We start from the raw sequence: 222673 nt of genomic DNA, 5'->3' as shown, positions 1-222673 counted from the left end.
ATCGTTTACTTCCAGTCTCGCAATATCGGATGACGCCCACAGACCTTGTAGGCAAACTCCGAAACTCGTGTTGGGGCGCTTTGCCGCTCTATTGCGCTGTTTTTCGACGGGATACTCTCCGGATGTCGCTGACCCATTCAGCGATCGGGTGTGGTAACCCGGTTAGGCAAAGTGCAACAGTGCCTCCATCACGACATCAGGCGTTCTTTTACGCCTGTAATTTACTGTCATGGCAGCTGTACGTGGGAGACCTTCGGGTCTGCCGGTTTCTTTGCTCTCCCGGTTTACCACCCTGCGTACAGCTGCCACCCATTCGTGTGGTAACGAATGCGGCAGCTCCTCGTTTTAGGGAGCAAAACAATGAGCAAAGAAATTCCGTCAACGCCTTCAGACCTTACAACCATCGGCTTCACCCCTTTCCTCTACCACTCGGATCAAGCGTTCTTCAACGTCCGCGCCGGCATCCCGATCATCGATGCCTTGTCCCAATCCTCCGACCTGCTGTCCCTCGCCAAATCCTTCGCAGAAGACGCTGCCTTCATCAGAGACACCGATCGCCATGCCTGGGCCGCGCATTACCTGACGGTGATGGGCAAAGCCTTGATTGATGATGTGATTCAGGCGTTGATGCCACGACCTGCGCGGACGAAGACTGAATCCGAAACCGAACTGGCTGAACCCACCTCATAACCTTGTGGGAGCTGGCTTGCCAGCGATGGCGGTGATTCAGTCGACATTGATTCTGAATGTGCCAGCCTCATCGCTGGCAAGCCAGCTCCCACAGGGGATTTGTGGTGGATTTGAGGTTTATCAGCGGACACAAAAAAGCCCCCGCCAGCCACTAGGCTGACGGGGGCTTTTCAGTTGAAGCGAGGATTACATTTCTACCTGCGTGCCAAGTTCAATCACCCGGTTCAACGGCAAATTAAAGAAGCTCAAGTTCCCATTGGCATTCTTCAACATGAACGCAAACAGCGCTTCACGCCAACGCGCCATGCCCTCAAGTTTCGAGGCAATCACCGTTTCGCGGCTGAGGAAGTAGGTCGTGCGCATCGGGCTGAAGTCCAGATCATCGAGATGACACAGCTTCAGCGCCTGCGGCACGTCCGGCTCGTCGGTGAAGCCGAAGTGCAGGATCACCCGGAAGAAGCCTTCGCCGTGGGCCTCGACTTCGAAGCGTCGCGATGGCGGTACACGCGGGATGTCTTCGTAGACCACCGTCAGCAACACCACTTGCTCATGCAACACCTGGTTATGCAGCAGGTTGTGCAACAGCGCGTGCGGCACGGCGTCGGAGCGCGCGGTGAGGAACACAGCGGTGCCCTGCACGCGATGCGGTGGTTGCACGCGGATGCTGCTGATAAAGATCGGCAGCGGCAGTGCGCCTTCGTCGAGGCGATCGACGAGCAACTGCTTACCGCGTTTCCAGGTGGTCATCAGCACAAACAGCGCGATACCGGCAATCACGGGGAAGGCACCGCCCTGAACGATCTTCGGCACGTTGGCGGCGAAGTACAGACCGTCCACCAGCAGGAAGCCGATCAGCACCGGCACCGCGAGGATCGGCGGCCATTTCCACAGCAGCAGCATCACTGCCGACACCAGAATGGTGGTCATCAGCATGGTGCCGGTCACCGCCACGCCGTAGGCCGAGGCCAGTGCGCCGGAGGACTCGAAACCGAGCACCAACAGGACCACGCCGACCATCAGCGCCCAGTTCACCGCGCCGATATAGATCTGGCCCTGCTCGTCGCTGGAGGTGTGCTGGATGTACATACGCGGGATGTAACCGAGCTGAATCGCCTGACGGGTCAGGGAGAATGCACCGGAAATCACCGCTTGCGAGGCAATCACCGTGGCCAGCGTCGACAGACCGACCAGCGGAATCAGCGCCCAGCTCGGTGCCAGCAGATAGAACGGGTTACGCGCTGCTTCCGGGTTTTCCAGCAGCAAGGCGCCCTGACCGAAGTAATTGAGCACCAGCGCCGGCAACACCAGGATGAACCACGCCCGGGCAATCGGCTTGCGACCAAAGTGGCCCATGTCGGCGTACAGCGCTTCTGCACCGGTTAGCGCCAGCACCACGGCGCCGAGGATCGCCACGCCCATGCCCGGATGAACGACGAAGAAATTCACCGCCCAGATCGGGTTCATCGCATGCAGCACTTCTGGCGCGTGGCTGATGCCATACACACCGAGGGCGCCGAGGACAAGGAACCAGGTGACCATGATCGGCCCGAACAGAATGCCAATCCGCGCCGTACCGTGTTTCTGGATCAGAAACAGCGCCACCAGCACCACCAGCGACAACGGCACGACCCAATGGTCGATACCATCGAATGCCAGCCCCAGACCTTCAATCGCCGACAGTACGGAAATCGCCGGGGTGATCATGCTGTCGCCATAAAACAGCGCCGCGCCGATCAGTCCGCAAACCACCAGCAACGACCGCAACTTCTTGCGATGCCCCGCCGCGCGCCGCGCAAGTGCGGTGAGCGCCATGATGCCGCCCTCGCCCTGGTTGTCGGCGCGCAGCACGAACATCATGTATTTGATCGACACGACCCAGATCAGCGACCAGAAGATCAACGACAGAATACCCAGCACGCCATCGTGATTGACCGATACGCCGTAAGCGCCGGAAAACACTTCTTTGAGGGTGTACAGCGGGCTCGTGCCGATGTCGCCGTAAACCACCCCGACCGCCGCGACCAGCATGCTCAGCGGCTTGGAGGCCGAACCCTCGGCGCCTGCCGCATGACTACTTGCCTGACCCATCCAACACTCCTACTTCTCAGAACCGGCTTCTTGAATGAAGCACTATGCTTTGTGGTGCAGCATGCGCTGTTTTACCTGTTGTTACAGACGTTTTGTTGACTGTAAAAAATTGGTAAAGCTCAACGGCGCGAAGCATAGCGCAGCACTCGTCGTATTTCCCTGCATAAAGCTGGTCAAGTGCGTTGCCCGCCGCTAGAATTGCGCACTTTTTGATCAGAGGCGCGCCCTAAGCGCCCGTCCGTCGGCTTTCGCACCAAGAAAGCGATGTCACAAAATACCGAGGTTAGACATGTCCACCACTCCTGCGCCGGCCAATCCAAAGGTTGGCTTTGTATCTCTGGGTTGCCCGAACGAAATCCAATATAGACAATTTTCTTCGGTGAAGAATCGACTTTACCCCTAGTTCTAACCACCAAAAAACGGATGCACCTGGAGCGATTTCACCTCTCTGTCCCAACAAAAGTGCTAATACCGGGCAAAAAAAAACCCGCCGAAGCGGGTTTTTTTTGGCTTGTACTTCAAGCCACTTTCTTAGCGTGCTTTGCTTTGAGATTGCTCTCTAGCTTATTGGTAAGCTGGCCTAGTGCGGCACATTCGGCCTGCAAAGCCTTAAGAATACGACGCCGCTTCAGTTCATTGGTCATATGAAGCTCCTCTGGTTAAGTTCATTACATTCATGGTCAAGGGCCATCACGTCATTTTTTTCGATCGCGTTAGCGAGCGCTTGGACATGAGTGGCGTATTCGTGCGCCTTCTGAACAGTCGCCTCACCTTCAAGGCCATCACACTCGTCAAGCTGTTGCATCAATCCACAAATAAAATGCAAGCGACGAGCGATCTCAGCGACTGTCGGATTTTCTTCCTGCAGGCTTTCAATACTGAAAAGCTTGCATTGGCGCAGTACCCGATTTGCAACATCAAGCACGATATCGTATGCGTCTTGAACGTTTTGCGGGATCTTGTACTGAATATGATCGTCCGAAACCGAAAAAGTTTGAGTGCCTTCAGTCATATTCCCTTACGCCAATGAGTGATAATTCGACAAGCTTTTTTTGGAGCCGCGATTCTACAGCCGCTCCGTCGAAAAGTCACTACGCCACTAGTCGGAAGGTTGACATCAATCGCTACCCGTCTGAATCAGCTTGCTTCCTCTCTGCAATGACTATAGGCGGTAAGGTGCCACAACTGTCAACCGAATCATCGATTGATTTTTCCAATCGCAAGGACGACAAATCTCATCACCAATAATCAGCCGCCAAGCATCTGTTCATGAACACAAGCTAATGTGAACAGATGACAACAAAATGATCCCGAACTCTTAAGATGTAGACAAAACGATCATTCACAAGGTTCGAAAGAAAATTTGTTGCCAACAGAATGACAAGCAACAAAAACACTGTACATGCATACAGTTAAATATTCAATCGCTATCGAGGATCTGCTCTGATCCTGAAAAAGACCGCCGGGTTCGCGAGTTCCTACGCTGCGCGCACCTTCAATCAGATGCGCCTTAATGCAAAGTCTGGGACGTTGTAAAAATGGCTACAGGCGGCGGCCTACAAGACTTCAGTCATAACAGTGCCCCGCTAGCGCTGGTCGGATAACACGCGGAACCGTGAACAAGCTCAAATTGAAAAACACGTCTAAATCGCTGTTTTTTAATTTTCACTTCAATGAAACCGGGCGCTTCAGCGATCCCTCCACCACGACTAACTCATGCACCGCTGAACCGCCGCCCTGCATTTCCCTTCAAAAATTCGCATTCTGTGCAATAGGCGATCGTCCGCAGAGCCCCACGGCCCGCCTGGGCTGTAGGTACGTTTGCACTACATCTGGATTTGCACAAAAAAAGGACACGAAGCGCGTCGGCGGGAGGGGGATAAGTGCTTTTTCAGGAGCTTTTTTGTGTAGTCGGGTCGATTAGCTGCTATCCATTGAAGAAGAGGGCGACGACTAAAATCTTTTCTTTATCTCGCCTTAGCCTGCTGCGAGATGACTACGATCCCGAACTACTCCACAAGGACTACCACCATGCCAGATAGCCCTGACTGCAAAATTGCCACCGCAGATGCCCTGACATTGCTTTTGCACAACCAGCACGCTCTAGGTGCGGCGATAGAAGAGATCACCAAATGGCTCTCAGATAATGGAGTGAAGAGGGTTGCCGTTGATGCTATTGCCGCAATGGAAACCTTGGATACAAATGCAAAAGCGATCACAGATGCGATTATGCGAATAAGACAGTCTGGGTAAGACAGCTAGAGCCAATTGCGCTTCTTGTTTTTCAACCTCATTTGAGGAAGAATAACCGGAAGCCAAAGCGCACTAGGAGTCAGCAGATGCAAGCTTGCCAAGTATTCAGCGACCAGGACGCAGTTACCACCCGCCTTGAACTGTTGAGCCTAGAGCGCGACGCGCTACGTGAGGCCGTCAATCAAGCTCACCTTCAACGCGCTCGTTTAACGCCTAACCATCCCAAAATATTCTCCGGCCTTGAAATGTGGGGCTGGATGGTAAAAGCAGTACGCGATCAACTGCGCCCCTTGGGCTGGGTTGCGCATGAAACGTCGAATTACCCTCTTACCTTTCACCCGGTGCACAATCTCGCAATTGCGATCGCATCGGGAGATAGCCATGTCGGTAACCCTTTTGGGAGGCCGAGCAGCCGGTCCAGAAAGGGCAAGAATACTGTGCATGCCGTTGAGCAGAATTGTCAGTTCGACATGTTTGCTGACTTGTTGCCGGAACCAGAAGAATTGCCTGACATAGGCGCTCATGAGACGTGGGTCTTGCTTCACCACACCGACATAGTGAAAAAAGAAATTCGCATCGAACTCTCACGCCCGTCGGGAATGGGTAAAGGTAACAAGATCATTTCATGGTCTGAACGTATCATGCTTGGCAGCATCTCCCTTGATGATGATTTCTTTGAGGTTACCCCTCCTAGCGGTCCAGACATCGACATTGAAATTCGGCGTAAAGTCTCGTGATAGACCATGTTTAACCCACAACGATTTGCGCTCGCTCGTCGCCGGCGCGGTATGAAAAAGCGTGAGCTTGCGACTCACATAGGAGTAACGGAGCGATCAGTTTCCGGCTACGAAAGTGGCACCCAGGAGCCTGAGTCAGGAACTCTTGCAAAAATCGCTAAGGCGCTTCGGTTTCCAGAAGCGTTTTTCTTTGGCGATGACCCTGAGGTGCCCACGCCAGATGTTGCTAGCTTCAGATCGCTCTCAAAAATGACTGCCGGCCTTAGAGATTCAGCCCTCGGTGCAGGCGCAATCGCGCTCATGTTGAACGGCTGGATCGAGCAACGGTTCGATTTGCCAGAACCGGATCTCCCTGACCTCGGATCCGAACGCGGTGCGCTCACAAATTTTGATGGTCTCGATAACCTAAACCTCTCTAACAATGTGCAAGCACCAGAGGCGGCGGCAGAAATGTTAAGGGCACACTGGGGCTTAGATGAGCATCCGGTAAAGAACATGATTGCCCTTCTTGAGTCGAAAGGCGTTCGTGTCTACTCGTTGGCGATAGATGCGAAGGAGGTTGATGCTTTCTCGCTGTGGAGTGGCGGCAGACCGTTCATGTTCTTGAACACTTTCAAGTCGGCCGAGCGTTGTCGCTTTGACGCTGCACATGAATTGGGACATCTGGTTATGCACCAGCATGCCCACCCACAAGGACCTGATTTGGAGCGCGAGGCGAATGCCTTTGCATCCGCTTTTCTGATGCCACGCGCAAGCGTACTAGCGATGGCTCCTCGCTCAATCACTATCAAAAGCCTCATTAAGTACAAGAAGCTCTGGGCCGTATCCGTGGCTGCGTTAAATTACCGGCTGCACAGTCTTGGACTTTCGACGGAGTGGGCCTATCGGACACTGTGCATTCAGATTGCTCAAGAGGGCTACCGCACCGAGGAGCCAGAATCTGTTACTCATGAACGATCAGTTGTTTTGGAGAAAATTTTCGCTGCGTTACGGGCCGATGGACTTGGTAAAGCTAACGTTGCAGGAGAATTGGGAATCAGCCCCGATGAGATCAATGAGCTGACGTTTGGCTTGATGTTGAACGTATTGAAGGGACAAAGCGCTAACAGGTCGGATACAAGCGGGAAATCCAGCCCTCATCTCCGCCTGGTCAAGGGTTGAAGCGATTCAAGAACCAAGCGCTAATCACCACCGTGTAAAAAGACACAGGGGCCAATGGCCCCTGCTGATGTTGCGCTACATTTCCCGAGCGAGAATGACCAAACGAATCGTCCAGTAAGCAGCTTGAAGCGCCCGGATAAGCTCTTCAGGTAAAAAACGATTTATTAGTAGCTTCATTTGAGAAAACTCTAATCGTTAGTAGGACCCGATACCTAGTAGTGAAACGTAACGGAGTATCCCACCCTACCTATCAACTCAGCCTGCCAAAAATCATAACTTATGAAAATAAATCGTTAATTATGTTTATCTGTTAGTACTACAGAGTTCATAACTAACGATCTTTTGACAAGCATTTGAGCTTGACTGGCCTATCACAGGACCATACCCTTTGAAATTCCGGTATCAAAGATATACAGCTACGGGTGGTTAGGAAGAATCCTAACACAGCTTTCTAACCAGATAGCGAACAGCCTGTAGCACAACCAAAGCCTGCGCCTGCGCGGGCTTTGTTGTATCTGGCGCCCGGCCAGCCCTTTGCGTACCCACGTCATGCGCCGCCAAGCACCGTATTCTCTGGGTCTCAATAAAAACCGAGTTCCGTTTAACAGAACGGCTTACCTCATAAAGTATCACGATATGTTGCGATGCGATCCGACGAACGGTAGCGCCCGTCTTTCCGGACATAAACACTGTAAACAGTAAGGCACAAGCAGATTCAAGTGAATGCAAGCTACAGCAACTAAGCGCTTGTGCGGAAGCCAGCGAAACCCAGCGGAAGTTGGCGGAAAATATAAAACGTTTTATTAAAGTGTGATTGGCTTCAGTTTCGTCGCTAGTGCCAACGCTTTTGCAGATTTGGCGGCAAAAGCTGACGCATCAGCAGGCGACGGCGTTGGACCAGGCAAGTGCGTATGTGCAGCCAATTGCGTGTTCATCTCTTGCAGCAGATCGAGCATTTCACACACCACCTTGAACAGATTCACACTTTCCGAACCGATCCAGTTTTTCGGCGCTTGCATCTGCTGACTCGACCCGGCCACGCTCTTTCGCAAGCCCTCAATCCGTTCCTGCATATCACCGCCAACCGTGGCGTTGTGCTTCTGCCCCACAACCACATTCAGATCCCGCCCGGTCGCTTGGTGCAGATCGTCCACCGCCGCCAGGCTCGCAGATCCGCCCGACATCAGCTTGAGCGCGCCCAGCGCTTCGATCTTTTTCACACCACCTACTGACTCGGTTGAGTGGTCGTCGATCGTCTGCGTGTGGCTTTGGAACTGCTCGCGGTTGTCCAGGGCTTCAACCTCGCGCTCGATCGCCTGATCCCGGATCTTGCCATCGGTCTGGCGTAGCCAGTTACCGTCGGCGTCGACACGCTGCTGGGCGGCAGCGCTGTGTTGCCACACCTGATCACCTTTCGGCACCTTCGGCATGCTCAGCCCATGCGGCAGGATCGATTGGATGTAGGGCTTGTTCGGCAGGCCGTAGGCGAAGCACACCACGACCCGCGTGCCTTCCTCCGGAAAGGCGTAAATGCCCATTTCCTCGCCACCGGTGGGCAGCGGCAAAGGAACGCCAGTGAGCGGTGGCATGGTCGGATCTGGTTCGTCATCCGGGCCGAGTACGACAATGTCCACGGCGTAGCGCGGGCGGAAGTCGTCGCACAGTCCGGCGTCCGCCGGCGCGTCGGCCACGGCGGTAACCTGGGCAAAGCGCGGCAGGTGGTAACCACCGGTGAGTTCGGGAAATTGCCGCTCTACAGCGCGGCGGATTGCGTCTTCCATCGGATAGCCATCTGGTCGTTGGTCAGCGTCACCGTGGTGATGCGCTCGCCGTTGTTGATCGTTGCACCTGGTCGCACGCCGGGAAGGGCCGCGACCATCGCGCTCTGGTTGCCCTGGTAGCCGTCGAACAGCTCCGTGGGTATTTGTAGCGGCGCACGTGCGCCAAAAAAACTGTCGGCCCAGCTGCCGGCGAACACTTCACCGTTGCCGAGCTGGTGCCAGGTGAAGTCGGGAATGCTGAATACCCGTGCGAGACTGTCCATCGCTTGGTAACCGGCGGCGAGGCTGTAGAAGTACGGCGTCTTCACGCTTGCATATGGTTGATCCGGAACGCGGAAGCGCAGCCCGGTCTGTTCGCTGACCTGGGCCAGCACGGCGCGCAGATCCACATGACGTAGGTTCAACGGCAGCGGGTTGGCCAGCACGGCGGCCAGCTCACGACAGAACAGCACCTGTTCGACCGCGTTGGCGGCCGTGCAGCGCTCGACGTAGCCGATAAAGTGCCGTTGCAGCGTGCCCTCGTTGTAGCCGATATCCAGCGTCACCAGCCCTTTCAGCGGCACAGAGGATTGAACGGTGAAGTTCGCCCGGCCGGGGCTGGTAGCGTCCAGCCTGACGTCCTCCTTGATGAGAGCGATCGGGGCGCCGTTGATGGAAAGTATCTTGTGCAGCTTCACGTCTGCTCACTCCCGCCCAGCCACTTATCCACACGTCCCAGCACCTTTTCAAAGCCGCTCAGCGCGGGGTTGTCGCTGGTTCCTTCGCCGTTGCCGGCACCGCCGTCACCGACCGGACTACCCGGGCCACCTTGAGCGTCGACCTTGTTGCCGGCGCGCCGGCCTTCGACTTTTTCCGGGTTCGATTCGCGTTCGCTCAGTGTGAACTGCACCAGCCAGGCTTTCAGGGTGTCCGCTTCCCGCGCACTGACGCCGTCAGAAAACTCCACCTGACGCACGCCGAAGGTTTCGGCTGTGTCGTTGACGATCCGATACAGATGCAACTGACCGCCGCCGGCGGTGGTTTCAGCCATTCGCAGTAGATCTGTCAACTGGGTTTTATCCACAAAGGGAATCATCAGCGAGACGGCCAACGTCTTGGGCTTAAAGCCCTTGTGGGCCTTGTCGGTGTTGCTGGTCTGGCCGGACATATCGCCGCTTTCGATCCGTAGGTTGGCCGTGACCTTGAGGTTCTTGCCCTGGACTCTTTGCCCGTCGAGTAACAGCGTCATAGGCCCACCAGTTCACGCACAAAGCTCAGTCCTTCTTTGCTGCCGACCAACAGAACCCCGGCGCATTGAATCCATTCGTGGCCGGGGGCATCGCCGGCCAACAGTTCGCGGCGTAGTTCGCCGGCAGTGCCCGGGCCGATCAGCCGCGCGCGCACGCTGACGTCAGGGTTTCCCCCAGCCAGTAGCTCTTTCAGGTCAGCCAATTGCTTATCCCGTCCCTGCTGTTGGGCACTCTTGCGCGCTGCCAGCGCTGCCAGATCGGCCAACGGCGAGCTGTCGGCGGCGTAGCCTTCCAGCACGGCTATCTGCCCCGCCATCGACTGTTTGGCAGCTTTAACCACTGTGCAACGTTCCAGCGGCAAACCCTGCCAGCGCGGCAGCGGCCCGGCGCCGGGGATCTCCCACTTTTCGCTTTCCAGCTTCAGCAGGTGTTGCGCCCGGCGCTCGGTGCGCACCAGGTCAGGAATCGGCAGTAGTGCATTGAATCGCGCCAAGCCGCTGGCCAGCTGTTCCAGGCGCGTGCCCAGGAACAGGATCGACAGCGCGTATTGCGGCCCGGTCGGGCGCCCGCTGTCGCTGGCGTCTTCCAGTTTCTTTGCGAGATGCTCCAGCGCGTTGGGCGCTGACAGGAAGCGCTGATAGCCCGCACCCTGGCCAACGCCGCTTTGAAACGGTGTCACGACTAGGCAAGCCGGCACCTGGCCCAACTGCTCGGCCAGCGCTGCGCGGCCGGCGGCGATCGCGCTTTTGGCAGCATCACCCACCGGCCCCGGGTTGGTGTTGGCCAGCCCGGTCAATCCAGCCAACCGCTGGGCGGTGCTGGCCAGTTCGCCACCGGCCAGATCCTTGGCCGCTGACAGCCCGCCTATCCACTGCGTGGCCAGCTCCGGCCAGCGCATCGTCACCGGTGCCCAGGTCATGCCGGCGGCGTCCAGGTGATGGCTTTCATTGCTTTCAAATCTTTATCTTTTTGGGCTTTCGCCACAGCTTGGCGCAGTGTTTCCGCGTGCTGCTGCGCTCCCTGTCGAAAGCGCACCAGGTCAAGGCTGACTTTCTGCAACTGTTCGATTGTGTGAAGTCGGAAAGCCAGCACCTGTTCGGCGTCATAGCATGGGTAAACGTCGTCCAGACCCAGCAGCACCTGGCCGTTCAAGTTCACCTGGTCATCAATCGCACTGCTGTAACGGTATGGCTCGCCCAACGCACTGGAGTTGAAGCCGCCGGCAATGTAGGCGGTGCAATCGGAGGCGATCGCTTGCAGTTTCTTGTCTCGAAGTGCAGCCAACACGGCGTCGATATCATCAACCCATTCACCATCTTTCCAGACTTGGTTCGGCCCGGGTTTCTTCATGGTGAAACCCGCCGGCACCCCTTCGAAGCCTTCCAGTGTTCGCTGCTCGCCGGTGTCGGTGCTGTACACCACTACGCCGCCGAAGTAATCCACCAACTGCCAAGCCTTGCCGTTCCACCATGCGGCTTTGTGTTCCGGGATCGCGGGCGGCTGCGCTTCGACGCATCCACCAGGAATCAAGTAAACGCCCGGCTCCAGCGGCGATTCATCAGCTTTTACGGCCCCAACGAAGATGCCGAGGTGATCTGTCTGATATACAAATTTTTCAGTCATGCTCGATCTCAATATTTGATGCAGTAGAAAAGGGCCATGTTGCGGGGGCGGGTCTCGGTGCCGCCGGCGGCAGCGACCGTTACGCCGTGGGTGTGCGCTCCGCCGCCGCCCACGCCGACGTTGTGTGCGTGAAGCCCGGCGGCGCCGATGCCAACGTTGTGTGCGTGGTTGCCCTGGTAGTCGGTGCGCATCGGTTGGTTATCGGCGTTTTTTCCTCCTGCCATTTCCAAGTCGACGATGCTGCCGCCGCCCGCTGGGTAACCCACAGAGATACCTTGGCCCGTAGCTGCAATGCGCCATCCATGGTCGTGGTTACCTTGAGCATCAGTCCACGCGCTGTGGACGTGGTTTCCTTGCGCATCAGTCCACGCAGCGTGCAAGTGATCGCCCACCGCCGCCGCTGACGCAGAGTGCGCGTGGGAGTGGAGTTGCATGTCCTGATACACCCCGAACGCTCGGCCGGGATCCAGACCGCGACCGTCGTCCCAGGCGCGTGGGAATAATCCGCGCATGTCCGGCAAATTAAACGTGGTTGAACCGTCACCAGCGCCGTAGTGCGTCCCAAGCCAGGCAAAGAGCTGCGCGTATGTGGCACGGGAAACGGCTGCGCCGTTGCACTTCAACCATCCCGCCGGAGCGGCGGTCATAGCAAACGCAGCCACCATGCCGGTCATCGAATCACCGACTTGTTTTTGCAGCTTGTTCAGTGCGGCCGTCGACGCGACGATCTGACTGCTATTGGTTCCAGGATCATCGCTGATTGCGTTGGGCAAGTTGCCCAGTCCGACGTCTGCTTTGGTGGTTGCCCGGGCGCGCAACTCCGCGTAATCCCCTTTACGCGCCGCCAAATGTTTAATGAGTGCACCGGCGATCGGCTCAGGCTCACGGGCGTCATAAATTTCCGTCGGAGATGCGTAATAAGCGATCGGCACGCAGTAATGGCGAACACCCGCAGCGTCGGTGTAGTCACCTTGCTGTCCGAAAATCACTTTCCACGTCGCGACCCGATCGCTTAATTGCCGCTCCAGGCAAACGTCGAGTGTCACAGTTCCAACGGCAACGCCCGATAAAGGCACAGGCTTTTCCATGAACACCCGGATGCCTTCGATGTAGGCAGTGCCAGCGCCCAACTGGAAACCGTTTTCGCCCTTCCCGAATGCCAAGGAGTTACCGAAAAAGCAGGCGCGGCCGTACACCTCACGGTTGCTCAGGCGCTCTCGCTCATCAATGCCGGCAAGGCGCACCGTAAAGTCATGCTGCCAGGTGCTGGCATCGATCTTTACGCCGGTCAGTTTCATAGCGCCGTCAAAGGCCACCAGGAAATTGCGGGTAACGTTGTTGCCGATCTGCTCCGGCGGAATGTTCCTGCGCTTTTGTTGCAGAGGCACCGACGACGCGGCGAACAAGATGCCGTCGGCGTCCTCGAGGCCGACCCAGTTAAAGTCCCAGTCGCCAACGTCAGACCCCAACTGTGCGCTGTACACCACCTGGTTCGGATTCACGAAACCCGCGTTCTTTTCCGGGATGGTGTAGACGTGAACGATCTGCGCAGCCGGTGGCTTGCCGGCAGCGCGATCGAGCGGCGCGGTCGGATCAAGCCCGGGCACATTCGCAAAGATGAATCGGCTAACGATCAGCGGCTTTTGCTGGCTTTGTTTAAGGGCGATTTGGCTTTCGCCGGCCAAGGTAATACTGGCGCTCACGGTGCGCTCCTACAGGCTGGCAACCAGCGTTTGCTGGTCGTCGTTGAAGTCGATCAGGGCAATTTGCAGCCCCACGGGGGTGATGGTGACAAAGTCGTAGCGCCGGCACGTTCGGCCGTATTGCTGAATCAGCACGCGCAAAAGCTCGGGATTGAGCGACAGTTGCGCGTTGCTGAACTTCAGCAGCACCACGTCCCAATCGCGGTCGGGCTGACGTTCCTCGATCTCGACGTAACCCACGCCCAGTCGCTCGAAAATTCGTTTCAACCCGGCGGTGCTGCCGGCGTCGACCGAGTTGATGAATGCGTATTTCACGCGCAGTCGAAACAGTGACTCGGGTTCGCCCTTGAAGCGCGTCACGTCCCGCTGCCAGGCCCACAGTTCAAGGATGCTCATGTGGCAGGTGTCGGGATCAATCTGCGAGTAAGGCCAGCGCAGCCAGCCGGTGACGGTTTCCCACCACGCCTGTGCAGCCGCGACCAGTTTCGAAAGCTCGGTACCGCCAAGCCAGAACGGCAGTTTCAGTTTGTTCATTGCAGGTTCACCTTCAGCGACGTCAGGCGCGGGATGTCCAATCCGCTGGTGATGTCGACGCCGGGGGTAAACCGCAGTGAGGCAATATCGGCAAACTGCTGGTGCAGTTCCTCAGCCAGTCGACTAAAGCTGAAGCGCGACTGGGGATAAGTCAGCGTCGGCTGATAATCGCGGGGCGTGCTTTCCCGAAACGCGGCCCGGATGAATAGCTCGATCTCACTTTTCAGCGCCTCGATCTGCTCGGTGCTCAGGTTCGGTTGCGGCCAAAGCGTCATCGCAACACTCACAGGCACTTCAGGCATCACCATGGCCAGCAGATCATCGCCGTGGCCATGGTTGCCCTGGTCGCGGATGTGCGAATTGATTTGCTCCAGGTAAGTCGCCGCCGGCACGCCCGCGTCAAACAACACGAAGGCGTTCGCACTGCCCGGCCCACGTGGAGCGCCGTGTTCGAAGTAAACGCCGTCCGGACGAACACCCGGGAAAGCCGAGATCATGGCGCGATATACCGCATCGGTGTGCCACTGGTTCACCGCCGAGAACTGGTTGCGCACGCGCAAACGCAGCTGGTCGTTCGGCTCCGGATCCGCACCGGGTGATTCCAGCCAACCGTCCTTGTTCACCACCTGGACAATTCCCGATACCGGCACAGGCAGGATCGCGTAGTAACCCGGCGCGAGATTGAAACCACTGCCCGATTCGATTGCCTCCACGGGGACTTCCTGCTGTAACTGACCGGCTACGAACGTCGCCGGCGCCGTGGTAATCAGTTTGTACACGTTGCCGTTGATGGCGGCCGACTGCACCACAATGCCTTTTTCCAATTCCATGACGCCGTCCGGCAAGGCCCGGGTAAACAGCAATTTACCGCGGGCTTTGGTGGCGCCTTTACGCTCGACGTTGACCGCCCAAGCGAGCATGTCCAGCCAGGCGTCCACCGCCGTTTTGACAAAGAAGTTCGGCAGTACCGTCAGGCACAGAAAGTCCAACAACCACAACACCGGTTTGGTCACCAGCGCCGTCACCACCCGCCAGAACGGCGAATAACTGCTGGTATTGGCCACCTTCGCGCCCTGGGCTTCCACTTCCTTTTCCCACGCAGCTTTCAAACCGGCCTCGGTGGTCGGGATGCCGGCGTCGGCGATCACCTTCTTAAAATCGACCTGGCTCACAGACTTACCTCAATCGAACCAAATTTCAGGGTTTTCGCAGTGACCAGGTACACACCTGGTTCCTGCTGGGTGATGCGTGCCGTACCGGGCACCAGGCGCTGGTCGTCCTCCACCAACAATTCCAGTTGCTGGATGCAGTCGCGCTGCCGCAACCGATCGCGCTCGGCCACCAGTGTCACCAGCAACCCGCTGTCGCGGATCATGTGAGCGATGTCCTGGGCGATGCAGGCGCGGTCATCGACCAGCAGCGGCTGGTGTGACGGATCCAGCGCCAGGTCGTTGTTGACGATCAACAGGTCTACGTACTCGCTCATCCGCCGACCGCCATTGCGACCATGTTTTCCATCTCCAGCGGCGTCATGTTCTTGCCCGTGTGAATGTTCACGTTCTCCACATGCGTGCCCTTGTTCTGGCTGCTGTTGTTGTTCTGGATACTGGTCAGCAGACCACCGGGGGGCACCGCTGAAGGGCGCGCCGGTGAAAGGCTGGAGATTGCCGCGTTGATGGTCTGCTGGGCTTTCTGCGCGGCGTTGGCGGTGTCAGCGGCATTGGTCGCGGCATCGACGCCGGGCACTTCAGGCATGCCGCCAAAACGCGCTTCGATGTTCACGCCCGGGATGCTGTTCAGCAGCTCGATCACGCCGTTTACGGCCTTGGTGAAAATGCCGACGATGCTGTCCCATGCGGCCTTGGCCATACCTGACCAACCGCCCATGGAGTTAAACCAGTCAGACAGCTTCTGGAGCTTGTCAGCGACGAACTGGAACGCAGCCGTGTTCATCAGGGCGGACGTCCATTCGTCCCAGTAGTGAACCGCCGCGACAATGACGGCCACCAGGGCGAGAACACCGACCACAATCCACACCATCGGGTTGGCCAGCAGCGCCGCGTTGACCAGCCAGATCGCGCCCTGCCACAGCAGCATGGCGCCGCGTACCAGGGCAAGGCCCGCGCTGAGCGTGTAGATCACGGCCATGTAAGCCAGGATCGCCAGTTTCTGCAGGACGAAGCCGGCAACGGTGCGCAGGTTCAGCAACTGCACGATCTTCCAAACCGATAACAGGCCCAGCCAAGTCATCCGTGCAACGCCGACCACGACGGTCAACAACGACATCGCGCCGACGATCGCCATGATGGTCAGTGCGGTGATGCCGATCACCCGGGTGATGTTGGGAAAGAGCTGCGACCAACGCACCAGGGTTTTGCCGATGTCGACCATCTTGTTCATAAACGGTGTCAGTACCGGGATTAGCACCTGGCCAAACACCACACGCATGACCTCGACCAGGGACGCCCACTGTTGCCAGGGATCGACCATGGCCCTGGCCATCTGCTCGGCATTTTCCAAACCGCGCACCTTGCCCAGTTGCTCGATGCCGTTGCGCAGTCGATCGGTGTCCTTGGCCAGCGCGCCGATCACCTGGGCACCTTCGCCGCCGAAGGCCTCCATTAACTCGGCCCCGGCCGACGCGCTGGTCAGATCCCCGAACTTGCCCTGCAGCTTGTCCAGAATCGCCATCATCGGCAGGACTTTGCCCTGCTGATCGGTGAACTTCATGCCAAGTTTTTCCGACGCCGCACCGATGTTTTCGAAGAACGCCTTATAGCGCCCGCCGGCGTCGCCGCCCTCCATGGTGCTGCTGAGCGTGCCGATCACCGCCATCTGTTCGGCAAGGTCGACGCCAGATGTGGTGGCGACCGCGCCGGCCTCCTTGAAGGCGTCTTTCATCGCGGCGCCGCTCGTGCGAAACAGCTGCACGGCCAGCGCGGTTTGCCCGCCGAGTTTTTCCACCCATGCGCCCTCCCCCATCGCATCCGCTTGGGACTTCTGCAGGTTGTAGAGCGTGCCGACGTATTCGCCCATGGTTTCGGCGTCGGACTTGGTGGCCTTCGCCAGCAAGTTGCTGGTGTTGGTGAACGTGGCGAGCTGGTTGCCGGCAAGCCCCTTGATGGCGCCCTCGATCAGGTAAGCCGAGGCCACAAAATCCTTGGCGTTCTCGCCGTAGCTCACCGCAAATTCCAGCGACTTGGCATTGAGTGCCGACAACGCATCCTCGGCCACGCCCAACGATCGGACGTCGCCCAGGGCGCGATTGACCTCCAGCGCCGGTTCCATGGACTCACGGATCCCGACCACAGCAGCGGTCACGCCGCCCAGGCCAAGCCCGATCGTCTTGATGTGTTTTTCACTCTGATCAGCAAGCTCGGAAAAACCCATTTTCACCTTGCCCAGAGGCGCGGTGACCTTGTCCTGCAAGCTGAGAATGAAAGCCAGGCTGGCGCTACGGTCTGCCAAAGTCGTTACCCGTTCAGCGCAAGGGCGATGCCGTTAGCCACGGCAAACTCCATGCGTTTCCAGTATTCGTCCTCTAGCCACTTGGCGGTTCCCATCGCCTCGGGCGTGGGTTCCGTACCAGGTAGCCATCGGTTCGTCAGGGCCATGAGCTGGCCCAGGCCGTTTTCGCTTAAGCGCTCAGCGTGCTCGTGCGCTTTTTTACGATCACCTCAACGTTCGGCGCGTACTCCTCGAGCAGCGCACCGGCGATCTGCATCACCATCACCGGGTTGCCCAGCAGTGGTTTCAGTACGGTTTTTTGTTCCTGCAGCACAGTGGTCATCAACAGGTTGTTGCCTGGGGCGACCTTGTTGGTTTGGGTCAGCGCGTTGAAGTACTTGGTGACGTCGGCCGGGGTCAGGTTGAAGGTGAATTCCTGTTCGCCGACTTCCAGGGTGATTTCGGTGTTGTTCTGTTGGCTCATTGGGTAGATCTCTTGTTGAGGTTGGAAAAATTCGTGTCCTGGTGCGCTGGCGTTCGCTGGCACACGCCACGGACGTATTGCTGCAGTCCGACGATCATTTGCCGGCTTAAGGCGAGCTGATCTCGGAGGGTGAAATAATCCGGTCGAGCGTCTGCTGCGAGTTCGGCGCGTCCTGCATCAGCCACGCGGCCGGTGCCGGCGGTGGCGGACAAAGATCCGGAAGCGGGACAGGTGGCGCTGACGTACAGCCGGCCAGTGCCATCGCCAACAGCGCGGCGCAGGCGCTTGTTTTCAGTGAGTACATCGGTCAATTCCTTGGTGTTTCGTTGGTCGATCGCGTCCCGCTCGGCCAGCATCTCGCCGCTGATGCGTGCCGCTTCCCGCAGGCCGGTGGCCTCCCATTTCGCGCTATCACGCTCACGCCTGACTTCGTCGCGCTGGCCTTCGAGCGAGTCAAAACCGATCCAGGCGACCAGGCACAACACGACCAGGAACAAGGCTTGGCGCGGCATCACAAGCCCTCCGCACACAGCCGGGATTCGGCCAGCCGGCGGTTGTGCAGGCCCGGAATAAAGCGCTTCTGGCCCTTGGCGTCAGTCACAAAGGCCCATACCGGCGTCTTGCCGTCCGGCGCCCATGCCAGAGCTTTGCAGCCTTCGGCGAGGCGGCCGGCGTTGATAAGCGCGACCGCTCGACTGGCGCAGGTGCTGGTCACGCCGAAGTTGTGGCCATGACTGGTGAGTGCGTCGAACGTGGTCTGTCCCACGTTCGGGTTCGTGATGCACTCGGCCAACTGCAGCTGCGTTTTGCGGATCACCAGTTGCTCCACCTCGGCGCACTTGGCGGGCAACCAGTAGTCGCCGACCACGACCGGGTACGGGCTCGTAAACCGGGTGACGCCTTTGCAAACCGTGGGCAGTCCGCCGGCGAGCTTGTCCGCGTAAACGGTGTTCTGGCCGTTGCCTTCCCAGGTGCCCAGGAAGATCACCAGCGGCGTGCTGGCCAGCGCGATCGCACCGGCCATGACCCTGCCGCGCAGGCTCATGGGAACCACATCCGCAACAGTGCCGGCACCACCATCTGCAGGACGGCGCCAACCAGCGTCAGGATGGTCAGCAAGCGCCCGACCTTCGAGCCGATCACGTTCACCGCCAGGGTCAACGCCTGCTGGCCTTTGTTCAGTTCCTTGAGCTGGCCAGTCATGTTTTCGAATTGCTGCTCAAGCTTGGTCACGCGAGTCGGCACGGTTTCGTGACGACCTTCAAACTCGTTCATGCGGTGCTCGATCACGGCAAGTTGCCGCTCCAGCGTTCCCAGACGCGAAGTTTCAGTGGTCATCGGCGTTTACTCTTCTCGATGTCCGTCTGGCACGGGACGCACCGGGTTATGCCACCGTGCGCCTGGCGCGCCGGCGGGATTGGTGTGTCGCAGTCCTGGCAATGGGTCAGGCTTGGCCCGACTGGCACAGGCGTCAGCAACTGGGCCTTGATCGCCTGGTCACGTTGACGCTGCTCCAGCTCCTGGGCGCGGTCGAACCAATCCACCATTAGCGGATCCCCTCGATCTCAGTAGCGTCGAGGTACGGAACGCCGTTGATGTGGATAAAGTCGGGACTAGTCACGTCAAACGGCACTTTGTGCTTGGTCTTCTCGCCGCCTTTTGGATCGATCGACAACAAGCTGGAGATCTTCACCTTGCAGCCGAACGCCTCCACGCGCAGTTCCTCGTCTTCGCCGGCTTTGGCGAAGAACACTGCGTCGAACGGCTTGAGCTTGCGGAAGCTGCCCGCCGATCGCGCCGCGTCGATCAGTAACTGAAAGTTGGAGCTATCCAGTTCCAGTTCGCCGGCAGCGGCCACGTCGCCCTCTACGTAGCCGTCAGGCACGCCCCGGGTTTGGGCCACAGCCGAGTTGTCGGTAATGTCCAGGGTGCAGCTCTCGACGTGCAGCGACAGATCGCCCAGGCTCACGTCGAAGTTCTTGCCGCCAATTTTCGCCATGGGGCGTTACTCCGTTTTGTCAGTGGAAAGATCCAGGGCAATGTTCGCCGTGAGGTCTTTCGGGCAGTTGAGGGGTTTGAGCTTGATGTAGGCCGCAACCTTGGTTTTGCTGAGCCATTCCAGCACCAGGTCGCCATCCTTCGGCGGCTCAATGTCACCAGGAAACACCTCGCCGGCGAACTTGACGGACTTGGCCATGGCGCGCAGCGGGGCCATCAGTTGGTTGGTGTTGACCGCCATGCTGTTGGGCGTGCTGTTCAAGCGGCGATCGGCGACACGGCGGATCAGTAGCGGGCGAATCAGGCGCGCGGCCTTGTCGGTGATGCGCAGGTACTCCACGACCTGAAAATCGCTGCCCGGGGTGTCCAACATGTTGCAGTCGCCCCAGTACACGCCTGGGTAATCCGGATAGATCTGCGACACGGAGAGCCGCGCCCGATCCAGCTCACTGCGCACAGCGGACGGCAGCGGGATCAGCTCGCTATCAGTGGGCACCTGGCCAAGTCCCAGCACCGGGCCGGTGGCCACGCGCATTGGGCTATCAGCGATGCTTACCGCCGAGTTGGCCAAGCGACCGGCCAGCACGCCTAGGTCATTACCGTGAAGCTGCGGCACCGTTGCAACGCGTGGTGCGGCCACCCCTGCTACCAATGCTTTTTGCTCGGTGAGGTATTGCGCCCAAGTCTGGTCAACGGTGTTGCCGGCAGTACTTGCCAGGAAGAAAACACGACGCCCGTAGGTGTTGTTCAGCGCAACGGCAGCGTCGTGCATGGCCTTCAGTTCATCGGCCTTCACTACGGGCTTGGTAACAATCACCGCTTCTACGGAAACGCCCTGTTGCTGCGTTTTCTGCAACGCGGTGGCCCAGTCACCCTCGGGGCCGATCGGTGCCGCGATGCAGGCCCAGCGCTGACCACCGTTCTGGCGTGCCGCAGTGATTTGCGTTTTAAGGTCGCTGGCCGGAATGCCCAGCGCCGTGTCCAGGTCGCTGTCGGTGTTCAGCGGGATGAATTGGCCGACGTTTTTGGCGGCGGGGCCGATGAAAAGAAAGTAACGCTCAACCTCTGTCACGGCGCCCTGGCCTAGATTGAGATTGTCGACGGTGACTTGACCGAGTGCCATGCAGTGCCTCGTTAGCGGGGTGAAGTTAGGATTTGTTGCAACACCTGGTTAATCAGGAGATTGGTTTCGCGTTCAGTTTCGGCGCCGATGAACTGGCGTTTCGGCAAGGTGATTTCCCAGCTTTGCGCGCCGGTGCTTTCGCTGCGCTGGTCGTCGAGGATCCGTATCAACAGGCCGGCTTTGGCGTAATTCACATGCTCCTGAATCCACGCTACAGACGGCCGGGTCAGCGTCTTTTTGCCTGCTAGGCGCACACGGAAGCCCAACCGGCGCAAGCGCTTGGCCTGCTTGTCGGTTGCTGCCAAACCCGGTGGGGTCTTGTTCCATCGGCGCATCTGTTGGGCGGTGCGGCGCTCACTGACGCCGTTATGCTGCTGCGCGGCGACCCATCGGGTCAGGGCGTTTTTCCAGCCCAATTCCGCTTCATCAGCGGACACCCGGGTGACCACCATCAACTTGGCCAGGCCGGCTTCCATCTTCTTTTTGCCCTTGCTGTCGCCCTTGCGCGGGGCGAAGGGCGTGCCGTCCAGGTTCTTCTGCTCACGCACGCGCTTGCGGCTCATCGTCCGCACGCGTTTGGTGACCTGGTTCAGCAAGCGGCGGCGCATTTGCGGCGGCAGACTCAGCAATGCCAGCTGTTCACGCACGCCCAAGCGACCGCGAATGTCGAGTTCGAACGTGCTACGGCCGGCCATCGGTGGCCACCTCGCCGCGCTCTGCAACCCACAGATCAAACGGGACAAAAGCCCAAGTCTTGCCGAAGGCGTCGATCTCGCCGGCGGGGTCTTCGGCCAGATATTGCGGCTCGACAAACTCCAGCGTGATTTCCACGTCGAACAGATCGTTATCCAGCGGCTCTACAAGGAATTCCGGCGGAGGCAGTTCATGGAGGTCGCGGTTGGAGTCGTGTTTTTCCAGCCAACTGCCGACCAACGCCATCATGCGAGCCGGGTTGGCGGCGAAACGCTCCAGGACAATCACGGCGCGATAGTGCATATCGGCGAAGTGCATGCCGTCGACGTCGGGTTTCCAGATCAGCGAAAGCTTTACCTGCTCCGTCCAGCTGTCGAGTTGTTCAGGCTCGACCAGGCGGCGTTCCAACAGATACGCGGTCAGTCCTTGCAGCTTGGTCATAGCAGCACCGCCGTTACGCGGCTACGGCCTTGCAGCGACCGAACGGCCTGCTGGCTGAATTCGAGGTACGTTTCCTTGCGCTCAGGGGCTTCCTTGCCCAGATTCTCGGCACTTTCACGACGAATTACTGAAGCAAACTCCGGCAACAAACTGGCTTTGGCGCGACAATACACAGCGCGCTTGTACGTCTCTGCTTGAAAGGTGCGCTCCGGAAGGACGGTGGTGTCTGCAGACTCAACGCGTGACACTCCAGCGTCCTTCCATCGCGCTTTTAACTTCGCCAAGTCACGATTTACGTCTGTCATGGCGGTAGTCAGGTTGATGACCAGCATTTCGATCAGGTGCTCTGCCGGCAACCGATAACCTTTCTGGAACTCGGACACGGAGAGGTCCGGCCAGAAGCCGTCGTTCTCGATCGCTTGTTCCACAATGGTGGTGGGTTTCCCGGAAAAGCTCATTGCTGGCCGCTCGAATAGGGCGGGGAGCCTGTTTTCAGTGGGACGGTCCATAAATGGGCGGCTCACTTCCACAGGTCCCCGCTGGGGGGGTAGTCGGTTATTCGGAAGCCGGGTTAGCGGCCGCTTGTTTTTCCAAGGCCTTGCGGACCTTTTTGATGCGGGTGTCGTTGCCGGCTTTCGGGTACAGCTCGGTGGAGCGTTCCAAATGCTTGAGCGCGGTTTCCCACTGCTCAGCCTCCATAGCGCGCATGCCGATCAACTTGTGGTATTTGCTAGGGATCTGCTCAGGAAGGTCCCATTCACCGTCAACGCGGGGCAACAGGTCGGACAGGTAGGGCTCAGGACTGCGGCCGGCGTTGTATTCGTCGTACGCCCAATCGGCGATTGCATCCGCAACAAAGGTCTGGATGTCTCGGCGATTGAATCGCTCCGGCATCTTTTGGCCCTGCTCCATCAGAAAGTCGGCCAGCTCCAGTGCGTCTTCGAACTGGGCGGTATCGAACAGCCAGACCATCACCTGCACCGCAACGCGATTGGTGAAGTTCAGCCCCGACTCGCAGTAGCGCTGCACGTATTCCTGGTACTTGGGCAGCAGCTCGTTGCGCTTGAGCAATTGGCGTCCTGCCAAAGCTCCCTTCATCGCGCTCAGGCGCGCCAGATCCTGATCTAACGACGCTTCCTGCAGCATCAGGTTCTTGCGTGCATTGGCCGGACTGCTCAGCGCGTCGGCCGGGGTGTACGGCATAGCCGCGCTCGACTGCGCTGCGGCAACAGCAGTCACACCCATGGCCAAGGTGCGGCGCTTGTGCGCCAGGGCCAGGCTCACGCCAGCAGCTCCACGTTCTCGGTCAGAGCGATCTTTTCCAACTGCTCGATCACGTAACCTTCGTTGCGGCTGTTGTAGTCCTCGACGCGGGAGCGCTTCGGGTTGTCGACGGCCTGCTTGCGCCAGCTGGAGTCCTGGAAGTAGATCGACAGGTTGTCCCAACTGGTGACCAACACGGCATTGACCGGGAAGTTCGGCACGCTGAACGAAGGCAGACCGCCGTAAGTCGCGATGACCTGCAGGTTTTCGATGCGCTCTTTTTCGGTCGGGGTGTCGCCCTGTTTGGTGTACAGCTTGGCCTTGTCAGCCGCCAACAGATCGGAACCGATGATCGCAACCAGGTCGCCGTCTTCGCGCAGGATCTCGTCGACCATTTGCTTGGTGTCATGCACCAGGGCATCGAGGTTGGCGTAGTCGCCGCCGGCGCCGAGTGTCACCTTGCCTGCAGCAGCGCCTTCCTTGAGCACCTGCTGCGGGGCCTGCTCACGCAGTTGTTGCAGCCAGCCCTTGTTCACGTCCTGCAGCTTTGGATTCGCAGCCAGATCGGTTTGAGTTGCCGCGTGCGTGCCGTGGAAGCCGATCACAATGCGGTCCTGGGCGATACGCTTCTGCACCGCGCCTGAATAGCGATCCTGGAAGTCCGGAAACTTCGCCCAGGCGTCGATCTTCGCGTATGGCAAACCTACGTCGGACTGCGTGTCGCTCAGTTCGTAGGTAGTGTTTTCCAGCGCCGAAGCATCCTTGGCCTCGCGATCGGTGGTCTTGGTGTTGGTGCGGCCGGTCACTGGACCGTTGACACCAATGAACACTTTTTCGCCTTTGATCTCGCTGACCGGAACGACGTTGATGCGCTCCAGGAAATCGGCCTTGGCGGTGATCGAATCGTTCAGCTCTTGCGCGATCGACGGTTCAACGCTGAAAGACTTGCTGGCGCGCTCAACACCGTAGGTTTCGGCGATCGCTTCCTGCAGCGCGGCATATTGCTTGGCGCCCTTGGCGCTCAATGGCTGACCCATGTCAGAGCACCCGCTTTTTGGCAGTGGTCACTGGACCGGGGTTGCGTGGCAGCTGGCGGCCGGTCGGGGTGTTCTGCAGCGCAGAGAATTGCTTCTGCAATGCTGCCATGCTGGCGAGCAGGGCTTTGTTCGTGGCGCCGCCCTTGCGGCCGAACTCACGCTCCTCTTCGGCAGTGGTCACGATGCCGTCGACCGCCGCTTGCACGTCATCGATCGGTGCGGCTTCAGGCTCAGGAGCCTCTTCCGCGACGGGCTCAATCACAGCCTGAATGCCAGCAGCGACAATCAGCAATTGAGCCAGCAGGGCTTTAAGGGCCGTTGCTGTAGCTTCATCCATTTGGGGTTTGCTCTCGGTTGGGGTGGTGGGTTCGGCGGGCGGGGCGTCCGCTGCAAAGCGCTTGAACAGGCCGGTGAGTAAGCCAATCAGCTTGCCCACTTCGCCCTGGGGTTCCTCTTCAAAGGAGCCCAATTCCACGGACGCGGCGTAGAAAGCGTCCTTGTGGGTTTTCTTCGAAAAATAGAGTTCCTGCGTGCCCAGGCTGGCGGGTTCATCAGTCACGCCCAGGCCGGTCAGGTACGCTTTGCCACTGCCGGCGAAGTTCGGGGTGATCTCGATGCTGGTGAACAGCTTCTGGCCCTGGTCATTCAGGTACAGCAGTCGATCGTTGGGCTTGAGCTGGGCTTCCAGGGCAATTTGCCCCTCTTCCAGATCGTCGCCCGCTTCCACCAGACGCACGGCGTAAACAGTGCCGTGGGAACCGCTCCAGCGCTCGTGGTCACACCAAATCACAGCCGTGTACTTGGACGGCTTATAGGTTTCGGCGATATCGCGCAGTTCCTGGGGAAGGATCTCGCGACCATCGGCGGTGGTGCCGCTGGTGGCGACACGTTTCCAGAACGAAACAAGGGAACGGGGCATGGGCGATAACTGCGCTCAATCGGTGATTTGAGCCGCCAAGATATGGAGCGAATCGCTCTCTAACAAACGGTTCAATTGCGCGTTTCTCCTAGATTCAAAAACTAGGAGGATCACGGAATTTAACACCGCGTTTTCACCGTTTTCGCCGCATAGACTGCGGCCCATGTACTACTCGACCGAAGTTAAAGAAGCCGCCAAACGCCTGTTTCTGCGCCGCTGTAAGGCCAAGGAAATTCAGGCGCAACTCAACTTGCCCAACATCCGGATCGTCTATTACTGGATCCGCCAGGGTGGTTGGGAGGACATGCTGTCGGACGAGGAACCGCTGACCGCTGTTGGCCGGCGTATCACCTTGTTGCTGGATAAGGTCGGCAGCCTTTCCAAGGACGATCTAAATGAACTCGACCGGCTGACCGCCGTGCGCGAACGACTGCTAAAGCAAGCCGCAAAACCGGCGCCGGCGGCAGCATCGATCGGAGACGATCCGGGCGATGCCTCGGAACCTCGCCAGCGGCCGCGTGGCGAACGTTCCGGCCGTGGTGAAGGCAGCGGCAAGAAGAAAGAGAAGAAGGCCAAGAACGACATCAGCGGTCTGACCGAAGTCGACTTCCTGGATAAGTTCATCAGCAAAATGTACCGCTACCAGCAGGAGCTGTTCGCGGCCAAGCAAAACCCGCTGACTTGCCGGATCCGCAACATCCTCAAAAGTCGTCAGGTCGGCCTGACCTACTACTTCGCCGGCGAAGCGTTCATGGACGCAGTCTTGAGTGGCGACAACCAGGTCTTTCTGTCGGCCAGCCGATCACAGTCCGAGATCTTCCGCAGCTACATCATCCAGTTCGCCAAGCAGTGGTTCGACATCGAGCTGACCGGTAACCCGATCGTGCTGAGCAACGGCGCCGAACTGCGCTTTCTCAGCACCAACAGCAGCACCGCCCAGGGCTACCACGGTCACGTCTACGTCGACGAATATTTCTGGATCCGCGACTTCGAAAAACTCAGCACCGTGGCCAGCGCCATGGGCACCCACAAAAAATGGCGCAAGACCTATTTCTCGACGCCCAGCGCGGTGTCGCACCAGGCCTACCCGTTTTGGACTGGCGAAGAATTCCGCAACAGCAAGCGCGGGAAAAAGGCCGGCGGCACCTGGCCGATCGAGGCGGCGTATACCCAAGGTGCGCTGTGTCCGGACGGCCAATGGCGCAAAACCATCACTATCCAGGATGCGATCGACGGCGGCTGCGATCTGTTCGACCTCGAGCAGCTGCAGCTGGAGTACGACGAGGACAAGTTTCAGCAGCTCTTCTACTGCAAGTTCATCGACAGCACACAGAGCGCGTTCGGCCTCAAGGATCTGGAGCGGTGCTATTCCGACCTGTCGCTGTGGGAGGACTACAAACCCGAGGAGGAACGACCGTTCGGCAACAGCCCGGTCTGGCTGGGCTATGACCCGAGCCGGACTCGCGACGACGCGACGTGCGTTGTCATCGCCCCGCCGCTCGAGCCAGGCGCGAAGTTCCGGATCCTGGAAAAGCACAGCTGGCGTGGTCACTCGTTCACCTACCAGGCCGCTCAGGTCAAGAAGCTGACCGAGCGTTTCAACGTCCAGCACATCGGCATCGATGTCACCGGCGTAGGTTATGGCGTGTTCGACCTGGTGCGCGACTTCTATGCCAAAGCGACGCCGATTCACTACAGCCTTGAGACAAAAAACGCCCTGGTGCTCAAAGCTCAGGACACGATTCAAGGCAGTCGCATCGAGTGGGATGCCGGCTGGACCGACATCGCTCAAGCCTTCCTGACCATCAAACGCGGCGCCACCAACAGCGGCCAGATCACCTACAGCGCCTCGCGTACCGACGCGACCGGCCACGCCGATATCGCGTGGGCGGTCATGCACGCCTTGGCCAACGAACCTTTGAATACCAACAAGCGGCGTCGTAGCCGCTACGTCACGAGTGGAAACAATGCCCAAGCATCGACGCAGAAATCGCCCGGTCAACCAGCACGCGCAACAGCAGCAGCCCATGCGGGCGTTTACGTTTGGCGAACCCGAGCAGGTGCTGTCGGGCAACATCGGCGAGTACCTGGGGGTGTTCCTCAGCGACGACGGCGAAATCTACAAGCCGCCGGTGTCGCGTCCCGGCCTGGCCAAACTGCTGCGCGCCAACGCGCACCACGGCGCAATCCCGAAGTTCAAGCGCAACCTGCTGCTGCGTGAGTTGATTCCCTCGGCCGGCTGCAGCGCTCGAACGATGGGCTGCGCGGGGTTGGATTACATGGTATTTGGCGAAGCGTTCTTCTACCGCGACACCAACGCTTTCGGCCAAGTCCTGGAGCTGCAGCACCTGGCAGCGATCAACATGCGGATCAAGGTCGACGGTGGCTTCCGGATGCTGCTGCCCGACAACAAGTTCATGGACTTCGATCAGGACGAGATCGAGCACGTGCTCGACTATGACGTGGAACAGAACATCTACGGGGTGCCGGACTACCTGGGCGGCATGCAGGCACTGCTGCTCAACGAAGCTGCCACGTTGTTCCGCCGGCGCTACTACAGCAACGGTGCCCACGCCGGTTACATCTTCTACACCAACGACCCCGACCTGACCGAGGAGGACGAGGACAACCTGCGCGCGCAGATCAGCTCCAGCAAGGGTGTGGGCAACTTCCGATCGATGTTCGTCAACATCCCGAACGGCAAAGAGAACGCCATCCAGATCATCCCCGTGGGCGACTTCCAAGCCAAAGACGAGCTGGAGAAGGTGAAGAACATCACCCGCAACGACGTGATCGCCGCTTGGCGAATGAACCCAGCGCTCGCCGGCATCATTCCGGAGAACAGCGGTGGTTTTGGCGACATCGAAAAGATTGACCGAGTCTATACCAGCAATGAGATCCGGCCGATTTGTCAGCTGTTCGACCAGGTGAATGCCACGCTACGCCCGGACAGGCGAATTAGTTGGAAAGCCCCAAAAGAAGACGAAAAAACCACTGACTAAATACACAGTATTAGGTGATTATCACCGTAGGTGACGGCATAATAATGGCTCTGAAACCCTGGGGAGGGAACCATGCGAATTTACTGCACTGCCTGCGACTACAAAGGACGTATCAGTTCACGGGAGGAAATTACTCGTGGCTATGTGAAGCTCTACTGCCAGTGCCTGGACGCGAAGTGCGGGCACACTTGGGTATCCGAACTTACGTTCAAGCATTCCTTGAGACTTCCAGCACAACACCTCGACACACTCCTTCTAGAGAGAATCAGAAGTTTGCCGGCGGATCAGCAGCAAGAACTGTTCCTGCAGGTCGGCTCCTCGCAACCAGGCTGACCCAAGTACCCTGTTCGCAACCTCCCCGACGCGCCCCATCCTCTCCGTTCTCGTGGCCCCACTGCACATCTCTCAAAACCCACACCCGAATGCCTGCAGCGCAGGCATATAAGCCGCCTACACGATCTCACCTGATACCCACAACTCTGGCGCGGCGGAACCCGCGCAGCGGCCGGTGGTCTGACAATTTCGCCCCAAAAATCTTAGCCGCGCCGCCCGATCGTGCCCGCGACCGCCGCTCGCAAATTTCAATTGCACCTCGGCGCGCCCGATCACCGCTTTTGACGCCTGCTGGATCCACGGCACTGGGTGCCGGGTATCCAGCACGGGGTGCAGGGCACTGCCCTGCCGCTGGGCGGGCGCGTAGCCCGCGATCCTCATAAAAAGCTGAGCGCAGCGAACTGAGCCCTTAGGCGAAGGCATCATCTTGTACCCAACACACCGACCCTGTGGACACCTCGAAAGCCTCTTTTTATACCCAACGGGGGTGCTGAAGGGGGTATAAAATTCCATTTAATTCAAAGGCTTTCTGGTTGCCCCGTTTGCGCGCCGGCGGCGCGGCTAAATCGCGCTGTAAAGGAGACGTCCACATGGCCGATTGCCGCCATGGCGATGCACGGCGGAAGGTTGAGTGCTGAGATAGGGTGTTTTCTCGACTGCCAGACGTAGCCTGGCCTCGCAGGGGATGCGATCGTTTCGGGGGGCTAGGTGTCTTTCTTGACCTGGATACTGCGCATCAGGCGCGCCAGGGAATCGTCCACGCCACCAGGCCTACTGTCGGGCGCCTGGGAAGCCCTAATACGACCGGGTGAATTGACCTGCTCTGGCATCTCACCCTGGCTGTGAGCCACCTTGCGTGCCTCACTACGTTCCCAGTTGGTACGTGATTGCTCGCGCCGTAGGGCTTCCAGGGACGCCCTCTCCTGACGCGCCAAGCGCAGCCCGCTGATGTCACGCAGCTCCTTTTCACGCTTCTTCAAGGCTGCCTTTTTCGCCCGATACCAGAGGTACCGCACACCAAGGTCAGCAAAGAACTTTTCCGTGAATCGCACCAGGACACGAGTTCGCACCAGGTTAAGTCCCGCTTCATCCTTTTCATCCAATCGAATTTTCTCGACACGCCGGTAAACATAGTCGGCCAGTTCCATGCTGTGCAGCAGGCGATTGAAGGATGCTGCAGAGACGCCGCTATCCTCTGCGACACCGCACTGGGTGTTGAGGAAGAACTGCCCCCGCTTGACATCGAGCCACCCCAAAACGCCCGTCGCCAGATCGAGGCGTAGCAGCATCTGCTCTGCAACCTTGGCCAGCGCATCGAATTTCTCAGAGCGTGTACGGCGACTACCATGGATGGTGTCCAGATCGCGAAGGTACATACCGCGCAGGTCGCCGATCTGACTAAGACGCTTGAACGCCATCCGCAGTAGGGGGTTTTTAAGCTGCTGGCCAGTAAGCCGGCGCGGAGCGGAGTACCGTGGTGTTCGAGCAGGTGCTCGAAGAGCCGCGTGGGGATCTTTCTTGTCGCGATGCACAGCAGTAGGCCGACCCTTTTTGGGGCCGGCCTTGCGGTCGCTCGATCGCGATTTGATGTCCTTATCCGGCGGAGTCACAGGCGGGTATTCACCTGTTGCAGGATAGGTTTCTGGTGCTGCTCGAGCAGCACGTCTTCGGCACGCGAGCGAAGCTCACAGCAGCGCGCTTCGACGGACCGGAGCTTATCGACAAAGCTAGGTAGCTTGTCGATGTCTTGGAGGTCGATATGACCGTCTGCAAGGATCTCGCTGCCCAAGGCAACTGTATCGCCCAGCCTAGCCACGAGCAGGCCGAACGCACAAAGCGGATTACCGTCACCTTCCTGCTCGCGTGCGCCAGTTAGACCGTGACGACTGGCGAGCTCATTGATGCAATCATCTTTAAATTCGCCGTCAAGAGCTTCTACCCAGGCCTCTTCAAGCCAGCAAGGCAAATCTACCTCACCGTTGAGCCAGCGGCCTACACGGCGCAGCCAGGCGCCTGATGCTCTCAGGAACGACGCGCTGTCGCTGCTCTGAGCCAGTATTTCAAAGTCGGGTACGTCTTTACTGACGGCCTTGGCGGGGATCTGGCGATGAAGATTACAGCTCAGCGCCTGGGCGAAATCCTCTTGGCTCAAACCGGTGCGGGCAATCATCTCAGCGGCATGAGCAACAAGTACTTGATCACGGGAAACGGGCTGCTGTCCGTGTGTGGACGTGGTCACGGCTGTTTACCGAATTTAGACTGCCCCAACGCTTTCTCGTGGCCGGACTTCAAACCATCGGGTGACGCCGAGTGTTCCTGACAAGGAAACGGGCGGGTCTCCTGGGCTGCACATGCACCATCGTCACTGATCGTTACGGTGATGTTTCGATGAGTTCTTAGTGCTTTCGCGATCGACGCCGGTTTCACACCGAGCGCACGCGCTACAGGCGCCTGACCCATCCGTTGCACTAAATCACTAAGGGACATCTCTTCCATGTCATACACCTAAGATTGATGAATGATCGAAAGATTAACCGCTAACATATTTTTTATCAATGCCTAAGGCTAACCTTATGAGTTAGCCAGCGGCTTATACTTCGACAATGACTAAGAAAAAGCCCATCGCCCCTGCCCTATTCGCGGAATGCCAAGCAGCCCACGAGCTCTATCTTTCTAAGAAGAACGCTCTCAAGCTGAATCAACGGAAGATTGCCGATGCCGCAGGCATAACACCGGTTTCGGTGAACCATTATTTGAAGGGTATAAATGCGCTCAATGCCCGCTTTGCTTCGGTGCTGGCGAAGCTGCTAAATGAGCCGGTCGAGAGCTTCAGTCCACGCCTTGCTGCCGAAATCGAGGGGATGGCGGCTACAAGTGGTCATTCCAACATTTCCCCAATGCTGCAACCTCACCGAGAGGCCCGGGAATATCCATTGATCTCATGGGTTGCCGCCGGCGAGCAGATCGAATCTTCCGTCTGCTATCCGACCGGAATTGCAGACGATTGGCTGTCGTCTACGGAGAATGCAGGGCCACGTGGTTATTGGCTCAAGGTCAAGGGAAAGTCGATGACATCGGACACACCGCCTAGCTTCCCGGAAGGCACTCCGATATTGATTCGCCCTGAAGGCTTTGACCTCATCAGCGGCAAGTTCTACATCGCCCGCCACACCGTGAGCGGCGAAACCACCTTCAAGCAATACAATCTAGATGCTGGGGTAGGCTACTTGGTGCCACTCAATCCAGAGTACAAGGCGGTAGCTCTGGACGGTACTTGGGAAATTATCGGCCGTGCGATCGATGCGAAAATCACCGGTATGTAACGTCGTTGATAACCCACCGGCGTGCCTTAAAGCATTCCGATCAGCTTCGCAGCTCATCCTCTAGCCTTGCGTGGACATAACTTGCCTGCATCGCCCTGAGCTGATCCCGGCGGGGCACTGTGCACCACGATATGACCTTGGCCAATTTTGAAGTTCTTCATTACAGCGATGCACACGTTCCACGCCTCGCGTGCAACAGCATCGCCGGCTTCGACCACATTGCCCTGGTCATCGATAATCGCAAGACGTGCAGGACGCCCGTCGGCTGTGCTGAATTGATAACCGCTGCTGACATTGGCACTGATACGGCCAAGCTCCAGCGTGCCTGTCTTGGGGATCCCGATCATGGTCTTACCCCTACTTCAATACCTACAGAGCACTTGTTCACGATCAAAGCGATCGTACTGGCGTGGAGATCACGGCGACTTTGGGCTGTGTGTATCGCGCTCCAGTTTTCTTTTGCAATTGCGGCATCGAGTTCAGCGTTTGCACTCCGATACCCCTCAATACTTTGACTGAACAGTCGTTTCGCATTTGGCTCCAGGATGGAAATGGTCAACTGCCCATCGGCGTCTGGAGTGATTCTCGGATCGTTGCAAAGAGCAAGCTCCTCAAGAAGGCGCGCAATTCGTTCGGCAACGTGATCAGTTTTCGGGATGGTCAAACTGTTTACAGTGCTACCCAGTCTGACCTGAACAGATACATCTTCTAAGCCCTGCTCAATGGCAACAATGGCCGTCGCGCAGCAGCGTCCGTCTTCTGCAAAAAAATGGTGCGAAAAGGTGCCGTTCTGAGTGACCTGGTCTGATAACTGAGAGCGCGCATCCGACGAAAGGCAAAGGGCGTACATCGTGTAAACCTCCAAAGCGATCAGGGCACCGCAGCGCAATATCCTGAACTGATGGAGATAAATTAGCCTCAGGCTAATTTTATGTCAAACACCTGCGGCATATTTTTTCGTTCTTTTGTTAGCCGCAGGATAATCAGAAGGGGTGGTGATTGGTCCAGCTCAATTGAGCAATCCCGTCGCCTAGGTGCTTCAAGCTCACGCTTTCCTCGTTATTCAAGTGCTCTAGAAGTCGATCCCAGTCATCGGAGCGCTCGCCAGATAATCGCCGTATTAACGTTCGCCGCAGGACTTGGGCGGAGGCCCTGTTGACCTGTCGGTAAATACGGCATGCAAGTTGGTCGAATGAGGTGGACGGCTGCATCGGAGAAACGCGGTTTTGCTGAAGCACAAAAGCATCCTGCTACTACTGTATATTCAGACAGTATATAGGAAATTGAGCTTAGCTAATATTTGGCCTAATCCCAGTCCTCACTCGCCACCCAATCGCCTGTTTTCCGATGGATCCGAAGCATACGGTGCTGCCCCGTGCGCGAGAAAAGTTGCACATCAATGAACAGACCTTCGCGGTCGGTTGCGTCCACACCCCGCATGAAAATGACAATTCGACTGAATGTGTCCATGACCAACTGCCTGACGCTTTCTCTTGCTCCGTAATCTCCCGTTTCTACTTGGGCAGACAGATCCGCCCATCGCTCAGCCTGGGCTGGTTGAGCAGCCCCTGCGGATATTGAGCTCACCTCATACTCCAATGTGGAAACGCTTTGTTCAGCATCTCTAAGTTGTGATTCCAACTCCCTTGCCTTACGGACAAACGCCAGAGGGGCGGCGCCACTCTCGTCTGCTAAAAGCGCGTCAGTTACCTTGCCTAACTGAACTGTGATCTTCGCAACAGCGGCCCTTGCATCCACAAGCTGACGATGGACAGCCTGACCGTCATCGCTTGGCTGCATCAGTCGCTGGAGGTTGAGCTGATCCGTGCAGAACTTGAGTAACGCTTGCTCGATTGGGACAACGCTGCAGCTTCCACCGGCGGAGCACCCGCCGTTTTTGCTATACGAAGTGCAGTGCAACCTACGATTGCCGTCTGCAATACTTCCATCCACACGTCTACGCTTCATTATGTTTTGCGCAACTAGCGCTGTACCGCAGTAGCCGCAGTAGGCCAATCCGACCCCGGTGATGATGCCTGGTATCTCCCCCGCTCCTCGACGACGCAACCGTTGGCCAGCAAGGTGCTGCAGATCATTCCATTCTGCATCGGACAGGACACGCGGGTAATACTCCTCCAGCTCGTAATCCTCGCCCTCCAGACTCAACCGTTTGACACCTCGCAACGCAGGCAACTTAATCGTCCGGTAAATCTGCAGTCCGGAGATTCCTCCCTCAGTCAGTTGAAATCCCTCTTCATGCATGATGTTTGCAGCACGGCCGGCACCGAGTCCCAAACGATAAAGCTCAAGCGCCCGCTTTACTGCTGCGACACGCTCTGGGATCAACTCCCATCCCTCGTTGGTCAATCGCACCCACTGTGGGTCTTTACCGTTGCGGATCACCCCACGAAACGAACCGGATATCCACCCTTCACATTGACGACGGATTGCGGCTTTGACTCGCCTGCTCTTCGTGTCTGACTCTTCATGCGCCCGGATCATCACCAGGAGCGAATACACCAGGTCCATAGGCTGAGCTTTCAATCCAGCTCTGTTGTACTCGCGGCCGTCGCTGGCAGTAACTACCGTGATACCGGCGTTGATGATCTGAGCAAGTTGAGCCTGGGCTTGGATAGGCTCGGCGCGACTCAACCGGTCCAATCCTTCGACAATCAACACCGAACCGGAAGCAATGCGTCCATCTTCAATCGCACGCAGGAAAACGCCTAAAGCGCCTTGCTTAACATGCCGCTGATGATAGGCGGACAAACCCTCGTCTCTCAGAGACAAAGATCCATCTAAAACCAAGCCTTTCTCAGACGCCCATCGCTCAGCGTACTTCATTTGTCGATCGACGCTATTACCTGAAGCTTGGCGGGGATCCGAAAAGCGTAGGTAACTATAAACTTTGGCCTCTCCAAAGCCCCCGAAAGCTTCCATCAGGCGTCAGCCTTCTCTTTTTTTGCTGCAATATCTTTCACTTTCTCAAGCATCCCGGTGAGTGAATCAAACAGCTGAACCATATGATTAACATCACTATTTTTTGAGTTTATTGGGTCGGGCCACTTAATCTCTTCCGCTAGAACTTTTAGAACCTGAGCTTTAGATTCCGCAAAATTAGCAGGATCTTGACTCGAAAACTCTTTAACTGCTAAATATGACAGCAAATATCTATCAAATACGGACTTTACTCGCATAAACTGAATGGATGAGTCAATAAAACTTCTGTACTGCTTAAGAAACCAAGCCGCCAAAAACTCCACCACAAGAAACGTAAACGAACAAGAAACAACGCCAAAAATAAGTTGTTTATCTACACCCCATACATGAGCCACAACCTGCCATACGAATATTGACGCAACATAAAAATAGATACCCCGCCGCAAATACATCGTACCAGTATCCAAAAGTTTTGAAGCTTTCTTGTCTGACAGTTCAATATGACCTTCAAGCGACTTAATGAGGCCCTGTATGTAAGACTCGATAGCACTCGATTCTTTTACCTCTCTCGTGTGTGCCTCCGCACTACTAACCCCTCCATTACTCGGAGCACTTTCTTCTTTACCATGCTTAATTTCGTCAATTTCATTCATCAACTCGAGAAGCCGAATTTCGAGTCGCTTTGTATTTGCACCCTCATAGTCGATATCTATAAAACTTTTAGAAACTCGAGTCTTATTCACAAAAGCTTCATAGATTATTGAAGTAGCCAAAGTAGCAACCAGCAAACCACCTGCCAATACGACGACTGTATTGTAGTCGACAAACTTTATACCGCTATTGACCCACAGATCACTTTTCAATACATAAGTTGCAAAAGCGCAAAGCACCATAATAAACAGGCTAACGACCGCATATTTCTGTCGACGCCTTATTTTCCTAGCAGCATGATCATCAACTTCCCAAGAATACACTATGTTGCCTGGTCGTTTGGTAAATCCGCCTTGAGAAGTCACATCCTCCTGAAAGCCTTTATAACGAGACTGCTCACTGTAGTAATACATAAAAAGGCACTCCCTACCTAAAACATCACAATTCGCAATTGATAATCAACCGCAACTATTTTTTTGCACATTTTTTGTACAGCGTCTAGAATCGCGCGCCACGAAATTCGCTCAGGGCAAACCCTGCAGGTTGTAAGTATATGAGTAATATCCCACGTGTAGGGTTTGTATCGTTAGGGTGCCCGAAAGCACTGGTCGACTCCGAGCGCATCCTGACCCAGCTGCGCATGGAAGGCTATGACGTGGTGTCCACCTATCAGGACGCCGACGTTGTAGTCGTCAACACCTGCGGTTTCATCGATTCGGCCAAGGCTGAGTCGCTGGAAGTGATCGGCGAAGCGATCAAGGAAAACGGCAAGGTGATCGTCACCGGTTGCATGGGCGTGGAAGAAGGCAACATCCGCAACGTGCACCCGAGCGTGCTGGCCGTGACCGGTCCGCAGCAGTACGAGCAAGTGGTAAACGCCGTGCACGAAGTGGTGCCACCGCGTAAGGATCACAATCCGCTGATCGACCTGGTGCCGCCGCAAGGCATCAAGCTGACCCCGCGCCACTACGCCTACCTGAAGATTTCCGAAGGCTGCAACCACAGCTGCTCCTTCTGCATCATCCCGTCGATGCGCGGCAAACTGGTCAGCCGTCCGGTCGGTGATGTGCTCGACGAAGCTCAGCGTCTGGTCAAATCCGGCGTTAAAGAGTTGCTGGTCATTTCGCAAGACACCAGCGCTTACGGCGTAGATGTGAAATACCGCACCGGTTTCTGGAACGGCGCGCCGGTGAAAACCCGCATGACCGAACTCTGCGAAGCGCTGAGCACCCTCGGCGTCTGGGTCCGTCTGCACTACGTTTACCCATACCCGCACGTTGACGAGCTGATCCCGCTGATGGCCGCCGGCAAGATCCTGCCGTACCTGGACATCCCGTTCCAGCACGCCAGCCCGAAAGTGTTGAAGTCGATGAAACGCCCGGCTTTCGAAGACAAGACCTTGGCGCGCATCAAGAACTGGCGCGAAATCTGCCCGGACCTGATCATCCGTTCGACTTTCATCGTCGGCTTCCCGGGCGAAACCGAAGAAGACTTCCAGTACCTGTTGAACTGGCTGACCGAAGCCCAGCTCGACCGCGTCGGCTGTTTCCAGTACTCGCCGGTAGACGGCGCGCCAGCCAATGATCTGGATCTGGAGATCGTTCCGGACGAGGTCAAGCAGGATCGTTGGGATCGCTTCATGGCGCACCAGCAAGCGATCAGCTCGGCACGCCTGCAAATGCGCATCGGCCGTGAAATCGAAGTGCTGGTCGACGAAGTCGATGAGCAAGGCGCTGTTGGTCGCTGCTTCTTCGATGCCCCGGAAATCGACGGTAACGTGTTTATTGATAACGGCAGCAATTTGAAGCCGGGTGACAAGGTCTGGTGCAAGGTGACTGACGCTGACGAATATGACCTGTGGGCAGAGCAGATCTGATCTGAAGATCAAAAGCCCCTCACCCCAGCCCTCTCCCAGAGGGAGAGGGAGCTGACCGTGTTGTTCTTTCGAGGTACATCGACCTGAGCTATCCGGTCGAACTCAGGTTTGAAAAGCACGAAGTTCAGCTCCCTTCCCCCTCGCCCTCTCTGGGGGAGAGGGGACTGATCGAGGTGCTCTTCAGAATGACGGCGACTTGAAATATCGAGTCGAACTCAGGTTCTGAACAGCACGAAGATCAGCTCCCTTCCCCCTCGCCCCCTCTGGGGGAGAGGGTTGGGGTGAGGGGGAGAGATCTTGCTGGCGACAGAAATAGCCAGCCAGACACCGCAATAAATACGGAAAGCCCCGCTCTTTTTACGAGATGCGGGGCTTTTTTACGGCTATCGTTTAGCGGGGGACGGACTCCCTTGAAACGGACAAGAGGCAGACGGGCATGCGTCACCATTCGGTCATCCACACACCGAAACTCAGCGATTACCAGGAACTGACCCAGGTCTGGGAGGCCTCGGTCCGCGCGACCCATGATTTTCTCCCGGACAGCTATATCGAGCTGCTGCGCAACCTGGTGCTCACCCGTTATCTGGATGCGGTGATGCTGATCTGCACCAAAGACGCCAATCAGCGCATCACCGGGTTTGCCGGTGTTGCCGCGGGCAAGATCGAAATGCTGTTCATCGACCCCGATCATCGCGGTCAGGGCTTGGGCAAGAAACTGCTCAACTACGCGATGCAGCACCTGAATGCTGATGAACTCGACGTCAACGAACAGAACCCACAGGCATTGGGCTTCTACTTCAAGCAGGGTTTTGAAGTGATCGGCCGCTCGGAGGTGGATGGCATGGGCCAGCCGTATCCGTTGCTGCATATGCGGTTGCGTCAGAACCAGCAGCGCTCCAGTAACGGCTGACACACCATGGCCCCCTGTGGGAGCTGGCTTGCCAGCGATGCAGACGCCTCGGTCTGACAGATTCACCGAGGTGATGCCATCGCTGGCAAGCCAGCTCCCACAGGGAATACGGACACCGTGAAAATGGAACCGGACTTAACCGGCGCCACACAGGTACAATGCCCACCCCTTTTTTGTTACGGCCCTGTCATGACTGACCCGATTCGCCTCTCCAAACGCCTCATCGAACTGGTCGGTTGCTCCCGCCGGGAGGCCGAGCTGTTCATTGAGGGCGGCTGGGTCACTGTGGACGGCGAAGTGATTGACGAGCCGCAATTCAAGGTCGGCGACCAGAAGGTCGAGCTCGACAAGGACGCCAAGGCCACTGCGCCGGAGCCGGTGACCATCCTGCTCAACGCCCCTGCCGGCATGGACGTTGAAACCGCCATGCAATCGCTGAGCGCCGAAACCCTCAGCGAAGAACACCGATTCAGCAAGCGCCCGTTGCGCGGGCACTTCCTGCGCCTGACCGCCAGCGCCGACCTGCAAGCCAAGGCTAGCGGCCTGCTGGTGTTCACTCAGGACTGGAAAATCCTCCGCAAGCTCACCGCCGACGCCGCCAAGATCGAGCAGGAATACATCGTAGAAGTCGAAGGTGACATGGTCGCCCACGGCCTCAACCGTTTGCAGCACGGCCTGACCCACAAGGGCAAGGAGCTGCCGCCGGTCAAGGCCAGCTGGCAGAACGAAAACCGTCTGCGCTTCGCCATGAAAAACCCGCAGCCCGGCATCATCGCCCAGTTCTGCGAAGCGGTCGGCCTGAAGGTCATCGGCATCCGCCGCATCCGCATCGGCGGCGTCTCGATCGGCAAGGTTCCGGTCGGCCAATGGCGCTACCTGTCCGGCAAAGAGAAGTTCTAAGACTTCCACTGCCGCCACACATTCCGGTAGCGCGCCCGCGTGCTGCCCACAACGCTTATCAGGATGACTCACATGATTCATAACGACGTATTGCGCAGCGTGCGCTACATGCTCGACATCAGCGACAAGAAGGTTGTCGAGATCATCAAACTCGGCGGCATGGAAGTCGCGCTCGCCGACGTGGTGACCTGGCTCGACAAGAAAGAAGAAGACGAAGAAGGTTTCGTGCGCTGCCCGGACGAAGTCATCGCGCACTTCCTCGACGGTCTGGTGATCTTCAAGCGTGGCAAGGACGAAAGCCGTCCGCCGCAGCCGATCGAAGTGCCAGTGACCAACAACATCATTCTGAAAAAACTGCGCGTGGCCTTCGAATTGAAAGAAGACGACATGCACGCGATTCTCAAGGCTGCCGAGTTCCCGGTGTCCAAGCCTGAGCTGAGCGCACTGTTCCGCAAGGTTGGCCACACCAACTATCGCCCGTGCGGCGACCAGTTGCTGCGCAACTTCCTCAAGGGTCTGACCCTGCGCGTTCGCCCGGCCTGATCCCCTTCTGCGGTGGCGACTGATGGTCGCCGCCGCAACGCATGATTGTTCATTCCCTCCAGAAATAATGGCTCCGCTTCGTGCGGCTGACGACTAGGGTGTACTGATCCCTAATCCTCAGGACTCGCCATGCACCCGTATTTCTCCCTGCAAGGCCGCACCGCTCTGGTGACCGGCGGCACCCGTGGTATCGGCAAGATGATCGCCAAGGCCTTTGTCGAGGCTGGTGCCCGCGTCTATGTCTGCTCGCGCGATGCCGAAGCCTGCCATCAAACGGCTGAAGAACTCAGTGTCCTGGGCAAATGTCATGGCATCGCCGCGAATCTGGCGACGGAAGAAGGCGTACAGGAGCTGGCCGCGCGCCTGGGTGAGCAGATCACGCATCTGGATATTCTGGTGAACAACGCCGGCACTACTTGGGGCGCGCCGCTGGAGAGCTATCCGGTCAAGGGCTGGGAGAAGGTCATGCAGCTCAACGTGACGTCGGTGTTCAGTTGCATCCAGCAATTTCTGCCGCTGTTGCGCAAGGCTGGCTCAGCGGCGAATCCGGCGCGGATTATCAACATTGGTTCGGTGGCGGGGATTTCTTCGTTTGGTGAGCAGGCGTATGCCTACGGGCCGAGTAAAGCCGCCCTGCATCAATTGTCGCGGATTCTGGCGCGGGAGCTGGTGAGCCAGCACATCAACGTCAATGTGATCGCACCGGGGCGGTTTCCGAGCAAGATGACTCAGCATATTGGTAATGATGAGAAGGCGCTGGCTGAGGATACGGCTTTGATTCCGATGAAGCGTTGGGGGCGGGAGGAAGAGATGGCGGCGCTGGCGATCAGTCTGGCGAGTACGGCTGGGGCTTATATGACCGGGAATATTATTCCGCTGGATGGCGGGTTCAGTCTCTGAGATCGGCAGCGCGACCATCGCTGGCAAGCCAGCTCCCACAGGGTTCTCGAGTGTCCGCACGATTTGTGTAAGGCACCAAAACCTGTGGGAGCTGGCTTGCCAGCGATGGCGGCCGCTCGACCACCACCAGACTTGAGGTCTGCCGGGTTATCATGCCCACCCCTGCCCCCGCTTCGAATGCAAACCATGACTTACAGCGTTTCCCCCATCGGCTTCGTGCGCTCCTGCTTCAAGGAGAAATTCGCCATCCCACGCCAGCCACAACTGGCCCCCGCCGCCCGTGGCGTGCTGGAACTGGTGGCGCCGTTCGATCAGGGTGACGCCGTGCAGGGCCTGGAACAGGTCAGCCATGTGTGGCTGTTGTTCCTGTTTCATCAGGCACTGGAAGACAAACCGCGCCTGAAAGTCCGCCCACCGCGCCTGGGCGGCAACAAGTCCATGGGCGTGTTCGCCACCCGCGCGACTCACCGGCCGAACGGCATCGGTCAGTCAGTGGTGAAACTGGACAAGGTCGAAGCCCATCGGCTGTTCATCTCCGGGATCGACTTGCTCGACGGCACGCCGATTCTCGACATCAAACCCTACGTGCCTTACGCCGACATCATTCCCGAAGCTTCCAACAGCATCGCCAGTGCAGCACCGCAACTGATTGACGTGCAGTGGACGGACTCAGCACTGAAACAGGCGCACACACACGCTCAGCGCCTTGGCGAACCCTTGGTTGAGCTGATTGAACAGTGCCTGGCGCAGGATCCGCGCCCGGCCTATCAAACCCCGGTGCCTGAGCGTGAATATGGCGCACAGTTCTGGGATCTGGACGTGCGCTGGCATTACCCGACACCGGAGCAGATACGCGTGCTGGAAGTCATTCCCGCCATGGTCTGAAACCGCGCCCAATGTAGTAGCTGCCGCAGGCTGCGATCTTTTGATTTTGCTCTTCAAAAGCAAGATCAAAAGATCGCAGCCTGCGGCAGCTCCTACAGGGAAATGTTCGGGCATAAAAAAGCCCCCATTGCCTGCAAAGGCAATGGGGGCTTTTTCAGTGGGGATTACTTCTCGACGAACGCACGCTCGATCAGGTAATCACCCGGCTCGCGCATCCGCGCCGAGATCTTCAGGCCGAAGCTGTCGAGCACTTCGCTGGTCTCGTCGAGCATGCTCGGGCTGCCGCAGATCATCGCGCGGTCGTCCTGCGGGTTGATCGGAGGCAGGCCGATGTCGCTGAACAGCTTGCCGCTGCGCATCAGGTCGGTCAGACGGCCCTGATTCTCGAAAGGCTCGCGGGTCACGGTCGGGTAGTAGATCAGCTTGTCACGCAGCGCTTCGCCGAAGAACTCGTTCTGCGGCAGGTGCTCGGTGATGAATTCGCGGTAGGCGACTTCGTTGACGTAACGCACGCCGTGGACCAGGATCACTTTTTCAAAGCGCTCGTAGGTTTCCGGGTCCTGAATGACGCTCATGAACGGCGCCAGGCCAGTGCCGGTGCTCAGCAGATACAGGTGCTTGCCCGGGTTCAGGTCGTCCAGCACCAGGGTGCCGGTAGGCTTCTTCGAGATGATGATCTCGTCGCCTTCCTTCAAGTGCTGCAGTTGCGAAGTCAGCGGGCCGTCCTGCACCTTGATGCTGAAGAACTCCAGATGCTCTTCCCAGTTCGGACTGGCGATCGAGTAAGCGCGCATAAGCGGGCGGCCGTTGGGCTGTTGCAGGCCGATCATCACGAACTGACCGTTCTCGAAGCGCAGACCCGGATCGCGGGTGCACTTGAAGCTGAACAGAGTGTCGTTCCAGTGATGAACACTGAGGACACGCTCGTGGTTCATGTTGCTCATGTACGTTTGACTCCTGGAGATTGGGTCTGCGCTGGCTTTTGAAGGCGACGGTGCGCAATTGCATCGCATTCTAATAGCGACGACAATATCTGTTAACTGGATTATTAAGATAAGGGTTATCGGTTATATCGATATGCGATTTACTCTCCGTCAACTGCAAGTCTTCGTCGCCGTCGCCCAGCAGGAAAGCGTATCCCGTGCTGCGGGTCTGCTCAACCTCTCGCAGTCGGCCGCGAGCACCTCGATCACCGAGCTCGAGCGCCAATCCAGCTGCCAGCTGTTCGACCGCGCCGGCAAACGGCTGAGCCTCAACGCCCTCGGCAAACAGCTGTTGCCACAAGCGGTGGCGCTGCTCGATCAGGCCAAGGAAATCGAAGACCTGCTCAACGGTAAATCCGGTTTCGGCTCGCTGTCGGTGGGCGCAACGCTGACCATCGGCAATTACCTGGCGACGCTGCTGATCGGCAGTTTCATGCAACGCCATCCAGAAAGTCAGGTGAAGCTGCACGTGCAGAACACTGCCAATATCGTGCAGCAAGTCGCCCATTACGAAATTGATCTGGGTCTAATCGAAGGCGATTGCAGCCACCCGGATATCGAAGTGCAGAGCTGGGTTGAAGATGAGCTGGTGGTGTTCTGCGCGCCGCAGCATCCACTGGCCCAACGCGGTACGGCGACCATGGAGGAGCTGACGCACGAGGCATGGATTCTGCGCGAACAGGGTTCCGGCACGCGGCTGACCTTCGATCAGGCCATGCGTCACCATCGCAGTGCGCTGAATATTCGTCTGGAGCTGGAACACACCGAAGCGATCAAACGCGCGGTGGAATCAGGACTGGGGATTGGCTGCATCTCGCGGCTGGCGCTGCGTGACGCGTTCCGACGCGGCAGCTTGGTGCCGGTGGAGACGCCGGACCTGGATCTGGCCCGACAGTTTTACTTCATCTGGCACAAGCAGAAATACCAGACTTCGGCCATGCGCGAATTTCTCGAGCTGTGCCGCGCTTTCACCGCCGGGGTGCAGCGCAGCGACGAGATCGTTTTGCCGACAATCGCTTAAAGCAGAATCACTGCCCACACCAGCGCAATCATGCTCAGTGCGACGAATTGTGCGGCGCTGCCCATGTCCTTGGCGTTCTTCGACAGCGGGTGCAGCTCCAGCGAAATGCGGTCGATGGCCGCTTCCACAGCCGAATTCAGCAACTCGACGATCAGCGCCAGCAGGCACACGGCAATCAACAGTGCCTGCTCAACGCGGCTGACATTGAGGAAGAACGTCAGCGGAATCAGCACCACATTGAGCAGTACCAATTGGCGAAAGGCTGCTTCACCGGTGAAGGCTGCGCGCAGGCCGTCCAGCGAGTAACCGGAGGCGTTGAGGATGCGTTTCAGGCCGGTCTGGCCCTTGAAAGGTGACATAACGTAGAAACCAACCAAAAAGGAGTGGGAAAGCTAGAGCAACAAAAGTCAAAAAAGCGTGAAGACGCCAGCCATTATTGGCTCGGAATTGACTCAAGTTGTTGCAGCAGTAAAGCCGCTTGCGTACGAGTGCGCACATTCAGCTTGCGAAAGATCGCCGTGACGTGGGCCTTGATGGTCGCTTCCGACACACTCAGCTCATAGGCAATCTGCTTGTTCAGCAGGCCTTCGCAGACCATGGTCAAGACGCGGAACTGCTGCGGGGTCAGGCTGGCGAGACCATCGCTGGCGGCTTTGGCTTCATCGGAAACGGCGACTGCCTCGAACGCCTGCGGCGGCCAGAAAACATCGCCATCGAGCACTTTGCGCACGGCCTCCTGAATCACGCTGAGGTCGCTGGACTTGGGGATAAAACCACTGGCGCCGAACTCACGGGATTTGACCATCACCGACGCTTCTTCCTGCGCCGAAACCATCACCACCGGAATCTGCGGGTACTGCCCGCGCAGCATGACCAAACCGGAAAACCCGAAAGCGCCGGGCATGTTCAGGTCCAGCAGGACCAGATCCCAGTCAGCCTTTTCGGTCAGGCGAGATTCCAGCTCGGCGATGCTCGCCACTTCTACCAGCCGGACGTCCGGGCCAAGGCCCAGCGTCACCGCTTGATGCAGGGCGCTACGAAACAGAGGGTGGTCATCGGCAATCAGGATGTCGTATGTGGCCATTTTTCAAATGATCCTGTTTTTGATGGCAGACCCGGTGCATTCCGGTCTGGCCAAAGCAACTCAAGATGCCGCTTGAAAGCGGTATCTACAGGGGCACGTTCAACGCCAATCAACAGCAAACACGGCGTTTCAAACCTTGGCCGCACCCCAATCGGCGCCAAGCATGCCCAGCGAAGACGGGGTGGTCAAGCAGCACGGCCGCTGGCTTGTACAGTATGGGCCACTATTGGGCCAACTCCGGCTGCGGCTTTCGTATATAGGGCAACAACTCGGCGTGAGCCGGCGTTGACTCATTCATGTCCAGTTGCTGTTTGGCGCCCAGATAATGCTGGCTGAACACGTCAAAATAGGCGTCCAGCGCAGAGGCGGCGTCGCTGTCACCAGCCAGTTCCAGGCACAATGCCGCGACTTCGGCGGTGCACAGGTGCTCACTGCGGGTCGAACGGCGCAAGCGGTAACGCGAGAGTTTGTCGGGCAGCAGACTGAGAATCGGCAAGCGATCAAAATACGGGCTCTTGCGGAAAATCTTCCGCGCTTCGGTCCAGGTCGCATCCAGCAGAATGAACAACGGGCGCTTGCTGCTATCGATCGCGACAGTATTGGTCACTCGCGACGGCTCCACGTATTCGCCGGGAAACACCAGATACGGTTGCCATTGCGGATCATTGAGCAGCGCCAGCATCTGCGGATCAGGCTCGGTACGCGACCAGATAAACGCATGGTTATCGCGCACCACGTCGGCTATCAGCCAACCGGTGTTGCTCGGTTTGAACACTTCCTTGCCGGTCATGATCAGGCACACGCCCGATCGGGTTTCGACACTCGGACGCCAGGCGCACAAACAATGGCTGATGATCACCCGGCAGTCGCGGCAACGCTCGGAGCGAAAGCCACGGGCCTGAATCGGCTTGATGCCCTCGTCCTCGCGCTGATCGCGCAAGCGGGCTACGGCGTTGGGGGCATGATGGGTCACGGGCAACGCCTTACGGCAGGAAAACTCGACACGCACAGCACTCGGCAAGGCTATAAAGGCCGGCAGTTTACCAGAGCGGCGAGTGCAAACCTGTACCGTCCCGACCGGCTCCCCTATAATCCGGCGCCACTGAACGCACAGCCACAGGGCTGGTCGAACCACCAGTCACTGAATCAGGAGAGTTTCATGCTGCGCCTTATCGTTCCTACCGCTGCCATTCTGCTGGCGTCGTCCTTCACCGCTCAGGCTGCATCCCTGAGTGAGCAGAATCTGAACCGAGAGCTGCGCAACGTCGCCGCCCAGAGCAGCGTCGGCACGCCTCGGGCAATCAATGAAGACATTCTTGATCAGGGCTACACCGTTGAAGGCACTCAGTTGATCAACCACCTGAGCGTACAGAAGAGCCACGCCGACAAAATGCGCGCTGACCCTAAAGCCGTGTATTTCCAGTTGGGCGCCTCGGTATGCAACAACCCGTCGTACCGCAAGCTGATGGCCAAGGGCGCGATCATGCGTTACGACTTCACGGAAGTGAAAACCAACAAAGCGATCGGCTCCGCCAGCTATCAGGAATCGGATTGCCCGAAAGCCGCCCCGGCGAAGAAGAAGTAACTATCGCGAATTGGCGCGCCGCTGTTCATCCTCGGCGCGCAGTTCAGCCAGCAAAGCCTGTAAATAGTGCGAACGACGCTCGCCACCCGCCAACCGCCGGCAGCACTCCTCTTCGAGACTGAGTTGATTGGTCTCGGCTGATGCCTTCAACATCCGATACAACTGCGTATCGATCTCCAGAATCACTCTGGCCATGTGTCCCGCCTCCTTGCCACCCGCAAATCCTTGAATCGCGTGCACCTTGCGTACGGTTATTGACCTAAAGCTGTCGTAAGGCGCCTGTACGTTAGTTAATCAGAGGGTTTGCCATTCGGTGCACGTTCGGACGAGCGGTGAAGCAACGCGCGGAAAATCAACAAACGATTGCCAGCCAAAACTTTACGGCGCAATGATCAAGTCAGCGCAAATGCGCGCGAGGGTCTAGATTCAGAGTATTCCCGATCATTTTTCAACGGCAGACAAGGAACTGCCGATCGTGTGTTTTTTGCAGCGCGGCACTGACGCCGCTCGTCAGGGCCATCCGCTCTGTGCAGAAGGAGACGTTGAATGCCTTACCAACCGAATGACCTCTTGAGCCGTCATTTTCAGGAAAGCGGTCCCGACCTCATCAGTAAGGTCGAAGAACAACTCAACCGTGTTTCACCCAACAGCCCGAATATCCCCATCTACCGCGACATGATCCTGACCGTGCTGCGCATGGCCCAGGAAGACCATAACCGCTGGAATGCCAAGATTACCTTGCAAGCCCTGCGCGAACTGGAGCAGGCGTTTCGGGTCCTGGAGCAGTTCAAAGGCCGACGCAAAGTCACGGTATTCGGTTCGGCGCGCACGCCGGTCGAGCATCCGCTGTATGCGATGGCCCGTGAACTCGGCGCGGCGTTGACCCGCTCGGGGATGATGGTCATCACTGGCGCCGGGGGCGGCATCATGGCTGCCGCGCATGAAGGTGCCGGCCGCGATCACAGTCTCGGCTTCAACATCACCCTGCCCTTCGAGCAGCATGCCAATCCTACGGTGGACGGCACCGGCAATCTGTTGCCGTTTCACTTCTTCTTCACGCGCAAACTGTTTTTCGTCAAAGAAGCCGACGCGCTGGTCTTGTGCCCGGGCGGTTTCGGCACGCTGGATGAAGCGCTGGAAGTGCTGACATTGATCCAGACCGGGAAAAGTCCATTGGTGCCGGTGGTGCTGCTGGATGCGCCGGGCGGCACATTCTGGCAAGGCGCGATGGACTTCATTCGCCAGCAACTGGAGGAAAACCATTACATCCTGCCGACCGATATGAGACTGATGCGTCTGGTTTACACCGTTGAGGAAGCGGTGGAACAGATCGCCCAGTTCTACAGTAACTTCCACTCCAGCCGCTGGCTCAAGCGCCAATTCGTGATTCGTATGAATCACAAGCTCAGCGATCAGGCGTTGGCGCACATGCAGGAAGCATTCGCCGATCTTTGCCTGAGTGACCAGTTTCATCAACACGCCTACGCCGGCGAGGAACACGATGAAGCGCAGTTCAGCCATCTGGCACGACTGGCCTTCGCTTTCAATGCCCGAACGCATGGGCGTCTGAGGGAGTTGATCGATTACATCAATCTGCCGGAAAACTGGGCCGATTCAAAACCGCAAACAGCGCAACGCAGCCGCGAGCCGTCAAAGGCAATTTGAAGGCAAAAAAAAACGGCCCGCTATTTTCATAGCGGGCCGTTTTTATTGAAGCGGTTTAATCGTCCATGCCGCGACCGCTGAACAAGCGGTTGATCATCTCCATCGAGAACCCCCGATACGCCAGAAACCGGCCTTGCTTGGCCCGCTCTTTCGCATCAATCGGCAAATGTCCGGAGAACTTGCGTTGCCACGTTTCCTGCAGTTGCTCCTGCCAACTGATACCGCTTTCGCGCAGGGCGAGTTCGATATCGGCGCGCTGCAAACCGCGCTGGCTCAGTTCCTCACGAATCCGCAGCGGGCCATAGCCGGAGCGGGCGCGGTAGGAAACAAAGCTTTCAAGGTAACGGGCTTCGGAAAGCAGCCCCTCTTCCGTCAAACGGTCGAGGGCTGTTTCGATCATCTCCGCTTCAGCGCCGCGCTGACGCAGTTTGCGCGTCAGCTCGACTCGACCGTGCTCGCGGCGTGCGAGCAGGTCCATGGCGGTTCGCCGCACAGCGACGAGGGTATCGAGTACGGCGGTGGTCATCGCTGCAATCAGATATCAGCGTCGGCCAGGTCGTCTTCAGTCTCTTTGACTGCAGAAGCCTTGGAATCGATCACTGCAGGCGTCAGCAGTTTGTCACGCAGTTGCTTCTCGAGCTTCGCAGCGATTTCCGGGTTGTCTGCCAGGAACTTGGCCGAGTTGGCCTTGCCCTGACCGATCTTGGTGCCTTCATAGGCATACCAGGCGCCGGACTTCTCGACGAAACCGTGGAGCACGCCCAAGTCGATCATCTCGCCGTTGAGGTAGATGCCTTTGCCGTAAAGAATCTGGAACTCGGCCTGACGGAACGGCGAAGCGACCTTGTTCTTCACAACCTTGACGCGGGTTTCGCTGCCGACCACTTCGTCGCCTTCCTTCACCGCGCCGGTACGGCGGATGTCGAGACGGACCGAAGCATAGAACTTCAGCGCGTTACCACCGGTGGTGGTTTCCGGGCTACCGAACATCACGCCGATCTTCATACGAATCTGGTTGATGAAGATCACCAGGCAGTTGGCGTTCTTGATGTTACCGGTGATTTTACGCAGCGCCTGGGACATCAGACGGGCTTGCAGGCCCACGTGCATGTCACCCATTTCACCTTCGATTTCGGCCTTCGGTACCAGTGCAGCCACGGAGTCGACGATGATCACGTCAACAGCGTTGGAGCGCACCAGCATGTCGGTGATTTCCAGCGCCTGTTCGCCGGTGTCCGGCTGCGACACCAGCAGGTCGTCGACGTTGACGCCCAGCTTGCCGGCGTACTCAGGGTCGAGGGCGTGTTCGGCGTCGACGAATGCGCAGGTCGCGCCGGCTTTTTGAGCCTGGGCGATCACGGACAAGGTCAGTGTGGTTTTACCGGAGGATTCAGGACCGTAGATTTCAACGATACGGCCTTTTGGCAGGCCGCCAATGCCGAGCGCGATGTCCAGACCCAGAGAGCCAGTCGAGATAGCCGGGATCGCCTGACGGTCTTGATCGCCCATACGCATCACGGCACCCTTGCCGAATTGACGTTCGATCTGACCCAGGGCCGCAGCCAAGGCTTTCTTCTTGTTGTCGTCCATTAAAGTCCTCACGTAATCAATAAGGCCTGACGGCCAACACCTGTATAAGTAGCCAGTATTATTCCACAGCGTTCGCGGATCGCCTACCCCTGATTTTCGATTTCTCGTGCCGCTAGTCGCAGGAGCCCCTCTAGCGCGGCCTTCACCGTTTGTCGGCGGACTTCATCGCGGTTGCCGGGGAAGTGCTGAACCTCACTGGTGACCGTTTCGCCAACACCCCAGGCCAGCCACACAGTGCCCACCGGTTTGTTCGGTGAACCACCGTCCGGCCCGGCCACACCACTGACGGCTACGGCAAATCGCGCCAGGCTTTTGTCCTGGGCACCACGCACCATCGCCTCAACGACCTCGCGACTGACCGCACCCACCGACTCGAACAATTCACCCGGCACATTCAATTGCTGGGTTTTCTGTCGATTGGAATACGTGACGTAGCCCGCCTCGAACCACGCCGAACTGCCCGGAATCCGCGTGATGGCTTCGGCGATCCCGCCACCGGTACAGGACTCAGCGGTGGTGACGTGGGCATTGAGCAGTTGCAGACGTCGGCCAAGGTCGGCGGCCAGTTGAGTGATCTCTTTCACGGCGTGCTCCGGATCGTGTGGAATGCCTCCACCGTACACGAGCCGGTTGCGCTTTCAATACACAGACTCATTCAAAATGTTCGGGCGCGAGCGCTCTGACATACGCCTGACACGCCTGCAAGGCGATCAGTCCACGGTCGCCGGTGTCGGTGATGGCGATAATTCGTTGAGCATGCGCCGGGTCAAGTCGGGCGCGTACGGTTGCATGATCCACGTTGCCGGCGCCGGCGGTGGCTGGCACGTTGCAGCCTGGGGCAGCGTCGCTGGCGTCGAGAAGGACTGACAGGCGCACATCAGCAGTGGCAAGACGATCGCGCAGGCGATCCTGATCACGTTGGGCATCGCTCAGCGCTCGGTAATGGGTTTGTTCACTGGCCGCGAGCCGTTGCTCCAGCGCCAGACGTTTATCCTGCTCGGCCTGCTGCGCGGCGGCGGCGGTCTGCGTCAGTTGATTGAGGGTTTCGGCGTTTAACCGGGCCTGCTCGGCCAATTGCCGTTCGTAGCGCCACCCCTGAAACTGCCAGGCCGCAGCAAAAGCACCAGCGGCCAGCAATAAGATGCCGATCACTCGCCAGGGGATTGGCATAGCACTGCCCTCGCCCGCGCCCAGATTTCCAGGCGATCCTGCAAGCCGTTCAACCCGCCGTTGATTCGCCGGGTGATGGTGTTGAACTGATCGCGATCGGCCAGTTCATTCAAGCCGTTCTGCTCCCAGAACCATGCCGCGGACTCGGCAGCCCATTGTGGCTGTTCGAGCAGTTCGGGCAGGGACAACAGACGTTCATCACCGAACAGGCCAACGCTGCACTGGCGATAGTTGCTGCGACCAGTGATCTGGATCAGTCCGCGACCACGATACTTCTGCCCGTCGCCATCGGCCTCCGGAGTATTGCCCAGACGTAAAGCCAAAGTGCCGGTGTCGTATTTGCTCAGGTATTGGTTGTTGCCCAACTCCCGCACATAGCGCAGTTGCCCGGACTCGTGCCCGACCTGCGCGAGGAACGCCGCGACGCGTTTGGGCGAGTCGATATGACGGCGCGCCATCGCGCTGTTGAGTGCAGAAACAAAAACGCCCGCTTGGGAGCGGGCGTTCGGCATGATGTCGATAAGGTTGCTTTCAGTTATTTGCATAATGCTTGATCCTCCCTGGATATTGCCCCGATTGAATCATGGTTGGCGGCCAATGCCCGTCAGCCATTTTTTTGCCAGAGTTTTCAGCGTGCTGTCCGGTGCAAGTTCTTCGGGCACGTCGAACACCCAACCGAGGGTACCGAAGTGGGCGGTCCAGTCGATTTGCGGTACCGGAGTGATTTCAGTGATGTCGACCCAGAGCAGATCCGGATGAAACATCTCGGCCATATTGCCATCGGTGGAGAACAGCTCGACCACGGAGCTGTTGAAGATGCGTGCGTAGGTTTTCATCAGGCGTACTCGTAGATGATCACAACACCGGGGGCGCCTGCTGCACCCGGTCTGCCCGGCTGGTTGGTGGCGTTAGCAATCCCGCCCGCGCCTGAGCCATAACCTGAACCGGGCGCAGCCACACTCAATGCGACACTGCTCGCATAACCACCACTGCCAAGAGGCGAGTTTGCGCCATGCCCGGCAAGTGTTGATCCGGTGAGGCACATCCCTGGGTTACCGGCCGCACCCGCCGAATTGATAATGTTGCCTCCAGTTGAGGCTTGGCTGGGAAAACCACCCACATACAAGCCGAATCCAGGAAGCGTGAGCGGGGAACTCCAGGGAGAACCTCCACCACCGGTGGCCGAAGCCAGTGAGCCAAGCGAACTTGTTCCACCACTTCCCCCGCCTACGCCAACAGCACCCGCCGCGCCGCCCGCCCCAACCGTAATGATTTGGCTCTGCCCGATCGCGGCAGATGATAACCAGGCTTGTGCGTAGCTACCGGAAGCGCCACCGCCTGTAAGGGAAACCTGGGTAGAGTTCGTCGCACCGATTCCCGAGCTGCCACCACCTCCGCCGACGATGGTGACCAATACGTTCTTCATTCCCACTGACGGCACATAGTTGCCGGATACGGTAAACGTCTTTACCCCCAACAACCGGCCGCTCGCAGCACTACCACCGCTCGCATACACCAGCACCCAACTGTCCAGCGCCGCGCTATACACCACCGAACACACACTGCTGCCGACAATCTCCGCTGGCCGCAACGCACTCAGCCCAAGGCTCAATAGCGGCCGGGGCATCAACCCGTTCGGTGCAAACGTACTCGCCCCGGTATTGGCATTACCGGCAGTAAAGCGCAGCGCCAATCCGTCCTTCAGTGCGGTGACGGCAGGCACATAATTGGCCATGTAGAGATTGGCCGCGCCGATGTCAGTGGCATGTTTGTCTTCACCTGCCTGACTGAGCTTTTTCATCGCTTGCAACAACTGGGTTGCATCGGCTTCGCTCGGCTCAAGGCCGGCGGATTTGACGACGTTCAACAATTCATCGGTAACGCTGTTGCCCCAGGTCGCAGGGATCAACGATCCGGGCAATCCCGCGACGACGTCTTCATTGACGAATTTGCCATTCACCAGCCCGACGCTGGGAACGCTTTTTGGATAGTCCACGTTAGTTCCTCAACTGCCTGTCCGAAGCAAGCCTTCCAGCCAGTCAGGCTCAACTGGTCGGGAAGGTAAACTCGGAAAGTCCGGATCATTCGGCCAATCGCGCAGTGCCTGCCGATACGCCAATAGTTGTTTGAATTCCTCGGAGCGCAAAGTCGTGCCCTCGCCCACTTCCAGTTCTTCGGCATCACGAAACACCAGCCACTGGGTGTTCTGCAGAACGTGGTTGCGCCATGCGCGCTCGTGGCTGGCAAGCGTTGCAGGAGAAATGACGGGGTCGATCAAAACGGGCTGACCACTGGCACTGGCGCTGATGACTTTGCCGCTTGCCTGCCCGGCGAACAGTTCGGCGTATTGCGCCTTGGTGATTTCTACTGCACCTTCAGGTAAGTCCGCGCCGGCTTCTTCGATATGATCGAATCCAAGCGTCTGAGCAAAAAAGTAAATAGCCATGGTTATCTCCCCCAAACCAATACTCGACCCGAAATTCCCGGCGACACTTTTACACCATTGCTATCAATGCTCCTGACCCGCGCAAAAGCCACCGTAGTAGTCGAATTTCCCAAATCGAACCCCCAAACGCTGGTATTCGCGGTAGACCAGCCGAACGGGTTACCTTCATTGGCGATACCCCCCAACACGACGTTAGGAAACCTGATAGGCAACGTTACCCTCATCTCACCGTTTGCATCCGAAGATCCCAACACCCACTGGACGATCAGGCCACTGGGGAGCTTTTGATAACCCGCCGTCTCGAATTGCGCAGCGTACGAGGAGGAATATTTGAGGCTGGCAGTGCCATAAACCACCCACACTCCAGACTCTCTGACAAAGTTCGCACTCTCACCATTGTTCAAAACGATCCACGCCAGATACGCCCCTTGCGGACTGATTTGCGTGCCGGTTTTACTGGCCACCGTGACGGGCGCACTGTTACGGCAATGCAGGCTGATCGTGACGCCGTTCGGCACCGCAGCGGCATCCGGCAGCGTAACGGTGTACGCCGCGTTGCCGCCCAGACCGATCGAGCAGCCGACATCTGCCTGAGTCAATTGGGTGGCGGTGGATATACTGCGAGTACTGGCATAACTGCCCAGCGCCCGTTGCACAAACTCGGACGTTGCTGCCGAGCGCCCAACATCAAACTGCGGCGCGGTCATGAACAATGCCGGGCTGCGCAACGCCGCCAACAACTGATTATTCGACACCTCGTTCGGCGTCATGCCCGCCGCCTGAATGACGTTGAGAATTTCTTGCGTGACGCTGTTGCCCCACGTCGCCGGGATCAGCGAACCGGGTTTTCCGGTAACCGGGTCCTCGTCGACAAACTGGCCATTGACCAGCCCGACACTGGGCACACTCTTGGGATAGTCCAAGGCTTATCTCCTTAATCTGAAAAATTTTTGGCGCGGGTCTCAGCCAATGGGTGCGGCTAACCACGCGGGGACCGAAGGCCGGGAAACTATCGAAGGAAACTGGCTTGAATCAGGCCAGTCGCGCAGTGCCTGACGGTATTCCAGCAACTCCAGATACTGCGCGGCCTTGAGCGTCGTCCCACGCCCCAGCGCCTGCTCGTCGCGATGCCGCGTCACCCACCACTCTGTGGCCGACAGGCTGGACTGACGCCAAGTGCGCGCTGCTGCCAAAGGTTCCTGTTCTTCGACGATGGCTTCGGTGGAAACGACCGGATTGTCGACTATCGGCAACGGCGCAATCTCTTGGCGCAGTTCGCCAACGGGCGCGCCGATCTCGATCTGCTTGCCCTCCGGCACCTGCACCATCGTCTCGATGAAAGCGGGGGCAAACAGTTGGGTAATCGAGTAGCCGCCCGTATCGATCAGTTCGACCGCAACACCGTTTTCCACTCGTGCATAACGGGCCATTACTCGTACTCCCAGATTTCACAGAAGGCGTTGCCGCCAGCACCGCTGACGACTGAAGCCGAAGGGTTGACCGAGCATGAACCGCTGCCACCAGAGCCACGGCTTCCAGCATTGCCAACCGTATTAGAGCCGGTGAAAGAAGCCCCGCCGTCGAACGGACTCGCAGCCCCACAACCCGAGAGCAGTCCCCAATTGGCGTTACTCATCCCGAATCCTCCGGTGATGCCACGGGCGCTGCAAAGATTGCCCCCGGTGATCGTCCCGCCCACTCCGCCCTGAATGAATCCAGACGATGTAGCCGAAGTCACGATCGCAAGTTTTTGCCCACCACCTCCCCCCGAAACGCTCATGTAGGCGCCGAAAGAAGCGCCACCGCCCGCCATGCCTGTGGAGTTGCTGATTGCACCACCGGCGCCCAGCGAAACGGGTACGCCAGCGAGCATTTGTGCGGTGACGTCATACAGGCTTTCCGCGTAAGCACCGGAGCCACCACCGCCACCAAGAATTTGGTTACCTGCCGGCACAGGCTCACACCCGCCTCCCGAGCCACCCGCCCCCACCAACCTCACACGAATGCGTTTGGCCTTGGGATTGGGCTTGTAAACTGTGATCCCGACCGTCTCGATCTGCCGGACCGCCAGCAGTCGTCCCACCGCATCGATGATGCCGTAGCCACTCAAAGTCGTCGGGGTGTTTCTCAATTTGGTGAAATCGACCATGGCTCCGATGGCCGTCGCCAATTGGTCGGTTTTGGCTTCATCAGGCGTCACCCCGGCCGCCTTGATCGCGTTGAGAATTTCTTGCGTGACGCTGTTGCCCCACGCAGCGGGAATCAACGATCCCGGTGTTCCGGCGAGCGGGTTTTCATCGACAAAGCCGCCGTTGACCAGCCCCACCCCGGGAATACTTTTTGGATAATCCATTGCACTGCTCCCTGTGCTGAATTCAGTTGGCTAAGGATGTGCCGGGTGCGACCGGCCAGGTAATTTCATCGGGGAAACCGGCCTGTTTTTCGATGCGGTTCAGCTCGACGCTGTAGAGCTTCCATTCGATCAGCAGCAGTTGTTCGTCATGGCTGGCATCGCCGATGTCTTCGGCGTATTGCAGGGGCGCGATGCGCAGCACCGCATCGCGAAGCAACGCGTCGCGTTGAACGAGGACGATGCGTTTGCGATCCGCCAGTTGCGCGGCCTCATCGACCTGCCAGGCGTTGCCCAACCAGACGTGAAAGCCACCCGGAAAAGGCAACCGGGTGAAGCCCTCCGGCAATTCGCCAAGCGCGCTCCAGGTTTCCCGAATGCCTGTGTCAGTGCGATAGACATCCCCACGACAATCGATCTGCTGTTGCAACGAACCCTTGTTATAGGCCCAGGCAAACCCCTCAGGCGCAGGGGAGAGTTCGATGCTCAGCGTCACAGCATTGCTTGGCAGTTGCAGACCGATCCCGGGCACCAGCGGAAACTCGACAGGCCCGGTCAATGCACCGCTGTCATCTATCAAATAATTGAACATGTGCACCTCAGATAAATTTGATTCGCGCGGGATAGGCGATGTTTCGCGGTCGGGTTTCGCCAGCGAAATTGCCGATATTGCCGATGTAGGCATCATTGTCGAATGCTGGGTTGGGATAGGTCGTTGCCACCGTTGCTGAAGTCGGTAAAAAATTGACGTTGGTGGTAACGTCCCAGGCGGTATCCGGAATCGCTGGAGCAGGCTTGAATGTCGCCCCGGTTCCCGTCGGCAGATAATGGTTGTGGCTTTGCAAGGCGTGCATTTGGAGACTGCCTATTACACGTCCAGCATCAACGCTTCTGCTCTCACTCAGCACCCGCAAAAACTCACCCCGAATCTCGGGAATTCGAAAGTTCGAAGCGCCATCGCCACTGGTCCAGCCACCTTCTCTGCCCGCTCGGGCCGCTTCGGTCGTCAGTGCCCCGGACGCCTGAGCAAAATCCCACAGCCACGGCCATTCGGCGCGCTTGAACAGATCACCGTTGGGAACGCCATAACCTCCCGGGTTAAGCGTTGTGGTGGTCTCCAAAAACGGGCGTCCCAAGGCGGTATTGTCGAAGCGTCCTATCGGCCACCAGCTCCCGGCTCCGTCACTGCGCAGATGCCACCAGTCACCTCCCCCCATCAACACCAGAAACGGATAACCGCTGGCCGACAAGTAGGTGTGAAAGCGAATCCTGTCGGTGCCGGATGCTTGAACAACGAGGCGATTGCCGCTGTTGTCGACACGACGAAGAATCACATCGCGTACACCCAGAGAAACATCCGCCGGAGGTAAAGTCAGGGTCACGGGGGCGGGACTGCCATCGATCAAAACAAGTCCGAGTTCCTGCTCAGTCAGTGACTTGGAAGCTGCAAGCCGGGTAATCACCGAGCGCATCGGACTGGCATTACTGACAATCGACTGAATCGCCTTGAATAGCTGGCTGGTATCCGCCTCGGAGGCCACCAACCCACCGCCGCTGATCACACTCAGAATTTCCTGAGTGACACTGTTGCCCCACACCGCCGGAATCAACGATCCCGGCGTACCCGCCACTGGGTTTTCATCAACGAAGCGGCCATCAACCAAGCCGACGCTGGGGACGCTTTTTGGGTAATCCATAGGTTGTTCGTTCCTTTGAAATGACAAATGACCGGCGTCGACACGGCGCCTTTTAGGTGCCTGCCCGCGGTCTGTTTTCTGAAAATAAAAAGCCCACATTGAAGTGGGCTTGGGTGACGCTGAACGGAGGCTTTTCGGCTTAGTTGGAAAGGCCGCTGGCCAGCTCGCGAATGGCGACCAAAGCTTCCTCACCCGCGCTGCGCGCCAGATCCATGTTGCCCTTGGCGGCCTGTGCGCGAATTTGCGCTTTGGCTTTCAGGCGCAGCGTACGCAGCGCCAGCAGATGGTCGGTCAGTTGATCGGCCTTGCTCAGAATCTGCTCGGCGGCCTGTTTAGCCGTGCGCCCTTTGACAACCCACGCGGCGACTGACAGCGGCACTTCCTTTTTCGGGTAACCGGCGTCCTGATAAGCCTGCGCGTCAGCGGCGGCCTGGGCGTACTCCAAGGCTTTGAGGGGGTCGCCGGCCAGCGCGGTGCGGATGTTGTCGGCGGTGGCGTCGACTTTGGTACACAGACGTTCAGTTTCCTGCTCGTTCAGCACAGCCTGCTTATCGCCGTTCACGACCCACTTCTCACCGTCCCAGTCATGGGCGGCAGAAGGTTGAGGAAGGCGCATTTCGCCGTCGAACTGATGAAGTTCCTGAATCACGATCATCGAATAAGCTCCCACGACAGTTGGACGTTCACGGCGTCTGCAAAGTTGATCGCAATCCCGACGCTGTAGTCGGTGACAGGGTGGCTCTTGATGCCCATGCTGAGTAACAGCTCATCACTGTCGGCGTTCGACTGACCAAGGTTGTGTTCTGCCTGATAGCACTGCCACAACGAGCGCAGATTGGCATGGTCGAAACTGGCGGCCAGCGTTGAAACCGTCACGTCGTTAACGATGTTGTTGGTAAACAACACACAAGGGGAAACCGTTGCCGGGTTCCAGCCCCCGGGGTTGTTGGAACTTCCTGCAATAATGGGCGAAAGGAAGCAATAGTTACCGCCCGCCCATCCCGTTGACGGAAAGGCGACCGACGTCACTGCCGTCGAGGACGGCGTTGGATTGCCGGCAACCAATCGGGCAGAACGTGCGTGCGGATCCAGCGGCAGGAAAATCGCGCCGGTCCCGTTGACGGTCTGGGTCCAGGTCAAGCGGGCACGGTTGTAAATCGTTCGCACCGTCGGCACCGAACCCGGTGCGCCGGTCACGACCCAGGCCAGGCACATGTCCAGTGCCGTTGACTGGAACCCACCACCGGCGGCACCGTTTACCGTTCCTTTCAACGACTCGGGCGTCACGTCATGAATGTTGCCACGCTGCACGTAGAACGTCAGCGCACCACCGGAAACTTGCGCGCGCAGAAAGTAATGGCTGCTGGGCAACAGATCCACGCTGCTCCAGGCCGATGTCACAAAAGTGCGCGAGCGGCCCAACTGGCCATTCACCACTTCCTGCCCCAGGCTGATAAACGTACCCGCCGCGATCGAAACCTTGCCACCGCTGGTAGCGGCAGCTGCCGGGCTGACCGTTAGCCGGCCATCGGCAGTGGCTACCGTTGGTAGCGGCAACGCCACCAGTGGCAACGCCAGATCCTGATTCCAGCCCTTGGCCGTCACCGATTGAATCGCCTGCAACAGCTGATCGTATTTCTTCTCGTCCGGCGTCAGCCCGGCCGCATTGATCACATTGAGAATTTCCTGCGTAACCCCGTTACCCCAATCCGCCGGAATCAGCGATCCCGGGGTTCCGGTCATCGGGTTCTCATCGACAAACTTCCCGTTCACCAAGCCGGCGCTGGGAACACTGTTCGGATAATCCATGGCTCATGCCTCCCTAGTCATAATTGATGTGCACCTTGGTGTGCGCCGGGGCGCTGCGGTGGATCAGGCATTCCAGCGCCGAGCCCGGGTTGACGCCAAAACGCTCGCCCCAGTAGCTCGCGCCGTAACGCCGGCCGAGCAGCAAGCGGCCGCCGGTGTTGAGCGTCCACATGAACTGCGCTTCCCACGTGCCCCAATGCGCCGAGCCAAAACGCGAGCGGCCCATGCGTGGGGCTTCGAGTTCGGTGATGGTCGCGTTGGGGTAGCCCTGGCTTTTGGCGATGTCGAGGTAGTAACCGACAGCCTGGCTGCCGACCGCGAGCAAGCGCCGGCGTACGGCGAGGCGGCGGTCGTCGAACAGCGGCGTGGCGCCCAGGCACGGGTCGGGCAGGTTCATCACCCGCTCCCAGTCCGGCACCAGTTCGCTGACGCCGGCCGGGTCCATCTCGTTGAGCAGGTCAGCGGCGCGGGCATCGAGGCGGGCCAGTTCGACGGCGACGCCTTGCAGCACTTCTTCGAGTTCCGGCACACGCTCCGGGTCCCACGCCGGGCCACTGGGCAGCAAGGCGCGCAGTTGCGCCTGATATTGCGCGGCGGTTCTTATGCCCCCCATACGCAACCTCCGAAGGTGAGCAGTTCGCTTTGCCCGGCAGGCACGTCAGCGGCCGGCGCGGTCAGGGTGTGATCGTACTCACCACCGGCGCTGCTGATGGCTTCGCGGATATGGCTGATCAGCAGCGGCACACCCAGGTCGGCCTCGCGGTTGTGCAGGTCGCGCAACTGCGCTTCAACGGCGGCGCGCACAGCGGTGGTGTCCGGATTGACGCTCTTGAAGCGATACACCACCGGCACTTGAATCGGCCGCTGTACGTGCACTTCCGCAGTCACCGGACGCAGCGGTTCGATGTACGCCTGAACCTCCGCCAATTGCTCATCGTTGGGCACCGGTTGCGGGTCTTCATCACGCATGATGAACACCGTCACCGTGCCTGGCCCGAGCAAGCCACCACGACACCAGGCGCGCGTTACGCCCGGCACTTCCAGCGCCCAGGTCTCGTAATCACTGGCCGAGCCGCCATGGGGAATGACGCGGTAGGAACGAATCACCCGCGAGCGCAGCGACTCCAGACTTTCCCGTGCCACGCCGCCGCTGAGCCCCGGCGCCAGCACGACAAAACTGGTGCCGACCACCCCGGCAATCGGCTGCACCGGTGTCAACGCCAGACCGGCGTCGGCATTACCGAGGCTGCCGGCATCCAGCGCGGCGATGGTAGTGGTGTTGCTGCCATTGACCGTGGTGCGCGCGGCGGTGACTTTGTAGGTGCGACCGTCGTTCGATTGCAGCAACGTGTCGACGTCCAGCACTGCACCGGCAGTGGCGGTAAAACTGACGCTGCCGCTGGCGACTTGCGCGGGTTTGCGCGGTTGATTCAGACGCAGTGCGGCGATGCGCTCCAGGGTCGATTCATCGGCCTTGTCCGGCAGGATCTGCTCGGCAATCCAGTCGAGATAACCGTACAAACCATAAGCCGCGCCACCGAGGGTGCGGGCCAGCACTTGCGCATCGGACTGGCGCAGCGAATCGCCGGCCAGGTCGCTTTGGGTGCGCTTGATCAGCACCGGCAGCGAAGGGGTTTCAAACGGCATAGATCACCTGCCAACTGTTATCGGGGTTGATGTCCAGACGTTCGCCGTCAGCCAGGGTCAGGACCGTGCGCAGGTTCAGGCGCTGGGCGTCGAGGCGTTCGCTGATGATGTCGATGGCGCTGCAGTGGCCGTCGTCGATCAGCCATTGCAAGGCTTCGCGGGCATAGAACTCGGCGTCCATCTGCGTTTGTCGGGTCAGCTTGACCCGGCGCAACAGCCACAGCCGCGAGCCGATGCGGTCGTCGGCAACGGTGGGAAACGTGTCGCCCCACCAGCCGAAACGCTCTTCGTCGTCAAGGGCGTCGTCATCGGCGGCGCGGCGCCAGGTGAACAGGCTGATGAGCACGGCGCGGGTCAGCGCGGCGTGGAGGTTTTGGCTGATCAGCATCACTTGCCTCCTGCCGGCGCGCCGGTCTGGCCGTTGCCGGCCTGTACGCCGACATGCACGTGGTTGATCTGGCTGATGCCACCGGCGAGCTGATCGCCGCTGGAGACGATCTTGCCGGTCTGATTGATCACTGGCGTATCGAAGTTCACCGCGCTGCTGGCGCGGATGTTCAGCGTGGCGGTTTCGATATCGATGATCCGCCCGCGCTTGAAATGAATCTTGTCGCCCTCGTCGGTGTAGATCGCCACTTCACCAGCGGCCAGCGCTTGCAAGCGATAGCGGCGGTCGGCGATGACCAGGGCGATGGCATGGGATCGGTCACCGCCGATGAAGGTGACGACGCCCTCGGCGCCGGCCAGCGGATGGCTGGTGAAGCCGTAGGGTTCGAAATGTTCCATGTCGTCGTTCACTTCACCGGCGGTGAGGCGCATTTGCAGCGATTGCAGCTTGGATGCCGAATTGGCGAGCACGACAGTGCCGCGCGCCAGCAGGCGTGTCAGTAGGCTCATGCTTGGTTCCTGTAAGAAACGGGCCGAGGTCAAAAGATCGCAGCCTTCGGCAGCTCCTACATAAGATCGGCGTACACCTGTAGGAGCTGCCGAAGGCTGCGATCTTTTCCGGGCCTATGAGGTTGTTTTAGGAGGGCTGGGATTGGCATCGAAGGTGTGCGGAGGGGCCATTTGCAGCGTGGTCACCGAGCCTTGCGCCGACAGCGAATAAGTGACCTTGGAAATCAGCATGTCGCCATCAAACCCAAGCACCGGATCCGTGACTTTGACCAGCGTGTTGTGCCGCCAAAGATCACCGTTGGCCTGGCGCCAGCCCTGCACCTGATACGTGGTGGTCTGCGCCCGCCCCATACGGGTGGCGCTTTCCCACTGGGCGCGTTGCTGGGCCAGTTCGAACGTCAGCGCGGTGCCCTCGTTGATGATCGTGGTGCGTCGACGTTTGAAGCTCAGATCGGTCGCGCTGGATTCAACCTCGCTGACTGCCGCCCCGCTCTTCTTGTCCGAACCTTTTTGCTGGCCGATCACCCGGTATTCGGAGAACACCTGGCTGTAATCCATCGACGCGCTGGCGGACAAAATATTCTTGCCCAGCTCCAGCGCATCACTGGCCCGCCCACCGCTGCCCGGCTTGGCCAGCACCAGCCGGCCCTGCTCGTCATCGGTGGAAAACACCCGCAGCAGCGAGAGCAAACGGTCGATCGACTGAAACACCGTTTCACCCGGCACGATCGTGTGTTTGGTCAGCCGCGCGGTCTCGGGGATTTCATTGACCACCATCAGCCCGTACTCCATCGCCAGCGCCTGAACGATGCTCAGCAGCGGTTGTTCCTGCCACTGGTTCGGCGTGTTCCTGGCGGCGCAATCGACCAAATCCTGGGTCTTGGAACTGCCCTCGATGGTCAGGCTGATCTGGCGTCCGTCATAGCGGATCGGCGCCTTGAACACATAACCGGTGAGCACCAGGTCCTGGCCGATTTTCACTTCGCAGGGGTCACCCGGCTTGATCCGCTGGTCCACCGTCTGCCCCGGCCACTGCCAGGTGATGTCAAGTTTGAAAGTGCGGAACTGGCGCTCCAGATCAGCGGTGATTTCCACGCTTTTCCAGCCGCCGTATTCCATGTTGTTGACGGTCAACGTGACGCGGTTATCCATCTCGCTCATGGCTCACTCCCTGGACACTTTCACGTCGTTGGGTGAAAAGCCCGGATGGTTCATCGCGTTGCTCTGAGTCACTTGAGTCACTCGTGTGGCATCGGCAAATTGCTTGTAGGCCACAACCAGCGCCGGCAGGCTTTCCTGGAACGATTTAGTGACCTGTCGCACACCGGATGACGCCACTGCCTTGAGATGCGCCAGCAGCGCTTCCTTGACATCGTTGATTGCCTGGTGGTGCTTGGGATCGGCCTTGTCCAGCATTGGATCAATGGCCACCCCGACCGCCTTCTGCAGCGCTTTCATTTCGTCGGTCACCGGTACTTCCTGACGGGTCACCGGTTGATCCGCCTGATGTGCCACCGAAGGTGTCGACGACAGTTTCACCGCGGGGGTCGCCACTGGCATCGACGCCACCCACTGCGCCACTTTGACCAGCATCGTGTCCTGCACCAGATCGGCCATGGCCTGCGCCGCGGCGTTGGTGTCCTTGCCGGTGGTGATCTTCGGTGCATCCGCCTTGCGGATGGCTTCGAGTTGTTGGGAGACGTCGGCAATCACGCCACGGTAGCCCTCCTTCGCGAATGCCTTGAGCTCTTTGATATCGCCGAGCAAACCTTTGAACTCAGCCGCCACTTCCTTGGGCAACTCTTTCACTGCCTTGACCAGTTCGGTGATCTGCCGGTACTGCTCGATCAGCGGCTTGAGCTGTTCTTTGATCACCTCATAAACCCCGGTGAGGCTGTTGCGCAGATTGGCGATGCCGATCCGCGCAGCCTTGATCAACGTCATCGCCTGCTCGAAGCGTGCCACCGCCGAACCCAACAGCGTGTCAGCCTTGGCCAGCAACACTTTCTGTGTGCTGACGGTAGCGGTCGGAAACGGCAACGGTTGGTCTGGATAGAACTTCAGGGTAAAGGTCACCAACCCGCCGTCCTGGCGGGTGTGGGTCATGTCGCATTCGCCGACCTTGACTTGCAGGCGTCCGAGCCACGGATGCACCAGTTCACCACTGCCCGCCTCCAATGCCTTGAGCAGCTTGTCACGCTGCTCCAGGCAATCGGCGCCGATGATGAATGCAGTGACGTCGTGGGTCTTGGCCTGCTGACCGAGATCTTCGAAAAACGGCAGGTCACGCTGCGGATATTCATGCAACTGACCTTTGCGACCGACCGGGGTTTTCGCCTGATCGATCCAGAAGCCGACACCACGAAAGGATGCCGGCAACAAGCGGTCACGCCAGTTCATTGGAACCTCCCATCGACAGCGAGCGATAGCCGATGCGCGAAGACAGCGCCAGGCCCGGTTGATTGGTTTGCGGTTGATCGGTGCGCAGCCCGGCCGGCGCATTTTCGAAGCGCACGGTCAGGCCGCCTTCGAGTTGCGTACGGTTGTTGGCCGCGCTTTGCTGGATCAGGGCGCCAGAACTTTGCGGTAACGAACCACCCTGCAGCGCACCGTTGGCCGATGTTTGAGGACTTGCCCCGAAGAACGCCGGCGCCAGCTCTCCTTTCCCTTCGGCATTGGTCTGGCGTTGCGCTTCGGTGAACGTTTCAACCTTGCCGGTGACCTTGGCGATCAGTCCGGCAAAGCCGCCGTCGAACAGCTCCTTGATCGGCGCAATCACGGTTTGCAGCTTTTGCCACAACTCGCCGAACCACTCGGTGATCGGCCCCCAGTTCTTGATGATCTGCCCCAACGGGGTCCATTCGAACATGGTGTGCAAAAACTCCAGCACCGGCGCGGCCAACGCCTGCACCACGCCCCACAGCGCCGAAAACACTTCGCTGATCGGCTGCCAGTACATGGCGATCTGTTCCAGCGGCGACCATTCGAACAAGCTTTGGAAGAAACTTTTGATCTGCTGCGCCGACGTTTGCAACGCGGTCCAGATCGGTTCGAAGAAGGTCACGATGGCGCCCCAGTTGTTGACAATCATCCCCAGCGGGGAATAGTCGAACAACGTGCCGAAGAAATCCTTGATGGCTTGTGCCGCCGGTTGCAGCGCCGTCCAAATCGAGGCAAAGAACCCGGTGATCGCCCCCCAGTTGTTGATGATCATGCCCAACGGTGTCCAGTCGAACAGACCTTTGAGAAACGCCATCACCGGCACACTCAAGGCCTTGAGCAATTCCCAGATCGCCGAAAACAGCCCGGTCAGCGGCGCCCAGTTTTCCAGGATCATGCCGGCGGGCGTCCACGAGAACACCGATTTGAAGAAGTCGATCACCGGCGTGGTGACGGTTTTTACCTTGTCCCAAATGCCCGAGAAGAACCCCGCGACCGGTAACCACAGCGCCGCCAGCGCATCCAGCGGTCGCCAATCGAGGATCGAGCGCAACGTCGCCATCGCACTCGCACCGATGTTTTTCACGCCCTCCCACATGCCTTTGAAGAAAGCACTGATCGGCGTCCAGTTGGCATAAATCAGACCGGCCGCCACCGCGATGCCCATGGCGATCAGCATGATCGGGTTGGTCTTGAGCACCATGCTCATCACGTCCATCACTTGGGTCATGCCGGTGACGGCGGTTTGCATCGCCGAGAAGGCAATCGCCCCCGCCGCTAGGCCTTCGACCAGTTTCGGGTTGTCGGCGAGCAGACTGCTGACCTGGGTCAGCATCGGTTCCAGCCCGACCACCAACGCCCCCACCGCCGGCACCAGTGCCGCGTCCACGGCTGCGGAAACCTTTTCCATCGACGCACTGAACACGTTCATGTTTTGCGCAACGACTTTCGGTGTGGCGGGCAAGTCGACGGTTTTTGCCGTGTCGCTGACTTCAGTCAATTTGCCCTGAAACGCTGCGGCCGATTTGATCCCGTCCACAAACGGCGTGATCACGCTGCCGCCCTTGAACAGACCACTGATGTCCAGTTTGCCGAGGCCGGTCTGTTCGAGGTTGTTCTTGAAGCTCTCGACCTTGACTCGCAAAGCGCCGAGTTTGGGCGACAGTTCATCGATGCCGGTAAGCAACACCGACGCTTTAGCTTTGGTTTCTTCTGCCATCACTGCACCTGCTGCATCGCATTGATCCGTTGCGCGTGCTCCAGCGATTCGCGGAGCACATCCAGTGGCCTGGCCATCATCTGTTCGGGGTCAACCTTCCAGAACCAGGCCAGGTCATAGGCGACGGCGATCAGGTCGGTGATGGCGCCGACGCCGCACTCATGAAAAAACTCGCAACGGCCCAGCTCAGCGCATTGAGGTCAGCCAGATCGAGCTGGTTGACCGACGACGGCGGAATGCCGGCGCACACGGCGATGTATTTGGCCGCCACGTCCATGTCGAGGCTGACTTCTTCGCTCTTGTCGATCTTGTACGGCAGCGCCTTGATCGCTCGCACTTCCTGCACCGTCGGACGGCGCAGGACGAGTTCGGTCAGGGGCTCGCCGTGAGCTTCGATCGCAACCTGAAGCTTCACGGCGCCGCTCATTGCCAGGTCCCCTTGATGCCCTCGAACTTCAGTTCGATGGTGGCGTCATCACCCTTGGAAACTGGCTCTTCGACCAGGTAGGCACCGGCCAGCACGTAGACTTTGCCGTTGCTGAATTCGCAGGTGACGGTGATGTCGGTGCCTTCGATCAGCTTCTTCAGCGGGAAGTCGGCGGTGTGCAGCGCGGTCACTTTGAAAGACGGCGCGATGTCGGTTTCCTTGTAGAAGCCGGGTACGACGGTTTCGCGTTTGACCGCCATCAGCGGGGCTTCGCAGCCGCCATTGATGGTCAGTTGTGCGCCGTCGACTTTGACGTAGCAGGTGCCTGCAATCAGTTGACCCATGGTGTTACTCCCTTGAATAAAAAAGCCCACGCGAGGTGGGCTGAATGCTTGTGGTCAAACGCGGCGATCAAGCCGCGTCGTCGTACTGCAGACGGAATTGGTTGAGCAGCGCGAACACGCGCAGACCGTTGATGTAATCCGGCGGGAACAGCACGTTCACGCGGCTAGGATCCTGCACGTCGCGTTCGACGATCAGGTGTTCGGCGAACAGCTCGGCGTTCTCGACGTGGCCTTCCAGTTCGAGCTTGGCGTACTGGGCGATCAGCTCACCGCGAATGGTCGCCGGGGTGACGATTGGCTGGCCGGCGCCGAAACGAGTGCCGTCGGAGGCCAGTTTGTGCCGACCGTATTTGCTGGTGATCACGCTTTGCAGACGGCGCACGATGAACGCCGACTGGTGCATGGTTTCGCTGTCCAGGTAGGAGTTGTCGGCCTGACCGTAAGCGTTTTTCTGGTAGGTGGTGATCGAACGCTGGATGCGCACGTAACCGCCTTCGTAATACGCGGTGGCGATGCCGTAGTTGAGCAGCGACTGTCGCTCGGTCAGGGTGAAGCGTTCACTGGCCGGCGCCGGATCAACGCCCGGCAGGCTGCCGCTTTGCGTCGGACGGCTGGCGTCGGCGGAGATGAACACGGCGGTGCGTGCAGCCAGTGCGGCAGCTTGTACCCAGAACGGTTGCGGAACGCCCGGCTCCAGCGCCTGAATGGTCATGTGCTGATCGTTGCGCGCCTGGCCTGCTGCGACCAGCGTACCGACGGTGCCGCGTTTGGCGCTGTAGACGTGACCGAACAATTGCTTGGCCCACGACCAGCGACCGGTGCTGTCATCCATCACTGCTTGCCAGGTGTTGAGCGTCGACAGATCGGACCATGGCAGTGCGATGAATTCGAACGGCTCGTCACCCAGTGCGGCGATGGCTTCCACCTGATCCGGCACACCGGCGCCGCCAGTCATGGCAGTGATCGCAGTGGTCAGGCCGGCCGGGGTATCTTCGCCGTTGCTCTTGCCCAGGCGATTGAATTGCAGGCTGATGTCGTTACCGCTGTCGCCAGTCCATTTGGCGTTCAGGGTGACCACACCTTCGGCAGCAGCAGCGCTGACCGGCAGGTCGGCGGTAGCGTTGATTTTCTGTGCCAGTGCGGTGGCTGCTTGCGCAGCAGTGGCACCGTTGACCACGGTGGCTTGCACACGCACGCCGCCGACATACAGATTGAGCACGCCAGCCTGAGTGGCAGTGCCGGTCAGGGTCAGCACGCCTTTGGCGATCGCGCCTTCGGTGTTGTGCAGCGGCAGGCACCAGATCTCACCGATCGGGTCGGCCTTGCGGAAGGTCTCGTACATCGAGGCGAGCATCGAGCCCTGACCTCCGATGCTTTTGGCCAGCGCAACGCTGGAGACCAACACCAGTTTGCCGACTTCGGTCGGGGCAATGTTGTCGTTGACCTGAGCGACGATCAAACGACGCAGGGTCGAACTCGCGCTATTGGCGGCCGAGTTGTCCATTTCGGCATAGAACAGCGGCACACGAATGTCCGCGGGGATGTTGCTGAATCCGATCGCCATTATTTGGCTCCCTTTTGTTTGGCTGGTGCGGTTTTGAGGGTGATATCGCCGTCGGCCAGACGTCGGCGCCACCAGGCGCTGTCCAGCACTTCACGGCCTTCCAGCGGCAGCAGATCGCCGGCCTCCGGGTCAGGTACAACGCGGCCTTCGGCCGGCAGTACGGTGATGCGATTGCTCATGGGGTTACGTCTCCAGAGAAAGTCATTTCCACGCGCCCATCAGGGCCCGGGCGTTTCAGGTTGGGGTCGGCCGGGTCGATCGTATCGACCCGCACGGTGGCCCCGGTAAAGGACGACAAACCGTCCAGTTCGCGTTCGTGCCAACTCTCCGCAGGCTGACTTGGCAGATTGCGGCCGAGCTGGAACTCGGCAAAAAAACGCAGCCGGTAGAAGGCGCGGCTGCTGTTGATCGAGACCATCTCGCCGCCGTCGTAAACGATGGCGCTGTAGTCGGAATCGGGCTTGAACCCCACCACCGCGCGCCACAGTTCGGCGCGCAGGTCGTGCAACAGATCCAGCGCTTTTGTAGCGTCGCTGGCGTCAAGCACCAGGACGATTTCGAAGCGCTCGCGGATCGGTTGGGCGATGAGGTTTTGTGTGGTGCTGTTGCTGGCCAGATCGGCGCTTGGCAGCACGTGGGCCGAAGGTGTTGGCAGATCCGGGTTGCCTTGCAGCAAGGCCAGATCGAGGCCCACCGAAATGTGATTGGCAAGGCCAGGGCATTGCCCACGCAGTTGCGTGAGGATCGGGGTGATCTTCATGGAGGTGTTCCAAAATAGTGGGAGTTACCGCAGGCCCCTGTAGGAGTGAGCCTGCTCGCGATAGCGGTGTGTCAGGCGCGTTGGTTTTGAATGTGGCACCGCTATCGCGAGCAGGCTCACTCCTACAGGGGGGGCTCGTGGGTCAGTCTTTGGACTCGGCTTTGGGGTCGAGGCACGACGCATCGATCAGGCAGCGATAGCTGTTCTCGCGATTGCCACTGGCGGTGACCTTGTCGATCGACCAGCGCCCGCGCATGAAGTCCGGCCAGGTCTCATCGAGCAACACCAGGCCTTCGGCGGCCAATCGTGGATCGCCTGGGCAGGTGATCTTCACCTTGTACTTCTGCCGGAGCATTTTGCGCACTTCGCCCTCGCCGACGGCGATGGCATCCGCTTCATTGGGTTGCTTCTGGCGGATGGTCTTGAACGGCGCGAGTCCCGTCTCGACCCAATGCAAAACGCCTGTAACAGCATCGACAAAACAGGTCTTGCAGCCCTTTGCCTGTTCGCGGGCGGCCTCTTCCAGCGTGGCGCTGATAAAGGCGTGATCGCCGGGACGATTGTCATGGGTGACCGACAACGTCACATCCTGCAGTTTCTGCCCCGAGATTGATTTGATCTGCCCGGGTCGCGCCAGCACATACGCATCGCCATAAGGTTTGGCGACCAGGTTGTACTTCTTCGCCAGCCGCGTCAGAAAGCCCATATCGGTTTCATTGGACTGGTCGACGTGGGCGATCTTGATCATCGACACGTCCGCAGCGACACGCGATGAAAAACCGTGCTGCGACACCAGTTTGCTAAACAGTTGACCGAGCGTCGTCGGTCCATGACTGGCGGTGCGGCGCTGCTTGAAGCCGGTTTCATCATCCTTGCTGAACGGCGCTGCAGTGGCCACCAGGGTCAGGCGAAACGGAAACAGCGTCGGTGTCAGGCGAGTGACTTTGAACTGGCCCTTATCGACCATTTCTTCCATTTCCAGGTAACCCACCAGCAGGCCGATTTTCCCGCCGAGGCTCGGCAGCCCTTCGAGGCCCTCCAGATCAATGGTCAGGGTCAGTTGATCCGACTCGATGCCGGCGGCATCGATGTGCTCCCAACTGATCAGACGCTGGTTGAGAAGATCCGCGTTTGCGCCATAAATCTGCACGACCGGGGTAAAACCCAATGCCATACAACCTCCTTAATCCCAGGCCGTGAGCGCTTTGATCGCAGCAGGTTTGCTGTCGAGTTCAGGCAGCACGACCCAGATGCCAGCGGGCAGAACCGGGCCGTGTTCGGCCAGGGTCGGATTGAGTTTCCACAGGGCTTCTTCAGCGGCATCGTCGCTGCGCCCGGTTTCGCGGTAGAGCAGCAAATTCACCGAATCACCGGCCACGCTTCGAACCTTACGCATTGTTGAACTCCGCCAATTCGATGACCCAATCGACCACCATCGCCGTACCGTCATCGATGATCTGGGTCTGGGTTTCCTGAACGTTGTTGATCCGCCAAAGACCCCAGTTGCGACCAATGCCGTCAATCAATGGCAGCGGTATGCGCAGTGCCTGCAAGGCGCGCAGTTCATCGAGCCGATCCATGGCCACGGCGTACATCGACCTGCCGGTGATGGTCAGGGTTTCCGACTTCTGGCCGGTCTGGCTGGATTTCGGTTTGCTGGTGAGGATCTGTATTTCGCTCCAGCCGCCATCGGACTTGCGCAACAACTGGTGGTACGCAAATTGACGCGAGAGGCCGAAGATGAAATTGCCCAGTGCCATTTGTTGTTTCATCAGGCGACTCCATCGGTCAGGGCTGCGTCACGGCGGGTGGCGAGGGGGTTGGTTGGCATGATCTGCCCCAACTGCCCCATGGTTGTTTGGACCACCAGATTGGCGAGCGCCTGGGCGCTGGCCAGATCCTGGCCATTGATCTGTATTGTTGAGTTGAACGTGACAGGCTGGCTGGCGGCTGTGGTGGCTGGGATCGCCGAGGTCGCCGAGGTCGTGATCAGATCCTTGCTGACCTGAGCAGGCGCGCCAAGACGATCGACTTGGGTCCCCAGCTTGTCGCCCAGCGACTCACCGATGGCTCCCCCCGCCATGCTTCCGAGCCACCCGCCAATTGCAGTGCCCACGCCAGGCAGAATCAACGTGCCAAGCGCGGCACCGACAGCGGCGCCCGCTGAAGACCCGGCCAACGAAGCACCGGATGACACCACTGAACGCGTGTCCCCGTGCCTCACACCATTGACCAGTTCATAACCTGCGCTGAGCAGGCGCAGCGGCGGCGCTTTTTTGGCCAGCAGCGCGCCGGCCTTGGCGTAGGAGCCGGACAGCGGCGCGGCGTGCATTGGGCTGGCGCTCGATGAGCCGGCGAATGCCGTCATGCTTGCCGGCCACGCTGAGATCTGGCGAATGAGAGGATTGCGAGCTGCAGAGCTGCCGGAGCTTATCAGTGGTTGATGGCTCTTTCGTTGGGTCAAAGAACCGAGGCTCACCCTGCGTGGTTTCAGGCCTCCACGCTTTCTCTGGGCAGGCTTTTTCGGATCTGGTTCATCAAAAGTCGAGTTCTCAACGGGTTTACCGCTATCGCCGGCAACATCGATATCAGCAATCCATTTGCCAAGTCCCTTCGGCAGTTTCGTTGCGATACCCTTCACAAGCTTGCCAACGAAATTATCGGCGGCCTTTGCCAGCAATGCCCCCACAAACGCCGTAATCCCCGCCGCCGCAATAGTCAGAGACGTGGCGACTTTCGGGTTTGCCTCGGCTTTTTCCGCCGCCCAGTTCAATGTATTGGTAAGCGAGTCCAGCGTTTGTGCATCCGGAGCTACCGCTGTCGCCAAACGATTTCTACTGGCCTCCAAAGCATTCCAGCTCTGCTGAGGACTCCCGCCTGTCGGATCGGCTGACCTTTGCACCGCACCTTTGTACTGCGGCTCGATGCTTTGGGTCGGTCCTTGAAGGGGAACCGGCGAGACCGGCGTATCAGCAGGTTTCGCCATCAACTGATGCAAACCGTCGCTGCCGGTCGACAACGTCTTCAGCAACTCGGTCTGTGGATCAAGCGGTTTTCTCGCGGTCAGCAACGCAAATGTCTTTTCGACATCCTGCGGTTTCTCCAGCAGTTTGCTGACGCCTTCATCACCGTTGAACAACGTCTTGATCAGTGCCGATTGTTCGCTCGCAGGCTTTTGTTTAAGAGCCTCGAGTGCTTTGAAAACGGTTTGCGGAACATTCTCGGTGAGCTTGTCCGGCTGTAGTCCAAGTGTTGCCCAAGCGGCACGCTCGGCGACAGAGCCTTTGGTACCTTTGGCCAACGCAGCGCTGATGCTTTTCACCGATGTAGCGGCGCCAGACGTGTTCACATCTGCGTTGAGCAAAGCGGCCGCAAGAGCAGCCAGTTGCTCAGGTGCAATACCCGCCGCGACTCCTGTTTCGCCAGAACTCTGTACCACCGAGCCGATGTCGGCTGCGGTCGCTTTCAGCGAATTCTTCCCGAGATGAATACTGGCGTCGGCCAAGCTTTGAGCCTGCGCGCGATCAAGCTTGAGCGAGGTTCTCCAGACCGTCAGCATTTCTCCAGCAGCTTTCAGCTCAATGCCAAACGCTGTCGCGTTCGTGGCGGCATCACGGCCGAAATCCAGCAGTTCCTTTTCCTTTGCGTCGCCAGTGAGATTGGCGCCTACCCCGGATTTGCCCGCGGCATATTCGACCTCGGCCAGGCTAACCGCGGTCGCACCACTGCCCGCCACCGCTTTTTCGCTGGCCATTGCCAGGTTGGCGATCTCCATGCTCTTGAGATCGCCGTCCATGCCCGGCACTTGTTTTAGCCTGGCCATGGCCGTTTGAAGCGCCATGGTCGGCTGCAGAAACGCGGGAGGCTGACGCTGTTCGATCTCGGCCGTGAGTTTTGACTTCGGCGCAGTTACTGGCGCCGACGTCGGCGAACTGGCCTTCGACAGCGATTGCAGCGCGACCATGACTTCCCGGAGCTTGATCTGCTCCTTGATCAACAACCGGATGTCCTGACTGGCGGTCAAGACCGCCAGCTTCAACTCCGCCAGCGGATTGGCGATAACATCGAATGCAGACCTCTCACCTGCCAAGCCAGTGTTGCTGAACCCGACGCTGCTGTTCGCGCTGGCCAGCATTGGCGAATACCTTGTTTCTGCCATGCCGCTCTACTCCTGTTTCACGCCAAGGCGAGTGATCGCTATGTCGTAGCGGCGCAACGCCTTTTCGGCGTCCCATTCCAGAATCTCCGCTTCACTTACCGGGTAAATGAGCGGGACGATATCGAGGATTACTTCGATGTCGCGTTCCGAAAGTAGGCCGCCGGCTGGTTTAAAAAATCGTCGATGCGCACCTGCAATTGCGTCCAGTCCGGGACGGTCATCAGGGCCAGATCGGGGATCATCAGGCCGGTGCAATGGGCGGTGATGAACTCGGCGCGTTCCTTGGCCGTTTTCAGTTTCTTCATCACTTTGGTCGCGCGCAGTGCCGGCATTTCCAGCGACAGCGAGGTTACGGTGCGGCCGGTCACGGCGAGCGGTTGCAGCAACTGCACCTGGTCGGGATCGGCGGATTTTTCCGCGTCTTCGACCTGATCGAGAAAGTACGACGCAGGGCGTGTCGACATCTCGTGCACGTACTGGGCGATGCTCACGTAATCCGGGCGCTTGAGCTGGTCGAGTTCCTTGACCGAGAGGCCGGTGGCGAGCAGCGCCAGTTCGAAGAACTGATCGTCTTCGTCATCGCCGGCGCGCTCCAGCGCGTCTTTTTGCGCGGCGTAGAACAGCGGCTTGAGCTGGATCGTTTCGATCTGCGAACCGTCATCGCCGGTGATCGGCGACAGCAGGTCATGCTGGGGTGGCATCCACGACATGAATGAATTCCTTGGTGATTCTTGAGGGGTGTAGCAATTCCCTTGTAGGAGTGAGCCTGCTCGCGATAGCGGTCTTTCAGGCACATTGATGTTGAATGTGCTGGCCCATCGCGAGCAGGCTCACTCCTACAGGGTTTTGTGGTGATGGGAGGGTTACGGCATCAGCACCGCACGACGCGCATCACCGAGGATGTCGACGCCGTTGAGCACGAACTTCTGGGTGCGCACGTCGATGTCGATCACCGGAATGCCGTTTTCCAGGCGGTTGTAGGTACGGCACGAGAAGTCCAGCGTCGTCAGGGCTTTGCCACCCATTTTGATGGCGTCCTCCCCCATGGTTTTGAGCTTGCCGCCGATGGTGTGATAGGTGAACCAGGTGTTTCCGTCCTGATCCTGACCGGCTTCACGCACGTTCAGCAGAATGTCATCGCCCAATTTCACACCCATGGCGAGCAACACTTCGGCGCCCGTGCCCTGCAGCTTGATCTGAGCATTCAGCGGCTTGGCACTCTTGGCCATTTCCTCAACGATGAAGCGTCCGCCCGTCATGTTTTCCATGTCGAAATCGATTTTCGGCGGGGTGAATTCTTCAACGGTCGCCGACAACGGCAGGCCTTGCAGAGTGGCCGCGATGGCCTGTCTTACGCGGTTGGTAAACATTAGAGAACGTCCTCCAGGAACTGCTCGATGATTTCATCGCGGGCGTTGAGTTGGTAAACCATGTGTTCGTTCGGCGCGTAGCGGCCGTAGTCGATGACCACGTACCAGGTGCCGTTCTTGTACTTCTCGACGCTGTTGAGTTCCGGGTGCAGATACACGCTGCCGCCAGGAATGGTTTCGTCGGCGACCAGGGTTTGCAGCCAGTCGTTGATGCGCTTGACCTCTTGATCCATGAAGGACTTGGTGAGGTTCTTGGCCATGGCTTTCTGGCCGGCCTTGACCAGCTTGCGGCTGATCGCATCTTCGAGGCCAACATAGCTGATGAACTTGCCGGTGATCGAGCGGTTACCCAGCAGCGAGAAGCCGCCGAGCACGGTGCGGGCGTAGTAGCTGACGCCGTAGCGGTTGAGCAGGTCGCCCTCGGTGGAGGTGTCGAGAATGTTGTATTCAACGACCCGCGAAACGTCCTCGGCGTAGGTCACCTGGTTGCCCGGGCTCTCCCACTGCTTGACCTTGGCCAGCGCGGCAATCGCCAGGCTGGAAGGCGACAGGAAGACGTTTTTCTTCGCCGCTTTCGAATACACGGCGGGCATGTTGTGCACCACCAGGCAACGGTCAAAACCGAGATCGGCGCCGCCGAGTTCCTGGCTGTACAGCACTTGATCGGCGACCGAGGCGTCCTTGCCGTCCAACACCACACGGGCCTTGATGCGCTTGCCGAACGAGGCGAACTCGCTGGCCACTGCTTTGGTGCCGGTAAAGCCCGGCGCGCCGATGATGGTCAGGTCTTCCGGAACACTGCCCAGTGCAGCCAGACCGAGCTTGCGACCGGTCAGCGGATCAACGCCGCCAATCACTGCGTTAACGGTGTCGGCCGGTGTCGCGCCCGCTTCGACGATCACCACGTAAACCGGCACCTTGACCACTTTGAGGATCTGGTAAACCGCGTGGTACAAAGTGCCCTCTTCCGAACCGGTCGGATCGAGCAGCGCCTGGGTGGTGAAGCTGTTGATGCGGAACGGTGCGTTGCGCGGAATCAGCGGATCGGCTTTCGGCGCAGTGCCGACCAGACCGATGACGTTGTCACCCAGGCCACCCATGGCCTCAGGGGATTCGGTGGCATTGACGGTAATGCCGTTGTGCTCGAAGTTCAGAACCTCAGCCATATTCAGTCAGCCTTCTTGGCAGCGGCCTTTTTGGCCTGGGTGGTTGGGGTTTTCAGTTCCAGTCGACCGGCGAAGTGCAAGGCACTGGCCTCGACGTCGAGCAGATCAAGGTCTTGACCGATGCTCGACCAATGCCCACCGCCGGTGGGGAATGGGACGAGCACGGTGTAGGTTTGGCGGGTTGCCATTCGGGTTTCTCCAAAGACGAAAAAGCCCCTTGGTTTCAACAAGGGGCTATCAGTTGCTGATCAGCGGATAAGAAAACGCCCCGTCAGTGCGGGGCGTTTTTATTCAGGCAGGCTAGCGAGCCATTCCGGCGCTGCCGGGCGGTGTTCGCTCAAGGGCAACTCACCGCCCTCCGGCCACAGACGAAGCACATGGCGATAAGTCTGCAACTCGATGTATTGCGCCGGGGTCAGCTGGGTTGGCCAACGGTCCACCTCGTCGCGGTGACGATTGACCACGGGATCAGTGAGCGCGATCTGCTGTTTGCGCCAGTAGCGTTCAATGCTCTCAAGTTCTGCAGGCGTTGGCCCCGGCCGATCAACCAGCACCGGATAGTTATTTTCATTCATGACAATCATCTTGCCGGTAGACAGCCCGTTCAATAACTCGAGCCAGTACTCCTGAGAAATTTCAACTGCATCGCTTGGAATTTCGGTATGAAAGGCGGAATCGTAAAAACCGCCCGTGGAGGGTGCGTAAAACATAGGTTCTTCCTTGTGTGATTAACGACGACTCTAAAACCACCCTCGTGAGTGGTCAGATATGAAAACGCCCCAGAGAATGGGGCGTTTACTGATGCGCGGTGATCGGTGGAGAGAGCGGCCAACCTTCAGCGAGCATTTCATCTTTATAAGTTCGCGCCTCGAGGGCCCGGAGCAAATCCAGTTCGCGATCAAAGCAGGCCTGGACATGGCTGCGCACAGCCTTGGCAATGGCGAGAATCTGCTCGGCGCCGATCTCGACAAAACCATCGAGGGTTTTGAAGTTGCAGCGATACTCGGGGTCGAGAATGGCAGACAGACCTGTGCTGGCGATCAGCGCCTGGCTGTCGCGAGTTGTTTCTATATTCAATCCCTCTATGGCGATACCGTGTGTTTCATGCAAGAACCGCGTTTGCGCAAACAGTTCGGGGTAATTCGGCTCCGCTATTGCAAAGGGTACTTTTACGACCTCGCCATCGACCAGCCTCCACTCACCCGTTTGATCGGTTCTGGTGGCGAGAAAAACTTCATCGCTCAGTTCGACCGCTTGTTCAGGAATGACTGAGTGAAGGGCCGAGTCATAACGTCCGGTCAACTCACCGGTTTCACTAAATGTTGCAAACTTCATAGCTAACCCTCGACTGGTTCTCGGCCTCAACGGCCGATAGCCAGAAAATAAAATTGTGCCGGGGTGGGGCCAATGTTGCGAATGGTCACGTTCGCCCTACTCTGAGCTCGAACCTGCCCGATATAGGTCGAGCCCGTCGGCGCATCCACTGCAGCATTGGGATAAGTCGTAAACACTGCTGGCACAAACAACGGGAACGCTACCGGAAAGGGCTGGAGGTAATTTGCGCCGGATGCGATTGCGTTCGTCATCCCCCACTGAATGATCAAACCTCCGAGCCACGTCGGAAATACGACGTAGCTACTGCCCAAGTTCTCAGAAATGCCAATTGAAAAGCCCCAACGCATTTTTTTGGGGGTGACTACAGTTTTGTCATCAGTGCCCGCGTCTGTCTGGGCTTGGGTGGCGATTTTTGCTGTGCCTTGATTGCTTTCGGAAGCTTGTTGCGCCAGAGTCGCCAGCGCAGTGATATCGATGTTTCCCTGATTGATCGACGCATCCCAGGCTTTGATGCACCACATGACGGCGATGTTGCGGGGGCGGGTTTCAGCGCCTCCGGTACTGGCAATGTAGCTTTGAGGGCCGCCGCTGGACGCATATTGCGCACCACTTCCCACCCTGTCACCGGCAGCCGAGTTGGTGATCCCCAGAACGGAGCCAGTGCCTACTGGACCTGTTGCGAACAGGGCATCGTGATAGTGGGACTTTACTTCGTCCCCCTGATAAATTCCGATCTGCCGCCCGGCATCCACACCGCGCCCATGATCCCAGCCGCGCAGGAACTCACCGCGTGATTCCGGCAAACGGAAGTTGCCTGCGCCTTCATTACCCCTGTTGTAAGTGGCGCCGAGATAGGCAGCCAGATCCGGATAGGTAGCAATGCTCTGCACACTGCCATCCAGTTCCAGATAACCGGGAGCGACGATGCCGGTCGGAAATGCCAGAACAGCGCCAACTGGAACAGCGGATTTAAGCCGTTCGACTTCCTTGACCAGCGCGGCGACATCGATGGTTCCCTGATTGACCGGGGCGTTCCAGGCTTTGATGCACCACATGACGGCGATGTTGCGCGGACGGACAGTGATTGCCGTATTCGCAATGTCGTTGCTGCCGGTAGCTGCGGCGTAGGACTGCGAAATACCTGTAAGAGAAGCATCACCATCTGAATTCAATCGGGCTTTGAAGGCTGCTACATTGTCATCCTGAGTGTTATAAAAACTGCCCACAACTTGCGATGTTTTCGTGGCATCCCCTGCGCAAACCGCCGTAGCGGCCTGTTGGCTGCCAATAGTTCGCTCGACATCCACTCCGCGCCCATGATCCCAACCGCGCAAGAACTCCCCACGCGCCTCGGGCAAGCGGAAATTGCCAACACCCTCGTCACCCTTGTTGAACTTGCCGCCCAGATAAGCGCTCAGGTCCGGGTACGTAGCACTGCTCTTGACGCTGTTATCCAGCTCCAGAAAACCCGGCGGTGGTGCATCAACCGGAAACGCGACAATCGAACCCACCGGCAACGCCGACGCCTTGGCAATCAGCGCTTCAACTTCAGCCTTGGTGTACGAATCCTTGATGCCGAACCCGGCCAACGTTTCAGGGTTCGCACCGGCAGTCGCCCGGCCATATTCATCAACCGTCAGACTTTTGTAAGTCCCGGCGGCAATCCCGGTGCGCCCGGCGAGCATCTTGAACGTCAGCGCGGTCGTGCCGAGGGTAATCGGCGCATTGGTGGTCAGGTGCCACAGCGAATCGCCGTTCGTGGCGCCCTCCTCCACCATCACCGTCAGGCCCGGCGTCACCTTGGCGCTGGTATTGGCATCGGTCGCCCGCACCCAGTCGCCATTGGCGACGATCCACAGTCCGTTGTCCTTGGCCAGCGTCTGATTCGCAACCAGCACGCGGTCACCAGCGATCACTGCGACACCGTCAATTTGCTGCGCACCGTTCAACACGATGTTGGTGGATGCCGCAACGCGCACCGATTGCTTACCATCCAGCTTGCCGAGCTCTTCGGCGAGATAACTCATGACCCAGGCACGCGTGGCCTTAACCACCGTGTCATCAATCAACAACGTCACCAGCGACGCATTGCTGGTCTCGAAAATCGAGCGAATGTAGAACTCTTTACCCGAACCCGACGTGGCCAGAACCGGTTTGAACGACTCCGGATATTTGACGATGGCGTAGAGAATCCCGGTGTCAGTCCACAACCCGGCCTCTCGTACATACCAACCGCCGACATCCGGCGGAATGGTCACTTCGGCGAGCAGCCAGCTCGGATTCTTCTCGTCCTGGAACAGCGCATTGAGCGGCCCGCGCCAGACTTCGCGTTTCAGTGCCGTGGCGGTCGCGGCCGGGTTGTAGACCGCGCCGCCGCCGTCACCGACGGAAATCTGCGTCAACTTGATCGGCGTGCCCGCGGCCTTGCACGCCGTTTCGTAGGCAATCCCTGCGTTGGTGAGCAGGGTGTAATAGTCAGCCATTCAGGCCCCCTGAGGATAAATAGTGGATGTTTCGACGGTGTACATGCCGGCAGCCATGAACGCCTCTCCCGAGGTTTCCAGCCCTTCGATGAACACCGGATAAACCGTGGTCAGCTCGCCGCAGAACGTCGCGGCGCCGATGACGTGATTGCCGAAAGCGCTCAAGCCAACGGAGACCGTCAGCACATCGCGCTCGCTCTTGGCATCCGCCAGGCGTCGGTCGAGACGGGCATCGATTTCTTCGCTGTAGGGTTGGTCGCTGAAGGCGCGAACGGAAAAGCTGTACGGCGCACCGGGCGGTGTCTGTTCGTACCAGGCGCGGATTTCCGGGCGCAGCTGCAAACCCTTGGCGGCGTTTTCCAGCGCCTTGCGAGTGCCGGCCTGGCGCGCGGTGGGCCAGGCCAGTTCGACGGTCAGGCGTTTTTCCGCTTCCGGTGCGGCTGTACTCCATTCGGCGACACCGCGATCCGCTGCCAGATACGGCAGGAATGCGACCGGTGTTTCGCCCGGGTTCATCAGTTCGGGAAACGGCGGTGCGATGCGATCAAGCAGTGCGCCGAAGCCCAGATCCAGACCTCGTTCGAGTGCCGAGCTGTTGGCAGGCAGCAGCGTCGGACGCTGAGTTTGCTCACTCATAGCGTCAGCACCTCGACTTCGACTGCGGTGCAGTAAGGCGCTTGAAACGCCGTCGTCACGATTGGCGCCAGCGGTTCAAGAATCTGCAGTTGCACGGCGCCGGCGCTGTGCAGCGTGTAGTCGATCCAGCTCGGATCGACCCGGCCTTCGAGGCGATGACAACTGTCGGCGTAGGCCTGTAGTTGCTGTTGCGCGGCGACTTTGGTCAGGCCTGAATCGGGGCCGGAATTGATCTTGGCGACGACGCGAATCTTGTAGCGCTGAATGTCGGCAGCCTTGACGGTGACGAGGTCGGTTTCCGGGCGCACATCTGGCCGGGCGAAGTGTTCACGCACGCCTTCAAGCAATCCTTCAGATGGCGTCCCATCACCCTCTCGCGACAGCACCGTGACCTGCACTTCACCGGGCGCGGTGCGTCGACCGTTGCCATCCTTGACCTGCGCGGCGAGACCATCGGGGTTGAAGGAGTAAGTGACACTCACCACACCGGCATCGGTGGATTCGACCTTCACCGTTGGCCGCTCGCCGAGGGTGAAGACTTCGCGGCGATATTGCATCCGTGAGCCCGCTGCCGGTGCATGCGGTGCCAGGTAATAACGCAAGCGAGCATCGTCGTCGCTTTCGTAAATCGCCGGCACCGGTGGAAATGCTGCCGGATCACCTGGATCAAGCAACTGCCGCTCAAGGCCCATGTCCGCCAGCCGTGCATCGAGGTTGCTGCCCGTCGCCCACCACGCCAGCATCTGTTTGATGCGAGCGTTGTATTTGCGCTCGTGGGTTTGCAGTCGGACGCAGAAAGCTTCCAGCGCCAGGGTCAGCAGTTCACTTTCGTTTTCCAGGCTGGTCTTGAGTTTCGCAGCACTGTCCGGCGAACGCGCCCCGACATATTCGACGACGAAAGTCTTGAACTCAGCGAGCAAGTCTTCGAAGGCTTCAACGGTGATCAGCGCGGGTTCGGCCAATTGGTTCTGGCCGGGGATCAACATGCTCATGTCACGACCTCGAAGGTTTGTTGACGATTTTTCCAGGTGCCGGCGAAACGCAGCAGCAGACCGGCGCCCTGACGGCTGGCGACGATCACTTGCGGCTGAAAATCGCTGATCCCGTTCTGCGTGTTGTAGAACGCTTGCGCCGCGTGGCTCTGGGCCAGAAGCAGGACGTCGTCGCCGAGGTTCTGCCCCAACAACGAGGGGATCAGCGATCCGTACAAGGGCCTTTTTTGCCGGGTACCCAGCGGCGTAGTCAGGGCCCGGGTCGCGCGCTGCACAAATTGCAGCCAGTCGTCGACCGTGGCCCCGCTGTCTCTATCGATTCCGATCATGGAAGGCTCTTGATTCAGGGGCTGATGACACGGCCCTGGTGATCGACCAATGGGCCGCTGAAGTGCACGCCCGAAGCGTCAATGGTCAGGCCGACTGCACCCAGTTGCAGGGTGATCAGTTGCGGTGTCATTGCCAGTCGTGCCGGGCCGATGCTCAGCTCCAGCGATTCACGAGAACCGTTGAAAGCTGCCGGGCCGTTTTGCCAGTGCAGGGTGTGTGAAGCATCGTCGTAGCCGCTTTCGCTACCGTCCTGATGCACGCGACGGGTCAGCGTCGGGATCGTAGAGGCTGGCGGAAAACGGTCACTGTTCAAACCGAACAACGCCACGCTCTGTGCACCGCTTTCGCCGCTGCCGTAGTTGAACAGCAGACACTGCTCGCCCACCGTCGGAATCCGCGATTCACTCTGCGCGCCAGCGCTGGGATTGAAGAACTTGATGGCTGGCGTGAGCAAGCCGCCGTGACTGACCTGACAGGTGTTGCTCGCGGCGTCAACGGTCTGGCAAATGCCGATGCGGCAGAAGCTCTCGGCACGGCGGTGCAGGTCGTCGATTTCCGCTTCCATTTCGGCCAGGCGCTCGATGATCGGGCCGAGTTGCATGCGCAGTAATGCGTCGAACATCGGTCAGGCCTCCAGCGCGGTGTATTGGTCCGGGTCGTCGATATTGCTGACCTCCCAGGTGCGAGCGAATTTCGGCGTGCCCAGTGGATCGTCCAGCAAGGTCGGGCCGAGGTAGAGGGTCTGGTTGAACGTCAGGGTCCAGGCTTTGTATTGCTGATCGCCGCGAATGAGCAATGACGGCAAGCCATCAATATTCATCGGCAGATCGCATTGATCGCCGGGCAGGTTCCAGCGGTTGTCAGTAATCAGGTTTTTCAGCACCGCGATCAGATCGCACGCTGCAAATGCGCTGGCGGCAAGGGCCGGGATGACTTGCAGGGAGACCGTCATGACATGAGCAATTCGCCCGTCAGCGGCACGCACTCCCGGCCCATTGCGGTCGAAGTCGATCAGCACCCAGGCCTGATCGCCCGGTGCAGTGAAATCATCATGATTGCCGACGCTGAGGTTGAGTCCGGTAGTGTTGCGCAGTGTCGTCGCGATGGCTGTGAACAGTTGCGACGGCTGCTGGATCGGTGTGGGCATACATGACCTCCTTTTCAATCGTCCACGCGCAGCCCTGCCGCCAAAATGGCGGCACGGAGAAGTACTGAAGTTAAGGGTGGTCGCGAGGCGGTACTTCGCAGACGCCGATGCGCTTGGCAGCCCAGCGTTCGTACAACCCGATTGCCACGTCGGCGCCGGCCATTGCGGTCAGGCAACCGAAGGCGCCGGCGGCCCAGATCGACATGCCAGCGGCATACAGCAGCATGATCGCCGACACGCCGCAGATCATGCAGGCGCCGGAGCGCAGGGCCAGGCGTCGCAGCAGTGACCAGCCACGGGCACCTTCCTTGTCGGCGCGCCACATTTCGCCGGACACCCCGCCAACGACGGCAAGGAGGATGACCAGCCAGATCGGCATGTCGGCCAGGGCTTGTTGCTCATTTGTCATGTCACGCCTCCGGGGTAGCGTTGAGGAACCAAGAAATTGTGAGCAGACCCGATGCATTGAGGTCATCTCTCACGTTTGAGTAAAACCAGCGCTCCCCGTCTACAGGCGTTACAAACGCTCGACAATGACGTCATCGATAAAGGCAAAGTTGGCGTACGGGTTCTGCTCGTTGGAAAACGCCAGCGTTGTCTGCGGCGTGGTTGCGGTGAAATCGTAGGTCAGAGTGGCCCATTCAACTGCAACGCCTTTGGCGGTCGGCGTGTTGAAGGTCGCGGTTTGACCTGCCACTTTCATCTGGATGACGCCGTCGCCCGAGCGGCTGGCAAAACGCGAATTGCCCGCACTGAAGGTCACTCGGTATTTGGCGCCCACGGTCGTTGCAAAGTTCTGCTGTATTCCACCGCCGTTGCCGTACACGTAGTTGGCCAAGTCAACGATCATCACGCCATCTGCTGCAACAGAGCCGCCAATCGCATTAGGCATATTGAAATATTCGGCACCAGACAGAAATGTCGTCCAGCCTGTGATGGCGTTGGCTTTTGCGGGAGTGTCCAAAATGCAGCCTGCGCCGCAGGTTGATTGCTCGAAACTGCCGTTCACCAACAGATTGGCAGCCAGTGCGTGGGTACCTGTGCCGAGCAGTACAAAAGTCGTGAAAAGCGCAGCGATTTTATTGTTCAACATGGTTTGTTTTTCATCCCTGATAAATTTCGGAATTGGTTGTGGTCTTCTGGCTCAAGGAACCAGGCACGATGGGTCTGCTTTCACAGCAGACTTGATGCGTCAGTAAGGAGCGACCGGCCACATGATGTTTGCCGGATAACCCGACTGTTTATCGATGTCGCTGAGAGCGATGCAGTACTGTTTGTGAGCCAGCAGCAGGGCCTGCTCTTCTGCCGTGGCCATGGCCAGGTCAACCTTGAACTGCAACGAGTTCATCAACAGCCAGTTGGCGGCCGCATTCAGCAGTTGCCATTTCTGCTGTTCGGCTTCATTTCGCAGGTCTTCCTCGGTCGGTGGAGAAAAGGTCCAGATTCCGTTGAATGTGGCTCCCCACCCCACTCGAACATCCGAGCCGGTGACATCAACCCAGACGGAGGCTGGCGAAGCCGGTGCTTCAGGAGCGATTTCGCTCTCTTTCAGTTGGACCACTCTGTTGTATTCGACCAGTGCATAAAGATTCATGTGTATTCCTCGATGTGTGTTTTTCAATGCATGTCGTGTTTGATCAGGCAGGCATTCCAAAAAGCCCGGCGCTGAAGCCGGGCTTTTCAGTAATGCGCTCCTTCGCCTTCCTTCAAATCCTGTGTTCAAGAAGGAAGCTGACTTTTCGGCGCTACTGGCGCGGTACGAGTCCATTCAAATTGTTTTTCCGACCGCGGTCCCTGCCCGCCGGATAACTGCTTCTGGTGCTTTACGCTGCACACCCGGGTCAGTTGCCAACCCTCTGAACCGTTGAGGCCGGTTCATCGCTGCCTGTTCTTGTGGAACTAAAGAGCTTTCTTGCCAGCCGCTTTGTCGAGCGGCTTGGTGGCAAGAATATGCATGTATGCATATCCAGTCAATGCGCAAATGCATTTATTTATGCATTAGAAATGCGCAAACGCATGAAAGCCCCGCAGCGAAAGGGTTTGGTGGTTTTATCCAGGCGAAAAAAAACCCGCCAACGAAGGCGGGTTTATCTGGAAGAGGTCTGGTTAGCGGGCGTACATGCCCCACCAGAAGACGTGACCGAGGATGACGATCTGCTCTTCCTGGATTTCCTGGAAGCTGTAGTCCTCGTCTGGATGCTCATCGCGATTGAAGCTGCGCAGACGAATGCCGGTAGGCAAGCGATAAAGCTGCTTCACGCGCAATTGGCCGTTGTGATTGATCGCGTACAGGTCGCCATCGATGATGTCGCCGATGCCGCACTTGCCCGCATTGACGCCGACGGTGGCACCATCACGCAAGACCGGCAACATGCTGTTGCCACGCACTGTCACGCATTTGGCCTGGTCGAACTGCACCCCGTTATGGCGCAGGCTGCGCTTGCCGAAGCGCAGGCTAGAGCGCTCGCTCTCTTCGATGACGAATCTTCCTGATCCAGCAGCCAATTCAACCTCGCGAAGGAACGGCACCGACACTTCGTCATCATCGACCGGCGTATCGTCGTCCCACAGCATTATGTCCTTGAGTTCCGCGTGTACGTCATCACGCACGGCACCGGCCGACGGCGCGACATCCGCGCGCCCGCGCAACTGATCGGTGCTCACGGCGAAGTACTCGGCGATCTTCGAGATATGTTTATCCGAGGGATCGACGATCTTCCCGCTGAGAATCCGCGAGAGAGTGGATTGAGGCACGCCGGTGCGACGGTGGAGCTCCGTGGGGGAGATCCCGTGCTGGTCGAGCAGTGCTCTTAAGACGGAGGCTACGTTGCGTTTTTGCATAACGCGCATAGTGCTTGAAGTTTTTAATGAAGACAAATGCTGATTTGCATAAATCGTGCATAAATACACCTTTCGGTGAAGAAAACCGTCACCCGGCTGCGATGCCTGCGTCCGGCAGACTGCCCATGGTAACCTTGCGCCCATCGCGCGAAAGCCTGGCCGATGCCCCCGCTTTTGCCCTACATCTTTTAACGAGTTGCCTGACAATCCGATGAATAAAGCCGTCTCCGACCTGTCCTCCCACACTCCGATGATGCAGCAGTACTGGCGCCTGAAGAATCAGCACCCGGATCAGCTGATGTTCTACCGCATGGGCGACTTCTACGAGATCTTCTACGAAGACGCAAAGAAGGCTGCCAAGTTGCTCGACATCACCCTGACCGCGCGCGGGCAGTCGGCGGGACAGGCGATTCCGATGTGCGGGATTCCTTACCACGCGGCGGAAGGCTATCTGGCGAAACTGGTCAAGCTCGGCGAATCGGTGGTGATCTGCGAGCAGGTCGGCGATCCAGCGACCAGCAAAGGCCCGGTTGAACGTCAGGTCGTACGAATCCTCACGCCGGGTACGGTCAGTGATGAGGCGCTGCTCGACGAGCGCCGCGACAACCTGATCGCTGCGCTGTTGGGTGATGAGCGTCTGTTCGGTCTGGCCGTGCTGGACATCACCAGCGGCAGCTTCAGCGTGTCGGAAATCAAAGGCTGGGAAAATCTGCTGGCGGAACTGGAGCGGATCAATCCGGTGGAGTTGCTGATCCCGGATGACTGGCCAAGGGACCTGCCAGCGGAAAAACGCCGTGGCGTCAGCCGTCGTGCGCCGTGGGATTTCGAGCGTGATTCAGCACTGAAAAGTCTTTGCCAACAGTTTTCTACTCAGGACCTGAAAGGCTTCGGCTGCGAGAACCTGAGCCTGGCCATCGGCGCTGCCGGTTGCCTGCTGGCCTACGCCAAGGAAACCCAGCGCACCGCCCTGCCTCACCTGCGCAGCCTGCGCCACGAACGTCTGGATGACACCGTGGTGCTGGACGGTGCAAGCCGTCGTAACCTCGAACTCGACACCAATCTGGCCGGTGGCCGCGATAACACCCTGCAATCGGTCGTCGATCGCTGCCAGACCGCCATGGGCAGCCGCTTGCTGACCCGTTGGCTGAACCGTCCGCTGCGCGATCTGACCGTGCTGCTGGCGCGTCAGACCTCGATCACTTGCCTGCTCGATCGCTACCGTTTCGAAAAACTGCAACCGCAGCTCAAGGAAATCGGCGACATCGAGCGGATTCTCGCGCGGATCGGCCTGCGCAACGCGCGTCCTCGTGACCTCGCACGGCTGCGCGACGCCCTTGGCGCACTGCCTGAACTGCAAGTGGCAATGACCGATCTGGAAGCGCCGCACCTGCAAGGTCTGGCGACCACCACCAGCACTTACCCGGAACTGGCGGCGTTGCTGGAAAAAGCCATTATCGACAACCCGCCTGCGGTGATCCGTGACGGCGGCGTGCTGAAAACCGGTTACGACAGTGAACTCGACGAGCTGCAATCGCTGAGCGAAAACGCCGGTCAGTTCCTCATCGATCTGGAAGCCCGCGAGAAAGCCCGCACAGGCCTGAGCCACCTGAAAGTTGGCTATAACCGCATTCACGGCTACTTCATCGAACTGCCGAGCAAGCAGGCCGAATCGGCGCCAGCGGATTACATTCGTCGGCAGACGCTGAAAGGCGCCGAACGCTTTATTACGCCGGAACTGAAAGAATTCGAAGACAAGGCGCTGTCGGCCAAGAGCCGCGCCCTCGCACGCGAGAAGATGCTTTACGAAGCGCTGCTGGAAGACCTGATCAGCCAATTGCCACCGTTGCAGGACACCGCTGGCGCACTGGCCGAACTCGACGTGTTGAGCAACCTCGCCGAGCGCGCGCTGAACCTCGACCTGAACTGCCCACGTTTCGTCAGCGAGCCGTGCATGCGCATCTCCCAGGGTCGTCACCCGGTGGTCGAGCAGGTGCTGACCACGCCGTTCGTGGCCAACGACCTCAGTCTGGATGACAACACGCGCATGCTGGTGATCACCGGCCCGAACATGGGTGGTAAATCCACCTACATGCGCCAAACCGCACTGATCGTGCTGCTGGCGCATATCGGCAGCTTCGTGCCGGCCGCCAGTTGCGAACTGTCGCTGGTCGATCGCATTTTCACCCGCATCGGTTCCAGCGATGACCTCGCGGGCGGCCGTTCGACCTTCATGGTTGAAATGAGCGAGACCGCCAACATCCTGCACAACGCCACCGAGCGCAGCCTGGTGCTGATGGACGAAGTCGGTCGCGGCACCAGCACCTTCGACGGTCTGTCGCTGGCGTGGGCTGCGGCGGAGCGCCTGGCTCATTTGCGCGCCTACACACTGTTCGCTACACACTACTTTGAACTGACCGTGTTGCCGGAAGCCGAGCCATTGGTGGCCAACGTCCACCTCAACGCCACCGAGCACAACGAACGCATCGTGTTCCTGCACCACGTGCTGCCCGGCCCTGCCAGCCAGAGTTATGGCTTGGCAGTGGCGCAGTTGGCCGGCGTGCCGAGTGAAGTGATCGTGCGTGCCCGCGAGCACTTGAGCCGACTGGAAGAAACCGCGTTGCCGCATGAAGCGCCGAAACCTGCGGCCAAGGGCAAACCGGCGACGCCACAGCAAAGCGACATGTTCGCCAGCCTGCCGCATCCGGTACTCGATGAGCTGGCTAAACTGGATCTGGATGACCTGACCCCGCGTCGTGCGCTCGAAATGCTCTATGCATTGAAGAACCGGATATAAGCACTGAAGAAGCGGATATAACGCAAACGGCTTCAAGCTGTTAGAATCTCGCGCGGTTTGGGATGCTGCTGGCTAATAGCCTGGCCAGCAGGTATCGCTCCCGAACCTGGCGACCCCAACCGTGAAGGGGCAACGCTGCCGCCGCCTGAGGAGAAAATTAGAAATGACCTTCGTCGTCACCGACAACTGCATCAAGTGCAAGTACACCGACTGCGTAGAAGTCTGTCCGGTGGACTGCTTTTACGAAGGCCCGAACTTCCTGGTGATTCACCCGGATGAGTGCATCGACTGCGCCCTGTGCGAACCGGAATGCCCGGCCGTAGCCATCTTCTCCGAGGACGAAGTTCCGGAAGAGATGCAGGAGTTCATTCAACTCAATGTTGAGCTGGCTGAAATCTGGCCGAACATCACCGAGAAGAAAGAATCGCTGCCGGATGCCGAAGAGTGGGACGGCGTCAAAGGCAAGATCAAAGACCTCGAACGCTGATCTGCCCCGCGCTCGAATGAAAAGGCCCCTCGCGGGCCTTTTTGCTTTTCTGTGTTCTGCTTTTCTGCGGGCGAAAAAAGGGGCGGTATGACCCGCCCACATTTTTTCCCTATTCCCTGTATTCCTTTTCATCGTCCTGATGAATCGCGTCCTGCGATGTCCGTTCCCCTCATCCTTGAAGGGCGTGTCTGTCCGTCGACACAACCCAGATACTAGAGAATTCCCCGGCGAGAGCAATCGGCCCTGAGACCGTAGAAGCGCTGTAATAAGCACTTCACATTAAAAAATAAATATATAAATCAATAAGTTAAATAGCCACGCCGAGAATAATCGACGTCTGCCGTCCTGTAAAAATAGTGAACACCTACGAAAGAGTAAGCCAAGGCTTACACCGCGAGACTACAAACGATGGAATTGCCAACCGTACGTCCGGCAATCAACAGCGTTGTAAGGGACAGCCACCAAATCCAGGCCAACAAAAAGCCCCGAACCAGTCGGGGCTTTCTGCGGGCGGACGTGAGAGGCGCTTACTGGAACAGCGACTCGCTCGACAGGCCATTCTTCTCAAGAATTTCACGAAGGCGCTTGAGGCCTTCTACCTGAATCTGCCGCACCCGTTCCCGGGTCAGGCCGATCTCCAGGCCTACGTCTTCCAGCGTGCTGCTCTCGTGACCGCGCAGGCCGAAGCGACGTACAACCACCTCGCGCTGCTTGTCGGTCAGCTCCGACAGCCATTGATCGATGCTCTGCGACAGGTCGTCATCCTGCAACAGTTCGCACGGATCGGTCGGACGATCATCGGTAAGGGTGTCCAGCAGGGTTTTATCCGAATCCGGACCCAGCGAGACGTCGACCGAAGAAACCCGCTCGTTCAGGCCCAGCATGCGCTTGACCTCGCCCACCGGTTTTTCCAGCAGGTTGGCGATTTCTTCGGGTGAAGGTTCGTGGTCGAGCTTTTGCGTCAGCTCCCGTGCAGCCCGCAGGTACACGTTGAGCTCCTTGACCACATGGATCGGCAACCGGATGGTCCGGGTCTGATTCATGATCGCGCGCTCGATGGTCTGACGAATCCACCAGGTTGCATAGGTCGAGAAGCGGAAGCCGCGCTCGGGATCGAACTTTTCCACCGCCCGGATCAGCCCGAGGTTGCCCTCTTCGATCAGATCCAGCAGCGACAGCCCCCGATTGACGTAACGCCGGGCGATTTTGACCACCAGCCGCAGGTTACTTTCAATCATGCGCTTGCGCCCGGCCGGATCGCCACTTTGCGACAAGCGCGCAAAATGAACTTCTTCCTCCGGGGAGAGCAATGGGGAAAAGCCGATTTCGTTGAGATACAACTGCGTGGCATCAAGTGCACGCGTGTAGTCGATGTACTTATGTTGTTTAAGTGAAGCGGAGTGTTTGGATTTGGAACGAACGGAAGGTGGAGCAGCCCCTTCATCATTCGACATCGAATCCGAATCGATGCCGGTCTCCATAAGGAGAACCTCATCGTCGATGTCAAACTCCGGCACTTCTTTACTGAGAGCCATTGTTATAGTCCTTTGGTGAGTTCGACCCCAAGCTCAAGCGACGCCTTTATCCTTGGCAGCGCTGGAGCCTGTCCCCTCTACGTGACGGAACAGGCTGGCTTACAAATCAACGTCTTGGCAGGAACTGCAGCGGATCCACAGGTTTACCTTGGCGGCGAATCTCAAAATGCAGTTTCACCCGGTCTGTACCCGTTGACCCCATTTCGGCAATTGTCTGTCCGACCTTGACCTGCTGTCCCTCCCGAACCAACAGCCTGCGGTTATGTCCGTAGGCACTGACGTAGGTTTCGCTGTGTTTGATGATGACTAATTCGCCGTAGCCCCTTAAGCCACTCCCGGCGTATACCACCGTCCCATCAGACGCAGCTAAAACAGGCTGTCCCAAATCTCCGGCGATATCAATTCCTTTATTCAAACTACCGTTTGAAGAGAATTTTCCAATCAGAATGCCATTAGATGGCCATCCCCAGCCGGTCGGGGCCGGGCCTGCCGGAGGCAGTGGCGCGGGCGCTTGCTTGTTGGCGACGGACGGTGCAACACCCGCAGAACCGCCAGTAGAACCGGTGGTTGTGGTGGTCGTCGTGCCATTTGCCTGGCGCCGGATTACCGTGGTTTTACTCGAAGAAGAAGGCGAAGAACTGCTGTTGCCGACCACCGCCGTCGGCGTTGAACCGGTGCGGCCATCGAAGCGAATCGTCTGACCCGGATGGATCGTGTACGGCGTAGGAATATTGTTCCGGGCCGCGAGGGCTTTGTAGTCCCAGCCGTAGCGAAACGCGATCGAAAACATCGTATCGCCGGGACGGACTACATACTGTCCGGTCGTCACGGTAGGCCGCTGGGCCACCGCATTATTGCGATCGACCACCCGCACATTGCTCGATTTGGTGCTGGAGCAACCGACCAGCAAGGTGCTCAAGACAAGGCCAGTCACCAGGCGCTGAAAGCTCGTGTTACCCATACGCTGCGCAATGACTGTGAGACTCACCCGCCGCTCCCTTTGTGGTGGCTGAAAAATGTGAAATGCCGGATGTCGGCATGAGGTGTCGCAAGTATAACGGGCCGGATCGGCTTTACCTTTAATGAAGCGAAATCGCTTCGCGCACACGTTTGCAAGCTGACAATCTGCTGCGTTTAAACCATCGCTGCCGGAGTAAGACACAGGCGAACGAAAGGAATTCAGCGTGCGTAAACAAATGCTCAGGCCAGCGGCCCATTGAGCAACGGCACGAAACGAACAGCCCCCAGAACATGCCGGGAAAAGCCGTTTTCCTCACGCACGATCAGCAACAATTGCTGCACTTCTCCGGAACCCACCGGAATCACCATGCGCCCGCCCGGAGCCAATTGGTCGAGCAAGGCTTGCGGAACATCGGTGGCCACGGCGGTGACGATAATGCCGTTATACGGCGCCAGCGCCGGCCAGCCTTCCCAGCCATCGCCCCAGCGGAACACCACATTGCGCAGGTTAAGTTCGACCAGGCGTTCCTTGGCGCGGTCCTGCAGCACCTTGATCCGCTCGACCGAGAACACTCGCTCGACCAGTTGTGACAACACCGCGGTCTGGTAACCGGAACCGGTGCCGATCTCCAGCACTTTATCCAGCGGTCCCGCCTCCAACAGCAGCTCGCTCATGCGCGCCACCATATAAGGCTGGGAAATGGTCTGGTTATTGCCGATCGGCAGCGCCGTGTCCTCGTAAGCGCGATGTGCCAGCGCTTCATCGACGAACAGATGACGCGGCGTACGCCGAATCACTTCCAGCACCTTGGCGTTGGACACGCCCTCTTCGTACAGGCGCTGGATCAGACGTTCACGGGTACGCTGCGAGGTCATACCGATGCCGCTGCGCAGCCTGTCTTCGTGTTCACGGGCCATCAGCGCAGTCCCTCCAGCCAGCCATCGAGACTTCTGAAGGCATCATTGAAGGTGCGATCAAGCTGCAACGGCGTGATGGAGACATAACCTTGCATCACCGCATGAAAGTCGGTGCCGGGGCCGCCATCCTCGGCATCGCCGGCGGCAGCGATCCAGTAACCGGCCTTGCCACGCGGATCGACCACTTTCATCGGCGCGGCCGCGCGGGCGCGATGGCCGAGTCGGGTCAGCTGGATGCCACGAATGTGATCGATGGGCAGGTTGGGAATATTCACGTTGAGCACCGTGCGCGGCGGCAGGTCGAGCCCGGCATGGGCTTCAACCAGTTTGCGCGCAAAGTACGCCGCCGTCGGCAGATTATCCACCTGCCGTGAGACCAGCGAAAAAGCAAACGACGGACGCTCGAGGAAACGTCCCTCAAGAGCGGCCGCCACTGTCCCGGAATACAGCACGTCATCGCCAAGGTTGGCGCCGAGGTTGATGCCGGAAACCACCATGTCCGCCTCGCGTTCCAGCAGGCCGTTCAGGCCCAGGTGCACGCAGTCGGTCGGTGTGCCGTTGAGGCTGATAAAGCCGTTGGCAAGGTATTGCGGGTGCAGCGGACGGTCGAGCGTCAGCGAACTGCTGGCGCCGCTTTTGTCCTGCTCCGGGGCGATAACCACGCACTCGGTGTAATCCGCCAGCGCAGCATAGAGCGCGGCAAGACCGGGTGCGGTTACCCCATCGTCGTTAGAAATCAGAATACGCATGGGCTGTCCGTCTGCCCCACCGGCACCAGATCAACGAGTTCGCGCACCAATACGGTGGCGAAGCATCCGGCCGGGAGGACGAATTCCAGTTGCAGAATGTCAGGCTGGGGATAATGCCACGTCAACCCGCCAATGGGCAGCCGCAGGATGCGACGTTCGTGGCTCATGCCGGCATGAACCAACCAATCGCGCAGCTCTGCTTCATCGGCGGCGATCCCCTGCTCCAGTTCATGGACAACACCTGCGGTCGGCGAGTCACCTTCGCCCCACTGTGGACCGGTCGGATGCAGATCGAGAATCGCCAGACGCGGGTCGCTGCATTCAGCTTCTCCGGCCGGGAAAAAACTGCGGCTGTCGGTGAACGCCAGCAGATCGCCGACCTGAGCTTTTTGCCAAGTACCATCGGCAACACGCGCCGCCAGCACTTTGTTGAACAGAAAACTGCGCGCGGTCGAGAGCAGGCGCGAGCGCACATTGCGCTGCTCCGGCAAAGCCTTGCGCGCCGCCCACGCACGCGCATCAACGACGTTGCCGCCGTCATGGCCGAAACGCTGGGCGCCGAAATAATTGGGAATGCCCTGTTTGGCGATCAGTTGCAGACGCTGTTCAATCGCGTCTTTGTCGCCAGTGAACTGAGTCAGGCGCAAGGTGAAACCGTTGGCCGAATGCGCACCGCGTTGCAGCTTGCGCTTGTGCCGGGTGGTCTTGAGGATCTTCAGCGTGTCGTTTTCCGCCGCTGACAGATCCGGATCGGCCTTGCCCGGCAGTTGCACGCTGAACCACTGACGGGTCAGCGCCTGACGATCCTTCAGCCCGGCATAGCTGACGGTGCGCAACGGCACGCCGGCAGCCTTGGCAATACGCCGTGCGGCTTCTTCAGTGTTGAGGCCGCGTTTTTCGACCCAGATCCACAAGTGCTCGCCGTCGCCGCTGAACGGGATGTCGAGCACTTCATCGACCTGAAAATCTTCGGCGATGGCTTTTAGTATCGCGCTGCCGAGAGCTTCGCCATAGGCACGCGGGCCGAGCAATTGCAGTTCATTCATGCGCGCAGCAACAAGGCAACGGAGTGCACGGCGATGCCTTCTTCGCGACCGACAAAGCCAAGCTTTTCGGTGGTGGTAGCTTTCACGTTCACTTGATCCAACTCAACTTGAAGATCCGCCGCGATCAGCGCGCGCATCGATTCGATATGCGGGGCCATTTTCGGCGCCTGGGCAACGATGGTGTTGTCGACGTTGCCGACTTTCCAGCCCTTGGCATGGATCAGCGCGACCACATGACGCAGCAGCGCACGGCTGTCGGCGCCCTTGAATTGCGGGTCGGTGTCCGGGAAGTGTTTGCCGATATCACCCAGCGCCGCAGCGCCGAGCAAGGCATCGCTCAAGGCGTGCAGCAAAACGTCACCGTCGGAATGAGCGAGCAGCCCGAAGCTGTGTGCGATACGCACGCCGCCCAGAGTAATGAAATCGCCTTCAGCGAAACGGTGCACATCATAGCCGTGGCCAATACGCATAAAAAAAACGCCCCGATTTTTGTCAGGGCGTGATTCTACCTGCATTAACCGCGCAGGGCGCGTGCGTGATGCTGCAAGTGGTCGTCTATAAAGCTTGAGATGAAGAAATAGCTGTGGTCGTAGCCCGGTTGCAGACGCAATGTCAGCGGATGGCCCGCTTGTTTTGCTGCTTGTTGCAAGGCTTCGGGTTTGAGCTGAGTGGCGAGGAAGTCGTCGCGATCACCCTGATCGACCAGCAGCGGCAGTTTTTCGTGGGCCTCGGCGATCAGCGCACAGGCATCCCACTCTTTCCACTTCGAACGATCTTCGCCCAGGTAACGGGAGAACGCCTTTTGCCCCCATGGGCAATCCATCGGGTTGTTGATCGGCGAGAACGCCGACACCGATTGATAGCGACCCGGGTTTCGCAATGCGCAGACCAACGCACCGTGACCGCCCATGGAGTGGCCGCTGATGCTGCGTTTGTCCGAAGCGGGGAAATGCGCTTCAACCAGTGAAGGCAATTCCTGCACGACATAGTCATGCATCCGATAGTGGCGCGACCAAGGTTCCTGGGTGGCATTCAGATAGAACCCGGCGCCAAGGCCGAAATCCCAAGCGTTGTCCGGATCACCCGGGACATCGGGGCCGCGCGGGCTGGTGTCCGGCGCAACAATGATCAAACCCAGTTCGGCAGCCATGCGCATCGCGCCGGCCTTCTGCATGAAGTTCTCATCGGTGCAGGTCAGGCCTGACAACCAATACAGCACTGGCAGCTTGCCGCCCTGCTCAGCCTGCGGTGGCAGGTAGACGGCGAACACCATGTCGCAACCGAGCACGTCAGAGCGATGGCGATAGCGCTTGTGCCAACCGCCGAAACTCTTCTGACAGGAGATGTTTTCCAGATTCATATGAAGACTCCTACGTGATCACGACCACAAGCCTTCAAGACTTGTAGCCATGTCGCCACGATTGATCAGAAATGAATGACGGTACGAATGCTCTTGCCTTCGTGCATCAGATCGAACGCTTTGTTGATGTCTTCCAGGCCCATGGTGTGGGTGATGAACGTATCCAGCGGGATTTCGCCGCTCTGGGCCATGTCGACGTAGCTTGGCAACTCGGTACGACCGCGCACGCCGCCGAACGCCGAACCGCGCCAGACGCGACCGGTCACCAACTGGAACGGACGGGTCGCGATTTCCTGGCCGGCACCGGCCACACCGATGATCACCGACTCACCCCAACCTTTGTGGCAGCACTCAAGGGCGGCGCGCATCAGTTGCACGTTGCCGATGCATTCGAAGGAGAAGTCGACGCCGCCATCGGTCATGTCGACGATCACTTCCTGGATCGGACGATCGAAGTCTTTCGGGTTTACGCAGTCGGTTGCACCGAGTTGCTTGGCGATTTCGAACTTGGCCGGATTGATGTCGATGGCAATGATGCGCGCAGCCTTGGCTTTCACCGCGCCGATCACCGCTGACAGACCGATGCCGCCGAGACCGAAGATGGCCACGGTGTCACCCGGTTTGACCTTGGCGGTGTTGAGCACTGCGCCGATACCGGTGGTGACGCCGCAGCCCAGCAGGCAAACCTTTTCCAGTGGCGCGTCCTTGGAGATCTTGGCCACGGATATTTCCGGCAACACGGTGTATTCCGAGAACGTCGAAGTGCCCATGTAGTGGAAAATCGTTTCGCCCTTGTAGGAAAAGCGCGAAGTGCCGTCCGGCATCAAACCTTTACCCTGAGTGGCGCGAATTGCCTGACACAGGTTGGTCTTGCCCGACTTACAGAATTTGCACTGGCCGCATTCCGGGGTGTACAGCGGAATCACGTGATCGCCCACCGCAACCGAGGTTACGCCCTCGCCGATGGCTTCAACGATCGCGCCACCTTCGTGGCCAAGGATCGACGGAAAGATGCCTTCCGGATCAGCACCGGACAGGGTGTAGGCGTCAGTGTGGCAAACCCCGGAAGCCACCACGCGCAGCAACACTTCGCCGGCCTTGGGCATGGCGACATCGACTTCTACGATTTCCAGCGGCTTCTTGGCCTCGAAGGCAACGGCGGCGCGCGACTTGATCATGCTGACTCTCCAGTGAATCCAATGAATAAAAAACCAGACAAGGAGTGTAATACATGGCTTTACGATGAATAATCCGGACAAAAGCAAAACATTATTGCCATACAGGGATAATCCCCATGTCCGAAAACCGCTGGGAAGGCATCGACGAGTTCGTCGCCGTCGCCGAATGCAGCCAGTTCACCGCCGCTGCCGAACGTCTTGGGGTTTCGTCCTCGCACATCAGTCGCCAAATCGTCCGACTCGAAGAGCGTTTGCAGACGCGCCTGCTCTATCGCAGTACCCGGCGCGTGACACTGACCGAGGCCGGGCAGACCTTTCTGCAACATTGCCAACGCTTGCAGGATGGTCGCGAAGAAGCCCTGCGTGCGGTGGGCGACCTGACCAGTGAGCCGAAAGGCATGCTGCGCATGACCTGTGCCGTGGCTTACGGCGAACGCTTTATCGTGCCGCTGGTAACGCGGTTCATGGGGCTTTATCCGCAGCTGCGCATCGATATCGAACTGAGCAATCGCCAACTCGACCTGGTGCATGAAGGATTGGACCTGGCGATTCGTCTCGGTCGCTTGCAGGACTCGCGGCTGGTCGCGACACGCCTGGCGCCACGGCGAATGTTTCTCTGCGCTTCACCGTCCTACGTTGAGCGGTACGGCCGCCCACACAGCCTGTCGGAATTGAGCCGACATAATTGCCTGATCGGCAGCTCGGACATCTGGCAGCTTGAGCAAAACGGCCGGGAGTTTTCCCAACGGGTGCAGGGCAACTGGCGCTGCAACAGTGGGCAAGCAGTGCTGGATGCGGCGTTGCAGGGGGTCGGGCTGTGTCAGTTGCCGGACTATTACGTGCTGGAGCATCTGCACAGTGGCGCGTTGATTTCCTTGCTGGAGGCGCACCAGCCACCGAACACGGCGGTGTGGGCGCTGTATCCGCAGCAGCGGCATTTGTCGCCGAAGGTGCGCAAGTTGGTGGATTTTTTGAAGGAGGGATTGGCTGAGCGGCCGGAATATCGAGGTTGAAAAGCAAAAGATCGCAGCCTTCGGCAGCTCCTACAAAGGCATGCGAACCCATGTAGGAGCTGCCGAAGGCTGCGATCTTTTGATCTTTTAGCGGCGATTCGCCCAACGCTGACGCAACCATTCGAGATCTTCAGGCCGGGTCACCTTGAGGTTATCCGCCCGCCCTTCAATCAGTCGCGGCTTGAGACCGGCCCACTCCATCGCCGAAGCTTCATCAGTAATCAGCGCATCCGCCACCAGACTGTCCGCCAACGCCCGATGCAACGCGCCGAGGCGAAACATCTGCGGCGTATACGCCTGCCAGATCACGCTGCGATCGACGGTTTCCAGCACCCGACCGTGCTTGTCGACGCGCTTCAACGTGTCGCGCGCAGGGACGGCGAGCAAACCGCCGACCGGATCATCCGCCAGTTCATCGAGTAACTTGTCGAGATCTTCGCGACTCAGATTCGGTCGTGCCGCATCGTGCACCAGCACCCAATCTTCATCATCGGCACCCTGCGCATGCAAGTGCAGCAAGGCATTGAGCACCGAACCAGAACGCTCGGCCCCGCCTTCAACCCGCTGAATGCGCGGATCGCTGACGCACGCCAGGTTCGGCCAGTAAGGATCATCAACCGCAAGACTGACCACCAGTCCTTTAAGGCTTGGGTGATCGAGGAAACAGCCGAGGCTGTGTTCGAGAATTGTGCGCCCGCCCAATTGCAGATATTGCTTGGGACGGTCCGCGGCCATTCGGGCACCGACGCCCGCGGCAGGAATCACGGCCCAGAAGGCCGGCAGGGAATTGATCATTGGGCCAACTGGTAAAGGGTTTCGCCGTCCTTGACCATGCCCAGTTCGTGACGAGCCCGCTCTTCAACGGTCTCCATGCCCTTTTTCAACTCACTGACTTCAGCGTCCATCACGCGATTACGCTCCAGCAAACCTTCGTTCTCGGCGTGTTGATCAGCAATCTGCTGATTCAGCTCGGCAACTTGCGCCAGACTGCCATTGCCCACCCACAGGCGGTATTGCAGACCGGCCAGTAGCAAGAGCAAAACGAGAAACAACCAGTAAGGACTGCGCATCGAATATCAGGTATCCAGTGAAAAAAGACAGCCACGCCAAAACTTTGAAGCATCTGATAGCACGAAGCCTGGAAGACCCAGGCTTGTGCTGTTAAGGCATCAGATTAGTGGCAAATCCATCGCTGTCACGACTTTTTCGACACAATCCGGTGTCCTTCCATCGATTTGTACTTAGCCGCGAAACTCGCTGCGACCGTTGTACTTGGCCTTGCCATTCAACTGCTCTTCGATACGCAGCAGTTGGTTGTACTTGGAAACGCGGTCGGAACGGCACAGCGAACCGGTCTTGATCTGGCCAGCCGAAGTACCCACAGCCAGGTCGGCAATGGTCGAATCTTCGGTTTCGCCGGAACGGTGCGAGATCACTGCGGTGTAACCGGCTGCCTTGGCCATCTGGATGGCTTCCAGGGTTTCGGTCAGGGTGCCGATCTGGTTGAACTTGATCAGGATCGAGTTGGCGATGTTTTTATCGATGCCCTCTTTAAGGATCTTGGTGTTGGTCACGAACAGGTCGTCGCCCACCAATTGAACCTTCTCGCCGATCTTGTCGGTGAGGATTTTCCAGCCAGCCCAGTCGGACTCGTCCAGACCGTCTTCGATCGAGATGATCGGGTAACGTTCAGTCAGGCCTTTCAGGTAGTCAGCGAAACCTTCAGCGGTGAACACCTGGCCTTCGCCGGACAGGTTGTACTTGCCGTCTTCGTAGAATTCGCTGGCCGCGCAGTCCAGGGCCAGAGTCACGTCGGTGCCCAGTTTGTAACCGGCATTGGCCACAGCTTCGGAGATTACTTTCAGCGCGTCTTCGTTGGACGCCAGGTTCGGTGCGAAACCGCCTTCGTCGCCAACGGCAGTGCTCAGGCCACGAGCCTTCAGCACAGCTTTCAAGTGATGGAAAATCTCGGTGCCCATGCGCAGACCTTCCGAGAACGACTTGGCGCCAACCGGCTGCACCATGAATTCCTGGATGTCGACGTTGTTATCGGCGTGCTCGCCACCGTTGATGATGTTCATCATCGGTACCGGCATCGAGTAAACACCCGGAGTGCCGTTGAGGTTGGCGATGTGTGCGTACAGCGGCAGGTCCTGGTCCTGCGCAGCAGCCTTGGCCGCAGCCAGAGACACAGCGAGGATGGCGTTGGCGCCCAGAGTTGCCTTGTTTTCGGTACCGTCGAGCTTGATCATCGCGTGATCCAGGGCTTTCTGGTCGCTTGGGTCGGTGCCCAGCAGCAGATCGCGGATCGGACCGTTGATGTTGGCTACCGCTTTGAGCACGCCCTTGCCCAGGTAACGGCTCTTGTCGCCATCACGCAGCTCGAGCGCTTCACGCGAGCCAGTGGATGCACCGGACGGCGCGCAAGCGCTGCCGATGATGCCGTTGTCGAGAAGCACGTCCGCTTCCACGGTGGGATTGCCACGGGAGTCGAGAACTTCACGACCTTTGATGTCGACGATTTTTGCCATTGTTGTAAACACTCCAAAGTTGACGAAAACGACGCAGCTAGAGGAAATCTTTTTACCGTCGGCAAGGGGTGTGCAGCGGGCAGACTTGCAGACGATAACGCTCATGCCCGAGGGCATGAGCGACAAATCGTGCGGTACTTTACCGGAGAATTGAGGCTTACGCGGTTTCTACCGTCGGAAAACTCTTCACCAGTTCGTCCAAAGCTTTGAGCTGGGCCAGGAATGGCTCCAGTTTGTCCAGACGCAAGGCGCAAGGGCCGTCGCATTTGGCGTTGTCCGGATCCGGATGCGCTTCGAGGAACAGACCCGCCAGCGACTGGCTCATGCCCGCCTTGGCCAGATCCAGAACCTGTGCACGGCGACCGCCTGCGGAGTCGGCACGACCACCCGGCATTTGCAGCGCGTGGGTCACGTCGAAGAATACCGGGTACTCGAACTGCTTCATGATGCCGAAGCCGAGCATGTCGACCACGAGGTTGTTGTAGCCGAAGCTCGAACCACGCTCGCAGAGGATCAATTGATCGTTACCCGCTTCCACGCACTTGTTCAGGATGTGTTTCATTTCCTGAGGCGCGAGGAACTGGGCTTTCTTGATGTTGATCACAGCATTGGTCTTGGCCATCGCGACGACCAGATCGGTCTGGCGCGACAGGAAGGCCGGTAGCTGGATGATGTCGCAGACCTCAGCGACGACCGCGGCCTGTTCAGGCTCGTGGACGTCGGTGATGATCGGTACGCCAAAGGCTTGTTTGATGTCCTGGAAGATGCGCATGCCCTCTTCCAGGCCAGGACCGCGATAGGAGGTCACAGAAGAACGGTTGGCCTTGTCGAAACTGGCCTTGAACACGTAAGGGATACCGAGTTTCTCGGTGACTTTCACGTACTCTTCGCAAACCTGCATGGCCATGTCACGGCTTTCCAGCACGTTCATGCCGCCGAACAGCACCATGGGTTTGTCGTTGGCAATTTCGATGTCGCCGACGCGGATGATCTTCTGTGCCATCGGGATTAAGCCTTCTTCTGGTGTTGAGCCAACGCTGCTTTGACAAAACCGCTGAACAGCGGATGGCCATCGCGTGGTGTCGAGGTGAACTCAGGGTGGAACTGGCAAGCGACGAACCAAGGGTGATCGGCCGCTTCAACCACTTCAACCAGCGCCGCGTCAGCGGAGCGACCGGAGATTTTCAGGCCGGCTTCGATCAGTTGTGGCAGCAGGTTGTTGTTCACTTCGTAACGGTGACGGTGACGCTCGACGATCACATCCTTGCCGTAGCAGTCGTGCACCTTGGAGCCGGCTTCGAGCAGGCAGTCCTGAGCGCCGAGACGCATGGTGCCGCCCAGATCAGACGATTCGGTACGCACTTCAACGGCACCGGTCGCGTCTTCCCACTCGGTGATCAGACCGACAACCGGATGACCGCTGGCGCGATCGAACTCGGTGGAGTTGGCGTCTTTCCAGCCCATCACGTTACGGGCGAACTCGATGACCGCCACTTGCATACCCAGGCAGATACCCAGGTATGGAACCTTGTTTTCGCGAGCGTACTGAACGGCAGTGATCTTGCCTTCCACGCCACGCAGACCGAAGCCGCCCGGTACGAGGATCGCGTCGACACCTTCGAGCAGCGCAGTGCCCTGGTTTTCGATGTCTTCGGAGTCGATGTAGCGCAGGTTGACCTTGGTGCGGTTGCTGATGCCGGCATGACTCATCGCTTCGATCAGCGATTTGTAGGCGTCCAGCAGCTCCATGTACTTGCCGACCATGGCGATGGTCACTTCGTGTTCCGGGTTCAGCTTGGCATCAACCACCGCTTCCCACTCGGACAGATCAGCGCTACCGCATTGCAGACCGAAACGCTCAACGACGAAATCGTCCAGACCCTGCGAGTGCAGGATGCCCGGGATCTTGTAGATGGTGTCGGCGTCTTCCAGCGCAATTACCGCACGCTCTTCAACGTTGGTGAACTGGGCGATCTTGCGACGCGACGAGATGTCGATCGGGTGATCGGAACGGCACACCAGCACGTCCGGCTGCAGACCGATCGAACGCAGCTCTTTTACCGAGTGCTGAGTTGGTTTGGTCTTGGTTTCGCCAGCGGTGGCGATGTACGGCACCAGCGTCAGGTGCATCAGCATCGCGCGCTTGGCGCCGACTTCGAAACGCAGTTGACGGATGGCTTCGAGGAACGGTTGCGACTCGATGTCACCGACGGTGCCACCGATTTCAACCATCGCCACGTCAGCGTCACCGGCACCTTTGATGATGCGGCGCTTGATTTCGTCAGTGATGTGCGGGATCACCTGGATGGTCGCACCCAGGTAGTCACCACGGCGCTCTTTGCGCAGCACGTGTTCGTAGACACGGCCGGTGGTGAAGTTGTTGTTCTGGGTCATGGTCGTGCGGATGAACCGCTCGTAGTGGCCAAGGTCCAGGTCGGTCTCGGCGCCGTCGTGGGTGACGAACACTTCACCGTGCTGGAACGGGCTCATCGTGCCCGGATCGACGTTGATGTACGGATCCAGCTTCAGCATGGTGACCTTAAGTCCCCGCGCCTCCAGGATGGCTGCCAATGAAGCCGATGCAATGCCTTTCCCCAATGAAGAAACAACACCGCCCGTGACGAATATGTAGCGCGTCATGAAAAACCCTAGAAGTCTGCGTTAAAGCGGTACGAGCCGCCGGGGAAAGCGAAGGAAGGCCGAAGCCCCCGATCACCTGCATTAATCACAGTGCACCTTTCAAAAAAACCGCCGCGTTGGGACAGACCGGCAGGTGAAACACCGGTACGTTGCTCGCTACACATTTTTTGGAATCGCCCAGCAAAGACTGCTTGGTAATCGGCAACTCCTGCAATTCAGGCGAATCCACAGAAGTTGTATCAAGAAGGGAGCGTAGTCTACCGGAATGCTCCTTTCAGCTCAAACCTTGATCTTCGTCTGTTGGCAGCCAATGCAATTTCCAGCCGCCCTGCACAGGTCCATCAAGTCCCGGCAGGTTCGCCACCGCGAGCAATTCATCACCGCGAAACAGCAGCGGCAATCTGCCACGGACGAAGCCCGGCACCGCGCGCTCATTGAGCAGGCGCTTGAGATCGCGGTGACCGCGATCCGCCAGGTGCATGACTTCGCCGCCCTGACGATAGCGAATCTGCAAAGGCCCGGAAGGCGCCTGCCCGCTGAACATGACACGGCCATTATCGGCCAAGCGTAGCGCTGACGACGGCGCTTGCCAGTCGGCACCGATCACTGGCTTGCGCAACCAGTTGCCGCTCAGCCACCACACTCGACCGGCGCTACGGTGCAGCTCGCCCTCAGCCAGCCGCCAGACGGGTGAAGCATCGTGAGCGGCCGCGCACAGATCCGTCCATCCCGACCAATGGTCAGTATCGGGCAGTTGTGTGGAGGGCTCGAGCCAATGGCTGATCGCGTTTCGTTGGCGGGCCGCGGACAGTGCGGCGAGGGGTGCCAGTTCCAGCGACGGCAATCCCAGCCATTCGAATTCATGAGCGGTGGCGGCTTGAGCCAGATCAATCTGCGCCAACTCATCGAGCAGTCCCTGGGCCTCACGCAGATGCGCGGCGCTGCGGACCATGCTCGCCTGCGCCTGCGGCCAGCGCCCGGTCAGCAGCGGCATGACCTGATGGCGCAGATAGTTGCGCGAGAATTGCCGATCCTCATTTGATGGGTCTTCAATCCAGCGCAATTGATGAGCCTGCGCATACGCTTCCAGTTCGGCCCGGGAGATTTCCAGCAACGGACGAACCAGCGTGCCCTGCCCCACTGGCCGCCGCGTCGGCATCCCGGACAATCCGCGCACACCGGCGCCACGTAATAACCGGAACAGCAGCGTTTCCGCCTGATCATCGCGATGCTGGCCAGTAAGCAACACGTCATTGGCTTGCGTCAGTGAACCGAACACGGCGTACCGCGCATCCCGGGCCGCGCGCTCCAAGCTTGCGCCCGCTTGCACCGTCACGCGTTCAATCAGCAACTGCACCCCCAGCGCATCGCAGACAGACTGGCAGTGTTGTGGCCACGCATCAGCCGCAGCCTGTAGGCCGTGATGGATATGAACAGCGCTTAGCGCAGGGAGGGATTCAGATTTTGCCAGAGAGGCAAGCAGATGCAGCAGGACGGTGGAATCGAGACCACCAGAGAAGGCGATGCGCCAATGAGCGGCATTGCGCCAAGGCTCAAGGTTGAGCAACAGCCGGGAAGGCAAATCAATCATGGACGGACCCATATCTAACTCTTTGCCCCAAAACAAATGTAGGAGTGAGCCTGCTCGCGATCGCGGAGTGACAGCCAACACATTGGTTGAATGTTACACCGCGATCGCGAGCAGGCTCACTCCTACAAGGGGACTGCGTTCGACTTAGAGACCGTAGCTCATCAGCCGATCATAACGACGCTTCAACAGCGCTTCGTTATCGAACTTCTTCAGCATCGCCAGTTGCGAGCTCAGTTCGGCACGGATCGAAGCCGCCGCAGCCGCCGGGTCACGGTGAGCGCCGCCCAGTGGCTCGCCAATCACCTTGTCGACAATGCCCAGACCTTTCAGACGCTCGGCAGTAATGCCCATCGCTTCAGCCGCATCCGGCGCCTTTTCCGCGGTTTTCCACAGAATCGAAGCGCAACCTTCCGGCGAGATCACCGCGTAGGTCGAGTATTGCAGCATGTTCAGCTGATCGCAGACGCCGATCGCCAGTGCACCACCGGAACCACCCTCACCGATAACGGTAGCGATGATCGGCGTTTTCAGGCGCGACATCACGCGCAGGTTCCAGGCAATTGCTTCGCTCTGGTTGCGCTCTTCAGCGTCGATACCCGGGTAGGCGCCCGGGGTGTCGATGAAGGTCAGGATCGGCATTTTGAAACGCTCGGCCATTTCCATCAGGCGGCAAGCCTTGCGGTAGCCTTCCGGACGCGGCATACCGAAGTTGCGGCGTACCTTCTCGCGCACTTCACGGCCCTTCTGGTGACCGATGACCATCACCGGCTGGTCTTCCAGACGGGCGATGCCGCCAACGATGGCCGCGTCGTCAGAGAAGTGACGGTCGCCGTGCAGTTCGTCGAACTCGGTGAAGATGTGCTCGATGTAGTCGAGGGTGTACGGGCGTTTCGGGTGACGCGCCAGGCGTGCGATCTGCCAGCTGGTCAGCTTGCCGAAGATGTCTTCGGTCAGCGTTTTGCTTTTGTCCTGCAGGCGGGAGATCTCATCGCCGATATTCAGCGAATTGTCATTACCGACCAAGCGCAACTCTTCGATCTTGGCTTGCAGGTCGGCGATCGGCTGTTCGAAATCTAGAAAATTCGGGTTCATAGGCGTCCGTCTTGGGTCGTGTCCCAAATGAGCTTGGGCCGGCCGGTTGTCTATTCGCGCCCTACCTTAAGGGAGAGGCGCGCTGAGGTCGAGATTAAAAATTCAGGTTGCGGGCAAGCGCAATGATGGCACTTGCCGGTCAACGGTATTGGAGGAAGACGTTGTCTCGCCCGAACTGGTCACGCAGGGCTTGAATCAACGCATCCGCCGGATCAATTCGCCAGGTCTCGCCGAACTGCAGCAAGGTCTTCGCATCCGGGCTGGTGTACTCCATGGTGATCGGGCACGCGCCGCGATGACGCTTGAGCAAATCACCCAACCAGCGTAGCTGATCGCCTTTCAGGTCCTGGGTTTGCAGCTTCAGGCGCAGGCTCTCGGCGAGGTTGGTGCGCGCATCTTCCATGCTCATCACGCGCTTGACCCGCAGGCGCAGACCACCGGAGAAGTCATCGTTGCTGACTTCGCCTTCGACCACCACCATCGCGTCGGTCTGCAACAACGATTGCGCAGAGTGGAACGCATCGGCAAACAAGGAAGCCTCGATCCGCCCTGAGCGGTCGTCGAGGGTGATGAAGCCCATCTTGTCGCCCTTCTTGTTCTTCATCACGCGCAGGGCAATGATCATCCCGGCCACGGTCTGCGTGTCGCGCGCCGGTTTCAGGTCGATGATGCGCTGGCGGGCGAAACGGCGAATTTCACCTTCGTATTCGTCGATCGGGTGACCGGTCAGGTACAGTCCCAAGGTGTCTTTCTCACCTTTGAGACGTTCCTTGAGGGTCAGCTCCTTGGCCTTGCGATGGGACGCATAAACATCGGCGTCTTCCTCGACAAACAGCCCGCCGAACAGGTCGGCATGGCCGCTGTCGTGGGTGCGCGCGGTTTGTTCGGCCGCCTTGATCGCCTCTTCCATCGCCGCCAGCAGCACGGCACGGTTACGGTCGATATTGGCCTGGTAAGCCTTTTGCTCGTCGTGGAAGTACGGGCCCAGACGATCCAGCGCACCGCTGCGGATCAGGCCGTCCAGCGTACGTTTGTTGATGCGCTTGAGGTCGACACGGGCGCAGAAGTCGAACAGATCCTTGAACGGACCGGCCTGACGCGCTTCGGTGATCGCCTCAACCGGGCCTTCGCCGACGCCTTTGATCGCGCCGAGACCATAGACGATGCGGCCATCGTCGTTCACCGTGAACTTGAACTCCGAAGTATTCACATCCGGCGCGTCGAGACGCAGCTTCATGGTGCGAATTTCTTCGATCAAGGTCACGACCTTGTCGGTGTTGTGCATATCCGCCGACAGTACCGCGGCCATGAACGGCGCCGGGTAGTGAGCTTTCAGCCACGCAGTCTGGTACGAGACCAGGCCGTAGGCGGCGGAGTGGGATTTGTTGAAGCCGTAACCGGCGAATTTTTCAACCAGGTCGAAAATGTTACCGGCGAGGTCGGCGTCAATATTGTTGGTCGCGCAACCTTCAATGAAACCGCCGCGCTGCTTGGCCATTTCCTCAGGCTTTTTCTTACCCATCGCCCGACGGAGCATGTCCGCACCACCGAGGGTGTAACCGGCCATAACCTGGGCAATCTGCATCACCTGTTCCTGATACAGGATGATGCCGTAAGTCGGCGCCAGAACCGGCTTCAACCCTTCGTACTGGTAATCCGAGTGCGGGTACGCCAGTTCGGCGCGACCGTGCTTACGGTTGATAAAGTCGTCCACCATGCCGGACTGCAGCGGGCCTGGACGGAACAGGGCCACCAGTGCGATCAGGTCTTCCAGGCAGTCGGGCTTGAGCTTTTTGATCAGCTCTTTCATGCCGCGCGATTCAAGCTGGAATACCGCAGTGGTCTCAGCTTTCTGCAACAACGAGTACGTCGGTTTGTCGTCCAGCGGGATAAACGCGATATCCAGCGGCGGCTCGTTGACCTTGGCGCGGTCGCGGTTAATCGTTTTCAGCGCCCAGTCGATGATTGTCAGGGTCCGCAGACCGAGGAAGTCGAACTTCACCAGACCGGCCGCTTCAACATCGTCCTTGTCGAACTGGGTTACCAGACCGTCACCGGCCTCGTCGCAATAGATCGGCGAGAAGTCAGTCAGCTTGGTCGGCGCGATAACCACACCACCGGCGTGTTTACCGACGTTACGCACAACGCCTTCGAGCTTGCGCGCCATCTCCCAGATTTCCGCCGCCTCTTCATCGACCTTGATGAAGTCACGCAGGATCTCTTCCTGTTCGTAGGCTTTTTCCAGGGTCATGCCGACTTCGAACGGAATCATCTTCGACAGACGATCGGCCAGACCGTAAGACTTGCCCTGTACCCGCGCCACGTCACGCACCACAGCCTTGGCGGCCATGGAACCGAAGGTGATGATCTGGCTTACCGCGTTGCGGCCGTATTTTTCGGCCACGTAATCAATCACGCGGTCACGACCGTCCATGCAGAAGTCGACGTCGAAGTCGGGCATGGAGACCCGTTCCGGGTTAAGGAAACGTTCGAACAGCAGGTCGTATTCCAGCGGATCGAGGTCGGTGATCTTCTGCACGTAGGCCACCAGCGAACCGGCACCCGACCCCCGGCCAGGACCTACCGGTACGCCGTTATTCTTGGCCCACTGGATAAAGTCCATAACGATCAGGAAGTAACCGGGGAAGCCCATCTGGATGATGATATCCAGCTCGAAATTCAAGCGATCGACATAGACCTGGCGCTTGGCTTCGTAGTCTTCGGTGGTGTCTTTGGGCAGCAGTACCGCCAGGCGTTCTTCGAGACCGTCGAAGGACACTTTGCGGAAATACTCATCGATGGTCATGCCATCGGGGATCGGGAAGTTGGGCAAAAAGTGCGTGCCCAACTTCACTTCGATGTTGCAGCGCTTGGCGATCTCGACGGTGTTTTCAATCGCGTCGGGAATATCGCTGAACAGCTCGATCATTTCCTCGGCGCTTTTCAGGTATTGCTGATCACTGTAATTCTTCGAACGGCGCGGATCGTCGAGGGCACGGCCCTCACCGATGCACACGCGGGTTTCGTGGGCGGCGAAGTCTTCCTGCTTGATGAAGCGCACGTCGTTGGTTGCCACCAGCGGCGCGCCCAGTTTGTCGGCAAGCGCTACGGCACCGTGCAGTTGCTCTTCATCGTTAGGACGATTGGTGCGCTGGATTTCCAGATAGAAACGATCCGGGAACACCGCCATCCATTCGCGCGTCAGGGCTTCGGCTTCGGCCGGATTGCCGCCGATCATGGCCATGCCGATCTCGCCTTCTTTGGCGGCGGACAGCATGATCAGGCCTTCGTTGGCTTCGGCAACCCACTCACGCTCGACAATGATCATGCCGTTGCGCTGGCCTTCGATGAAGCCGCGCGAGATCAACTCGGTGAGGTTGCGATAGCCCTTGGCGTTCATCACCAACAGGCTGATGCGACTCAGCGGTGCATCCGGGTCTTTGTTCGACAGCCACAGGTCGGCGCCGCAAATCGGCTTGATGCCGGCGCCCATGGTGTTTTTATAGAATTTGACCAGAGAACACATGTTGTTCTGGTCGGTGACCGCGACCGCCGGCATGTTCATGGCGGTCAGCGCCTTGACCAGCGGCTTGATCCGCACCAGCCCGTCGACCAGGGAGTATTCAGTGTGCAGGCGTAGATGAACGAATGAAGCCGGCATAGTGATCCTGTCCAGTTACATAGAGACAACAAGGCCCGGATTGTACCGGGCCTCGAACAAAACATCAGCCTTGCGACTAAACCTGCGTCAGACCTTCCAGCGCTTCATAAGCCTGACGCACCGGGGCGAACGAGCGCCGGTGAATCGGCGTCGGGCCAAGGCGCACCAAGGCTTCCAGATGAACGGGCGTCGGGTAGCCTTTATGGCCGCCGATGCCGTAACCCGGGTAGATCAATTCGAATGCAGCCATTTCACGGTCGCGACTGACTTTGGCCAGAATCGACGCCGCAGCAATGGCCGGCACCTTGCCGTCGCCCTGCACCACCGCTTCGGCGCGCATCGGCAATTGCGGACAGCGATTGCCGTCGATCATCGCCAGTTTCGGCTGAATGTGCAGGCCGGCGACTGCGCGCTGCATGGCCAGCATGGTCGCGTGCAAAATATTCAGCTCGTCGATTTCTTCGACTTCGGCGCGGGCAATGCACCAGCTCAGGGATTTCTCGATGATTTCGTCGTAGAGCTTTTCGCGCTTGGCTTCGGTGAGCTTCTTCGAATCGTTGAGGCCGAGAATCGGCCGATTCGGATCGAGGATCACCGCTGCCGTGACCACTGCACCGCACAACGGACCACGACCGACTTCATCGACGCCGGCGACCAGTTCTTCGACTTCGGCGACCAGGGTGAAATCCAGGCCCATCTGCATGCTTGCCTTGCTCATCGTGTCTGACCGATCAGGTTGAGGACGGCGTCCGCCGCCTGATTAGAAGCATCCAGCCGCAGTGTGCGGTGGATCTCGTCGAACCCGCGGGTCTGTTCTTCGCCGCCTTCGATCAGCGGCGACAGGGTCTGCGCCAATGCTTCGACCGTCGCATCATCCTGCAACAATTCTGGAACCAGCAGACGCTGGGCCAGCAGATTCGGCAAGGACACGTACGGGCTCTTGACCATGCGTTTGAGAATCCAGAACGTCAGCGGTGCCAAGCGGTACGCCACCACCATCGGCCGCTTGTACAACAGCGCTTCGAGGGTCGCGGTGCCGGAGGCGATCAGCACGGCGTTGCACGCAGCCAGTGCCAGATGGGATTTGCCGTCGAGCAGGGTTACCGGCAGATCACGCCCCGCAAGCAACTCTTCAAGCTGCGCGCGGCGCTCCGGATTGGCGCACGGGATGACAAAGCGCAAACCCGGGCGCATCGCGCGCAGGCGTTCAGCAGTATCGAGGAACAGCGCACCGAGACGGGAGACTTCGCCGCCACGGCTGCCGGGCATCAACGCCACCAGCGGGCCGTCGGGCAAGCCCAACTCGGCACGCGCCGCAGAGCGGTCGGCCTCCAGCGGGATGGTGTCGGCCAGTGTGTGGCCAACGAACCGCACCGGCACGCCTTTCTCTTCGTAGAATTTTGCTTCGAACGGCAGCAGTGTCAGCATCAGATCGCAACCTTCGCGGATCTTCAGCACGCGCTTCTGTCGCCATGCCCACACCGAAGGGCTGACGTAATGCACGGTTTTGATCCCGGCCTGACGCAGCTTGAGTTCGATATTGAGATTGAAGTCCGGCGCGTCGATACCGATGAACACATCCGGTTTCTCGGCGATCAGCGTGGCGATCAGGTCCTTGCGGCGCTTAAGCAATTCGCGCAGGCGCCCGAGCACTTCCACCAGGCCCATGACCGACAAGCGCTCCATGGGAAAATAGGAGGTCAGGCCTTCGGCCTGCATCAACGGGCCACCGACGCCGATGAACTCGACCGCCGGATGCTGCGCCTTGAGGGCGCGCATGAGACCGGCGCCGAGAATGTCACCGGAAGCTTCACCCGCTACCAGCGCGATACGCAGATTGGCCATGATCAGCGAGTGATGCCGCGAGTCGACGACTGGATGGAGTCGCGGAATATCGCGACTTCCGGGAACTGCGCTGCAGGTTCGGCCAGCTCAGCCAGCGCCTGCTCGACCGTGAGGCCCTGACGATAGACGGTTTTGTAAGCGCGACGCAGGGTGTGGATCGCGTCCTCGCTGAAACCGCGACGGCGCATGCCTTCGAAGTTCATGCTGCGCGCTTCGGCCGGGTTGCCGAACACGGTGACGAACGCCGGAACGTCCTTGCCGATGGCGGTGCCCATGCCGGAAAAGCTGTGGGCGCCAATGTGGCAATACTGGTGAACCAGGGTGAACCCGGAGAGGATCGCCCAGTCATCCACATGCACATGGCCGGCCAAAGCCGTGTTGTTGACCAGAATGCAGTGGTTGCCGATAACGCTGTCGTGGCCGATGTGGGCATAGGCCATGATCAGGTTGTGATCGCCCAGCGTGGTTTCCGAACGGTCCTGCACGGTGCCACGGTGAATCGTCACGCCTTCGCGGATGACGTTGTGGTCACCGATCACCAGACGGGTTTCTTCACCCTTGTACTTCAGATCGGGCGTGTCTTCGCCTACCGAGGAAAACTGGTAGATGCGATTGTGTTTGCCGATGCGGGTCGGGCCTTTGAGGATTACATGCGGCCCGATCACGGTACCCTCGCCGATTTCCACACCTGCGCCGATGATCGACCACGGGCCGACCTCGACGCCATCAGCCAGAACGGCCGATGGATCGATGATTGCGCGAGGGTCAATCAAACTCATAGCTTGCGTTCCGCACAGATGATTTCAGCCGAGCAGACCGGCTTGCCATCAACCGAAGCCTGGCATTCGAACTTCCAGATCTGGCGCTTGCAACTGATGAACTTGGCTTCGAGGATCAACTGATCGCCCGGCAACACTGGCTGACGGAAGCGCAGCTTGTCGGAACCGACGAAGTAGTAAAGCGTGCCGTCGGCAGGCTTCACGTCAAGCATTTTGAAACCGAGGATCCCGGCAGCCTGAGCCATCGCTTCGATGATCAGCACGCCCGGCATGATTGGATGCGCAGGGAAGTGACCATTGAAGAACGGTTCATTGATGCTGACATTCTTGTAGGCGCGAATGCGCTTGCCTTCAGTGTCCAGTTCCACCACCCGGTCCACCAGCAGGAACGGGTAACGGTGAGGCAGGTATTCGCGAATCTCGTTGATGTCCATCATTTCGGGGGGAAGCCTATGTAAAGATTGGGAGCGCGACTGACGCGCACTCCTCTAGCAAATCAAGGAGGCAGTCTAGAGGCTGTGCACACTTGATATGGAAATGGTATCAGCCATCTGATGAAGCATTGCCGTCAGGGGTCACTTCCCCTACGCGCTTTTCCAGCTGTTTCAAACGTCGCGCGATATCATCGAGCTGACGGATGCGGGCCGCGCTTTTGCGCCATTCGGCCGCCGGTTGCATGGCTGTACCGGAAGAATAGGCACCCGGCTCGGTAATCGAGTGGGTCACCATGGTCATCCCGGTGAGGAAAACGTTGTCGCAAATTTCAATGTGCCCGACTAGGCCAACACCGCCGGCGAGCATGCAGTGCTTGCCGATTTTGGTGCTGCCGGAAATGCCGACACACGCCGCCATGGCGGTGTGATCACCGACCTGAACGTTGTGGGCGATCTGGATCTGGTTATCGAGCTTAACGCCATTGCCGATCACGGTATCGGCCAACGCGCCGCGGTCGATGGCGGTGTTCACGCCAATCTCGACATCGTCGCCGATGGTCACACCACCGATCTGGGCGATTTTCTGCCAGATGCCTTTTTCATTGGCGAAACCGAAACCTTCGCCGCCGAGCACGGCACCAGACTGGATCACCACACGCTTGCCGATGCGCACGTCGTGATACAGCGTCACGCGTGGCGCGAGCCAGCCGCCTTCGCCAATTTCACTGCGCGCGCCGATGAAGCAATGCGCGCCCAGTGTCACGTTTGCCGCGATCCGCGCACCGGCCTCGATCACCACGAATGGGCCGATGCTGGCGGCTGGATCAACCACTGCGTCAGGCGCAATGACCGCCGACGGATGGATACCCGCAGTGGCTTTTGGCTTGGGATCGAACAGATGCGAGATTCGCGCGTAAGCCAGGTAAGGATCCGGCACCACCAACGCATTACCGGCAAAACCTTCGGCATCGGCTTCTTTGAGCAGCAGTGCTGCCGCCTGCGAGCCGGCGAGGTATTTGCGATATTGAGGGTTTGCCAGAAAGCTCAACTGAGCTGGGCCAGCCTCTTGCAAAGTGGCTAGCCCAGTAATTTTCGTCTCAGGGTCGCCACGCAGGGTGGCGCCGAGGAACTCGGCCAATTGGCCGAGCTTGATATTCACGGTCATGGGTTACTTCAGCTGATTCATGCGCTCGATAACCTGGCGCGTGATGTCGTACTGAGGTTTGACATCGATCACTGCACCACGCTCGAACACCAGATCAAAACCACCTTTCTTGATGACTTCTTCCACTGCGCTATCCAGCTTCGGCTTCAGTTGCTTGAGCATTTCGCGGTCAGCAACGGCTTTGGCTTCGTTCAGCTCCTTGGACTGGAACTGGAAGTCACGGGCCTTTTGCTTGAATTCCAGCTCCAGACGCTCACGCTCACCCTGCTGCATTTTGTCGCCACCGGCCATCAGACGATCCTGAATACCCTTGGCGCTGCTTTCCAGCGTTTTCAGCTTGGTCAGTTGCGGACCGAACTTCTTCTCGGCATCCACGGCGTACTTCTTCGCAGCGTCGGATTCCAGCAAGGCCATCTGATAGTTCAGAACGGCAATTTTCATGTCGGCAAATGCCGGGCCTGCCACCATCAAGGAGGCCAGGAGAACCAATTGAGTCAACTTACGCACGATGCACTCCTACAAAATCCATTGTCGTTATCTTGGGTCAGACGCTTAGAACGTCTGGCCGAGGGAGAATTGGAACACTTGAGTTTCAGCCTCATCCGGCTTCTTGATCGGCATGGCCAACGCGAAGCTCAGAGGACCCAGTGCGGTGACCCAGGTCACACCCACACCCACGGAACTGGCCATGTTGCTCAGGCTGATGTCGTTGCACTTGGTGTTCGACGTCGAGCCGTTTGCATTGGTAGTGTCCTTGCACTGCGAGTCAAATACGTTACCCACATCCCAGAAAACAGAGGTGCGCAGCGAACGTTGATCTTTCACGAACGGCAGCGGGAACAGAACCTCGACACCACCCTGGATCAGGACGTTACCACCGAACGGCAGTGGATCCTGGTCCGGGTCAGCCAATGTGCCCGGGTTGGTGCCACGGCTCGGCGTACTGCGCGGGCCGAGGGTGCTGTCCTTGAAGCCACGAACCGAGTTGAAACCACCAGCATAGTAGTTTTCATAGAATGGCAAGCCATCGGTTCCGCCGTATCCATCGCCATAACCCAGCTCGGTGTGCAGACGCAGGGTGTAGTTCTCGCTGATCGGCTGGAACAGCTGACCGCGGTAATCCAGTTTGTAGAACGACAGGTCGCTGCCCGGCACGGTGGTTTCCAGGGTCAGACTCTGGGAACGACCACGGGTCGGCAGTACGCCTTTGTTCAGGGTCGATTCGGACCAACCGGCCGAAGCCTTGAAGTTCAGGTACTTGTCGCCTTCCTTGTTAACGAAGTCGAAAATCTCGTCAACGGTGTAGGTACCGGTCTTGATCTCGTCCTGTTGAACCGACAGGCCAAAGGTCAGACGCGAAGTCTCACTGATCGGGTAGCCAACGTTCACGCCGGCACCCAGGCTGTCGACCGCATAGCTTGCTACGTCGACGTCGAGGTCTTTGTAGTCGGTGGTGCGATAGAACGCGTTGTAACCCAGGCTCACACCATCGGCGGTCCAGTACGGGTCAACGTAGCCGAAGTTGTAGCGGCTCTGGTATTCACTGCGGGTCAGGCCGACGCTGACGCGGTTACCGGTACCGAGGAAGTTGTTCTGGGTGATCGAACCACCGAGGATCAGACCGGCACTCTGGGCGAAACCGACACTGGCGGTAATCGAACCGGAAGCCTGCTCTTCCACGGCGTAATTCACGTCAACCTGGTCGTCGACACCTGGCACGGCCGGGGTTTCAACGTTGACCTCTTTAAAGAAGCCCAGACGCTCAAGACGGGTTTTGGATTGGTCGATCAGGTAAGTCGAAGCCCAACCGCCTTCCATCTGACGCATTTCACGACGCAGCACTTCGTCCTCGGACTTGGTGTTGCCACGGAAGTTGATGCGATTGACATAGGCTCGCTTGCCCGGATCAACGGCGAACAGAATATCTACAGTGTGATCATCATCGTGCGGCTGAGGTACGCCGTTGACGTTGGCGAAGGTGTAACCCTCGTTACCCAGTCGACGGGTGATCAGTTCGGACGTGGTGGTCATCAGCTTGCGCGAGAACACCTGTCCCTTCTGCACCAGCAGCAGGGATTTGACTTGGTCCTCAGGGACTTTCAGATCACCGCTGAGCTTGACGTCACGAACGGTGTACTTCTCGCCTTCGTTGACGTTGACAGTGATGTAGACGTGCTTCTTGTCCGGGGTGATGGATACCTGGGTCGAAGCGATATCCATGTTGATATAGCCACGGTCCAGGTAGTAGGAGCGCAGACGCTCCAGGTCACCGGAAAGCTTTTCACGGGCGTACTTGTCATCGTTCTTGAAGAACGACAGCCAGTTGGTGGTTTTCAGCTCGAACAGATCGGTCAGGTCTTCCTCAGGGAAAACCGTGTTACCCACCACGTTGATGTGCTGAATGGCCGCAACGGTGCCTTCGTTGATCTTCACTTTCAGACCAACGCGGTTACGCGGCTGCGACACCACTTCGGTATCAACGGTAGCCGAGTAACGGCCTTGCGCGACGTACTGACGTTGCAGTTCGTTACGCACACCCTCAAGGGTGGCGCGCTGGAAGATCTCGCCTTCAGCCAGACCAGACTGTTTGAGACCTTTCATCAAGTCTTCAGTGGAGATCGCCTTGTTGCCTTCGATCTCGATACTGGCGACCGACGGGCGTTCAACGACCGTGATGACCAGAACGTTGCCTTCGCGGCCCAGCTGGATATCTTGAAAGAAACCGGTTTTGAACAACGCACGAGTGGATTCCACCAGGCGACGATCATCCGCCTGCTCACCGACGTTCAACGGCAAGGCACCAAAGACGCTACCCGCGGAGACCCGCTGGAGGCCATTGACGCGAATATCAGAGATAGTGAAGGACTCGGCGTGAACTTCGGCGATCATCAATACGGTGAGAACCGCAGTTAGCAGCAGACGTTTCATGAAGTCCTTTCTTATTCCAACTGGCAATAAACAAACTGCCGCAAAATGCGGCAGATTCGCAATTCAGCGAAGCGTTACAGTCGACCCAGATCGTTGACCAGAGCAAGCAACATCACCCCGACCACCAAACTGATACCGATCTGTATCCCCCAACCTTGCACCCGATCCGACAAGGGACGACCACGCGCCCACTCGATCAGATAAAACAACAAATGCCCCCCATCCAGTACAGGAATGGGCAGCAAATTCAGAACCCCCAGGCTAATACTCAGATAAGCAAGGAAATTCAGGAAATCAGCGACGCCCGACTGGGCAGAAGCGCCCGCCACTTTAGCAATGGTTATCGGTCCACTCAAGTTTTTTACCGAGAGCTCGCCGAACAGCATTTTCTTTAGCGAATCGAGCGTCAGAATGCTCATGGTCCAAGTGCGACGGGCACCCTCGCCAATGGCAGCAAGAGGCCCGTAACTGACCTCGCGAATCATCTCCGGCGGCCAGTCGACAGCTTTTACACCTGCACCCAGATATCCGCTTGGCGATTTGCTTTCACCGCGCGCCGCCAGAGTGACAGGGACGTCGATTTGAGCACTGTCGCGCTCGATGCGCAGCATGATTTTGGTATCAGGACGCGTACGAACGGTATCGACCACTTGCTGCCAGTCATTCAGCGTCTGGCCGTCAAGGGCCAGCAGGCGATCACCCGTCTTCAGACCGGCAGCCTGAGCCGGGCCTTTCGGATCAAGCTCGGCAAGCACCGGTGGCAAAGCCGGGCGCCACGGACGAATACCCAAAGAGCGGATCGGGTCTGGTTCATCAGCACCTTTAAGCCAGTTATCCAGCTTCAGCTCACGCGGCGAATCCGCTGTCGAACCCTGCTCACGCACCAGCAACTGCAGAGAACCGCTTTCGCCCAGACGCCGGACCAACTGCAGATTGACGGCCGCCCAACCGGTAGTCGGCTCTCCATCGATCGCCACGATCTCTTCACCTGCGCTCAAACCGGCACTGGCGGCGATACTGCCGGATTCAACCGCACCGATGACCGGACGCACCTGTTCGCTGCCGAGCATCGCCAACACCCAGAAGAACACCAGCGCCAAGAGAAAATTGGCAATGGGGCCGGCCGCAACAATGGCGATACGCTGACGCACGGATTTGCGGTTGAACGACTGATCAAGCTGATCGACCGGGACTTCGCCCTCACGTTCGTCGAGCATTTTGACGTAGCCGCCCAGCGGAATCGCGGCAACCACAAACTCGGTGCCTTGCTTGTCGTGCCAGCGCAACAACGGCATGCCAAAGCCTACGGAAAAACGTAGAACCTTGACGCCACAGCGACGCGCGACCCAGAAGTGGCCGAATTCGTGAAAGGTGACCAGCACACCCAAAGCGATCAGGGTGCCGGCAATCATATAGAGCGCGCTCATCTATTTTCTCCGCAATCCTGTTCAGTGCCGCGTGTAGCCATTGTGTAGCAAATTCTATCGATCGTGGCGCTTCAGCCACTGCTCGGCCAGAACTCGCGCCTTGGCGTCTGCCGTAAATACGGCATCGAGGTCTGCCAATGCTACGACCGGTTCGAGGCTCAATACCTCCTCGATGATACTCGCGATTTCCAGGTAACGAACCCGTCCGTCGAGAAACGCTGCCACCGCTACTTCGTTCGCTGCGTTGAGCATCGCCGGAGCACTGTCGCCAGCTTCGGCAGCTTGCCGGGCCAGACGCAGGCAAGGGAAGCGTTCTTCATCCGGCGCCTCGAAGTCCAGGCGCGCCACAGCAAACAGATCCAGCGGTGCCACGCCGGAATCAATGCGCTCCGGCCAAGCCAGGGCATTGGCAATCGGCGTTCGCATGTCGGGATTGCCCAACTGCGCCAGCACCGAGCCATCGACATAATCGACCAGCGAGTGAATCACGCTCTGCGGGTGGATCACCACCTCGACCTGCGAGGGCTTGGCATCAAACAACCAACAGGCCTCGATCAGTTCGAGACCTTTATTCATCATGCTGGCCGAATCGACCGAAATCTTGCGCCCCATGGACCAGTTCGGGTGAGCACACGCCTGCTCAGGTGAAACATGCGCCAACTCACTCATCGGTGTCTGTCGGAACGGACCACCAGAGGCTGTGAGTAAAATCCGACGGACACCGACCGAGCTCAATCCACGGGCAAAATCCTGTGGCATGCACTGAAAAATCGCGTTGTGTTCGCTATCGATCGGCAGCAGCACCGAACCGCTCTTGCGCACTGCCTGCATGAACAGGGCGCCGGACATCACCAGCGCCTCTTTATTGGCCAGGAGAATCTTCTTGCCGGCCTCGACGGCCGCCAGGGTCGGACGCAGCCCTGCTGCACCGACGATTGCCGCCATCACGGCATCGACCTCAGGAGCAGCAGCGACCTGGCACAGGCCCTCCTCCCCCACCAGCACGCGGGTGGGTAAACCGGCCGCACGCAAATCATCCTGCAAACTGCGCGCAGCGGCAGCTTCCGGCACCACGGCAAATTGCGGCACGTGACGCACGCACAAGGCGAAAAGCTCGCTCAGGCGCGTGAAACCACTCAGCGCGAACACCTGATAACGCTCAGGATGGCGGCCAATGACATCCAGCGTACTCAGACCGATCGAGCCGGTCGCACCCAGAACGGTGACCTGTTGAGGGCGACTCACGGTGCAGCCATCCACAGCAGCACGGCAAACACCGGGATGGCCGCTGTCAGGCTGTCGATACGATCAAGCACACCGCCATGACCAGGTAGCAGGTTACTGCTGTCCTTGATGCCGGACTGACGCTTGAACATGCTTTCGGTCAGGTCGCCAACCACGGAGATGAAGACGATCAGCGCAGCGCCAATCAAGCCTTTAAGCAACTCGGCGACCGTCCAGTCGCGAACAAACGCGACAATGGCAGTAATCACCAAACTCAGCGCAAGACCACCATAGACGCCTTCCCAGCTTTTGCCTGGGCTGACTTGCGGGGCCAGCTTGCGCTTGCCGAATTTGCGACCAGAGAAGTAGGCACCGATATCGGCCCCCCAGACCAGCACCATCACGGCCATGATCAGCCAGTTACCCAGCGGATACTGTTTGATCTGCACCAGACCTTGCCAGGCCGGCAGCAGAATCAGCAGGCCGATGACCAGTTTGGTTGCCGCACTGGACCAATGCACGCTGGACCGCGGATAGGTCAGCACCAGCCAGGTTGCCACCGCCCACCACAGCACGGAAGCACCCAGCACCCACGGGGCAAGCCCGGGCAGGATGTACATGATAAACAGCATGAACGCGACCACGGCGGCAAAACCCACGCGGAACGTTTGTCCGGTGAAGCCTGCCAGACGCGCCCATTCCCACGCACCCAAAGTCACGACCAGACCGATAAACAAGGCAAAACCGGAGCCTTCCAGCAGGAAAAACCCGCACAAGGCAATCGGCAGCAGGATCAGTGCAGTGATGATTCGTTGTTTAAGCATTAAACCCGGGCTCCAGCTTCGACCTGTTCGCTCGTTTTACCGAAGCGACGCTGGCGCGAAGCGAAATCGGCCAGCGCATTGCGCATGGCATCGTGTTTGAAGTCCGGCCAGAACAGGTCGGAGAAGTACAACTCGGCGTAAGCCAGTTGCCACAGCAGGAAGTTGCTGATGCGATGCTCGCCACCGGTACGAATGCACAGGTCTGGCAACGGTAGATCGCCGGTCGCCAGACAGGTTTGCAGCAGATCCGGAGTGATGTCTTCCGGACGCAGGTGCCCGGCCTGAACTTCACGCGCCAGACGCTGCGCAGCTTGTGCGATATCCCACTGACCGCCGTAATTGGCAGCGATCTGCAGGATGAATCGGTTGGCGCCCGCCGTCATCGCTTCGGCTTCACGCATTGCCGCCTGAAGCTCCGGATGAAAGCGCGAACGATCGCCAATGATGCGCAGGCTGATGTTGTTGTCGTTGAGGCGCTTGGCCTCACGACGCAAGGCCTTGAAGAACAGGTCCATCAAGGCACTGACCTCATCGGCCGGGCGCTGCCAGTTCTCACTGGAAAACGCGAACAGGGTGAGCACTTCGACCTTGGCCTCGGCGCACACCTCGATTACGGCACGCACAGCATCCACGCCCGCTTTATGCCCGGCGACACCCGGCATAAAGCGTTTTTTCGCCCAGCGATTGTTGCCATCCATGATGATCGCGACATGGCGCGGCACCGCGGACGGCGCAGTCTGCTTGGTCTTGTCCATTAAAAGCTCGAACCTTATACGGCCATCAGATCCGCTTCTTTTTGCTTGGTAGCCGTGTCGATATCAGCCTCGGCCTTGTCGGTGAGCTTCTGAATATCGGCAGCGGCACGACGCTCTTCGTCTTCGCTGATTTCTTTGTCCTTGACCAGTTTCTTCAGCTCGCCCAAGGCGTCACGACGGATGTTGCGCACGGCAACACGAGCGTCTTCAGCAGCACTGCGCGCCTGCTTGGTGAAGCCCTTGCGGGTTTCTTCAGTCAGGGCAGGCATGGAAATCAGCAACAACTCGCCCAGGTTGGTCGGGTTGAGGTTCAGGCCAGCGCTCTGGATTGCCTTGTCGACCGCTGCGAGCATGTTGCGCTCGAAGGCCACGACTTGCAGAGTGCGCGAGTCTTTTACAGTGATGTTGGCCACTTGGGTGATGGAGGTGTCAGCGCCGTAGTACGGCACCATCACGCTACCCAGAATGCTTGGGTGAGCCTTGCCGGTACGAATCTGGCCGAATGCATGGGCCAGAGAGTCCAGGGATTTTTGCATGCGCTCTTGAGCGTCTTTTTTGATTTCGTTGATCATTGTTGACCTTCCTCGATCAGGGTGCCTTCAGCGCCGCCATGGACGATGTTCAGCAGGGCACCAGGCTTGTTCATGTTGAATACGCGCAGCGGCATCTTGTGGTCGCGGCACAGGCAAATAGCTGTCAGATCCATTACACCCAGCTTGCGATCCAGCACTTCATCATAAGTCAGATGATCGAACTTCTCGGCATGCGGGTCTTTGAACGGGTCAGCGGTGTAGACGCCATCGACCTTGGTCGCTTTGAGCACGACGTCGGCATCGATCTCGATTGCGCGCAGGCAGGCTGCAGAATCCGTGGTAAAGAACGGATTACCGGTACCGGCCGCGAAAATCACCACGTCCTTGGAGTTCAGGTGGCGCATGGCCTTGCGGCGATCATAGTGATCGGTCACGCCAACCATGGAAATGGCCGACATCACGATGGCCGAGATATTGGCACGTTCCAGCGCATCACGCATGGCCAGGGCGTTCATCACAGTGGCCAGCATGCCCATGTGGTCGCCTGTCACCCGATCCATACCGGCTTTGCTCAAGGCTTCGCCACGGAACAGGTTGCCACCGCCGATCACCAGACCGACCTGCACGCCGATGCCGACCAGCTGGCCGACTTCCAGTGCCATCCGATCCAGCACTTTTGGATCGATCCCGAACTCTTCCGAGCCCATCAGGGCCTCGCCGCTAAGCTTGAGTAGAATGCGTTTATAGCGAGCCTGATAACCACTGCCCTGCTGAGCCATTGCGAATCTCTCCTGCGGCGTATTTAAAATTCTTTGCGAGCTGTTTACAGCTGGCGTTCACTCTAGCTTGGCGCTGCTTCAGCGCCATCGGAACATGGCTTTGTAAGTCAGTTCCAAGTGGAAACCAATAAAAAATTGGCAACCCCATCTGAAAAGAGGCTGCGCGCGTGAGCGGGCAGCCTCTTTCGGGCGACAGTTGAAAAACCGTCTTATTGCTTGGCGGCAGCCAGCTGGGCAGCAACTTCTTCAGCGAAGTTGTCGACCGGCTTCTCGATGCCCTCGCCTACTTTGAAGTAGGTGAAGGAAACGATTTCAGCACCGGCTTTCTTGGCCAGTTCGCCAACCTTGATTTCAGGGTTCTTGACGAACGCCTGCTCAACCAGGCTTGCTTCAGCCAGGAACTTGCTGATACGGCCTTTGACCATATTTTCAACAATGTTTTCTGGCTTGCCTTTGATTTTTTCTTCGTTCAACTGCAGGAACACAGCTTTTTCACGTTCGATAGCTTCAGCCGAAACTTCCGATGGCAGCAGGAACTCAGGGTTGCTGGCCGCTACGTGCATAGCGATGTCTTTGGCCAGTTCAACGTTGCCGCCTTTCAGAACAACTGCAACACCGATCTTGTTGCCGTGCAGGTAGCCACCAACAACGTCGCCTTCTACGCGAACCAAACGACGGATGTTGACGTTTTCGCCAACCTTGCCGACCAGTACCAGGCGAGCAGCTTCTTGAGCTTCGATCAGCGGAGCAACATCAGTCAGCTTGTCAGCGAAAGCTTTTTCAATGCTTTCAGCAACGAATGCCTTGAAGTCGTCCTGCAGAGCCAGGAAGTCGGTCTGCGAGTTCACTTCCAGCAGAACAGCAGATTTGCCGTCTTCTTTCAGAGCGATGGCGCCTTCAGCGGCAACGTTGCCAGCTTTTTTGGCAGCCTTGATTGCGCCCGAAGCACGCATGTCATCAATGGCTTTTTCGATGTCGCCGTCAGCCTTTTCCAGGGCTTTCTTGCAATCCATCATGCCTTCGCCGGTACGCTCGCGCAGTTCTTTAACCAACGCTGCAGTAATTGCTGCCATTTTCAAATTCCTCTTGGATAGGTTTTCAACCATTCCACCCGATCGAACGGGCGTTCAATTCGTCCCAAACCCCACGTTGTAGCTGCTGCACGTTACAGAAGCTGTAGCTGCGCCGCCGACAAATGGTTTTCGAGGTGGCAAAAAGGGGGCCAAGCCCCCTTTTTGCTTACTGAGTCAACGCCAGGGCGTTAATTACTCAGCTGCAGCCTGAGTTTCTTCAGCTGCGAATTCTACAGTGCCGCCAGCAACATTGTTGCGACCACGGATTACTGCGTCAGCCATCGAACCCATGTACAGCTGGATAGCGCGGATTGCGTCATCGTTGCCTGGGATGATGTAGTCAACGCCTTCCGGGCTGCTGTTGGTGTCGACAACGCCGATTACCGGGATGCCCAGCTTGTTGGCTTCGGTGATCGCGATGCGCTCGTGGTCAACGTCGATCACGAACAGTGCGTCTGGCAGACCGCCCATGTCCTTGATGCCGCCCAGCGAACGATCCAGCTTCTCAAGATCACGGGAGCGCATCAGCGCTTCTTTCTTGGTCAGCTTGGCGAAAGTACCGTCTTCGGCTTGAACTTCAAGGTCACGCAGACGCTTGATGGAAGCACGAATGGTTTTGAAGTTGGTCAGCATGCCGCCCAACCAGCGGTGATCGACGTACGGCGAACCGCAACGTGCTGCTTCTTCAGCAACGATCTTGCCAGCGGAACGCTTGGTGCCGACGAACAGAATCTTGTTTTTGCCCTGGGCCAGACGCTCTACGAAAGTCAGAGCTTCGTTGAACATTGGCAGGGTTTTTTCAAGGTTGATGATGTGAATCTTGTTACGCGCGCCGAAAATGTACTTACCCATTTTCGGATTCCAGTAACGGGTTTGGTGACCGAAGTGCACACCGGCCTTCAGCATATCGCGCATATTGACTTGGGACATGATAGTTCCTTAATAAGTCGGGTTTGGCCTCCACGTATCCCAATGACCAACCAGTGGCATAAAGCCAAAAGCACCCAGGTCATCGTGTCGACACGTGTGTGGATTTAAGCTTTTCGGGGTATCCCCGGAAAGCGGCGCATTTTATACCACAGGGTGCGCAGAAACGGAACCCGGAATCTGTATTCGCACCAAGGACATGGGCGCAGCCCCCTTGGAATCGGCCCCGAACGCACCATTGTATAGAGAGAAGCGATGCACGCGGGCGCTGAATTGCGCCGTGCGTCTGTTAGAATCGCGTTTTTCAGGGTCGCAAAACGCACACCTGCCACCCTATTCGTATCAGCAAGCGCCGCCGAGCGCAGAGAGAGCCTGTATGACCGTCAACCTCAAAACCCCCGAGGACATCGCTGGCATGCGTGTCGCCGGCAAACTGGCCGCCGATGTGCTGGAAATGATTGCCGAACATGTCAAACCGGGCGTCACCACCGATGAGCTGAACCAGATCTGCCACGACTACATCGTCAACGTGCAGCAAGCCATCCCTGCCCCGCTCAACTACAAGGGCTACCCGAAGTCGATCTGCACCTCGATCAACCACGTGGTCTGCCACGGCATCCCGAACGACAAACCGCTGAAAAACGGCGACACCCTGAACATCGACGTCACCGTGATCAAAGACGGCTACCACGGCGACACCAGCCGCATGTTCCATGTCGGCGAAGTGCCGGTGTGGGCCGAGCGCCTGTCGCAGATCACTCAGGAATGCATGTACAAGGCGATCGAAATCGTCAAACCTGGCTGCCGCCTCGGCGACATCGGCGAAGTCATCCAGAAGCACGCCGAGAAGAACGGCTTCTCGGTGGTTCGCGAGTTCTGCGGCCATGGCATCGGCAAGGTCTTCCACGAAGAACCGCAGATCCTGCACTACGGCCGTGCCGGCACCGGCATGGAACTGAAGGCCGGCATGACCTTCACCATCGAACCGATGATCAACCAGGGCAAGGCCGACACCAAAGTATTGGGCGACGGCTGGACCGCGATCACCAAAGACCGCAAGCTCTCGGCCCAGTGGGAGCACACCCTGCTGGTCACCGACACCGGTTACGAGATCTTCACCCTGCGCGCCGATGACACCATCCCGCGCGTCTCGGCCTGATCCACACAACGCTCCCAGCCTTATAGAAGGAAAGCCAATCGATGCCGCAGGTGGATCCCGAACTCTTCGACCGCGGCCAGTTCCAGGCTGAACTGGCCCTGAAAGCGAGTCCCATCGCGGCGTTCAAGAAGGCGATCCGCCAGGCTCGCGAAGTACTCGACACGCGTTTTCGCAATGGCCGCGACATTCGCCGTCTGATCGAAGACCGTGCCTGGTTCGTCGACAACATCCTGCAAAAGGCCTGGGAGCAGTTCACCTGGAGCGAAGACGCCGACATCGCGCTGGTCGCGGTCGGCGGCTACGGCCGCGGTGAGTTGCACCCGTATTCCGACATTGATTTGCTGATCCTGCTGGACAGCGCCGATCACGAAGTTTTCCGTGACTCTATCGAGCGTTTTCTGACGCTGCTGTGGGACATCGGCCTGGAAGTCGGCCAGAGCGTGCGCTCGGTCGATGAATGCGCCGAAGAAGCCCGCGCCGACCTGACCGTCGTCACCAACCTGATGGAAAGCCGCACCATCTGCGGCCCCGAGCGTCTGCGTCAGCGCATGCTCGACGTCACCAGCACCGCACACATGTGGCCGGCCAAGGAGTTCTTCCTGGCCAAGCGTGCCGAGCAAAAGGCCCGTCACCACAAGTACAACGACACTGAATACAACCTGGAACCCAACGTCAAAGGCTCGCCCGGCGGCTTGCGGGATATCCAGACGATTCTGTGGGTGGCCCGGCGTCAGTACGGCACCCTGAACCTGCGCGCCCTCGCCGGCGAAGGTTTCCTGGTCGAAAGCGAAAACGCCCTGCTCGCCTCTTCCCAGGAATTCCTCTGGAAAGTGCGCTATGCGCTGCACATGCTGGCGGGCCGCTCCGAAGACCGCTTGCTGTTCGATCACCAGCGCACCATCGCCGGGCTGCTCGGGTTTGAAGGTGACGACGCCAAACAGGCCGTCGAAAACTTCATGCAACAGTATTTCCGCGTGGTAATGAGCATCGCCCAGCTCAGCGACCTGATCATCCAGCACTTCGAGGAAGTCATCCTCGCCCCGGAAGACGAAGCGCCGCCGCAGCCGATCAACTCGCGCTTCCAGCTCCACGACGGCTATATCGAGGCACGCAACGACAACGTGTTCCGCCGCACGCCGTTCGCCATGCTCGAGATTTTCGTGCTGATGGCGCAGCAGCCGGAGATCAAAGGCGTACGCGCCGACACCATTCGTCTGCTGCGCGAGCACCGTCACCTGATCGACGACAACTTCCGCAACGATATTCGCAACACCAGCCTGTTCATCGAGCTGTTCAAGTGCAAGATCGGCATCCACCGCAACCTGCGCCGGATGAACCGTTACGGCATTCTCGGGCGTTACCTGCCGGAGTTCGGCTTTATCGTCGGGCAGATGCAGCACGACCTGTTCCACATCTATACGGTCGATGCGCACACGCTGAACCTGATCAAACACCTGCGCAAATTGCAGTACACCCAGGTCTCGGAGAAATTCCCGCTGGCCGCCAAGCTCATGGCCAAACTGCCCAAGCCCGAACTGATCTACATGGCCGGTCTGTACCACGACATCGGCAAGGGCCGGCATGGCGATCACTCGGAAATCGGCGCGGTCGATGCCGAGGCGTTCTGCCAGCGACATCAGTTGCCACTGTGGGACAGCCGCCTGATTGTCTGGCTGGTGCAGAACCATCTGGTGATGTCGACCACCGCGCAGCGCAAGGACTTGTCCGATCCGCAGGTGATCCATGACTTTGCCCTGGCTGTCGGCGATGAAACCCGCCTCGACTATCTCTATGTGCTGACGGTTGCCGACATCAACGCGACCAACCCGACGCTGTGGAATTCGTGGCGCGCCAGCCTGTTGCGCCAGCTCTATACCGAGACCAAGCGCGCCTTGCGCCGCGGCCTGGAAAACCCGGTGGATCGCGAAGAACAGATCCGCCAGACCCAAAGTGCCGCGCTGGATATTCTGGTGCGTGGTGGCACCGATCCGGACGATGTCGAGCAGTTGTGGGCGCAGTTGGGCGATGACTATTTCCTGCGCCACACCGCCGGCGACGTGGCCTGGCACAGTGATGCGATCCTGCAGCAACCGGTCGATGGCGGGCCGTTGGTGCTGATCAAGGAAACCACCCAGCGCGAATTCGAGGGCGGCACGCAGATCTTCATTTATGCGCCGGACCAGCATGACTTCTTCGCCGTGACCGTGGCGGCAATGGATCAGCTCAACCTGAACATTCACGACGCCCGGGTTATCACCTCGAGTAGCCAGTTCACCCTCGACACCTACATCGTGCTCGACAACGAAGGCGAATCCATCGGCGACAACCCGGCACGGGTCAAGCAGATCCGCGAAGGCCTGACCGAAGCCCTGCGCAATCCGGACGACTACCCGACGATCATCCAGCGTCGCGTGCCGCGCCAGCTCAAGCATTTCGCCTTTGCGCCGCAGGTGACGATTCACAACGATGCCCAGCGTCCGGTGACCGTGCTGGAATTGACCGCACCCGACCGCCCGGGACTGCTGGCGCGGATCGGCGGGATTTTCCTCGAATTCGACCTGTCGCTGCAGAACGCCAAGATTGCGACCCTCGGCGAGCGGGTCGAAGACGTGTTCTTCATCACCGACGCTCACAACCAGCCGCTGTCCGACCCGTTGCTGTGCAGCCGTTTGCAGGATGCGATCGTTGAGCAACTGAGCGTCAATCAGGAACCCGATATCAAATTGTCGCGCATCAGTATTTGATGGCGCCCCGGATTCAAATGGCTTTGCGAGAGACCCAGCCCCAATGAACAACGCTCTGAACCAGCTCCAGCCGTACCCGTTCGAAAAGCTCCGCGCCCTGCTCGGCACCGTAACGCCGAACCCGGAAAAACGCCCGATCGCCCTGTCGATCGGCGAGCCGAAACACCGCTCGCCAAGCTTTGTCGCTGAAGCGCTGGCTAACAGCCTGGATCAGATGGCGGTGTATCCGACTACCCTCGGTATCCCGGCGCTGCGTGAAGCCATTGCCGGCTGGTGCGAGCGGCGATTCGGTGTGCCTGGCGGCTGGATCGATCCGGCGCGCAACGTACTGCCGGTGAACGGCACCCGTGAAGCGCTGTTCGCGTTCACCCAGACCGTGGTCAACCGTGGCGACGACGCGCTGGTGGTCAGCCCTAACCCGTTCTACCAGATCTACGAAGGCGCGGCGTTCCTCGCCGGGGCCAAGCCGCACTACCTGCCGTGCCTCGACGAAAACGGCTTCAATCCGGATTTCGATGCCGTTTCGCCAGACATCTGGAAACGCTGCCAGATCCTCTTCCTCTGCTCGCCGGGCAACCCGACGGGCGCGCTGATCCCGGTCGACACCCTGAAAAAGCTGATCGCTCTGGCCGACGAGTACGATTTCGTGATCGCCGCCGACGAGTGCTACAGCGAGTTGTACTTCGATGAGCAAACGCCGCCGCCGGGCCTGCTCACAGCCTGTGTCGAACTGGGCCGCAAGGACTTCAAGCGTTGCGTGGTGTTCCATAGCCTGTCCAAGCGCTCCAACCTGCCAGGCCTGCGCTCCGGTTTCGTTGCCGGCGACGCCGACATCCTCAAAGGCTTCCTGCTGTATCGCACCTACCACGGCTGCGCGATGCCGGTACAAACGCAACTGGCCAGCGTGGCGGCGTGGAATGACGAAGTGCATGTACGCGCCAACCGTGCGCTGTATCGCGAGAAATTCGATGCGGTGCTGGAAATCCTCAGCCCGGTGATGGACGTGCAGCGTCCGGATGGCAGCTTCTACCTGTGGCCGAACGTGCAAGGTGATGACGCCGCGTTCTGCCGCGATCTGTTTGAGCAGGAGCACGTGACCGTGGTGCCGGGCTCGTACCTGTCTCGTGATGTCGATGGCGTCAACCCGGGCGCAGGGCGTGTGCGCATGGCGCTGGTTGCGCCACTGGCCGAATGTGTCGAAGCCGCCGAGCGGATTCGCGCCTTTATCACCCGTCAGCAATAAGTAGTATTTGGCCCGCGCCAGGCAATCTGGCGCGCGGTTTTATCACCGCGATACATATCAAAGCAATTACCGACTTCCTACCTGCCCGCTCCAAAGATAGTCTTCAGATGAACAGTTACCGTAACTATCCGTCGCGCCCTATCGATTAAAAAACTTCCGGGCACCACCCTAAGCACCTTGTCAATCAATATGGATATTGATCATGCACCATTACCCCTTCGTCAAAATGCGCAGTCGCAACTTCACCTCGGGAGAACGTCACAAGCGTTCTATCGTCTGTTCCAACCGGTTATGGGACAACGCCAGTACGGTAACTTTTTCGTTCATGGAGGATTTACCCGATGAATTGGCCTACCGGGTCGAACGGATAATTCGTCAATGGGAGCCCTTTGTCAGCCTGACATTTGCCCTGGTCGAACAAGGCCTGGGACAGATCCGTATCGCCCTGAACGGCGAAGCGAACTGGTCGGAAATCGGCACCGAAGCGTTGGAAGTCGATCCAGAAGAACCTACGCTGGTCATCCAGACTGAACCGCAACACCCGCTGTTTGAAGCCACGCTGCTGCATGAGTTCGGACATGCACTGGGGTTTCATCATGCCCATCTGCATCCCGATGCCAATATTCCATGGGATATAGAAGCTGTGTACAAGTACTTCAGCGAAACTCAGGGCTGGAACCGCGAAGAAATTGAACTGAATATCTTCCGCCTCGACAGTTGCGACATTACTTCCAGAGGAGAATACGACAGCCTTTCCATCTTGCATTATCCGGCACCCAACTTTCTGACCCACGGCAACTTCGAGATTGCCTTCAACCTGAAACTCAGTGAACGGGACAAACGCCTGGCCAAAAAAAGTTATCCGGCCATTGATTATCAAGCTCAGGTTATTTGACCTGCCCCAAGTTGGCCTCGCTCAAATCCAGATCGGCCAACACTTCTCGGAGAACGTCATCACCTATCTGATGCTGACGACTGAGACTATAGAGCTCCAGGCGCTGCGCCCTCAGCGCCTTCAAGCGCAGGCGACGCTCAAGCAGATCCATCTGGAACGCCAGGGCCTGCGCTTCGGCGGAATCGTTGAAGACATCCAGTTGATGGCGATACTCGGACATGATCCGCGCCTTCAGCTCGGCTGACAGAGCGGCTTGAGCAGCGTCCTGCGGGGTAGTTTCTTCGGTTTCGAGCGCGTGAATCGCCGCCTCTGCGGTTTTACGCCACGCGTCGCGCACTTCCTGGCGCCGTTTGTCATCCGGACTTTTCTCGATGCCGCGCAACAACAGCGGCAGCGCGATGCACGCCGAAATCAGCGACAGCAAAATAACCCCGGCAGCAATGAAGATCAGCAGATCACGCTCGGGAAACGCCTCCGCCCCCATCAACATCGGCACCGACATCACGCCGGCCAGCGTCACCGCACCGCGCACACCGCCGACGGTCAGCAGCCAGCAGGAGCGCGCGGTCGGCACTTGCGTCAGATCACCCTTACCGCGCAAACGCCGCAGCAATACCGATAAACGCCAGATGCTCTGCACCCAGATAAATCGCAGTAATACCAGCGCGAGGAAAATCGCCACTACATCCAAGCAACGGTAAAACAACGTCGGCCACAGCGTCGGCTCGTGGCTGACCACGGCTTTGATGATGTCCGGCAATTGCAGGCCGAGCAGGAGGAAAATCAGCCCGTTGAAAGCGAACTCCAGCAGCGACCAGACACTGCGATTAAGCAAGCGAGTGCTGGTCTGTCGTGGCAGCAGATCGAGCCAGCTCTGCATCATCCCCGCCGCCACGGCCGAGAGAATGCCCGACACGCCAAGACGTTCGGCCAATACATAAGCGGCGAACGGCAACAGCAACATGAACACAACGTGCGTCGCGGGATCGTCCCAACCGCGAGCGATCATCCACGCCCGCAAGCGCCCGACCAGCCAGCTCAATGCCACACCGACCGCCAGTCCGCCGAGCGCCACCACGACAAAGGTCAGGCTGGCGTTGGTCAGCGAGAACACGCCCGTGATGGCCGCCACCAGGGCGAACTTGAAGGTCACCAAACCCGAGGCATCGTTCATCAGCGCCTCGCCCTGCAATATATGCATCAGCGGGGTCGGCAAGCGATTTTGCGAAATGGCCGACACCGCCACGGCGTCCGTAGGCGACAACACTGCCGCCAGGGCGAAGGCCACCGGCAGCGGAATTGACGGCAATAACCAATGAATGAAGTAGCCGGCGCCGACCACGGTGAACAGCACTAGTCCCACCGCCAGCGTAAGGATCGGCCCGCGCAGGTGCCAGAACTCGCGCTTGGGCATGCGCCAGCCGTCGGAGAACAACAATGGCGGCAGAAACAGAAACAGGAACAATTCGGGATCGAGGGCCACGTGCAGCCCCAGCGTCGGCCAGGCGAGCAAGGCGCCGGCGGCAATCTGGACCAGTGGCAGCGGCAGCGGGATGACCCGTCCGACCAGACGCGAGACGCTGACCAGCATCAGCAGGATGAGGACGGTGTAAGCAGTTTGCATAAAGCGGAAATCTCAGACAATCGACAGCGTTGAACTGCCATATTAGCCGCTTAGGCTGTGTCTGACCGTTGCACCTATGTCGCACGCCCGCAACGCAGTCCCCTTGTGGGAGCGAGCCTGCTCGCGAATGCGGTTGATCAATCAACACTCAATTGACTGAAGCGGCCCCTTCGCGAGCAGGCTCGCTCCCACAGGTTTTGCAGCGTTACGACAACCGTGGCCGACGAAACCGTTTGGTCATGGCATAATCCGACACCATTTTTCTCCAGCACCTGTAAAGGGGGCGATTCCTTGACCGTTTCAAGTAAAACGTTGCACCTTTTCGGCATCAAAGCCTGCGACACCATGAAGAAGGCGCGCACCTGGCTCGATGAACACGCTGTCAGCTACGACTTTCACGACTACAAGACCGCCGGCATCGACCGTGAGCACCTGACCCAATGGTGTGACGAACATGGCTGGCAAACGGTGTTGAACCGTGCAGGCACGACCTTTCGCAAACTCGACGACGAACGTAAAGCCGATCTCGACCAGTCGAAAGCCATCGAACTGATGCTCGCTCAACCCTCGATGATCAAGCGCCCGGTGCTCGATTTCGGTGACCGAACCCTGATTGGCTTCAAGCCAGATATCTACGCGGCCGCTCTGAAGTAAGCAGCCCGTCACTCTTTGTAGAGGTGTATTTACATGTCCAATTCCCTGTTCAGCATCGCCTTTGGTGTCGGCACTCAGAACCGTCAAGGCGCGTGGCTGGAAGTGTTCTACGCACAGCCACTGCTCAACCCATCGGCCGAACTGGTCGCCGCTGTTGCGCCGATCCTCGGTTATACCGAAGGCAACCAGGCCATTACCTTCACCACCGCTCAGGCTGCGCAACTGGCTGAAGCCGTAAAAGGCATCGACGCCGTGCAAGGCAAGCTGTTGACCCGTCTGGCCGAAAGCCACAAGCCGCTGGTCGCCACCCTGCTGGCAGAAGACTCGCAACTGACCTCGACACCTGAGGCTTACCTCAAGCTGCATCTGCTGTCGCACCGTCTGGTCAAGCCGCACGGCGTGAGCCTGGCCGGTATCTTCCCGTTGCTGCCGAACGTTGCCTGGACCAGCCAGGGCGCCATCGACCTGAGCGAACTGGCGGAAATGCAACTGGAAGCGCGTCTGCGCGGCGAGTTGCTGGAAGTATTCTCGGTGGACAAGTTCCCGAAAATGACCGACTACGTGGTTCCGGCTGGCGTGCGTATCGCTGACGCCGCGCGTCTGCGTCTGGGCGCTTACGTCGGTGAAGGCACCACCGTGATGCACGAAGGTTTCATCAACTTCAACGCCGGCACCGAAGGCCCGGGCATGATCGAAGGCCGCGTTTCCGCTGGCGTATTCGTCGGCAAGGGTTCGGACCTGGGCGGCGGTTGCTCGACCATGGGCACCCTGTCGGGCGGCGGCAACATCGTGATCAAGGTCGGCGAAGGCTGCCTGATCGGCGCCAACGCCGGTATCGGTATCCCGTTGGGCGACCGCAACACCGTTGAGTCGGGCCTGTACGTGACGGCCGGCACCAAGGTGGCGCTGCTCGACGAAAACAACAATCTGGTCAAGGTTGTGAAGGCGCGTGAGCTGGCCGGTCAGACTGACCTGCTGTTCCGTCGCAATTCGGAAACCGGTGCTGTGGAGTGCAAAACCCACAAATCGGCGATCGAACTGAACGAAGCGCTGCACGCTCACAACTAAGTGCTTGAATAATCCATTGTAGGAGTGAGCCTGCTCGCGATGCTTTTAGCGCCCTCACGGACGCCATCGCGAGCAGGCTCACTCCTACAGGATTTGGCGTACATCCCGCCCCTCTTCACCAGGGCTAAAAACTGTGATGATTCCCTCCCCGTGGCGTGCCGATTTCCCGGCCATCGCCGCGCTGCAACGGCAAGACCAGACCTATCTGGACAACGCCGCCACCACGCAAAAACCCCAGGCCCTGCTCGACGCACTGACGCATTACTACGCCAACGGCGCGGCCAATGTGCATCGTGCGCAACACCTGCCCGGCGCCCATGCCACGCAGGCGTTCGAGGACAGTCGGCTGAAGGTTGCCCAGTGGCTGAATGCCGGTGACAGCGGGCAGATCATCTTTACCCATGGCGCCACCAGTGCGCTGAACCTCCTGGCGTATGGCCTGGAACATCTTTTCCACCCTGGCGATGAAATTGTCATTAGCGCCCTGGAGCATCACGCCAACCTGCTGCCGTGGCAGCAACTGGCCCAACGGCGAAGTCTCAAACTGGTGATCCTGCCGCTGGATGCCGACGGCCTGATCGACCTTGCTGCCGCTGTGCATTTGATAGGCCCGCGCACGCGATTGCTGGCAGTCAGTCAGTTGTCCAACGTGCTCGGCGCGTGGCAGCCATTGCCGGCGTTGCTGGGCATGGCCAAGGCGCAGAACGCGCTGACCGTGGTCGATGGCGCGCAAGGCGTGGTGCATGGTCGGCATGACGTGCAGGCGCTGGGTTGCGACTTTTATGTATTTTCCAGCCACAAGCTCTATGGGCCTGATGGCCTTGGCGTGCTGTTCGGGCGCAATGCCGCACTTGAGCAGCTGAAGCCCTGGCAGTTCGGCGGCGAAATGGTCCTGGAAGCCAACTATCACGACTCGCGCTTTCGCCCTGCGCCGCTGGGTTTCGAGGCCGGTACGCCGCCGATTGCCAGTGTCATCGGCCTTGGCGCCACGCTGGATTATCTGGCGGGTCTGGATCAGGACGCTGTGTCTGCCCATGAAGCCGCGTTGCATGACTATTTGCTGCATGGACTCGCGGCGCGTAACGGCATTCGTCTGCTCGGCAAGCCGCAATTGGCGCTGGCGAGTTTCGTCGTTGAAGGTGTGCACAACGCTGATTTGGCGCACTTGCTGACTGAGCAAGGCATTGCCGTGCGCGCCGGGCATCATTGCGCGATGCCGCTGCTGAAAAGCTTTGAGCTGGCCGGGGCGATTCGTGTGTCACTGGCGCTGTACAACGATTCGGAAGATCTGGAGCGCTTTTTTGAAGCGCTGGATCAGGCGCTGGAGTTGTTGCGATGAGCTTGCCGCTCGAAGCCGCCGAGGCGCTGCAGACTTTTCAAAACGCGGCCGGCTGGGAACAGCGGGCGCGGTTGTTGATGCAGTTTGGTGATCGTCTGACAGCGCTCAGCGATGCGGACAAGTGCGAGGCTAACCGGGTGCATGGCTGTGAGAGTCAGGTGTGGCTGGTTGGGGAGTTGCGTGACGGTCACTGGCAATTTGCGGCGAGTAGCGATGCGCGGATGATTCGCGGGTTGGTGGCGTTGCTCTTGTTGCGGGTAAATGGCTTGTCGGGCGCTGATCTGAAGCAAATTGATTTGCCGGACTGGTTCAATCAGCTCGGCCTTTCGCGGCAGCTATCGCCATCGCGCAGCAATGGCCTCAATGCAGTGCTCCAGCGAATGAATGAGTTGGCTGGTTAATCGCCATCGCTGGCAAGCCAGCTCCCACAGGGTTCTATGGTGTTCATAGATGCAGTGAACTTACCCAATACCTGTGGGAGCTGGCTTGCCAGCGATGAGGGCATAAGCCCCAGCATCAAGCCTGAGGTTTAACTCGGTCAGCCGGACGCCGAACCCCCGCAACAATCTTGTCCACAGCCTTGGTCGCCGCGACCATGCCAAACGTCGCCGTGACCATCATCACCGCGCCAAATCCACCCGCGCAGTCCAGCTTCACACCGTCGCCGACAAAGCTCTTCTGCAAACAAATGCTGCCATCCGGCTTCGGATAACGCAGTTGCTCCGTGGAAAACACACACGGCACGCTGTAATGCCGAGTCACGGTGCGCGAAAAACCATAATCGCGACGCAACGTCGAGCGCACTTTCGAGGCCAACGGGTCGTTGAACGTACGGTTGAGATCACACACCTGAATCAGCGTCGGATCGATCTGCCCGCCCGCGCCGCCCGTGGTAATGATCTGGATCTTGCGGCGCTTGCACCAGGCGATCAGCGCAGCCTTGGCGTTGACCGCGTCGATGCAGTCAATCACGCAGTCGATGTTCGGCGTGATGTATTCAGCCATGGTCTCGCGGGTGACGAAATCCGCCACGGCGTGCACGGTGCAATCCGGGTTGATCCCGCGCAGGCGCTCGGCCATCACCTCGACCTTGGGTTTGCCGACGGTGCTGTCCAGCGCGTGCAACTGACGGTTGGCGTTGCTGACGCAGACGTCATCGAGATCGAACAGCGAAATCTCACCGACACCACAACGGGCCATGGCTTCCGCCGCCCAGGAACCGACGCCACCGACGCCGACGATCGCCACATGGGCCGCGCGCAAACGCGCCAGGCCTTCGATGCCATACAAACGGGCGATGCCTGCAAACCGCGGATCTTCTGTACTCATGACCATTACCCCAAAAACCGGCGCGCATTATAGGGCTACACAGCGACAAGTTTTAAGCTTCGCGCTACAAGTGTAAGAACTTAAGTCAAAGTCGGCTGCCCAATGTCGGGCATTTCCCTGTCTGATGTACGACTTGTGAACTGCCGGTGTAGGATGCGCGCCCCTCGGGCGTCTAGCCGACCGATCCTCCGTTCCACAGCCTTTGGAACCCGAAATAGCTATGTCATCGCGTAAATTTGGACTCAACCTGGTGGTGGTTCTGGCAATCGCCGCCCTGTTCACCGGTTTCTGGGCGCTGATCAATCGCCCGGTTTCGGCGCCGAACTGGCCGGAGCAGATCTCCGGTTTCTCCTACTCGCCGTTCCAGCAGGGACAATATCCGCAGAAGGATCAGTATCCGACTGACGACGAAATGCGCCGCGATCTGGAGATCATGAGCAAGCTGACGGATAACATCCGCATCTACTCGGTGGACGGCTCGCTGGGAGACATCCCGAAACTGGCTGAAGAGTTCGGCCTTCGGGTCACCCTCGGCATCTGGATCAGTCCGGATCAGGAACGCAACGAACGGGAAATCACCAAAGCCATCGAACTGGCCAATACGTCACGCAGCGTGGTTCGCGTTGTCGTGGGTAACGAAGCGCTATTTCGTGAAGAAATCACCCCAGAGGCATTGATCGTTCTTCTCGATCGCGTGCGTGCAGCCGTGAAAGTACCGGTCACCACGTCCGAGCAATGGCACATCTGGGAGAAATACCCACAACTGGCCAAGCACGTTGACCTGATTGCCGCGCACGTTCTGCCGTACTGGGAATTCATCCCCGTCGACAAGGCCGGGCAGTTCGTTTTCGACCGCGCCCGCGACCTGAAAAAGCTGTTCCCGAAAAAACCGCTGCTGCTCTCCGAGGTCGGCTGGCCGAGCAACGGTCGCATGCGCGGTGGCGCCGATGCGTCGCCGGCAGATCAAGCGATCTACCTGCGCACCCTGGTCAACAAGCTCAATCGCCAGGGCTTCAACTACTTCGTGATCGAAGCGTTCGACCAGCCGTGGAAGGCCAGCGACGAAGGTTCGGTCGGCGCCTACTGGGGCGTGTTCAACGCCGCGCGTCAGCAGAAATTCAACTTCGAAGGCCCGGTCGTGGCGATCCCGCAATGGCGCGTGCTGGCAATCGGTTCGGTGGTGCTGGCGCTGTTGTCGCTGACCTTGCTGATGATCGACGGCTCGGCCCTGCGTCAACGTGGGCGGATCTTCCTGACCTTTATCGCGTTTCTTTGCGGTTCGGTATTGGTGTGGATCGGTTACGACTACAGCCTGCAATACAGCACATGGTTCAGTTTGACGGTCGGATTCCTCTTAGCGCTCGGCGCGCTCGGGGTGTTTATCGTCTTGCTGACGGAGGCGCATGAGCTGGCCGAAGCGGTGTGGATTCACAAGCGTCGGCGCGAGTTCCTGCCGGTCGAGGGCGATTCCAGCTATCGGCCGAAAGTTTCGATCCACGTGCCGTGCTACAACGAGCCGCCGGAGATGGTCAAACAGACCCTCGACGCCCTCGCCGCCCTCGATTATCCGGACTACGAAGTCCTGATCATCGACAACAACACCAAGGATCCGGCGGTGTGGGAACCGGTGCGCGACTACTGCGCAACCCTCGGCCCGCGCTTCAAGTTCTTCCACGTCTCGCCCCTGGCCGGTTTCAAGGGCGGCGCGCTGAACTACCTGATCCCGCACACCGCCAAAGATGCCGAAGTGATCGCCGTGATCGACTCCGATTACTGCGTGCACCCGAACTGGCTCAAGCACATGGTGCCGCACTTCGCCGACCCGAAAATCGCTGTGGTGCAGTCGCCGCAGGATTATCGCGACCAGAACGAAAGCACCTTCAAAAAGCTTTGCTACGCCGAATACAAAGGCTTCTTCCACATCGGCATGGTTACTCGTAACGACCGTGACGCGATCATTCAGCACGGCACTATGACCATGACCCGGCGTTCGGTTCTGGAAGAATTGGGCTGGGCCGACTGGTGCATCTGTGAGGACGCCGAACTCGGTCTGCGCGTGTTCGAGAAAGGCCTGTCGGCGGCGTATTACCACGACAGCTACGGCAAGGGGCTGATGCCGGATACGTTTATCGACTTCAAGAAGCAGCGTTTCCGTTGGGCCTACGGTGCGATCCAGATCATCAAGCGTCACACCGGCAGCCTGCTGCGCGGCAAGGACACCGAACTGACGCGCGGCCAGCGTTACCACTTCCTCGCGGGCTGGTTGCCGTGGGTCGCGGATGGCATGAACATCTTCTTCACCGTCGGCGCTTTGTTGTGGTCGGCGGCGATGATCATCGTGCCGCAACGAGTCGATCCGCCGCTGCTGATCTTCGCGATTCCGCCTCTGGCTCTGTTCGTGTTCAAGGTCGGCAAGATCATCTTCCTCTACCGTCGCGCCGTTGGCGTGAACCTGAAAGATGCATTCTGCGCGGCGCTGGCCGGGCTGGCGTTGTCGCACACCATCGCCAAAGCGGTGCTGTACGGCTTCTTCACCAGCAGCATTCCGTTCTTCCGCACGCCGAAAAACGCCGACAACCATGGCTTCTGGGTGGCGATTTCCGAGGCGCGGGAAGAGCTGTTCATCATGCTGCTGTTGTGGGGCGCGGCGCTGGGGATCTTCTTGGTCAACGGCATGCCGAGCAACGACATGCGTTTCTGGGTGGTGATGTTGCTGGTGCAGTCGCTGCCGTATCTGGCAGCACTGATCATGGCGTTCCTGTCGTCGTTGCCGAAACCTGCGGCCAAGCCTGAGCCGGCAGCTGCATAATCGGTAACGGATAACGTCAAACGGCGGCCTTCGGGCCGCCGTTTTGCTTTAGAATGACCGCCTTTTTCAATGCCAACAAACTCGGTAGGAGCTGCCGAAGGCTGCGATCTTTTGATCTTGCTGTTGATTTTAAAAAACAAAATCAAAAGATCGCAGCCTTCGGCAGCTCCTACAGGTTTACCGTGCGCACCCGGAGTTATTTACATGACGGCCCACGCCGACCTTTCGCCGACCCTCCAACTCGCCATCGACCTGATCCGCCGTCCGTCCGTGACGCCGGTCGACGCCGATTGCCAGAAGCAGATGATGCAGCGCCTGGGCGATGCCGGTTTCACTCTCGAGCCGATGCGCATCGAAGATGTGGATAACTTCTGGGCGACCCACGGCAGCAACGACGGCCCGGTGCTGTGCTTCGCTGGCCACACCGACGTGGTGCCGACCGGTCCGGTGACCGCGTGGCAGATCGACCCGTTCAACGCGGTGATCGACGAACACGGCATGCTCTGCGGCCGTGGCGCGGCAGACATGAAAGGCAGCCTAGCGTCGATGACCGTTGCCGCCGAGCGCTTTGTCGCCGACTACCCGAACCACAAGGGCAAGGTCGCGTTCCTGATCACCAGCGACGAAGAAGGCCCGGCACACCACGGCACTAAGGCTGTGGTCGAGCGTCTGGCGGCACGCAACGAGCGTCTGGACTGGTGCATCGTCGGCGAACCGTCGAGCACCACTCTGGTCGGCGACGTGGTTAAGAACGGCCGTCGCGGCTCGCTGGGCGCCAAGCTCACGGTCAAAGGCATTCAGGGTCACGTCGCCTATCCGCATCTGGCCAAAAACCCGATCCACCTCGCCGCTCCAGCGCTGGCCGAACTGGCCGCCGAGCATTGGGATCACGGCAACGATTTCTTCCCGCCGACCAGCTTCCAGATCTCCAACGTCAACTCCGGCACCGGCGCGACCAACGTGATTCCAGGTGATCTGGTGGCGGTGTTCAACTTCCGTTTCTCCACCGAATCGACCGTTGAAGGCCTGCAGAAGCGTGTGGCCGATATTCTCGACAAGCACGATCTGGACTGGCACATCGACTGGGCGCTGTCCGGCCTGCCGTTCCTCACCGAACCGGGCGCACTGCTCGATGCGGTGTCCGCGAGCATCAAGGACATCACCGGTCGCGAGACCAAAGCGTCCACCAGCGGCGGTACTTCCGATGGCCGCTTCATTGCGACCATGGGCACGCAGGTGGTTGAACTGGGGCCGGTCAACGCGACCATTCACCAGGTCAACGAACGCGTGCTGGCAGCCGATCTCGACGTACTGACCGAGATCTACTACCAGACCCTGATCAAGTTGCTCGCCTGATGCTTGCTTGCCCCATTTGCAGTGAACCGCTGAATACAGTGGACAACGGCGTGGTCTGCCCCGCCGGCCACCGCTTCGACCGCGCGCGGCAGGGTTATCTGAACCTGCTGCCGGTGCAACACAAGAACAGCCGCGACCCTGGTGACAACCAGGCCATGGTCGAGGCGCGCCGTGACTTCCTGAACGCCGGCCATTACGCGCCGGTGGCCAAGCGTCTGGCCGAACTGGCAGCGAGTTATGCGCCAGATCGCTGGGTCGACATCGGTTGTGGCGAGGGGTATTACACCGCGCAAATCGCCGAGGCCTTGCCGAACGCTGATGGCTACGCGCTGGACATCTCCCGCGAAGCAGTCAAACGCGCCTGCAAACGTAATCCGGCGATTAGCTGGTTGATCGCCAGCATGGCCCGCGTGCCGTTGGCGTCGGGCAGTTGCCAGTTTCTCGCCAGTGTTTTCAGTCCGCTGGACTGGGAGGAAGCCAAGCGTCTGCTCAGTGTCGGCGGCGGTCTGATGAAAGTCGGCCCGACCAGCGGCCACCTGATGGAATTGCGCGAACGCCTGTACGACGAAGTGCGCGAATACACCGACGACAAGCACCTGGCCCTGGTGCCGGAAGGCATGGCGCTGGCGCACAGTGAAACCCTGGAATTCAAACTGACACTGGACAAGCCCGAGGATCGCGCCAACCTGTTGGCGATGACACCCCACGGCTGGCGCGCCAGTGCCGAGCGTCGCGCGGCGGTGATCGAACAGGCCGAGCCGTTCGAGACCACCGTGTCGATGCGCTACGATTATTTCGTTCTTCAATAACTTTTGGTCTCGGGCGATTGCCCGGGGCCGGCTAAATCCGCGAATGGATTTTTCAGACCCGCAGTGAGGACATCCATGCGCCAACCGGATATCGAGATTTACCTGAAAGACGCCGACGTCGACCACAAGGCCATTTCGGCCTGGCTGGGCGCCGCGTTGGGCCCGTGCAGTGACTGGGTACAGAAAGGCCAGACCTACAAGTGCAAGGCCGGCAACGTGCCGGTGACCTGGCTACCGAAAGCGGTGGGCAAATGGAACAGCCTGTACCTGGAAAGCGACCAGACGCCGTGGGACGACGACATCGCCTGCGCCCGCGCCGCATTCGCTGCGCTGAACGTGGAAGTGCGTTGCGCACCGGGCACGTGGGTTGAAGAAGAAGGCGAGGAAACGGCGGATCGCTGGATGCGCATCAGCGCCGATGGTGAAGAAGAAATCACCTGGAAAACCGCCTGATACTGATCGTTCCCACGCTCCGCGTGGGAATGCAGCCAGGGACGCTCTGCGTCCCAATGCGGACGCGGAGCGTCCGTTGAGGCGTTCCCACGCAGAGCGTGGGAACGATCATTACAGGCCTACAACATCCTCAGCCTGCAAACCCTTCTCGCCAGTAATCACCGCGTATTCGACCTGCTGGCCTTCAGTCAGCGACCGATGCCCTTCGCCGCGAATCGCGCGGTAGTGCACGAACACGTCCACCCCGTCTTCGCGCTGGATAAAGCCGTAGCCCTTGGCGTCGTTGAACCACTTCACGTTGCCGGTTTCACGTGTTGCCATCTGTTCATACTCCTTTTTTATTATTGGACAGGCTTTTCGCAGGAAAGCCTTTGCGGAACGTCAGCCTGCGCCCGACGTCCATAAATGGGCCCCGGCGACAGACCGCCGAGTATATGACAGGCGCGAAAACTCTCAACAGGAGATTACTTCGCCGCTTTTTTGCCGATTTTCGGTGAATACGGCAAACTGTCGACCTCCCGAGCAACCGCTCGGTTTTATTCACTCATGCAGAAGCCGTATGACCCGTTCCCCGTTCCGCCGTCTTGTGTTTGGCACCTTGCGCCGACTGTTGTATCTCTGGGTTCGCTCGGAGACGATCAACCAGTCGTCGTTCACCCTCAACCTCGACCGCAGTCGTCCGGTGTTCTACGTCCTGCAAAACCCTTCGCTGACCGATCTGGCCGTGCTCGACACCGAGTGCACCAAGGCCGGCCTGCCGCGTCCGGTACTGCCGGTGTCGGTGGGTTCGCTGATCGAACCGGCGGCGTTTTTCTACCTGACGCCGGACCCAGACTGGCTCGGCCGCCAGGACAAACGCGGTGCGCCGCCGACCCTGACCCGTCTGGTCAGCGCCCTCACCCAGAACGCTGCCGAAGACGCGCAGATCATCCCGGTCAGCGTGTTCTGGGGTCAGTCGCCGGACAGCGAAAACAGTCCGTGGAAGCTATTGTTCGCCGACAGCTGGGCCGTCACCGGGCGCCTGCGTCGACTGCTGAGCATCATCGTCCTCGGCCGCAAGACCCGCGTGCAGTTCTCCGCGCCGATCCATCTGCGCGAATTGATCGAGCACAACAAGGGCCACGAACGCACCGTGCGCATGGCCCAGCGCATTCTGCGTGTGCACTTCCGCAACCTGAAAGCAGCGGTCATCGGCCCGGACATTTCCCACCGCCGTAACCTGGTCAAAGGTCTGCTCAACCAGCCATTGGTCAAGCAAGCGATCCTCGACGAAGCCGAGCGCGAAAACATCTCCCCGGAGAAAGCCAAGGCCCAGGCCTTGCGCTACGGCAACGAGATCGCCTCGGACTACACCTACACCGCGATCCGTTTCCTCGAAGTGGTGCTGAGCTGGTTCTGGAACAAGATTTACGACGGCATCAAGGTCAACCACATCGAAGGCGTGCAGAAGGTCGCCCAGGGTCACGAAGTGATCTACGTGCCGTGCCACCGCAGCCACATCGACTACCTGCTGCTCTCCTACCTGCTGTTCCGCAACGGCCTGACCCCGCCGCACATCGCCGCCGGGATCAACTTGAACATGCCGGTGATCGGCAGCCTGCTGCGCCGTGGCGGCGCGTTCTTCATGCGCCGCACGTTCAAGGGCAATCCGCTGTACACCTCGGTGTTCAACGAATACCTGCACACGCTGTTCACCAAAGGCTTCCCGGTCGAGTACTTCGTCGAGGGCGGCCGCTCGCGCACCGGGCGCATGTTGCAACCGAAAACCGGGATGCTCGCGATTACGATGCGCAGCTTCCTGCGTTCGTCGCGGATGCCGATCGTGTTTGTGCCGGTGTACATCGGTTATGAGCGCGTGCTTGAGGGGCGTACCTATCTGGGCGAACTTCGCGGGGCAAGCAAGAAAAAAGAATCGATCTTCGACATTTTCAAAGTCATCGGCGCGCTCAAGCAGCGTTTCGGTCAGGTCGCGGTGAACTTCGGCGAACCGATCAAACTCGCAGAATTCCTCGACGCCGAGCAACCGGACTGGCGCCAGCAGGAACTCGGGCCGCAGTACAAGCCGGCGTGGCTCAACGAAACCACCAATCGCCTTGGCGAGAAAGTCGCGCAGCATCTCAACGAAGCCGCCGCGATCAACCCGGTCAATCTGGTGGCGCTGGCGCTGCTGTCGACTACACGTCTGGCGCTGGATGATCGCGCCATGGCGCGGGTGCTGGATCTGTATCTGGCGCTGCTGCGCAAAGTCCCGTACTCGCCGCACACCACACTGCCGGAAGGCGACGGCCGGGCGCTGATCGAGCATGTGAAGGACATGGACCTGCTCGCCGAGCAGAACGATGCGCTGGGCAAGATTCTCTATCTGGACGAGCAGAACGCCGTCCTGATGACCTACTACCGCAACAACGTGCTGCACATCTTCGCGCTGCCGGCGCTGCTGGCGAGCTTCTTCCAGAGCACCTCGCGCATGAGCCGCGAGCAGATCCTGCGCTACACCCGCGCGCTGTATCCGTACCTGCAATCGGAACTGTTCATTCGCTGGACGCTGGACGAACTGGACGGTGTGGTCGATCAGTGGCTGGAAGCGTTCGTCGAGCAAGGCCTGCTGCGTTTCGAGAAAGATGTGTACCTGCGCCCGGCGCCAAGTTCGCGGCATTTCGTCCTGCTGACGCTGCTGTCGAAGAGCATCGCCCAGACCTTGCAGCGCTTCTACATGACCGTGTCGTTGCTGCTCAACAGCGGCCAGAACAGCATCAGCGCCGAAGAGCTGGAAGACCTCTGCACGGTCATGGCCCAGCGCCTGTCGATCCTCCACGGCCTCAACGCCCCGGAGTTCTTCGACAAGAGCCTGTTCCGCCACTTCATCCAGACCCTGCTCGACCTCGACGTGCTGCGTCGCGACGAGGCCGGCAAACTGAGTTACCACGAACTGCTCGGCGAACTCGCCGAAGGTGCTGCCAAACGTGTGTTGCCGGCGGAGATTCGTTTGTCGATCCGTCAAGTCGCGCTGCATCGCAGTGAAGACGCTGCAGATCAGGTCGTCGCCCAACCCGAGACCTGATGTAAACCTGGTGGGAGTGACGGTGCGACGATTCGACTTGCTCGCGAAGACGGCGTGTCAGACAACTGAAATGTTGAATGCTAAACCGCCTTCGCGAGCAAGCTCGCTCCCACAATGAAAAGGAGAACTTCCGATGCAAAAACTCACCCTGCTCGCCGCTGCCACACTGCTGAGCGCCTGCCAATCGACCACCCCCGCTGGCAAAGTCGGCCTCGACGGTGAAGTGTTCTACCTGCAGCGCATCGCTCTGCCACCGAGCGCGACCCTAAGCGTCAGCCTGCAAGACGTTTCATTGGCCGACGCGCCAGCCGTCGTATTGGACGAGCAAAAAGGCCAGGTCAAAGGCCAGGTGCCGCTGCCTTTCCACCTGAGCTACGACCCGGCGCAGGTCAAACCCGGCCATCGCTATTCGGTCAGCGCGCGCATCGAAGTCAATGGTGAGCTGATGTTCATCACCACCGAAAACCATGCCGTGCAACTCGACGGTAACGACCCGCAGCCGCTGAAAATCCGCGTCGACGCCGTTCGTTAATTCATTTTCCGCAGCCCTTTTCCGCAACAAGGAAGCCGCCATGCTCCGCCCTACCCTTCGCTTCGCCGGCCTGTGCGCAGGCCTGATGATCTCCGCCAGCGCGCTGGCCCTGTCGCTCAGTGACCTGTCGCAAAAAGACGCCACCGGCGGTCTCAAGGATGCTCTGACCCAAGGCGCACAAATCGCCGTCAAACAACTGGGCACACCCGGCGGTTTCAGCAACAACCCCGACGTGAAGATCGAACTGCCGGGCAAACTCGGCAAAGCCGCGAGCAAGATGAAAGCCTTCGGCATGGGCGCCCAGGTTGAAGAACTGGAAACCGCGATGAACAAGGCTGCCGAATCCGCTGTGACTCAGGCCCAGCCAATCCTCGTCGACGCCGTGAAGAAAATGAGCGTGGCAGACGCCAAAGGCATCCTCAGCGGCGGCAAGGATTCGGCCACGCAATACCTCGACAAATCCAGCCGCGAACAGATCCGCGCCAAGTTCCTGCCGATCGTCAAACAGGCGACCGACAAGGTTGGCGTAGCGCAGAAGTACAACTCGTTCGCTGGTCAGGCTGCTGCGTTTGGCGTTGTCGATGCGAAGAGCGCCAACGTTGAAAACTACGTCACCGAACAAGCGCTGAATGGCCTGTTCGAGATGATCGGCAAACAGGAAGAAACCATCCGCCAGAACCCGGCCGCTGCGGCGACCAGTCTGGCGAAGAAGGTGTTCGGCACACTCTAAACAGCCACGACACGGGGGCGAATCAATTCGCTCCCGTGCTTCCCTCCACGTAAAGGACTACGTAAAAAGAACACCCACTCCCGCCCCATCTTCCTTCTCTCCAAAAGCTGCAATTGGTCCAGCCCCTCCAGAACCGAAGTCGCCTCGTTATACGAGCAACCAAAATTTTCCGCCAAATTGCCTGCCGTGAACTCCTTAGCCTCCCCGCTTTTTGCCGCCTGATACACCGCGCGCTGTATTTCCGTCATCTGATCGAAGTAGCCAGAATTCGTCAGCCAGCGCTCGAACTCTTCGGTGTAGGCCACGCTCTTGCGGTAAACATCGGAAAACCCAAGCACCGCACGCTGGATCACCGAACACTGGAACTCGATGAAATAAGTCAGATCCAGCTCATCCGCCTCGGTATGCAGGTATGAGCGTCCATATTTCACCGGCGCATTACGCAGTAACAAACTGATCGCTATGTAGCGAAACGCCGCAAATTCATTCTTGAACATGAACCAGTAAAACAACGCCCTGGCGACTCGCCCATTGCCGTCGCGAAAGGGATGTTCGTAGCCCAAGGCAAAATGCAGTGTGATCGCCTTGATCAGTGGATGCAGGTAGCTCGTCTCTTGCGGTGAGCCTTCGGGCAGGTTGATCCAGTGCGACAGTCGCTCAAGCCGCGACACCAATCCTGCTGCAGGTGGCGGCCGGTGCACCGTATTGCCCGCCCCGTCCTGGACGACCACCTCGTCATTGGTCCTGAACACCCCAGGGGAATACTGCTCGTCATCGATACCCTCGACCCCCACCCGATGAATCGCCGCAATCAAATCCACGCTCAAGGGTTCGTAACGTCTCTCCCAGGCAAAATTCATCATCCGGTAATTACCCATCACCATGCGTTCATCCGGAGTGCGGGGCTGGCGCTGCTGCTTGAGCATGTCCTTGGCCACACGCGTAGTCGTCGCAGCGCCTTCCAACTGGCTACTGGCAATCGCTTCATCTTCGATAAGATCATTGAGCAGATAACTGAAATGCGCCCGTTCGCCAATCTGGCTGGTCATGTACTCCAGCGCAGCCGTACTGGCCTGTCGATCGACGATGGAGATGGTCTTCTGCGCCAGCGGCGTCAACAGATACTTCCCCCACTGCACAGGCTCGCCCAGTGGCAGAAGGTTAATGTGCTGGGCAGCCCGTGCCTTCTTGACCAAGGCCCAACAGAGCTTGGCATCCAGCCCTGGCGCCCAGCGATAACGCAACGCTTCAAATGGCAGATAACGACCTTGATCATCGAGCGGCTTGAGCAGCGCAAGATAATCCTCCAGACGATGTTTGTGGGGCGGGCGCACCAACAAGTCGAAAACGGGGTCGGTTCTGCCTTTCAATGCTGGCGGCTTTTTCATCAAGACAAACTCAGGAACGCTGGAAGCAGAGGCTGGAGTACAGCATCCGAGGCACCAAGGCTCAATATCGGAGGTTTCTGAAAAAGATGTAGGAAGTGGCTGAGGTAGAGCGGACTACGGGTAATCAGCTAGAAACTGGTCGGCAGTCAGCCCGCCATCGCTGGCAAGCCAGCTCCCACAATTGGCTTGGGTGTATGCAGGTAGAGATTGGGCGGCTGTCAGGACCTCATCGCGAGCAGGCTCACTCCTACAGTTGGATTGCGTACATCTGCAAAAAACAGGTCGGCTGTCAGGCCGCCTTCGCGAGCAGGCTCGCTCCCACAGAAGAGCAAACCGCTTCTGCTCCTCACCACTCAACAGGATGAGCGTTAGCTCGGCTGCAGCTTTTGATCTTGATCTGAAGGCCCGTCGGCAGGCTGAGTGGAGGGATTGATCCGGGGGTGGGAGCGCAGCGACCGTTCGACGAAGTCGAACACATCGAGAGGAGGTGCAGCGAAGCAAACCGTAGGCGATGCCCCCGGATCGATCCCGGAGCGAAGGAACCCCGAGCCCCAGCGAGCGGGCCGAACGTCAGGGCAAAGCCTTTTGGGTTACCTTTTCGGCGTTTGGAAAAGGTGACTCGCCGTAAGGGCGAAACCGCCAGCGGCAGCACCCACAAAAACGGATATACACCCAAAACCCCAAGAACATGGTCGGCCCGAAGGCCGCCACGTCAAACGCAGATCAAACCTCCCGGCGAACCCGGAACCAAGCCGCATACAACGCCGGCAAAAACAACAGCGTCAGCGCAGTCGCAACAATCAACCCACCCATGATCGCCACCGCCATCGGCCCAAAAAACACACTCCGCGACAACGGAATCATCGCCAGCACCGCCGCCAAAGCCGTCAACACAATCGGCCTGAAGCGTCGAACCGTAGCCTCGATAATCGCCTGCCAAGGCTTAAGCCCCGAGGCAATATCCTGCTCGATCTGATCCACCAGAATTACCGAATTGCGCATGATCATCCCGGACAACGCAATCGTCCCCAACATCGCCACAAACCCGAACGGCTGACGGAACACCATCAAAAACAACGTCACCCCGATCAACCCCAACGGCGCCGTCAAAAACACCATCGCCGTACGCGAAAAACTGCGCAACTGCACCATCAACAACGTCAGCACCACGACAATGAACATCGGCACCCCGGCATTCACCGACTTCTGCCCACGCTCGGAATCCTCCACCGTGCCGCCGACATCCAACAGATAACCATCGGGCAACTCGGCACGAATCGAATCCAGCGTCGGCATGATCTGCTTCACCAACGTCGCCGGCTGCTCCTTGCCATAAATATCCGCGCGCACGGTCACGTTCGGCAGACGATTACGATGCCAGATGATCCCTTCCTCAAAGCCGTATTCCAGCGTGGCGATCTGCGACAACGCCACACTGCGGCCGTTATCCGTCGGCACCGCCAGACTCGGCAACAACGACAGTTCAGTGCGTTCATGCACCGTGCCGCGCAACAGAATCTCGATCAACTCATTGTCTTCGCGATACTGACTGACACTCGATCCGGTCAACGAACTCTGCAGAAATTTCGCCAGATTCGCCGTGCTTACACCCAGCGCCCGGGCACGATCCTGATCGATATTCAGATACACGACTTTGCTCGGTTCCTCCCAATCCAGATGCACATTGGCCACATGCGGATTCTCGCGAACCTTGGCTGCCACCTTACGCGCCAGCGCGCGAACTTCTTCGATGTGTTCACCGGTCACGCGGAACTGCACCGGATAACCCACCGGCGGACCGTTCTCCAACCGCGTGACCCGCGAACGCAATGCAGGAAATTGCTCGTTAAGCGTTTCGATCAACCAGCTGCGCAGCGCCTCACGCTCCTCGATGTTCTTCGCCAACACCACAAACTGCGCGAAGCTCGCCGCCGGCAATTGCTGATCGAGCGGCAGATAGAAACGCGGCGATCCGGTGCCAACATAGGCGACGTAATTGTCGATGCCGGCGTGCTCCTTGAGCATCGCTTCCAGACGTTTGACTTCACCGGTGGTATTGGCCAGCGACGCACCCTCAGCCAGTTTCAGATCGACCATCAACTCCAGCCGATTCGAGGCCGGGAAAAACTGCTGCGGGACGAAACGAAACAACATCACCGACGCGATAAACAGCCCCACCGTCAGCACGATCACGGTCTTGCGATGCATTACGCACCACTCGACCAGACGCCGAACGCGCTGATAAAACGGCGTGCCATACGGATCAGCCTGACCATCGCCAGTGCCATGTTTGGCCGCATGAATTTTCGCCAGATCCGGCAGGAGTTTTTCTCCCAGATATGGCACGAACATCACGGCCGCGACCCACGAGGCCAGCAACGCGATGGTCACCACCTGGAAAATTGAACGGGTGTATTCGCCGGTGCCGGATTGCGCCGTGGCAATCGGCAGAAATCCGGCGGCAGTAATCAATGTCCCGGTGAGCATCGGGAACGCGGTGCTGGTCCAGGCATAGCTCGCTGCGCGGATGCGATCAAAGCCCTGCTCCATTTTGATCGCCATCATTTCCACAGCGATGATCGCGTCGTCCACCAGCAAGCCCAGCGCCAGCACCAACGCGCCAAGGGAGATTTTGTGCAGGCCGATGCCGAGGTAATACATGCAGGCGAAGGTCATCGCCAGCACCAGTGGAATGGTCAGCGCCACCACCATGCCGGTGCGCACGCCGAGGGAGAAGAAGCTCACCAGCAAGACAATCGCCAGCGCCTCGACCAGCACCTGAACAAACTCGCCGACCCCGGTTTTCACCGCCGCCGGTTGATCGGAAACTTTGCGCAATTGCATGCCGGCCGGGAGGTTTTTCTGAATGCGCGAGAACTCGCCTTCCAAGGCCTTACCCAGAACCAGAATGTCGCCGCCATCCTTCATCGCCACCGCCAGACCAATCGCGTCTTCGCCCATGAAACGCATGCGCGGCGCCGGCGGGTCGTTGAAACCGCGACGCACATCGGCGACATCGGAGATGCGGAACGTACGATCACCGACGCGGATCGGGAAGTTCTTTATCTCCTCGACTGTCTGAAAATTCCCCGATACCCGTAGTTGCAAACGCTCGCTACCGGTTTCAAAGAACCCGGCGGTGGACACCGCGTTCTGTTCTTGCAGCGCTTGTTGCACCGCCGCCAATGGCAAGCCGAGGGTCGCCAGTTTGACGTTGGACAGCTCGACCCAGATTTTCTCGTCCTGCAAACCGAGCAAGTCGACCTTGCCGACATCCTTTACCCGTTGCAGCTGAATCTGGATGCGATCGGCGTAATCCTTGAGCACCGCGTAATCGAAACCGTCGCCGGTCAGCGCATAGATATTGCCGAACGTGGTGCCGAATTCATCGTTGAAGAACGGCCCCTGAATATCCGGCGGCAAGGTCTGACGAATATCGCTGACCTTCTTGCGCACCTGATACCAGAGGTCGGGGATTTCCTTGGAGTGCATCGAATCGCGAGCAATGAAGGTGACCTGGGATTCGCCGGGGCGCGAGAACGAGACGATGCGCTCGTATTCGCCGGTTTCCATCAGCTTCTTTTCGATGCGTTCGGTAACCTGCCGCGAGACCTCCTGCGCGGTCGCGCCCGGCCAGCGAGTCTGGATCACCATCGCTTTGAAGGTGAACGGCGGGTCTTCGCTCTGGCCGAGTTTGGTGTAGGACAACGCACCGACGATGGCCAGCAGAAGCATCAGGAACAGCACGATCTGGCGATTACGCAGCGCCCATTCGGAAAGGTTGAAGCGCATTGGGACTTACTCCTTGTCCGCCAGATTGACCACACGGTTGGAGCGATCCACCGGACGCACCTGCTGCCCTTCGAGCAACACATGCACGCCGGCAGCCACCACCCAGTCACTGGCGCTCAAGCCTTCGAGCACCGGCACGGTTTTTTCGCCGAACGGGCCGACGCGCACTGGGGTTTTCTTCAAGGTGTTGTTGCCGTTGACGACCCAGACGTAGGTCGCGCCGTTTTCGGCGGTGAGCGCCGAGAGCGGCACCGACAGCGACACGGCATCGGCCGATTGCACAAACACCCGGGCGCTCTGGCCCAGTTCGGCCGGGACTTTGCCACCGGTGAAGGAAATGCGTGCGGCGAAGGTGCGCGAGCGTGGATCGGCGGCGGGCGACAGTTCGCGGATCTGCCCGGCGAAGCGCTGATTCTGTTGCGTCCACAACTCAACAGTGACTGGCTGACCGACCTTGAAGCGCCCGAAGCTCTGCTCCGGCAGGCTGATCAGCACTTCGCGCTCGCCGTCGGTGGCGAGGGTAAACACGGTTTGCCCGGCGGCGACGACCTGTCCGACTTCCACCGAACGCTTGGCCACCACACCATCCTGCGGCGCACGCAACACCGCGTAACTGGCCTGATTGGTCGAAACGTTGAATTCAGCTTTGATTTGTTTGAGGCGGGCTTCACCGGAGCGGTAAAGGTTTTCGGCATTGTCGTAGGCCGAGCGGCTGACCATCTGCCGATCCATCAGGGTCTTGTAGCGATCGCGCTCGGCACGCACCAGGTTGAGATTGGCTTCGGCGGCGGCAACCTGGGCGCGGGTGGCTTCCAGCTGCAGGCGCACGTCCTGCGGATCGAGTTCAGCGAGCGGTTGATCTGCCTTCACGCGCTGACCTTCATCGACCAGTCGTCGGCTGACTTTGCCGCCAATGCGGAACGCCAGATCGGGTTCGTAGCGAGCGCGAACCTCGCCCGGATAACTTTCCATCGTCTGCGCCGAAGGCTCTGGCTGCACCACCATGGCCGGTCGCACGGTGACTTGCGTCGCCTCTTCCTGACCACACGCTGACAAAAGGAACGCCAGACTCACTGGCAACGCGAGGGACAACGCATGGCGGAACATGGTGACGGACCTTTCGCTAATGGTGCTTGGAATAATTATACTGGCGGGTATGTTATTAATAGCAAACTCACCAGTCCAGTATTAAAAGCGAAGAATGTCGAACAATCTTTCAGCTCCAAACGGTCCGGGCCGTCCCAAGGATCTGGCCAAGCGCCAGGCGATCCTCGACGCGGCGAAAATTCTGTTTCTGAGTCATGGCTATGCCAACACCAGCATGGACGCGGTCGCCAGCGAGGCTGGCGTGTCGAAGCTGACGGTCTACAGCCATTTCAACGACAAAGAGACGCTGTTCTCCGCCGCCGTCGTGGCCAAGTGCGAGGAGCAATTGCCGCCATTGTTCTTCGAATTGCCCGAAGGCATCGCCGTGGAAAATGTGTTGCTGAACATTGCGCGAGGCTTTCATCACCTGATCAACAGTGATGAGTCGGTGAACTTGCACCGCTTGATCATGGCGCTGGGCAGTCAGGATCCGAAGCTGTCGCTGATCTTCTTCGAGGCCGGCCCTCAGCGCATGGTGCAAGGCATGGAGCGGTTGTTGACGCGTATTCACGAGACAGGCGCGCTGAGCATCGATCTGCCGCGCAATGCCGCCGAGCATTTCTTTTGCCTGATCAAGGGTGCGGGGAATTTTCGGCTGTTGTATGGCTGTGGGGAGCCGTTGACTGAAGAGGCAGCGGAAAGCCATGTGCAGGAAGTGGTGGGGTTGTTTATGCGGGCGTACAAAGCCTGATTTCTGCGGTGTCGGCACTGACGCCATCGCTGGCAAGCCAGCTCCCACAAGGATTTGGGTGTGATCAAAAATCGTGTACACACCACCAAACCCTGTGGGAGCTGGCTTGCCAGCGATGAGCGCGACTCGGTATCAAGCCTTGAGCGCTTTCTTCGGGTAGATGTCATAGCGGCTCGATTTGCCATCCAGCGCATGACTCGGCTTCGGCCCCTCAATGCACGGTGCCTTGCGCGGTCGTTTGACCACCACCCGGTGCGTCGCTAATGCCAAAGCGGCCTGCAACAGCGCCGGCGCATCCGGATCATCACCCACCAACGGCCGGAACAGACGCATTTCCTTTTTCACCAGCGCAGTCTTCTCGCGATGCGGAAACATCGGGTCGAGATAAATCACCTGCGGCGGCTCACCTTCCCAGTTCTGCATGACTTCGATGGAGTTGCCCTTGAGCAACTTCATCCGCGCCACGATCGGCGCCACGTCGAAATCTTCCGCCGCCCGCGCCAGACCATCTTCCAGCAGCGCGCCGATCAGCGGCTGGCGTTCGATCAGGCTCATCTCGCAACCGAGACTGGCCAGCACGAACGCATCCTTGCCCAGCCCCGCCGTGGCATCCAGCACGCGCGGGCGCACGCCTTGAGCGATGCCGACAGCCTTGGCGATCATCTGCCCGCTGCCGCCACCGTATAAGCGCCGATGCGCCGCACCACCTTCAACAAAGTCGACCCGCACCGGCCCCGGTGCATCCGGGCCGAGCTGTTGCAGCTGCAAACCCTGCTCGCCGACCTGCAAGGCAAACTCGCCGTCCGCCACTTCAAGCGGCAGGCCCAGGCGCTCGGCCCACTGCCCGGCTTGCGCTTCAAACGTCGGGCCGAGGGCCTGAACATGGATGCGGCAGGCCGCAGGTTGCTCGATCATGGAAAACACGCTCAAAAATTCAAGGATCGGCAAAAACCGCCGATAATTCATTCAACGCGCATTTTGCCAGAGCTGAGCGTCAACCGAAAAAAATGTCAGGCATTCTTCCCACATCGATTGGCTACATCTCGCCCCATGGCGACTTTAGCCGTCACAACACTCAAGCACTGAGCGGCGTCAGTCACCTGTGGCAGGATTTCTTTGCCCAGGCGATGGCCGAACAGACGAGTGAAGTGGTGCCTGCCTGTGGCACGTTCCCTCCGGTTGACCTGAGCAGCCCTGAAGAACCGACCATCGGCAGCGAGCTGCACGCGCACATCGTCAGCCAGCGCGAGTGCGATGTGGTGGAAACCGAAGTGCGTCCGCCAGAGCCGCTGTTCCTGCCGATCGCCGAATTCGAAATGGACTTGCTGGACAAACCATTCCCGCCGTTCCCGCCAGAAGAACTGAAAGCTCAGCAAGAGCAACAGGATTTCGACAGCAGTTGGGTGCGTCCGGTGGTGATCAACAATGGTCAGCCCGTTCCAGAGCCTGGCCCGGCCCCGCAGAAGAAACCGCTGTACCTGCCGATTGCCGAATTCGATCTGGATCTGCTGCAAAAGCCTTATCCGCCGTTCCCGCCGGAAGAAATCGTCGAGCAACAGAAGGCGCTGGACTTCGATAATGGCTGGGCCCGCCCGATCGTTCTGCAGAACCTGCGCCTCGCCGCCTAAACCTCAGCGACACACGCTCCAGCGCCCGACATCGACATGAAAGTGATTGCGGTGGGCGGCGTTGTAATCCGGACTCAACACCACACTGAATGCCTCACAGGCACCGTCGCGCAACTGACGCAGAAACTGCGCGTCCTGATTTTGCTTGGGCCAGTCCTTGAGCACGCTGACCGTGCGACCATCGGCCAGACGAAACCCGGCGATGTCCAGCGCATCAGCACTGGCATGACGGCTGAGCGCGCCGCTTTCGCGATTGTAGACATTGCGACAGGCAAAGCTGCCGAGGTGATCGACACGCGCGACCTTTTGCCCGTAAACGGATTGCGCGGCGGGTTGCAGCGTGTGGTGTTCAAACATCGCGTAGGCCACCGCCAGCGGACAACTGGCGAGGAAGCTGCTGCTCAGCGCCACCTCACCACCCTGTACGCGCAAGACGCCGATCAGTGGACACTTGGCGTCGGGGCTGTCGGATTGCCGCGTGACGCGCAGATCAGAGCTGCTCAACGCCTGGGCGCAGAGTTCAGGATCGCTGCGCAAGCGCATCAGCTTGTAACCGGTCAGCCAATTGGGCGCGGCTTTGACGTCCAGTGGCGCCCATGGATTCCATTGCGGCGGTACGTCCAGCCAACCGCGCCAGACACTGACCGCAGCGCCGCCAATCGTCAGCAGCACCAGCCAGAATATCCACCGCCCCATGTTCAGCCTTTGAAAAACTGGTTGGCTTTGGCGTACGGCATCGAGTGCGAGGTAAACCCGAACGTGCCGGATTGCTGGATCTCTTCAGCGGCGCGGAAGAACTCGCCGAACGCCGCCAACGCCAATGCCGAGCCGGTGCTGATACGCCGCACACCCATTTCTTGCAACTCCTGCACGGTCAGTTTCAAACCGCCGGACATCAACACATTGACCGGTGTCGGCGCCACCGCGCGCACCACTGCCAGCACTTCCTCGGCGTTGCGCAAACCCGGCGCGTACAACACGTCGGCGCCCGCTTCGGCGAAGGCCTGCAAGCGGCGGATGGTGTCGTTGATATCAGGATTGCCGTGCAGGTAGTTTTCCGCGCGCGCCGTCAGGATGAACGGGAATGGCAGCGTGCGCACAGCGGCGACAGCCGCTTCGATACGTGCCACAGCGTGTTCGAAGCAATAGATCGGCGCATCCGCGCGGCCCGTGGCGTCTTCGATCGAGCCACCGACCGCTCCCGCCGCTGCTGCGCGAAGCAGGCTTTTCGCAGCCTCGGCCGGATCATCGGAAAAACCGTTTTCCAGATCCACCGCCACCGGCAAATCGGTGGCCGCGACAATCGCGCGGACATTGGCCAGGGTCTCGTCGAGACTTAACGCGCCATCGGCCTTGCCCTGGGAAAACGCGTAACCGGCACTGGTCGTTGCCAACGCCTGATAGCCGAGGCTGGCGAGCATTTTCGCCGAACCGGCATCCCACGGATTGGGAATGACGAAAATCCCCGGACGTTCATGCAGGGCTTTGAAGGCGTGTGCTTTAACGGCTTGGGCATCCATCGGCAGGCTCCTGAGCAGGATAAAAATCCGCTTCAGAGCAGGCCAAGTTGCTCCGCAGCGGGTTCTCTGTATAGCTCAGGCAGCGCCGGCAGGCCAGGCAAACGTTGCATCAGTTGTGCGTGAAAACGTTGCGCCAGCTTCGCTGCGAGGAGGTTGTCGGCGGTGTGCAGGAAGATGTACGGCGTGCGGCCCTCTTCGATCCATTCGGCGATTTTCGCCACCCACGGCAGCAGGAACGAGTCGTTGGCTTCCAGTTCCGGATGGCCAATGAAACGCACCTGCGGGAACTGCGTAAACGCCGCCGGGCGCGTCGGCACTCGCGGCTTTTTCGATTGCGCGTGGATCACCGACGACTCGGTCGACAGGCAGCTGAACAACGCACGCGGATCAAGGCAAATGCGCTCGACACCACGATCCAGCAGCAGACGATTGAGCAAACGTTCGCTCTCGCCCTTGGCGAAGAACTGCTCATGCCGTACTTCCACCGCCAACGGACAATCCAGCGCATCGATGAACGCCGCCAGTTCAGGCAGGCGATGCGGCGTGAAGCTTTTCGACAGTTGCAGCCACAGCGGCGAAACACGCTCACCGAGCGGCTTGAGTAATTGCAGGAAGGTTTCGGCGGCGGTCAGTTGCTCGCGCAGGTCTCCGCTGTGGCTGATGTCGCCGGGGAATTTGGCGGTGAAGCGAAAGTGCTCGGGCATAACTTCAGCCCAACGCTGCACAGTCGCGGGCGATGGACTGGCATAGAAGGTCGTATTGCCTTCAACGGCGTTGAACACTTGGGAATACAGACCGAGGAAGTCAGAGGTTTTTGCATCTACCGGGTACAGATATTCGCGCCAGGCGTTTTCGCTCCAGGACGGGCAACCGAGGTAGTAAGGCAGATCCATCAGATGTACAGATCGAGGCCCAGCACGTCTGCATCCCAATCGACAAAACCGGCGGTGCTCAGGTAACTGGCCAAGGCCATCGCTACGCTCTTTTTCATCGCACGGTGATAGATCATGTCTTGCTGACGGGCAGGCAGATTGCTCAGGCGTTGGGCCGAGGCTTTGGCAGCGCGGGCGGCCAATTGCTCTTCAGTCGGGAATTCCAGCTCGCCGTCGATATCGTCGACGGATTCATCCAGCGCCACATTGCCTTTGCGAGGCTTGCGCTTGATGGGGTAGGACTGAGAGGAAAGGCCGTCTATACGCATAATTTCATGCTCGGTATCGATGATGGCAATTTAGCGGCACTTGACCGACTTAGCAAACCGCCGAGTGATAACTAGAACACATAAAGCGCAAAAGGTTTAAAGCGGGGGTTAGAAACTGACGATTGGCTTCAGAAGATCAAAAGATCGCAGCCTGCGGCAGCTCCTACATTTGGAATGCGATCCTTGTAGGAGCTGCCGCAGGCTGCGATCTTTTTAAAGGCTCAACGAGCCTTGGGGGTGGCGACTTTGTCGCGCAGGTAAACCGGTTGTGCATCATCCGCCGGGATCGACTCGCCGCGCTCCCAGGCGAAACGCGCCAAGGTCAGCAAGTCTTCGGCGTGGGGCAACATGCCGGCGTCGGAGCCGGTCAGATCGACCGCGATCCGCTCGCCATAACCCCAACCGGTGCCAGCACCAAACCAGTTGCCACTGGCATCGGCCGGCAGCGCGGCGACTTCCGGTGGCAACACCGCTTCGGCACCGACCAGACGCATCTCCCCTGCCGTCTCACGGTAGCAGCCCCAATACACTTCATCCATCCGCGCATCGATCGCCGCCGCGACCTGGCTCACGCCGTGCTCACGCAGCGCACGTTGCGCCAACACGGCCAGATTGGACACCGGCAACACCGGACGATCCAGCGCGAACGCCAAACCCTGGACCACACCAATGGCAATCCGCACACCGGTAAACGCACCCGGGCCACGACCGAAAGCAATCGCATCGACCGCTTGCAGCGTGGTGCCGGCATCGGCCAGCAGTTGCTGGATCATCGGCAACAGCTTCTGCGCATGCAGCCGCGGGATCACCTCGTAATGGCTCGTGACCTTGCCGTCATGCAGCAAGGCAACGGAGCAAGCTTCAGTCGCGGTGTCCAGGGCCAGCAAGGTGCTCATCGATGTTTCCAAAACAGGGGTGGGAAAAAGTGCGTCAGTATAAACAACTACGGCCCGCAAGCGGGCCGTGGATGATGCAGCCGATCAGACTTTTCAGCTCAGCGCGGCCAGCACCTTGGTGGTGATCGCATCAACCGAACCAACGCCTTCGATGTGGCTGTACTTCGGCTTGCCAGCGTTTTTCTCGGACAGGTTCTGATAGAACTCCACCAGCGGCTTGGTCTGCGAATGGTAGACCGACAGGCGATGACGCACGGTTTCTTCGGTGTCGTCCTTGCGCTGTACCAGCTCTTCGCCGGTGATGTCGTCTTTGCCCGCGATTTTCGGCGGGTTGTAGACGATGTGGTAAACGCGGCCGCTGGCTTCGTGAACACGACGGCCGGCGATGCGTTGAACGATTTCTTCGTCTTCAACAGCGATTTCAACCACGGCATCCAGCTCGACGCCGGCAGTCACCAGGGCTTCAGCCTGCGGAATGGTGCGCGGGAAGCCGTCGAACAGGAAACCGTTGGCGCAGTCTGGCTGAGCGATACGGTCCTGAACCAGTGCGATGATCAGGTCATCCGACACCAGGCCGCCGGCATCCATGATGCTCTTGGCTTGCACGCCCAGCGGAGTACCGGCCTTGACCGCTGCACGCAGCATGTCGCCGGTGGAAATTTGTGGAATGCCGAATTTTTCGGTGATGAACTTAGCCTGAGTACCTTTACCGGCCCCGGGAGCTCCCAGCAGAATGACGCGCATTAGATGTGCTCCTCAATTTTTTTATAAAAAGCTTTTACAAAACAAAGGATTCGCCTCTTGGGACGAATCCTGAAAATACGGGTCGTGGCCGCACAAACGGCCAAAGGCTGATCAAGATACACAGCAGGCTGCGCCCACACAAGACGCCAAAAGTCGGAGAAACCGACGCCCCCCGCGACCTTGCGACGCGGTAACCCAAGTCGCAACCCCATCAATAACTGTCGCCTGGCGGCATTTTCATCCGTCAGGCAAAGCGGCACCCGGCATTTGTGTGCGGTGCCGCGCGCCACGACAAAAACGTTAGCCGGTATTTCGCAAACCGGCGGCAATCCCCGCCACAGACACCAGCAACGCCTGTTCCACCGGGCTGCCCTGCTCGACATCCTGCTGTCGCGAACGGGCCAGCAATTCGGCCTGCAATAGATGCAGCGGGTCGAGGTAGGTGTTGCGCAGCCGGATGAATTCGAGGGTGTCAGGGCTATGTGCCAGCAGCTGCGACTGGCCAGTCAGGCCAAGCACCACCGCGCACGCCTGCGACAATAGGTCGCGTAACTGCGCGCCCAACGGCAACAGATCCGGCTCGACCAGACGTTCATCGTAGGACAGCGCGATATCCGCGTCAGCCTTGGCCAGGACCATCTCCAGCATGTCGATGCGCGTGCGGAAGAACGGCCACTGCTCGCGCATTTGCCCAAGCAACTCGCCCTCGCCGCGCTCCAGCGCCTTGCTCAGTGCCGATTCCCAACCGAGCCACGCTGGCAGCATCAACCGCGTTTGCGTCCAGCCGAAGATCCACGGGATTGCCCGCAGGCTTTCGATACCGCCGGCCCGGCGTTTGGCCGGGCGACTGCCGAGCGGCAAACGACCCAGTTCCTGCTCGGGTGTGGACTGGCGGAAATACTCGACGAACTGCGGATTTTCCCGCACGACCTGGCGATAAGCACTGACACCGTCAGCCGCCAATTCATCCATCAGATGACGCCACTCTGGCGTCGGTGGCGGCGGTGGCAGCAAGGTCGCTTCAAGCACCGCCGCCAGATACAGATTGAGGTTTTGCTCGGCGATGTCCGGCAGGCCGAATTTGAATCGAATCATTTCCCCCTGCTCGGTGGTGCGGAACCGCCCCGCCACCGAACCCGGTGGCTGCGACAGAATCGCCGCGTGGGCCGGGCCACCGCCACGGCCCACAGTGCCGCCGCGACCGTGAAACAGCAGCAGCTCGACTTGCTGCTCGCGGCAGATTTCCACCAGGCGCTCCTGCGCGCGATATTGCGCCCAGGCCGCCGCCGTGGTGCCGGCGTCCTTGGCCGAGTCGGAGTAACCGATCATCACTTCCTGCGGGCCTTGCAGTCGCGCGCGGTAACCCGGCAGCAGCAACAGCCGCTCCATCACCGGCCCGGCGTTGTCGAGGTCGGCGAGGGTTTCGAACAGCGGCACCACGCGCATCGGCCGCAACACGCCGGACTCTTTGAGCAGCAGTTGCACGGCGAGCACATCGGAAGCGGCGCCGGCCATGGAAATCACGTAGGAACCCAGCGACGCACCCGGCGCGGCGGCGATCTCCTTGCAGGTGTTGAGCACTTCGGCGGTATCAGCAGAAGGCTTGAAATGCGCCGGCAGCAATGGCCGACGATTGCTCAATTCGCGGGTCAGGAAGGTGATGCGCTGCTCTTCGTCCCAGTCTTCATAGCGACCGAGACCGAGGTAATCAGTGATTTCAGTCATCGCCGAACTGTGCCGCGATGAATCCTGCCGCACATCGAGGCGCACGAGGAACAGGCCGAAGGTCACCGCGCGACGCAAGCAATCGAGCAACGGGCCGTCTGCAATCACGCCCATACCGCATTCGTGCAGCGAGTTGAAACACAGCTCCAGCGGATCAAGCAGATCGCGGTTGTTGTGCAGCACATCGGCCGGCGCCGGGGTTGGCGCAGTCAGCGCGGCGTGCGCCCAGTTGCGCGTGGCGCGCAGGCGTTCGCGCAGTTGTTTGAGCACCGCGCGATACGGTTCGGCGCTGTCGCCGGCTTTGGCTTTGAGGGCTTCACTGGCCTGCTGCATCGACAGTTCGGCCGCCAGATGATCGACATCGCGCAGGTACAAATCGGCGGCCATCCAGCGCGCCAGCAGCAACACTTCGCGGGTCACCGCAGCGGTGACGTTGGGGTTGCCGTCTCGGTCGCCGCCCATCCAGGAAGCGAAGCGAATCGGCGCCGCTTCCAAGGGCAAACGCAGGCCGGTCGCTTCGTACAACGCCTTGTCGGCCTTGCGCATATGGTTGGGGATCGCTTGCCACAGCGAGTGCTCGATCACCGCGAAACCCCATTTGGCTTCATCAACCGGTGTCGGTCGTGTGCGGCGGATTTCTTCGGTGTGCCAGGCTTCGGCGATCAGCCGTTGCAGGGTATTTTGAATCTGTTCGCGTTCGGCTGTGGTCAGGTCGCGATGATCCTGCGCGGCGAGTTGCCCGGCGATCGCGTCGTACTTCTGGATCAGCGTGCGGCGTGCCACTTCGGTCGGGTGCGCGGTCAAGACCAATTCAATTTCCAGGCGCGCCAATTGCCGGGCCAGCGACTCGGCGCTGTGGCCTTCGCTGCGCAAGCGCGCGAGCAATTCCGGCAATACGCGGGATTCGAACGGCGCCGGCTGCGACTCTTCGCGCCGATGGATCAACTGATACTGCTCGGCGATGTTCGCCAGATTGAGAAACTGGTTGAACGCCCGGGCTACCGGGAGCAACTCGTCTTCGCTCAATTGATTGAGGCTGGCGCTCAGTTCAGCGTCCATCGAGCCACGCCGATCGGCCTTGGCGCCTTTGCGAATCTGCTCGATCTTGTCGAGGAAAGCCTCGCCGTACTGGTCTCGAATGGTGTTGCCCAACAGCTCTCCGAGCAGGTGAACGTCTTCGCGCAAGCGTGCATCAATATCGGTCATCAGCAATTCCCCAGCAGTAATCCGGACGGCTTAGAAACGAGTGCATGACCTAGAGAGTGCCGCTCTACGACGCTTCTTACAAGCATCCGACCAAGGGACGTTAAACCTTGCGGGCGAAAGCTAGTCTCAACAGTAAGCCGTACAACGGCTTGCCGCCGGCCCCGGCGGACACTCACCCAGACCTGCCATGAGCAGGTGCGAAATGAGGTCATCATGAAAATTCGTGAACTCGCCCAGCATTGGGAAGAAAACGCCAAGGGTCGCCTGACCGACACTGGCTACTCGATTCATCTGGACGTCGAAGCTGCTGCGCGTCTGGCAGCGATTACCGAGATGTACCCCAAACGGCATGTCGAAGAATTGCTCGGCGAACTGATCGGCGCGGCGCTTGAAGAGTTTGAGGCGAGCCTGCCGTATGTGAAGGGTTCGACGGTGGTGGCGACGGATGAGGAAGGTGATCCGTTGTATGAGGATGTCGGGCCTACGCCGCGGTTTCTGGCGCTTTCGCGCCGGCATTTGCATGACCTCTCGGCCGCAGCAGGCAAGCAAAAACACTGATCCGGCATTGCGTTAACCCTGTGGGAGCTGGCTTGCCAGCTCCCACAGGGAATGTATTTTTCCTCCAGCACTACGTCTTTCTTTCCCCGCGCGTACCGCTTCATCCCGCCAAAGTTCCCGCTTTAGAGCCTTGTCCATTCAGTCAAAAATTATTTTGGCGATAGGCCATCTTTTCTGAACTTTTGAAAAATCCCGCCGGTCGGAACCTGTAACCACGCCTGGAACGAGCGTTTCAAAAACGCGCTTTCACACGTCGCTTGCGGCTCCTCGACCAGGATGGATTCAGATGTATTCAGGAGATGCCTAATGGAGTTGAAGACCATGAAAAACCAAACCTCGTTTACCCACCTGCGCGGTCTGAAACTGGCTGCTCTGGCCATCGGCACCAGCTTCGTGCTGGCCGGTTGCGCCGGTAACCCACCGAGCGAGCAATACGCCGTGACCCAATCGGCCGTGAACAGCGCTGTCAGCGCCGGCGGTACCGAGTTCGCTGCGGTTGAGATGAAGCAGGCGCAGGACAAACTGAAACAAGCCGAAATCGCCATGCACGACAAGAAGTATGACGAGGCTCGCACCCTGTCCGAGCAAGCCGAGTGGGACGCTCGCGTCGCCGAACGCAAGGCTCAGGCCGCAAAAGCCGAACAGGCTGTGAAGGATTCCCAGAAAGGTGTTCAGGAACTGCGTCAGGAAAGTCAGCGCACCGTGCAGTAAGCACGCATCCCGACCGCAAAGCTGAATCTCTTATCGATAGAAAGGACGAAAATTATGCGTAAGCAACTGATGATCCCCGCTCTTCTGGCCGCAAGCGTTGCTCTGGCTGCCTGCTCCACTCCGCCTAACCCGAATCTGGAAAACGCGCGCACCAACTACGCCGGCCTGCAAGCCAACCCGCAGGCAAGCAAAGTCGCGGCGCTGGAAACCAAAGACGCCAGCGATTACCTGGACAAGGCCGACAAGGCTTACCTGGACAAACAAGACGCGGCCAAAGTTGACCAACTGGCTTACCTGACCAACCAGCGTGTGGAAGTGGCCAAGCAGACCATCGCCCTGCGCACCGCTGAAAACAATCTGAAGAACGCAGCTGCCCAACGTGCTCAAGCGCGTCTGGATGCTCGCGATCAGCAGATCAAACAGCTGCAGGACAGCCTGAACGCCAAGCAGACCGATCGCGGTACGCTGGTGACTTTCGGTGACGTGCTGTTCGCCACCGACCGTGCCGACCTTAAATCCAGCGGCCTGGTGAACATCAACAAACTGGCGCAATTCCTCCAGGAAAACCCGGATCGCAAAGTGATCGTCGAGGGTTACACCGACAGCACCGGTACAGCCAGCCACAACCAGTCGCTGTCCGAGCGTCGCGCCAACTCCGTGCGCACCGCACTGGTGAAAATGGGCGTTGATCCAGCGCGTATCGTCACCCAAGGCTACGGCAAGGAATACCCGGTTGCCGAAAACGGCAGCGCTTCCGGTCGTGCAATGAACCGTCGCGTGGAAGTGACCATTTCCAACGACAACCAGCCAGTGATGCCACGTTCGGCGGTCAGCTCGAACTAAGCGCCCTGCTGTAACGCAAAAGCCCCGCCTGAGTGATCAGGCGGGGCTTTTTTGTGCGGGCTGAAATCGCGCCCCCTCACCCCAGCCCTCTCCCGAGGGAGAGGGAGCCGATTTGTGGTGCTTTCAGAATTTGTGTTCGACACGATGGATCAGGCGGGGCTTTTTGTGCTGGCTGATATCGCAGCCCCTCACCCCAGCCCTCTCCCGAGGGAGAGGGGGCCGATTTGTGGTGTTTTCACATTTGCGTTCGACTCGGTGGATCAGGTCGGCGTAACTCGAAAGAACACCTCGGTCAGTCCCCTCTCCCCCTGGGAGAGGGTTAGGGTGAGGGCTGAACCTGCAGAATCACTGTTCCAGCTTCTGCGGAGTCTCCTCACCCATGCAACGCACGGCTTTCTTCTGGGCGTTAATCAGCACACCGGTCAAACCTTTCTGCTCGGTATCGAACAACACCAACACGCCATCAATGCACTGCGCCACTTGCGCCGCCGGGTCGAGCGAGACCTTGTAGTCTTCGCCCGGCACGGTCTTGAGCATGGTGAATTCATTGAGCAGCAACGCATCCTCGGGTTTGGCGAAGTGCAGGTAGCCGTAGTACCACAGCGCCCCGACGGTGCCGAGGATGCTGCAGATACCGGTGATGATCAGCGGGATGGCGTTGCGTTCTTCAGTCATTGCGGACTCTCATCTTCAGAATTCGGGGGTGTCGGGTAATTGGGGATTTCGCCGAGACGGCGCAGGCCGTTGAAATGCTCGGGATCGTCGAGGTAGCGCAGCATGACCTGACGCCACACCGGGTCGCCGAAGGTCTGCACATGACCGCCACGGGTCAGTTGCAGCACACGCGGTGGCGGCGCAGCTTGATACAGACGGATGCCGTTGGAAAGCGGGACCAGCGGATCGTCGATGCTGTGGAAGATCAGCTTCGGCACGCCGTTGAGTTGCGGCATCGACTTGATCGCGCTGTCGCCATCCGGCACCAGCCACGACAGTGGTACCTGAAATGGCCAGGTCAGCCACGAAGTGCTGAGAGCATATTGGCCGACACTGCGATAGCTCGCGGGCACGCCGTCGAGCACCAAAGCCTTGAGTTGTTTCTGCCGTTCGGGATGCTGCACCAGCCAATGCACGGCCATCGAACCGCCGAGGCTCTGACCGAGCAGAATCAGCGGCTTGCCTTTGACCTCGGGCGCCTTGTCGAGCCAGGCAAACGCAGCGTCGATGTCCTGATAGATCGCCGGCAAACTCGGCTCGCCCTCGGACAGGCCATAACCGCGATAGTCGACCAGCAGCACTTGATAGCCGTTTTTCGGCAGCCACCAACTGCCACCGAGGTGCATCGGCAGGTTACCGCCGTTGCCGTGCAGGTGCAGGACGGTGCCTTTGACTTCGACACCGGGTTTCGCCGGTAGCCACCAGGCGTTGAGCTTCAAGCCATCAGCGGTAACCAAAGTTACCGTCCGGTATTCGAGCTTGGCTTTTTCCGGGGTAAAGATCTGGCCCGGCTCGGGGTAGAACAACAGCGAACTGCAACCGCCGAGGGTCAGGAGCAGGCAGAAGATGCCGAGGATTCTCATCCGGTGAAACCTCGCAAAAGAAATTGGCAAACAAACGATTCAGAGAAAAACAAATAACCCTGTGGGAGCTGGCTTGCCAGGGATGGCGGTGGGTCAGCCAACATCAATATTGACTGACAGAATGCAATCGCTGGCAAGCCAGCTCCCACAGGGGATATTGGTTGTTCAAAGAATATTGGAGTAATCCGCTTCGATCCGGTCCAGGCTCAAGTGATTGAGGAAGTTGGAGAAACACATCCACGCCGACAACGCATTCAAATCGCGGAACTGATCCGGCAGGTATTTCGGCGGCACCACCAATCCTTCATCCACCAGCTGGCGCAAGGTCCGCATGTCTTCCAGTGTGGTCTTGCCGCAGAACAACAACGGAATCTGCTCAAGCTTGCCCTTACGCACGGCCAACTGAATGTAGTTGTAAACCATGATAAAACCCTTGAGGTAGGACAAGTCTTTGGTAAATGGCAGCCCGGTCGGTGTCGATCCACGGAAAACCCGACTGGCGTTGCCGTAACTTTCCGCCATCTCAAAGCCCTGCTCGCGGAAGAACTCGAAGATCTGCAGGAAGTCGGCGCCCTCCTCGACCATGTGAATGGCGCGGGTGCGGTTGGTCAGTTTGCGCAGGCGACTCGGGTAGGAGGCGAACGTGATGATTTCCATCAGGATCGCCAGGCCTTCCTGGGTCACCGTCGACGACGGTGGGCCTTTGGACAGGAAGGTGCAGATCGGCTGGTTCAGCCCGTTGAGCGTGGTGCCGACGTGCACCAGGCCTTCGTGGACTTCCAGCGCGCGTACGTCGCGATCGTTGAACATCGCGTCGGTGCGGATCTTGATGTAGTCGGCGCCGGCCGCCGCGTCGGCAACGATGCCGTCGGACTCGAACACGCGGATGGTTTCCTCGGCCTCGCCGAACACTTTGTTCAGACGGGTCTGCAGCAAGTGCACCGCGTCTTTGGCGGTGAGAATTTTCGGCTCGTCCTTGAGGTCGCCACGGCCATCAATGTTGTTCAGGTAGTCGGACATCATCAGGCCGAGGTCGGCCAGCGTTGGGTCACCGGCGTGGAATGCATCGGAGGCGGCGCCGTACAGTTCCTGCGAAATCAGGCCGAAATCCTCGGTGCCACGCGCTTCAAGCATGCGCACCACCATGCGGTATTCCTTGCACATACGGCGCATGATCTGCCCGACCGGGTTGAACTGGCCGAGCTGGCGGGTGATGTCGCGCTCAATGTTCTGGAACTCCAGCTTGACCTTGCTCGAATCGAAACTCAGCGGCCGATTGAGGTAGTAGTCGCGATCGACGGCGGGCATTTCCTTGCCTTTGGCCTTGAGGAAACCCTTGCGGATGTTCTCGTCCCACTTGACCGCGTCGAGCACACGGATCGGCGTCTGCGCCAGCACAATGCGGTCGGACAACATGCGTATCGTCTGCTGGTAATCGTCCACCCGAAACTCCTGTAGAAAACTGAATTATTTGGCGCGGGCCTGACGCTGGTAGCGCACGGCTTCCACGAAAACATCGGAATTGGCCGGATCATCGAGGTATGCAAAAACCTTGTCGAGGTTGCTGTCGACCTGTACGCCGTCGCCATCGTCAGTCTGGAAAACCTGACCGTCGAGGGCTTTCTGGTTGATCGCTTGATTGATCTGGTCGAGATCGAGGTTGTAGACCACCAGTTCGTGTTTGTCGGTGAGCTCGAAGCCGGCGATGGTGAAGTGGCCGCCGAAGCGCGCCGGCACTTTCGCCGACAGATACCAGCGGCTGCCGTGGCGCGACACGGTGAAGGGATAGGCTTCACGCTCGTGGGGTTTGGCCTTGAAGTACGTGACGGCCTGATAGCGATCGTTGCCCAGGCGCGTCAGCTCAAGGTTCATCGGCTCGCCCCAGGCATTGGTGCTCGACCATTTGCCGAGCAGGCCTTTGGGCGCCGGTTCGCTGGCGGTCAGCGGTTCCTTGAACGTCACCAGACAGCCACTGAGCAGCAGGAACGACAAGGCGATCAGCACGCCACGCCAGGCTTTCATTCAATACTCCCTATGAACATTGGCCGCCCTCATGGTGATCGATCGTTCCCAAGCTCTGCGTGGGAATGCATTCACTGACGCTCTGCGTCATGTCGACGAAGGGACGCGGAGCGTCCCCGGCGGCATTCCCACGCAGAGCGTGGGAACGATCTTGTGGTCAGACCGACGCGAGCACCAGGTGCATATACCGCGTCAGAATGCCGAGCATGTCCTCTTCGGCCAAAGGCTCGGCGTCGTTGAGCAGGCCCTGATATTCCATCCGTCCGATAATCGCCGTCAACACCTTGGCATCTTGCTGCGGTTCACGCGAGCCCAACACCTGGAACAACTGGCAGGTACCCTGCAACAGAATCTGCTGATGTGAACGCACCAAAATCGCCAGGCGCGGGTTAAGCAACGCCTCCTGACGGAATGCCTGTTCGGCCATCAAATGCTCACGCCGGTTAATCAACTGCCGGTGCACATAGTCGGCCATCAGCCGCGCAATATCGTCCGCCAGTTGCGAGCGCGACTCCGGGCTGCCGTCGCCACTGACGACCATGTCACGCAACAGACCTTCATTGTTGACCCACAACTTGGCCATGTACGCCGCGCTGCGTTCAACGTATTGGGCGAAGGTATCGGTGAGCAGGTCATCGATGTCCTTGAAGTAATACGTGGTCGCCGACAGCGGCACACCTGCCTCGGCGGCCACTGCACGATGGCGCACGGCGCGCACGCCGTCGCGCACGACAATGCGCATCGCGGCGTCGAGAATGTCCTGGCGACGCTGCTCACTGCCCTGTCGGCTGGCCTTGCGACCCTGGTACTGAACACTTTCAGCGACCGCAGTGGCGATACCCGCTGCACCCTCTTGAGCTATTGCACCCATCACGACAGAACTTCCTCTGCTATTGCAAAATTAACCAATTGATACATTTGTACCAGACAGGCAATAAAAAGCCGCCTGTTTTAGGCGGCTTTTTAACTGAAACGTTTACGCTTGCGGTCGCATGTGCGGGAACAGGATCACATCGCGGATCGACGGCGAGTTGGTCAGCAACATCACCAGACGGTCGATGCCGATGCCTTCACCGGCCGTTGGCGGCATGCCGTACTCCAGCGCGCGAACGAAGTCGGCGTCGTAGTGCATGGCTTCGTCGTCGCCGGCGTCCTTGTCGGCCACCTGCGCCATGAAGCGCTCGGCCTGGTCTTCCGCGTCGTTCAACTCGGAGTAGGCGTTGGCGATTTCACGGCCACCGATGAACAGCTCGAAACGGTCGGTGACGTTCGGGTTGTCATCGTTGCGACGAGCCAGCGGCGAGACTTCGAACGGGTACTGAGTGATGAAGTGCGGCTGTTCCAGTTTGTGCTCGACCAGCTCTTCGAAAATCATCACCTGCAGCTTGCCCAGACCTTCGAAGCCCAGCACCTTGGCACCGGCCTTCTTGGCGATGGCGCGGGCCTTGTCGATGTCGTTCAGATCATCGGCAGTCAGCTCAGGGTTGTACTTGAGGATCGAGTCGAACACCGACAGACGCACGAACGGCTCGCCGAAGTGGAACACCTTGTCGCCGTACGGCACGTCGGTGCTGCCCAGCACCAGCTGCGCCAGCTCACGGAACAGTTCTTCGGTCAGGTCCATGTTGTCTTCGTAGTCGGCGTAAGCCTGGTAGAACTCCAACATGGTGAATTCAGGGTTGTGCCGAGTCGAGACGCCTTCGTTACGGAAGTTGCGATTGATCTCGAAAACCTTTTCAAAACCACCGACCACCAGACGCTTCAGATACAGCTCAGGGGCGATACGCAGGAACATTTCCATGTCCAGCGCGTTGTGGTGGGTTTCGAACGGCTTGGCCGCAGCGCCGCCCGGAATGGTCTGCAGCATCGGCGTTTCGACTTCGAGGAAGTCGCGCTTCATCAGGAAGCTGCGGATGTGCGCGATCACTTGCGAACGGACGCGGAAGGTCTGACGCACGTCTTCGTTGACGATCAGGTCAACGTAACGCTGACGGTAGCGCTGTTCGGTATCGGTCAGGCCGTGGTGCTTGTCCGGCAGCGGACGCAGCGATTTGGTCAGCAGACGCACGCTGGTCATTTCAACATACAGGTCGCCCTTGCCGGAACGCGCCAGGGTGCCTTCGGCAGCAATGATGTCGCCCATGTCCCAGGTTTTCACCGCGGCCAGGGTGTCTTCCGACAGGGTTTTACGGTTGACGTAGACCTGGATGCGACCGGTCATGTCCTGGATCACCATGAACGAACCACGGTTGAGCATGATGCGACCGGCAACCTTGACCGGGATTGCAGCCTCTGCCAGCTCTTCCTTGGTCTTGTCCGCGTATTTCTTCTGCAGTTCTTCGCAGTAGTTTTCGCGGCGGAAGTCGTTCGGGAAGGCATTGCCCTTGGCGCGCTCGGCAGCCAGCTTTTCCTTGCGCAGGGCGATCAGGGAGTTTTCTTCCTGTTGCAGGGCTTGCGGGTCGAGTTGTTGGTCGCTCATGTCTTTAGATATTCCATCAGGTTCGTTGCCCCCGGACCTTGCGGCCCGGGGATCGCCAGCAGGGCTGGCTCCTACAGGGATCGGGTTGAAGCAGCCGATGCTGTATTGCGTCTTTTACAGGCCCGATTTCAGGCTGGCATACAGGTATTCGTCGATGTCGCCGTCGAGTACCTTGTCGCAGTCGCTGCGTTCGATGTTGGTGCGCAGATCCTTGATCCGCGACGCATCGAGCACGTACGAGCGAATCTGGTGACCCCAGCCGATGTCGGATTTGGTGTCTTCCAGCGCTTGCGATGCGGCGTTGCGTTTCTGCATTTCCTGCTCGTACAACTTGGCCCGCAGCATTTTCATGGCGGTGTCCTTGTTGGCGTGCTGGGAACGTTCGTTCTGGCAGCTGACCACGGTGTTGGTCGGTACGTGAGTGATACGTACGGCCGAGTCGGTGGTGTTTACGTGCTGACCACCGGCACCCGAAGAACGATAGGTGTCGATTCGCAGGTCTGCCGGGTTGATTTCGATTTCGACCTTGTCGTCGATCTCTGGCGAGACGAACACCGCGGAGAACGAGGTGTGGCGACGGTTGCCGGAGTCGAACGGGCTCTTGCGCACCAGACGGTGCACGCCGATTTCGGTACGCAGCCAGCCAAAGGCGTATTCGCCCTTGATGTGCACGGTCGCACCTTTGATACCGGCGACTTCACCGGCCGACAGTTCCATGATGGTCGCGTCGAAACCGCGTTTATCCGCCCAGCGCAGGTACATGCGCAGGAGGATGTTGGCCCAGTCCTGGGCTTCGGTGCCGCCGGAACCGGCCTGGATATCCAGGTAGGCGTTGTTCGGGTCCATTTCATGGCTGAACATGCGGCGGAATTCCAGCTTGGCCAGATTTTCCTCGAGACGGGCCAGCTCGGCGACGACATCGCCCACTGCGCCTTCGTCGTTTTCTTCGACGGCCATGTCCAGCAGATCGCGGCAATCGGCCAGGCCGGCGTTCAGTTCATCGAGGGTATCGACGATCTGCGCCAGCGCCGAACGCTCGCGGCCCAGCTCCTGGGCGTATTCAGGTTTGTTCCAGACACTCGGATCTTCAAGCTCGCGATTGACTTCAGTCAGACGCTCATGCTTTTGATCGTAGTCAAAGATACCCCCGAATAGTTTCGGAGCGCTCGGACAGGTCCTTGATGGTGTTCAGGATCGGGTTGATTTCCATGACGGGCAGCACTCGTTGGCGAACTTTTGAAAGCCGGCGAGTATAACGTAATCAGGCTGTCACGGCAGCCCGTCTGGCGGGTGTGGGGATCATTAAAACCTTTGCCCTCACCCTAACCCTCTCCCAGAGGTAGAGGGGACCGATTGGGGGATATTTGAGAGATACGCCGAACTGAAAGGGCTTTGCCGATTCCATGATCGCCAAGGATTTCAAGCAGAAATTGGCGTATGGGCCTGCCCTCACCCTAGCCCTCTCCTAGAGGTAGAGGGGACCGATTGGGGGATGTTCGGGAGGCACGCCGACTTGAAATGGCTTTGCTGAATCCGGAATCGCCAAGCCTGAAGATCCATAATCAACTCGGTCGATCAGGTCGATGTACAGCGCCAGACACCTCGCTCGGCCCCCTCTCCCTCCGGGAGAGGGCTGGGCGGGCGGCGTTCCGATGAGGGAAAGCCGTTATTCGATCCCGACCTGGTTACGACCGTTGTTTTTAGCCAGATAAAGGCCACGATCCGCCGCCGAAATCAGCAAGCGACAATCACTACCCGCCTGCGGCACCATCGTCGCCAGACCAATACTGATGGTCAGGCTCGCCCCTTCCGCCGGGGTGTTGTGCGGAATTTTCAAGGATGCCACGGTCTGCCGCAGTTTCTCCGCCACCAGCCGCGCACCGCCCGGCGAGGTGTTCGGCAGCACCAGCACAAACTCTTCCCCGCCATAACGCGCCGGCAGATCCGACGGTCGCGCGCTGGCGTCACGGATCGCCGTGGCGACCTTGCGCAGCGCTTCGTCGCCTTCAACATGGCCAAAGCTGTCGTTGTAGGACTTGAAGTAATCGACATCGATCATCAACAACGACAGCTGGCTCTGATCGCGCAACGAGCGGCGCCATTCCAGTTCCAGGTATTCGTCGAAGTGCCGACGGTTGGACAGCCCGGTCAGGCCATCGGAGTTCATCAGCCGTTGCAGCACCAGATTGGTGTCGAGCAATTGCTGCTGGCTGACCCGCAGCGCGCGATACGCCGCGTCGCGTTGCAGCAGCGTCATGTACGAGCGCGAGTGATAGCGGATGCGCGCCACCAGTTCGATGGTGTCCGGCAGTTTCACCAGATAATCGTTGGCGCCGGCGGAGAACGCCGCGCTCTTGATCAGCGGGTCTTCCTTGGTCGACAGGACGATGATCGGAATGTCCTTGGTCGCCGGGTGATTGCGGTATTCGCGCACCAGGCTCAGGCCATCGAGGCCGGGCATCACCAGATCCTGCAGAATCACCGTCGGCTTGATCCGCACGGCCTGCGCGATGGCCTGCTGCGGGTCGGAGCAGAAGTGGAAGTCGATGTTTTCTTGATTCGACAGCCCACGGCGCACCGCTTCGCCGATCATCGCCTGATCATCCACCAACAACACCATGGCGGCGTTTTCGTCGGTTTTAATGTCGTCGATCTGTAAGTCATTCATGGGCGGTCACCTGTGTACTGCGGGGGCCAGGATTGCCGATAAACCTGTTCATTTGGGGAAAACCTCCAGCAATCGTGGCGCTATCTTTTCCAGTGCACGGATTTCAACCGCGGCATCAATCGCCGCAGCAGCCTTGGGCATGCCGTACACCGCACTGCTTTGCTGATCCTGCGCGATGGTCAGGTAACCCTGCTGACGCATGAGCTTAAGCCCTTGCGCCCCGTCGCGCCCCATCCCGGTCAATAAAACCCCGACGGCGTCGCCATTCCAATAGCTGGCGACACTCTCGAAAAACACATCGATCGAGGGCCGATAGATTTCGTTGACCGGCTCGGCGGTGTAGGCCAGCGTGCCGTTTTTCAGTAAGCGAATATGGTGATTGGTGCCGGCCAGCAGCACCGCGCCGGCTTGCGGCGGTTCGCCCTCGCGGGCCAGACGCACATCGAGGCCGCTGGCGCTGGCCAGCCATTCGGCCATGCCGGCGGCGAACACCTGATCGACGTGCTGCACCAGCACAATGGCTGCCGAAAAATCCTTCGGCAAGCCTTTGAGCAGGACTTCCAGCGCCGCCGGCCCACCAGCCGACGAGCCAATCGCCACCAGCCGCTGGCACGAAGCGGAACTGCGCTGGGCCGGTGGCGCCGGCCGCGAACGCGTGGGCTTCTCGCCGATCAGCCAGCCAATATTGAGGATCTTGCGCAGCAACGGCGCGGCGGCTTCCCGAGCGTCGCCGGCGCCGAGTGCCGGAGTATCGACCACATCCAGCGCGCCGTGGCCCATGGCTTCAAAGACCCGATGCACGTTCTGCTGGCGGTCGACGGTCACGATGACAATGGCACACGGGGTTTCGGCCATGATCCGGCGGGTGGCTTCGACGCCGTCCATCACCGGCATGATCAGGTCCATCAGGATCAGATCCGGGGTGTTTTCGGCGCACAGTTGCACCGCCTCGGCGCCGTTGCGGGCGACCCAGACCACCTGATGCGCCGGCTCGAAGGCCAGCGCCCGGCGCAGGGCCTCCACCGCCATGGGCATGTCGTTGACGATTGCGATCTTCATGCCCGCGCTCCTCCAATAAGCTCGACCACTGCGTCGAGCAGGGCGTCGTCATGAAAACTGGCTTTGGCTAAATAATAGTCAGCGCCGGCATCGAGGCCACGGCGGCGATCCTCTTCGCGATCCTTGTACGACACGACCATCACCGGCAGCGATTGCAGGCGATTGTCGCGGCGCAGCAGAGTTACCAGTTCGATGCCGTCCATGCGCGGCATGTCGATGTCGGTGATCAGCAAATCGAAGTCCTCCGAACGCAGTGCGTTCCAACCGTCCATGCCGTCCACCGCCACCGCAACGTCGTAGCCGCGATTGAGCAGCAGTTTGCGTTGCAGTTCGCGCACGGTCAGCGAATCGTCGACCACCAGCACGCGTTTGCGCGCGGCTTCGGCGGCTTGATTGCCGTGACGGGCGATGCGTTCAAGGCGCCCGGTATTGAGCAGTTTGTCCACCGAACGCAACATGTCTTCGACGTCGACGATCAGCACTACCGAGCCATCGTCGAGCAGGGCGCCGGCGGAGATGTCCTGCACTTTGCCCAGCCGCTCGTCGAGTGGCAAGACCACCAGCGTGCGCTCGCCAATGAAACGCTCTACGGCAACGCCATAAATTGCATCGCGCTCGCGGATCACCACGACTTTGAGGGTTTCGCCACTGTTCTGGCTGGCCGGGCGGTTGAGCAACTGGCTGGCCGCGACCAGGCCGACGTGCTGGCCCTCGTGCCAGAAATGCTGACGGCCCTCGACCTGCACGATGTCTTCCGGGGCCAGGTCGCACATGCGTTCGATGTGCGCCAGTGGGAAGGCGTACGCCTCTTCACCGACCTCCACCACCAGACTGCGCACCACCGACAAGGTCAACGGCACTTCGAGGTGAAAGCGACTGCCCTCGCCTGCGGTCTGCTCCAACTCTACGGCGCCGCGCAACTGGCGAACCATGTGTTGAACGGCATCGAGGCCGACGCCCCGCCCGGACACTTCGGTGACTGTGTCGCGCAGGCTGAAACCGGGCAGAAAGAGGAAGGTCAGCAGTTCTTCCTCGCTCAACTGCGCCGCCGTTTCCGCTGGGGATAACTGCCGCTCGACAATGCTGCGGCGGACTTTTTCCAGGTCGACGCCGTTGCCGTCATCGCTCAATTCCAGCACTAGCAGACCGGCCTGATGCGAGGCGCGCAGGCGGATCAGGCCCTCTTCAGGCTTGCCCTTGAGCAGCCGTTGCTCCGGGGTTTCGATGCCGTGATCGACGGCGTTGCGCAACAAATGAGTCAGCGGTGCTTCGAGTTTCTCCAGCACGTCGCGGTCGACCTGGGTTTTCTCGCCTTCGATCTCCAGGCGTACCTGTTTGCCGAGGCTGCGACCCAGATCCCGCACCATGCGCACCTGACCGGTGAGCACATCGGCGAAGGGCCGCATGCGACAGGCCAGCGCCGTGTCGTAGAGCACTTGCGCGCGTTGGCTGGCCTGCCAGGCGAATTCGTCGAGTTCGGCGTTTTTCTCGCTCAGCAGTTGCTGGGATTCGGCGAGCAAACGGCGCGCGTCTTCCAGGGCTTCCAGCGCTTCAAGGCTCAGCGCGTGTTCCTTGAGGTGCACGTTGAGGTTTTCCAACGCGCGCAGGCCGTTGTTCTGCATGCGCTTGAGGCGTTGCATGGTCGCCAGGTGCGGTTTCAGGCGTTGGGTTTCCACCAGCGATTTGCTCGACAGATCGAGCAGGCTGTTCAGGCGCTCGGCGGTAACGCGCAAGACGCGTTCGCCACCTTCGGTAGTGCGTTTGTTTTTGCGTGGCGCTGGCTCTGGCGTCTCACTCGCAACGTCGATGACGGGCGCTGGCGGCGCCGGCTCAACTCGCGGAGCTTGCAGTTGCAATTCGGCCATGACTGGCGCTGCGACAGCAGTCGCGGACGATGGATCCAGCAACTGCGCCATCAACGCCACATACGCTTCGATGTCAGCCGGTTGCGGAGCATTCGCTGGCGTGGCAATGCGCATCAGCAAATCGGTGCCCTGCAACAGCGCATCAATGTGCTCGGGGCGCAGCAATAACCGCCCTTCCTGCGCACTGACCAGGCAATCCTCCATGACATGCGCAACGCTGACACCGCTGTCGATGCCGACAATCCGCGCCGCACCTTTGAGCGAGTGCGCCGCGCGCATGCACGATTCCAGTTGATCGGCCTGGCTCGGGTTACGTTCCAGCGCCAGCAATCCGGCACTGAGCACTTGGGTCTGGGCTTCGGCTTCGAGGCTGAACAACTCCAGCAGCGAGGCGTCGCGCATTTGCTCGGGGGTCATGTCAGGCTCCGGGTCACGGCGGACAACAGCTGTTCTTCATCCAGCCAACGCAGGCTGCGACCCCGATATTGCAGAACACCACGGGTGTATTTGGCACTGGCTTGCGCGCCGGATTGCGAAGCCGCATCGAGAATGCGTTCATCGATGGCATGAATGCCGTCGACCTCATCCACCGGCACCACCACCGGTCCGCCATGGGCGGCAATGATCAACATGCGCGGCATGATTCTCGCGCCTGTGGCTGGCGCCGAGTTGCCATCCAGATCAAGCAACTCAACCAGCGACAGGCACGCCACCAGCGCGCCGCGTACATTGGCCACACCGAGCAAGGCGCGCGAGCGCTGGTGCGGCAACGAGTGAATCGCCTGCAACGGCGCCACTTCAACAAGGCTGCGCGTCGCCAGACCCAGCCATTCTTCGCCGAGACGGAACATCAGCAACGAGCGGGTTTTCACATCGCTTTCTACGGCAGTCGCCACCGGGTCGCGCTCGTCCTGCTGCAACGCATAACGGTCGAGCAAGCGCGTGGCAGCGGCGGAATACACCGAGCAATTGCGGCAATGAATGTGGTCTTCAAGCAGCGGACAGGACTTGTCGCCATGAATGCCGATGCGGTTCCAGCAATCGTCGATGGCCCGGGCGTCTTCGTGGGTGACGTTCAAGGTGTCGGACGGGATCATCGTTTACGCTCACTGTCGGCGGTGCGCCCGCTGCGGGCGGCGCGCTCCTGCAATCGTCTGGCACCGACGCTGTCGCCCTGGGCCTGCAGCAATGCGGCCAGGTGCATCAACGCTTCGGGATGTTGCGGTTCGAGGTACAACGCCTTGCGGTAGAAACCCTGGGCTTCGAGGGTCAGGCCGGCGACATCGCTGAGCAAGCCGAGCCAGTAAAAGACTTGGGCCACCGGCTCGTGGCTGCGCAAATACTGTTCGCACGCCGCCCGGGCTTCGGCGCTTTTGCCTTCGTTAGCCAGTGCAGCGATGTTGGCCAGCAACGTCGCCGCGTCCGGGTTCGCGCTTTTGCTGGCGATTGGCAGTGGTGTTACGGCAGCAAACGGTCGATTGCGCACCGGCGCTGGCGGCGTGCTGCGCTGCGGTTGGCTGATCGGCACCGCGATCGGTTTGGCTGTCGGCAGCGGTTCGGGATGCGGCTCACTGTGGCGACTGAAGGCAAAGGATTGCGGGATGCCGATCGAACGCATGCCCAACCGCCCGAGCAGACTGCCCTCGGCCGGGCCGATAAACAGCACGCCATCGAAGTGCGTCAGGCGCTTGAGCACCTCGAACACCAGTTTTTGCGTCGGCTGATCGAAATAGATCAGCAGGTTGCGGCAGAACACGAAATCGAACGCCGGCTCACTGGCCAGCAGCGTCGGATCGAGCACGTTGCCGACCTGCAAACGCACTTGCTCACGCACGTTCTCGTTGACCCGATGGCCGTCCTGCTCAGGGGTGAAATGCCGTTCGCGAAAGTCCAGATCCTGACCGCGAAACGAATTCTTGCCGTACAACGCGCGCCGCGCCTTCTCCACCGACAGCGGACTGACGTCCATGCCGTCGACCTTGAACTGATGAGGCTTGAGCCCGGCATCGAGCAAGGCCATGGCAATCGAATACGGTTCTTCGCCGGTGGAACACGGCAGGCTGAGGATGCGCAAGGCACGCATGTTGTTCAGTTCGCCAAGGCGTTTGCGGGCGAGTTTGCCCAGCGTCGCGAAAGATTCCGGGTAGCGGAAAAACCATGTCTCGGGAACGATCACCGCTTCGATCAACGCTTGTTGTTCATCCCGCGAGCCTTGCAGCAACTGCCAATACTCATTGGCATGCGCCGCTTGCGAGAGCGTGGTGCGCTGACGCACCGCGCGCTCAATGATCGCCGGGCCCACCGACGTCACATCGAGGCCGATGCGCTCCTTGAGAAAGTCGAAAAAACGTTGATCGCCGCTCATGGCTGCGCCTCAAGCTGCGCCGGATTCAACGGCGGATCGGGGAACAGCAAAGTACGCACGGCGTCATCGAGCAAATCATTGACCCGTACCCATTGCACCAATCCCTGCGCATCTTCACGCACCGGGCCGAGGTAAGGCGCCTCGCGGTTGTCGAGGCCGTAAGGCTGAAACTCTTGCGGATGGCAACGCAGGGTGTCGGTGGCCTGTTCCAGAATCAGCCCAAGCCATTGCGCCGGTTGCGACTGATCAGGCTGGAAATTGACCAGCACCAGACGCGTGCTGGTACGCGCCTGAGCGGGATGGCCAAAGGTCAATGCGCTGAGGTCGATTACCGGGACTACCGCACCGCGATAAGCGAACACACCGGCAACCCATTGCGGCGCCCGCGCGATCGGCTTCAACGGCAGGCGCGGCAACACTTCGGCGACTTCAGTAGCGCGCAGGGCGTAACGTTCGCTACCGATGCGAAACAGCAGGAACAACGCCGGCTTCGCCACCTGCGCGGCGCTGCGTTTGGCGATGATTTCACTCATCAGACTTTGAATCGCGAAACGCCGCTGCGCAGCCCGACGGCCACCTGGCTCAGTTCGTCGATGGCGAAACTGGCCTGACGCAACGACTCGACGGTCTGGCTGCTGGCATCCCCCAACTGCACCAGCGCGTGGTTGATCTGCTCGGCACCGGTGGCCTGCGCCTGCATGCCCTCGTTGACCATCAACACCCGCGGCGCCAGCGCCTGCACCTGATGGATGATCTGCGACAGCTGCTCGCCAACCTGCTGCACTTCGGACATGCCACGGCGTACTTCTTCGGAGAACTTGTCCATGCCCATCACACCCGCCGACACCGCCGACTGGATCTCGCGAACCATTTGCTCGATGTCGTAAGTGGCCACGGCGGTCTGATCCGCCAGACGCCGAACTTCCGTGGCGACCACGGCAAAGCCGCGACCGTATTCACCGGCCTTCTCGGCTTCAATCGCCGCGTTGAGCGACAACAGGTTGGTCTGGTCCGCGACCTTGACGATGGTCACCACCACTTGGTTGATGTTGCCGGCCTTCTCATTGAGGATCGCCAGTTTGGCGTTGACCAGATCGGCCGCGCCCATCACCGAGTGCATGGTGTCCTCCATGCGCGCCAGACCTTGCTGGCCGGAGCCGGCCAGCACTGAGGCCTGATCGGCGGCGGTGGACACTTCGGTCATGGTGCGCACCAAGTCGCGCGAGGTGGCGGCGATCTCGCGCGACGTCGCGCCGATTTCGGTAGTGGTGGCAGCGGTTTCGGTGGCGGTGGCTTGTTGTTGCTTGGAGGTGGCGGCGATCTCGGTCACCGAAGTGGTCACCTGCACCGAGGAGCGCTGGGCTTGCGACACCAGCGCGGTCAGCTCGGTCATCATGTCGTTGAAGCCGGTTTCGACGGCGCCGAATTCGTCCTTGCGATCGAGGTTCAGACGCGAACTGAGGTCACCGGTGCGCATGGTTTCGAGGATCTGCACAATGCGGTTCATCGGCGCCATGATTGCGCGCATCAGCAACAGACCGCACAGGCCAGCGGCGAGGACAGCGACCAACAGGGAAATGAACATGCTGACTTTGGCTGCGGCCACGGCATCGTCGATATTGTTCATGGCCTGATCGGCGACTGTCTTGTTTTCGCCGATGATGTCGTTGAGCTTCATGCGCCCGGAATACCAGGCAGGCGTGAGCTTGTCGTGGAACATCCTGACCGCGTCCGCTTCCAGGTTGCGTTTGTGCAGATCCAGCACGGCATCCTGAATCTGGATGTAGGCGTCGTGATACTTCTCGAACGCGGCGAACTCGACACGATCCTCGTCGGTCGCCATGGTTTTGCGATAGTTGGCCATCTGCTCCTGCAGACGCGCCTCGAACGCCTTGTAGTCAGCCGCGTCCTCGCTGGAAATCCCCTGACCTTCCTTGAGCCCGAGCAGTTCCTGAGTCTGCAGATAGCTGTCGACCCACGCGCCGCGAATCATCGAGCTGTAATAGACGCCGGGAATCGCGTCATCACGCACGCTGTTTTCACTGACCTCGATCTTCAACAGCCGTGAATACGAAACGACGACCATCAGCAACATGATGGCGATAATCACCGCAAAGCTCGCCAAAATGCGTTGGCGCAACGTCCAGTTCTTCACAGTGATTCCTCGTGCCTAGTCGAAATGCGGGGAGTATAGCCGAGGGCGGTGTTTCATTTATAAGACGCTTTGTAACCCTCGGGCCTGTCCGCCTTGGTCGCGGGAGGGCTCTGGGCTGGGACTGTCCGACAATTGCGGGTGGGCGTGCCAGTGGGGTAATGGCAAAAGGAGGCGATAGATCGGCCATGGCGTATGCAGTGAGGCTGAAACATCATCGCGAGCAGGCTCCGTGCACGCCGGAATAACCTGTGGGAGCGAGCTTGCTCGCGAAGAGGCCGGAACGGTCAACATCGATGTCGTCTGACCCGGCGCTTTCGCGAGCAGGCTCGCTCCCACAGGGGGTTGCGATTGTTAAAGCACGCTGTCTCTACACAGAGGCCAGCCGCACCTGCTTCTCCAGCTCCACCTTCAAACCTGGCTCCAGCTTCAACTGGCGCGCCAGTTCATCCAGATATGACTTCTCCATGAAGTTCTCCTCATCCACCAGCATTACACTGGCGATGTACATTTCTGCCGCCATCTCCGGCGTGCTCGCGGCCCGTGCGACGTCGGTGGGGTCGAGGGGTTTGTTGAGTTCGGCGTGGAGCCAGTTCTGTAGCTCCTGATCGTTGTCGAGTTTGGTGAATTCGCCTTCGATCAGTTGACGCTCGCGGTCATCGATGTGGCCGTCGGCCTTCGCGGCAGCGACCAGCGCCTTGAGAATGGCCTGGCTATGTTGTTCGGCCTGCACCGGAGGCAGACGGTCGAGGGTCTGTGGTTCGCGTTGCGGGGCCGTGCCTTTTTGCGCGTTGTAGTTGCCGTAGGCCTTGTAGGCCAGTACGCCCAGCGCGGCCAGCCCGCCGTAGATCGCGACTTTACCGCCGACCTTGCGCACTTTCTTGTTACCGAGCAACAAGCCCATCGCGCCAGCAGCTAACGCGCCACCACCTGCGCCGGACAAAAGACTGCCGAGGCCGCCAGTGCCTGAAGAACCGCCGAGCAAACCGCCCAAGCCACCGGCCGCCGGTTTGTTGTGCGTTCCGCCAGCCTTGTTCTGCAACAGATCCTGGCCAGATTTAAGCAGTTGATCGAGCAATCCACGGGTGTTCATGTTCCGCCTCCAAAACAGGGGTTATCCGGATCTATAAGGCCCTCAGCCTAGTTCGAAAGTGCCCCAGCCCGGCCCGCGAGTGTGCTTCCAGATGTTGCTCAGTACGCCCAAGCCGTTCGCAAAAATAGATATACACTCAGGCCAATCTATAAAAACCGCCCACTGGGTACCCCTTCTCATGATGACCTTGCGTCAGATTCGTCATTTCATCGCCGTGGCCGAGACCGGCTCGATCTCCGCCGCCGCGCAAACTGCATTCATTTCCCAATCGACTCTGACGCTGGCGATCCAGCAACTGGAAGAGGAAATCGGCGTCAGCCTGTTCAGCCGCCACGCCAAGGGCATGACCCTGACGCATCAAGGTCATCAATTCCTGCGTCAGGCGCACCTGATTCTCGCGACCGTCGACAACGCCAAGCGCAGCCTGCAACAGAGTACCGATCAGGTCGCCGGGCAGTTGATCGTCGGCGTGACCAGTCTGGTCGCCGGTTATTACCTCGCGGATCTGCTCACCCGTTTTCAGCGCGCGTATCCCAATGTCGAGATCCGTGTGATGGAAGACGAACGCCCCTACATCGAGCATTTGCTGGTCAGCGGCGAGATTGATGTCGGCGTGCTGATCCTCTCCAACCTCGAAGATCGTCACGCTTTGCAAACTGAAGTACTGACCCACTCACCACACCGTTTGTGGCTGCCAGCCCAGCATCCGCTGCTGGAACACGACAGCATCAACCTCGCCGACGTTGCCCGCGAACCGCTGATTCAACTGAACGTCGATGAGATGGATCGCAATGCCCAGCGTTTCTGGCGCGGTTCCGGGCTGCAACCGAAGATCACTCTGCGAACCGCGTCCACCGAGGCTGTACGAAGTCTGGTCGCCGCCGGTTTGGGCGTGTCGATTCAACCGGACATGACTTATCGCCCGTGGTCACTGGAGGGCGACATCATCGAAGCGCGTCCGATCGCCGACCTCAACCAGACCCTCGACGTTGGTCTGGCCTGGCGTCGTGGCACCGCGCGCCCGGCATTGGTCGACCCATTCCTGACCGTAGCCCGTGAACAACCCCACGGCGGACGCAAGCCATCTATTTAATCGAACGCAGCCTTCAGTATTTAGAATTTGTCGACCTCGGAGCCGCGCACTAGTCTTGCTGCATCTATAAGACGGTCGGCTCCCGATATCAGGGAGCAACAATGGCCACACAAGAAAAGAGATCGCGGAAGATGGCTGGCGCGCAGACCCCGATGTGTACCGCGTTGTTGATCGACGGCGAATTGGTCGCTGGGGAAGGTTTTGTCGAGCCGATTCTTAACCCGGCCACCGGTGAGATCCTCACGCACATCGCCGAGGCCAGCACCGAGCAAGTCGAAGCCGCCATCCTCGCCGCCCACCGCGCCTTTGCCGAATGGTCGCGCACCACACCGCAGCAACGTTCCAACCTGTTGCTCGAGATTGCCAACGCCGTGGAAAAACACGCCGATCACCTCGCCCGCCTCGAATCGCTGAACTGCGGCAAGCCGCTGCACCTGGCGCGTCAGGACGATCTGACCGCGACCGTCGATGTATTCCGCTTCTTCGCCGGCGCCGTGCGCTGCCAGACCGGTCAGCTCAGCGGTGAATACCTGCCGGGTTACACCAGCATGGTTCGTCGCGATCCGATTGGCGTGGTCGCCTCGATTGCGCCGTGGAATTACCCGATCATGATGGCCGCGTGGAAAATCGCCCCGGCCCTCGCCGCCGGCAACACGCTGGTGTTCAAACCCTCCGAGCACACGCCGCTGTCGATCCTCGCGCTGGCGCCAGCGCTGGCCGAAATCCTCCCGCGCGGGGTAATCAACATTATCTGCGGGGGTGGCGAAGGCGTCGGCAGCCATTTGGTCGGTCACGCCAAAGTGCGCATGGTCTCGCTGACCGGCGATATCGTCACCGGGCAGAAAATCCTCCAGGCCGCCGCGAAAACCCTGAAACGCACGCACCTCGAACTCGGCGGCAAAGCCCCGGTAATCGTCTGCAACGACGCTGACATTCAGGCCGTGGTCGAAGGCGTGCGCACCTACGGTTACTACAACGCTGGCCAAGACTGCACCGCCGCCTGCCGGATCTACGCGCAGGCCGGGATTCACGACAAATTGGTCGCCGAACTCGGCGCCGCCGTCAGCAGCCTGCGCTTCGCCGGCAAACGTGACGCCGACAACGAAATCGGGCCGCTGATCAGCACCCGCCAACGCGACCGCGTAGCCAGTTTTGTCGAGCGCGCACTCGGCCAACCACACATCGAGCGGGTGACCGGTGCGGCGGTGCATTCCGGTGCCGGTTTCTACTATCAACCGACGCTGCTCGCCGGTTGCAAACAAAGCGACGAAATCGTTCAGCGCGAAGTGTTCGGCCCGGTGGTCACCGTGACCCGTTTCGACGAACTCGCGCAGGCCGTCGACTGGGCCAACGACTCCGAGTATGGCCTCGCCTCGTCGGTCTGGACACAGAACCTGGACAAGGCGATGCAAGTCGCCGCGCGCCTGCAGTACGGCTGCACGTGGATCAACAGCCATTTCATGCTGGTCAGCGAAATGCCCCACGGCGGGCTGAAACGCTCCGGTTACGGCAAAGACTTATCCAGTGATTCGCTGCAGGACTACAGCGTGGTGCGGCACATCATGGCCCGCCACGGCCAGCATCTCTGACTACGCTAATAACAAGCCGACAACGGCATGCTTCACCGCGTTCACAACTGCCCCGACCATAATTTGAAGAAGAGGGTTCAACCATGTTCGTGCACAAGACCGCACTGCTCAGTGCAATCACCACGGCCCTGCTGGCCAGCGCCAGCCTGCAAGCGGCCGAGCCGTTAAAGGCTGTCGGTGCTGGCGAAGGTCAGCTGGATATCGTTGCGTGGCCGGGTTACATCGAACGTGGCGAGAGCGACAAGGCTTACGACTGGGTCACCGGTTTCGAAAAAGAAACCGGCTGCAAGGTCAATGTGAAGACCGCTGCGACCTCCGACGAAATGGTCAGCCTGATGGCTAAGGGCGGTTACGACCTGGTCACCGCGTCGGGCGATGCCTCGCTGCGGTTGATCGTCGGCAAGCGTGTGCAACCGATCAACACTGCGTTGATCCCGAACTGGAACACCCTCGACCCGCGCCTGAAAGACGCGCCGTGGTACGTGGTCAACAACCAGACTTACGGCACCCCGTACCAGTGGGGCCCGAACGTGCTGATGTACAACACCAACGTATTCAAGACCGCGCCGAGCAGTTGGAACGTGGTGTTTGCCGCGCAGGATCTGCCCGACGGCAAGCCGAACAAGGGCCGCGTGCAGGCCTATGACGGGCCGATCTACATCGCCGATGCGGCGTTGTATCTGAAATCGACCAAGCCCGAATTGGGCATCAAGGATCCGTACCAACTCACCGAAGATCAGTACAAAGCCGTGCTCGACCTGTTGCGCGCGCAGCAGCCGCTGATCCACCGCTACTGGCACGACACCACGGTGCAGATGAGCGACTTCAAAAACGAAGGCGTGGTGGCGTCGAGTGCCTGGCCGTATCAGGTCAACGGTTTGATGAACGAGAAGCAGCCGATTGCTTCGACCATTCCGAAAGAAGGCGCTACGGGTTGGGCCGATACCACGATGCTGCACGCCGAGGCCAAACACCCGAACTGCGCGTACAAGTGGATGGACTGGTCGCTGAAACCGAAAGTCCAGGGTGATGTGGCGGCGTGGTTTGGTTCGTTGCCGGCGGTGCCAGCGGCGTGCAAGGAGAGCGAATTGCTCGGCGCTGAAGGTTGCAAGACCAACGGTTTCGACCAGTTCGACAAGATCGCCTTCTGGAAAACCCCGCAGGCTGAGGGTGGCAAGTTTGTGCCGTATAGCCGCTGGACCCAGGACTACATTGCGATCATGGGCGGCCGCTAAGCCCGGGAGCACCTCGGTCTAGCTCCCTTTCCCCCTCGCCCCCCTGGGGGCGGTCCGACGTTTCGGGAGGGCTGGGGTGAGGGGGTAGCTTTTGCCTTTGCTCTTGATTGAAGGGCAACGGCCAATAAAGCCACCCTCACCCCCCACCCTCTCCCGGAGGGAGAGGGTGCTAAAAGCAATTTCAGCGCCCTGCACACCTACTGTAGGAGCTGCCGCTGGCTGCGATCTTTTCGACGCACACACGACTTTTTTGAAAGCCCGTTTTACCGGAGCACCGCACCATGACGCTTGCAGTCCAGTTCACCAACGTTTCCCGGCAGTTCGGCGAAGTGAAGGCCGTTGACCGGGTTTCCATCGATATCGAGGACGGCGAGTTCTTTTCCATGCTCGGCCCTTCCGGCTCGGGCAAAACCACGTGCCTGCGCCTGATCGCCGGGTTCGAACAACCGAGCGCCGGCTCGATCCGCATCCACGGCGCCGAAGCGGCCGGGTTGCCGCCGTATCAACGTGACGTCAACACGGTGTTTCAGGACTACGCGCTGTTCCCGCACATGAACGTCCTCGACAACGTCGCCTACGGATTGAAGGTCAAAGGCGTCGGCAAAACCGAGCGGCACAAACGCGCCGAAGAAGCTTTGGACATGGTCGCCCTCGGCGGTTACGGCGCACGCAAACCGGTGCAGTTGTCCGGCGGTCAGCGCCAGCGCGTGGCCCTCGCTCGCGCCTTGGTCAATCGTCCGCGCGTGCTGTTGCTCGATGAGCCTTTGGGCGCGCTCGATCTGAAACTGCGCGAACAAATGCAAAGCGAATTGAAGAAGCTGCAACGCCAGCTCGGCATCACCTTCATCTTCGTCACTCACGATCAAACCGAAGCGCTGTCGATGTCCGATCGCGTCGCCGTGTTCAACAAGGGCCGCATCGAACAAGTCGACACGCCGCGCAATCTGTACATGAAACCGACCACCACATTCGTGGCTGAATTCGTCGGCACCTCGAACGTGATTCGCGGCGATCTGGCCCGCCAAATCAGCGGCCATCCGCAGCCGTTTTCGATCCGTCCGGAACATGTGCGTTTTGCCGAAGGCCCGCTGGCCAGTCACGAAATCGAAGTCAGCGGTCTGCTCCACGACATCCAGTATCAGGGCAGCGCCACGCGTTATGAATTGAAGCTGGATAACGGTCAGACCCTGAGCATCAGCCACGCCAACAATCAATGGATCGACAGCAGCGCACAGCACCAGACCGGCCAGCGTCTGAGCGCGCGTTGGGCGCGGGAAGCGATGATCCCGCTGCACGATAACGTGGCGAGCGGGGTGTGACATGAGCATGCTCGCGATGACTGCATCGCCGCCGTTGCGCCGGTTTTCCAACCTGCTCTACCGCAAGCCCAACCTGTACTTGTCGATGCTGCTGGTGCCGCCGCTGCTGTGGTTTGGCGCGATCTACCTCGGCTCGCTGCTGGTGCTGTTGTGGCAGGGTTTCTACACCTTCGACGACTTCACCATGGCGGTCACGCCGGACCTGACCCTGGCGAATTTTGCCGCGCTGTTTCAGCCGTCGAACTTCGACATCATCCTGCGCACGCTGAGCATGGCCATCGTCGTGTCGATCGCCAGCGCCATCGTTGCGTTCCCGATTGCCTACTACATGGCGCGCTACACCACGGGCAAAACCAAGGCGTTTTTCTACATCGCAGTGATGATGCCGATGTGGGCCAGTTACATCGTCAAGGCGTATGCGTGGACGTTGCTGCTGGCCAAGGGCGGCGTGGCGCAGTGGTTCGTGCAGCACCTTGGATTGGAGCCGGTGTTGCAGTTCATTCTGGGGATTCCCGGAGTGGGCGGCAGCACCTTGTCGACCTCGCATCTGGGGCGGTTCATGGTGTTCGTTTATATCTGGCTGCCGTTCATGATTCTACCGATTCAGGCGTCGCTGGAACGTCTGCCGCCGTCGCTGTTGCAGGCCTCCGCTGACCTTGGGGCCAAGCCGCGTCAGACCTTTATGCAGGTGATCTTGCCGCTGTCGATTCCGGGCATCGCCGCCGGTTCGATCTTCACGTTTTCGCTGACCTTGGGCGACTTCATCGTGCCGCAACTGGTCGGGCCGCCAGGTTACTTCGTCGGCAGCATGGTGTACGCGCAGCAAGGTGCGATCGGCAATATGCCGATGGCCGCCGCGTTTACGTTGGTGCCGATTGTGTTGATCGCGGTTTACCTGTCCATCGTCAAACGACTGGGGGCCTTCGATGCGCTCTGAAAGGGCTTCAATCGGGCTACGAATCGCAGCCTGGGGCGGGCTGGTGTTTCTGCACTTCCCGATCCTGATCATCTTCCTTTACGCCTTCAACACTGAGGAAGCCGCGTTCAGCTTTCCGCCAAAGGGCTTCACGTTGCACTGGTTCAGTGTGGCGTTTTCGCGGCCGGATGTTCTGGAGGCGATCAAGCTTTCGTTGCAGATCGCAGCCATCGCCACGTTGATTGCGATGGTCCTCGGCACCTTGGCTTCAGCAGCGTTGTACCGCCGGGATTTCTTCGGCAAACAAGGCATCTCGCTGATGCTGATTTTGCCGATTGCGCTGCCGGGGATCATCACCGGGATCGCACTGTTGGCGACGTTCAAGACGCTGGGGATCGAGCCGGGGATGTTCACCATCATCGTCGGCCACGCGACCTTCTGTGTGGTGATCGTCTACAACAACGTCATCGCCCGCCTGCGCCGTACTTCGCACAGTTTGATCGAGGCCTCGATGGATCTCGGCGCCGATGGCTGGCAGACCTTTCGCTACATCATCCTGCCCAACCTCGGCTCGGCGTTGCTGGCCGGCGGCATGTTGGCGTTTGCGCTGTCGTTCGACGAAATCATCGTTACCACGTTCACCGCCGGGCATGAACGCACGTTGCCGTTGTGGCTACTTAACCAACTGAGCCGGCCACGGGATGTACCGGTGACCAACGTCGTCGCCATGCTGGTGATGATGGTGACGATGCTGCCAATCCTCGGCGCGTATTACCTGACGCGTGGTGGCGAGAGCGTCGCCGGCAGCGGCGGCAAATAACCGAATAACGGTTTCGGCAGAACAATAAAAGTATTAGTGAGGACAACAGACATGCAAACCAAACTCTTGATCAACGGCCAACTGGTCAACGGCGAAGGCCCGGCGCAACCGGTGCTCAATCCCTCGCTCGGCGAAGTCCTGGTAGAAATCAACGAAGCCAGCGAAGCCCAGGTCGATGCCGCCGTGCGCGCCGCCGACAACGCTTTCGCCGACTGGTCGCAAACCGCGCCGAAAGACCGTTCGCTGCTGCTGCTCAAACTCGCCGACGCCATCGAAGCCCACGGCGAAGAACTGGCCAAACTGGAATCCGACAACTGCGGCAAACCCTACAGCGCCGCGCTCAACGACGAGATTCCGGCGATTGCCGACGTGTTCCGTTTCTTCGCCGGTGCCAGCCGTTGCATGAGCGGTTCGGCCGCTGGCGAATACCTGCCCGGCCACACCTCGATGATCCGCCGCGATCCGGTCGGCGTGATTGCCTCCATCGCGCCGTGGAACTACCCGCTGATGATGGTCGCCTGGAAAATTGCCCCGGCGCTGGCCGCGGGTAATACCGTAGTGCTCAAGCCGTCGGAACAAACCCCGCTGACCGCGTTGCGTCTGGCCGAACTGGCGTCAGAAATCTTCCCGGCCGGTGTACTCAATCTGGTGTTTGGTCGCGGTCCTACCGTGGGCAGCCCGCTGGTTACCCATCCGAAAGTGCGCATGGTTTCCCTGACCGGCTCCATCGCCACCGGTGCCAACATCATTTCCAGCACCGCCGACAGCGTCAAACGCATGCACATGGAGCTGGGCGGCAAGGCGCCGGTAATCATCTTCGACGACGCCGACATCAATGCGGCGGTTGAAGGGATTCGCACCTTCGGTTTCTACAACGCCGGGCAGGACTGCACTGCCGCGTGCAGGATTTATGCGCAGCAAGGTATCTACGACAAGTTCGTCGAGAAACTCGGCGCGGCGGTCAGCAGCATCAAGTATGGCTTGCAGGATGATCCGTCGACCGAACTGGGGCCGTTGATCACTGCACAACATCGCGACCGTGTTGCCGGGTTTGTCGAGCGTGCCGTGGCGCAGTCGCACATTCGTTTGATCACTGGTGGCAAGGCTGTCGACGGTAACGGGTTCTTCTTTGAACCAACCGTTTTGGCCGATGCGCAGCAGGACGACGAGATTGTCCGTCGCGAAGTGTTTGGGCCAGTAGTTTCCGTGACCAAGTTCACCGATGAAGCGCAGGCGCTGGAGTGGGCCAACGATTCGGACTACGGCCTCGCCTCCTCTGTATGGACGGCGGATGTAGGACGCGCGCATCGCATGTCGGCACGCTTGCAGTACGGCTGCACGTGGGTGAACACGCACTTCATGCTCGTCAGCGAAATGCCCCATGGCGGTCAGAAATTGTCCGGCTACGGGAAAGACATGTCCATGTATGGGCTGGAGGACTACACCACGGTTCGGCATGTGATGTTCAAGCATTAACAGCGAAAAGATCGCAGCCTGCGGCAGCTCCTACATGATGGACACCGCTCTTCTGTAGGAGCTGCCGCAGGCTGCGATCTTTTCCGCGACACACGGACGATGTCGGCGATTCACCACCAGGCTTCACAGAAACCAAAACAATAACTACCGAACCGGGCGGCGCCTGCAAAGCCTCGCCACGGCTTCGGCCATCCGAAATCTGCCGATTTCACGGAGCAAAACACACATGAGTTCCTCACCCGATCTCGCCGCAGCCGTTGCCGACAGCGATGCCGAACAACTGCGCAAACTGGGCTACACCTCGAACTTCAACCGCAGCATGAGCCTGTGGGAAAACTTCGCGTTGGGCTTCACTTATCTGTCACCGGTCGTAGGGGTTTATACCCTCTTCGGCCTGTGCCTCGCCGCCGGCGGCCCACCGATGTTCTGGGCCTACTTGCTGGTCGGTTGCGGCCAATTGCTGGTGTGCCTGATCTTCGGCGAAGTGGTTTCGCAGTTCCCGATTTCCGGCGGTGTTTACCCTTGGGCACGCCGATTGGTCGGTAAAAAATGGGCATGGATGGTCGGCTGGATCTACTCCATCGCCCTCTGCGTCACCATTGCTGCAGTTGCCGTCGGCGCTGGCCCGTACCTGGCCGCCATGCTCGGTTTCGAGCCAAGCAACAACACCAACATCGTCATAGCCCTGGTGCTGACCCTGTTCGCCACACTGGTCAACCTCAGCGGCACCAAAGTGCTGGCGCGTATCGCTATGTTCGGCTTCCTCTGCGAACTGGTTGGCGCAGTGATCGTCGGTGTTTACTTGCTGGTATTCGAACGCCATCAACCGCTGAGCGTGCTGTTCAACACCTTCGACATCAGCGTCGACGGCTCATACCTGCCGGCGTTCCTCACCGCGTCGTTGGCGGGGATGTTCCTCTACTACGGCTTCGAGGCCTGCGGCGACGTCGCCGAAGAAACCCCGAACCCGAGCGCAAAAATCCCGGTGGCCATGCGCATGACCATCTACATCGGCGGCATCGCAGCAATGTTCGCCTGCCTGGCGCTGATCCTCGCAGTGCCGGACATGCAAGCGGTGATCAACGGCACCGACAAAGACCCGGTCACCACCATCCTCAACAACGCCTTCGGTCCGGTCGGTTCGAAAGTGGTGATGGGCGTGGTGATGATTTCCTTCATCTCCTGCGTCATCAGCCTGCAAGCCGCGGCGAGCCGTCTGCTGTACTCCTACGCTCGCGATGAAATGGTCATCGGCAGCCGACTGCTGAAAAAGATTTCTCCTACAACCCAAGTGCCGGTTGCTGCGCTGTTCGTGTCCGGCGTCTTGCCCGCGCTGATCATCGCCCTCGGCTTCTTCCTGCAAGACGCCGTGGCCACCATCGTCAGCTTCGCCGCCATCGGCATCTACCTCGCATTCCAGATGATCGTCCTGGCCGCACTGTACGCCCGCAGCAAAGGCTGGAAACCGAGCGGCAAATTCACCCTCGGCGCATGGGGCTGGCCGGTGAACATCGGCGCGCTGGTGTACGGCGTTGGCGCAATCATCAACATGGCCTGGCCACGTACGCCGGATGCGGCTTGGTATGTGAACTATGCGATGGTGTTGAGTACTGCGATCGTGATTGGGTTGGGCTTGGTTTACATGTGGATTGGCAAGCCGTATGACCATGGCAAGGCGCCGGCTGGGGATGCGTGGAAGGTGAGTCGCTAAGAGCCTGTGATCCCGGCACCGACAAGGTGCCGGGGTTCAGGCAAGCCGTGAAACATCATCAAAAAGAAAGCTCTGCCTGATCGTGCTTCAACAGGGAAATACGGTCGAACAGTTTGATTTTTTCATTGGCTTTTTGCTTGGCGTGATCGGACATGAATGCAATCAACTCTTCGAGCTGACTAACGTCTCCGACTACTTTGAATTGCTTTTCCTTGTTGACGAAAACAAGCGACTTCTTCTTTCTCGACAACAATTCAATGACGTTGCTGAGCGTACCGGTGCTCTTTGCATCCCAGATCATCAAGCCGTAGTCAGCCGCTTCGGCCATGACGACGTCTTTCTCGGTGAAGAAAGCTCTCGACCCTTTGGAATGCTTGGAGTCGACTGTTCTGGCGGGCCAGTGCCCTAGGTTGTTCCTCGGCGCCGAACCGCTGCAGAACACCGTGGTTCTGGATCGTTCGAGACTCAGCAGGTACTCCTGAATGGAGGTATCGGCGCCCCCAGCATCACCCACCACCACCTCAAAATCTGACGCTACGATATTATTGATGCGCTCTTTAACCTTCGGATCAAGGTTCTTGATGTTGATAGAGCCGGCAATAAATACAGTCGTCATTGAATTCACTTCCAAGTTAGCGCTGCGACGTAAATTTTCCCTACCTTCGGATATTTACGCAAAACAGCGCAGGCCGCGTCCATGGACGCCCCGCTATCAAACAAATCATCTACAACCAAAACATTCCAGCGCCCATCAGTGGTGATTTCATCATTGACGCTGAAACTGTCTCCAATCGCAGCAACCTTGTCTGCTTTCGAATGCAAATCCTTGAGCGACTTTCCCGTGGTCGCTTTTCGAAGCAAATCCGAGAAAACCGGCCGACCGATAATTCGTCCCAACGCCTGGGCAACCTCAGTTACCGGTTGTCGCTGACGAATATTTGAAGCAGGCATAGGCACTACAAACCCGACCTGATCAAGTTTTGGGAAGACATTTGTCGCTACTGCCTGAGCAAGTGGGCTGACCTGAGTCCAGTCCTTCTGGTATTTGAGCCGGTAGGTCGCCTCGCCAATCTCAGTGCGCTGATTATCGAAGCATGGGTGTCCGCGATCATCGTTGCCAAGAAAGGTACTACTTACCATGTGTTTGTCCAGCACCCAGCCCTGATCCCAAGGGCCGTTGATCTGCTTGAGAGACACCTTCATTGAATTCTCCGTTACTCCTAACAATCCTTTGAGCCCTGAAACCAAGGGCCGAGCATCTGCAGCGATGCGCAAGATTCAAACAAATAACGGAAAAAACACTGGTTAGGGGCGGGCTCGCTGGCACCTATGCAAAAACAGGCATTTCCTACAGATACGACCCTCAGAGATAAATCCTCTTTCCTACAGAAGGTATCGATAGAGCCGACTTGGCGTAGTAGGTGGCTAGCCGATAGGCTTTCTCTCGGCGGCGAAATCAGCGGCCCGGTGTCGGAGCCGGAATAAATATCAACACGGCGTGACCGCACTCACTTGAGTGGCGGCTCTATTCTCAATATTGGAGTCGAAAAATGCCTAACCACGTACAAATTCCTTCTGAAAGCTCCGCTTTCTTCACCCCCGTCGTCTTCACCCGCCACAAGCGTTTCCTCCACGCCTTCATGCAAGATCACGAAACCTGGTTCTGTGTTCAGGATCTCGGTCGCTTGATGGGCTATCCGCTGAACGAACGCCTTACTCTGAAACTCGATCCCGACCAGCGTCGCCATGTCCTTCTGCGTCGGGACGGCGAAATCATCGATTGCGCGATGGTCAGCGAATCCGGCCTGTTCGCCCTGCTCGTCCATCACTTCGTCCCGGAAAACCGACACCTGCGCCAATGGCTGAGCCATGAAGTCATCCCGATGCTGCGCGAAACCCATTCAAGCTCTGTGAAAAACCACCCCAGCGTGAGTTCGATGCATTGGGCAGGCGTCACCGTGCCATTGCTGCACTGGCAACAGCAGGCGTGGGTCAAATGGCGGGATGTGCCGGAGTTAATGCACGGCCAACGGCCGTATCCGGTTCTGGCCACTTGCAGCTAAGGCTCATAAACAAAAAACCTGTGGCGAGGAAGCTAGCTCCCTCGCCACAGGTTTAGCGTGTCCCCTCTAGCGAGTTGAATTCAGATGAGTAGAACTGTTCTCAAATTTCCTCAGATTGAGGAAGTCATTCCCTGCGATGAAAGCTTTGCGATCTCTTACCTGAAACTAAACGACAGTGCCGAGCTTCAGAAAGCCATTGCCGTCGGCATCGACGATGCCGACGCAGGCAATTTGATTGACCTGGCCAGCGTAAAAGCCAAATGGCTTTCCCGGTGCCCACCCCAGCGTTAAAACCGCGAAACACTCCGCATCGCATCCACCAGGTACCGCATCGCAATCCGGTCGTTCTCCGAAAGCTCCCGATATCGCTCAACCAGCTTCACTTCGTCAGAGCTGAGCCGACGCCTTTTGCGGCCGCTGCCGAGGCAGGGAAAGATGCCCAGCATGTCGGTGATACCTTGTATTTTTGCCATGGACGATGTCCTTCAATACTTCAAAGAATTGCTAAACCACCACATCGCCCTGCCCCTTACAGCAGCGCCGTGTGCCCTACCGGTCAGCACCGGTCATGCCCATAGAATAGAAATTAAATCGGCGCTGAAAAGCGGTTTTTAGAGTAATTAGTCGAAAAAAGCAGATATGCCGTGTAAATCAGAATGCCCTGTCAGATATTTAACCGACATGTCTTGTTTCATTGACACACTGGCGCGGTGAATCAACGAATTTTGCATTGCGAGCGAACCGTTTAAGCTAGCGGGCATCTGTTAATAGTCCGTTGCGTTTGGCCGAAGGCTTGTCCGAACCGTTATTTCTGATCCAGCACGTGCCAGGAACGGCGCGGGATTGCACACGACAGGTTGTATTTATGCATCGCAGGAATTTGCTCAAAGCGTCCATGGCCATTGCGGCTTACACCGGTCTTTCGGCCACTGGCCTGCTGGCCAGCCGTGCGTGGGCGGCCAATGGCGGCGCCGCCGATGGCGAGGCGCAGGCCTTCGACTTCGAAGCGCTGAAGCGCCAGGCCAAGCAACTGGCTGGCAGCGCCTATCAGCACACCAAACAGGTGCTGCCGCCAACCCTGGCGACCATGACCCCGCAGAACTTCAACGCGATCCGCTACGACGGCGAGCATTCGCTGTGGAAGGAAAACAAGGGCCAACTGGACGTGCAGTTCTTCCATGTCGGCATGGGGTTCCGTCAGCCGGTGCGCATGTACAGCGTCGACGCCAAGACGCGCACTGCCCGCGAGGTGCATTTCCGCCCGGCACTGTTCAACTATGAAAACACGTCAGTCGACACCCAGCAGCTCAAGGGTGACCTCGGTTTTGCCGGCTTCAAGCTGTTCAAAGCGCCAGAGCTGGATCGTCACGATGTGTTGTCGTTCCTCGGTGCCAGCTATTTCCGTGCGGTAGACGCCACTGGCCAATATGGCCTCTCGGCGCGCGGCCTGGCGATCGACACTTACGCGAAAAAACGCGAAGAATTCCCTGACTTCACCAAGTTCTGGTTCGAGACCCCGGACAAGAATGCCACCCGATTTGTGGTGTATGCCCTGCTCGACTCGCCAAGTGCCACTGGCGCTTATCGTTTCGACATCGATTGCCAGGCCGAGCGCGTGGTAATGGAAGTCGATGCGCACATCAATGCGCGCACGGCGATCGAGCAATTGGGCATCTCGCCGATGACCAGTATGTTCAGTTGCGGCACCCACGAGCGCCGCATGTGCGACACCATCCACCCGCAGATCCACGACTCGGATCGTCTGGCGATGTGGCGCGGCAACGGCGAGTGGATCTGCCGTCCGCTGAACAACCCGGCGACTCTGCAGTTCAACGCGTTTGCCGACACCGATCCGAAAGGTTTCGGTCTGGTGCAGACCGACCACGAGTTCGCCAACTACCAGGACACCGTCGACTGGTACAGCAAGCGCCCGAGCCTGTGGGTAGAACCGACCACGGCGTGGGGTGAAGGCTCTATCGATCTGCTGGAAATCCCTACCACCGGCGAGACCCTCGATAACATCGTGGCGTTCTGGACACCGAAAAAACCGGTGGCTGCCGGCGATTCGCTGAACTATGGCTACAAGCTTTACTGGAGCGCATTACCGCCAGTGGGTACGCCGTTGGCACGGGTGCACGCGACCCGTTCCGGCATGGGCGGTTTCGTTGAGGGCTGGGCACCGGGCGAGCATTATCCGCCGGTTTGGGCCCGTCGCTTTGCCGTGGACTTCACCGGTGGTGGTCTGGATCGTCTGCCGCAGGGCACCGGGATCGAGCCGGTGGTGACCTGCTCGAACGGCAAGGTGCAGGACTTCAGCGTGCTGGTGCTGGATGACATCAAGGGTTACCGGATTCTGTTCGACTGGTACCCGACCAATGACAGCGTGGAGCCGGTGGAGCTGCGCTTGTTCATTCGCACCAATGACCGCACGTTGAGCGAGACCTGGCTGTACCAGTACTTCCCGCCGGCGCCGGACAAGCGTAAGTACCCTTGATGATTTGAGGCGCCTGCACGGGCCTCATCGCTGGCAAGCCAGCTCCCACAGTGTTTGGTGTTGATCACAATTTTTGTGTACGACGCCAAACCTGTGGGAGCTGGCTTGCCAGCGATGACGGCAGTATTTCAACAAAATATCATCAGACAAAACAAAGCCCCGGCCATCACTGACCGGGGCTTTTTGCTTTACCGCGACTGACTCAATCGCGCAGATCAGACTCATGAATCGGCTGATCCCGATGAGTCGCACGCTGGTACTGCGCCGGCCACACCGCTTTGCGCCCACCCAGATCATCGTCCGCGTGCAGCGGCCAGTACGGATCACGCAGCAGCTCGCGGGCGAGGAAGATGATGTCGGCCTGACAGGTGCGCAGAATGTGCTCAGCCTGCGCCGGCTCGGTAATCATTCCCACAGTGCCGGTGGCGACGCCTGACTCCTTGCGCACACGCTCGGCGAAACGCGTCTGATAACCCGGCCCCACCGGAATTTCAGCGTTGGCTGCTGTCCCGCCCGACGACACGTCGATCAGATCCGCGCCAAGGGTGTGCAGGCGTCGCGCCAGCTCCACGGTTTCGTCCGGATTCCAGCCGTCTTCCACCCAGTCAGTCGCCGACACGCGGACAAACACCGGCAATTCCTCAGGCCAGACCGCTCTCACCGCTTCAGTGACTTGCAGCACCAGACGAATGCGGTTTTCAAACGAACCACCGTACTGATCGCGGCGCTGATTGCTCAGCGGCGAGAGAAACTGATGCAGCAGATAACCATGCGCCGCATGCACCTCAACCACACTGAAACCAGCCTTCAGCGCGCGTTTGGCGGCGTCGACAAACGCCTGAATGACGTCGGCAATCTGCCCCTCATCCAGCTGTTTCGGTTGCGTGTGCTGCGGATCGAAAGCAATCGGCGACGGCCCGACTGGCGTCCAGCCGCCATCTTCCGGTTTGACGCTGCCATGCTTGCCGATCCACGGCCGATGGGTGCTGGCCTTGCGCCCGGCGTGGGCCAATTGAATGCCGGCGACTGCGCCTTGCGACGTGATGAATCGGGTAATGCGTTGCAGCGGTTCGATTTGTTCGTCGTTCCACAGGCCCAGGTCTTCGGCGGTGATCCGCCCGTCGGCGGTAATGGCCGTGGCTTCGGTGAAGACCAGGCCGGCACCGCCCACGGCGCGGCTGCCGAGGTGCACCAGATGCCAGTCGTTGGCCAGGCCGTCGACGCTCGAATATTGGCACATCGGTGACACGGCGATGCGGTTGGGCAAGGTCAGTTGGCGAAGAGTGAAGGGTTCAAGCAGCAGACTCATGGGGCACCTCTCAAATCAGTGGGCAGGCTCCAGGGTTCTGTTTGAATAGTCGACGAGTGACAGGAAAAAGGCGCAGCACCCGCCCCCGCGGGCAAAAAATTCGACAAGACGTCACAAGGCCAATCAAGCAGTGCTTAGAGCCTAGTCGACAACGGGGGATCGCGGGAAATTCAAGAAAAGATCGTCCGATCGCGGCCCGAACCTTCGGCAGCGCCTACAGGAAACCGCATTCCCATGTAGGAGCTGCCGCAGGCTGCGATCTTTTGATCTTCAGCGCGGTTCGATGTGGGCAATCATCAACTGAACAGTCTCATTACCCCGAAACTCATTAACGTCGAGTTTGTAAGCCAGCTCAACCCACTGAATCGTTGGATTCGGCCAGATATCCCGGTCGATACCAAACGCAATACCATCCAGCTTCACCGAGCCACATTCACTCTTCAGCACCACTTTCAGATGACGTTCACCGACCACGCGCTGCTCGACCAACTGGAACACGCCATGAAACAACGGCTCCGGGAAGTGCTGCCCCCAAGGCCCGGCATGGCGCAAGGCGCGAGCCAGTTCGAGGTGGAATTCTTCCACCGCCAGTGTGCCGTCCGACAGCATGCGCCCGGTCAGGTCTTCCTCGCGAAGTTGCCTACGCACTTCAGCGTCAAAGGCCTCGGCAAAAAGCGGAAAATTCTCCTGCGGCAAGGTCAGACCGGCGGCCATTGCGTGGCCGCCGTACTTGGCGATCAGGTTCGGATGCTGCGCCGCCACCACACTCAAGGCATCACGAATGTGGAAGCCTTGCACCGAGCGTCCCGAGCCCTTGAGCAAACCATCGCCCGCATCGGCGAAAGCAATGGTCGGACGGAAATAACGTTCTTTCATGCGTGAAGCGAGGATGCCTATCACACCCTGGTGCCACTCCGGATCGAACAGGCACAAACCAAACGGCATTGACTCCACTGGCAAGTCCTTGAGCTGCGCCAGCGCTTCACGCTGCATGCCCTGCTCGATAGATTTGCGATCCTGATTCATGCCGTCCAGTTGTGCGGCCATTTCCCGGGCCAGGTTGGCGTCGGCGGTGAGCAGGCATTCGATGCCCAGACTCATATCATCCAGACGCCCGGCGGCGTTGAGGCGCGGGCCGACGATGAAGCCGAGATCCGTGGAAGTAATGCGTGCAGCGTCACGCTTGGCCACTTCAAGGATCGCTTTGATCCCCGGCCGTGCGCGTCCGGCGCGAATTCGTTCCAACCCTTGATGCACCAGAATCCGGTTATTGGCGTCCAGCGGCACCACGTCGGCAACGCTGCCCAGCGCTACCAGATCAAGCAGTTCACCGATGTTCGGCTGCGGCTTGTTCTCGTACCAGCCGAGGCTGCGCAAACGCGCGCGCAACGCCATCAACACGTAAAAAATCACCCCGACGCCGGCCAGTGCCTTGCTCGGGAATTCGCAACCGGGCTGGTTCGGATTGACCAGCGCATCGGCCTGCGGCAGCTCATCACCGGGCAAGTGGTGGTCGGTGATCAAGACCTTCAGACCCGCACGCTTGGCTGCTGCCACGCCTTCGACGCTGGAGATGCCGTTGTCGACGGTGATCAGCAATTGCGGCTCGCGGGTCAGCGCAACTTCGACGATTTCCGGGGTCAGGCCGTAGCCATACTCGAAACGGTTCGGCACCAGATAATCGACGTGCGCCGCACCGAGCAAGCGCAAACCGAGCATGCCGACAGTGCTGGCCGTCGCGCCGTCCGCATCGAAGTCGCCGACGATGAGGATGCGCTGACGTTGTTCCAGCGCCGTCACCAGCAGGTCTACCGCTGCGTCTATGCCTTTGAGTTGCTGGAACGGGATCAACCGCGCCAGGCTCTTGTCCAGCTCTGCCTCGGACTGCACGCCCCGCGCCGCGTACAAGCGGGTCAACAGCGGCGGCAGATCACCGAGAAAAGGCAGAGTGGCAGGCAGTTGACGAGGTTCGATACGCATGGGGTGACGGAGACTTCTCTTGATTACGTGGGATTATTCCGGTGGTGACGCGGGATCAGCCGCGCTCACCTTGCAGCCATTGCAACTGGACTTCGTGCTGACCACGGTCGTCGGTGACGAAGATCGTCCCTTCGCTGATCATCACGTCCCACTTGATAACGCGGGGCATGTCCTTGGCCAGGGTTTCCAGCACTTCTTGCGGGACAGCAGCGATGTTGACGTTTTTCAGGTTCTTGATCGCCGGGATCACCTTGGTTTCCCAGACACGCAGGCTGCCGTAGGCCAGCAGGCTGGTGCGCTCGGTGCGACGCGAGCACCAGGTCAGACGGTCGGCGTCTGGCTGGCCGACTTCGATCCAGTGCAGAACACGGTCATCTAGGCTCTTTTCCCACAGCGCAGGTTCATCCACGTCTGACAGACCACGGCCGAACGACAACTGCTCGTTGTACCAGAGAGCGTAGGCCAGCAGTCGCACGGTCATGCGCTCTTCGGTTTCCGAAGGGTGACGGGCGATGGTCTGCTTGACGCTCTCGTAGACACTGCGGTCGAGGTCGGTGAGGTTCAGTTCAAATTTATAGGTAGTGGACGGCTGGGCCATGAACGGGCTTCTTGATACGAGGAAAGTCGGCAAGTCTAACCGATGCGGTAGGCAATCATCGAATTGATGGCGATCAAGCTGCGGCGTCTGACAGCCGGCTATGTTAAAACGCTGTATCTGCTTAGCCTTGTCCTACAGGATTCAGTATGCCGTTCGCCAACAAACCGCTCAGCGGTGTGAAAGTCATTGAATTGGGTACATTGATTGCCGGGCCGTTTGCCTCGCGCATTTGCGGCGAGTTCGGCGCCGAAGTGATCAAGATCGAATCGCCGGACGGCGGTGATCCCTTGCGCAAATGGCGAAAACTGTACGAAGGCACGTCGCTGTGGTGGTTCGTTCAGGCGCGCAATAAAAAGTCGCTGACGCTGAACCTCAAACACCCTGACGGTTTGGCGATCCTGAAAAAACTGCTCAGTGAAGCGGACATCCTCATCGAGAACTTCCGGCCCGGTGTGCTGGAAAAACTCGGCCTGAGCTGGGAAACCCTACACGCCTTGAACCCGAAACTGGTGATGGTGCGCCTGTCCGGTTTCGGTCAGACCGGTCCGATGAAAGATCAACCGGGCTTCGGCGCGGTGGGCGAGTCCATGGGCGGTTTGCGTTACATCACCGGTTTTGAGGACCGGCCACCGGTGCGTACCGGGATTTCCATCGGCGATTCGATTGCTGCGCTGTGGGGCGTGATTGGCGCACTGATGGCGCTGCGTCATCGTGAGGTCAACGGTGGCACCGGTCAGGTTGTCGATGTGGCGTTGTATGAAGCCATTTTTGCGATGATGGAAAGCATGGTGCCGGAGTTCGACGTGTTCGGTTTTATCCGCGAGCGCACCGGCAACATCATGCCGGGCATTACACCCTCTTCTATTCACACCAGCGCCGACGGCAAACACGTGCAAATCGGCGCCAATGGCGATGCAATCTTCAAACGCTTCATGCTGATCATCGGCCGCGAAGATCTGGCCAACGATCCGACACTGGCCAGCAATGACGGCCGCGATAATCGCCGCGACGAGCTGTATGGCGTGATTGATCGCTGGGTCAATTCGCTGCCGCTGCAAAGCGTGCTCGACCTGCTCAATCAGGCCGAGGTGCCGGCCAGCCGGATCTTCAGTGCCGAGGACATGTTCAACGATCCACAGTACCTGGCCCGAGAGATGTTCCTGCACGCCAAGCTGCCTGACGGCAAAGACTTCAAGATGCCGGGCATTGTGCCGAAACTCTCTGAGACACCGGGCAGTTCAGAATGGGTCGGACCGCAACTGGGTGAACACAATGCGCAGGTACTTCACGACCTTGGCTACGACGAGAGACAGATCGCCAAGTTGCGCGAAGACGGAGCCATTTAAGCTGAAACACCGGCATACATCGCACACCAACCGCGCCCATCACTGGTGGACGTGGCGGCTGTTCGGCCTGTTGTTTTTGCTCATGCTGTCGACTGGCGCGCAGGCGAAACCGACGCTGATCTGGTTGCTGCGTGACCTGCCGCCACTGACCATTTTCGAAGGCCCGAAAAAGGGCCAGGGTGTGATCGATCAACTGATGCCGTTGCTGATCGCCGGCATGCCGCAGTACGAACACACGCTGATGCGGGTCAATCGCGCCCGTGGTCTGCAGATGCTTCATGAAAACCCGTTTGCCTGTGACCCCGCGCTGCTGTGGAACAAAGAGCGCGCACAGTGGGTGGCGTATTCGATCCCGGCGATTCGCGCCGTGAGCAACGGCCTGGTGGTGCGCCAGCAAGATCGCTCGGTCCTTGAACCTTATCTGGTGGACGGCGAAGTCGACCTGTCGGCGTTGCTGACCGCCACCGACAGAAAAGTCGGCGTGGTCGCTGAGCGCAGTTATGGCGAATTTATCGACAACATTCTGCATCAGGCCCCCAGCGGCGCACTGACGCCCCATTACGGTAACGATGCACTGACCAATCTGCTGTCGATGCAGCGTTTGGGCCGGTTGCAGGTGGTGCTGGGTTACTGGCCGGAAATCCGCTATCAGGCCAGGCAGGCGCAGATCGCCGAGGATGAGCTGGAGTTTTATCCGATTCGCGGCACGGGAAAATATCTCTCAGGCTACGTGGCGTGTTCCGACACCACCCAGGGACGTCAGGCCATCAGCGAGATCAACCAACTGCTGCGCACCCTGCCCCATGACCATCTCAATCAGCTCTATGCCGCCTGGCTGGACACCGACCGACGTGAGGATTATCTCGAAGAAGCCCGCACATTTTTCGAGCACCAGGCAGCGCAATAGGCAAACGCCGGACAAAAGAAACCCCGAGAAGTGGGGAGACGACTCGGGGTTAAACGTGGCCTACATAAAGACCCGTAGCAGCAAGCGACAAGCACCGGAGCACAATGCTTGATCCTGCTGTTATGGGGTCTGACTGACAGGGATGCAGGAAGGTTCCCACAAAAAATATTTCATCTTTACAACGCCGCACGTTTGTCCAGTGCTGCGTTGCGCAATGCCGCGATCACACACGGTTCCAGCCGTCCTTCAGCAATCAGAACGTCGCGGTGCAAACCGTCAACGACATCGGTCAGTTGGCGCTTGTCGCTCAGTTGTGCCTGATTGAATTCGCGTTCCACCACAATGGCGCCGCTGCTGTTCTTCAAGGTCACCAGGCATTCGCCATGGGAACCGTTTGGAGACAACGAAACCTGATACGGGCTCAGAGCCTCACCGAGCAATAGACTGATACTTTCCATCTCGATCTCCACTCAATAGTCCGAAAACTGTGTGCCTGGGGCGTGTTCACAATAAATGACCACCGGCCCGAGAAGAAAGTTCTGCATACCGACTACCCCGTTCCTGGAGTGTCACCGGTCTGTCAGAGCATGCACGGCGAAGATGACAGAAAAATAACCGTCCCGGTCAACCCCGCACGGGTGGCGAAGCAGCGATCAGGTAACTGTCGAGCAAACCGCGCATCAACACCGCCGACACCGGCGTTTGCAGGCGCCCCAACAGCCGCAAGTGGTGTTCGCACAGCAAGGGTTCGAGATCGTTCAGCAAGCTCGAAGCCACCGTTCCCAGCATGATCAGCGCACGCGCCTCATGCTGAACCGCCAGATGATGGATCAGTGCCAGGCCATCGCCGCCCTTGAGTTGCGGATCGCAAATAGCGATGTCGACCGCACCGCGATGGTCCAGCGAAGACAGCGCCGAAGCCAGCGACGGCGCCGTCAGTACGTCGTAGATGCCAATGGCATTGAGCATTTGATGCAATGCCATCAGCTGGAACGGATTGGGTTCAAGTATCAGGACTTTAAGCGAGCGCATAAGCGACCTCTGGAGCGACAATCGCGGACTCTCACCGCAGTTGTTGTCACTCTAGGGCAGCCGTCCTAAGCCTCCCATCGGAAAAGTAGTCACGTCTTATAGGACATTTCCCATCTTCATTGCAGACATCGACACCCGCTCTCTGTACGGCGCTGAGTGATGTCTGTCCAACCGCCCAAAAGCCCCCGCAGTTTGCCGTCGGCGCTGTAAAACGGCACCGTCCACTGATAGACCTCACGGGGGCCACTCTTGAACTGCAATCGCCGTTTGCTGAAACGCGATTTGCGCGTGCGCAACTGCACCATGAATTCATCGTGCAACATCAGCGCCGTCGCTTCGGGCAGCGCGTTGACCTCGATCAGCAAGCGCCCCAGCACCTGATCCAGTCGAACCGACAGGGCCTCCTCATAGCTACGATTGCACATGATCAGTCGCCCTTGAAGATCACGGACAAACACCGGATCCGGCATGGAGTCGATCAACGCATGCTGAAATGCCAGTTGATCGCCGAGATCCTTTTCCGCCGCGCGCCGCAGTTTGATCACGGCGGCCAGACGCCGATTCCATATCAGCGACAGCAGGCCGAACACGCCAAGCCCGACCATGCCCCAGCAACCCCATTCAAGCATTTGCTGCCAGACTGAAGGTACGGGCGCCGGTGCAATACCTTCCAGCCATTTCAGGCGGATCGCCCGCAGTTCGGCTGCGGGAAACGCTTCAAGGGCCTTGTTGAGAATACTCAGAAGCACTGGCATGCCTTTGCGCACGGCCAGGTTATCCGCTTCCCATTTGCCTTCGACCAGACCGCCGACCTTGAGCAAACCCAGCGGGTAAAGCTGTGCGCCAATTTCGTTTTCGATGGTGGCGTAGGCTTCGCCGCTCTCGACCAGCGCCCGCGCCTCGGCGTAAGTCTTGACCGAGCGGATCTCGATCGAGGGGAAGTCACGCCTGATCATGTCTTCCAGCGCATGCCGGGCCGGCAGCACCAGCACCCGTTTGCTCAATTGCTCGAAAGACTCCAGCCGCGGCGCATCAGCGCGGCCGACGAATACCCAGCCCGCGCCACCGAAGGCGTGGCTGTAATCCAGAAACACCTTGCGCTCCTCGCTCATGGCCAAGGTTGTACTGATATCGGCCGCTGCGCTCTCCAGGCGCTCGAGCATGTGATCCGTTGAGAACGACTCCTGATGCTCAAACTGCAGCCCGGTCATCGCCGTTATGCGCTTGAGCACGTCGTTGTTCAAGCCGCTCCACTGCCCGTGCTCATCCTGAAACAGATACAACGGGTACTGCACCGACGTCACCGTCACCTTGGGGTTGTCGCGAATCCATTGACGCTCGTGTGGAGCCAGTTCGATGGGCTGGACTCTGGACGTCACGGCATCAGCGTGCAGCGCCAATTGCGCCGCCATGCTGCAGCGCATCAACGCCAACAATCCGAACAAAAACAATACACCCAGTGCCGGTTTCAAACCTCTATAAAACAGCATTGCCACTTCCTTCGTGATCGACTCACCCGTCCTTCATGGGTGAAAACCCGAGCAGTGTGGCAGCAGAAACAAAAAAGCCCGTCAGGAGACGGGCTTCAAAATGTGACAGCTTTTAATGGCTCAAAGCGGCTTGCCGCGGTTGCCATGCTGGCTGACAAAGGCTTGCACGGCTTTCAGCTCGTTTGGCAAAACGGTGCAGCGCTCGTTTCGCTCAAACAAATCAGAAAGATGTGCAGGTAGCTCGAGCGCTTTTCCTACACCGGCTTTCTCCACCGCATCCGGGAATTTTACCGGGTGCGCGGTACCGAGGATGACCATTGGAATGTCCAGGCTGCGACGACATTCGCGCGCAGCTTTGACGCCGATGGCGGTGTGCGGATCCAGCACTTCGCCGGTCTGCTCGTAGACTTCGGCGATGGTCTCGCAAGTCTGCGCATCGTCTACGGCCAGCGAGTCGAACAGTTTGCGCGCTTCAGTCCAGCGCTCTTGCTCGACGCTGAAACCGCCGCCCTGCTTGAACGAATCCATCAGACCGGCGATTGCTGCGCCGTTGCGACCGTGCAGGTCGAACAGCAGGCGTTCGAAGTTCGACGAAACCATGATGTCCATCGACGGCGACAGCGTGGCGTGCAGGGTGTCCTTGACGTACTGATTGCCGCTCATGAAGCGGTGCAGAATGTCGTTGCGATTGGTGGCGACGACCAACTGGTTGATCGGCAGGCCCATGTTGCGTGCCAGGTAACCGGCGAAGATATCGCCGAAGTTGCCGGTCGGCACCGAGAACGACACCGAACGCGCCGGACCGCCCAACTGCAGGGCGGCGTGGAAGTAGTAAACAATCTGGGCCATGATCCGCGCCCAGTTGATCGAGTTCACCGCCACCAGACGCGTGCCTTTGAGGAAGCTCTGGTCGGCGAAGCTCGCCTTGACCATTTCCTGGCAGTCATCGAAGTTGCCTTCGATGGCGATGTTGTGGATGTTCTCGCCGAAGATCGTGGTCATCTGGCGACGCTGCACCTCGGACACACGGTTGTGCGGGTGCAGGATGAAGATGTCGACGTTTTCGCAGTGCTTGCAGCCTTCGATGGCGGCCGAACCGGTATCACCGGAGGTGGCGCCAACGATGACGACGCGCTCGCCGCGCTTTTCCAGCACGTAGTCGAGCAAGCGACCGAGCAGTTGCAGAGCGAAGTCCTTGAACGCCAGGGTTGGGCCATGGAACAGCTCCAGCACCCATTCATTGCCTTTCAGCTGACGCAGCGGCGCCACGGCGCTGTGGGCGAACACACCGTAGGTTTCTTCGAGAATCTTTTTGAAATCCGCATCCGGGATGCTGCCGGTGACGAACGGGCGCATCACCCGGAAGGCCAGTTCGTGATACGGCAGGCCGGCCCAGGAAGCGATCTCTTCCTGGGTGAAACGTGGCAGGTTTTCCGGAACGTACAGACCGCCATCGGTGGCGAGACCGGCCAGCAGGACGTCTTCGAAATTCAGGGCCGGTGCCTGGCCGCGGGTACTGATGTAACGCATGACTGACTCCAATGGAGAGTGTTCACAACAACGGCCCCGTTCACGGGGCCGGTGCAGGACAACAACTTAGTTCAGGTGCTCGACGCGGATCCGCACAACCGGACCGTTGACGCCGGCCAGCGCTTCGAGGGCGGCGATGGCGTCGTTGATGCGCTGCTCGACCACACGGTGGGTCAGCAGGATCATCGGTACCAGACCGTCGTGTTCCTCGACTTCCTTCTGCATGATCGACTCGATGTTGATGCCGCGCTCCGAGAGGATGCTCGCCACCTGAGCGAGAACGCCCGGATGGTCCTTGGCCTGAATGCGCAGGTAGTAAGCGCTTTCGCAGGCTTCGATCGGCAGGATCGGATGGGCCGACAGCGAATCCGGCTGGAAGGCCAGGTGCGGTACACGGTTTTCCGGGTCGGAGGTCATGGCGCGAACCACATCGACCAGATCGGCGATCACCGACGAAGCGGTTGGCTCCATGCCGGCGCCAGCACCGTAGAACAGCGTCGAACCGGCGGCGTCACCGTTGACCATCACCGCGTTCATCACGCCGTTGACGTTGGCGATCAGACGATCGGCCGGGATCAGCGTCGGGTGTACGCGCAACTCGATACCGGCGGCGGTGCTGCGCGCCACACCGAGGTGCTTGATCCGATAGCCCAGCGCTTCGGCGTAATTCACGTCAGCGGTGGTCAACTTGGTGATGCCTTCGGTGTAAGCCTTGTCGAATTGCAGCGGAATGCCGAACGCGATGGAGGCCAGAATCGTCAGCTTGTGCGCGGCGTCGATGCCTTCAACGTCGAAGGTCGGATCGGCTTCGGCGTAACCCAGTGCTTGGGCTTCGGCCAGCACGTCTTCGAAGGTACGGCCCTTCTCGCGCATTTCGGTGAGGATGAAGTTACCGGTGCCGTTGATGATCCCGGCGACCCAGTTGATGCGGTTGGCGGACAGGCCTTCACGGATCGCCTTGATCACCGGAATGCCACCGGCCACGGCCGCTTCGAACGCCACGATCACGCCTTTCTCGCGTGCCTTGGCGAAAATTTCATTACCGTGAACGGCAATCAGAGCCTTGTTCGCGGTGACCACATGCTTGCCATTCTCGATGGCCTTGAGTACCAGCTCGCGGGCAACGGTGTAGCCGCCCATCAGCTCTATGACGATGTCGATCTCAGGGTTCGTGGCCACTTCGAAGACATCGTTGGTAATCGCAATACCGGTCGTCTGGAACTGAGGCTTTGGCGTGCGCATGGCAATTTGTGCCACTTCGATTCCACGCCCGGCACGACGAGCGATTTCCTCGGCGTTGCGCTGAAGTACGTTGAAGGTACCGCCACCGACGGTCCCTAACCCACAGATGCCTACTTTGACCGGATTCACTGTGAACTCCCCATAAAACGGCCGACGCGGGGTCGGCCGGAAAACAACCGCGTGCTCGCGGCTCTCTATTAATGGCCCGGCGATGCTGCTGCCGGACCATGATCGTCACGGCTGACCGTGACGATACGAATTACTTCGCGCCCAGCGCCAGTTTGGCGACTTGTGGCGCAGGCTGGTAGCCCGGAATCACTTGTCCGTCAGCCAAAACGATGGCCGGTGTGCCGTTCACGCCGATCGACTGACCGAGGGCGAACTGTTTGGAAACCGGGTTATCGCACTTGGCGGCCTTGATTTCCTTGCCATCGACCATTTTGTCCATCGCGGCTTTCTTGTCTTTCGAGCACCACACGGCTTGCAACTGCTCATCGCCCGGCGAGTTCAGACCCTGGCGCGGGAACGCGACGTAGCGCACTTCAATGCCGCGCTTGTTCAGCTCAGGCACTTCGGCGTGCAGTTTGTGGCAGTACGGGCAGGTGGTGTCGGTGAACACGGTGATGTGCGATTTGGTTTCGCCCACGGCCGGATAAACCACGGTTTCGGCCACCGGGATGGCATTGATCAGTTTGGAGATGCCCAGGCGTTCGGTCTTCTCGGTCAGGTTGACCGGTTTGCCGTCCTTGAGCTGGAACAGGTAACCCTGAACGATGTACTGGCCGTCGGCGCTGGCGTAGAGCACGCGGCTGCCCTTGAGCTTGACTTCGTACATGCCCGGCAACGGGCTGGCGCTGATGCTTTCTACCGGAACCTCGAGTTCGAGTTTTTCCAGGCTTTGACGAATGGCTTTGTCGGCCGCGTCATCGGCGACGGCAAAGGTGCTGACCAACGCAATGGCTGCGGCGGCGAAAATCTGGGTCAGACGCATGAGAACTCCTGAAGGCGGACAAATGGAACGATCAGAACGCCCGTGCCGGAACACCGGGTCATAACCGTCCATCGTGCAAACCGGCAAAGCCTAACACATAAGGCCACGGTGGCCGAATGCGCCTGTCGCCATAGATCACACCGCTTTATGTAGGAGCTGCCGAAGGCTGCGATCTTTTGATTTTGTTTTCAAGATCAAAAGATCGCAGCCTTCGGCAGCTCCTACAGGGGAAGGTATGGAGTTAACCTCTTGGATGGTGTTTGGCGTGCAGATCCTGCAATCGAGCGCGGGCGACGTGGGTGTAGATCTGCGTGGTGGACAGGTCGCTGTGGCCGAGCAGCATCTGCACCACGCGCAAATCCGCGCCGTGGTTGAGCAGGTGCGTGGCAAACGCGTGACGCAAGGTGTGCGGCGACAACGACTTGCCGATGCCCGCGACCTTGGCCTGATGCTTGATCCGGTGCCAGAAGGTCTGGCGGGTCATCTGCTCGCCGCGCTGACTGGGGAACAGCACATCACTTGGCCGGCCGCCAAGCAGTTCGCCACGGCCATCACGCATATAACGCTCGATCCAGACAATCGCCTCCTCGCCCATCGGCACCAGGCGCTCCTTGCTGCCCTTGCCCATCACTCGCAACACGCCCTGGCGCAAATTGACCTGCTCCAGCGTCAGACTGACCAGTTCCGTCACCCGCAAACCGCATGCGTACAGCACTTCAAGCATGGCGCGGTCACGCTGGCCGATCGCTTCGCTCAGATCCGGTGCTTTGAGCAGGGCTTCGACGTCGGCTTCCGACAGGGACTTAGGCAACGGCCTACCGAGTTGCGGCATGTCGACGCGCAACGTCGGGTCGACGCTGATCAGCTTTTCCCGCAGCAGATAGCGATAAAAGCCACGCACCCCGGAGAGGAATCTGGCTGTGGAGCGCGGTTTGTAGTTCTGCTCCAATCGCCAGGCCAAATGATCGAGGATCAGCTCGCGACCGGCGTTGATCAGCTGCAGATTTTTCTCCTGCAACCAGCCATTGAACAGCGCCAGGTCGCTACGATAAGCGCCACGGGTATTATCGGACAGGCCTTTCTCCAGCCATAGAGCGTCGAGGAATTGGTCAATCAGCGGATGGTCGATGGCAGGCATGGGCGCTCAAGACACACAGCCTCATGGACTGTGCGCAAATGTAGAGTGAACTGTAGGAATGGGCGCTAGTCTTTCATAGCCGGCTAATTCAAGGAACAGGGAGCATCAATGAACGAGCAGCAAATTCTCTTGGCGTTTGGCGGGATCGGCGCAGCGGCGCTGGGTTGCCAATGGCTGGCTTGGCGCCTGAAGCTGCCGGCGATTCTGTTTCTGTTGCTGACCGGCATTCTGGTCGGCCCGGTGCTCGGCTGGCTCGATCCGCAGGAAATGTTCGGGCCGCTGCTGATGCCGTTGGTGTCGCTGGCGGTGGCGCTGATTCTGTTCGAAGGTAGCCTGACCCTGCACCTGTCGGAGTGGAAAGAGATCGGCAGTGTGGTTCATCGCCTGGTGACCATCGGTGCGATTTCGACCTGGATCGTCATCGCCGTCGCTACACACTTCCTGCTCGGCTTCGACTGGATGCTGGCCATCCTGTTCGGCAGCCTGACGCTGGTCACCGGCCCGACCGTGATTGTGCCGATGCTGCGCGTGGTGCGACCGAAAGCCTCGATCGCCAACATTCTGCGCTGGGAAGGCATCGTCATCGACCCGATCGGCGCCCTCCTCGCTGTGGTGGTCTACAGCTTCATCATTGCCAGCGCTGAGGGGCATGGCCTCAAGCAGAGTCTGTTCACCTTTGGCGGCGTGATTCTCTGCGGCGCGGTGTTCGGCGTTGTCGGTGGCTGGCTGCTCGGTACGGTGATTCGCCGGCAATGGCTGCCGGAGTATCTGCATAACCTCGCTTCGCTGGCAGCGGTGCTGGGGATTTTCATTGCTTCGAACACCGTGATGCACGAGTCGGGACTGTTGGCGGTGACATTGATGGGCATGTGGCTGGCGAACATGAAGGGCGTGGATGTACGGCACATCCTGCACTTCAAGGAAAACCTCAGCGTGCTGCTGATTTCCGGGTTGTTCATTCTGTTGGCGGCGCGCCTGGATCTGTATGCCCTGATCGGACTGGGGCCGCTGGTGCTGATTCTGCTGTTGGTGATTCAGTTAATCGCCCGGCCGCTGAACGTGCTGCTGAGCACTGCCGGATCCAGCCTGAGCTGGCGAGAGCGAGCGCTATTGTGCTGGATTGCGCCACGCGGGATCGTTGCGGCGGCGGTTTCGGCGATTTTTGCGATTCGTCTGCATGAGGCCGGTCACGAGGGCGCGTTACTGCTGGTGCCGCTGACGTTTGCGGTGATTATCGGCACCGTTGTGCTGCAGAGCGCGACCGCACGACCGCTGGCACGCTTGCTGAAAGTCGCGGAACCCGCGCCGAGCGGCTTCCTGATTGTCGGCGCGAACGGCCCGGCGCGGGAGTTGGGCAAATCGCTGCAGCAACTGGGCAGCCGCGTGCTGCTGACCGATTCGAGCTGGGAGAATATTCGTGCGGCGCGCATGGAAGGGTTGCCGACGTACTTTGGCAATCCGGCCTCGCAACATGCCGATGCGCATCTGGATCTGGTCGGGCTGGGGCATCTGCTGGCGCTGTCGCCGTCGGGTGAACTCAATACCTTGGCGGCGATGCGGTTCCGTCATGACTTTGGGCATCAGCGTTTGTTCGGTCTGGCCAGCGGTCATGAGAGTCGGCGCAGCGATAAACATCGGGCGAGTCTGGAACATCGAGGCAATCAGTTGGGCAGCGAGGCGTTTACTTACGCGAAGTTGGCCAGTCAGATGGGTCAGGGCGCCGAGTTGTACAGCACGACATTGACGGATGGGTTTGGCTGGGAGGATTACCGCGCACTGCACGGGAATCGCGCCACGTTGTTGTTCATGCGCGATGACAGTGGCTGGGTGCATGTGGTGACGCCGGAGACTACCGTGAAACCTGGGCCGGGGTGGACGTTGTTGGCGTTGATTCAGCCTGAGAACGGCGGCGCTGCTTAAATCGAATCGCTGGCAAGCCAGCTCCCACAGATATCGTGTAGTTCACAGCTTTTATGCTCGACACATAACCTGTGGGAGCTGGCTTGCCAGCGATAGCCGCAACGCGGTATCAGATCAAGCCGCAAACCCCGGCAGCACCGGCACCGGTCGCTTGTCGTCGTCGATGGCAACGAAGCTGAACTGCCCGTGAATGGCCTTCTCGCGACCATCACAGCTCATGCTCTCAACAAAGACTTCTACCTCGACCTTGAGGCTGGTGTTGCCGACCTTGATCACCTTCCCGACCAATTCAACGATGGACCCGGCCGGGATCGCATGATTGAAGTCGATGCGGTCGGTGGACACAGTCACCAACGGCAATCGGCAGAAACGGGTGGCGGTAATGAACGACACCTCATCCATCCACGCCAGCGCAGTGCCGCCGAACAGGGTGTTGTGGTGGTTGGTGGTCGGCGGGAAGACAGCCTTGGTTACGCGAGTCACCGAGAGTTCGGTGCGGCGCTGGATTTCCTGGTCGCGGGTGGTCATGAAATAGACTCGATATCTGGCTTCCGAATACAAGCAAGATCAAAAGATCGCAGCCTTCGGCAGCTCCTACAGGATGGGGGCAGTTTTATTGCGGGCAACAAAAAAGCAGCCCGTAGGCTGCTTTTTTCTGCATCGGAAGCTGGACTTAAGCCAGTTTTTCCTTGATGCGAGCTGCTTTACCCGACAGGTCGCGCAGGTAGTACAGCTTGGCTTTACGTACGTCACCGCGACGTTTAACAGCCATGCTGTCGATCTGCGGGGAGTAGGTCTGGAAAGTACGTTCTACGCCAACACCGTTGGAGATTTTACGAACGGTGAACGCACTGTTCACGCCGCGGTTACGCTTGGCGATTACAACGCCTTCGAACGCTTGCAGACGGGAACGATCGCCTTCCTTCACTTTCACCTGAACGACAATAGTGTCGCCTGGGGCGAAGGTAGGGATTTCTTTGGTCATCTGCTCTGCTTCGAGTGCAAGGATGATTTTGTTGGTCATGCTGTGCTCCTAAGGTAAATCGTTCGATCTACCATCGATACGTTGTTAACTATCGTCCCGCTCGCGGATGTATTCCTCGAGCAGCTTCTTCTCTTCTCCAGAAAGCGAGCGGCTTTCCAGAAGATCGGCGCGTCGTTCAAAGGTCCTACCAAGGGACTGCTGTAAACGCCAACGCCGGATATGCGCGTGATTGCCACTCAGCAACACGTCGGGAACACGCTGATCCGCATACACCTCAGGTCGGGTGTAGTGCGGGCAATCCAGCAGACCATCCGTAAAGGAATCTTCCTCAGCGGAATCCGCATGCCCTAAAGCTCCAGGCAGCAGTCGTGTAACCGCATCGATCAGGACCATCGCCGGCAGCTCGCCGCCAGACAGTACATAGTCGCCAATCGACCACTCTTCATCGACATGAGCCTCAATAAAGCGCTCGTCAATGCCTTCATAACGGCCGGCAATCAGGATCAATGCATCCGATTGTGCCAGCTCGCGTACCGCCGACTGATTCAGTTGACGGCCTTGGGGGGACAGGTAAATCACCTTCGCCGCCTCCCCGGCTGCTGCCTTGGCCTGAACCAGAGCATCTTCCAGGGGCTTGATCTTCATCACCATGCCCGGACCACCGCCAAACGGGCGATCGTCCACAGTGTGATGCCGATCCGTCGTGTAATCCCGCGGGTTCCAACAGGTCAGCTGCAAGAGCCCCTGTTTGACCGCTCGACTGGTGATGCCGTAGTCGCCGATGGCGGAAAACATCTCGGGAAACAAACTGATCACTTCTACGCGCAAGTTAGCCACGCTTAGAAGTCCGCGTCCCAATCCACCTTCATCTCGCCCGCGGCCAGGTCAACGGCCAACACACATTGCGCCGTATAGGGCAACAAGCGTTCGCGATCATCCAGGCTGCCAGCGCAAGGCTTGACTACCATTACATCATTGGCGCCGGTTTCCAGAAGATGATCGACTTTCCCGAGCATTTGCCCCAGTTGATCGATAACCTTCAGACCTTCCAGCTGGTACCAGTAGTACTCGCCGTCGGTCAATTCAGGGAACAGGTTGCGCGGCACGCAGATCTCATAACCGGCCAGAAGACGAGCTTCTTCACGATCATCAAGACCCTTGAGCTTTGCGACCAGGAACTTATCGCTCCCGCGTCCACTGACCAGCTCGACCTGTTTGACATTGCCTTCACGCTTGAGCGTCCAGGTTTTGTACTGCAACAGGTTTTCAGTCGGATCAGTAAAGGAATAAACCTTCACTTCGCCGCGAACGCCATGAACAGAATAAATTTTGCCAATAACGATCAAATCATCGGCAACAGCAGGCGTCGCGTTCATATTGCTCAGGCCGCAGCCTTTGCAGATTCCTTCAGCAACTGAGCAACACGCTCAGAAGGCTGTGCACCAACGCTCAGCCAGTAGGCTACGCGCTCTTGGTTCACGGACAGACGGATTTCCTGACCACGGGCAACAGGGTTGAAGAAACCAACCTGTTCTTTGTGGGAGCCGTCACGCGGGTTACGCGAGTCGGTTACGGTCAGGTGGTAAAACGGGCGCTTTTTGGAGCCGCCAAGGGCAAGACGGATTGTTAGCATGTGAACATCGTTCCTGTAGTCGGTGCTGCAAATCTAAATGCACAGCGGGCATGGGTGCCCGAAAGGCCGCATATTCTAAGGAATATCCGGACTTTTGCAAATGACTTTTTCCGGCGCCTATGGCATGCCGTGCAGATCTGCATATAGAGCCGTCGATGAAAACGGCCAGTCAGCTCCCGCCGAGTGCGGGTTTGCTGTTGATCCTGCGTCCTTGCAGGGTCTGCGCCGGTGCGACGACCGGCGAAGTCTTGGTGTCCTGTCTCACCCGTTTCGCTCACTTTTGGCGAGCAGAATGGGTGAGACGGGACACCTTACATTTTCGGCATGCCACCGCCGGGCAACATTCCGCCCATGCCGCGCATCATTTTCGCCATTCCGCCCTTGGCGGAGAATTTCTTCATCATCTTCTGCATCTGCTTGTGCTGCTTGATCAAGCGACCGATGTCCTGCACCTGAGTGCCGGAACCCATGGCGATCCGGCGCTTGCGCGAACCGCTGATCAGCTCAGGGTCACGGCGCTCGGCCGGGGTCATGGAGTTGATGATGGCTTCCATCTGTTTGAATTGCTTCTCTGCGGCGTTCTGGGCATTGCCCATTTGCGACAGGTTGACGCCGCCGATGCTCGGCAGTTTGTCCATGAGCCCGCCGAGGCCGCCCATGTTCTTCATCTGTTGCAGCTGATCGCGGAAGTCTTCGAGGTCGAAGCCCTTGCCCTTCTTCAGCTTCTTGGCCAGTTTGTCGGCCTTGTCTTTATCGAGGGTCGCTTCAGCCTGTTCGATCAGGCTGAGCACGTCGCCCATGCCGAGAATCCGCGAAGCGATACGCTCAGGATGGAACGGATCGAGCGCTTCGCTCTTCTCGCCCATACCGATGAACTTGATCGGCTTGCCGGTGATGGCGCGCACCGACAGTGCGGCACCGCCACGGGCGTCGCCGTCGACCTTGGTCAGGATCACACCGGTCAGCGGCAGGGCATCACCGAAGGCCTTGGCCGTGTTGGCCGCGTCCTGACCGGTCATGGCGTCGACCACGAACAGGGTTTCGACCGGGTTGATCGCGGCGTGCAGCGCCTTGATCTCGCCCATCATCTCTTCGTCGATGTGCAGACGACCGGCGGTATCGACGATGACCACGTCGATGAATTTCAGTTTCGCTTCTTTAATAGCGGCGGTGGCGATGTCGACCGGCTTCTGGCTCAGGTCGGACGGGAAGAACGTCACGCCGATGTCGTTGGCCAGGGTTTCCAGCTGTTTAATAGCCGCAGGACGGTAAACGTCCGCCGACACGACCATGACCGACTTCTTCTTGCGCTCTTTAAGGAAGCGCGCCAGTTTGCCAGCGGTGGTGGTTTTACCCGCACCTTGCAGACCGGCCATCAGAATGACGGCTGGCGGCACAGCGCTCAGGTTCAAATCTTCGTTGGCCGCGCCCATCAGGCTTTCGAGTTCGGCCTGGACGATCTTCACGAACGCCTGGCCCGGCGTCAGGCTGCGCGACACCTCGGTGCCGACAGCGCGCTCCTTGACCGAATTGACGAAGTCCTTGACCACCGGCAGGGCGACGTCGGCTTCGAGCAACGCCATGCGCACTTCACGCAGGGTGTCTTTGATATTGTCCTCGGTCAGCTTCGCCTTGCCGGTGACATGGCGCAGCGTCTGCGAGAGACGGTCGGTTAAGTTTTCAAACATTGCGCGATCCTTTCAGGCCCTGTGTAGACCGGGATAATGGCGGCCCAGACCGGAATCAACATGTGCTCGGCGAGCCTGCGGCGTGGGCAGGTCGCGGATTATAGCGAAGACTGCGGCTGGCGGACACCTCGCTGTCAGCTTCCTGAGTCTTTCGTGCGATGGCGGTTCTATGCCAAACTCAGCCCCTTTCGGGCTTGCCTAACAGGATTTATGCTCCCCTTGTCACCCAGTTTGCTGACCACCCTCGCCGCCGCCCTTCTATATGCCGCTGCGACCCTTTATCAGAGCACCCGCTTGGCCACTGGCGCCAAGGCGAACAAGCGCCTGTTGGTTAGCCTCGGCGCCTTCGCCGTGGTGGCCCACGCCGCCAGCCTGCTCACGCATTTGCTGACCCCGATCGGTCTGGGCCTGGATTTTTTCAGCGCCTCCAGCCTGATTGCCGCGGCGGTCATCGCGCTGACGCTGATCGCCTGCTCGCGGATCCCCGTGGAAAACCTGCTGGTGCTGCTGTTCCCGCTCGGCGCCATCACCGTACTGCTGGCGCAATTCGCGCCGACCGGTACGGTGCAGATCATCGATGAAGAGCCGGGCATCCTCGCGCACATTCTGTTGTCGATCCTTGCGTACGGCATGTTCACCATCGCGGTGTTCCAGGCCTTGCTGCTACTGGTGCAAGACCACCAGCTCAAGCACAAGCACCCGTCCGGGCTGATCAAGAACTTCCCGCCGCTGCAAACCATGGAAAGCCTGCTGTTCGGCTTCCTCTGGGCCGGCTGGACGCTGCTGTCGCTGTCGCTGATCTCCGGCTGGCTGTTCGTCGAGAACCTGTTCGCCCAGCATCTGGTGCACAAGACCCTGCTGGCGTGCCTGGCCTGGATCGTGTTCAGCGTGCTGCTGTGGGGCCGCAACCGTCTCGGCTGGCGCGGTCACAAGGCGATTCGCTGGACCCTCGCCGGTTTCTGCCTGCTGATGTTGGCGTATTTCGGCAGCAAACTGGTTCGTGAATACATCCTGCACATCTGACGGGCGGCATAAATGGACGGTTTGCCCATAGGGCCGATGCTCGCGGTATTTGTCCTGCTGATTTTATGGTCAGGGCTGTTTACTGCCGTCGAAATCGCGCAACAGCAGTTGCTCGCGCAACGCACCGCCTCGCGCGCCAGCGATAAACCGCTGGCGAAGCTGAGCTTCCCGCTCGACAGCCTGATTCTCTGCAACACCCTGTGCCGCGCACTTGCCGTGGTGATTGCGACGTTGCTGGCAATTTTCCTCTGCGAAGAAAACGGCCCATGGGCAGCCTGCCTGGGTGTTGGCGCAATACTGCTGGTGTTCGCCGATTATTTCCCGCGCAGCGTCGCCCAACGGTATCCGGATGCGGTGCTGGCATTTGGCAATACCTTGTTGGCGGTGCCGCTGAAGATTATTTATCCGGTTGCCTGGCTGTTCAGCCGCGTCAGCGGATTGCTCATGCGCCCGTTTGCGCGCAAAACCCAAGTGGTGCAGCAGAGCGAAGACGATCTGCCTTCTGATCGTCACGATGATCCCGAGCATCCCGTTCACGCTCACCCGGTTTCCGGTATTCATGCGTTGGACAACATCACGGTCAACGACATTCTGGTGCCACGCAGTGACGTCGACGGCATCAACCTCGACGATTCGATCGAAGAAATCATCGAACAACTGCGCCACAACAAGCGCACCCGCCTGCCGGTGTTTCACAGCGACATCAATCAGGTTGAAGCGGTGCTCAACACCCGGCAGATCCGCCATCTGCTGAACAACGCTGATCTGACCCGCGAAGCGCTGCTGGCCGCCAGTTACGAACCGTACTTCGTGCCGGAAAGCACACCGTTGCAACTGCAGTTGCTGAACTTCCACAAGCAGCAACGGCGCTTGGGCATGGTGGTGGATGAGTACGGTGAAGTGCTCGGCATCGTGACACTGGAAGACATTCTCGAAGAAATCGTCGGCGAATTTGAGAGCGAGCACAGCCTGGATAACCCGCATATTCATCCGCAGACTGACGGGCGGATGGTGATTGATGGCACGGCTTCGATTCGCGAATTGAACAAATGTCTGGGTTGGCATTTGCCGAGTGATGGGCCGAAGACGCTGAACGGGTTGGTGACTGAGGCGCTGGAAACGATTCCGGCGAGTGCGGTTTGTTTGAAGATCGGGCGTTATCGACTGGAGATTCTTGAGACTGAGGAGAACCGGGTGAGCAAAGTGCTGATCTGGCATACCTCGTCTGTGCCTGCTTTGGTGCCGGCCAGGTAAAAGATCAAAAGATCACAGCCTTCGGCAGCTCCTACCCTGCGATCTTTTGCTCTTGTTTGATCGTTAGCCCCCTTCCTATAATCAAATCAGCTTACCCAAGCCCCGCCAAACCGCGTGCTTACCCCGCACCCGACAGGTTTCGGCCATTTCATATGCAATCCGGCGACTGTTCCTACCTGAAACAGCGACCGCGCCTCATCCCACATCCCTGGGTGCTCGACCATAATAATTCGCTCCAACGGAGCTCATGACTGTCAGGGATCACCGCATGACGACCAGTACCGCTTTCAGCGACACCGCGCCTGCCCAACCGACCAACTCCGCCACCCGCGTGGCGACGGCGAGTTTTATCGGCACCGCGATCGAGTTCTACGATTTCTACGTTTACGCCACCGCCGCCGCGCTGGTGATCGGGCCGGTATTCTTTCCGCAGACGTCCGGCACGGCGCAGATGCTCTCGGCGTTTCTTACTTTCGGCATCGCATTTCTGGCCCGACCGCTGGGCTCCGCGCTGTTCGGCCACTTCGGCGACCGTATCGGGCGCAAGTCGACACTGGTCGCATCCTTGCTGTTGATGGGCGTGTGTACGACGCTGATCGGCGTGCTGCCGGGTTACGCCACGATTGGCGCGTGGGCACCGATTCTGCTGTGCGTGCTGCGCTTCGGGCAGGGGCTGGGATTGGGTGGCGAATGGGGCGGTGCCGCCCTGCTGGCCACGGAAAACGCGCCGAAAGGCAAACGCGCGTGGTTCGGTATGTTTCCGCAGCTTGGCCCTTCGATTGGTTTTCTCGCGGCCAACGGCTTGTTTCTAACCCTGGCCATGACTCTCGATGACGAGCAGTTCCGCAGTTGGGGCTGGCGGATTCCGTTTCTGCTCAGCGCAGCGCTGGTGATGGTCGGTCTTTATGTGCGATTGAAACTGCATGAAACACCGGTGTTCGCCAACGCCATCGCCCGTCAGGAACGGGTGAAGGTGCCGCTGGTCGAGTTGTTCAGCCAGTACTGGGCGCCGACACTGCTGGGCGCGGCGGCGATGGTGGTCTGTTATGCGCTGTTCTATATCTCGACGGTGTTCTCCCTTAGCTATGGGGTTTCCACACTTGGCTATAGCCGCGAAACCTTCCTCGGATTGCTGTGCTTTGCCGTTTTGTTCATGGCCGCTGCGACACCGCTTTCAGCCTGGGCTAGCGACCGTTACGGGCGCAAACCGGTGCTGATCATTGGTGGCGTGCTGGCGATTCTGTCTGGATTTCTGATGGAGCCGTTACTGACTCAGGGTTCGACCTGGGGTGTGGCGCTGTTTCTGTGCATCGAGCTGTTTTTGATGGGCGTGACATTTGCACCGATGGGCGCACTGTTGCCTGAGCTGTTTCCGACCCACGTGCGTTATACCGGTGCTTCGGCGGCGTATAACCTGGGCGGCATTGTCGGGGCCTCGGCGGCACCGTTCTTCGCACAGAAGCTGGTAGCGATGGGTGGTTTGAGTTATGTCGGCGGGTATGTGTCAGCGGCGGCGGTGCTGAGTTTGATTGCGGTGCTGTGTTTGAAAGAAACGCGCAATAACGATCTGAATCAGGTTGCCTGACAGATCGCTATCGCGAGCAGGCTCACTCCTACAGGGGAACGCATTCCAACTGTAGGAGTGAGCCTGCTCGCGATGGACGCGACCCGGTTTACAGCTCTACAACAACAGCCTGAGCAGCACGGGTCGCCTTGGCACGAGCAGCCTCGATCGACTCATCCCGCGCCAGCGCCACGCCCATGCGGCGCTGGCCATTCACTTCCGGCTTACCAAACAGACGCAATGCCGTGTCCGGCTCGCTCAACGCCGCGCCGAGGTTGGCGAATGCGGTCTGCGTCGACTGCCCTTCCACCAGAATCACCGCCGAAGCCGATGGCCCGAACTGACGGATCAGCGGTACCGGCAAGCCCAGAATCGCGCGAGCGTGCAGGGCGAACTGCGACAGATCCTGCGAAATCAATGTCACCAGACCGGTGTCATGCGGACGCGGCGAGACTTCGCTGAACCACACCTGATCACCTTTGATGAACAGCTCAACGCCGAACAGACCACGACCGCCCAACGCCTCAGTCACCGCTTTGGCAACGCGCTCGGATTCAGCCAGAGCAATCGGGCTCATGGCCTGAGGCTGCCAGGATTCCTGATAATCGCCCTTCTCCTGACGGTGACCGACCGGCGCGCAGAACGTGGTGCCGCCAATGTGGCGCACAGTCAGCAAGGTGATTTCGTAATCGAAATCGATGAAACCTTCGATGATCACCCGACCTTTGCCAGCGCGACCGCCTTCTTGCGCGTAATCCCAGGCTTTCTGCACGTCATCAGTGCTGCGCAACAGGCTCTGGCCTTTGCCCGACGAGCTCATCACCGGTTTGACGACGCATGGGAAACCGAGGTCCTCAACAGCTTTGCTGTAGTCCTCGAAGGTGTCGGCAAAGTGGTACGGCGAGGTCGGCAGATCCAGCTCTTCAGCGGCCAGACGACGGATGCCTTCGCGGTTCATGGTCAATTGCGCAGCGCGCGCGGTCGGGATCACGGTGAAGCCTTCGGCTTCCAGCTCGACCAGGGTGGCGGTGGCGATGGCTTCGATTTCCGGCACGATGAAGTGCGGCTTCTCGGCTTCGATCACGGCACGCAGGGCGGCGCCGTCGAGCATGTTGATCACGTGGCTGCGATGCGCAACTTGCATGGCCGGCGCGTTGGCGTAGCGGTCAACGGCGATTACTTCAACGCCCAGGCGTTGCAGCTCGATCACCACTTCCTTGCCCAACTCACCACAGCCACACAGCAATACGCGGGTCGCGGTTGGCGACAACGGAGTTCCGATACGGGTCATCTCAGGTCCTCAAAGAAGCGGATCATCGAGGAAAGCAGCGCCAGACGCGCTTTCCATGGGGAGAAAGCGCGGCATTTTACATGAACCTGAGGGTTTGGCTTCAGCCGGCGACAGCCTGTTTGCGCTCACGCCAGGCCATGATCAGCCAGACGGCAGTAACGCCGGCGAATTTCGACAGCAGAGCAGTGATGATCACCGGCGGCGTCAGCAGGTCGATCATGCCGAAGAAGATGAAGGTATCGAGAGGAATGCTCAGTGCCGAACTGATCCACAAGCGGTCGCGCAATGGGCGTTTGGTGATGCTGAACACCAGCCAGTCGATGATTTCCGACACCGCGAACGCCGTGGCGCTGGCCAAGGCGATGGAGGGATCGGAGGTGACGTAGGAGAGCACCAACGCCGCCAGCATCGCCACGACTGCGCCGTGGCCGAAGCGGGTTTGCACCATGTCGCGCAGTATGAAGACCAGACCACCCCAGGCCGACCAGATGATGTCCAGGTGCGGCGCGGTGGAGAAGGCGAAGTTGATCAGCACAACGCTGCTGATGTAGGCGATGAGGAAAATCATGGAGGCGACCTGGCAGATTGGCGCACAGATTACTTGACCGGCAAATCAAGAGCCACCCCCTCACCCCAGCCCTCTCCCCCAGGGGGCGAGGGGGAAAGGGAGCAGATCTTCGTTGAATCGAATCCCGAGTTCGACTCAAGAACGCAGGCCGGTATGGACCGAACAATCAACCCGGTCATTCCCTCCCCCTTCAGACGAAGGGAAAGGGAGCCGATCGGAGGCTTTTCAAAACCTGAGTTCGACTCGGTAGCTCAGGTCGATGTAACTCGAACCATCAACTCGGTCAGTCCCCTCTCCCTCTGGGCGATCCGACGTTTCGGGAGGGCTAGGGTGAGGGCCATCCCAAGCCGATCACGACTTCGAAGGGATCATCCACACCAGCCCACTCGCCTTCGCCCGCTCATGACACAGCCCCAGCACCACCCGACGCTCGTCATTGCTCATGCGGCCCCAGCGGGTGATCTCCTCGACCGTACGCTGGCAGCCAGTGCAGATGTCAGCCTCATCCAGCGCACAAATATTCACGCATGGCGAGGCTACTGGTCTTTCTGGCGTGTTCATTCTTCCTGCTCAACCAGATCGCGGGCATAACGCTGCGAGTTATGCACATAGTGGGCGGCGCTAGCTTCGAGCATCTTCTTTTGCGGCTCGGTCAGCTCGCGCACAACCTTGCCCGGCGAGCCCATCACCAGCGAACCGTCGGGAATCTCTTTGCCTTCGCCAATCAGCGAGTTGGCGCCAATGATGCAGTTCTTGCCGATCTTCGCGCCGTTGAGAATCACCGCGTTGATGCCGATCAGGCTGTAATCGCCCACCGTGCAGCCGTGGAGCATGGCGTTGTGGCCGATGGTCACGCCGGTGCCAATGGTCAGCGGATAGCCCATGTCGGTATGCATCACCGTGCCGTCCTGCACATTGCTGTTCTTGCCGATCAGGATCAGTTCGTTGTCGCCGCGCAGCACGGCGTTGAACCAGACGTTGGCGCCCTCTTCCAGTTTGACCTTGCCCACCAGCACGGCATTGGGCGCGACCCAGCTCTGTGGGTGAGTCTCGACACGGGCGTCGCCCAAACGGTATTTCATCTTGTCTTCCTCAGCGCCCACGGTGATGGCCATTCGAACGATGGCTCAGGTGTTAATAAAGCTTTTAGGGGGTTGGTGCAGACTGATCTTGGCGTCATAGAGCAGATTGATCAACTCGACGATCATGATCGCCGTCAGCCCCCAGATCTTGTATTCACCAAATCGATAACTCGGCACGTACCAACTGCGGCCCTGATAGTCGATGCGGTGCGTGTGTTCACGGGGGTCTTCGCGGAAGAATTCCAGCGGCACAGTGAACACCGCGGCAATCTCGGCATCGTTGGCCAGATACTCGACAAAATCGGGGATGACGCCGACATAAGGCGTGACCTTAATGCCGTGCAGGGAGATCAGCGGACTGAGCGGGCCGATGATTTCGACCAGGCCGGGCGGCAGACCGATCTCCTCTTCAGCTTCACGCAGCGCGGTGAAGATCAGATCCGGGTCTTCCGGATCGCGGCGACCACCCGGGAAGGCGACTTCGCCACCGTGGGTCGAAAGCCCGCTGGCGCGCAGGGTCAGTACCAGTTCCGGTTGGTCACTGCGGGTGATCGGCACCAGAACGGCGGCCTCGGGGAAACGTGTGTCAGTCTCCAGCGTGCGCGGTGTGTGGTTGCTTACCCTATGCAGTAGCTCGTCCAGCATGAGTGTTCTCGATCTGTGCCTTACTTTGCATCATGCACCAATCGTTGCGAGCGCCCAAGCCCCCGAAACCCGTCGTGTCGCGAAACGACAACTTGCCGACCGACACCGCTGCACGCCAAGATAGGCGCAGCATTCAGGAAGCCCAGCATGAAATTTTGCAGCCACTGCGGTAACCCGGTCACCCAACGCATTCCCGAAGGCGATTCGCGGCTGCGATTTGTCTGTGACAGCTGTC

The 222673-nt window shown here is 59.1% G+C and carries 229 protein-coding genes (1 of these 229 cut by a window edge); 58 read left to right on the top strand and 171 right to left on the bottom strand.

Annotated features, from left to right (window positions below):
- The first annotated feature begins 360 nt into the window (after nucleotides 1–360).
- Nucleotides 361–690: a DUF3077 domain-containing protein gene (locus tag AC3IUF_RS06375; protein ID WP_489280705.1), complete on the top strand. Its 330-nt coding sequence runs from the start codon at nucleotides 361–363 to the stop codon at nucleotides 688–690.
- A 186-nt stretch (nucleotides 691–876) separates the two neighbouring features.
- On the opposite strand, the gene AC3IUF_RS06370 is transcribed toward AC3IUF_RS06375, so the two are convergent.
- The 3 genes from AC3IUF_RS06370 to AC3IUF_RS06360 all read right to left on the bottom strand — a co-directional run bounded on the left by AC3IUF_RS06370 (nucleotide 877) and on the right by AC3IUF_RS06360 (nucleotide 3790).
- A complete protein-coding gene (locus tag AC3IUF_RS06370) occupies nucleotides 877–2718 on the bottom strand; it encodes a potassium transporter Kup (RefSeq protein ID WP_489281612.1) in 1842 nt (613 codons plus the stop codon).
- Between the two features lie 578 nt (nucleotides 2719–3296).
- A complete protein-coding gene (locus AC3IUF_RS06365; RefSeq protein WP_489280703.1) occupies nucleotides 3297–3422 on the bottom strand; it encodes a hypothetical protein in 126 nt (41 codons plus the stop codon).
- The gene (locus AC3IUF_RS06360; protein ID WP_489280701.1) at nucleotides 3419–3790 is read right to left on the bottom strand and encodes a hypothetical protein; all 372 of its coding nucleotides are present in this window, start codon (nucleotides 3788–3790) and stop codon (nucleotides 3419–3421) included. The genes AC3IUF_RS06365 and AC3IUF_RS06360 overlap by 4 nt, the downstream gene beginning before the upstream one ends.
- A gap of 1019 nt (nucleotides 3791–4809) precedes the next feature.
- On the opposite strand from AC3IUF_RS06360, the gene AC3IUF_RS06355 reads away from it, so the two are divergent.
- The 3 genes from AC3IUF_RS06355 to AC3IUF_RS06345 all read left to right on the top strand — a co-directional run bounded on the left by AC3IUF_RS06355 (nucleotide 4810) and on the right by AC3IUF_RS06345 (nucleotide 6929).
- Nucleotides 4810–5031, top strand: a complete 222-nt coding sequence (locus AC3IUF_RS06355; protein ID WP_489280699.1) for a hypothetical protein — start codon at nucleotides 4810–4812, stop codon at nucleotides 5029–5031.
- An 86-nt stretch (nucleotides 5032–5117) separates the two neighbouring features.
- Nucleotides 5118–5768 (top strand): hypothetical protein, encoded by a 651-nt coding sequence (locus tag AC3IUF_RS06350; RefSeq protein ID WP_489280698.1) that lies wholly within the window; start codon nucleotides 5118–5120, stop codon nucleotides 5766–5768.
- Nucleotides 5769–5774: 6 nt separating this feature from the next.
- Entirely contained in the window at nucleotides 5775–6929 is a 1155-nt protein-coding gene (locus AC3IUF_RS06345) for a helix-turn-helix domain-containing protein (RefSeq protein ID WP_489280696.1), read from the top strand.
- A gap of 803 nt (nucleotides 6930–7732) precedes the next feature.
- Here the strand turns inward: AC3IUF_RS06345 and AC3IUF_RS06340 are convergent.
- The 24 genes from AC3IUF_RS06340 to AC3IUF_RS06225 all read right to left on the bottom strand — a co-directional run bounded on the left by AC3IUF_RS06340 (nucleotide 7733) and on the right by AC3IUF_RS06225 (nucleotide 25204).
- Nucleotides 7733–8710 carry a hypothetical protein gene (locus tag AC3IUF_RS06340; RefSeq protein WP_489280694.1) on the bottom strand — a complete coding sequence of 326 codons (978 nt, stop codon included), beginning with the start codon at nucleotides 8708–8710 and terminating at the stop codon, nucleotides 7733–7735.
- Nucleotides 8683–9387: a hypothetical protein gene (locus AC3IUF_RS06335; protein ID WP_489280692.1), complete on the bottom strand. Its 705-nt coding sequence runs from the start codon at nucleotides 9385–9387 to the stop codon at nucleotides 8683–8685. The genes AC3IUF_RS06340 and AC3IUF_RS06335 overlap by 28 nt, the downstream gene beginning before the upstream one ends.
- A complete protein-coding gene (locus AC3IUF_RS06330) occupies nucleotides 9384–9938 on the bottom strand; it encodes a baseplate complex protein (RefSeq protein WP_489280690.1) in 555 nt (184 codons plus the stop codon). Before AC3IUF_RS06330 ends, AC3IUF_RS06335 begins: the two co-directional genes overlap by 4 nt.
- Nucleotides 9935–10858 carry a hypothetical protein gene (locus AC3IUF_RS06325; RefSeq protein WP_489280688.1) on the bottom strand — a complete coding sequence of 308 codons (924 nt, stop codon included), beginning with the start codon at nucleotides 10856–10858 and terminating at the stop codon, nucleotides 9935–9937. Before AC3IUF_RS06325 ends, AC3IUF_RS06330 begins: the two co-directional genes overlap by 4 nt.
- Nucleotides 10855–11562: a DUF4376 domain-containing protein gene (locus tag AC3IUF_RS06320; RefSeq protein ID WP_489280686.1), complete on the bottom strand. Its 708-nt coding sequence runs from the start codon at nucleotides 11560–11562 to the stop codon at nucleotides 10855–10857. Before AC3IUF_RS06320 ends, AC3IUF_RS06325 begins: the two co-directional genes overlap by 4 nt.
- Nucleotides 11563–11570: 8 nt before the next feature.
- On the bottom strand, nucleotides 11571–13265 hold the full coding sequence (locus tag AC3IUF_RS06315) for a phage tail-collar fiber domain-containing protein (protein ID WP_489280684.1): 1695 nt from the start codon (nucleotides 13263–13265) through the stop codon (nucleotides 11571–11573).
- Nucleotides 13266–13274: 9 nt separating this feature from the next.
- Nucleotides 13275–13799 (bottom strand): phage tail protein, encoded by a 525-nt coding sequence (locus tag AC3IUF_RS06310; protein ID WP_122698986.1) that lies wholly within the window; start codon nucleotides 13797–13799, stop codon nucleotides 13275–13277.
- On the bottom strand, nucleotides 13796–14971 hold the full coding sequence (locus AC3IUF_RS06305) for a baseplate J/gp47 family protein (protein WP_489280682.1): 1176 nt from the start codon (nucleotides 14969–14971) through the stop codon (nucleotides 13796–13798). Before AC3IUF_RS06305 ends, AC3IUF_RS06310 begins: the two co-directional genes overlap by 4 nt.
- Nucleotides 14968–15285: a DUF2590 family protein gene (locus AC3IUF_RS06300; protein WP_071173502.1), complete on the bottom strand. Its 318-nt coding sequence runs from the start codon at nucleotides 15283–15285 to the stop codon at nucleotides 14968–14970. The genes AC3IUF_RS06305 and AC3IUF_RS06300 overlap by 4 nt, the downstream gene beginning before the upstream one ends.
- Nucleotides 15282–17267, bottom strand: coding sequence for a phage tail tape measure protein (locus AC3IUF_RS06295; RefSeq protein WP_489280680.1), 1986 nt, complete (start codon nucleotides 17265–17267; stop codon nucleotides 15282–15284). The genes AC3IUF_RS06300 and AC3IUF_RS06295 overlap by 4 nt, the downstream gene beginning before the upstream one ends.
- Nucleotides 17268–17272: 5 nt before the next feature.
- Nucleotides 17273–17413, bottom strand: coding sequence for a DUF6890 family protein (locus AC3IUF_RS06290; RefSeq protein WP_177433972.1), 141 nt, complete (start codon nucleotides 17411–17413; stop codon nucleotides 17273–17275).
- Between the two features lie 23 nt (nucleotides 17414–17436).
- Nucleotides 17437–17730: a putative phage tail assembly chaperone gene (locus tag AC3IUF_RS06285; protein ID WP_395599137.1), complete on the bottom strand. Its 294-nt coding sequence runs from the start codon at nucleotides 17728–17730 to the stop codon at nucleotides 17437–17439.
- Nucleotides 17727–18242: a lysis system i-spanin subunit Rz gene (locus AC3IUF_RS06280; protein ID WP_489280677.1), complete on the bottom strand. Its 516-nt coding sequence runs from the start codon at nucleotides 18240–18242 to the stop codon at nucleotides 17727–17729. The genes AC3IUF_RS06285 and AC3IUF_RS06280 overlap by 4 nt, the downstream gene beginning before the upstream one ends.
- Nucleotides 18242–18775, bottom strand: coding sequence for a lysozyme (locus tag AC3IUF_RS06275; RefSeq protein WP_489280675.1), 534 nt, complete (start codon nucleotides 18773–18775; stop codon nucleotides 18242–18244). Before AC3IUF_RS06275 ends, AC3IUF_RS06280 begins: the two co-directional genes overlap by 1 nt.
- Complete coding sequence (locus AC3IUF_RS06270) at nucleotides 18772–19068, bottom strand: hypothetical protein (protein ID WP_242210095.1); 297 nt, start codon at nucleotides 19066–19068, stop codon at nucleotides 18772–18774. The genes AC3IUF_RS06275 and AC3IUF_RS06270 overlap by 4 nt, the downstream gene beginning before the upstream one ends.
- The gene (locus AC3IUF_RS06265) at nucleotides 19065–19277 is read right to left on the bottom strand and encodes a TraR/DksA C4-type zinc finger protein (RefSeq protein ID WP_489280673.1); all 213 of its coding nucleotides are present in this window, start codon (nucleotides 19275–19277) and stop codon (nucleotides 19065–19067) included. The genes AC3IUF_RS06270 and AC3IUF_RS06265 overlap by 4 nt, the downstream gene beginning before the upstream one ends.
- Complete coding sequence (locus AC3IUF_RS06260; RefSeq protein ID WP_039756525.1) at nucleotides 19277–19729, bottom strand: phage protein; 453 nt, start codon at nucleotides 19727–19729, stop codon at nucleotides 19277–19279. Before AC3IUF_RS06260 ends, AC3IUF_RS06265 begins: the two co-directional genes overlap by 1 nt.
- Before the next feature lie 6 nt (nucleotides 19730–19735).
- The gene (locus tag AC3IUF_RS06255) at nucleotides 19736–20851 is read right to left on the bottom strand and encodes a DUF2586 domain-containing protein (RefSeq protein ID WP_489280671.1); all 1116 of its coding nucleotides are present in this window, start codon (nucleotides 20849–20851) and stop codon (nucleotides 19736–19738) included.
- Between the two features lie 11 nt (nucleotides 20852–20862).
- The gene (locus AC3IUF_RS06250) at nucleotides 20863–21546 is read right to left on the bottom strand and encodes a phage virion morphogenesis family protein (protein WP_489280669.1); all 684 of its coding nucleotides are present in this window, start codon (nucleotides 21544–21546) and stop codon (nucleotides 20863–20865) included.
- On the bottom strand, nucleotides 21533–21985 hold the full coding sequence (locus AC3IUF_RS06245; RefSeq protein WP_489280667.1) for a phage tail protein: 453 nt from the start codon (nucleotides 21983–21985) through the stop codon (nucleotides 21533–21535). The genes AC3IUF_RS06250 and AC3IUF_RS06245 overlap by 14 nt, the downstream gene beginning before the upstream one ends.
- A complete protein-coding gene (locus AC3IUF_RS06240; protein WP_489281610.1) occupies nucleotides 21982–22443 on the bottom strand; it encodes a head completion/stabilization protein in 462 nt (153 codons plus the stop codon). The genes AC3IUF_RS06245 and AC3IUF_RS06240 overlap by 4 nt, the downstream gene beginning before the upstream one ends.
- A gap of 97 nt (nucleotides 22444–22540) precedes the next feature.
- A complete protein-coding gene (gpM, locus tag AC3IUF_RS06235; protein WP_489280665.1) occupies nucleotides 22541–23269 on the bottom strand; it encodes a phage terminase small subunit in 729 nt (242 codons plus the stop codon).
- Nucleotides 23266–24285 carry a phage major capsid protein, P2 family gene (locus AC3IUF_RS06230; protein ID WP_141129387.1) on the bottom strand — a complete coding sequence of 340 codons (1020 nt, stop codon included), beginning with the start codon at nucleotides 24283–24285 and terminating at the stop codon, nucleotides 23266–23268. The genes gpM and AC3IUF_RS06230 overlap by 4 nt, the downstream gene beginning before the upstream one ends.
- A 1-nt stretch (nucleotide 24286) precedes the next feature.
- Nucleotides 24287–25204, bottom strand: a complete 918-nt coding sequence (locus AC3IUF_RS06225; protein ID WP_489280663.1) for a GPO family capsid scaffolding protein — start codon at nucleotides 25202–25204, stop codon at nucleotides 24287–24289.
- Between the two features lie 163 nt (nucleotides 25205–25367).
- Here AC3IUF_RS06225 and AC3IUF_RS06220 point away from each other — a divergent pair, with 163 nt between their 5' ends.
- From AC3IUF_RS06220 to AC3IUF_RS06210, 3 genes are all read left to right on the top strand, one after another.
- Complete coding sequence (locus tag AC3IUF_RS06220; RefSeq protein ID WP_489280661.1) at nucleotides 25368–27425, top strand: terminase large subunit domain-containing protein; 2058 nt, start codon at nucleotides 25368–25370, stop codon at nucleotides 27423–27425.
- Nucleotides 27364–28206 (top strand): phage portal protein, encoded by an 843-nt coding sequence (locus AC3IUF_RS06215; protein ID WP_489281609.1) that lies wholly within the window; start codon nucleotides 27364–27366, stop codon nucleotides 28204–28206. The genes AC3IUF_RS06220 and AC3IUF_RS06215 overlap by 62 nt, the downstream gene beginning before the upstream one ends.
- A 72-nt stretch (nucleotides 28207–28278) precedes the next feature.
- Entirely contained in the window at nucleotides 28279–28539 is a 261-nt protein-coding gene (locus tag AC3IUF_RS06210) for an ogr/Delta-like zinc finger family protein (protein WP_489280660.1), read from the top strand.
- A 704-nt stretch (nucleotides 28540–29243) separates the two neighbouring features.
- Here the strand turns inward: AC3IUF_RS06210 and AC3IUF_RS06205 are convergent.
- From AC3IUF_RS06205 to AC3IUF_RS06195, 3 genes are all read right to left on the bottom strand, one after another.
- Entirely contained in the window at nucleotides 29244–29957 is a 714-nt protein-coding gene (locus AC3IUF_RS06205) for a hypothetical protein (RefSeq protein ID WP_489280658.1), read from the bottom strand.
- Nucleotides 29958–30145: 188 nt separating this feature from the next.
- Entirely contained in the window at nucleotides 30146–30778 is a 633-nt protein-coding gene (locus AC3IUF_RS06200; protein WP_489280656.1) for a hypothetical protein, read from the bottom strand.
- The gene (locus AC3IUF_RS06195; RefSeq protein ID WP_489280655.1) at nucleotides 30775–31035 is read right to left on the bottom strand and encodes a Cro/CI family transcriptional regulator; all 261 of its coding nucleotides are present in this window, start codon (nucleotides 31033–31035) and stop codon (nucleotides 30775–30777) included. Before AC3IUF_RS06195 ends, AC3IUF_RS06200 begins: the two co-directional genes overlap by 4 nt.
- Before the next feature lie 107 nt (nucleotides 31036–31142).
- Here AC3IUF_RS06195 and AC3IUF_RS06190 point away from each other — a divergent pair, with 107 nt between their 5' ends.
- Complete coding sequence (locus AC3IUF_RS06190; RefSeq protein ID WP_134101691.1) at nucleotides 31143–31862, top strand: S24 family peptidase; 720 nt, start codon at nucleotides 31143–31145, stop codon at nucleotides 31860–31862.
- A 53-nt stretch (nucleotides 31863–31915) separates the two neighbouring features.
- On the opposite strand, the gene AC3IUF_RS06185 is transcribed toward AC3IUF_RS06190, so the two are convergent.
- The 5 genes from AC3IUF_RS06185 to AC3IUF_RS06165 all read right to left on the bottom strand — a co-directional run bounded on the left by AC3IUF_RS06185 (nucleotide 31916) and on the right by AC3IUF_RS06165 (nucleotide 35866).
- Nucleotides 31916–32209 carry a hypothetical protein gene (locus AC3IUF_RS06185; RefSeq protein WP_489280653.1) on the bottom strand — a complete coding sequence of 98 codons (294 nt, stop codon included), beginning with the start codon at nucleotides 32207–32209 and terminating at the stop codon, nucleotides 31916–31918.
- Nucleotides 32206–32712, bottom strand: a complete 507-nt coding sequence (locus tag AC3IUF_RS06180; RefSeq protein ID WP_489280652.1) for a hypothetical protein — start codon at nucleotides 32710–32712, stop codon at nucleotides 32206–32208. The genes AC3IUF_RS06185 and AC3IUF_RS06180 overlap by 4 nt, the downstream gene beginning before the upstream one ends.
- 133 nt (nucleotides 32713–32845) lie before the next feature.
- The gene (locus tag AC3IUF_RS06175; RefSeq protein WP_489281607.1) at nucleotides 32846–33073 is read right to left on the bottom strand and encodes a DUF1654 domain-containing protein; all 228 of its coding nucleotides are present in this window, start codon (nucleotides 33071–33073) and stop codon (nucleotides 32846–32848) included.
- A gap of 94 nt (nucleotides 33074–33167) precedes the next feature.
- The gene (locus AC3IUF_RS06170) at nucleotides 33168–34802 is read right to left on the bottom strand and encodes a recombinase family protein (protein ID WP_489280650.1); all 1635 of its coding nucleotides are present in this window, start codon (nucleotides 34800–34802) and stop codon (nucleotides 33168–33170) included.
- A complete protein-coding gene (locus tag AC3IUF_RS06165) occupies nucleotides 34802–35866 on the bottom strand; it encodes a hypothetical protein (RefSeq protein ID WP_489280648.1) in 1065 nt (354 codons plus the stop codon). Before AC3IUF_RS06165 ends, AC3IUF_RS06170 begins: the two co-directional genes overlap by 1 nt.
- A gap of 140 nt (nucleotides 35867–36006) precedes the next feature.
- On the opposite strand from AC3IUF_RS06165, the gene rimO reads away from it, so the two are divergent.
- The 6 genes from rimO to tsaA all read left to right on the top strand — a co-directional run bounded on the left by rimO (nucleotide 36007) and on the right by tsaA (nucleotide 41467).
- The gene (rimO, locus tag AC3IUF_RS06160) at nucleotides 36007–37329 is read left to right on the top strand and encodes a 30S ribosomal protein S12 methylthiotransferase RimO (RefSeq protein ID WP_489280647.1); all 1323 of its coding nucleotides are present in this window, start codon (nucleotides 36007–36009) and stop codon (nucleotides 37327–37329) included.
- Nucleotides 37330–37765: 436 nt separating this feature from the next.
- Nucleotides 37766–38239 (top strand): GNAT family N-acetyltransferase, encoded by a 474-nt coding sequence (locus AC3IUF_RS06155; RefSeq protein ID WP_007908717.1) that lies wholly within the window; start codon nucleotides 37766–37768, stop codon nucleotides 38237–38239.
- 189 nt (nucleotides 38240–38428) lie between these two features.
- Complete coding sequence (locus AC3IUF_RS06150) at nucleotides 38429–39139, top strand: rRNA pseudouridine synthase (RefSeq protein WP_077571376.1); 711 nt, start codon at nucleotides 38429–38431, stop codon at nucleotides 39137–39139.
- A gap of 72 nt (nucleotides 39140–39211) precedes the next feature.
- Nucleotides 39212–39682, top strand: a complete 471-nt coding sequence (locus AC3IUF_RS06145; RefSeq protein ID WP_007908719.1) for a YehS family protein — start codon at nucleotides 39212–39214, stop codon at nucleotides 39680–39682.
- A 129-nt stretch (nucleotides 39683–39811) separates the two neighbouring features.
- Nucleotides 39812–40582 carry an SDR family oxidoreductase gene (locus AC3IUF_RS06140; RefSeq protein ID WP_123374626.1) on the top strand — a complete coding sequence of 257 codons (771 nt, stop codon included), beginning with the start codon at nucleotides 39812–39814 and terminating at the stop codon, nucleotides 40580–40582.
- 177 nt (nucleotides 40583–40759) lie between these two features.
- Entirely contained in the window at nucleotides 40760–41467 is a 708-nt protein-coding gene (gene tsaA / locus AC3IUF_RS06135; RefSeq protein ID WP_095112453.1) for a tRNA (N6-threonylcarbamoyladenosine(37)-N6)-methyltransferase TrmO, read from the top strand.
- A gap of 164 nt (nucleotides 41468–41631) precedes the next feature.
- On the opposite strand, the gene fpr is transcribed toward tsaA, so the two are convergent.
- Nucleotides 41632–42411: a ferredoxin-NADP reductase gene (gene fpr, locus AC3IUF_RS06130; protein WP_007908723.1), complete on the bottom strand. Its 780-nt coding sequence runs from the start codon at nucleotides 42409–42411 to the stop codon at nucleotides 41632–41634.
- A 133-nt stretch (nucleotides 42412–42544) separates the two neighbouring features.
- Here fpr and AC3IUF_RS06125 point away from each other — a divergent pair, with 133 nt between their 5' ends.
- A complete protein-coding gene (locus tag AC3IUF_RS06125) occupies nucleotides 42545–43471 on the top strand; it encodes a LysR family transcriptional regulator (RefSeq protein ID WP_007908725.1) in 927 nt (308 codons plus the stop codon).
- Here AC3IUF_RS06125 and AC3IUF_RS06120 read toward each other — a convergent pair.
- The 3 genes from AC3IUF_RS06120 to AC3IUF_RS06110 form a co-directional block, all read right to left on the bottom strand.
- Complete coding sequence (locus AC3IUF_RS06120; protein WP_003222276.1) at nucleotides 43468–43830, bottom strand: diacylglycerol kinase; 363 nt, start codon at nucleotides 43828–43830, stop codon at nucleotides 43468–43470. The two genes, AC3IUF_RS06125 and AC3IUF_RS06120, sit on opposite strands and share 4 nt — an antisense overlap.
- Before the next feature lie 74 nt (nucleotides 43831–43904).
- Nucleotides 43905–44555, bottom strand: a complete 651-nt coding sequence (erdR, locus tag AC3IUF_RS06115; RefSeq protein WP_007908734.1) for a response regulator transcription factor ErdR — start codon at nucleotides 44553–44555, stop codon at nucleotides 43905–43907.
- A gap of 223 nt (nucleotides 44556–44778) precedes the next feature.
- Entirely contained in the window at nucleotides 44779–45528 is a 750-nt protein-coding gene (locus AC3IUF_RS06110; protein WP_007908736.1) for a tRNA-uridine aminocarboxypropyltransferase, read from the bottom strand.
- A 186-nt stretch (nucleotides 45529–45714) separates the two neighbouring features.
- Between AC3IUF_RS06110 and AC3IUF_RS06105 the strand changes: the two genes are divergently transcribed.
- Nucleotides 45715–46140: a PA3611 family quorum-sensing-regulated virulence factor gene (locus tag AC3IUF_RS06105; RefSeq protein WP_007908738.1), complete on the top strand. Its 426-nt coding sequence runs from the start codon at nucleotides 45715–45717 to the stop codon at nucleotides 46138–46140.
- Here the strand turns inward: AC3IUF_RS06105 and AC3IUF_RS06100 are convergent, their stop codons facing one another.
- Complete coding sequence (locus tag AC3IUF_RS06100; RefSeq protein ID WP_007908740.1) at nucleotides 46141–46335, bottom strand: hypothetical protein; 195 nt, start codon at nucleotides 46333–46335, stop codon at nucleotides 46141–46143. It lies immediately after the preceding gene.
- Nucleotides 46336–46686: 351 nt separating this feature from the next.
- Between AC3IUF_RS06100 and AC3IUF_RS06095 the strand changes: the two genes are divergently transcribed.
- The gene (locus AC3IUF_RS06095) at nucleotides 46687–47805 is read left to right on the top strand and encodes an LOG family protein (protein WP_489280643.1); all 1119 of its coding nucleotides are present in this window, start codon (nucleotides 46687–46689) and stop codon (nucleotides 47803–47805) included.
- A 55-nt stretch (nucleotides 47806–47860) separates the two neighbouring features.
- Here AC3IUF_RS06095 and recX read toward each other — a convergent pair whose 3' ends face one another.
- The 47 genes from recX to AC3IUF_RS05860 form a co-directional block, all read right to left on the bottom strand.
- A complete protein-coding gene (recX, locus tag AC3IUF_RS06090; protein ID WP_007908744.1) occupies nucleotides 47861–48331 on the bottom strand; it encodes a recombination regulator RecX in 471 nt (156 codons plus the stop codon).
- Nucleotides 48332–48339: 8 nt separating this feature from the next.
- The gene (gene recA, locus AC3IUF_RS06085) at nucleotides 48340–49395 is read right to left on the bottom strand and encodes a recombinase RecA (protein ID WP_007908746.1); all 1056 of its coding nucleotides are present in this window, start codon (nucleotides 49393–49395) and stop codon (nucleotides 48340–48342) included.
- A gap of 83 nt (nucleotides 49396–49478) precedes the next feature.
- On the bottom strand, nucleotides 49479–49979 hold the full coding sequence (locus tag AC3IUF_RS06080; protein ID WP_123374623.1) for a CinA family protein: 501 nt from the start codon (nucleotides 49977–49979) through the stop codon (nucleotides 49479–49481).
- A gap of 67 nt (nucleotides 49980–50046) precedes the next feature.
- A complete protein-coding gene (locus tag AC3IUF_RS06075; protein WP_007908749.1) occupies nucleotides 50047–50565 on the bottom strand; it encodes a lysis system i-spanin subunit Rz in 519 nt (172 codons plus the stop codon).
- Entirely contained in the window at nucleotides 50544–51110 is a 567-nt protein-coding gene (locus AC3IUF_RS06070) for a glycoside hydrolase family 19 protein (RefSeq protein WP_007908750.1), read from the bottom strand. The genes AC3IUF_RS06075 and AC3IUF_RS06070 overlap by 22 nt, the downstream gene beginning before the upstream one ends.
- Nucleotides 51111–51146: 36 nt before the next feature.
- On the bottom strand, nucleotides 51147–51401 hold the full coding sequence (locus AC3IUF_RS06065; protein ID WP_489280640.1) for a hypothetical protein: 255 nt from the start codon (nucleotides 51399–51401) through the stop codon (nucleotides 51147–51149).
- Nucleotides 51401–52561 (bottom strand): glycine-rich domain-containing protein, encoded by a 1161-nt coding sequence (locus AC3IUF_RS06060; RefSeq protein ID WP_414894642.1) that lies wholly within the window; start codon nucleotides 52559–52561, stop codon nucleotides 51401–51403. The genes AC3IUF_RS06065 and AC3IUF_RS06060 overlap by 1 nt, the downstream gene beginning before the upstream one ends.
- A 9-nt stretch (nucleotides 52562–52570) precedes the next feature.
- Nucleotides 52571–53011, bottom strand: a complete 441-nt coding sequence (locus AC3IUF_RS06055; RefSeq protein ID WP_489280638.1) for a phage tail assembly chaperone — start codon at nucleotides 53009–53011, stop codon at nucleotides 52571–52573.
- Between the two features lie 2 nt (nucleotides 53012–53013).
- Nucleotides 53014–53934, bottom strand: a complete 921-nt coding sequence (locus AC3IUF_RS06050; RefSeq protein ID WP_489280636.1) for a gp53-like domain-containing protein — start codon at nucleotides 53932–53934, stop codon at nucleotides 53014–53016.
- A gap of 39 nt (nucleotides 53935–53973) precedes the next feature.
- On the bottom strand, nucleotides 53974–54441 hold the full coding sequence (locus AC3IUF_RS06045; protein WP_489280635.1) for a phage tail assembly chaperone: 468 nt from the start codon (nucleotides 54439–54441) through the stop codon (nucleotides 53974–53976).
- Nucleotides 54441–55364, bottom strand: a complete 924-nt coding sequence (locus AC3IUF_RS06040) for a glycine-rich domain-containing protein (RefSeq protein ID WP_007908760.1) — start codon at nucleotides 55362–55364, stop codon at nucleotides 54441–54443. The genes AC3IUF_RS06045 and AC3IUF_RS06040 overlap by 1 nt, the downstream gene beginning before the upstream one ends.
- A gap of 22 nt (nucleotides 55365–55386) precedes the next feature.
- Nucleotides 55387–55953 (bottom strand): tail fiber assembly protein, encoded by a 567-nt coding sequence (locus tag AC3IUF_RS06035; protein WP_489280633.1) that lies wholly within the window; start codon nucleotides 55951–55953, stop codon nucleotides 55387–55389.
- A gap of 7 nt (nucleotides 55954–55960) precedes the next feature.
- Entirely contained in the window at nucleotides 55961–57058 is a 1098-nt protein-coding gene (locus tag AC3IUF_RS06030; RefSeq protein WP_007908764.1) for a hypothetical protein, read from the bottom strand.
- Between the two features lie 139 nt (nucleotides 57059–57197).
- The gene (locus AC3IUF_RS06025; protein WP_095112471.1) at nucleotides 57198–57713 is read right to left on the bottom strand and encodes a phage tail protein; all 516 of its coding nucleotides are present in this window, start codon (nucleotides 57711–57713) and stop codon (nucleotides 57198–57200) included.
- Nucleotides 57710–58867, bottom strand: a complete 1158-nt coding sequence (locus AC3IUF_RS06020; RefSeq protein ID WP_095112472.1) for a phage tail protein — start codon at nucleotides 58865–58867, stop codon at nucleotides 57710–57712. The genes AC3IUF_RS06025 and AC3IUF_RS06020 overlap by 4 nt, the downstream gene beginning before the upstream one ends.
- Nucleotides 58868–58880: 13 nt before the next feature.
- Complete coding sequence (locus AC3IUF_RS06015) at nucleotides 58881–59480, bottom strand: YmfQ family protein (protein ID WP_095112473.1); 600 nt, start codon at nucleotides 59478–59480, stop codon at nucleotides 58881–58883.
- Nucleotides 59468–60514 carry a baseplate J/gp47 family protein gene (locus tag AC3IUF_RS06010; protein ID WP_489280630.1) on the bottom strand — a complete coding sequence of 349 codons (1047 nt, stop codon included), beginning with the start codon at nucleotides 60512–60514 and terminating at the stop codon, nucleotides 59468–59470. Before AC3IUF_RS06010 ends, AC3IUF_RS06015 begins: the two co-directional genes overlap by 13 nt.
- On the bottom strand, nucleotides 60504–60902 hold the full coding sequence (locus tag AC3IUF_RS06005; RefSeq protein ID WP_054047083.1) for a phage GP46 family protein: 399 nt from the start codon (nucleotides 60900–60902) through the stop codon (nucleotides 60504–60506). Before AC3IUF_RS06005 ends, AC3IUF_RS06010 begins: the two co-directional genes overlap by 11 nt.
- Entirely contained in the window at nucleotides 60902–61411 is a 510-nt protein-coding gene (locus AC3IUF_RS06000) for a phage baseplate assembly protein V (RefSeq protein WP_007908773.1), read from the bottom strand. Before AC3IUF_RS06000 ends, AC3IUF_RS06005 begins: the two co-directional genes overlap by 1 nt.
- Before the next feature lie 114 nt (nucleotides 61412–61525).
- Nucleotides 61526–62572: a phage baseplate assembly protein gene (locus AC3IUF_RS05995; RefSeq protein ID WP_095112476.1), complete on the bottom strand. Its 1047-nt coding sequence runs from the start codon at nucleotides 62570–62572 to the stop codon at nucleotides 61526–61528.
- A gap of 3 nt (nucleotides 62573–62575) precedes the next feature.
- On the bottom strand, nucleotides 62576–63811 hold the full coding sequence (locus AC3IUF_RS05990; RefSeq protein WP_007908775.1) for a DNA circularization protein: 1236 nt from the start codon (nucleotides 63809–63811) through the stop codon (nucleotides 62576–62578).
- On the bottom strand, nucleotides 63798–65570 hold the full coding sequence (locus AC3IUF_RS05985) for a phage tail tape measure protein (RefSeq protein ID WP_489280628.1): 1773 nt from the start codon (nucleotides 65568–65570) through the stop codon (nucleotides 63798–63800). Before AC3IUF_RS05985 ends, AC3IUF_RS05990 begins: the two co-directional genes overlap by 14 nt.
- Before the next feature lie 130 nt (nucleotides 65571–65700).
- The gene (locus tag AC3IUF_RS05980) at nucleotides 65701–65997 is read right to left on the bottom strand and encodes a phage tail assembly protein (protein ID WP_007908778.1); all 297 of its coding nucleotides are present in this window, start codon (nucleotides 65995–65997) and stop codon (nucleotides 65701–65703) included.
- Nucleotides 65994–66341 carry a phage tail tube protein gene (locus AC3IUF_RS05975; RefSeq protein WP_007908779.1) on the bottom strand — a complete coding sequence of 116 codons (348 nt, stop codon included), beginning with the start codon at nucleotides 66339–66341 and terminating at the stop codon, nucleotides 65994–65996. Before AC3IUF_RS05975 ends, AC3IUF_RS05980 begins: the two co-directional genes overlap by 4 nt.
- A gap of 67 nt (nucleotides 66342–66408) precedes the next feature.
- Nucleotides 66409–67905, bottom strand: coding sequence for a phage tail sheath subtilisin-like domain-containing protein (locus tag AC3IUF_RS05970; RefSeq protein WP_150706101.1), 1497 nt, complete (start codon nucleotides 67903–67905; stop codon nucleotides 66409–66411).
- Nucleotides 67905–68084, bottom strand: coding sequence for a DUF2635 domain-containing protein (locus AC3IUF_RS05965; protein ID WP_007908782.1), 180 nt, complete (start codon nucleotides 68082–68084; stop codon nucleotides 67905–67907). The genes AC3IUF_RS05970 and AC3IUF_RS05965 overlap by 1 nt, the downstream gene beginning before the upstream one ends.
- Entirely contained in the window at nucleotides 68081–68665 is a 585-nt protein-coding gene (locus AC3IUF_RS05960) for a phage tail terminator protein (RefSeq protein WP_007908784.1), read from the bottom strand. The genes AC3IUF_RS05965 and AC3IUF_RS05960 overlap by 4 nt, the downstream gene beginning before the upstream one ends.
- Nucleotides 68666–68807: 142 nt before the next feature.
- On the bottom strand, nucleotides 68808–69839 hold the full coding sequence (locus tag AC3IUF_RS05955; RefSeq protein WP_414894647.1) for a phage late control D family protein: 1032 nt from the start codon (nucleotides 69837–69839) through the stop codon (nucleotides 68808–68810).
- A gap of 9 nt (nucleotides 69840–69848) precedes the next feature.
- A complete protein-coding gene (locus AC3IUF_RS05950; RefSeq protein WP_064393145.1) occupies nucleotides 69849–70061 on the bottom strand; it encodes a tail protein X in 213 nt (70 codons plus the stop codon).
- Nucleotides 70054–70437: a phage tail protein gene (locus AC3IUF_RS05945; RefSeq protein ID WP_007908793.1), complete on the bottom strand. Its 384-nt coding sequence runs from the start codon at nucleotides 70435–70437 to the stop codon at nucleotides 70054–70056. Before AC3IUF_RS05945 ends, AC3IUF_RS05950 begins: the two co-directional genes overlap by 8 nt.
- On the bottom strand, nucleotides 70437–72800 hold the full coding sequence (locus tag AC3IUF_RS05940) for a phage tail tape measure protein (RefSeq protein ID WP_489280625.1): 2364 nt from the start codon (nucleotides 72798–72800) through the stop codon (nucleotides 70437–70439). Before AC3IUF_RS05940 ends, AC3IUF_RS05945 begins: the two co-directional genes overlap by 1 nt.
- Nucleotides 72801–72952: 152 nt before the next feature.
- A complete protein-coding gene (locus AC3IUF_RS05935) occupies nucleotides 72953–73534 on the bottom strand; it encodes a phage tail assembly protein (protein ID WP_007908797.1) in 582 nt (193 codons plus the stop codon).
- 153 nt (nucleotides 73535–73687) lie between these two features.
- Complete coding sequence (locus tag AC3IUF_RS05930; protein WP_007908799.1) at nucleotides 73688–74194, bottom strand: phage major tail tube protein; 507 nt, start codon at nucleotides 74192–74194, stop codon at nucleotides 73688–73690.
- Nucleotides 74194–75360 (bottom strand): phage tail sheath protein, encoded by a 1167-nt coding sequence (locus AC3IUF_RS05925; protein ID WP_489280623.1) that lies wholly within the window; start codon nucleotides 75358–75360, stop codon nucleotides 74194–74196. Before AC3IUF_RS05925 ends, AC3IUF_RS05930 begins: the two co-directional genes overlap by 1 nt.
- Before the next feature lie 2 nt (nucleotides 75361–75362).
- The gene (locus AC3IUF_RS05920; protein WP_007908808.1) at nucleotides 75363–75548 is read right to left on the bottom strand and encodes a hypothetical protein; all 186 of its coding nucleotides are present in this window, start codon (nucleotides 75546–75548) and stop codon (nucleotides 75363–75365) included.
- A 99-nt stretch (nucleotides 75549–75647) separates the two neighbouring features.
- The gene (locus AC3IUF_RS05915; protein WP_489280621.1) at nucleotides 75648–76070 is read right to left on the bottom strand and encodes a phage tail protein; all 423 of its coding nucleotides are present in this window, start codon (nucleotides 76068–76070) and stop codon (nucleotides 75648–75650) included.
- Nucleotides 76071–76155: 85 nt separating this feature from the next.
- The gene (locus AC3IUF_RS05910) at nucleotides 76156–76695 is read right to left on the bottom strand and encodes a DUF4376 domain-containing protein (RefSeq protein WP_095112490.1); all 540 of its coding nucleotides are present in this window, start codon (nucleotides 76693–76695) and stop codon (nucleotides 76156–76158) included.
- A gap of 26 nt (nucleotides 76696–76721) precedes the next feature.
- Nucleotides 76722–79178 (bottom strand): phage tail-collar fiber domain-containing protein, encoded by a 2457-nt coding sequence (locus AC3IUF_RS05905; RefSeq protein ID WP_489280619.1) that lies wholly within the window; start codon nucleotides 79176–79178, stop codon nucleotides 76722–76724.
- A complete protein-coding gene (locus tag AC3IUF_RS05900; protein ID WP_489280617.1) occupies nucleotides 79179–79814 on the bottom strand; it encodes a phage tail protein I in 636 nt (211 codons plus the stop codon). It abuts the gene before it with no gap.
- Nucleotides 79811–80806: a baseplate J/gp47 family protein gene (locus AC3IUF_RS05895; protein WP_447783863.1), complete on the bottom strand. Its 996-nt coding sequence runs from the start codon at nucleotides 80804–80806 to the stop codon at nucleotides 79811–79813. The genes AC3IUF_RS05900 and AC3IUF_RS05895 overlap by 4 nt, the downstream gene beginning before the upstream one ends.
- Nucleotides 80803–81135: a phage baseplate protein gene (locus AC3IUF_RS05890; protein WP_095112497.1), complete on the bottom strand. Its 333-nt coding sequence runs from the start codon at nucleotides 81133–81135 to the stop codon at nucleotides 80803–80805. The genes AC3IUF_RS05895 and AC3IUF_RS05890 overlap by 4 nt, the downstream gene beginning before the upstream one ends.
- A gap of 14 nt (nucleotides 81136–81149) precedes the next feature.
- On the bottom strand, nucleotides 81150–81758 hold the full coding sequence (locus AC3IUF_RS05885) for a phage baseplate assembly protein V (RefSeq protein WP_007908815.1): 609 nt from the start codon (nucleotides 81756–81758) through the stop codon (nucleotides 81150–81152).
- Between the two features lie 3 nt (nucleotides 81759–81761).
- On the bottom strand, nucleotides 81762–82283 hold the full coding sequence (locus AC3IUF_RS05880) for a hypothetical protein (protein ID WP_007908816.1): 522 nt from the start codon (nucleotides 82281–82283) through the stop codon (nucleotides 81762–81764).
- A gap of 70 nt (nucleotides 82284–82353) precedes the next feature.
- Complete coding sequence (locus AC3IUF_RS05875; protein ID WP_463542464.1) at nucleotides 82354–82692, bottom strand: phage holin family protein; 339 nt, start codon at nucleotides 82690–82692, stop codon at nucleotides 82354–82356.
- 108 nt (nucleotides 82693–82800) lie between these two features.
- Nucleotides 82801–83376, bottom strand: a complete 576-nt coding sequence (locus AC3IUF_RS05870; protein ID WP_007908819.1) for a DUF642 domain-containing protein — start codon at nucleotides 83374–83376, stop codon at nucleotides 82801–82803.
- Between the two features lie 99 nt (nucleotides 83377–83475).
- A complete protein-coding gene (locus AC3IUF_RS05865) occupies nucleotides 83476–83877 on the bottom strand; it encodes a tail fiber assembly protein (protein ID WP_447783860.1) in 402 nt (133 codons plus the stop codon).
- 512 nt (nucleotides 83878–84389) lie between these two features.
- Complete coding sequence (locus AC3IUF_RS05860) at nucleotides 84390–85124, bottom strand: XRE family transcriptional regulator (protein ID WP_123374600.1); 735 nt, start codon at nucleotides 85122–85124, stop codon at nucleotides 84390–84392.
- A gap of 211 nt (nucleotides 85125–85335) precedes the next feature.
- On the opposite strand from AC3IUF_RS05860, the gene mutS reads away from it, so the two are divergent.
- Both mutS and fdxA read left to right on the top strand, forming a co-directional pair.
- Entirely contained in the window at nucleotides 85336–87918 is a 2583-nt protein-coding gene (gene mutS, locus AC3IUF_RS05855; protein ID WP_489280614.1) for a DNA mismatch repair protein MutS, read from the top strand.
- A gap of 163 nt (nucleotides 87919–88081) precedes the next feature.
- Nucleotides 88082–88405, top strand: a complete 324-nt coding sequence (gene fdxA / locus AC3IUF_RS05850; protein ID WP_007908827.1) for a ferredoxin FdxA — start codon at nucleotides 88082–88084, stop codon at nucleotides 88403–88405.
- A gap of 527 nt (nucleotides 88406–88932) precedes the next feature.
- Here the strand turns inward: fdxA and rpoS are convergent.
- From rpoS to AC3IUF_RS05810, 8 genes are all read right to left on the bottom strand, one after another.
- Entirely contained in the window at nucleotides 88933–89940 is a 1008-nt protein-coding gene (gene rpoS / locus AC3IUF_RS05845; protein ID WP_007908828.1) for an RNA polymerase sigma factor RpoS, read from the bottom strand.
- A gap of 106 nt (nucleotides 89941–90046) precedes the next feature.
- Complete coding sequence (locus AC3IUF_RS05840) at nucleotides 90047–90928, bottom strand: peptidoglycan DD-metalloendopeptidase family protein (RefSeq protein WP_007908829.1); 882 nt, start codon at nucleotides 90926–90928, stop codon at nucleotides 90047–90049.
- A 212-nt stretch (nucleotides 90929–91140) separates the two neighbouring features.
- Nucleotides 91141–91776, bottom strand: a complete 636-nt coding sequence (locus AC3IUF_RS05835) for a protein-L-isoaspartate(D-aspartate) O-methyltransferase (RefSeq protein ID WP_171057346.1) — start codon at nucleotides 91774–91776, stop codon at nucleotides 91141–91143.
- Nucleotides 91777–91817: 41 nt separating this feature from the next.
- Complete coding sequence (surE, locus tag AC3IUF_RS05830) at nucleotides 91818–92567, bottom strand: 5'/3'-nucleotidase SurE (protein WP_007908831.1); 750 nt, start codon at nucleotides 92565–92567, stop codon at nucleotides 91818–91820.
- Entirely contained in the window at nucleotides 92555–93613 is a 1059-nt protein-coding gene (gene truD, locus AC3IUF_RS05825; RefSeq protein WP_007908832.1) for a tRNA pseudouridine(13) synthase TruD, read from the bottom strand. Before truD ends, surE begins: the two co-directional genes overlap by 13 nt.
- Nucleotides 93610–94083: a 2-C-methyl-D-erythritol 2,4-cyclodiphosphate synthase gene (gene ispF / locus AC3IUF_RS05820; RefSeq protein ID WP_034149878.1), complete on the bottom strand. Its 474-nt coding sequence runs from the start codon at nucleotides 94081–94083 to the stop codon at nucleotides 93610–93612. Before ispF ends, truD begins: the two co-directional genes overlap by 4 nt.
- A 44-nt stretch (nucleotides 94084–94127) precedes the next feature.
- The gene (gene fghA, locus AC3IUF_RS05815) at nucleotides 94128–94973 is read right to left on the bottom strand and encodes an S-formylglutathione hydrolase (protein ID WP_095112506.1); all 846 of its coding nucleotides are present in this window, start codon (nucleotides 94971–94973) and stop codon (nucleotides 94128–94130) included.
- Nucleotides 94974–95038: 65 nt separating this feature from the next.
- The gene (locus tag AC3IUF_RS05810; protein ID WP_007908835.1) at nucleotides 95039–96151 is read right to left on the bottom strand and encodes an S-(hydroxymethyl)glutathione dehydrogenase/class III alcohol dehydrogenase; all 1113 of its coding nucleotides are present in this window, start codon (nucleotides 96149–96151) and stop codon (nucleotides 95039–95041) included.
- A gap of 116 nt (nucleotides 96152–96267) precedes the next feature.
- Here AC3IUF_RS05810 and AC3IUF_RS05805 point away from each other — a divergent pair, with 116 nt between their 5' ends.
- A complete protein-coding gene (locus AC3IUF_RS05805) occupies nucleotides 96268–97164 on the top strand; it encodes a LysR family transcriptional regulator (RefSeq protein ID WP_007908836.1) in 897 nt (298 codons plus the stop codon).
- A gap of 87 nt (nucleotides 97165–97251) precedes the next feature.
- On the opposite strand, the gene ispD is transcribed toward AC3IUF_RS05805, so the two are convergent.
- From ispD to rpsB, 23 genes are all read right to left on the bottom strand, one after another.
- Nucleotides 97252–97959, bottom strand: a complete 708-nt coding sequence (gene ispD, locus AC3IUF_RS05800) for a 2-C-methyl-D-erythritol 4-phosphate cytidylyltransferase (protein WP_007908837.1) — start codon at nucleotides 97957–97959, stop codon at nucleotides 97252–97254.
- Complete coding sequence (gene ftsB, locus AC3IUF_RS05795) at nucleotides 97956–98234, bottom strand: cell division protein FtsB (protein WP_007908838.1); 279 nt, start codon at nucleotides 98232–98234, stop codon at nucleotides 97956–97958. Before ftsB ends, ispD begins: the two co-directional genes overlap by 4 nt.
- Before the next feature lie 171 nt (nucleotides 98235–98405).
- The gene (gene eno / locus AC3IUF_RS05790; RefSeq protein ID WP_007908839.1) at nucleotides 98406–99695 is read right to left on the bottom strand and encodes a phosphopyruvate hydratase; all 1290 of its coding nucleotides are present in this window, start codon (nucleotides 99693–99695) and stop codon (nucleotides 98406–98408) included.
- A gap of 157 nt (nucleotides 99696–99852) precedes the next feature.
- Nucleotides 99853–100698 (bottom strand): 3-deoxy-8-phosphooctulonate synthase, encoded by an 846-nt coding sequence (gene kdsA / locus AC3IUF_RS05785; protein WP_007908840.1) that lies wholly within the window; start codon nucleotides 100696–100698, stop codon nucleotides 99853–99855.
- 5 nt (nucleotides 100699–100703) lie between these two features.
- A complete protein-coding gene (pyrG, locus tag AC3IUF_RS05780) occupies nucleotides 100704–102335 on the bottom strand; it encodes a CTP synthase (RefSeq protein ID WP_007908841.1) in 1632 nt (543 codons plus the stop codon).
- 274 nt (nucleotides 102336–102609) lie between these two features.
- Nucleotides 102610–103938, bottom strand: a complete 1329-nt coding sequence (tilS, locus tag AC3IUF_RS05775) for a tRNA lysidine(34) synthetase TilS (RefSeq protein ID WP_489280609.1) — start codon at nucleotides 103936–103938, stop codon at nucleotides 102610–102612.
- Between the two features lie 132 nt (nucleotides 103939–104070).
- Nucleotides 104071–105018, bottom strand: coding sequence for an acetyl-CoA carboxylase carboxyltransferase subunit alpha (locus AC3IUF_RS05770; RefSeq protein ID WP_007908843.1), 948 nt, complete (start codon nucleotides 105016–105018; stop codon nucleotides 104071–104073).
- A 139-nt stretch (nucleotides 105019–105157) separates the two neighbouring features.
- A complete protein-coding gene (gene dnaE, locus AC3IUF_RS05765) occupies nucleotides 105158–108679 on the bottom strand; it encodes a DNA polymerase III subunit alpha (RefSeq protein ID WP_007908844.1) in 3522 nt (1173 codons plus the stop codon).
- 76 nt (nucleotides 108680–108755) lie between these two features.
- Nucleotides 108756–109382, bottom strand: a complete 627-nt coding sequence (rnhB, locus tag AC3IUF_RS05760) for a ribonuclease HII (RefSeq protein WP_007908845.1) — start codon at nucleotides 109380–109382, stop codon at nucleotides 108756–108758.
- An 11-nt stretch (nucleotides 109383–109393) separates the two neighbouring features.
- A complete protein-coding gene (gene lpxB / locus AC3IUF_RS05755) occupies nucleotides 109394–110524 on the bottom strand; it encodes a lipid-A-disaccharide synthase (RefSeq protein ID WP_123374595.1) in 1131 nt (376 codons plus the stop codon).
- Nucleotides 110525–110526: 2 nt separating this feature from the next.
- Nucleotides 110527–111303: an acyl-ACP--UDP-N-acetylglucosamine O-acyltransferase gene (lpxA, locus tag AC3IUF_RS05750; protein ID WP_007908847.1), complete on the bottom strand. Its 777-nt coding sequence runs from the start codon at nucleotides 111301–111303 to the stop codon at nucleotides 110527–110529.
- Nucleotides 111300–111740 (bottom strand): 3-hydroxyacyl-ACP dehydratase FabZ, encoded by a 441-nt coding sequence (fabZ, locus tag AC3IUF_RS05745; RefSeq protein ID WP_003222142.1) that lies wholly within the window; start codon nucleotides 111738–111740, stop codon nucleotides 111300–111302. The genes lpxA and fabZ overlap by 4 nt, the downstream gene beginning before the upstream one ends.
- A gap of 106 nt (nucleotides 111741–111846) precedes the next feature.
- Complete coding sequence (gene lpxD / locus AC3IUF_RS05740) at nucleotides 111847–112902, bottom strand: UDP-3-O-(3-hydroxymyristoyl)glucosamine N-acyltransferase (protein WP_007908848.1); 1056 nt, start codon at nucleotides 112900–112902, stop codon at nucleotides 111847–111849.
- Nucleotides 112903–112905: 3 nt separating this feature from the next.
- Nucleotides 112906–113409 (bottom strand): OmpH/Skp family outer membrane protein, encoded by a 504-nt coding sequence (locus tag AC3IUF_RS05735; RefSeq protein ID WP_007908849.1) that lies wholly within the window; start codon nucleotides 113407–113409, stop codon nucleotides 112906–112908.
- A gap of 45 nt (nucleotides 113410–113454) precedes the next feature.
- Complete coding sequence (gene bamA / locus AC3IUF_RS05730; RefSeq protein ID WP_007908850.1) at nucleotides 113455–115830, bottom strand: outer membrane protein assembly factor BamA; 2376 nt, start codon at nucleotides 115828–115830, stop codon at nucleotides 113455–113457.
- Between the two features lie 74 nt (nucleotides 115831–115904).
- The gene (gene rseP / locus AC3IUF_RS05725; RefSeq protein WP_095112514.1) at nucleotides 115905–117257 is read right to left on the bottom strand and encodes a sigma E protease regulator RseP; all 1353 of its coding nucleotides are present in this window, start codon (nucleotides 117255–117257) and stop codon (nucleotides 115905–115907) included.
- Between the two features lie 54 nt (nucleotides 117258–117311).
- Complete coding sequence (ispC, locus tag AC3IUF_RS05720; RefSeq protein WP_489280605.1) at nucleotides 117312–118502, bottom strand: 1-deoxy-D-xylulose-5-phosphate reductoisomerase; 1191 nt, start codon at nucleotides 118500–118502, stop codon at nucleotides 117312–117314.
- Nucleotides 118499–119305, bottom strand: coding sequence for a phosphatidate cytidylyltransferase (locus tag AC3IUF_RS05715; RefSeq protein ID WP_095112516.1), 807 nt, complete (start codon nucleotides 119303–119305; stop codon nucleotides 118499–118501). The genes ispC and AC3IUF_RS05715 overlap by 4 nt, the downstream gene beginning before the upstream one ends.
- Entirely contained in the window at nucleotides 119305–120060 is a 756-nt protein-coding gene (gene uppS, locus AC3IUF_RS05710) for a polyprenyl diphosphate synthase (protein WP_007908854.1), read from the bottom strand. Before uppS ends, AC3IUF_RS05715 begins: the two co-directional genes overlap by 1 nt.
- Before the next feature lie 14 nt (nucleotides 120061–120074).
- Entirely contained in the window at nucleotides 120075–120632 is a 558-nt protein-coding gene (frr, locus tag AC3IUF_RS05705; RefSeq protein WP_007908855.1) for a ribosome recycling factor, read from the bottom strand.
- Complete coding sequence (gene pyrH, locus AC3IUF_RS05700) at nucleotides 120629–121372, bottom strand: UMP kinase (protein ID WP_003222124.1); 744 nt, start codon at nucleotides 121370–121372, stop codon at nucleotides 120629–120631. Before pyrH ends, frr begins: the two co-directional genes overlap by 4 nt.
- Before the next feature lie 209 nt (nucleotides 121373–121581).
- A complete protein-coding gene (tsf, locus tag AC3IUF_RS05695; protein WP_007908856.1) occupies nucleotides 121582–122445 on the bottom strand; it encodes a translation elongation factor Ts in 864 nt (287 codons plus the stop codon).
- A 192-nt stretch (nucleotides 122446–122637) separates the two neighbouring features.
- Nucleotides 122638–123375, bottom strand: coding sequence for a 30S ribosomal protein S2 (rpsB, locus tag AC3IUF_RS05690; RefSeq protein ID WP_003222119.1), 738 nt, complete (start codon nucleotides 123373–123375; stop codon nucleotides 122638–122640).
- Between the two features lie 373 nt (nucleotides 123376–123748).
- Between rpsB and map the strand changes: the two genes are divergently transcribed.
- The 4 genes from map to AC3IUF_RS05670 all read left to right on the top strand — a co-directional run bounded on the left by map (nucleotide 123749) and on the right by AC3IUF_RS05670 (nucleotide 129413).
- Nucleotides 123749–124531 (top strand): type I methionyl aminopeptidase, encoded by a 783-nt coding sequence (gene map, locus AC3IUF_RS05685; RefSeq protein WP_007908857.1) that lies wholly within the window; start codon nucleotides 123749–123751, stop codon nucleotides 124529–124531.
- Nucleotides 124532–124572: 41 nt separating this feature from the next.
- A complete protein-coding gene (locus AC3IUF_RS05680) occupies nucleotides 124573–127275 on the top strand; it encodes a [protein-PII] uridylyltransferase (protein ID WP_007908858.1) in 2703 nt (900 codons plus the stop codon).
- A gap of 43 nt (nucleotides 127276–127318) precedes the next feature.
- Nucleotides 127319–128518 carry a succinyldiaminopimelate transaminase gene (dapC, locus tag AC3IUF_RS05675; protein ID WP_007908859.1) on the top strand — a complete coding sequence of 400 codons (1200 nt, stop codon included), beginning with the start codon at nucleotides 127319–127321 and terminating at the stop codon, nucleotides 128516–128518.
- A 202-nt stretch (nucleotides 128519–128720) separates the two neighbouring features.
- A complete protein-coding gene (locus AC3IUF_RS05670) occupies nucleotides 128721–129413 on the top strand; it encodes a M12 family metallopeptidase (protein WP_489280601.1) in 693 nt (230 codons plus the stop codon).
- Here the strand turns inward: AC3IUF_RS05670 and AC3IUF_RS05665 are convergent.
- Complete coding sequence (locus AC3IUF_RS05665; protein WP_007908861.1) at nucleotides 129406–131037, bottom strand: Na+/H+ antiporter; 1632 nt, start codon at nucleotides 131035–131037, stop codon at nucleotides 129406–129408. The genes AC3IUF_RS05670 and AC3IUF_RS05665 overlap by 8 nt on opposite strands.
- Nucleotides 131038–131328: 291 nt before the next feature.
- On the opposite strand from AC3IUF_RS05665, the gene AC3IUF_RS05660 reads away from it, so the two are divergent.
- From AC3IUF_RS05660 to AC3IUF_RS05645, 4 genes are all read left to right on the top strand, one after another.
- A complete protein-coding gene (locus tag AC3IUF_RS05660) occupies nucleotides 131329–131691 on the top strand; it encodes an ArsC family reductase (RefSeq protein ID WP_489280599.1) in 363 nt (120 codons plus the stop codon).
- A gap of 33 nt (nucleotides 131692–131724) precedes the next feature.
- On the top strand, nucleotides 131725–132759 hold the full coding sequence (gene dapD / locus AC3IUF_RS05655; protein WP_007949650.1) for a 2,3,4,5-tetrahydropyridine-2,6-dicarboxylate N-succinyltransferase: 1035 nt from the start codon (nucleotides 131725–131727) through the stop codon (nucleotides 132757–132759).
- 133 nt (nucleotides 132760–132892) lie between these two features.
- Nucleotides 132893–134098, top strand: coding sequence for an aminotransferase class V-fold PLP-dependent enzyme (locus tag AC3IUF_RS05650; protein ID WP_123374593.1), 1206 nt, complete (start codon nucleotides 132893–132895; stop codon nucleotides 134096–134098).
- Nucleotides 134095–134499 carry a SufE family protein gene (locus AC3IUF_RS05645; protein ID WP_123374592.1) on the top strand — a complete coding sequence of 135 codons (405 nt, stop codon included), beginning with the start codon at nucleotides 134095–134097 and terminating at the stop codon, nucleotides 134497–134499. Before AC3IUF_RS05650 ends, AC3IUF_RS05645 begins: the two co-directional genes overlap by 4 nt.
- Nucleotides 134500–134614: 115 nt before the next feature.
- On the opposite strand, the gene tcdA is transcribed toward AC3IUF_RS05645, so the two are convergent.
- Nucleotides 134615–135433 carry a tRNA cyclic N6-threonylcarbamoyladenosine(37) synthase TcdA gene (gene tcdA, locus AC3IUF_RS05640; protein WP_007908865.1) on the bottom strand — a complete coding sequence of 273 codons (819 nt, stop codon included), beginning with the start codon at nucleotides 135431–135433 and terminating at the stop codon, nucleotides 134615–134617.
- 214 nt (nucleotides 135434–135647) lie between these two features.
- Between tcdA and AC3IUF_RS05635 the strand changes: the two genes are divergently transcribed.
- The 4 genes from AC3IUF_RS05635 to AC3IUF_RS05620 all read left to right on the top strand — a co-directional run bounded on the left by AC3IUF_RS05635 (nucleotide 135648) and on the right by AC3IUF_RS05620 (nucleotide 140854).
- Nucleotides 135648–138236 carry a glycosyltransferase gene (locus AC3IUF_RS05635; protein WP_007908866.1) on the top strand — a complete coding sequence of 863 codons (2589 nt, stop codon included), beginning with the start codon at nucleotides 135648–135650 and terminating at the stop codon, nucleotides 138234–138236.
- Between the two features lie 204 nt (nucleotides 138237–138440).
- Entirely contained in the window at nucleotides 138441–139592 is a 1152-nt protein-coding gene (gene dapE / locus AC3IUF_RS05630) for a succinyl-diaminopimelate desuccinylase (RefSeq protein ID WP_007908867.1), read from the top strand.
- A complete protein-coding gene (locus tag AC3IUF_RS05625) occupies nucleotides 139592–140401 on the top strand; it encodes a putative RNA methyltransferase (RefSeq protein ID WP_007908868.1) in 810 nt (269 codons plus the stop codon). The genes dapE and AC3IUF_RS05625 overlap by 1 nt, the downstream gene beginning before the upstream one ends.
- A 75-nt stretch (nucleotides 140402–140476) precedes the next feature.
- Complete coding sequence (locus tag AC3IUF_RS05620) at nucleotides 140477–140854, top strand: hypothetical protein (RefSeq protein WP_007908869.1); 378 nt, start codon at nucleotides 140477–140479, stop codon at nucleotides 140852–140854.
- Between the two features lie 111 nt (nucleotides 140855–140965).
- On the opposite strand, the gene AC3IUF_RS05615 is transcribed toward AC3IUF_RS05620, so the two are convergent.
- Nucleotides 140966–141175, bottom strand: a complete 210-nt coding sequence (locus AC3IUF_RS05615) for a cold-shock protein (protein WP_007908870.1) — start codon at nucleotides 141173–141175, stop codon at nucleotides 140966–140968.
- A 238-nt stretch (nucleotides 141176–141413) separates the two neighbouring features.
- Here AC3IUF_RS05615 and plsB point away from each other — a divergent pair, with 238 nt between their 5' ends.
- The 3 genes from plsB to AC3IUF_RS05600 all read left to right on the top strand — a co-directional run bounded on the left by plsB (nucleotide 141414) and on the right by AC3IUF_RS05600 (nucleotide 145177).
- A complete protein-coding gene (gene plsB / locus AC3IUF_RS05610; protein ID WP_007908871.1) occupies nucleotides 141414–143915 on the top strand; it encodes a glycerol-3-phosphate 1-O-acyltransferase PlsB in 2502 nt (833 codons plus the stop codon).
- 133 nt (nucleotides 143916–144048) lie between these two features.
- The gene (locus tag AC3IUF_RS05605; protein ID WP_095112527.1) at nucleotides 144049–144447 is read left to right on the top strand and encodes a YbaY family lipoprotein; all 399 of its coding nucleotides are present in this window, start codon (nucleotides 144049–144051) and stop codon (nucleotides 144445–144447) included.
- A gap of 40 nt (nucleotides 144448–144487) precedes the next feature.
- Nucleotides 144488–145177 carry a DUF4197 domain-containing protein gene (locus AC3IUF_RS05600; RefSeq protein ID WP_007908873.1) on the top strand — a complete coding sequence of 230 codons (690 nt, stop codon included), beginning with the start codon at nucleotides 144488–144490 and terminating at the stop codon, nucleotides 145175–145177.
- Here the strand turns inward: AC3IUF_RS05600 and AC3IUF_RS05595 are convergent.
- The 3 genes from AC3IUF_RS05595 to AC3IUF_RS05585 all read right to left on the bottom strand — a co-directional run bounded on the left by AC3IUF_RS05595 (nucleotide 145174) and on the right by AC3IUF_RS05585 (nucleotide 151464).
- Nucleotides 145174–146565 carry a Fic family protein gene (locus AC3IUF_RS05595; RefSeq protein WP_007950297.1) on the bottom strand — a complete coding sequence of 464 codons (1392 nt, stop codon included), beginning with the start codon at nucleotides 146563–146565 and terminating at the stop codon, nucleotides 145174–145176. The two genes, AC3IUF_RS05600 and AC3IUF_RS05595, sit on opposite strands and share 4 nt — an antisense overlap.
- A gap of 723 nt (nucleotides 146566–147288) precedes the next feature.
- The gene (locus AC3IUF_RS05590) at nucleotides 147289–150357 is read right to left on the bottom strand and encodes an efflux RND transporter permease subunit (protein ID WP_489280595.1); all 3069 of its coding nucleotides are present in this window, start codon (nucleotides 150355–150357) and stop codon (nucleotides 147289–147291) included.
- 6 nt (nucleotides 150358–150363) lie between these two features.
- Entirely contained in the window at nucleotides 150364–151464 is a 1101-nt protein-coding gene (locus tag AC3IUF_RS05585) for an efflux RND transporter periplasmic adaptor subunit (protein ID WP_123374586.1), read from the bottom strand.
- Between the two features lie 94 nt (nucleotides 151465–151558).
- Here AC3IUF_RS05585 and AC3IUF_RS05580 point away from each other — a divergent pair, with 94 nt between their 5' ends.
- Nucleotides 151559–152194, top strand: coding sequence for a TetR/AcrR family transcriptional regulator (locus AC3IUF_RS05580; RefSeq protein WP_007908881.1), 636 nt, complete (start codon nucleotides 151559–151561; stop codon nucleotides 152192–152194).
- A gap of 132 nt (nucleotides 152195–152326) precedes the next feature.
- Here AC3IUF_RS05580 and AC3IUF_RS05575 read toward each other — a convergent pair whose 3' ends face one another.
- Nucleotides 152327–153109 (bottom strand): class I SAM-dependent methyltransferase, encoded by a 783-nt coding sequence (locus tag AC3IUF_RS05575; protein ID WP_038358552.1) that lies wholly within the window; start codon nucleotides 153107–153109, stop codon nucleotides 152327–152329.
- A gap of 92 nt (nucleotides 153110–153201) precedes the next feature.
- On the opposite strand from AC3IUF_RS05575, the gene AC3IUF_RS05570 reads away from it, so the two are divergent.
- The gene (locus tag AC3IUF_RS05570) at nucleotides 153202–153822 is read left to right on the top strand and encodes a hypothetical protein (protein ID WP_007908883.1); all 621 of its coding nucleotides are present in this window, start codon (nucleotides 153202–153204) and stop codon (nucleotides 153820–153822) included.
- Between the two features lie 3 nt (nucleotides 153823–153825).
- On the opposite strand, the gene AC3IUF_RS05565 is transcribed toward AC3IUF_RS05570, so the two are convergent.
- From AC3IUF_RS05565 to ppc, 7 genes are all read right to left on the bottom strand, one after another.
- Nucleotides 153826–154518 carry an extensin-like domain-containing protein gene (locus tag AC3IUF_RS05565; RefSeq protein WP_447783826.1) on the bottom strand — a complete coding sequence of 231 codons (693 nt, stop codon included), beginning with the start codon at nucleotides 154516–154518 and terminating at the stop codon, nucleotides 153826–153828.
- Nucleotides 154519–154520: 2 nt separating this feature from the next.
- The gene (locus AC3IUF_RS05560; protein ID WP_489280592.1) at nucleotides 154521–155342 is read right to left on the bottom strand and encodes an isocitrate lyase/PEP mutase family protein; all 822 of its coding nucleotides are present in this window, start codon (nucleotides 155340–155342) and stop codon (nucleotides 154521–154523) included.
- A 32-nt stretch (nucleotides 155343–155374) separates the two neighbouring features.
- Complete coding sequence (locus tag AC3IUF_RS05555; RefSeq protein WP_007908887.1) at nucleotides 155375–156235, bottom strand: DUF72 domain-containing protein; 861 nt, start codon at nucleotides 156233–156235, stop codon at nucleotides 155375–155377.
- Entirely contained in the window at nucleotides 156235–156543 is a 309-nt protein-coding gene (locus tag AC3IUF_RS05550) for a hypothetical protein (RefSeq protein WP_007908889.1), read from the bottom strand. Before AC3IUF_RS05550 ends, AC3IUF_RS05555 begins: the two co-directional genes overlap by 1 nt.
- A 221-nt stretch (nucleotides 156544–156764) precedes the next feature.
- Entirely contained in the window at nucleotides 156765–157439 is a 675-nt protein-coding gene (gene tsaB, locus AC3IUF_RS05545) for a tRNA (adenosine(37)-N6)-threonylcarbamoyltransferase complex dimerization subunit type 1 TsaB (protein ID WP_489280589.1), read from the bottom strand.
- A 93-nt stretch (nucleotides 157440–157532) separates the two neighbouring features.
- A complete protein-coding gene (gene adk / locus AC3IUF_RS05540; protein ID WP_007908894.1) occupies nucleotides 157533–158183 on the bottom strand; it encodes an adenylate kinase in 651 nt (216 codons plus the stop codon).
- Between the two features lie 300 nt (nucleotides 158184–158483).
- Nucleotides 158484–161114: a phosphoenolpyruvate carboxylase gene (ppc, locus tag AC3IUF_RS05535; RefSeq protein WP_007908896.1), complete on the bottom strand. Its 2631-nt coding sequence runs from the start codon at nucleotides 161112–161114 to the stop codon at nucleotides 158484–158486.
- Between the two features lie 213 nt (nucleotides 161115–161327).
- On the opposite strand from ppc, the gene AC3IUF_RS05530 reads away from it, so the two are divergent.
- The 3 genes from AC3IUF_RS05530 to lptF all read left to right on the top strand — a co-directional run bounded on the left by AC3IUF_RS05530 (nucleotide 161328) and on the right by lptF (nucleotide 163226).
- Nucleotides 161328–161672, top strand: coding sequence for a pilin assembly protein (locus AC3IUF_RS05530; protein ID WP_095112540.1), 345 nt, complete (start codon nucleotides 161328–161330; stop codon nucleotides 161670–161672).
- A 306-nt stretch (nucleotides 161673–161978) separates the two neighbouring features.
- Complete coding sequence (locus tag AC3IUF_RS05525; RefSeq protein WP_007908899.1) at nucleotides 161979–162383, top strand: DUF4398 domain-containing protein; 405 nt, start codon at nucleotides 161979–161981, stop codon at nucleotides 162381–162383.
- Between the two features lie 54 nt (nucleotides 162384–162437).
- Complete coding sequence (lptF, locus tag AC3IUF_RS05520) at nucleotides 162438–163226, top strand: lipotoxin F family OmpA-related lipoprotein LptF (RefSeq protein ID WP_007908901.1); 789 nt, start codon at nucleotides 162438–162440, stop codon at nucleotides 163224–163226.
- A gap of 345 nt (nucleotides 163227–163571) precedes the next feature.
- Here lptF and AC3IUF_RS05515 read toward each other — a convergent pair whose 3' ends face one another.
- The 15 genes from AC3IUF_RS05515 to AC3IUF_RS05445 form a co-directional block, all read right to left on the bottom strand.
- Nucleotides 163572–163901, bottom strand: a complete 330-nt coding sequence (locus tag AC3IUF_RS05515; RefSeq protein ID WP_007908903.1) for a PA3694 family proteiin — start codon at nucleotides 163899–163901, stop codon at nucleotides 163572–163574.
- Nucleotides 163898–164803 carry an alpha/beta hydrolase gene (locus tag AC3IUF_RS05510; protein ID WP_489280587.1) on the bottom strand — a complete coding sequence of 302 codons (906 nt, stop codon included), beginning with the start codon at nucleotides 164801–164803 and terminating at the stop codon, nucleotides 163898–163900. The genes AC3IUF_RS05515 and AC3IUF_RS05510 overlap by 4 nt, the downstream gene beginning before the upstream one ends.
- 165 nt (nucleotides 164804–164968) lie before the next feature.
- Complete coding sequence (locus tag AC3IUF_RS05505) at nucleotides 164969–166219, bottom strand: flavohemoglobin expression-modulating QEGLA motif protein (protein WP_176091693.1); 1251 nt, start codon at nucleotides 166217–166219, stop codon at nucleotides 164969–164971.
- 51 nt (nucleotides 166220–166270) lie between these two features.
- Entirely contained in the window at nucleotides 166271–166825 is a 555-nt protein-coding gene (locus tag AC3IUF_RS05500; protein ID WP_007908908.1) for a hypothetical protein, read from the bottom strand.
- 157 nt (nucleotides 166826–166982) lie between these two features.
- Nucleotides 166983–167696 carry a TetR/AcrR family transcriptional regulator gene (locus tag AC3IUF_RS05495; protein WP_007908909.1) on the bottom strand — a complete coding sequence of 238 codons (714 nt, stop codon included), beginning with the start codon at nucleotides 167694–167696 and terminating at the stop codon, nucleotides 166983–166985.
- Nucleotides 167697–167801: 105 nt separating this feature from the next.
- Nucleotides 167802–169304: a lysine--tRNA ligase gene (gene lysS / locus AC3IUF_RS05490; RefSeq protein WP_463542455.1), complete on the bottom strand. Its 1503-nt coding sequence runs from the start codon at nucleotides 169302–169304 to the stop codon at nucleotides 167802–167804.
- Nucleotides 169305–169418: 114 nt separating this feature from the next.
- A protein-coding gene (gene prfB / locus AC3IUF_RS05485; RefSeq protein WP_102358477.1) for a peptide chain release factor 2 occupies nucleotides 169419–170514 on the bottom strand; the annotation gives its coding sequence in 2 pieces (ribosomal slippage) (nucleotides 169419–170441 and nucleotides 170443–170514; 1095 coding nt in all).
- Between the two features lie 456 nt (nucleotides 170515–170970).
- Nucleotides 170971–171972 (bottom strand): response regulator, encoded by a 1002-nt coding sequence (locus tag AC3IUF_RS05480; protein ID WP_007908918.1) that lies wholly within the window; start codon nucleotides 171970–171972, stop codon nucleotides 170971–170973.
- A gap of 48 nt (nucleotides 171973–172020) precedes the next feature.
- On the bottom strand, nucleotides 172021–173031 hold the full coding sequence (locus tag AC3IUF_RS05475) for a chemotaxis response regulator protein-glutamate methylesterase (protein ID WP_007908919.1): 1011 nt from the start codon (nucleotides 173029–173031) through the stop codon (nucleotides 172021–172023).
- Nucleotides 173028–175313: a hybrid sensor histidine kinase/response regulator gene (locus tag AC3IUF_RS05470; RefSeq protein WP_489280584.1), complete on the bottom strand. Its 2286-nt coding sequence runs from the start codon at nucleotides 175311–175313 to the stop codon at nucleotides 173028–173030. The genes AC3IUF_RS05475 and AC3IUF_RS05470 overlap by 4 nt, the downstream gene beginning before the upstream one ends.
- Nucleotides 175310–175993, bottom strand: coding sequence for a chemotaxis protein CheW (locus AC3IUF_RS05465; RefSeq protein WP_007908926.1), 684 nt, complete (start codon nucleotides 175991–175993; stop codon nucleotides 175310–175312). The genes AC3IUF_RS05470 and AC3IUF_RS05465 overlap by 4 nt, the downstream gene beginning before the upstream one ends.
- Nucleotides 175990–177261, bottom strand: coding sequence for a CheR family methyltransferase (locus AC3IUF_RS05460; protein ID WP_489280582.1), 1272 nt, complete (start codon nucleotides 177259–177261; stop codon nucleotides 175990–175992). Before AC3IUF_RS05460 ends, AC3IUF_RS05465 begins: the two co-directional genes overlap by 4 nt.
- A complete protein-coding gene (locus tag AC3IUF_RS05455; RefSeq protein WP_007908934.1) occupies nucleotides 177258–177794 on the bottom strand; it encodes a chemotaxis protein CheW in 537 nt (178 codons plus the stop codon). The genes AC3IUF_RS05460 and AC3IUF_RS05455 overlap by 4 nt, the downstream gene beginning before the upstream one ends.
- Nucleotides 177794–179416: a methyl-accepting chemotaxis protein gene (locus tag AC3IUF_RS05450; protein WP_095112550.1), complete on the bottom strand. Its 1623-nt coding sequence runs from the start codon at nucleotides 179414–179416 to the stop codon at nucleotides 177794–177796. The genes AC3IUF_RS05455 and AC3IUF_RS05450 overlap by 1 nt, the downstream gene beginning before the upstream one ends.
- 367 nt (nucleotides 179417–179783) lie before the next feature.
- Nucleotides 179784–180506, bottom strand: coding sequence for a tellurite resistance TerB family protein (locus tag AC3IUF_RS05445; RefSeq protein WP_447783804.1), 723 nt, complete (start codon nucleotides 180504–180506; stop codon nucleotides 179784–179786).
- 178 nt (nucleotides 180507–180684) lie between these two features.
- On the opposite strand from AC3IUF_RS05445, the gene AC3IUF_RS05440 reads away from it, so the two are divergent.
- The 8 genes from AC3IUF_RS05440 (at nucleotide 180685) to AC3IUF_RS05405 (ending at nucleotide 190665) form a co-directional block, all read left to right on the top strand.
- On the top strand, nucleotides 180685–181599 hold the full coding sequence (locus AC3IUF_RS05440; RefSeq protein WP_007949637.1) for a LysR family transcriptional regulator: 915 nt from the start codon (nucleotides 180685–180687) through the stop codon (nucleotides 181597–181599).
- Nucleotides 181600–181730: 131 nt separating this feature from the next.
- A complete protein-coding gene (locus AC3IUF_RS05435; protein WP_414916573.1) occupies nucleotides 181731–183188 on the top strand; it encodes a gamma-aminobutyraldehyde dehydrogenase in 1458 nt (485 codons plus the stop codon).
- A gap of 83 nt (nucleotides 183189–183271) precedes the next feature.
- Nucleotides 183272–184423 (top strand): putative ABC transporter substrate-binding protein YdcS, encoded by a 1152-nt coding sequence (ydcS, locus tag AC3IUF_RS05430; protein ID WP_123375684.1) that lies wholly within the window; start codon nucleotides 183272–183274, stop codon nucleotides 184421–184423.
- Between the two features lie 281 nt (nucleotides 184424–184704).
- Nucleotides 184705–185742: an ABC transporter ATP-binding protein gene (locus tag AC3IUF_RS05425; protein WP_414894665.1), complete on the top strand. Its 1038-nt coding sequence runs from the start codon at nucleotides 184705–184707 to the stop codon at nucleotides 185740–185742.
- A gap of 16 nt (nucleotides 185743–185758) precedes the next feature.
- A complete protein-coding gene (locus AC3IUF_RS05420) occupies nucleotides 185759–186679 on the top strand; it encodes an ABC transporter permease (protein ID WP_007908947.1) in 921 nt (306 codons plus the stop codon).
- Nucleotides 186669–187478: an ABC transporter permease gene (locus AC3IUF_RS05415; protein WP_007908948.1), complete on the top strand. Its 810-nt coding sequence runs from the start codon at nucleotides 186669–186671 to the stop codon at nucleotides 187476–187478. The genes AC3IUF_RS05420 and AC3IUF_RS05415 overlap by 11 nt, the downstream gene beginning before the upstream one ends.
- A gap of 51 nt (nucleotides 187479–187529) precedes the next feature.
- Nucleotides 187530–188954, top strand: coding sequence for a gamma-aminobutyraldehyde dehydrogenase (locus tag AC3IUF_RS05410; protein ID WP_007908949.1), 1425 nt, complete (start codon nucleotides 187530–187532; stop codon nucleotides 188952–188954).
- Nucleotides 188955–189180: 226 nt separating this feature from the next.
- Nucleotides 189181–190665: an APC family permease gene (locus AC3IUF_RS05405; protein WP_077571272.1), complete on the top strand. Its 1485-nt coding sequence runs from the start codon at nucleotides 189181–189183 to the stop codon at nucleotides 190663–190665.
- Between the two features lie 58 nt (nucleotides 190666–190723).
- Here AC3IUF_RS05405 and AC3IUF_RS05400 read toward each other — a convergent pair whose 3' ends face one another.
- Both AC3IUF_RS05400 and AC3IUF_RS05395 read right to left on the bottom strand, forming a co-directional pair.
- Nucleotides 190724–191281, bottom strand: a complete 558-nt coding sequence (locus AC3IUF_RS05400) for a hypothetical protein (RefSeq protein ID WP_007908951.1) — start codon at nucleotides 191279–191281, stop codon at nucleotides 190724–190726.
- Between the two features lie 5 nt (nucleotides 191282–191286).
- Complete coding sequence (locus AC3IUF_RS05395; RefSeq protein ID WP_007908952.1) at nucleotides 191287–191868, bottom strand: ComF family protein; 582 nt, start codon at nucleotides 191866–191868, stop codon at nucleotides 191287–191289.
- A gap of 347 nt (nucleotides 191869–192215) precedes the next feature.
- Between AC3IUF_RS05395 and AC3IUF_RS05390 the strand changes: the two genes are divergently transcribed.
- On the top strand, nucleotides 192216–192728 hold the full coding sequence (locus AC3IUF_RS05390) for a BRO-N domain-containing protein (protein WP_489280578.1): 513 nt from the start codon (nucleotides 192216–192218) through the stop codon (nucleotides 192726–192728).
- A gap of 84 nt (nucleotides 192729–192812) precedes the next feature.
- Nucleotides 192813–193019 carry a hypothetical protein gene (locus tag AC3IUF_RS05385; protein WP_007908954.1) on the top strand — a complete coding sequence of 69 codons (207 nt, stop codon included), beginning with the start codon at nucleotides 192813–192815 and terminating at the stop codon, nucleotides 193017–193019.
- Here AC3IUF_RS05385 and AC3IUF_RS05380 read toward each other — a convergent pair.
- Nucleotides 193016–193201 (bottom strand): hypothetical protein, encoded by a 186-nt coding sequence (locus AC3IUF_RS05380; RefSeq protein WP_007908956.1) that lies wholly within the window; start codon nucleotides 193199–193201, stop codon nucleotides 193016–193018. The two genes, AC3IUF_RS05385 and AC3IUF_RS05380, sit on opposite strands and share 4 nt — an antisense overlap.
- A gap of 392 nt (nucleotides 193202–193593) precedes the next feature.
- Between AC3IUF_RS05380 and AC3IUF_RS05375 the strand changes: the two genes are divergently transcribed.
- Nucleotides 193594–195222, top strand: coding sequence for a glucan biosynthesis protein D (locus AC3IUF_RS05375; protein WP_489280576.1), 1629 nt, complete (start codon nucleotides 193594–193596; stop codon nucleotides 195220–195222).
- A gap of 202 nt (nucleotides 195223–195424) precedes the next feature.
- Here the strand turns inward: AC3IUF_RS05375 and AC3IUF_RS05370 are convergent, their stop codons facing one another.
- The 3 genes from AC3IUF_RS05370 to AC3IUF_RS05360 form a co-directional block, all read right to left on the bottom strand.
- Nucleotides 195425–196531 carry an NADH:flavin oxidoreductase/NADH oxidase gene (locus tag AC3IUF_RS05370; protein WP_489280575.1) on the bottom strand — a complete coding sequence of 369 codons (1107 nt, stop codon included), beginning with the start codon at nucleotides 196529–196531 and terminating at the stop codon, nucleotides 195425–195427.
- 270 nt (nucleotides 196532–196801) lie between these two features.
- Complete coding sequence (gene recJ, locus AC3IUF_RS05365; RefSeq protein ID WP_007908960.1) at nucleotides 196802–198511, bottom strand: single-stranded-DNA-specific exonuclease RecJ; 1710 nt, start codon at nucleotides 198509–198511, stop codon at nucleotides 196802–196804.
- Between the two features lie 55 nt (nucleotides 198512–198566).
- On the bottom strand, nucleotides 198567–199109 hold the full coding sequence (locus tag AC3IUF_RS05360; protein WP_007908961.1) for a YaeQ family protein: 543 nt from the start codon (nucleotides 199107–199109) through the stop codon (nucleotides 198567–198569).
- Between the two features lie 146 nt (nucleotides 199110–199255).
- Between AC3IUF_RS05360 and AC3IUF_RS05355 the strand changes: the two genes are divergently transcribed.
- Together AC3IUF_RS05355 and AC3IUF_RS05350 are read left to right on the top strand one after the other, a co-directional pair.
- Entirely contained in the window at nucleotides 199256–200455 is a 1200-nt protein-coding gene (locus AC3IUF_RS05355) for a CaiB/BaiF CoA transferase family protein (protein ID WP_489280574.1), read from the top strand.
- An 82-nt stretch (nucleotides 200456–200537) separates the two neighbouring features.
- On the top strand, nucleotides 200538–201362 hold the full coding sequence (locus AC3IUF_RS05350) for a TIGR02285 family protein (RefSeq protein WP_489280572.1): 825 nt from the start codon (nucleotides 200538–200540) through the stop codon (nucleotides 201360–201362).
- Between the two features lie 176 nt (nucleotides 201363–201538).
- On the opposite strand, the gene AC3IUF_RS05345 is transcribed toward AC3IUF_RS05350, so the two are convergent.
- From AC3IUF_RS05345 to xerD, 7 genes are all read right to left on the bottom strand, one after another.
- Nucleotides 201539–201820, bottom strand: a complete 282-nt coding sequence (locus AC3IUF_RS05345; protein ID WP_007908964.1) for a DUF3509 domain-containing protein — start codon at nucleotides 201818–201820, stop codon at nucleotides 201539–201541.
- Nucleotides 201821–201986: 166 nt separating this feature from the next.
- Nucleotides 201987–202394, bottom strand: a complete 408-nt coding sequence (locus AC3IUF_RS05340) for a response regulator (RefSeq protein WP_489280570.1) — start codon at nucleotides 202392–202394, stop codon at nucleotides 201987–201989.
- Between the two features lie 116 nt (nucleotides 202395–202510).
- Nucleotides 202511–203884 (bottom strand): transporter substrate-binding domain-containing protein, encoded by a 1374-nt coding sequence (locus AC3IUF_RS05335; protein ID WP_007908969.1) that lies wholly within the window; start codon nucleotides 203882–203884, stop codon nucleotides 202511–202513.
- 120 nt (nucleotides 203885–204004) lie between these two features.
- Complete coding sequence (gene thrC, locus AC3IUF_RS05330) at nucleotides 204005–205414, bottom strand: threonine synthase (protein ID WP_489280568.1); 1410 nt, start codon at nucleotides 205412–205414, stop codon at nucleotides 204005–204007.
- Nucleotides 205415–205480: 66 nt separating this feature from the next.
- Nucleotides 205481–206785 carry a homoserine dehydrogenase gene (locus tag AC3IUF_RS05325; RefSeq protein WP_007908972.1) on the bottom strand — a complete coding sequence of 435 codons (1305 nt, stop codon included), beginning with the start codon at nucleotides 206783–206785 and terminating at the stop codon, nucleotides 205481–205483.
- A gap of 130 nt (nucleotides 206786–206915) precedes the next feature.
- Nucleotides 206916–207647, bottom strand: coding sequence for a bifunctional protein-disulfide isomerase/oxidoreductase DsbC (gene dsbC, locus AC3IUF_RS05320; RefSeq protein ID WP_007908974.1), 732 nt, complete (start codon nucleotides 207645–207647; stop codon nucleotides 206916–206918).
- Between the two features lie 241 nt (nucleotides 207648–207888).
- Entirely contained in the window at nucleotides 207889–208785 is an 897-nt protein-coding gene (gene xerD / locus AC3IUF_RS05315; protein WP_007908976.1) for a site-specific tyrosine recombinase XerD, read from the bottom strand.
- Nucleotides 208786–208893: 108 nt separating this feature from the next.
- On the opposite strand from xerD, the gene AC3IUF_RS05310 reads away from it, so the two are divergent.
- Nucleotides 208894–210705, top strand: coding sequence for a cation:proton antiporter (locus AC3IUF_RS05310; RefSeq protein ID WP_463542447.1), 1812 nt, complete (start codon nucleotides 208894–208896; stop codon nucleotides 210703–210705).
- A 114-nt stretch (nucleotides 210706–210819) separates the two neighbouring features.
- On the opposite strand, the gene AC3IUF_RS05305 is transcribed toward AC3IUF_RS05310, so the two are convergent.
- The 6 genes from AC3IUF_RS05305 to ffh all read right to left on the bottom strand — a co-directional run bounded on the left by AC3IUF_RS05305 (nucleotide 210820) and on the right by ffh (nucleotide 215011).
- Nucleotides 210820–211233, bottom strand: a complete 414-nt coding sequence (locus AC3IUF_RS05305) for an acyl-CoA thioesterase (RefSeq protein WP_007908981.1) — start codon at nucleotides 211231–211233, stop codon at nucleotides 210820–210822.
- A 145-nt stretch (nucleotides 211234–211378) separates the two neighbouring features.
- Nucleotides 211379–211729, bottom strand: coding sequence for a 50S ribosomal protein L19 (gene rplS, locus AC3IUF_RS05300; protein ID WP_003175895.1), 351 nt, complete (start codon nucleotides 211727–211729; stop codon nucleotides 211379–211381).
- Between the two features lie 45 nt (nucleotides 211730–211774).
- On the bottom strand, nucleotides 211775–212527 hold the full coding sequence (trmD, locus tag AC3IUF_RS05295; RefSeq protein WP_007908983.1) for a tRNA (guanosine(37)-N1)-methyltransferase TrmD: 753 nt from the start codon (nucleotides 212525–212527) through the stop codon (nucleotides 211775–211777).
- Between the two features lie 2 nt (nucleotides 212528–212529).
- Nucleotides 212530–213066: a ribosome maturation factor RimM gene (gene rimM, locus AC3IUF_RS05290; protein ID WP_007908985.1), complete on the bottom strand. Its 537-nt coding sequence runs from the start codon at nucleotides 213064–213066 to the stop codon at nucleotides 212530–212532.
- 5 nt (nucleotides 213067–213071) lie between these two features.
- Nucleotides 213072–213323 carry a 30S ribosomal protein S16 gene (gene rpsP, locus AC3IUF_RS05285; RefSeq protein WP_003185073.1) on the bottom strand — a complete coding sequence of 84 codons (252 nt, stop codon included), beginning with the start codon at nucleotides 213321–213323 and terminating at the stop codon, nucleotides 213072–213074.
- A gap of 311 nt (nucleotides 213324–213634) precedes the next feature.
- The gene (gene ffh, locus AC3IUF_RS05280) at nucleotides 213635–215011 is read right to left on the bottom strand and encodes a signal recognition particle protein (protein ID WP_007908988.1); all 1377 of its coding nucleotides are present in this window, start codon (nucleotides 215009–215011) and stop codon (nucleotides 213635–213637) included.
- A 210-nt stretch (nucleotides 215012–215221) separates the two neighbouring features.
- Between ffh and AC3IUF_RS05275 the strand changes: the two genes are divergently transcribed.
- The 3 genes from AC3IUF_RS05275 to AC3IUF_RS05265 all read left to right on the top strand — a co-directional run bounded on the left by AC3IUF_RS05275 (nucleotide 215222) and on the right by AC3IUF_RS05265 (nucleotide 218873).
- A complete protein-coding gene (locus AC3IUF_RS05275) occupies nucleotides 215222–216034 on the top strand; it encodes a cytochrome C assembly family protein (RefSeq protein ID WP_007908989.1) in 813 nt (270 codons plus the stop codon).
- Nucleotides 216035–216046: 12 nt separating this feature from the next.
- Nucleotides 216047–217288: a CNNM domain-containing protein gene (locus AC3IUF_RS05270; RefSeq protein ID WP_007908990.1), complete on the top strand. Its 1242-nt coding sequence runs from the start codon at nucleotides 216047–216049 to the stop codon at nucleotides 217286–217288.
- A gap of 268 nt (nucleotides 217289–217556) precedes the next feature.
- A complete protein-coding gene (locus tag AC3IUF_RS05265) occupies nucleotides 217557–218873 on the top strand; it encodes an MFS transporter (protein WP_007908991.1) in 1317 nt (438 codons plus the stop codon).
- Between the two features lie 88 nt (nucleotides 218874–218961).
- On the opposite strand, the gene purT is transcribed toward AC3IUF_RS05265, so the two are convergent.
- The 5 genes from purT to AC3IUF_RS05240 form a co-directional block, all read right to left on the bottom strand.
- Nucleotides 218962–220143 carry a formate-dependent phosphoribosylglycinamide formyltransferase gene (gene purT, locus AC3IUF_RS05260; protein ID WP_007908992.1) on the bottom strand — a complete coding sequence of 394 codons (1182 nt, stop codon included), beginning with the start codon at nucleotides 220141–220143 and terminating at the stop codon, nucleotides 218962–218964.
- 100 nt (nucleotides 220144–220243) lie between these two features.
- Nucleotides 220244–220711 carry a VUT family protein gene (locus AC3IUF_RS05255; RefSeq protein WP_007908993.1) on the bottom strand — a complete coding sequence of 156 codons (468 nt, stop codon included), beginning with the start codon at nucleotides 220709–220711 and terminating at the stop codon, nucleotides 220244–220246.
- A 351-nt stretch (nucleotides 220712–221062) separates the two neighbouring features.
- On the bottom strand, nucleotides 221063–221272 hold the full coding sequence (locus tag AC3IUF_RS05250) for a DUF1289 domain-containing protein (RefSeq protein ID WP_095112570.1): 210 nt from the start codon (nucleotides 221270–221272) through the stop codon (nucleotides 221063–221065).
- On the bottom strand, nucleotides 221269–221793 hold the full coding sequence (locus tag AC3IUF_RS05245; RefSeq protein WP_007954617.1) for a gamma carbonic anhydrase family protein: 525 nt from the start codon (nucleotides 221791–221793) through the stop codon (nucleotides 221269–221271). The genes AC3IUF_RS05250 and AC3IUF_RS05245 overlap by 4 nt, the downstream gene beginning before the upstream one ends.
- A gap of 45 nt (nucleotides 221794–221838) precedes the next feature.
- Complete coding sequence (locus tag AC3IUF_RS05240) at nucleotides 221839–222438, bottom strand: CoA pyrophosphatase (RefSeq protein ID WP_007909000.1); 600 nt, start codon at nucleotides 222436–222438, stop codon at nucleotides 221839–221841.
- 147 nt (nucleotides 222439–222585) lie between these two features.
- Between AC3IUF_RS05240 and AC3IUF_RS05235 the strand changes: the two genes are divergently transcribed.
- Nucleotides 222586–222673: the beginning of an NUDIX hydrolase gene (locus tag AC3IUF_RS05235; protein ID WP_007909002.1), read on the top strand. The gene runs 464 nt beyond the window's last position; 88 of the gene's 552 nt are visible here — the first part of the coding sequence; the start codon lies at nucleotides 222586–222588; its stop codon lies beyond the right edge, outside the window.

The sequence above is a fragment of the Pseudomonas sp. KH_040 genome (assembly GCF_057839305.1).
Note: the sequence above shows the minus strand (reverse complement) of the source record. Positions and strands in the feature narration are given on the sequence as shown.

What these genes read in the sequence shown, in the direction of transcription:
- AC3IUF_RS06375 (WP_489280705.1), top strand. Translation starts at nt 361, where the DNA reads ATGAGCAAAGAAATTCCGTCAACGCCTTCAGACCTTACAACCATCGGC.
- AC3IUF_RS06370 (WP_489281612.1), bottom strand. Translation starts at nt 2,718, where the DNA reads ATGCTGGTCGCGGCGGTCGGGGTGGTTTACGGCGACATCGGCACGAGC.
- AC3IUF_RS06365 (WP_489280703.1), bottom strand. Translation starts at nt 3,422, where the DNA reads ATGACCAATGAACTGAAGCGGCGTCGTATTCTTAAGGCTTTGCAGGCC.
- AC3IUF_RS06360 (WP_489280701.1), bottom strand. Translation starts at nt 3,790, where the DNA reads ATGACTGAAGGCACTCAAACTTTTTCGGTTTCGGACGATCATATTCAG.
- AC3IUF_RS06355 (WP_489280699.1), top strand. Translation starts at nt 4,810, where the DNA reads ATGCCAGATAGCCCTGACTGCAAAATTGCCACCGCAGATGCCCTGACA.
- AC3IUF_RS06350 (WP_489280698.1), top strand. Translation starts at nt 5,118, where the DNA reads ATGCAAGCTTGCCAAGTATTCAGCGACCAGGACGCAGTTACCACCCGC.
- AC3IUF_RS06345 (WP_489280696.1), top strand. Translation starts at nt 5,775, where the DNA reads ATGTTTAACCCACAACGATTTGCGCTCGCTCGTCGCCGGCGCGGTATG.
- AC3IUF_RS06340 (WP_489280694.1), bottom strand. Translation starts at nt 8,710, where the DNA reads ATGGAAGACGCAATCCGCCGCGCTGTAGAGCGGCAATTTCCCGAACTC.
- AC3IUF_RS06330 (WP_489280690.1), bottom strand. Translation starts at nt 9,938, where the DNA reads ATGACGCTGTTACTCGACGGGCAAAGAGTCCAGGGCAAGAACCTCAAG.
- AC3IUF_RS06325 (WP_489280688.1), bottom strand. Translation starts at nt 10,858, where the DNA reads ATGACCTGGGCACCGGTGACGATGCGCTGGCCGGAGCTGGCCACGCAG.
- AC3IUF_RS06320 (WP_489280686.1), bottom strand. Translation starts at nt 11,562, where the DNA reads ATGACTGAAAAATTTGTATATCAGACAGATCACCTCGGCATCTTCGTT.
- AC3IUF_RS06310 (WP_122698986.1), bottom strand. Translation starts at nt 13,799, where the DNA reads ATGAACAAACTGAAACTGCCGTTCTGGCTTGGCGGTACCGAGCTTTCG.
- AC3IUF_RS06300 (WP_071173502.1), bottom strand. Translation starts at nt 15,285, where the DNA reads ATGAGCGAGTACGTAGACCTGTTGATCGTCAACAACGACCTGGCGCTG.
- AC3IUF_RS06290 (WP_177433972.1), bottom strand. Translation starts at nt 17,413, where the DNA reads ATGGCCCTGACGAACCGATGGCTACCTGGTACGGAACCCACGCCCGAG.
- AC3IUF_RS06285 (WP_395599137.1), bottom strand. Translation starts at nt 17,730, where the DNA reads ATGAGCCAACAGAACAACACCGAAATCACCCTGGAAGTCGGCGAACAG.
- AC3IUF_RS06280 (WP_489280677.1), bottom strand. Translation starts at nt 18,242, where the DNA reads ATGCCGCGCCAAGCCTTGTTCCTGGTCGTGTTGTGCCTGGTCGCCTGG.
- AC3IUF_RS06275 (WP_489280675.1), bottom strand. Translation starts at nt 18,775, where the DNA reads ATGAGCCTGCGCGGCAGGGTCATGGCCGGTGCGATCGCGCTGGCCAGC.
- AC3IUF_RS06270 (WP_242210095.1), bottom strand. Translation starts at nt 19,068, where the DNA reads ATGACCACTGAAACTTCGCGTCTGGGAACGCTGGAGCGGCAACTTGCC.
- AC3IUF_RS06265 (WP_489280673.1), bottom strand. Translation starts at nt 19,277, where the DNA reads ATGGTGGATTGGTTCGACCGCGCCCAGGAGCTGGAGCAGCGTCAACGT.
- AC3IUF_RS06260 (WP_039756525.1), bottom strand. Translation starts at nt 19,729, where the DNA reads ATGGCGAAAATTGGCGGCAAGAACTTCGACGTGAGCCTGGGCGATCTG.
- AC3IUF_RS06255 (WP_489280671.1), bottom strand. Translation starts at nt 20,851, where the DNA reads ATGGCACTCGGTCAAGTCACCGTCGACAATCTCAATCTAGGCCAGGGC.
- AC3IUF_RS06250 (WP_489280669.1), bottom strand. Translation starts at nt 21,546, where the DNA reads ATGGCCGGCCGTAGCACGTTCGAACTCGACATTCGCGGTCGCTTGGGC.
- AC3IUF_RS06245 (WP_489280667.1), bottom strand. Translation starts at nt 21,985, where the DNA reads ATGACCAAGCTGCAAGGACTGACCGCGTATCTGTTGGAACGCCGCCTG.
- AC3IUF_RS06240 (WP_489281610.1), bottom strand. Translation starts at nt 22,443, where the DNA reads ATGAGCTTTTCCGGGAAACCCACCACCATTGTGGAACAAGCGATCGAG.
- AC3IUF_RS06230 (WP_141129387.1), bottom strand. Translation starts at nt 24,285, where the DNA reads ATGGGTCAGCCATTGAGCGCCAAGGGCGCCAAGCAATATGCCGCGCTG.
- AC3IUF_RS06225 (WP_489280663.1), bottom strand. Translation starts at nt 25,204, where the DNA reads ATGCCCCGTTCCCTTGTTTCGTTCTGGAAACGTGTCGCCACCAGCGGC.
- AC3IUF_RS06220 (WP_489280661.1), top strand. Translation starts at nt 25,368, where the DNA reads ATGTACTACTCGACCGAAGTTAAAGAAGCCGCCAAACGCCTGTTTCTG.
- AC3IUF_RS06210 (WP_489280660.1), top strand. Translation starts at nt 28,279, where the DNA reads ATGCGAATTTACTGCACTGCCTGCGACTACAAAGGACGTATCAGTTCA.
- AC3IUF_RS06205 (WP_489280658.1), bottom strand. Translation starts at nt 29,957, where the DNA reads ATGGCGTTCAAGCGTCTTAGTCAGATCGGCGACCTGCGCGGTATGTAC.
- AC3IUF_RS06195 (WP_489280655.1), bottom strand. Translation starts at nt 31,035, where the DNA reads ATGGAAGAGATGTCCCTTAGTGATTTAGTGCAACGGATGGGTCAGGCG.
- AC3IUF_RS06190 (WP_134101691.1), top strand. Translation starts at nt 31,143, where the DNA reads ATGACTAAGAAAAAGCCCATCGCCCCTGCCCTATTCGCGGAATGCCAA.
- AC3IUF_RS06185 (WP_489280653.1), bottom strand. Translation starts at nt 32,209, where the DNA reads ATGATCGGGATCCCCAAGACAGGCACGCTGGAGCTTGGCCGTATCAGT.
- AC3IUF_RS06180 (WP_489280652.1), bottom strand. Translation starts at nt 32,712, where the DNA reads ATGTACGCCCTTTGCCTTTCGTCGGATGCGCGCTCTCAGTTATCAGAC.
- AC3IUF_RS06175 (WP_489281607.1), bottom strand. Translation starts at nt 33,073, where the DNA reads ATGCAGCCGTCCACCTCATTCGACCAACTTGCATGCCGTATTTACCGA.
- AC3IUF_RS06170 (WP_489280650.1), bottom strand. Translation starts at nt 34,802, where the DNA reads ATGGAAGCTTTCGGGGGCTTTGGAGAGGCCAAAGTTTATAGTTACCTA.
- AC3IUF_RS06165 (WP_489280648.1), bottom strand. Translation starts at nt 35,866, where the DNA reads ATGTATTACTACAGTGAGCAGTCTCGTTATAAAGGCTTTCAGGAGGAT.
- rimO (WP_489280647.1), top strand. Translation starts at nt 36,007, where the DNA reads ATGAGTAATATCCCACGTGTAGGGTTTGTATCGTTAGGGTGCCCGAAA.
- AC3IUF_RS06155 (WP_007908717.1), top strand. Translation starts at nt 37,766, where the DNA reads ATGCGTCACCATTCGGTCATCCACACACCGAAACTCAGCGATTACCAG.
- AC3IUF_RS06150 (WP_077571376.1), top strand. Translation starts at nt 38,429, where the DNA reads ATGACTGACCCGATTCGCCTCTCCAAACGCCTCATCGAACTGGTCGGT.
- AC3IUF_RS06145 (WP_007908719.1), top strand. Translation starts at nt 39,212, where the DNA reads ATGATTCATAACGACGTATTGCGCAGCGTGCGCTACATGCTCGACATC.
- AC3IUF_RS06140 (WP_123374626.1), top strand. Translation starts at nt 39,812, where the DNA reads ATGCACCCGTATTTCTCCCTGCAAGGCCGCACCGCTCTGGTGACCGGC.
- tsaA (WP_095112453.1), top strand. Translation starts at nt 40,760, where the DNA reads ATGCAAACCATGACTTACAGCGTTTCCCCCATCGGCTTCGTGCGCTCC.
- fpr (WP_007908723.1), bottom strand. Translation starts at nt 42,411, where the DNA reads ATGAGCAACATGAACCACGAGCGTGTCCTCAGTGTTCATCACTGGAAC.
- AC3IUF_RS06125 (WP_007908725.1), top strand. Translation starts at nt 42,545, where the DNA reads ATGCGATTTACTCTCCGTCAACTGCAAGTCTTCGTCGCCGTCGCCCAG.
- AC3IUF_RS06120 (WP_003222276.1), bottom strand. Translation starts at nt 43,830, where the DNA reads ATGTCACCTTTCAAGGGCCAGACCGGCCTGAAACGCATCCTCAACGCC.
- erdR (WP_007908734.1), bottom strand. Translation starts at nt 44,555, where the DNA reads ATGGCCACATACGACATCCTGATTGCCGATGACCACCCTCTGTTTCGT.
- AC3IUF_RS06105 (WP_007908738.1), top strand. Translation starts at nt 45,715, where the DNA reads ATGCTGCGCCTTATCGTTCCTACCGCTGCCATTCTGCTGGCGTCGTCC.
- AC3IUF_RS06100 (WP_007908740.1), bottom strand. Translation starts at nt 46,335, where the DNA reads ATGGCCAGAGTGATTCTGGAGATCGATACGCAGTTGTATCGGATGTTG.
- AC3IUF_RS06095 (WP_489280643.1), top strand. Translation starts at nt 46,687, where the DNA reads ATGCCTTACCAACCGAATGACCTCTTGAGCCGTCATTTTCAGGAAAGC.
- recX (WP_007908744.1), bottom strand. Translation starts at nt 48,331, where the DNA reads ATGACCACCGCCGTACTCGATACCCTCGTCGCTGTGCGGCGAACCGCC.
- recA (WP_007908746.1), bottom strand. Translation starts at nt 49,395, where the DNA reads ATGGACGACAACAAGAAGAAAGCCTTGGCTGCGGCCCTGGGTCAGATC.
- AC3IUF_RS06075 (WP_007908749.1), bottom strand. Translation starts at nt 50,565, where the DNA reads ATGCCAATCCCCTGGCGAGTGATCGGCATCTTATTGCTGGCCGCTGGT.
- AC3IUF_RS06070 (WP_007908750.1), bottom strand. Translation starts at nt 51,110, where the DNA reads ATGCAAATAACTGAAAGCAACCTTATCGACATCATGCCGAACGCCCGC.
- AC3IUF_RS06065 (WP_489280640.1), bottom strand. Translation starts at nt 51,401, where the DNA reads ATGAAAACCTACGCACGCATCTTCAACAGCTCCGTGGTCGAGCTGTTC.
- AC3IUF_RS06055 (WP_489280638.1), bottom strand. Translation starts at nt 53,011, where the DNA reads ATGGCTATTTACTTTTTTGCTCAGACGCTTGGATTCGATCATATCGAA.
- AC3IUF_RS06045 (WP_489280635.1), bottom strand. Translation starts at nt 54,441, where the DNA reads ATGGCCCGTTATGCACGAGTGGAAAACGGTGTTGCGGTCGAACTGATC.
- AC3IUF_RS06040 (WP_007908760.1), bottom strand. Translation starts at nt 55,364, where the DNA reads ATGGATTATCCAAAAAGTATTCCCGGGGTGGGGCTGGTCAACGGCGGC.
- AC3IUF_RS06035 (WP_489280633.1), bottom strand. Translation starts at nt 55,953, where the DNA reads ATGTTCAATTATTTGATAGATGACAGCGGTGCATTGACCGGGCCTGTC.
- AC3IUF_RS06030 (WP_007908764.1), bottom strand. Translation starts at nt 57,058, where the DNA reads ATGGATTACCCAAAAAGCGTCCCCAGCGTCGGCTTGGTTGATGGCCGC.
- AC3IUF_RS06025 (WP_095112471.1), bottom strand. Translation starts at nt 57,713, where the DNA reads ATGATCGTGATTCAGGAACTTCATCAGTTCGACGGCGAAATGCGCCTT.
- AC3IUF_RS06020 (WP_095112472.1), bottom strand. Translation starts at nt 58,867, where the DNA reads ATGGATTATCCGAACAGTGTTCCCAGCGCCGGCTTGGTGAACGGGAAG.
- AC3IUF_RS06015 (WP_095112473.1), bottom strand. Translation starts at nt 59,480, where the DNA reads ATGGGGGGCATAAGAACCGCCGCGCAATATCAGGCGCAACTGCGCGCC.
- AC3IUF_RS06010 (WP_489280630.1), bottom strand. Translation starts at nt 60,514, where the DNA reads ATGCCGTTTGAAACCCCTTCGCTGCCGGTGCTGATCAAGCGCACCCAA.
- AC3IUF_RS06005 (WP_054047083.1), bottom strand. Translation starts at nt 60,902, where the DNA reads ATGCTGATCAGCCAAAACCTCCACGCCGCGCTGACCCGCGCCGTGCTC.
- AC3IUF_RS06000 (WP_007908773.1), bottom strand. Translation starts at nt 61,411, where the DNA reads ATGAGCCTACTGACACGCCTGCTGGCGCGCGGCACTGTCGTGCTCGCC.
- AC3IUF_RS05995 (WP_095112476.1), bottom strand. Translation starts at nt 62,572, where the DNA reads ATGAGCGAGATGGATAACCGCGTCACGTTGACCGTCAACAACATGGAA.
- AC3IUF_RS05990 (WP_007908775.1), bottom strand. Translation starts at nt 63,811, where the DNA reads ATGAACTGGCGTGACCGCTTGTTGCCGGCATCCTTTCGTGGTGTCGGC.
- AC3IUF_RS05985 (WP_489280628.1), bottom strand. Translation starts at nt 65,570, where the DNA reads ATGGCAGAAGAAACCAAAGCTAAAGCGTCGGTGTTGCTTACCGGCATC.
- AC3IUF_RS05980 (WP_007908778.1), bottom strand. Translation starts at nt 65,997, where the DNA reads ATGAGCGGCGCCGTGAAGCTTCAGGTTGCGATCGAAGCTCACGGCGAG.
- AC3IUF_RS05975 (WP_007908779.1), bottom strand. Translation starts at nt 66,341, where the DNA reads ATGGGTCAACTGATTGCAGGCACCTGCTACGTCAAAGTCGACGGCGCA.
- AC3IUF_RS05970 (WP_150706101.1), bottom strand. Translation starts at nt 67,905, where the DNA reads ATGGCGATCGGATTCAGCAACATCCCCGCGGACATTCGTGTGCCGCTG.
- AC3IUF_RS05965 (WP_007908782.1), bottom strand. Translation starts at nt 68,084, where the DNA reads ATGAGCAATCGCATCACCGTACTGCCGGCCGAAGGCCGCGTTGTACCT.
- AC3IUF_RS05960 (WP_007908784.1), bottom strand. Translation starts at nt 68,665, where the DNA reads ATGAAGATCACCCCGATCCTCACGCAACTGCGTGGGCAATGCCCTGGC.
- AC3IUF_RS05955 (WP_414894647.1), bottom strand. Translation starts at nt 69,839, where the DNA reads ATGGCATTGGGTTTTACCCCGGTCGTGCAGATTTATGGCGCAAACGCG.
- AC3IUF_RS05950 (WP_064393145.1), bottom strand. Translation starts at nt 70,061, where the DNA reads ATGCGTAAGGTTCGAAGCGTGGCCGGTGATTCGGTGAATTTGCTGCTC.
- AC3IUF_RS05945 (WP_007908793.1), bottom strand. Translation starts at nt 70,437, where the DNA reads ATGAAACAACAAATGGCACTGGGCAATTTCATCTTCGGCCTCTCGCGT.
- AC3IUF_RS05940 (WP_489280625.1), bottom strand. Translation starts at nt 72,800, where the DNA reads ATGCTGGCCAGCGCGAACAGCAGCGTCGGGTTCAGCAACACTGGCTTG.
- AC3IUF_RS05935 (WP_007908797.1), bottom strand. Translation starts at nt 73,534, where the DNA reads ATGTCGTGGATGCCACCCCAGCATGACCTGCTGTCGCCGATCACCGGC.
- AC3IUF_RS05930 (WP_007908799.1), bottom strand. Translation starts at nt 74,194, where the DNA reads ATGTTTACCAACCGCGTAAGACAGGCCATCGCGGCCACTCTGCAAGGC.
- AC3IUF_RS05925 (WP_489280623.1), bottom strand. Translation starts at nt 75,360, where the DNA reads ATGGCTGAGGTTCTGAACTTCGAGCACAACGGCATTACCGTCAATGCC.
- AC3IUF_RS05920 (WP_007908808.1), bottom strand. Translation starts at nt 75,548, where the DNA reads ATGGCAACCCGCCAAACCTACACCGTGCTCGTCCCATTCCCCACCGGC.
- AC3IUF_RS05915 (WP_489280621.1), bottom strand. Translation starts at nt 76,070, where the DNA reads ATGTTTTACGCACCCTCCACGGGCGGTTTTTACGATTCCGCCTTTCAT.
- AC3IUF_RS05910 (WP_095112490.1), bottom strand. Translation starts at nt 76,695, where the DNA reads ATGAAGTTTGCAACATTTAGTGAAACCGGTGAGTTGACCGGACGTTAT.
- AC3IUF_RS05905 (WP_489280619.1), bottom strand. Translation starts at nt 79,178, where the DNA reads ATGGCTGACTATTACACCCTGCTCACCAACGCAGGGATTGCCTACGAA.
- AC3IUF_RS05900 (WP_489280617.1), bottom strand. Translation starts at nt 79,814, where the DNA reads ATGAGTGAGCAAACTCAGCGTCCGACGCTGCTGCCTGCCAACAGCTCG.
- AC3IUF_RS05895 (WP_447783863.1), bottom strand. Translation starts at nt 80,806, where the DNA reads ATGAGCATGTTGATCCCCGGCCAGAACCAATTGGCCGAACCCGCGCTG.
- AC3IUF_RS05890 (WP_095112497.1), bottom strand. Translation starts at nt 81,135, where the DNA reads ATGATCGGAATCGATAGAGACAGCGGGGCCACGGTCGACGACTGGCTG.
- AC3IUF_RS05885 (WP_007908815.1), bottom strand. Translation starts at nt 81,758, where the DNA reads ATGTTCGACGCATTACTGCGCATGCAACTCGGCCCGATCATCGAGCGC.
- AC3IUF_RS05880 (WP_007908816.1), bottom strand. Translation starts at nt 82,283, where the DNA reads ATGCCCACACCGATCCAGCAGCCGTCGCAACTGTTCACAGCCATCGCG.
- AC3IUF_RS05875 (WP_463542464.1), bottom strand. Translation starts at nt 82,692, where the DNA reads ATGACAAATGAGCAACAAGCCCTGGCCGACATGCCGATCTGGCTGGTC.
- AC3IUF_RS05870 (WP_007908819.1), bottom strand. Translation starts at nt 83,376, where the DNA reads ATGTTGAACAATAAAATCGCTGCGCTTTTCACGACTTTTGTACTGCTC.
- AC3IUF_RS05865 (WP_447783860.1), bottom strand. Translation starts at nt 83,877, where the DNA reads ATGAATCTTTATGCACTGGTCGAATACAACAGAGTGGTCCAACTGAAA.
- AC3IUF_RS05860 (WP_123374600.1), bottom strand. Translation starts at nt 85,124, where the DNA reads ATGCAAAAACGCAACGTAGCCTCCGTCTTAAGAGCACTGCTCGACCAG.
- mutS (WP_489280614.1), top strand. Translation starts at nt 85,336, where the DNA reads ATGAATAAAGCCGTCTCCGACCTGTCCTCCCACACTCCGATGATGCAG.
- fdxA (WP_007908827.1), top strand. Translation starts at nt 88,082, where the DNA reads ATGACCTTCGTCGTCACCGACAACTGCATCAAGTGCAAGTACACCGAC.
- rpoS (WP_007908828.1), bottom strand. Translation starts at nt 89,940, where the DNA reads ATGGCTCTCAGTAAAGAAGTGCCGGAGTTTGACATCGACGATGAGGTT.
- AC3IUF_RS05835 (WP_171057346.1), bottom strand. Translation starts at nt 91,776, where the DNA reads ATGACCTCGCAGCGTACCCGTGAACGTCTGATCCAGCGCCTGTACGAA.
- surE (WP_007908831.1), bottom strand. Translation starts at nt 92,567, where the DNA reads ATGCGTATTCTGATTTCTAACGACGATGGGGTAACCGCACCCGGTCTT.
- truD (WP_007908832.1), bottom strand. Translation starts at nt 93,613, where the DNA reads ATGAATGAACTGCAATTGCTCGGCCCGCGTGCCTATGGCGAAGCTCTC.
- ispF (WP_034149878.1), bottom strand. Translation starts at nt 94,083, where the DNA reads ATGCGTATTGGCCACGGCTATGATGTGCACCGTTTCGCTGAAGGCGAT.
- fghA (WP_095112506.1), bottom strand. Translation starts at nt 94,973, where the DNA reads ATGAATCTGGAAAACATCTCCTGTCAGAAGAGTTTCGGCGGTTGGCAC.
- AC3IUF_RS05810 (WP_007908835.1), bottom strand. Translation starts at nt 96,151, where the DNA reads ATGATCAAGTCGCGCGCCGCCGTTGCCTTCGAGGCCAAGAAGCCGCTG.
- AC3IUF_RS05805 (WP_007908836.1), top strand. Translation starts at nt 96,268, where the DNA reads ATGTCCGAAAACCGCTGGGAAGGCATCGACGAGTTCGTCGCCGTCGCC.
- ispD (WP_007908837.1), bottom strand. Translation starts at nt 97,959, where the DNA reads ATGATCAATTCCCTGCCGGCCTTCTGGGCCGTGATTCCTGCCGCGGGC.
- ftsB (WP_007908838.1), bottom strand. Translation starts at nt 98,234, where the DNA reads ATGCGCAGTCCTTACTGGTTGTTTCTCGTTTTGCTCTTGCTACTGGCC.
- eno (WP_007908839.1), bottom strand. Translation starts at nt 99,695, where the DNA reads ATGGCAAAAATCGTCGACATCAAAGGTCGTGAAGTTCTCGACTCCCGT.
- kdsA (WP_007908840.1), bottom strand. Translation starts at nt 100,698, where the DNA reads ATGGCACAGAAGATCATCCGCGTCGGCGACATCGAAATTGCCAACGAC.
- pyrG (WP_007908841.1), bottom strand. Translation starts at nt 102,335, where the DNA reads ATGACGCGCTACATATTCGTCACGGGCGGTGTTGTTTCTTCATTGGGG.
- tilS (WP_489280609.1), bottom strand. Translation starts at nt 103,938, where the DNA reads ATGGGTCCGTCCATGATTGATTTGCCTTCCCGGCTGTTGCTCAACCTT.
- AC3IUF_RS05770 (WP_007908843.1), bottom strand. Translation starts at nt 105,018, where the DNA reads ATGAACCCGAATTTTCTAGATTTCGAACAGCCGATCGCCGACCTGCAA.
- dnaE (WP_007908844.1), bottom strand. Translation starts at nt 108,679, where the DNA reads ATGCCGGCTTCATTCGTTCATCTACGCCTGCACACTGAATACTCCCTG.
- rnhB (WP_007908845.1), bottom strand. Translation starts at nt 109,382, where the DNA reads ATGCAGATGGGCCTGGATTTCACCCTGGTCGCCGAAGTCGAAGAACTG.
- lpxB (WP_123374595.1), bottom strand. Translation starts at nt 110,524, where the DNA reads ATGGCCAATCTGCGTATCGCGCTGGTAGCGGGTGAAGCTTCCGGTGAC.
- lpxA (WP_007908847.1), bottom strand. Translation starts at nt 111,303, where the DNA reads ATGAGTTTGATTGACCCTCGCGCAATCATCGATCCATCGGCCGTTCTG.
- fabZ (WP_003222142.1), bottom strand. Translation starts at nt 111,740, where the DNA reads ATGATGGACATCAACGAGATTCGCGAATACCTGCCTCACCGTTACCCG.
- lpxD (WP_007908848.1), bottom strand. Translation starts at nt 112,902, where the DNA reads ATGACCGTGAATATCAAGCTCGGCCAATTGGCCGAGTTCCTCGGCGCC.
- bamA (WP_007908850.1), bottom strand. Translation starts at nt 115,830, where the DNA reads ATGAAACGTCTGCTGCTAACTGCGGTTCTCACCGTATTGATGATCGCC.
- rseP (WP_095112514.1), bottom strand. Translation starts at nt 117,257, where the DNA reads ATGAGCGCGCTCTATATGATTGCCGGCACCCTGATCGCTTTGGGTGTG.
- AC3IUF_RS05715 (WP_095112516.1), bottom strand. Translation starts at nt 119,305, where the DNA reads ATGCTTAAACAACGAATCATCACTGCACTGATCCTGCTGCCGATTGCC.
- uppS (WP_007908854.1), bottom strand. Translation starts at nt 120,060, where the DNA reads ATGGACAAGACCAAGCAGACTGCGCCGTCCGCGGTGCCGCGCCATGTC.
- frr (WP_007908855.1), bottom strand. Translation starts at nt 120,632, where the DNA reads ATGATCAACGAAATCAAAAAAGACGCTCAAGAGCGCATGCAAAAATCC.
- pyrH (WP_003222124.1), bottom strand. Translation starts at nt 121,372, where the DNA reads ATGGCTCAGCAGGGCAGTGGTTATCAGGCTCGCTATAAACGCATTCTA.
- tsf (WP_007908856.1), bottom strand. Translation starts at nt 122,445, where the DNA reads ATGGCAGCAATTACTGCAGCGTTGGTTAAAGAACTGCGCGAGCGTACC.
- rpsB (WP_003222119.1), bottom strand. Translation starts at nt 123,375, where the DNA reads ATGTCCCAAGTCAATATGCGCGATATGCTGAAGGCCGGTGTGCACTTC.
- map (WP_007908857.1), top strand. Translation starts at nt 123,749, where the DNA reads ATGACCGTCAACCTCAAAACCCCCGAGGACATCGCTGGCATGCGTGTC.
- AC3IUF_RS05680 (WP_007908858.1), top strand. Translation starts at nt 124,573, where the DNA reads ATGCCGCAGGTGGATCCCGAACTCTTCGACCGCGGCCAGTTCCAGGCT.
- dapC (WP_007908859.1), top strand. Translation starts at nt 127,319, where the DNA reads ATGAACAACGCTCTGAACCAGCTCCAGCCGTACCCGTTCGAAAAGCTC.
- AC3IUF_RS05670 (WP_489280601.1), top strand. Translation starts at nt 128,721, where the DNA reads ATGCACCATTACCCCTTCGTCAAAATGCGCAGTCGCAACTTCACCTCG.
- AC3IUF_RS05665 (WP_007908861.1), bottom strand. Translation starts at nt 131,037, where the DNA reads ATGCAAACTGCTTACACCGTCCTCATCCTGCTGATGCTGGTCAGCGTC.
- dapD (WP_007949650.1), top strand. Translation starts at nt 131,725, where the DNA reads ATGTCCAATTCCCTGTTCAGCATCGCCTTTGGTGTCGGCACTCAGAAC.
- AC3IUF_RS05645 (WP_123374592.1), top strand. Translation starts at nt 134,095, where the DNA reads ATGAGCTTGCCGCTCGAAGCCGCCGAGGCGCTGCAGACTTTTCAAAAC.
- tcdA (WP_007908865.1), bottom strand. Translation starts at nt 135,433, where the DNA reads ATGGTCATGAGTACAGAAGATCCGCGGTTTGCAGGCATCGCCCGTTTG.
- AC3IUF_RS05635 (WP_007908866.1), top strand. Translation starts at nt 135,648, where the DNA reads ATGTCATCGCGTAAATTTGGACTCAACCTGGTGGTGGTTCTGGCAATC.
- dapE (WP_007908867.1), top strand. Translation starts at nt 138,441, where the DNA reads ATGACGGCCCACGCCGACCTTTCGCCGACCCTCCAACTCGCCATCGAC.
- AC3IUF_RS05625 (WP_007908868.1), top strand. Translation starts at nt 139,592, where the DNA reads ATGCTTGCTTGCCCCATTTGCAGTGAACCGCTGAATACAGTGGACAAC.
- AC3IUF_RS05620 (WP_007908869.1), top strand. Translation starts at nt 140,477, where the DNA reads ATGCGCCAACCGGATATCGAGATTTACCTGAAAGACGCCGACGTCGAC.
- AC3IUF_RS05615 (WP_007908870.1), bottom strand. Translation starts at nt 141,175, where the DNA reads ATGGCAACACGTGAAACCGGCAACGTGAAGTGGTTCAACGACGCCAAG.
- plsB (WP_007908871.1), top strand. Translation starts at nt 141,414, where the DNA reads ATGACCCGTTCCCCGTTCCGCCGTCTTGTGTTTGGCACCTTGCGCCGA.
- AC3IUF_RS05605 (WP_095112527.1), top strand. Translation starts at nt 144,049, where the DNA reads ATGCAAAAACTCACCCTGCTCGCCGCTGCCACACTGCTGAGCGCCTGC.
- AC3IUF_RS05600 (WP_007908873.1), top strand. Translation starts at nt 144,488, where the DNA reads ATGCTCCGCCCTACCCTTCGCTTCGCCGGCCTGTGCGCAGGCCTGATG.
- AC3IUF_RS05595 (WP_007950297.1), bottom strand. Translation starts at nt 146,565, where the DNA reads ATGAAAAAGCCGCCAGCATTGAAAGGCAGAACCGACCCCGTTTTCGAC.
- AC3IUF_RS05590 (WP_489280595.1), bottom strand. Translation starts at nt 150,357, where the DNA reads ATGCGCTTCAACCTTTCCGAATGGGCGCTGCGTAATCGCCAGATCGTG.
- AC3IUF_RS05585 (WP_123374586.1), bottom strand. Translation starts at nt 151,464, where the DNA reads ATGTTCCGCCATGCGTTGTCCCTCGCGTTGCCAGTGAGTCTGGCGTTC.
- AC3IUF_RS05580 (WP_007908881.1), top strand. Translation starts at nt 151,559, where the DNA reads ATGTCGAACAATCTTTCAGCTCCAAACGGTCCGGGCCGTCCCAAGGAT.
- AC3IUF_RS05575 (WP_038358552.1), bottom strand. Translation starts at nt 153,109, where the DNA reads ATGATCGAGCAACCTGCGGCCTGCCGCATCCATGTTCAGGCCCTCGGC.
- AC3IUF_RS05570 (WP_007908883.1), top strand. Translation starts at nt 153,202, where the DNA reads ATGTCAGGCATTCTTCCCACATCGATTGGCTACATCTCGCCCCATGGC.
- AC3IUF_RS05565 (WP_447783826.1), bottom strand. Translation starts at nt 154,518, where the DNA reads ATGGGGCGGTGGATATTCTGGCTGGTGCTGCTGACGATTGGCGGCGCT.
- AC3IUF_RS05560 (WP_489280592.1), bottom strand. Translation starts at nt 155,342, where the DNA reads ATGGATGCCCAAGCCGTTAAAGCACACGCCTTCAAAGCCCTGCATGAA.
- AC3IUF_RS05555 (WP_007908887.1), bottom strand. Translation starts at nt 156,235, where the DNA reads ATGGATCTGCCTTACTACCTCGGTTGCCCGTCCTGGAGCGAAAACGCC.
- AC3IUF_RS05550 (WP_007908889.1), bottom strand. Translation starts at nt 156,543, where the DNA reads ATGCGTATAGACGGCCTTTCCTCTCAGTCCTACCCCATCAAGCGCAAG.
- tsaB (WP_489280589.1), bottom strand. Translation starts at nt 157,439, where the DNA reads ATGAGCACCTTGCTGGCCCTGGACACCGCGACTGAAGCTTGCTCCGTT.
- adk (WP_007908894.1), bottom strand. Translation starts at nt 158,183, where the DNA reads ATGCGCGTCATTCTGCTGGGAGCTCCCGGGGCCGGTAAAGGTACTCAG.
- ppc (WP_007908896.1), bottom strand. Translation starts at nt 161,114, where the DNA reads ATGACCGATATTGATGCACGCTTGCGCGAAGACGTTCACCTGCTCGGA.
- AC3IUF_RS05530 (WP_095112540.1), top strand. Translation starts at nt 161,328, where the DNA reads ATGAAAATTCGTGAACTCGCCCAGCATTGGGAAGAAAACGCCAAGGGT.
- AC3IUF_RS05525 (WP_007908899.1), top strand. Translation starts at nt 161,979, where the DNA reads ATGGAGTTGAAGACCATGAAAAACCAAACCTCGTTTACCCACCTGCGC.
- lptF (WP_007908901.1), top strand. Translation starts at nt 162,438, where the DNA reads ATGCGTAAGCAACTGATGATCCCCGCTCTTCTGGCCGCAAGCGTTGCT.
- AC3IUF_RS05515 (WP_007908903.1), bottom strand. Translation starts at nt 163,901, where the DNA reads ATGACTGAAGAACGCAACGCCATCCCGCTGATCATCACCGGTATCTGC.
- AC3IUF_RS05510 (WP_489280587.1), bottom strand. Translation starts at nt 164,803, where the DNA reads ATGAGAATCCTCGGCATCTTCTGCCTGCTCCTGACCCTCGGCGGTTGC.
- AC3IUF_RS05505 (WP_176091693.1), bottom strand. Translation starts at nt 166,219, where the DNA reads ATGTTGTCCGACCGCATTGTGCTGGCGCAGACGCCGATCCGTGTGCTC.
- AC3IUF_RS05500 (WP_007908908.1), bottom strand. Translation starts at nt 166,825, where the DNA reads ATGAAAGCCTGGCGTGGCGTGCTGATCGCCTTGTCGTTCCTGCTGCTC.
- AC3IUF_RS05495 (WP_007908909.1), bottom strand. Translation starts at nt 167,696, where the DNA reads ATGGGTGCAATAGCTCAAGAGGGTGCAGCGGGTATCGCCACTGCGGTC.
- lysS (WP_463542455.1), bottom strand. Translation starts at nt 169,304, where the DNA reads ATGAGCGACCAACAACTCGACCCGCAAGCCCTGCAACAGGAAGAAAAC.
- AC3IUF_RS05480 (WP_007908918.1), bottom strand. Translation starts at nt 171,972, where the DNA reads ATGAATGACTTACAGATCGACGACATTAAAACCGACGAAAACGCCGCC.
- AC3IUF_RS05475 (WP_007908919.1), bottom strand. Translation starts at nt 173,031, where the DNA reads ATGAAGATCGCAATCGTCAACGACATGCCCATGGCGGTGGAGGCCCTG.
- AC3IUF_RS05470 (WP_489280584.1), bottom strand. Translation starts at nt 175,313, where the DNA reads ATGACCCCCGAGCAAATGCGCGACGCCTCGCTGCTGGAGTTGTTCAGC.
- AC3IUF_RS05465 (WP_007908926.1), bottom strand. Translation starts at nt 175,993, where the DNA reads ATGATCCCGTCCGACACCTTGAACGTCACCCACGAAGACGCCCGGGCC.
- AC3IUF_RS05460 (WP_489280582.1), bottom strand. Translation starts at nt 177,261, where the DNA reads ATGAGCGGCGATCAACGTTTTTTCGACTTTCTCAAGGAGCGCATCGGC.
- AC3IUF_RS05455 (WP_007908934.1), bottom strand. Translation starts at nt 177,794, where the DNA reads ATGAGTGAAATCATCGCCAAACGCAGCGCCGCGCAGGTGGCGAAGCCG.
- AC3IUF_RS05445 (WP_447783804.1), bottom strand. Translation starts at nt 180,506, where the DNA reads ATGAACACCCGTGGATTGCTCGATCAACTGCTTAAATCTGGCCAGGAT.
- AC3IUF_RS05440 (WP_007949637.1), top strand. Translation starts at nt 180,685, where the DNA reads ATGATGACCTTGCGTCAGATTCGTCATTTCATCGCCGTGGCCGAGACC.
- AC3IUF_RS05435 (WP_414916573.1), top strand. Translation starts at nt 181,731, where the DNA reads ATGGCTGGCGCGCAGACCCCGATGTGTACCGCGTTGTTGATCGACGGC.
- ydcS (WP_123375684.1), top strand. Translation starts at nt 183,272, where the DNA reads ATGTTCGTGCACAAGACCGCACTGCTCAGTGCAATCACCACGGCCCTG.
- AC3IUF_RS05425 (WP_414894665.1), top strand. Translation starts at nt 184,705, where the DNA reads ATGACGCTTGCAGTCCAGTTCACCAACGTTTCCCGGCAGTTCGGCGAA.
- AC3IUF_RS05420 (WP_007908947.1), top strand. Translation starts at nt 185,759, where the DNA reads ATGACTGCATCGCCGCCGTTGCGCCGGTTTTCCAACCTGCTCTACCGC.
- AC3IUF_RS05415 (WP_007908948.1), top strand. Translation starts at nt 186,669, where the DNA reads ATGCGCTCTGAAAGGGCTTCAATCGGGCTACGAATCGCAGCCTGGGGC.
- AC3IUF_RS05410 (WP_007908949.1), top strand. Translation starts at nt 187,530, where the DNA reads ATGCAAACCAAACTCTTGATCAACGGCCAACTGGTCAACGGCGAAGGC.
- AC3IUF_RS05405 (WP_077571272.1), top strand. Translation starts at nt 189,181, where the DNA reads ATGAGTTCCTCACCCGATCTCGCCGCAGCCGTTGCCGACAGCGATGCC.
- AC3IUF_RS05400 (WP_007908951.1), bottom strand. Translation starts at nt 191,281, where the DNA reads ATGACGACTGTATTTATTGCCGGCTCTATCAACATCAAGAACCTTGAT.
- AC3IUF_RS05395 (WP_007908952.1), bottom strand. Translation starts at nt 191,868, where the DNA reads ATGAAGGTGTCTCTCAAGCAGATCAACGGCCCTTGGGATCAGGGCTGG.
- AC3IUF_RS05390 (WP_489280578.1), top strand. Translation starts at nt 192,216, where the DNA reads ATGCCTAACCACGTACAAATTCCTTCTGAAAGCTCCGCTTTCTTCACC.
- AC3IUF_RS05385 (WP_007908954.1), top strand. Translation starts at nt 192,813, where the DNA reads ATGAGTAGAACTGTTCTCAAATTTCCTCAGATTGAGGAAGTCATTCCC.
- AC3IUF_RS05380 (WP_007908956.1), bottom strand. Translation starts at nt 193,201, where the DNA reads ATGGCAAAAATACAAGGTATCACCGACATGCTGGGCATCTTTCCCTGC.
- AC3IUF_RS05375 (WP_489280576.1), top strand. Translation starts at nt 193,594, where the DNA reads ATGCATCGCAGGAATTTGCTCAAAGCGTCCATGGCCATTGCGGCTTAC.
- AC3IUF_RS05370 (WP_489280575.1), bottom strand. Translation starts at nt 196,531, where the DNA reads ATGAGTCTGCTGCTTGAACCCTTCACTCTTCGCCAACTGACCTTGCCC.
- recJ (WP_007908960.1), bottom strand. Translation starts at nt 198,511, where the DNA reads ATGCGTATCGAACCTCGTCAACTGCCTGCCACTCTGCCTTTTCTCGGT.
- AC3IUF_RS05360 (WP_007908961.1), bottom strand. Translation starts at nt 199,109, where the DNA reads ATGGCCCAGCCGTCCACTACCTATAAATTTGAACTGAACCTCACCGAC.
- AC3IUF_RS05355 (WP_489280574.1), top strand. Translation starts at nt 199,256, where the DNA reads ATGCCGTTCGCCAACAAACCGCTCAGCGGTGTGAAAGTCATTGAATTG.
- AC3IUF_RS05350 (WP_489280572.1), top strand. Translation starts at nt 200,538, where the DNA reads ATGCTGTCGACTGGCGCGCAGGCGAAACCGACGCTGATCTGGTTGCTG.
- AC3IUF_RS05345 (WP_007908964.1), bottom strand. Translation starts at nt 201,820, where the DNA reads ATGGAAAGTATCAGTCTATTGCTCGGTGAGGCTCTGAGCCCGTATCAG.
- AC3IUF_RS05340 (WP_489280570.1), bottom strand. Translation starts at nt 202,394, where the DNA reads ATGCGCTCGCTTAAAGTCCTGATACTTGAACCCAATCCGTTCCAGCTG.
- AC3IUF_RS05335 (WP_007908969.1), bottom strand. Translation starts at nt 203,884, where the DNA reads ATGCTGTTTTATAGAGGTTTGAAACCGGCACTGGGTGTATTGTTTTTG.
- thrC (WP_489280568.1), bottom strand. Translation starts at nt 205,414, where the DNA reads ATGCGTTACATCAGTACCCGCGGCCAGGCACCGGCCCTGAATTTCGAA.
- dsbC (WP_007908974.1), bottom strand. Translation starts at nt 207,647, where the DNA reads ATGCGTCTGACCCAGATTTTCGCCGCCGCAGCCATTGCGTTGGTCAGC.
- xerD (WP_007908976.1), bottom strand. Translation starts at nt 208,785, where the DNA reads ATGCCTGCCATCGACCATCCGCTGATTGACCAATTCCTCGACGCTCTA.
- AC3IUF_RS05310 (WP_463542447.1), top strand. Translation starts at nt 208,894, where the DNA reads ATGAACGAGCAGCAAATTCTCTTGGCGTTTGGCGGGATCGGCGCAGCG.
- AC3IUF_RS05305 (WP_007908981.1), bottom strand. Translation starts at nt 211,233, where the DNA reads ATGACCACCCGCGACCAGGAAATCCAGCGCCGCACCGAACTCTCGGTG.
- rplS (WP_003175895.1), bottom strand. Translation starts at nt 211,729, where the DNA reads ATGACCAACAAAATCATCCTTGCACTCGAAGCAGAGCAGATGACCAAA.
- rimM (WP_007908985.1), bottom strand. Translation starts at nt 213,066, where the DNA reads ATGAACGCGACGCCTGCTGTTGCCGATGATTTGATCGTTATTGGCAAA.
- rpsP (WP_003185073.1), bottom strand. Translation starts at nt 213,323, where the DNA reads ATGCTAACAATCCGTCTTGCCCTTGGCGGCTCCAAAAAGCGCCCGTTT.
- ffh (WP_007908988.1), bottom strand. Translation starts at nt 215,011, where the DNA reads ATGTTTGAAAACTTAACCGACCGTCTCTCGCAGACGCTGCGCCATGTC.
- AC3IUF_RS05275 (WP_007908989.1), top strand. Translation starts at nt 215,222, where the DNA reads ATGCTCCCCTTGTCACCCAGTTTGCTGACCACCCTCGCCGCCGCCCTT.
- AC3IUF_RS05270 (WP_007908990.1), top strand. Translation starts at nt 216,047, where the DNA reads ATGGACGGTTTGCCCATAGGGCCGATGCTCGCGGTATTTGTCCTGCTG.
- AC3IUF_RS05265 (WP_007908991.1), top strand. Translation starts at nt 217,557, where the DNA reads ATGACGACCAGTACCGCTTTCAGCGACACCGCGCCTGCCCAACCGACC.
- purT (WP_007908992.1), bottom strand. Translation starts at nt 220,143, where the DNA reads ATGACCCGTATCGGAACTCCGTTGTCGCCAACCGCGACCCGCGTATTG.
- AC3IUF_RS05255 (WP_007908993.1), bottom strand. Translation starts at nt 220,711, where the DNA reads ATGATTTTCCTCATCGCCTACATCAGCAGCGTTGTGCTGATCAACTTC.
- AC3IUF_RS05250 (WP_095112570.1), bottom strand. Translation starts at nt 221,272, where the DNA reads ATGAACACGCCAGAAAGACCAGTAGCCTCGCCATGCGTGAATATTTGT.
- AC3IUF_RS05245 (WP_007954617.1), bottom strand. Translation starts at nt 221,793, where the DNA reads ATGAAATACCGTTTGGGCGACGCCCGTGTCGAGACTCACCCACAGAGC.
- AC3IUF_RS05240 (WP_007909000.1), bottom strand. Translation starts at nt 222,438, where the DNA reads ATGCTGGACGAGCTACTGCATAGGGTAAGCAACCACACACCGCGCACG.